This window comes from Bacillus sp. FSL K6-6038 (genome assembly GCF_038050455.1).
GTDB lineage: Bacteria > Bacillota > Bacilli > Bacillales > Bacillaceae_G > Bacillus_A > Bacillus_A pseudomycoides.
The window spans coordinates 2,538,503-2,769,188 of record NZ_JBBOUH010000001.1; the positions used below are offsets into that span (position 1 = coordinate 2,538,503).

Below are 230,686 nucleotides of genomic sequence, written 5' to 3' on the forward strand. Positions count from 1 at the left end.
GATAAACTAAGACTCTATTTTGAAAAATATAATTTCAAAATAGAGTCTTTTAGTAAAGGTTAAATTAAGTAAAACGTAGGCTTAATTACTCATATTTTTTCTAATAACGCTAATTCCTCTTCAACAAAACACATCAAATCCTTAATTGTTTCACCAGAAAAGTCAAATCGAATTCCTGCTGCTTCATATACTGTTTTTACAGACTTAGAACTACCTAAAGATAAAGCTTTTTTATAGTTTTGCAATGCTTGCTGAGGGTTTTCTTTATATTGTTTATACATTTGTAAAGCACCAATTTGTGCAATTGCGTATTCAATATAATAGAAGGGTACTTCAAAAATATGCAGAACAGATAACCATTGTGCGACGATCCAATTTTTATAGCCATCTGTATTTACGATGCTTGAATTATATAGAGAAGAAAGTTCTAAAAACTTAGCATTTCTTTCTTCGACAGTATGAGTTGGATTCTCATACAACCAGTGTTGAAATTGATCAATAATCAGTGTAATTGGTAAATACTCTATAATTTGTGTTAATTGTTCTCGCTTAGCTTGTTTAAAATCTTCTTGATTATTATAAAAAACATCCCAGTTGTTCATTGTAAATAGTTCCATTGTCATACTTGATAATTCAGCAGTCTCCATTGGTAAATGTTGATATTGATGTATCGAAATATCTTTCATTAAATCATGATGAATACAGTGACCCATCTCATGTAAGAAAACAACAACATCATCTTGTGTTTTTGTTAAATTCATAAAAATAAATGATAACTTAGATGCGGGTAAATATTCACAGAATCCACCAGGTGCTTTCCCTTTTCTGCTTTCCAAATCTAGATGGTTATGCATTTTTTCTAGAAGAGCTGAAAAACTTGAATCAATCTCTGCGAAAAGTGTTTTGCTTTTTTCTATTAATTCATTTTCATTTTTTACAGGGTGTAAAGGTTTATGATCTGTAGGTACAGCATGTATATCCCACGGACGTAACGTATCTACCCCAAGCTTTTCCTGTAATTCTTTATGCATTTTTTCTTGAAGCGGCACAACGTATTTACGAATAGATTCAGCGAATTTATTGCATTGTTCGGCCGTATAATCAAAACGTTCGTATTTTTTAAACATGTAGTCACGATAATTCATTAAACCAACGTTCCTAGCTTTTTTTGTTCGAAGCACAATTAACTGATTTAAGATTTCTTGAATTTCATTCTCTACGGATAAAAACTTTTCAGAGATAGCAGTCATCGCTTTTTGACGAATGTTTCGATCAGAATCTTGTAGATATATTCTTAATTCAGAAAGGTTTACCTCTTCACCGCCCCACATAGAAGAGAGATTACCAGTGATTTCAAAATATCTTGTTATTAACTCATCTTCAGTAACCTCTAAACTAATATTTTCTTCGTTAAAGAGGCTTCGAATGTTTTGGATTTTTGTATCTAAGAATCCAAACTGAGAGGGATCTAACTGGAAGCGATATGGTGATTCATAATATTTTTGATCTAGTAGACTTTTATAACGTTTTAATGTAGGCTGTACATTTTTTTGATCAAAGTCAAAAGCTTCTTTTACCTTTATATCATTTGTATTTCGTTGAAAAGCAATATAATGTTGCATGAGTTGCTCATTGATAGAATTTAAAGTCTGTGATTGTTGTATTAACCAATTCTCAAGTTCTTGATTAGAAGATATTGATACGTTTAATAATGTATCCAATTCTTTTGTTAGTTCAGCTATATTACTAATATTAATAGGCATTACCTGCTGCATGAAAAACCCCTCACTTTTTATTTACTAATAGAGGTATTCTTTTCTTTTATATGAATTCCTTTTTTACCTAGGAAGTTTGTACCTACTATACCAAGAACAATCATTATGGACCCAAAGATATGATAGTATGCAATTTGTTCGTGTAAGAATAATACTCCTGCACTAATTGTAATAAGTGTAGATAGATTACTAAAGACACTCATTTTAGCTGCTTCCATATAAGACAATGAATAATTTAATAAAAATGCTGTTAGCAAAGAAGACAATAATCCTAAATATAAAATAGATATAAGAAATGTTCCGTTTGTAAATGGTTTAAAGTATATATTTACAGTACCTTCATTCATATGTTCAATGATAGCGATTAAATTGAAACTAAGAAACCCAATCATTGTCATCATATATGTTAAGTCTATTAACTTAAATTTCTTTGTCATTTTTCGTGCTAAAACATTGTAGCAAGCAGATGATAACGCTGATAGCAGAATAAAAGCAACTCCTATAAAACTAGTCTCATGAGTTCCTGTGCCATTCATAACAAATATATAAATAACACCAATTACAGAAATGAGTACAGATATTTTTTGCCATGCATTTGTAAATTCTTTTAAAAAGTAAGAAGCGAAAATCATTGTGAATATCGGAATGACAGCTTGGATAATCCCAGCTTCAGACGAGCTTGTATATACTAAGCCGAAAGCCTGGAACGCAAAGAATAATGCTGGGTAAAAGATTGCTAGTGGTAAAAGTGAAAGTATGTTTTTAAATGAAATATTTAATTTTACAAAACCAAAAATGATAGGAATAGTTGCTATTAAAAAAGCAACTGTAAAACGGTGTGCAAGTGTATCGAGAGGAGTTGTAACCGTTAATGCTAATTTCACAAACATAAATGAAAATCCGATAATAAAGGCATATACTAATGCGGCTGTATATGCTTTAGTTGTGTTTTTCATAATTTCACCTCATATAATTAATTTACTACTGGCCAGTATATGTACATGGTAATCTTTCTGAATCGGTGCTACAATGTGAACAAATACAAACTGTACCGGTACAAAATAGACGTTGAGGTGTAATCATGTATAAATATTTAAATGTATTAAATGATCTAGAAAGCATGATTCAAAAAGGAGAGATAAAAGAAGGTAGGAAATTACCGTCTATACGTTCACTCGTATCACAATATGAGTGCAACAAAGCAACCATTATACGTGCGCTTCATGAATTAGAGAAGCGCCATATTATTTATTCCGTACCTCAAAGTGGATATTATGTGGTGAAAAAAATGGGGAATTATGAAGAAGATGAAACAGAGAATTTTGATTTTGCATCTTCAGCTCCAGATCCTGATGTATTTCCTTACTTAGATTTTCAACATTGTATTAATAAGGCAATTGATACGTATAAGAATGATTTGTTTATATATGGTACACCTAAAGGGCTGCCATCTTTAATTTCAATTGTGCAAAAACAACTAGCGAACTATCAAGTTTTCGCAAAAGAAGAAAATATCTTTATCACCTCAGGAGTTCAGCAAGCTCTAGTTATATTAACTTCAATACCCTTTCCAAATCAAAATGAAACGATACTTATTGAGCAACCGAGTTATCACTTATTTATTGAATATCTAGAAACAAATCGTACTCCTGTAATCGGAATAAAACGCACTGCTAAAGGTATTGATTTATATGAGTTAGAAAAGATATTTCGAACGGGAAAGATAAAATTCTTTTATACCATCCCAAGATTTCATCATCCACTCGGCACTTCATATTCTAAGAAGGAAAAAGAAAAGATTATTTCTCTCGCAAAGAAATACAATGTATTTATAGTAGAAGATGATTATTTAGCAGATTTAGAACAAAACCCAAAGGTAGATCCACTATATAGTTACGATAATTCTTCACATGTAATCTATCTAAAAAGTTATTCGAAGATTATTTTCCCTGGATTACGTGTAGGTGTGGCAGTTATTCCTGCTTCTATTGCAAAAGCGTTTCATAAATATAAAAAGCTATTAGATATTGATAGTTCAATGATTTCCCAAGCTGCTTTAGAAATTTACATAAAAAGCGGGATGTTTGAACGACACAAACAAAAAATTCAATTGTCATATTACGCTAGATCTAAGGCGTTATCTGGAGCATTAGAAGAAGCTTATAAAGAAAATCAACATCTGTTTTGTAAAACAGAAAGCAAAATAGGAATACATACGTGCTTATCATTACATAAAAGTATTGTCACGGAAACGCTTATTAAAAACTTAGGGCAAAATCAAATATTTATAGAGACTGTTGATAAAAATTATTTGTCTTCTTTCCGTAAAGAAAAACTTTTAAAACTGAATGTATCAAATATGAAAGAAGATAAAATTAGGATAGGAATTCATAGAGTAATCGAGGAAATGAAACAAGTAAATCGTGTAGATTTCCATTTTAAGAAAGACTAACACTTCATATAGGAGGTTTATTATGAAGAAAAACTTAATAGCCTTGTTGATATGTATTGTCGTAGGAACCGGAGTGATAGTAATTGTTATGTATAATAAAGGAAGTGAAAATTGTAAAGGGGTTGCTATTCATATAAAGTCAGTTATTGTAGATGGCAACAACCTTTCTATATCGAATGTTAAAGTTTATGCAGACTCAATCGTAAATAAAGAACTTGCTATTTCAAATTCACAAGGTGAGTTCGAATTTTACACTGGTGTTTGTGGTAAGATTACGCTACAATTTGTTACTCCGGATGAGGAAATATATACAAAAAAGTATGATAGAGGGCATGTACCTAAATTAATTAGACTGGAAAATAAACATTAAGGAGAATTGTATATGAAACCATTACAAGGAAAAGTCGCAGTTGTAGCTGGTGCGACGCGTGGTGCTGGAAGAGGTATTGCAATGATGCTTGGTGAAGCAGGAGCAACTGTGTATGTAACAGGAAGAAGTACAAAGGGTAATTTATCATCAATGGGAAGAACAGAAACGATTGAAGAAACAGCAGAGCTTGTTACAAAACAAGGAGGAAAGGGGATTTCCGTACGTGTAGATCACACAGTGGAAGAGGATATTAAAGCATTATTTACAAAAATTCAAGATGAACAAAACGGCAAACTTGATATTTTAGTAAATGATGTTTGGGGCGGAGATCCGCTTACTGAATGGGGAAAACCATTTTGGGAACATGACTTACATAATGGATTACTTATGCAACAACGTGCTGTCCATTCACACATGATGACAAGTTACTATGGTACCCCCCTAATGGTGAACAATAAGAAGGGACTTGTAATTGAAATTACAGATGGTGTCGATTATCAGTACCGTGGTAACCTATATTATAGCTTAGCAAAAATCTCAACCATCCATTTGGCAGAAGCAATGGCGAAAGATTTAGAGGAACATCATATTACTGCTGTTGCGGTAAGCCCTGGATTTCTCCGTTCGGAAGCAATGTTAGATTTATTTGGTGTAACAGAAGAAAATTGGCAAGAAGGTACAAAGAAAGATCCACACTTTATCGCATCTGAAACACCTTTCTTTATTGGTAGAGCAATCGCTGCTTTAGCAAGTGATTCGAACGTTCATAATAAAACAGGAAAATCCCTTAGTTCTTGGGGATTAGCGAGAGAATATGGATTTAAAGATATTGATGGAAGACAACCTGATTGGGGAAAATATTTTGAAGAGAATGTTTTAAAAGGACAATGAGTATTGTATAAAATGAAATGAAGACTAAGAACCATGTATATATCGGTTCTTAGTCTTCATTTTCGTTTTTATAAATATTTTTGCTGCACCTTCATTCCTTCTAACGGTGGACAAAAGGCTGTTAAATATTGTTACGCTTTAGAACTTTTTAAAACTCATATCCATAATATATAAAACAGTGTGTGGATGATTATATAAGAGGGAGTTGAATGAATATGAATGTTCCATATTTTAATAATGAAATTCGAGTTCCTGCTGTAACATATACTTCAGCACAAGGTACACTTCAATCTGTTCAGCAGGCATTACAAGCGCAGGTACAAACAATGCAGATGCAAGATATGCATTTTGACTATCCGTCTGTACAATATTATTATCCTACGTATATGACTCAGAATGGGATATATTTTTCAACAATTCTAATTGGTGCTGTGTACAATTTATAAAACTGATTTTATTACTCTTAATAAAATTAAGCTGTTCCAACTTGATTTTGATCTGCAACATCAGAATCAAATGTATTCGTTGCACTCACACCGTTAAAGGTATTAGTTACAAAAGCAACATTAGATGATCCTGAACCATTATAGGCTTTTGTATTCTCTTTCGGAGAAACATTATAGAAATCACCTAAGTTAAAAGAACCGTTACTATTTTGAACAACAAGATTTCCGACAACAGAGGGCATAGTCTTCACCTACTTTATTAGATTAGGGATTGTTAAAGTCACTATATGATTTATTTTTGTAAAAGTGCAGCTTAGCATAAAGCGAATTTGAGCGGAAGAGAAATGTATCGTATGAACCAAAGACATCATTGAACAAAAAAATGCATAGATTTGTGGAATTGAGATGGACTCTTTTTTATTAATATTTCGTACTATTTTGATAAATGCATTAAGAAAAAACATTGATAAGATTCCATTAACCCAAGAAAATGTATTTATCGTTGTGCATCTAAAAGCGATAAATCTATTTATAGTAAAAACGTGCAAGCTGTTTTCTATCAAATGAATAAAATACATTATTTAATGAATAGGGAAGTGAACTATACTTTGTCTAAATGTTTTTTAACTAGATTAACAGGGTGGGAAGAAGTGCCTCTTGTAAAAACAGATGCTTGCGGTTTAGTACTATTTAGATTTAATAATGATTTTACAGGACTTCGATTTAAATTGGTGCTTAATGATATAGAAATATTGACTGCTGCTCACATTCATCTAGGGATGCGAGGCGAAAATGGTCAGGTTGTCGCATTTCTTTTTGGACCAGTAACGCGTGGTATTAGTGTCAATAGAGGAGTGGTAACGGGAATAATTGTAGAAAGTGACCTTACTGGTCCTTTACAAGGTATGTCCTTGTTAGAACTAGCAAGAAAGATGGAAATCGGCAATTCGTATGTAAACGCTCATACGGAAAACCATCCAAACGGAGAAATTCGAGGGCAAATAAAAAGGTTTTAATCTTTCTTAACTGTATATAGTCTGTTCTTACAGGTTATAATTCCATATTTTTATTACTTATAAATATGATGACAAAAACCTTTAGCCATAATTATGACTAAAGGTTTTTGTTGTGGGGAAATTTATATAGAACCAATAATTTTTAGGGAGGTAAAGTTCATGGAAGATAATAAAAAATCAATTCTCGCTTTTATAGTGTTATTTCTAGGTTTAGGACTCATTGTTGGAGGGATGGTTTATAGTTTGTGGGGACCATTTTAAATTCATTGGTGAACAATTGCCACCCAGGCAATTCAGTCATAAACTGTTTTCCATTTTTTTATTAGTTAATGGACTTTATATATCATTTCAGAAATAAAGGAGAACATTTATAATGAATTATATGCTGTTTAAGGTTATAAATCGTCTTGCTGGACGAGGAACTACTATGGATGCGATAATGGTTTTTCTTTCACAGAAGACGCGTTATCTATACCTTTTCATATTAATATTTATGTGGTTTAGAAACAATTTCTACAAAAAAATTATTTTGTATGCAGGAATTTCAGCAGGAGTTACTTTATTTATAAACCGTATCATCCAACTTTTTTATTTTAAACCTCGTCCTTTTATTTTCCATCGAATTCGTTTGCTTATCCCATCAAAGAGTAATTCCTCATTTCCAAGTAAACATACTGCCTTAGCTTTTGCTGTAGCGACTTCCGTTTTACTTCGTGAACGTTTAATTGGCTCTATTATGTGGTTATTAGCAGTTTTGACAGGTTTTTCACGTATTTGGGTAGGACATCATTATCCATTTGACATAATCGGGAGTGCTGTTATAGGTAGTCTAACAAGTGTTATTATTGATAAGAATACATATACATTTCAGTCTCTTATTACTTGGATTATAAATATATATTCATCGTTCACAAAATTATTTAAATGAAAAAAGAGAAAAATCCCCTATGTCATTCTTGGGAATTGTACCAAATAAAAAGAGAACATCCGCTTCTTTTGTTTTGTGCAGTAGAGCGAGAGAAGGCGCAAATTGAAAACTTTTGGTGAGATTTGAAAAAAATCTAGTTGAAGGATGAGGAGAAATAAGGATTGACTAGGATAACTAAAAACAAGTACATGCTAGATAGGGCTAGTATATACTTGTTTTTAGTTTTTAGGAACTGTGTGAACAATAGAGAATTTAATTAATGGTAATGTTATTCATAAATTAGCATTAAAGGAATGGATTGTTGATGAATATTTTTTTTGAAAGCATAATTTTAATTGTTACGGGTATCCTCGCTTTAAAATTAACCGGAAGTAAATCAATTAATCAGATGACAAGAGCTGAAATTATTATCGTTGTCTCTATTGGGCGTATTATTGTAGAACCAGTGCTAAGTAGAAAAGTAGGACCGTCTATCCTTGCTGCTTGTATATTTTCAGGTGTTTTATTTATTATTCATTATGTAGAAATGAAATCAAGAGGGATGGAACAATTTTTAAATGGTAATAGCATTGTTATTATTGAAAATGGAGAAATTTTAAAAAATAATTTGAGACGTACGAAAATGACAGAACAGCAACTGCTGATGTATTTAAGAGAACAAGGAATTCATGATATTAAAACATTACAACAAGCAACGGCAGAACCGAACGGTCGCGTTGGTTATCAACTAACAGCTGGAGCACAACCAGTTACTTGCGAAATGTTAGAAAAGATATTGCACCAATACAACCTGAAAAAATAGTTAATATGGAGATATATTAACTGTTTTTTGTTGTTTTAGGGAGTTTAGCAATACGTTATGAAATCTTTTTAATCCAATCAACATGTCTTTTTCATTTAACATAGAATAACTAATTCGTAAATAGTTATATTTTGATTCATGATTCAAAAAACAAGCCGTTCCTGGTAGAAAAGAAACGTTCGCTTCATTCGCTTTTTTAAGTAACATAAAAGCATTGATTGAATCTGGAAGTGTAATCCATAAATTAAAACCACCTAGAGGTTTTTGAAAATGAATTTCCCCTGTTAGAGAAGTTAATATTTCTAGTGTTGTATCGCGTCTTAGTTGTAATGCGGTGCGTAATTTTTCTAAATGATTTTTCATTCTTTCTGCTCGTAAAAATGGAAGAAGTGCCTTTTGTGTTAGTAACGGACTTCCTATATCCATCGAAGCTTTCACAGCATATAACCATTCAAAAATAGGTCCTTCTACAGCTAATGCTGCAATACGAAGGCCTGGCGCTAATGTTTTACTGAATCCTTTTAAATATATAACGTGACCATTTGTATCAAAGGTTTTAAGTGGAGGTGGAATTATAACTTCATCAAAATATATTTCCCCAAAAGAATCATCTTCAATTATAAAAAAATGATACAGTTCTGCTAGTTCTACAAGTTCATTTCTCCTTTGGCTACTCATTATAGTACCTGTAGGGTTTTGAAAAGTAGGATTTACATATACTAAAACGGGTCTCTGTTTTTGACAAACTTCATCGATTAAATCAGAGCGAATTCCTTGTTCATCAAGCTCAATTGGTATGATTTTAACCCCTTTGTTTATAAATACATCAATTGCTGCACCGTAGCACGGGCTCTCTATTATAACTGTATCACCTGGTTGTAACAATGTTTGAGCGATTAAATCAATTCCTTGCTGGGCGCCACTTGTAATTAATAAATTAGAAGGATCTACAGCTAGTCTTTGATAATCTTTTAAGTATCTTGCAATTTCTATTCGAAGCTCTTCATCTCCTTGAACTGGTCCATAAGTTGCTAATATCATTTGATCTTTGTCTATTATTTTTTGCATTTCATCCGAAAGAAATGGATTAGGTAAAAGACGAGGATAAAGAATGGCCTGTGAAAAATCATAATATTTCCTATGTTGATTCATTACATATTGAGATCGCATGACATTGATTGATTTCGTATGTTGCCAATCATACGGCGTAGGCTGATGCTTCCGATGTTCATGTTTATGTATATACACACCTTTTCCTTGTTTAATTTGTACATAACCTTTTGTTTCCAGCTGTTTATAGGCTTTACGAACGGTTAATATACTTATTTTCAAATCATCTGCTATAGTACGTAAAGAAGGTAAGGAATCACCATGTAATAACATTCCACTTTGAATCCGCTCAACAACTTGCATATAAATTTGTTGATAGAATGGTATATTAGACTCTTTGCGTAGTACAATTTTCATGATCTCACCTGAGTTTCTTTTTAATTTAATTAAATCTAAAAACATATGTAGGAGCAACTATAGATTTATCCAACTGTTATATACGTTGATATACTGTTATACACTGTTTCCTCTATACTCATCTTAAAAATCAAAAGGAGGAAACATAATGGTCATTTTTAATTATATTTTAATTTGTATGATTTTCGGCACAACATTTTTAACGATAAAAATTGGGGTTGAAGCGGGGGCACCACCATTATTCTCAGCGGGAATCCGTTTCTTTTTAGCAGGTGTTATTCTAATCATCATATTTACCTTAAAACGGAAAGGTATTATACCATACCTACTTTCAAAACGAATTATATATGCTGGTTTTTGTTTAACCTTTATGACATTTGCAACATTATATTGGGCTGAACAGTATATTTCTTCGGGTTTAGCAGCTGTTCTTTCTGCAACAGGGCCAATGATGATTTTGTTATTACAATCGAAGAGAAATAAAACAAAACTACAACGGGAGCAATTTCTCGCTCTAATCATAGCGCTTATTGGAGTTGTTTGTATCTCCTTACCAGGGATGCACCAACAACTCACTTTTATATGGAGTATCGCTTGCCTTGTCATATTAGTCGGCGAATTATTTTATGGCATAGGTTCCATCCATTCAAAAGAAATACTTTCAGATCTGCCAAAAGTATCGCCGTTTCTCATTAACGGAATCCAAATGTTTTACGGTGGACTTTTTCTTCTGATTAGTTCTATTTTTATAGAACAGCCAAATCTCGATATATTAACATCTTGGAGTGTACAATGGCCCATTCTATATCTTATCTTTGTAGGGTCAATTGGTGGGCATGGTTTATATTATTGGCTCTTGTCAAAGACCAATCCAGTATTCCCATCAACTTGGCTGTATGTATCTCCATTAATTGCTGTTATTACAGGATACGTATTTTTAGGAGAACCAATTAATCCAGTAATGGGAATCGGAGCGTGTCTCATCTTGATGGGTGTATTTTTAGCAAATCGCTCTACACTTGGAGTGTACTTTAAACAGGGGAGATTATTGAAAAAAGAAATGTAACATGATTGTATTTCAGTTGTGAAATAGAAGAATAAAATAGTGTGTTTATGACAATGGAATTGATATGTAATTAAATGTTTTTTTATATGTATACTGTTGTTTTTCAAAGTTACATAAATAAAAACCCTCTCATATAGAAAACGAGAGGGTTTCATTATGCCTAATTTGTATGTAAAAATATTAGTTTACTTTCTTTATAAACCCTTTATAGTGACGCTTCACAAGCTGGCTTTCTAGTGTTTTCATTGTTTCTAACGCTACCCCTACAATGATGAGTAAACTTGTACCACCAATTTGAGCAGAAGGTGGTAAAGTAGCCACTTTCGTAAATACAATTGGTAAAATTGAAATAGCACCTAAGAAAATTGCACCAATAAACGTTAAGCGATACAAAATTTTTGTTACATATTTCTCTGTCGATTTCCCTGGTCGAATACCTGGAACGTAGCCATTTTGCTTTTTCAAGTTTTCGGCCATTTGTTCAGGATTTACTTGAACAAATGCATAGAAGTATGTGAAAGCAATAATGAGTCCAACGTAAAGGATCATTCCAACTGGATGTGTAAAGTCCAGATTTGTACTTAACCATTTAGATATATCAGAGTTAGGGAATAACTGCGCAATGGTCCGTGGTGTCATTAGAAATGCAGAAGCAAAAATAACAGGAATTACACCCGCACTGTTTACTTTAAGCGGTAAATGTGTATTTTTTGCCCCTTGATATTGATTATTCCCTGAAACAGCTTTTGCATATTGAATAGGTATTTTACGAATTGCCTGTTGGATGTAAATAACACCAACAACGATCGCTAAAATAATGAGTCCAATCAATACTACTTTTACAATATGCATAAAGAGTTGATCTCCAGCATTTTGAAATTGTTGTAAATAAATTTGATTTACGACATTTGGAATCGCTGCAACAAGTCCTGCAAAGATAAGCATTGAAATTCCGTTACCTACGCCGTTTGCAGTAATTTGTTCACCTAACCAAAGTAAAAATGCAGTACCGGCAGTTAGCACTGTAGCGATAAATAAATACGTAGTCCATCCTGGATTAGAAATTAGTTGCCCGCCTGCTATATTGTTAAAGCCAATAGACATTCCAATGGCTTGAATAAATGCGAGAATGATTGTAAAGTATCGGGTAAACTGAGCTGATTTTTTACGGCCCATTTCCCCTTGCTTTGCCCACTCTGTAAATTTAGGTACAACATCCATCTGTAACAACTGTACAATAATGGAGGCTGTAATATATGGTGTGATACCTACAGCAAAGATTGAGAAGTGTTGTAAGGCTCCTCCGCCAAATACATTAAGCATACCTAAAACATTGGCTTGATCTTGTACTTTTAATACCTCTGCGTTAGTATGAGGAACTGGTATAAACGTGCCAATTCGAAAAACAATTAACATCGCAAGTGTAAAAAAGATTTTCCTTCTTATCTCAGCTACTCTCATAAAGTTTGAAATCGTACGAAACATCGTGTCGCCTCCTGTATTTTTTAGCAGTTATCTAAAAAGAAAACTGTTTTTTTATATCCTGATGAACGAACTACAAGCCTCCTTCCGTGTAGAATTCATTTGACAAATGGATTTTCATACATTTTGTAGTGTTGTTATGGATATAAAAAATACAAACGTTTTTATAAGCGATAGATTTATTTTCGTAATCATTCAATAACCATAATATAACTAATAAATAAAAAAATGTACATAGATACGCATGAAAAATGAATGAAAAGGGTAATTCTTTACATTGTTATATGAAGAGTTGATTACATAAGTTTGTAATTGTTATCTATGTATAAGTAGAGAATTATCTACAATTGATAGCAGTCAAGTTGTGGCTGTAGCGTGGGATTAAGTGTTAATAGGAAGTGTGTTTACTCCAAGTGATATTCATACACCTTTATGGTTATGGAATCAGTATTTCCGGACCTTGTTGTTCAAAACACATTAAAATAAAATGAAAAAGAAGTAGATGCTGGTGTTTCAAACATCGGTATCTACTTCTTTTTATTAAAAATCAGGATTTTTGTACCGGTACAGTTATTGTAAATGAACATTGTTGATGCTCTTCATAGCTTTTAAAATTAGCATATAATACATTCACTCTAAATATTGAAGGGGTGCTTTATATGACAGAGTTACAAGATCAGTTTTTTGCAAGGTTAAACCTAAAGAAACAACAGATTGTGAGATTTGAGGACTTGAACAAAATAATTAGCGCAATTGCGTATGAAATTCCGTTTGAGAATTTAGATATCGTAACAGGTAATACGAAAGAAATTTCTAAAGAGAATTTACAAAAGAAAATACTAATGAGTTCACGAGGTGGGCTTTGCTATGAAATGAATTCTATTCTATATTACTTATTAAAAGATTGTGGATTCGATGTGAAGTTGGCATTAGGCACAGTTTATAAAAGTGATTTAAATGTATGGGCTCTTGAAGAAGGCCATATTACAATCATTATAAATTATGATTCAGTATCGTATTTAGCTGATGTAGGAATTGCTTCACTTGTACCTCTCACACTTGTACCGTTTACTGGTGAGATTGTTACTTCAAAAAATGGCGAATATCGTGTTAGGAGAAAAGATACAGATAAAGGAACTTATATTTTAGAAAGACGAGACACTCATTCGTGGCATGACCCACATGAAAAGATAGAATGGAAAGTATGTCATGCTTTTCGTACGGATCCTATTGATGAAACAACTTTAAATGAAGTTCAAAGAAAAGTCATAGAAGATGAGAATTCTAGTTTTAATAAAGGGCCGATTGCAGTAAAACTTACGCATTCTGGATATGTCTCTTTGACGAAAGATAGTTTGACTCAAGTAATGAATGGCCAAAAAAGGAAAAGTGTAATTACAGAGAATCACTATAGGAAGCTCTTACATGATATATTTAACATTGAAATGTAAACCTTACCTTTGCATTCAAAATAGAAATAGTATGATCCTTAATGTAAAAGCGTCATGGTAAATAAATGAAAAATCAAACTATTTATTTGAAAAACGAATTAAATAAATGGTTTGGTTTGCACAGCAAGGTCATTTTCTTTTATGGTAATATAGGTACGATAAAAGTAACAATGAATAAAAAAGGAGTCTACTATGTCAGTTATCGATAAATTGAACCTTAGTAAATATAGTAATATGGCAGTGATTAATCAACCAAACGATTATGCCCTTTTTACTGAACAAGCAATTAAGTTATCTAAAGATCATGATGCTATTTTCATTTTTGTAGAAACAATTGATGAGATGGTGAAGTACACGCAACTTATTATTAATAAGCAAATATTACTTGAAAAAGGTTATTTATTTTTTGCTTATCCCAAAAAAGGTAACACTCGTTATGAAACTTTTATTCACAGAGATGAAATATTCCCAGCAATGAACGTTGGAGAAGATGGATATGTAGGTAATAGTGATATTAAGTTCGCACGGATGGTAAGTATGGATGATGTCTTTACTGTCGTTGGTTTGAAACGCGAAAAAAAGAAAGTTAAAAAGACATCTGCTGCTAGTCAATGTGTTTCTGATTATGTAGAGAATATTAAAGATGTAGAAGCATTATTAGCTAATCACCCAAATGAACTTCAGTTTTATCAAAGTTTAACACCAGGCTATCAAAAAGATTGGGCACGCCACATATTCTCAGCAAAACAGCAACAGACACGTGAAAAGCGTGCGCTGCAAATGGTTGAAATCCTTTCACAAGGTTATAAATCAATTGATTTATTCCGCAGAAAGAAGAAATAAAGAAGATTTAATAGTAAAACTAGGATATTCAAAAAGAGTGGAATTTTTTAAAAGTGTAGTTATAGGTACCGTAAGCCTAATTTTAAGATGTAAAACATATTCTTGACCTCATCAAGAATATGTTTTTTTATGAACTTCCGTTTTCGATATCAAAATACATAATGATGACACAATTAATAGAAGAGAAAAGTTGAAAAAACATCTCCTTCAAGTATACTGAATATGATTCGGAATTTATGAGAGTGGCTTTTTACAGCACATAAAATGTGTAGGGCTCTCGTGCAGTAAATAGAATATAAAAGAATGAATAAGAAAAGGTGTTTGAAATGAAATCGTATATTGTAGTTGGAGCTGGAATTTTAGGGGCGTCTACTGCTTATCATCTCGCTAAAGAGGGAGCTCGTGTTACTTTGGTTGATCGCCAGGATTTAGGACAAGCAACGGATGCAGCAGCAGGAATTGTATGTCCATGGCTTTCACAACGGCGTAACAAAGCTTGGTATAAAATCGCGAAAGGTGGAGCGAAATATTACGCTTCTTTAATCCAGCAATTAGAAGAAGATGGTGAAATAGACACAGGTTATAATCGAGTAGGTGCTATTAGCTTACATACAGATGATAAAAAGTTAGATCAAATGGAGGAGCGAGCATATAAACGACGTGAGGATGCTCCTGAAATTGGCGAAATCACTCGTCTATCACCAGAGGAAACAAAAAAATTATTCCCGCCGTTATCGGAAGAATATGGAGCTGTGCATATAAGCGGTGCTGCACGGGTAAATGGACGAGCACTTCGTCAATCTCTTGTAAATGCTGCGAAAAAACATGGTGCTACCTTTATAAAGGGAGATGCTGTTTTAATTCATGAAAACAATTATGTTAAAGGTGTTCATGTAAATGGTGAAACAGTAACGGCAGATCAAGTAATTGTTACTGCAGGAGCATGGGCAAATGAGTTGTTAAAACCTCTTGGTGTTAACTTTCTTGTGACTTTCCAAAAAGCACAAATTGTTCATTTACATATGCCGAATACGAATACTGAAAATTGGCCAGTTGTTATGCCGCCAAACGATCAATATATTTTAACTTTTGAAGATGGCCGTGTAGTTGTAGGTGCAACACATGAAAATGATACTGGTCTTGATTATCGTGTTACAGCTGGTGGTTTGCATGAAGTATTTGATAAAGCATTGTCTGTGGCACCAGGGTTAGAAAATAGTACGATGCTGGAAACAAGAGTTGGTTTTAGACCATTTACACCAGGTTTTCTTCCAGTCATTGGTCCGTTACCTAATTTTAAAGGTATACTAGTTGCGAACGGCCTAGGTGCTTCTGGATTAACAGCAGGTCCATACTTAGGTTCAGAACTTGCAAAACTTGCTCTTGACCAACCGATAGAATTGGATTTAAGTCATTATGATGTAGCTGGTGCACTTGAATAGTGATTAGATCTAGAAACAAAAAAAGATTAGGAATAGCTACCTAATCTTTTTTTGTTTCTTTTTATATTTGCAGAGGGAATTTTGAGCATTTTGGAGAAAAGCTATATTGATTGTAAATTTGAAATAGATAGCATGAAAATTATAAATCAATTACACATACAATTTTAGAGGATTAAGGAGTTGCCTTAAGTGTATAACGTTGAAATAAGAAGACCAATCATTGGTGATTATGAAGAGTTACATCGATTGTTTCATACAGTCATTATAGATACGTTTGCTGGAGAAGGTTTATCGGAGTTCGCTGGCGATATAGAAAATGAAATTGAAACTAAAAAACAGTACTTGAAATGTGACTTTGATAGCGATGGGAAAAATCGATATTTTTTGATCGCTGTAGACAAACATTGTAATAAAATTATCGGCACAATTGAATTTGGGCCATCTAGTAAACTGATTAATAATTGCACAGATGGCGCATTAAAAGACTTATATGAGATAGGGACTGTATTTGTACTCCCGAATTACCAAAGACGCGGCATAGGTAATTTGCTTTTAAATGCGATTTTTCTTACCTTATTGGATAAAGGAATAAAAGAATTCTGTTTGGATAGCGGATATACTAACGCACAAAAAATATGGAAGAAAAAATTTGGAGAGCCTAACTTTTTGTTAAAGGATTATTGGGGCGAGGCGTATGATCATATGATTTGGAGAAAATGCATAAATGATATACCTATAATATTTAGTAGATAATGAAAGTTGTTTTAGCAAATCGATTGTATAAATTTAATTAAATTACATTTATAATCAACACGCATAGCTTTTCTTTCATACTTATGCTATTATTTACCTTTACTATAAAAGAGGACGTGAAGTAACTTGATTAAAATTGATTTACCTGCAGTTGATGTTTCTATAACAGAAAGAAAACAAGTAATAAAAGGCGATGAGCCAAGAATCACTCCAATTCATGGATTCATTGATTTCCACCTGTTTCCAAGAGATAAAGGCGGCATTTTTATGTTTTATAACATTAATGATGAACTTCTTTTTGTTGGGAAAGCACGTAAAATAAGACAACGTATTAAAAAACACTTTGAAGACAATGTTTCACCAATTCAAGCACATCGCGATGAAGTATACCGCATTGATGCATGTATTGTAGAAGATCCAATGGAAAGAGAAATTTACGAAACATATATTATTAATGAGTTTCAAGCGAAGTATAATGTTGATAAGGTATTTTATAAATAAAATAAGAGTAATTTAAAACATGATCTTAGTATTATATTAAGGTCATGTTTTTTTATTTAATAAAAAACATTTGATCCCCTTAGACTATTCGACAAAATATAACAATGCAAAAAAAAATTTTTTGCTATGATAAATAGGAAATTTATATATTGTGTTTATTGGGGGATAAAAAAGGATGTTGAAAAAATTTACTACATGTATTTTGGGTGGCGCTTTAGTATTTAACTTATCTGGGTGTGGAAGTACATCTGACAAAACTTCTTCTGAATCTAAAGAAACCACTTCTAAGCAAGAAGAAAAGAATGTGAAAACAAACGATACAACGAAAGGGAATACAGATTCGAAAAACACGGAACAAACAAAAGAAAAGACAAAAATAAAAGAAAAAGAGTATTCATTAAACAAAACTTTTAATACGCCAAAATTTGATGTAACTGTGAAAAGAGTTGTAGAAAGAGATAAGGTTGGTAAAGAAAGTATAGGGATCCAAGAGCCTGAAAATGGACATGTCTTTATTGTTATAGAGGTTGAAGGGAAAAATATCACAAACGAACCGATGAAATTAGCAGTTTTGCCATCAGTTGATTTAGTGGATGAAAATGATAATGCTTACCAAAGTGATGTGTGGGCAACTAGTAGTTATGAGGTTGAAAAAGGCGAGACCTCTACTATTAGTAAGGAATTAAAACCTGGTGATGTAAAGAGCGGAAATAAAGTTTATGTGATTAATAAAGAAAAGTTTGATACAGGTAAATGGTATGTTCTTGTTAATCATGAACATAAAGAACAAATTAAATAAAGTTTATGTTAAGAGGGTATACCCTCTTTTTTTGTTGTTTGGAAAAGTCCTTAAATCTTGAATTCCTTTACCTTTCTTTTCTTTCATAACAGGTAAAAACAAACATATACTGGTACAAGCAAACAAGAAAGGAGACAATCATGAACTGGTTAGAAGCTTTTATATTAGGAATTATTCAGGGATTAACGGAATTTTTACCTATAAGCAGTACTGGACACTTGTATTTAGGAAGACATTTGTTTCATTTAGATGAAGCTGGGCTTTTTTTAGACACGATGCTGCATATTGGTACCCTGTTAGCGGTGTTTATTTATTATAAAAAAGAGTTTATCTATTTAATTAAAAATCCACTTTCAAAGCTTACATTTTTACTCATTGTTGGAACAATCCCAGCAGTTATAATTGGCTTATTATTTAAAGATTTCTTTGAAGAGATTTCAAAAACGGGTGTAACAATCGGATGGGAGTTTTTAGTGACAGGTTTGTTTTTATATATGGCAGAGAAACAAAAAAATGGACGTAAGAAAATGGATGACATTACATATCAAGATGCTTTTATTATTGGTTCGTTTCAAGCGTTTGCTATTTTTCCAGCAATCTCTCGTTCTGGTATGACGATTGTCGCAGCACTTTGGAGAAAATTAGATCGTGAAACAGCTGCATATTTTTCGTTTTTGTTATCTACTCCCGCTATTGTTGGAGCAATCATTTTACAGTCTGTAGACGTATTTCAAGGGAAAGCTGAAAGCATTTCAAGTACATCGTTAATCGTTGGCACCTTATCTGCTGCATTTTTTGGATATATTGCAGTATCTTGGATGATTCAATATTTAAAGCAGCATTCTCTTAAAGTATTTGCATATTATGTTTGGGCTCTAGGCATTATCATTTTAACTTTACAGTTCACTGGCGTATTTTAAGGAGAACGACCTTGAAAAAATACAGTCATGCAATAATCTTATTTTATGCTGAGTCTTGCTGGTGAACGTTATTAGATAAACAATGCTATTTTTAGCGGAATTACATGTTGATTCTTTGCTTAAATAGTACTTGTAATTAAGAGGAAAGACGAATAAATGTTGATAAAAAAATCCTGTTGCGCAATTTTATAGCAGGATTTTTTATTTTATGATTCTATTAATATGTCAGAAGAATAAAGAGGAAAATGAAAAATTTATTTTAGCATCATGAAAGTAGCGGAAATATCTTGCGGGAGGTAAAAAAATGTTAGGAAAAGCAATCGTTATTGGTGGAAGTATAGCTGGGAAACTAGCAGCAAAAGCTTTATCTGATTATTTTCAAGAAGTAATAATTTTAGAAGCAGGCGAAGAATGGAATGAAAAAAGGCCTAGAAAAAGAGTACCTCAAAGCCATCATCCTCATGTGTTATTAAAAGGTGGTGAAGTAGCAATTGAGAAATTATTCCCGGCAATTATGAATCAATTAAAAGAAGATGGTGGTATCGAAAATAATTTTACTGGGGATTTGAAATGGCATCATTTTGGTTTATGGAAACAACCATTTATCGGAGAGTTGAATGCGGTTCAACAAAGTCGTCCTATGCTTGAGTGGCACATACAAAAAAGAATGAGTGAAGTAACTAATATTACAACAAAATATGAAACAATGGTTGAACAATTGATAATCGATCAGCAGCATAACAAGGTTTCTGGAGTAAAAGTGCGGTGCATGAAGACAGGAAATAAAGAAAATTCACACGCAGAACTAGTTGTGGATGCAAGTGGATTTGGTTCAAAAAATATAGAATGGTTAGAAACACATGGCATTGAGGTAAAAGAAGAAAAAGTATGGATTCAATTATTTTACGCGACTAGGGTATTCCAGCTAAAAAAGAATGAATGTCCTGATTGGTGCAATTTACTTATTTCTCCTAGCTTTCCTGAAAATCCTTATGGTGCCTTTATTCAAACTATTGAAGATAATCGATATTTCGTGACTTTTAGCGGATACGCCAATGAGAATGTACCAAAAACAGATGAAGAATTTCTTGCATTTGCTCATAAGTTACCTGCACCAGATGTCATTCATTTTCTTGAACAAGCAGAGCCAATTACAGATATAAAAATACATAAGATTCCATACCAAGTTCGTCGTCGATTCGATTTAGTGAAAAATATGCCAGAAGGATTTTTAGTAATTGGAGATGCTCACTGTCGCTTTGATCCAGTTTTTGGACAAGGAATTTCTGTCGCTGCTATGGAAGCTGAAGAATTACAAATGTGTTTAAAGAAGGGGAAAGTGCTAGAGAAAGATTTTACTCGTGACTTTTATAAGCGAATTTCAAAAATTATTGCAACGCCGTGGGAAATGGTTACTACAGAAGCTTTCCGTCACCCTAAGATAAAAGGAGAAAAGCCTTTTATACAACCATTTCAACAATGGTATACGAAAAAAATATACCAACTTTCCGCGAGTAATACAGACGTTTACATTCGTTTAGTTAGGGTCATGAACCTTATGCGTAGTCCCCTACATCTTCTTCATCCTAAGGTATGGCTTGCTATTCTTACAACTCGAAAAAATAAAGGAGGTTAATCTCATTACAAGCAGTAGGATTTTAACTATTAAATGGAGAATTTATAATAGATAATTGATTAAAAAGGAATGAGTCATGAATGGAAATATACATAGAAAAATTAAAGAAACAAGATGCAGAAGAATTGTTTGCTTTTGAGAGTTATAATAGAACTTTTTTTGAAAAGATGGTACCGAGTCGTGGTGATGATTACTATGTTTATGAGACGTTTCAATCTAAACATGATGAATTGTTAAAGGAACAAAAAGAAGGCACTTCCTACTTTTATCTCATACGGAATATGGAAAAAACAATTGTAGGTCGAATAAACTTAGTAGACATAGAGAAAGATAGACAATTAGGATATCTTGGTTATCGTGTAGGAGAAGATTTTATTGGAAATGGAATTGCAACTAAGGCCGTCCAATTACTCTTAATTCAAGCAGCAAACCATCAAATTATCGAAATTCATGCAAAGACAACAAATAATAACATTGCTTCACAACTAGTATTAGAAAAAAGCGGCTTTTCACGTACCGCAATTGATAAAAAAGGTATAGAGTTAAATGGTCAAAAGATTAATTTCATTCATTACGTTTGGAAACATACTAAAGTATTATAAAAGAAATTTTAAAACAAAAGGGGAACAATACAATGCAGGACTTACGTTATCCAATTGGGAAGTTTACTTATGAAGGAAATATTACGGAGGAAATGGTAGAAAAGTGGATTCAAGAAATTGAAAATCTCCCTGCAAAACTAACAAAAGCAATTAACGGTTTAGATAAAGAACAGCTAGATACACCTTATCGAAAGGGTGGATGGACAGTACGGCAAGTTGTTCATCATGTTGTCGATAGTCATATGAATAGTTATATTCGTTTTAAGTTAGCTCTTACAGAAAATAACCCGACAATTAAACCATATATGGAAGAGAAATGGGCAGAGCTCCCTGATTCAAAATTACCTGTAGATGTTTCCCTTGTATTATTAGATTCATTACATAAAAGATGGGTAAATGTATTAAGCTCTTTAGAGCAGACAGATCTTGAAAAAACTTTTAATCATCCTGAATCAGGTGAAACAAAACTGGAGGTAGCAATTGGATTATATGCATGGCACGGTCGGCATCATACTGCACATATCACTTCTTTACGGGAGCGATTAGGGTGGTAAATGTTATGGAAATAACACTAGAAAGAGCAATAAGTTTTGATGCGGAATATATTTTCAATATTCAAGTACAAGCATTTAAACCGTTATTAGAAAAATATAAGGACTATAAAACGAATCCTGCTAATGAAACAATTGATAAAGTAATTACAAGAATAAACAATCCTTATGGTGGATTTTATAAAATATTAGTTGATAATACTCTTGCGGGGGCTATTTGTATATTTTGGAAAGAAAAGACAACGGAATTCTGGATAAGCCCTATGTTTATTCTGCCTATTTATCAAGGGAAAGGGGTAGCCCAGAAAGCACTCGTTTTAATAGAGAAGATGTTCCCACAAGCAACTAGTTGGGAATTAGCTACCATTTTAGAAGAAGAACGTAATTGTTATCTGTATGAAAAAGTGGGCTACATTCAGACGGGGTTAAGAAAGAAGTTGAATGATAATACAACACTTGTTTATTATAAGAAAATATTATAAAAATAGATTTTAAAAGGATAGATACAACAGAGTATATCTGTATTATCTATCCCTTTATTTTGGTCCTATATAATACAATGCTGTGAAGTTTTTTGTATTTTTAAAACAAAAAAATGCATGTTGTTCCAAAAAACACGGGGTTATAACTTTTGTTTTTGTATAAAAATGCAAAGGTGTTATTTTGTTGTATATTTTACTAATGCTTTTTGAACGCTTAAAATACTGTCATCACTTTTAAATTCCTTTGTAATCGGTTCATGCATACTAGATACCCAAATTTTAAGTTCTGCATCTAAATCAAAATGACCTGCTGTTTCAATGCTAAATTGTGTAATGCTTTTATATGGAATAGAATGATATTCTGTTTTCTTACCAGTTACTCCTTGTTTATCTACTAAAATCATTCGTCGATCTGTAAATACAATTAAATCTCGAATCAATTTATACGCATACTCAACTTGTTCATCATCAAGCATAATCTTCTGTAAGTCACGCTCAACATTTTCTGTACTCGTATCAGATGCATTTCCGAAAATACCACTAAATAAACCCATATAAAATTCCTCCTTTATGATCTGTGGAATGAGTTTCTTTTATTGTATCATGTTATAGACTAAGAGATTCTTACAATGCAGCAAGAGCTTTTTTAAGCAAATGCAATGAATTTATTGATACTTCATCATAATATCTTGTGCTAAAATATAAGTGTTTAGAAAATCAAGAAACAAATATAGAGGGATTATAAATGAAAAATATCGGTTTAGTATTAGAAGGTGGAGGCATGAAAGGGTTATATACAGCAGGGGTACTTGAGTACTTTATGGAAAATGATTTGTTTTTCCCATATGTAGTTGGAGTATCGGCAGGAGCATGCATGGGTGCAACTTATTTATCGCGTCAAAAAGGAAGGAATAAAAAAGTAAATACAGAGTTAGTATCTGATCATCGTTATATATCTTATCGAAACTTAATACGAAAAAGAGAATTGTTTGGTATGGACTTTCTTTTTGATGAAGTGCCTAATAAAATTGTACCATTTGACTTTCAAACTTTTTTACATGCAAATGAGCAATTTGTAATCGGCACAACAGATTGCGAGACAGGACAAGCTGTTTATTATAATAAGCAAGAGCATGGGAATGATATATTGAAAATTATTCGCGCATCAAGTTCTGTTCCATTTATTGCTCCAGCTGTGGACTATGATGGTAAAAAACTTTTAGATGGGGGAATCATTGATCCTATCCCTGTTCGAAAGGCACAAATAGATGGATTTCAAAAAAACATTGTTATTATGACAAAGCCAAAAGGATATGAGAAAAAGCGTAATAAGTTTTCACCAATGGCAAAATATTTATATAGACGATATCCGAAAGTCTCTAAGCTTTTAGTAGATCATTATCGGTTTTATAATGAGAGCATTTCATACATGTCTTCAGATGAACAAAAAGAAAACTTTTTTGTAATTCAACCAAGCATGCAGCTTCCTGTTAGTGGGATTGAAAGAAATAAGGACAAGCTTGTTAATTTATATAATCTTGGGTATCAGGATGCAAAGAATCAGTATGAGCAGTTATTAGAATGGATAGAGAAATAATAACTATAGGGGTGAACAGTGGATACTAGGAAACAGCACGTAAATTATCACTTTACTATCTTGATAAATAAGAATGTAAACACACAGACTATATTGTTTGTGTGTTTTTGTTCATAAAATATACAATATTAGTACCCTGTTTATATAGGGATTTATTTACAAAAAAAGAAGTACTAATATACTGCGGTGGAGGAGGGAAAAGGAATGAAGTCAATACTAAGCCCAAAAATAACAGAGCTTACAGATCAATTAAGCAATGGAGATACACGAGCTTTTCATACATTTTTAGATGAACTCAAAGCAAATGAGACGCCACTTATAGAAACTTGTCCAATGAATAATCAGTATCATCTTATTACTTACATATGGCTAGGCGATAAAGACACAGAAAATATTTATGTATTTGGTAGTTATCCTGGTTGGGATCTTCATTCTAATCGACTAGAACGGCTTTCAGACACGAATTTATGGTACAAAACATTTAGAACGAACAAAAGGTTTATTTCTATCTATCACTTTTCAGTTAATGATTATTTTGAACAAAATTGGATAGCGCGTAGTGAACAGTATCAGTTAGATCCATTTAACAGTCATATATTCGGAGAAGGAACAGATAGAGCAGCTGTTTTAGAAATAGGAATGGAAATGCAGTACGATAAAAGATTCCCTAAAAATTATAATCCTCAGGGAAAAGTTGAAACATATTCTTTTTACAGTTCTGTTTTAGGCAATACACGAAAGATATATATTTACACACCTCATGATTATTCTCTTACATCAAGCCTTCAAAATCTTATCCTCACATTTGATGGAAACTCATTTATGCAAAATCTTTCAGCACCAGCAACACTCAATCATCTCATTCATAAACAAGAAATACCTTCGTGTATTGTTGTTGGAATTGAACACGTAGATCGATTAAATGAGCTTACTTATAACGACAAGATGAATGCATTTTTAATAGAAGAGCTACTTCCTTGGATTCAAACAAAATATCATGTATATAAGGATCCGGCGCATGCAACAATTGCTGGTTTAAGTTTAGGTGGCCTAGCGGCGTTTTATGCAGCACTTCAGAATCCTCATGTTTTCGGAAATGTGCTGTCATTGTCAGGTTCTGTACATTGGAAAAAGGACGGGTATGAAGAAAAACTTCCCTGGATGGAGAAACAATTTTTATCAATTAGTAATACGCTGAGATTACGTATGTATATGGCAGCTGGAACTCTTGAGAACGAACCGCCTTATACAAGCCAATAGGAGCTTGTATAAGGCGCTTAGAGAAAAAGAATACCAAATTACCTATAGTGAGTTTCAAGGCGGTCACGACGAGATTTGGTGGCGAGAGCAACTTGCTGAAGGTTTATTAGCATTAAATAATTCAAGATCGTTATCTTAAAAAGAAATGAGGAGGTAAAATATGAATCAAAAGGATTTAGATAAAGAGTTAAAAAAACAAGAGATTTTAGTAAAGGATGAGAAGGTTTGGGATTTCACGTATGAAGATCATATTAGTTCTATCGTTAAGCGGGCAGAAAAATCAGGAGCTTTTGATGACCTACCTGGCAAGGGGAAACCACTTAATATTGATAAAAGCCTTTCGTATAATCCTGAAAAACAACTTTATAAAACATTGAAAGATAATCATGTTTTACCTAGGTGGATTGAGCTTTCGAAAGAAATTGATTATTTAAAGGAAAAGCTGAAAGAGATTACAGATTCTAAAGAAGCAGCAAAGCTAGTTCGGACTATTAATAAAAAAGTTTTGGAACATAACCTTTTGTGCCCAGCATCTGCACAAAAAATGAGAGTGAAAACGGATTTTTAGTATTTTTCAATAAGCCTATTTCTTGTTATATAATTAAAATAGGCTTATTTCATATATTATGCAAAGGAGGAGTAGAGGGTGACAAATACATACCATATTTGAAAGTGAATTTGGTGGGTATCCGTATGTACCTATTCATCATGAGCATCCAAAGGATTCGAATGGACAGCCTATGATGTTACTTGTGCAGTTGAATTTTAGAGAGATTCCGCATATTGAATCTGTGCCAAAGAAAGGATTACTATAGTTTTTTGTAAGCAGAGATGCTGATCTTGTTGGGGCTGATTTTGACCATCCAACAAAACAAAAAGATTTTCGTATTATTTATCATGCAGAATTAACGCAAGATGAAACTCAAATTGTAACGGATTTTAGCTACTTAAATGCTATTGATTCAGAGAATTTTATTGTGCCTAGAGCAGCAAAGTTAAGATTTGAAGCAGGTTATCAACCTGTAACACTAGGAGATTATCGATTTGAAGAGTTTTTTAGAGATGCAATTCATTTAGAAGAAATCGATGACGATAGCGTAGAAATGGAATTTCATAGATTGTACAATAAACACTTTGAAAGCCAAGGGCATAAAATTAGAGGATATCCATTTTTTACACAAACGGATCCAAGAGAATGGGAAGAAACCTATCAAGAACATAACACCTTATTGCTACAAATCGATACAGATGATTCTCTAGGAATTATGTGGGGAGATTGCGGCATTGCTAACTTTTTTATACGAAAAGAAAATCTACTAAACCTAAACTTTTCAAATGTACTTTATAATTGGGATTGCTGTTAAGTCTAAAAACACCTTTAATATAGCGGAAAATAGGGAAGAGGGGTTGAAGTATTTCGCTATATCTGTGTGAATTACCGGTTATAGCAAGAATCTTAGTGTGAAATCACAATTTTAAAACTTATGTACGTAGTTACATGAATAAAAAGTCAATATAATTTACAAAAAGAAATATAAACCAATATAAAAATTCTTCCTAAAAAATAGGGAGAATTTTTATAGGAATAGTATCGGGTTATGTTAACTAAGATAAAAAATACAACGCAATAAACAACTTGTTATAGATAAACCCTAAATTTAACCATATTAAGAAAATAAGATGTAATTATAAGGAAATGTATAAATGTATAATAGATGATGAAAAACTTAAATGCGCATGCGGAAACAATGTAATAACAAAAAATGTAATAACAAAAAATGTAATAACAAAAAAATTTTAACGAATTACGTAATAAATTTATGTTCATCAATGTTTTTGTATGTTGTAAACTCAGCAAAATTTTTATTCTAAAAATGCTGTAGAGAAATTTAATTGTAAATTTACTATAAAATCTATAAAAATTTAAATAAGTAATATGTAAAGCCGATTTCATAAAAAATATCCGTTTCATCTCATTTTGTATAGTATACTTGTGTTTAGAGACAGGAAAACACTTCTTTTGTATAACTACCTATAATATATATTATGTTAACTGCGAAAATGAAAATAACTTACTTTTTGTTTCATTCCCCCTTTTTTGCTATTATTTAACGAAAAAAAGATTAGTGTTAGAATGCAGCATTCACACTAATCTTTAAACGGAATTTTAATTTGAATGTATTTGTTCAAAGCGATTTTTGAATTCTAAATCATTTTTTAACCAGCTTTTAAATGTCGCTTTGCTCATATTAAGATATTCGCAAGACTTATTTATACAATTGTGTTGCTTATATTGTATGAGAAAATCATTTTTCCTTTGAGCAACTGCTGTTTTTGTTCTTTTTAATTTTCTATCATGTAATTGTTCTAAATCTAAAGTTTGGTTTGAGATTTTGTTCTTGTAAGGTTTGGATTAAAGAATTCATAAAACTATGTGATCCACCTACGAAACTTACAGTATAAGTTGGATAGTTCACATAGCCATCTCCATCAAAATATCCCCTAATAAAATGATGCAGATACTCTTTTGGGACAAATGGGAATTGTACATCGTATGATTTACTAGGCATGATTCCGTGTAAGTCCATGAGATCGTTTTTCATGATTTTGCTATTTAGATTCAACATATAAACGCCAGTATTCTTGTTTTGGTATAACGGCTGGTTTGAATTGAGTTCTATTTTTATATCTTCTAAGATTCTGGAGTCTTTTTGAGAAATGCTTACAGTTTGATTATCTTTTGTAATGACACCATCTGCAATGAAAAACCCTAAAATATATGCCATATTATTAGACCAATGTTTAAAGTAATCTTCATTTAAATTATATTTTCGTTTCCAACTCCCTCTTGCTCTTCTTTCGACATTGTTATCTGCTAGAACCATACGAACATATCTTGCGGAAACGTTAGCTGTTTTTGCGATATTTGACGTGCTCTTCCCTTCTAAATAAAGTTTAATCATTTCTGCTTTTTTCAGTGTGCATTTAGACTTCTTTTTACTCCTTTCATTCATATTGATTTGCCCCTTTCAAAGATATAAATTAAGTGCTACGCCCTTTCCTCTATATCATATAAAAGGACAAATGTTCCATCTATTATTATCTACCGAAATCAATCGTAGCGTTTTTATTCAATATAAACCTGATATCCTCCCTTCTTTCTGCTGCTATCTGCTCTTCCTGTACTTTACATTTGTTTTATTTTTGTGACAGCTATGTAGCATTTTTCCTAGAGTTCTCTTCCGACGGTTCTTTTTACACCGTTTAATTTATAGAATTTTTAAATTCAATAGAATTATCACCCCTTTTTTTCTTAGTTTGTATAAACTCCATCCTTTAGTATAAATATATAAATCTAATTGTTCCTATTTTGTTTAAATGAATCATAGCTGATTAGATTTATGTGATAAGGTTTATAAAAATTTAGGAGGGGTTATTGTCTTACTAGGTGAGTCTACTCATGGTTCAACAGAAATGAATCAATCAAAGGTTCGTATGATTAAGTATTTGCATGAAGAAATGGGTTATGATGTGCTTGCGTTTGAATCAGGCTTTGCGGAAGCAAATGCCGTTGTATCAAAATATAGATGATTTAACAGCTAGACAAGCTATGAAGAAAGCTATTTCTAACGTGTGGTCTACAGAAGATGTGGAAGAACTATTTCAATACATAAAAGAACAGAAAGAAAAAGGAACGCCTCTTATATTAACGGGATTTGATATACAAATTCCGTGGGATGCCTCTACTGCTACATTTGCAATATTTGCGAATGAATGGATTGGCAAATTGAATCCTGAAATAGGTAAACTACTCGTAGAAGCAGAAAAAGAAATCGTGAAATATCGTTCCGTTTCTACTTATGAAAAATTTCAAGCAATGCAGGCACCCCTTTTGGACAAGTACGAAAGGATAAAAGAATTTATCCAAAAACATAAGAATCAATTACAACAAGTAGCGCCTAAAGCATCATATGATGTGAATTTGCTAGAAAAGTTAATCAAGATTCGAATTGATACCCTTAAAACGTATATTCCAAATCAAGTAAAAGAAGAATTAAGCATCCCCCCTCAGCCAGTTTTTTCGGATTTTTCATATTACTCACATGACAAACAAATGGGACAAAATTTAGCGTGGTTAAGTGAACTGCAGTATAAAAACAAAAAAATGATTGTGTGGGGACATAATTATCATATACGAAAACAGAACGCTAAAATGTTAAAAGCAGATCCTTATCCAATTCCATTTCCAAATATGATGGATGTTATGCCAAAATACTTGAAAGATCAAATGTATTCTGTGGGATTACATGCGTATAGCGGGAGCAGTTTAGGTTCGAATAACAATGGCCCTTTTCCTGTAAATGAAAAACATGCAGCTAATAGTATCGAAGAAATTTTGAAATCTGCGCAACATCCGCATTTAAAAGGTGAAGAAAATCGTCCTGAAACCTCTTGGATGTATATGCCAATTATCGGACTGCATTGGGGACAAAAGGAAGAAATCATGATTCCTAACCAACAATATGATGGTATTCTATGGTTAGAGCATATTACACCTTCTCAGATTAAATAAAATAAAAAGCGCACCAAGAAAGTGGATGGTGCGCTTTTTATTTTATATGGTCACTAGGAGATATATTTTTCTTTAACCAATCTTCTTTATGAAGGATATAGTGATTTTCTATAAAGCTCTTCTCCCTCCTTTTATGTCTTAGGATGTTAAACAAATCATTCATGTATAGCAAACACGCATAACTATTTTAACTATCGTATGTAAATTATACACTTTTTATTTTATCTAAAACTTATTTTATGAAATTATTAGTTTAAATGTATTCTGCTTAAAATGAACAAGAAAAGACACCTTATATAGGTGTCTAAGAATCTTATGTATCATACAAATCAAATGGAATTATTCTTTTTTCTCTTCATCTGTCTTCCCGTAAGCGAAAATCTCAAAAACGAATTCACATAGACCAACTACGACTTCCCCAATTACTTCGTGCATTTTCCCACACTCCTTTTTTGTAAATCTATCTTAAGTATATGAGTGGGATGTTTTTAAGTGCTATTGGAGAAGGTGACATAAACATTACAAATTTGTAATGTTACTCTAGTTTAAATGACACCAAATTTCTTTAACGCGTAAGATATTCCTCCTTCGCTTGCTCTTTTGGTAACGAAGTCTGCTTTTTGTTTTAACGTATCTTCTCCATTTCCCATGGCAATTCCCAAACCCACATACTCCAACATGTCGATATCATTTCCGCCGTCACCGAAAGCAATGGCTTCGGATTTGCAAAAGTTGAGATGCTCCAATACTTTTTTAATCGCAGCTGATTTGGATACTTCCGTTTCTTCAAGTACATTCATTACGTAGCCATGAAAACGCTCGAATCTAAGTTTTGAAAATCTATCTAGAAATTTTTGCGCTTCACTGTCGTCCGCATACAAACATATACAGTAAATTTCGTCTGATAGAGATTTCATTTTTTCGGGATATTGTGTAAGGTTCAAAGTTTCTTTTAATGCCCCCATGACCCGCTCATCATCGGAACCCATGCCGTTCATCGTAAATAGCTTGGTAAAATAAGAAACACCGTGTCCGTTCAACTCAGCAAAAGCAGAAACATCTTGAACTGTTTCTGTTGATAGTACTGATTTATGTATAACCTTCTCGTTACATGTTATAAGCGCACCATTAGCAGAAATAAACGTATCAATGCCCATAGTCTTAAACTCTTCGCACAAATTGTACGGTCTTCCTGTTGTAACTACAACTTTTAATCCTCTCTCGATTAATTTCTCAAGTGCTTCTTTTGTGCTTAACGGTATACTTCTATCCACTTCGCTTAATAGGGTGCCATCAACATCAAAAAATACAATTTTGTACATATGTAATCCCTCCCTTGTTAAATTGCGCTATCTTTATACAATAACTAATAGTGTACTTTTTACAAACATCTCAAAATACGTTCTACACTCAACTAAAATGAAGCAGTTTAAGCGTTTTTTCAAAACATGGAGTTCTTCTTTCGTATGGGCCTTTTACTAAATTAAAAAACTGATGTTATCCTATTTTTTCACTAGGTTATTTAGAGGTAGGTTGTCTAACCTGTTAAATTCTTTGCATTCATATTCTACTAATGTATGATTTATAATGACACATCTATGTTCTAATATATGATGTTCATTGAGCATTTTAGGTAGAAAGTGAGGTATCATCGCCCCTACCCCATAATTATACTTACTAAGTATCCATGACACGCCTTTCCAGTCTAAAATCCCTTCGGCTGTCTTTTTAGGAGTTTCGTAGTAAAAGTCATTAGGCACATCTACTACATACGCATACATGCCACCTGAATATGTATGATCCATTTCCCATGTTATGTTTCTAATTTTAATATAAAGCAACCATTACTTATATAATCGTATAGTCATCAAAATATTGATCGATACTTTTTAGTTTCTCTACTTTAAAATTTATAATAGCAAAAGAACTCTCATGTAAATGTAACTTTTCATCTAAGGTAATAATATTGCCGTCTGTATCAATCAATATGAACGAATAAACACCCTCTATAGTAGCTGTTACTTTTCCTAACGCTTTTTTATCCAACCATATAGATAATCCTGCAAACAAAGAAGCAGTAACAAACACTTTGTTATCTATTAATTCAAATTTAATATAGTCTGGACTGTCAATATCAAATAGTTCAACGTAATTACATTCCGAATTCTCGTATTCTTTTGTATAATAATCAATAAAACTACTAATAAACATTTCTTTGTTATTCAAATTTTCTAGTATTTCTCCGCTTTCATTCAGTATAAGTTCCTCAAGTTTTTCGCTTGAAAGTATTTCGTTATATATTTGCATAGTTATTTCTCCTAAGCCCCTATTATTTCTGTGCATAATAATTAAAAAGGTAACGATTTGTATTTTAATAAACCTTTTTCCATTCATGTTTTGAATCAATTACTCTAATTTATTTTCAATGGGATATTCTTGGTTATTAAGTATCTTTCTTCTCATATTTGTTTCAACTTAAAATATTAGCTTTATTATTTGTGAATAATTGTCCCATTAAAAATATATGGTACAGTTTCTTTTCTTTGCAATAGATTTTTTAAATGTTCGGGAAGTTGTAAATATGTTTCTGCAATTTGTAGTTCCATCCACGTAACTTCCTCGATCTCTTCTGGTCGTGATATATGTATTTCTCCACCTGTAATTTTCCCAATAAAGTTAATGAAAATAGCATGGTGACCTCTTTCTTCAAAAAATGCTTCACTTATTGAAAAAATCCCATCTACCTCTATATCTAATCCTGTCTCTTCTTTTACTTCGCGAATTGCTGCTTCTTCTAACGTTTCATCAAACTCGACTGCACCACCCGGTAAAGTAAAATAAGAAGCATTTGAACCTGTATTTTTAACCATTAATACTTTTTCTTGAAACTCATCGTAAAGTAGTACGTACGTTACAGTTACTTTTTTCATAGGAACCTCCTTAGTAGATCTCTAGTATACAGTTCTCTATAAAGCGATGTATCTCCTTGCTAGTAAATTTTAAATATTATTATATGGAATATTAAGGATATCTTTTGTTTTTATTTAAAGATATAATAGTAAGAAAAAACAAAGATTGTGAATGGATGAAATGCAACCGCATAAAAAGAAAAGACTTAGAAAGAAAAAACGTAATCGAAAAACATTTAAGCAAATTGTATTTCAATGCTGGATCAATATTAAGAAGTTTTTTAAAGTATTGTTTGTTTTAGTGCTTTTTGGCGCGTTTTGGGGATCTTGTTATTACATATTTGATAAAGTATCGAATCGGGAATTTACAGTTCATCTTGTTTTCGCTTTTGTAATCTGTTTTGTGCTGTCCTATATTCTAGGGCATATTATCAGCAAAGTTAAGGACTGGAATTTTTCAAATGCAGATGTGAATTTTAATGGGGATATTGGAGGTTGTTTACTAGCTCTTATTTTATTTCCATTGTTTTTGTTATTATTTGGTGTAACGTACTTTGGTGTGAACTACATTATTTATAAAATAACTGGAAATAAAAAATTTAATTCCTTCTCAAAAGAGCCCTAATGTTCATTTAGGGCTCTTTTCTATACAGAACACATGCAAAATGTTATGCTATTTTTCGATATAACTTTTGTGTTTCTTTCTTTTTCTCCTTGCTTGGTGGTCGAATTAAAATGGAGATAATAAAGGATACAATACATAGTATACCGATTGTAATAAAAGTTGGTTGAAATCCGCCTAACAGCGCTCCGATAAATGAACCTGCGAGTGCACCAAACCCAAAACCTTGATATACAATTCCATAATTTGTACTATGATTTTTTAAACCGAAGAAATCACCCACAATTGCTGGGAATATGGTAATATTTCCTCCAAAACAAAATGCGACACTTGCAACACAAGTAAAATAAATAGCGTAGTTTAAATTCATAAAACTCAGTGTAAAAACAGATAAGCCGATTACAATAAAAGTTGCTGAAACAATTTTTAATCGACCTATTTTATCTGATAATGTCCCAAGAACAATTCGGCCAACAGTATTAAAAACCGCAATCATTGTAACAGCATTAGCTGCGGTTGCTACACTAAGTCCTACGAGTTGAACTCCGATATCTTTTACCATACCGATTAAATAGAGGCCACTCATACATGATGTAAATAACATAAAAAACAATAAATAAACTTGTTTTGTGCGTAACATTTCTTTCGTTGAATAATCATTACTTAAAGTTTCAGATACTGTTTCATTCGTAGCAGCTTCACGTAAGAAAAAAGATCCCGCAAGTATTACAATCAAAACGATTATGCCCCAATATAAAAAGGCTTCCGATACACCAACTGTATCAATTAACTTTCCATTTACGTATTTAAAAATTAAGCTCCCCATTCCGTATGCTGAGACTGATATACCAGAAATGAGACCTTTACGATTTGGAAACCATTTAATTAAATTTGATAATGATGTGATATAGGCTGTACCATCTGCATAACCTACCACAACACCAGCTAGTAAATAAAGAAGTGGTAATGAGGAAACTTGTGAGCTAAGTATTAATCCAACTCCAAGAACAATTCCTGCGGTTGCGATAAGTTTACGAAGCCCCATCTTTTGTTGTAATTTACCTGCAAATAAAGTTGAAAATGATAAAGAAAAGCTGGTAATTGAGAAAGTTATCGCTACAGTATGAAGTTCCCAACCGAATTTACTTACTAAAGGTTGATTAAACAAACTCCATGTATAAATCGTTCCAAGACCAATTTGCACAATGATTGTGCCTAGGACAATCAGCCATGGATTTACAGATGCTTGTTTCATGCGAACTGTCCCTTTCTTATCATGACATGTTTTATCACAATTTAGTATATCCGTGATGAAATACAAGATACCAATTTAAAACTGGAAATTAAATTGAAGTCATTGTACAAAATAAACAAAAAGACACTTCGTTAAGAAGTGCCTTTTTGTCGATTAGATTATATACGGGTTCATTGTAAAAAGCTGTGTTAAGATAAGACATTTTCAAATGCTTATATACATTATAGTACCAAATGATGTCTTTATTTTTATGGGGCTTAAGATGTATTTTTCTTTCATAAAAAAGTCTTATAAAAAACAAAAATTAATATTCGATTTCCTCATAATCTTTTGGTTGTGGAACAGTTTGCATATTTGCAGCATCTTTTGGATCGCTATATATAGCGTTCTGCTCAACACTTGTGTCGTTGATGTTTTGTTTTTTACTTTTATTCGTTTGTTTTTTCATAAGGGTTCACTCCTTTTCTTTATAAAAGTAGTTATACCCCAATTCAAATATTTTTACAGGTATGTAAAAGATGATTTCGCGAATGTATCAGCGACTAAATTGCTAAATTCTCGTAAATAATACAGATAGTTGTCTCCTCCATAGTTATATCTTTTATTATACATTTTGGCAACGACAACATTATACTTGGGAATGACTAAAATGGTGGGTCCTGTAATGCCTAATATTTGATACGAGCCTTTAGGTACCCTTTCCCCAAGCTCGCTTTGTATAGCGGGTGTGTTTTGAACAAACCAGAAGCATCCGTTTTGTGGTAAGTCCGTGTTTTCGTATTCTGGGCTTTGAAGACTTGTTGCAATTTTAATAACCTCTTTCGGTACGATTTGTTTTCCATTTATGTATCCTTCATTTAAATGTAAATTTCCCCAATAGGCGAATTCTCTAGCAGAAACAAAAAGGTTTTTTTCCGTTCCATCATCTAATATTCCAGTACTGCATATTGCTTCTTCATGAGGATTTACTATTACCTTTACCAAATTCTCATGATACTTTTTTCTCCATCCTGTTTCTTTAAAACCTGCAGGTATAAAGATACGTTCTTTTAATAACGCAGGAAAACTTTTATTATATAGTTGATAAATAAGATGGGTCATCATACGTACGTTAATATCTCGATATGCCCACCCTTGTCCAGGTTCAAATTCTCGATAAATTGTTCCGTCTTCTTTTTCATTTAAACCATGTGAATGCGTTACTAAATGTTTTAAGATTGTCTTACCAAGCAAATTCTCATCATAATCTTTAAAATAATTTGCTGCATAATCATCAAGATGCTTTATCTTCCCTTCATATAGTGCATAAGCAATTGCTAAGCCTAAGTAACTCTTTCTAGCGGAAGCAACATTAAATTGTGAAGACGCCGTTATAGGGGCACTGTTTTCAGTATTGGAATCATTTCCACTATAATGTTCAAGTACCACTTCATTATCTTTCATAATAAAAAGTGCTGCTGCAGAGCTATGATTCCGTTCTTTTATATCTTCTACCCATGAAACTAATTTTTGGTATGTATGCAATGTCTCACTCACCTCTGTATGAAATGCTATATCAAATATTAATTTCGATGAAAATAGAAGATGTCCTTTTATTTGTTTAATTCACAAAATGAAAGAAAAGTGTCTCTACACTCTGAACATGTACATACACCTTTCTTTCATACAATAACTTCATTTATGTTACAAAGTTAAATGAACCACCAGCTCCAGCAGCTAAAGCATCCTCCGCAGCCGCCGCCGCACCCTGCACAGCCGAAACAGCCGAAACAACGTCCGCCGCAACCACCACAACGTCCGCCGCAACCGCCGCAACGTCCGCAGCCGCCGCAGCGACGAGCATCTTCTTGTGCATAATAATATGGATATTGATTTTGATTATCCCAGTACACAACATTTCCAGGGTGATAATCATTTAGATTCAATGATTGCAGTTCTTGTTGAAATTCATTCATGTTTATGACCTCCGTTTATAAATTAAAGTTTCTGTCTAGCATAATTCATCGGTGCTTTTCTATAGGTATTACTTGTTTAATCGGCATAATAAACAGCAATAAATATAGAAATTAGAAACCAATTTCAATACGTACAACAACAAAATATGAGCTTTTACTGGGTGACGTACCTTGTTCGGTTGCCTATTTTTAGATAGCTTGTATGTTGGATTCGTTTTTATAAACGAGATGATAAAAGAAATTTTACAAATATGAAATTATATAAATTTCTCATTTGTAAATATAGGAGAGAATCTTATATTCTTTGTAGGAGCACAATCTGAGGTTTACTTCTTTTGTACAATAAAAGTGAATCAATTATTTCATTTGATGGGGATGATGACTTTCTTTAATAGTTATTAAGAGTTAGTTGGGTACTATGCAGTATTATTAACACTTAAGTAGCCAATACCCTTCAGCAATACTTTATAAATTACTAATCCAACAATTTGATAAATCTTCTTTTTGTACTTTTTCTATTAACCTTTGTACAGAGGGTTCTGGCATTATTTTATATGTAATTAGATTTTCATTGTTAGGGATGATCCAATGAAAATCTAAGTGAGACTCTTTCGAAATCGGTGTTATATCACTATGCAAGTCTTTACTATAGACTTCGAAAACATGATTTATTTCATAATGAAGAGTCTCACTATCTTGCCACTCGTTTTCAATCACTCCTAAAAAGCGCTTAACTTCACAATCTATACCTATTTCTTCTTTCAGTTCACGAATTAATGCGCATTCTGCAGGTTCTCCTAATTCCACATGACCACCTGGTAGAAAAGAATGATGCCCTTTATAATTTGCTATTAAAAGTTTGTTATCTTTTATAATGATTCCTCTTACAATATGATGAAATTTCGTTTTCAATTAGGTTTCTCCTCTTTATCCATTTTCTTAATTAAAGTTAAACAAGTAAACGGTATACTTCTTCTCTATCATAAACATGACCAAGATTTACAAAACGATAGCTTTCATATAACCTTTTTGCCCGAGTGTTCTTTTTGTGTACAATTAGACGAATCTCTTATTCCGTGCCTTTATTTCTTCTACCCATGAAACTATTTTTTGATATGTATCCAATGTACCATTCACCTCTATATGAAATGCTATATCAAATATTAATTTCGACGAAAATAGAAGATGCCCTTTTATTTGTTAAATTCACAAAATGAAAGAAAAGTGTCTCTACAGTTCATACTTGTATATACACTTTTCTTTCAAAAATATCTTTATTTATGTCACGAATTTAAATGACCCACCAGGTAGCACCATTAAAACCGTCAAAACAATTAGAGCAACCACCGCAACCACCACAACCAAAACAACTAAAGCAACCTAAGCAACCAAAACAACGGAATCCACCGCAACGAAATCCACCGCAACGGCCACAACCGCCACAGCGACGAGCATCATCTTCAATATAGTAATATGGATATTGGTTTTGCTGGTCCCAATACACAACATTTCCAGACTGATAATCATTAAGGCTTAACGCTTGTAGTTCTTGTTGAAACTCATTCATTTTCATGACCTCCGTTTATAAATTAAAACCCCATCGATGCTTTCCTATATTTCTGTTCGTTAAATCTAAGTAGAAATAGCGCTATAAACTAAGTTCAATACGTACACCAACAAAATATGACCTATCACTAGATGATGCACCTTGTTCATATGCCTATTTTTAGGTTGTTTTTACTATGGGCTCATTTTTATAAATGGAAATTATAAAATATGAATTTAAACAATAACATTTAGCTTTATGTCATCATTTTCTAGTTCTATAGCTTAAGCGTGGTAGTTTTTTGCGTGATATCTTTTAGTCATAAAAAAACACAGATATTAAATTTTTAAAAAGATGAACTAAGAGTATATTAGTTTTTCGAGAAAGGGTACTTATATCATGTTTTTTTACAACGTAGTACTCTTGCATGTTATTTTATAAATTGCTAAGCCAACAACTTGATAATTCCTCTTTTTGCACCTTTTCTATTAATCCTCGGACTGAAGGTTCAGGCATTATTTTATATGCAATTAGATTTTTATTATTAGGAATAATCCAACTAAAATCTAGGTGAGACTCTTTAGAAATTGGTTCTATATCACTATGTAAGTCGTTACTATCAACTTCGAAAACATGATTAATTTCATAATGAAGTATTTCACTATCTTGCCACCGGTTTTCAATCACTCCTAAAAAGCGCTTAACTTCACAATTGATGTCCAGTTCTTCTCTAAGTTCGCGAATTAATGCGCATTCTGCAGATTCTCCTAACTCAACATGACCACCTGGTAGAAAAGAGTGATGCCCTTTGTAGTTTGCTATTAAAAGCTTTTTATCTTTTATAATTATCCCTCTTACAATATGATGAAATTTTGTTTTCAATTAAGATTTCCCTCCTTTTGTAGTAACATAGCATGTATTCTCATTAAGTCTTTATTATTATTTTTTGTTTTTCTAGAACTATCGTGAATAGATTTTGAATACACCTTTAAGTAATCTTTAACAAATAAAATTACAATACTAACTTCATGTTTTTTGAAAGTGATATCCTCCGAGAATATTAAACTTGTCCAAAATATTCATTTAGTAGTGGCATGATATAAATCATGGGTGTTTCGTAAGGGTGAATTCGATTAATTATGGTAAGTGTGTCTTTTACAATGTCTTGTTTACACCTTATTTCGACTTTACATTCTTGCCCTTCACATATTTGACCGATTTCTCCATCAAAAGGTGTTGCATTATCTAAAGGTCTCCAGTACCCTTTAACTGTGCTGTAAGATAGACAGTTATCGTAATTTCCGACCTTACAAGCGTGAATGTTATTTAATTCATCTCGTAGAGTTTCAATATATTCCTCTGGGATAAATATTTCGATTTTTACTTCATTAAATTCCATGCGCTAGATCACAACCTTTTCTAAATAAAAGTTAGACATATAAACGATATACTTGCTCTTCGTCATAAACATAATCAAGTTTTTTAAATCCATAACCTTCATATAACCTCTTTGCAATAATATTCTCTTTATGTACAGTTAATCGAATCTCCTTACATTCCGTAAATTCATTTGTAATCCATTTAATCATTTCAGCTAAAGCAGTTTTACCATATCCTTTTCTTTGATGATGCTCATCAATCATAAATCCGTTAATCCAATACATGTCCGATGTATTTGGTTCGAATGCATGCATAATGAATCCAATCATACTATCGTCATCATATATGGCTAATGGAATGTATTCGACATTTTCACCATCCGGCTTAATATATACTTTCGCAAGTGATACTGCTACTGGTGGTACAAATGTAGTTTGTTTCTTCGATACTTGTAATTTCAGTGCTTCTTCCCAGTTATCTCTTGTTATTATTTTTAATTGGATATTCATCGTATGGACTCCTTTTTGAATAACAAATTATCCTATTTAAAAAATATCTTTCTTTCATAATTGTTTCTTTATCAGATTTTAATAGTTCGAATACACTTCCTATATATTCAACGATTCGCTATCATTTCCTCTCTAAAAGAATCGAAGTACAGTAATTATAGCGTTAGAAGAACTAACAGCAGACGGTTTACTTAGAGGACAAATGGGTATGGGAACAATTGTAATGAATAATACATGGTCATTATTAGCAACGAATCCTCCACCTAATTGGAACGAGTATGTAAAAACAGGAGTACATAAACCAAGTAAATTAATTGTTCAAGAAATTAATGAAATCGAATCAAACAAAGACTTTATTCAACTTAGTAAAGGTGAACTTTCTTCTGATATTTTTCCGTTAGAAACAATGAAATTAGTTATACATAATGTGTCTAAGGAACTAGATACTTTCGGATATGAAGAACCAAAAGGACTTTTCCCTTTACGCCAGACAATAAGTGATTATGTGAAATCATTCGGTATTCATACATCTCCGTCTTCTATACTAATCGTTTCCGGAGCATTGCAAGCACTACAGTTAATATCAGTTGGTCTTTTGCATAGGGAATCCACAGTTCTACTTGAAAAACCTTCATATTTATATTCGCTTCATGTATTTCAATCAGCAGATATACATCTTTCTGGAATATCGATGGATGAGTGTGGTATCGTACCAAGCGATTTGTCTAGACGAAGTAAATATAATAAAACGAAAAACATTTTATATTCTATCCCTTGTTTTCACAATCCAACAGGTGTCTTAATGTTGGAAAGTCGACGGAAAGAACTTATGAATGTTTGTGAAAAAGAACAACTTCCTATTATTGAAGATGATATTTATCGTGAATTATGGATTGATGAACTACCTCCACTACCATTAAAGGCAATGGATCAAAATGGGCACGTATTGTATGTCGGTAGCTTATCGAAAACACTTAGTCCTGGATTAAGAATTGGATGGGTAATTGGTCCAGAACCTGTGATTGAAAGATTATCAGACATAAAAATGCAAACAGATTATGGATCTAGTTCATTATCACAAATAGTTGCTGCTGAATGGTTGTCTAGTGGTTTATATCAAAAACATGTAGCGTCCGTGAGATTGCAGCTGAAAGAACGAAGAAAAATCATGATACAAGCGCTGGACCTGTATTGTAAAGACATCGCAACATGGAATGCCCCTAGCGGAGGATTGTTTATATGGTTAAAGATACAACCTAAAATTTCAATGAAAAAACTATTTTCAAAAGCATTATCTAAAGGGATTCTTCTTAACCCAGGGCGTATTTATGAAGAGGAATCTGATCAACATATTCGTTTATCGTATGGCTATGTACCTGTCCAAGATCTTACGCAAGGAATCTATCAGATAAGTCAAATTGTTAGGGAATTAATAGAACCATAGAAAAGTCCTCTTCATTTAAGGAAGAGGACTTTCAAGCGGGTACTCATACATTCATATGTTAGGTGTTGACAACTTCCTGATACATTCTTCTCTACCTTTTCATAAACTGTCCAAATCAAATCTTTGAGTTAACTTATAATTGTTTAACCATATTGGTATATAAGAAAGATGAAAATATTTTTGGAATTTCCAATTTAATTAGATTCTATTTGTTCTTCTATTACAAGTAGTAATTCCCACTTTTTCTTTTTAGTTTATATAAAGCGTCTTATTCAAAATCCCTTTTACAAAATCAGTTTTAGCTTCACAATAACCATCAATATTATATCGATAGTTCTCAGCTAATCGATATTTCAGTTCTTCATATTCTTTCCGTGCACCCTCATTTGCTGATAAATAATCCCGTAAAGCGACATGTTCTAAATAGCCTTTCCCATCCTTCGGGCAGACATAGAGGTGGTATTTCATAAAATTATCTTCATTATTTCTTTGAAAAGCTTCACGTCCTTCAACACCTAGATCTCCTTGATGGTGATAACCTTCTTTTTCTAATCGTTCTATAATGTCAGGTAATAGATCGTAACTTTCTATAACTACATCAATATCAATAATTGGTTTTGCTGCTAACCCTTCAACAGAGGTACTACCTACATGCTCAATTCTTAAAATTAAATCGCCGATATAACTTTCAATCATTATTTTGATTTTCTTGAACTCCATTTTCCATTCAGGATTATAAGACATGATTTCTATTATTCTCGTTTTTTCAGCCATTATTATATACCTCCTTATCATAATTTAATTTTTTTCCAAATATAATAAATTGCTCATACGAATCCTCATCAAGCCCTAGAATTTCTGCAAAAGCAGTTTCTATTTTACACCTTTTTTAGAACTATAATATCTTTTCAAATATGAAGTAGTTTCTTAATTTACAATATACATTTTATATCAGCAAACAAAATATGATGAAAATTATTATTGCTAGAAGATGTTCTACAAACACCTTAATTTCAATATATTAAATTGAATCAAAGATGTATTTCATCTCTTCTTTAACAAACCAAAAATATTAAAATGGCAAAGGAGGAAGTATATTGGATATCTTTCCTATACTTTTAATAATTCATATTCTATTTGGGATCATATGTTTAATTTCAGGAGCTGTCGCAATGTCTGCAAAAAAGAGAAAAGGAACTCATACAGAATGGGGTGAAGTTTATCATGCATCTTACGTTGTAATATTCATCACTGCAATTATATTGTCTATTTTACATTGGAATGAGATTGCTTATTTGTTTTATGTCGCACTTTTTTCTTATTCATTTGCTATTTATGGCTATCTTGCAAGAAAAAGACGCTGGAAAAATTGGATTCATCATCATATTAGAGGTATGCTAGGTTCATATATAGGTGCTGTAACGGCTCTTCTAGTGAACATAGGGAATTCTATACCGATATTAAATTTACTTCCTACACTATCGTTTTGGTTTTTACCAACATTGATTGGTACCCCACTTACAATAATGGTTATAAAAAAATATAAAAAGCATACAAACAAGTAAAAAGCTCTATTCCTCTTTGAAAAAATAGACGATCTAAGGAGCAGAAAACTTCTTAAATCGTCTATTTTGACTGTGTAATTCCCTACACTCTTGAAGTATGTTTCGAAATAGCGTTAATTATATTATCCCAATCATCAAAATAAATTTCATGCCCCGTTCCCTCTAGTGGTAGTAACGACGCATTAGGAATTTCATTCGCTAGAGCTAAGCCATGCTCATACGGAAGTGCCGTATCTTCGGTGCCGTGAATAACTAAAGTAGATATATTTATTTTTTTTAATTTCCCCTCATAGTAATCATCACCTTTAAGCAGTGCATGATTAAACATGCTGAGTAGATTGTTTGCTCGTTTTATTTCTTTTGTTACCTGCTTCGTAACTCTTTGCTCATCAAATTTATGCTTTGGTCCACAGAGTAATGCTGATCCTCTAACCAAATAATTCACAACAGATTCGTTATCTGTCCAATCCAATTTACTTCCATTCGCATGATAAGCAAGAATTTTTTCATCCATTGGAGGTAAATTCCGATTGTTTTCATCAGACCCATAAATACTTGATGCAATCAATGTCATTGTTAGGACTCTTTGAGGATGCCTTACTGCGATAATTTGAGCAATCATACCTCCCAAAGACATTCCTACAATATGTGCATGATTAATATCGTATGCATCGAGTACTCCAACAGCATCATCCGCCATGTCTATCACAGTATAATGAGAACTTCCTGGCTTGTAGGTAACGGAACGTCCAACATCTCGATGATCATATCGAATAACGTATCGCCCTGTATCTGCTAATCGTTTACAGAACTCTTCATCCCAGTAAACCATCGAACACATTGCTCCCATAATCAGTAAAGTCGCTGGGTGATTAGGATTTCCAAAACTCTCTGTGCATATATCAATTCCATTAATTTTATTTATCTTTTCTTTCATAATTCATTCCTCATTTCATTCGAATTTGGTCATTTGAAAAAAGGTACATCAAGACAGCCCAAAATTCCCTTTAGAAAAATGAACGAATAGAAATGTACCTGAAATTAACGGAAACGAATGAACTTAATAATCATAATAAGCACTCTCCTTATAAGAAATGAATAAGAGGCTTAACCCCATTGCTAATTATATTATATTTTTGTAACTTAGGTTAATCTATTTCATTACTAATGGATAATGATAAAATTACATGCTGTAAACGATCCGGATAATTCGTAAACATCCCATTTACACCCCATTCAATCATTTTTTTCATATCTTCCTCTTTATCTACTGTAAATGGGTGAACTTCTAAGCCTTGTTTTTGTATTTTTGGAACATCGGTAGCATTCATATATGTATAGTTCATGCCCAAGCCTACACAATAAGTTTTATATGCCTTTAAGTCTTCATTGGTTAGTCTGACTGCTTTTTTGTGTGTTAATAATTGCACCAGCGGAATGCTAGAATTTAGACTATGAATCTTTTTTAAACTTTCTGTGCTAAATGATTGGATGATTATTTTCTCCTTTACAATAGCGGGATCACTTAGTTGGTATCGATTCAGTATTTCTAAAAGCTTTTCTTCCATTCCTAGATAGTCCTCTGGTGATTTTGTTTCAATATAATAACGAGCATCATGGCCAAACGTTTCAATAATCTCTTCAAGCGTTGGTACTTTTACGTCCTTAAATTCTTCTTTTGATAGCTTGGGATGTTTTTTATTAAAGAAGCTACCAGCATCAAGTCTTTTTATTTCTTCTAATGTATGATTTTTAACAAGTCCTGATCCGTTTGTTGTTCGATTTAATGTATTATCATGCATAGCAATTAAGTGTCCATCCTTTGTCATTTGAAGATCTATTTCTATATAATCACCTTTGAATTGTTGACCTAATTTATAGGCTGATATTGTATGTTCTGGAGCATATGCAGATGCCCCTCTATGGGCAATTGTTATGACATGATCTGATTGATTCTTAGCTTTTATATAATTTTTTTCTTTTGTTTGCTGTAGAATAGCAATGCTTATTCCTATCAAGATGCAAACAGTTGTAGTAATAAGTGCTTTTTTCATAGTGATATTTTAACTCCTAATCTTATACTCTATTTATATATGTTACACGATAAAATTTAAGCACGTATAAATATGTTATTAAAGCTTTGTAACAAAATCATTCAGTCTACAAAATAAACAACTGGATAGCTAATGTCTTGATAAAAAATAACCATCCTCTAAGGCTTGGATATACCTTAAAGAATGGTCGCCTTAAAACAGATTTACGATTCAATATTTTTAGGCACTTCTCTTATACCTTTAATCGGTAAGCAAGTACCTATCAGTGCAATTATTGTACAACCCATAAACATAACAGGTAACCCGTATACAGCAAGTATAGATAACGTACCAAAAATAATTAAATCCAGTACAGAATCTAGTACTGATAACAATGAAATTGTTGTTGCACGTACATGTGATGGAATTATATCATTACTCAGCTGTGAATAAATCGGATATCTTATTGCTCTTACAAATCGTAATATAATAAATGCTCCTAAAACGCTCCACAACGTATTTCCAAAGCACGCTGCTAATAGTAATCCACAGACAGCTAATGCACCTGAAAGATTTAATAAAAATATACGAGAGAATTTTCGGGTTAACCACCCTATAGAAATGGATGCAAAATATCCGCCTATTGCAGCGACTGCATATAATATGCCAATTGCAAATACGGGCACGCCTGCATTTTTCAAAAGTAATTGATCATAGTTGTCAAAAACTGCACTCGCTGGAATAAATACAAGCGATATATTTAAGAACATAATAAGTAATTGAGGTGCTCTTCGGATAACTTGTATTCCTTCGATTACTTGTGAATAAGCTGACTCATTATATTCAAATTCCACCGCCGGATTTTTTATAAATAAAAGTAAAATTAATTCTACGAAATGAAAAAGAAGTCCGAGTGTAATTAAAATAAAGAATTGCTCTTCCTTCAAATCTTTCGCAAAATAAGATCCGAAAATAACGGCAATCAACATTGAAATAAAGCTAGCGGATTGAATTTTTCCCATCGCTTTATCCATAAGATGTTGTTCATTCGTTTCTTTTAAAGATTCGTATATTAAGGCTTCATCAGCACCCGAAAAAAATGTGACTGATAAACCATTCAATAAGCTATATAAACAAAATAGCCATATGTTATCAGCAAAGAACAAAATAGAGATACTTATAATTTTTATGCAAGCGCCTGTTATAAAAGAGAGTTTTAAACTGAAACGATCTGCAAAAATACCTGCTGGTACTTCTCCAATTAAAACCGCTCCACTCCAGCACATCAATACAATAAAAATATTTGAAGGAGTTAATCCTCTTTCCACATAAAACAACGTCATAACTGCTTGTAAAAAACTAATTGTTCCAAAAAAATGTACCCAAAATAAAATAGAAATATTATGATTTGCCAGCGTATACTTATCCAAACGTTCTCCTACTTTCCAATATTTATATTCTTCGCGGAAGCAGGAGTGTTAAGTTAGCTTAAATACTATGCACTCCTCTTCCTTTACTTGAGAATGTTTTTAAAGTTTTTAACATGTTAATTCCTCCTTACATTTAATTAAGTGTATCGTAACAAATATTCTTAATATTTACAAAATAAAATTATAAACTGGATAAGATTGTCGAAATGGAAAAAGTGGTATATAATAGGCAGTAACATTACTAGTAATTATTTTAGGTATTCCTAGAATAAAGGAGCGATACATATGAAAATTACTATTTATTTCGGAAGTCATGAAGATCAAGATGTACGTACAATGGATTGTCATTTAGATGTAGAAGATGCAGAAGAACGTGTCTCTGTTTCATAATATAAATCGTAAATAAAATGGGTTGAATCCTCTTCCCTATCGCATTCAGGGCACTTTTTAAAAGGTGTCTTTTTTATGTTTTTCCGGTAAAAATCCCTTTACTTTATAACGATTAAATAGTAAAATATAAATATACGAACAAACGTTCTTTTATTTCAATCGTACTTGAAGGGATGATTTTTACAATGGCTCAAAACAAACGCAGAGGAAGAAAAAAGCATACACCTACTATCTCAAATACAGGCTTTATCGGTTCTGTGTTTATTGATACATTGGAACTACAAAAAAAATCCTATTATTTTGCCCGTAAAAAGCTTCAAATTGTCCATCATGTATTAGATGGCCTTGCAGGCGCAACAAGTTCTTTATTTAAAGAGCATAATATTTCTGCACATATGTCTTGTGTGTATTTACATAAACAAAGGAAGATAGGTTTTGTTCTTTCAACAAAACCTTTTGAACAAGCTGATGGTGTTGCTTATTTTAAAAATTACTTAATTGAAAAGAATTTTTATGATAAGCAAGACGCCGAATTTCAAGAAGTATTTAATACAGGCTTTATTGGGGTGGTATTTGCTGACATATCTAGTATTGATCGATTTAACTTTGATTTTGAAATGAGCATGTTATCAAAGCTAATGAAGGATATGATAATTCCTGTTAAGGAGCTATTCTTACGTCATAATACCCCCGCTTATATCTCTACTTCTCATTTAGAGGAACAAAATAAATTAGGATTTGTTTTATCTGTAAAACCTTATGATGAACGTGCAGAAGCAGATTTATATTTTGAAACATATTTAAAAGAACGTGGCTTATATATTGGGGATGAAGAAGACGAAATTGATAAGATTGTCATTCGAAAAAAAGTTGAATTGATATAGAAAAAATGCAGGATTCCAATAAATCCTGCATTTTTTATTTGAAAGTTTCATTCTCTAAAATAACAACATAATCATTAGTCATTCTACCCGCTTCTTTTGTATAATCAACAAGTCGTTGTATATTATCACAACACAGTTTTGCTCCCCATACGAGTAAGGGAACACCAATAAAATCAATATGTAATCTTCTTGAAAACAATCCTCCAAACGTCATAGGAAGTGGAACTGTTGGTGAAGTATTTGAAAAAATGATTTTTTCATTGTTTTGATACTGATGTTGAAGAATTTCCGCTAAATTTTTCATGGATGGAACAACTACTTTTGATGTCCCGTGTCCTACTGTATAAACCGGATTTCCTCCTTCGTCCCTTCCATGAAAAATTATTTTTCCCATATCAGACGTTTTAAGCTTATTAAAATAGTCGACATTTAAAATTTCTTCTTTTGTCAGTCTTCGATCAGTGGGGAGTTTGTTTAAATGATATGCTGCTGCAAGTGAAGTTGTATGTGTTCCGCCAAAATCTGTATAAATAAAAATCATAATACCATCCCTTATCATAAACGTTTCATAGTTATTAGTATCACCATTTCATCATTTACTAATCAAGAAAGGCTTTGATTTTATAACTTACTTGTTAATTCGTGATATTTTCTCCAAATATAATATCTTCTACTAATTATTGTACCAAGTGGCGTACATAAAAAAGCGTTTGTTACAACGGTTAACATATAATGTGTACCTCACGAAAAAATACCCTTGAGTTTTAAGTTAATATACGATTATGATATCTAGATAGAATATAATACTGAAAGGAAGGTGTATTTCTTTTGAATATTCTCGAAACAGAGCGTCTTACTCTTCGCCTACAAACAACCGACGATGCGGCGTTTATCCTTGAGCTTGTGAATCAACCCTCTTGGTTACAATTTATAGGAGATCGCGGTGTGGGAACGTTAGAAGATGCAAGGATCTATATTTTGAATGGACCGATTCGCATGTATGAGCAATTTGGTTTCTGTCTTTTTTTAGTAGAAAGGAAGGAGGATCATGTTCCGATTGGAATTTGTGGTCTAGTAAAAAGAGATTCCTTGGAAGATGTAGATATTGGATTCGCCTTTCTCCCAAAGTATTGGGCTAAAGGATACGCCTATGAAGCAGCTTCTGCGGTGATGGCATATGGAAAAGATAAATTGGGGCTAAATCGTATTGTGGGGATTACTACTCCAGACAATCACGCTTCAGCCAAACTTCTTGAAAAAGTAGGGTTGCGGTTTGAACGATCGATGCAGCTGGCCAATGATTCTGAAGAACTTAACCTGTTTGCATTTGATAAACGAAAAGAAACCACATAAATAAACAGCAAAGATATCAAAAATAATAACTCATATAAAAGACTCTCCGCTTGGGAGAGTCTTTGCTTTATTTGCTGAATTTTGGCAGAATATCTGTCGGTATAATTATTTCACAGCTTGAACAGATACTGGTTTCCAACCTTTATTTTCAATCCAATCAATATACACTTTATATTTTTTATTGCTTTGCTTATCTCGCACATTACCATAGGCCTTATTCGTTCCGTTATTTCCAATAAAATCATAAATGAGTTGTGATTCAGAAACATCAACAGCGTAGGAAATTGCTTTTTTCATCTCATTCCAATCTGTCGTTCCCTCTTTAAATTGCATGGCAGGTTTTGCCCCTTGCTCTGTACCAACTGGATTCCATTGCTTATTTTGTTCTGTTTGATTTGCATCTCTGTCTGATTGATTTTTATTTATTTTTTCTACATTAGCCTTCTGTTCTTCAATTTTATTATCCTGCTGTTCTTCTTGTTTTTTTACTAGATTTTCATTGTTCTGTTTTTCTTTTTCCTGTACTTTTGGGCTTTCTTTCTCTTGATTTTGCAGTTCTATTAATTCTTGTTTTTCACTTTCTTTGTTTGCTTGTTCCTTTGATGAGTCTGCTTCTGATTGTTTTGTTTTTCGTTCCTCTAATTTATTGTTTTTCGCCTCTTTAGATGCTAATTGGGCTACTTTCTTTTCTTCTGGATGTTCTTTTCCTTTTGTTTGATCAGTAAAAAATAACTGATAAGATACCATGCTGACTGTCAATAATACTAAACTTAATCCAATATTAACAACACTGCGTTGTCGACGGACTTGTTGCTTTTCTTGAAATCTACCTTCATTTCCCATTTCTGAAACCTCCATGTAATTTTTACAGTGAAACTGTATGCTTTGTTCACTATTTTAGAATCCAGTAAGCTTATATGTTGATGAACTTTAAAATTCATCTGTATAGTTGTTAATCCCTTCCTCCTTATCACTTACACACACCTTTATTGTAAATACATTTTCTTACCTAAAATAAGTACATTGTTAAACACGCTTTTTTTATATTACATTTTAATATTCAGAATTTCAACAACAAAATTAATGTTAAGCTAGAATGTTTCTACTATTTTTAATAAAAGCGTCAACCACTCTAAGAATTCATCTACTTTTATAAAAATATTTTACAATTATTGGTGTATCTACAAAAGTTGGGCATAATACACTCACCTTAACACCGTAAGTTTCCTAATGATGTTCTATTTTAACTACATATGAATAGAATTCACTCTATAGGAATACATAAAATATATATGTACAAGCCTACTCACTACATCCTTAGTGAAAATAGAACTCTATAACTTTTGGAGGAATACACATGCCAAAAAAGGTTCTCCTGTTTACAGATTTGGGAATTGACGATGCATTTGCCATCCTGTACACCTTTTTTCGTAAAGATATTCAAATTTTAGGGATTGTAGCCGATTATGGAAATGTATCAAGAGAGAATGCCATAAGAAATATTAACTATTTGAAGTACATTGCGGGAAAAAAAGAGATACTTGTATTCCTTGGTGCTTCTGTACCGTTAACGGGTATATTGGTTCAGTATTTTCCTGAGGTACATGGAAAAGTCGGGTTAGGACCTATCATTCCACCTGAAATTTCTTATCCAGTTTATCCCTTAAATGATATTTACCAAATTATAAATTCAAATTTAGATGATCTTACAATTATCAATTTGGGAAGACTTTCTTCGTTAGCTACGACCTTTGTTTTAAATTTAGAAACAATGCGGAATGTAAGAGAATACATTTGCATGGGCGGAGCTTTTTTTTATCCAGGAAACGTGACTGCGGTGGCTGAAGCTAACTTTTATGCGGATCCTTATGCAGCAAACTTAATTCTGCAGCATGCGAAGAACTTGACAATTATTCCGTTAAATGTAACTCAACATGCGGTTGTTACACCCGAAATGGTCCAACAAATCGATGCATTTCATCGGGAGACACAGGATATTGCAGGACTCATCATCAAGCCTATGTTAGACTACTATTATAATTTCTACTCCAAGTCGAATCCCGGTATAGGAGGAAGCCCTATGCATGATTTTGTAACAGTGTGGTATTTGCTGAATCAAGAGGCTGTTGGTCTTTCAAGAGTACCCATCAAAGTAATTCCCGATCAAGGGGAAGGATTCGGTCAAAGCATTGCAGACTTTCGTTTTGTGACTAATCCAGGTTATAAAACGCATAATGTAGTTTTTCAGTTTGATTATGAAAAATTCAAGAATGATATTATGGAAACGTTCCTAAGGAGAAGGCTGTAGCATTCTTTCGTTGAGAGATAAAACTGTTTCAAGAAATATCCACAAAAAATTGTATAAGTAACCGGTATATCCCAGGGTTCTCTTTATCGAGTAATCAAAGGAAACTTCAAGAAACACAGGGATGCCAAATCTCTGTGTTTCTACTTTGCGATCTATAACAGCAATCCTGTCTCTTTCCCATAAAGTGAAACTTTAATCAGTGGGGGTTTTCTTCATCCCCCACTGATTATTAGTTGAACGAATCGGGCTTTTACGGGCAGTTTATCTCCCACCTAACTTTTTTAGAAAAGCGCAAGCGGCTCGCTCAGAATCGCAGGGCGTTGGAACCCCCGACAGAGAGGCGCTTTTTGCCTCGTCCGAGAGGGCGAAACGACCGGAGATTCTAGCCGCTAGAGCTGGACAATGCTTTCGCCGGATTTTGAGGTGGGAGTATTACTGCCCACAAATAGCGGGATAAACCAGTGGTATTCATACAAACTAGATGTTTATGCTAATTTGTTTATTTGATTTATTTATTATACAAATACAGTGCGTGAAATTGCTTGCTTGAGTATTTATCCCTCTAGAATTAGTGATACCAACAACAAAATACAAATTTCACACATTAAGCAAAATAAAAAGGTAAACAAGCTGGATTTTCACACACTAAGGATGTCCAGCTTGTTTACTTTATTGCTAAGGTGACATAGGAGTTATTTGTATTTCCCTAAAAAGAGGCATCATTCAAAACTTTCTCCCATTGATCCATGACTCATGTTTTTTCCGTAAAATATTTCATCCATTTCCGTTTTTAATTTTTTTGTAATTTCCTCTTGTTCTTTTACGGATAATTTTTCTTGTGTATATCCAAATAGATAGTTGTTTAAGTCAAATTCTTTTAGTTTACATTTTGTATGAAAGATATGCTCTTGATAAACATTGACATCAATCATATCATAGAGATTTTTCACATTATTTGGAATGTAATTTTGGATAGAACTTATTTCATGGTCAATAAATAACTTGTTACCTGTTATATCTCTTGTAAATCCCCGAACGCGGTAATCAATTGTCATAATATCTGTATCAAATGAGTGGATAAGGTAATTTAAAGCCTTAAGAGGTGAGATTTCACCGCATGTAGCTACATCAATATCCGCTCTAAAAGTGCTAATACCTTCATCTGGATGATATTCAGGATACGTATGAACCGTTATATGACTTTTATCTAACTGCATAACAACTGAATCAGGAAGAGGTCCAGGTGATTCAGTGAATGATTCTGTCGGCACTTCTACCACGGGACCTTCTGATACTAATATAGTTACGCTCGCCCCTTGTGGTACATAGTCTTGTTTAGCAATATTCAGTACATGCGCACCTATAATGTCCGAGACATTTTTCAAAATCTTAGTTAATCTGTCTGCATTATATTGTTCATCTATGTATTCTATATAAGCTTCTCGTTCTTCTTTTGTTCTTGTATAGCAAATATCATACATGTTAAAACTTAATGATTTTGTGAGGTTATTAAAACCATGTAATTGAATCCTTTGTTCTGGTGTTAGGTTCATGATAAAATGCCCCATTCTTTTTTCTGATCAATACTATTTTATAAATCCTTTATGAAATATAGTTCCATTCTACAATTTTTTCATGCATCCTCTTTTTGAATTAAGATTACTTGTAATATACAAGTTATTTCTAATTCGTTGGTGATGGCTATTATTATATTGTTATGGATTATTTTAATTTTATTGTAAAAATACGGTAATTGAAATTTAGAATAGCAGCTATGTAAAATTTGAATGAAGAAACCATTGTGAGTAAATGCATCAAAAAAGAAAAGATGTGTAAACTTAGATTAGCTTACACATCTTTTCTTTTTTCTATGTTTAAAACTAATTAAATACTGCGCCGATTTTTATAATTACTCTCAATTATATTCCAAATCAAAACACTACTTTTTTAAATCTTTTTTCGTTACTTCACTTCTAATATTTACATCTTTTGAGAATTCAGTATCATTTTTTAGGTTATTTGGATAGTTGCTTTTTTGTTTTCGATTATCATTCCGATTCGTCATGAATGATCCCTCCTCTTATAAACGTTCGTACCTATTTTGTACAAAAGGAACTATTTCATACTGATAATTTCATGAGTATAGTCCCGTTCAACTTACGCAATCCGATTTAACACAATGTTTTCAATATTTCTCCAAGCGATTTGGACATGCTAAAGAATGAGGTGACTGTTATGAAAAATGAAATATTAAAGTTAGTACCAGAAGCGGTAAAAAAGTTAATCCAGAAAGACGTTAAAGAAAGAAACAAGCGCATCATTGATTTAATTATCGATGATGCAACTGCATATGAATTTGAACCAGACCAAGTAGTTCCTTGTATCATGGCTGCTTATTATGCTTACGAGTCCACCCCTTATCCTAGTGAAATGGAAGATGAATGGATGAAGATCTTAGTTTTTCACACAGCTACTCGTTCAGCGATGAAACTTTTATCTTACGGTAAATTTAAAGCAAAGCGATCAGAGAGTGGATGGATGAAGTATACAGGTCATTGAATGATCCCATTTTGAAGTGAGAGATTCCTATTAACTAACATATTCGCTGGAATCTCTTATTTCGCAATGGAATTTTCACAGAACATATGACTGTTTCATGCTCAATAGGCATCGTACATTTCGTTCGAAAAAATTTTCACGAAAAGTTACACATGCTATATATCTTCTAACGAGCCCTAATATTTTTTATTTTCCAATTAAATACAGTGCGTGAAATTAATGTTTGTATGCATGAAAAAGAACCCATCATTTACGAATAGGTTCTTTTTCTAGTAACTTGTATGATTAATGTGTATGGTTATATTTCGATAACAATGGAATTCGTTTTGCAATGGATGCATAAATTACAAATACCATTTGTGTTAATGGTTCTAATTTTCGCGTACTTTGCATTACTATGCCGCAAGTTATAAATGACAGGAATGCTCCACCAATTATATCTGCTGGATAATGGACACCAACGTAAATACGTGAAACTCCAACTAGTACGGCCCAAATTAATGCAATATATTTTAATCTTTCCCCTCTCAATAGCATCGTAAATGCTATTGAAAATACAAGTACAGAATGATCACTTACAAATGATGAATCTACTGCATGTGGCACTAATTGATGAACATGATAAGTTACAAAAGGTCGCGCATGATAATATACTGCATGAATGAAAACATTTAACAGCAATGAAACTCCGACTGTAAGAACAGTATATACAACAGTATATTGTTTTTGAATCGCCATTTCTTTTTTAGTATTACTAAACCATAAAATAAGCATAAAAAGAATCGCCATGTAAGGCGCGCTATTCGTAATCATAATCATGATCTTATCTGAAATGATTGAGGTTCCCGCTAAATTATTAATCCATTGAAATACTGTGTAGTTCATATCTACCCTCTCCTTATTTTCATTACATTCGTACTTTAAGAAAGTACAAGTTCTATTGGTTACACAGTATACAACAGTAATATGAAAATACTTTGAAACTTTTCTCATCTATTTCTCATTTTCATGTAAAACATAAGGAAACGAAATTGTAACTGATGTACCTTCTTTCTCCCTACTTTCTAATATAATGTTTCCATTATATTTTTCTACAAGCCGTCTTGCGATGGAAAGCCCCAGGCCATTTCCACCCTGTTTACGACTCCTTGCTTTATCCACCCTATAAAAACGATTAAGTACATATGGTAAATCCGATTCGGGTATTCCGTCGCCATGATCTACAATACGTATAGTAATATTTTCTTTTTGCATGTTTGTTTGAATACAAATGTATTTATCATTTGCTTTGGTATATTTAATTGCGTTATCTAGTATGATAATCATTATTTGCTCTAAATAAGGTGTTGGTATAGCCACGTAAGCCTCTTCGGCATATAATTGTATATCGAATTCGAATTCAGTTTGAAGAACTTCAAAGTTTTGGATTACTTGTTTTAATACAGTATTTACATGTACAGGCTCGACTGCTAATGAGGGCATTTGCTCTGATTCTGCTCTAGATAACTCTAATAATTCTGAGACTAATTTATTCAATCTATCCACTTCTTTTAAACTAGATTGAAGTGACTTTTGTAGAATAACAGGATCATCCTTTCCCCAACGGTTTAACATGGATAAATGGCCTTGAATAATTGTAAGGGGTGTTCGAAGTTCATGTGATGCATCTTCAACAAACTGTTTTTGTTGTAAAAAAGACTTTTCTACATCATCCATTAATTCATTAAATAGAATGCCTAGCTTTGCAAGTTCATCATTATTTTCCCGTACAGGAACTCTTTCTTTTAACCCGTTTGTTTTAATTCGATTCATCGTATCAGTTATATTCTGAACACTTAATAAAAGTTGTTTAGCAATAATTGTTCCACCTAAAAAACTAAGTATAAGTCCACCGATACCAGCTGCAACCATTACAACGAAAATGATTTTCAACAAATGATCGAAAGCTTCTAAATTTTTTCCAACCTCAATTGTTCCCATAAATGTTGCTGTTTGAATCGGCATACGTTCAATTAATATTCTATCTTCTAAATGCCTCTTTATATAAGCTTCAGGTTGGGTAACCGATTTAGGGGGCGCCCACCTCGGATTAAAATCACGAGAAATCGAGACAATTGGTTGTCCATCTTTATCTAAAATTCGAATAATCTGATGTTTATCATTCATATTATTAAGAAAGTCTTTACTGTTTTCAATCGTTTGGTTAGAAAGTGTTTCTTTTTTATCAGTAAAATATGCTGCTATTTCTTTCACTTGCCTGTTCATTTGTTTCTTTTCATAGTCTACTGTCCATTGATTAATCACAATATACTGTAAAACATTATATAAAGCGAACAAGATAAATAATAACGTAGTTGACCAAAGAGTTAGTTTCCATTTTATCGGAAGGTTTCGAATGCGCTGTGCAAAATTTTTGATCATCTCATCACATATCCAGCCCCTCTAACAGTCTGGATATACTCCTCCTTATCTACACCATGTAATTTGTTTCGTAAATAGCGAACATATACATCAACAATATTTGTTTCTACAATCGCATCGTAACCCCACACTTGCTCTAAAAGTATATCTCGTGTAAGTACGCGGTTAATATTCTTCATAAACATGAGTAATAACTCAAATTCTTTGTTCGTTAATTCAATGATTTCATCATTTTTTCTTAGCGTTCTTGATTCTACATGTAACTGTAAATCTTTAAAAGCAAGCAAAAGTGTTGGCTTACTTTCTTCTTTTTGTTCGCGTCTAAATATAACACGTATTCGTGCAAGGAGTTCTTCAATTGCAAATGGCTTCGGTAAGTAATCATCAGCGCCGCTATCTAATCCTGTAACACGATCCATAATACTATCACGCGCTGTTAACATAATGATGGGAGTATTCTTCGTCGCACGCAGTCTACGACATACTTCAATCCCATTGAGTCCTGGTAACATCAAATCAAGAAGTATAATATCATAGTTCTTCTCTATGGCTGCTTCCAATCCTTTTCGCCCATCGTATTGTACCTCTACTGCATATCCTTCATATTTTAATTCTAACTCTAAAAATTCAGCTAAACTTTCTTCATCTTCAATTATTAATATATGATGCAACCCTAATTCCTCCTATATTATTAAATGAATGATCAATCCTAATCCAAATAGAATCGCAATCATTTGATGTATGCTTCGATATAATACCGATTTTTTTCTGTCTTTAACCTTATTCAAAAGAATTCCAACAACTCCTAGCAATACTAAGCTACCAAAAGCAAATATGCCGCTGTAAATCTGTATCATATGGTGATTTCCCCTTATAAAAAAATAAACTCCATGTGTTGTTGCAACAGCTAATACAGCATAACCGATAAACATATGATATTTCTTTGCTAACATATATAATTCTTTCATATACTTGAATCCGGGTATTTTATTTTTGTGTAAAAACAGCCAAATATGACGTAAAAACCAAAGTGATGCAGCTGCAATCGCACCATATTCACCAAGAGAACCAAGATTTTTATTTACGCTTTTTAATCCTATTTGATCTCCTAGCATAAAGTTTACGATAAACATTGTAACACTAAATGCAATCACACAAGCTCCTGCGATCTTTATAAACAAATTAAAAATTTGACTTCCGAACGTTTTCTTCATTTTGCATCCCTCTTTCAATTTCAAAACATCACTACATTCCAAATTGTAGCAATCAAAAAAGAAAAAAGAATGAAAGAAAGATTAGAATAAGATGAGAAATACTTTATGTGAACTAAAAAACAAATTTCCCACCGTAATTTTTATATGTATAGATTTTCTTTCGCCAGTGTAATGATCCTTTGAATAAAAGGTTCTTTTGCATTAGTATACGCCACTCGATTAAATGGATACTTCATAGCAAGCTCGTATTTTAATTGTTTGTATTCCACACGTGCCCATTCATGATTTTTCATAAAATCACGAAATAATAAATTGTTTTTCCAATCTTGACCACCGTGCGTATAGACGTGTAAATGATGTGTACCTGCTCTCCATTTCCCTTTTCTAAAAAAACGCCTCTGCGGAAAATGTTTATGAAATACATATTCATATCCTATTGTTTGCAATGGTTCTATCCAATGATCAACTAATTTTAAATCTTTAACACCTATCATCATATCAATAAGAGGTTTAGCATTTAACCCTTCTACTGACGTACTTCCGATATGTTCAATCGCTAAGATGTCCTTTTTTAGCAATGTGATAAATTTCTCTTTCTCCTTCACAAATTCCGTATGCCAATTTAAATTATACGGTTCAATGATTATTTCTTTATCCATCTTTTACTCCTTTCATAATAATTACATAGCTTTAAAAGTAATTCTTTTTAACTAATCAAAACAGGATTTTTATTACTCTCCTCGAATTTATTAATATTTAATCTCATTATATAAAATAAGAGGTGTAAAATGAACGAAATTCCAGTCACACTTAGCTTTGATGATGTAACTTTTAAATTAAAAGAATATCAAGATTTTGAATGGCTTGTGAAGCTTGGTAGAGTGTTTACTGTATTTGATCAACAAGATTCTGGCAATATATGCTTTGGTATTGAAATAGATGGTCAGAAAAGATTTGTTAAATATGCTGGTGCAAAAACAATGGAATATTCGGGAAATCCAGATGCCGCTGTTACTAGATTAAAAGAAGCTATTTTTCTTTATGAAGAATTAAAACACGATCATCTAATCGAATTAATTGATCATTATGAAGTAGAAAACGGTTATGTGGCAATCTTTAATTGGTTTACCGGAGAATGCCTTCATTCCCATTGGTCATTTCCACCACTAGCGAAATATAGTAATCCTAGTTCTCCGTTCTATCGCTATAAACAATTATCAATTGAAGAACGTCTTATTTCACTAGATCATATTTTTTCTTTCCATGTTCATGTTGAAAGAAAAAATTATGTAGCAATAGATTTTTATGATGGAAGCATTTTGTATGACTTTGAAACAAAGATAACAAAGATTTGTGATATCGATTTATATCAGAAGAAACCTTATATCAATACAATGGGAAGACTTTGGGGATCATCACGATTTATGTCACCTGAGGAATTCGAACTTGATGCAGTGATTGATGAGAAAACAAATGTATTTAATATGGGAGCAATCGCTTTTGCGTTCTTAGGAGGGGAACTCGATCGTTCTTTCACTAAATGGGAAGCAGGGAAAGAATTGTATGACGTAGCAGCTCGTACGATAGAAAAAAATAGAAATCAACGTTATGCATCAGTTGAAGAATTTCACTTAGCATGGGAATTTGCTCGAAACAAATAACAATTCAAAAGTAATCACAGTCCTTATTCCAATAATTAAAACATGAAGAAGTTGTATTTTTCCGGTATAATACTTATAGTACTGAAAACTACAATAATGAGGCATGCTAGATGAATTTTGTATACATTAACCAAAACGTATTAAATAATCTGCTTTACATTTTAAGCAGCACCTTTGTTTTTTATTTTATATATAATAATGAAATATTTTTTAAAAACTATAAAAAGATTCTTATCATTATATGCACTAGTATACCATTGATTTTATGTATGAAATTCCCTATATACATAGACGAAAACTGCGTTCACGACTTAAGACAGATCCCTTTTTTAATAGGTACACTTTATGGTGGTTTACCAGTTGGGATCGCTTTATTATCTATCATGTTATTGATTCGGTTTGTTTTTTATGGTGTTAACTTTTTAACAGTTATTGTTTATATTACCATGCTTATTTTCACTGCCTATTCTTCTTCTAAATTTAATCAATTAAACAGAAGAAAGAAGCTTATCATGTCAATGACTTTACCTTTTTTCCTTGCTTTACTTACAACCTTTATCGCTGTTGTTCTGTCAGATTTCCCAATTACAAATTCATATATCACTTATTTTATTCTACTCCCTCCAATTGTCATGTTATTTGTTGTATATATAAATGAGGTTTTAAGAGATGCCGTTATTATGAGGTCTAAATTAGTAAAGATGGAGAAGATGGAGATTGTGAGTCAACTTGCTGCGAGTATTTCACATGAAGTAAGAAATCCTCTTACCGTAGTAAAAGGTTTTACTCAACTCCTTAAAACTCCAGATTTACCACAAGAATCGCGAGAACAATATATTGAACATATTCTTGGAGAGCTAAACCGCGCTCAGGTTATCATTGATGACTACTTAACATTTGCTAAGCCAGCATCACAAAAAGTTGATAACATTGTAATAGATCAAGAATTAAAAAGAATAATAAGTATGATGATGCCATTATGTAATATGAATTCTATAAATGTTTCTGAGAATTTAGTAACAGGTTCCATCACTGGGAATACACAACATTTTCAGCAATGCTTTTTAAACTTAATAAAGAACAGTATTGAAGCGATGCCAAATGGCGGAAAACTAAGTATCAAATCATCTGCTTGTGAAAACAAAATTACTATTGTCATTAAAGATAGTGGAATTGGGATGACACAAGAGCAAATCAATCGATTTGGTGAACCTTATTTTAGTACAAAAAAAAGAGGAACAGGTTTAGGTACGATGGTTGCAGTGAAAATCATTGAAACGATGAATGGTACTTTAGATATAAATAGTATTGTTAATAAAGGAACCACTTTAACGATCACATTTCCACAAAATAATGAGATTGCTAAAAAACACTAACATTTTGATTTAAAAGGAGCTTCCTATGCTCCTTTTTGTTTTTCACTACATAAATTGAAATTTTAATCAATGTTTTTTCTCCATCCCCCACTGATTATTAGCCTTCACTAATCAGGTATTTACTAACATTTCATCTCCCGCCTAACTTCATTGTTTTCGATGATTTTTAAAGCGGGAATATTACTACTAGTTAATACAAAATAAGATATGCTTTTCATAAACCTTGGCTTAAATTATTTATATATGAACCCTCCTATAAAAGGTCCTGGCTATAGCTAACTTGAAGGTATTCCTTCTTTACTCCATTTTTTATTACCTAACATAGTTGTACCACTTCTCGTATATTTACTCATTAGGTTTTACATTCGCAAGACTCCATCCGCATCAATCACCGGTACGCAAAAATAATTCGAAATATTTAGGAGGGATAACTTGAGCGCTCACTACTCTTTCACATATCAATTATCAAACGGAGCATGATAGCTCCTTTCCCATTAAATATTTAGCACAATAAACGCATATAACTTCGAAATAAATATACTTTTTTATGGGTAAAGAAAAAGTCTCATCTCAGTATGAATAAAAGCAAACTGCTGAATCATTTCATTTAGGCATCTCGCTGCTTTTGTAGGAATTTGATGCTTTACGTTATCAATGAATTTTAATTCATTACATGGCAATTTTTCATGTAGTAATTTGGCATGACTATAAAATACTTTATCTTTCTTACCATACACCAACAAAACCGGAAGCTGAATATTTCTAAGCTGATTAGTACAATCATAATGCAAACTATAACAATAATACTGCCAGATATTTTTGCCATTCCCTTTTCGTGCCTCTTTAAACATCTTTCTGAACAATTTATGTGTATTTGAGTTGCTCCATGAAATAGACCATGCTAAAAATGAAACTGCCCCCGCTTTCGCAAGTTTCACGCCAAGTGAAATCTTATTCTTTAGATATCCATCCCTCACTTCTGACATTCCCCCGATTAGAATACCTCCTAACGCTCTTTCAGCAAAGGCCAATAAAAATTCTAATGCGATAGAGCTTCCAGTCGAATATCCACATACAAATGCTTTCTTAATCTCTAAATGATCCAACAAACATCTAATGTCTTCAGCAATCAGTGGATAGGTTATCGGTTGTTTTGAATACTGACTCCTTCCGTGTCCTCTAATATCAAAAGCAATCACCTTAAAATTTTGGGATAATCCCTCTATTTGATACTCAAAATTCACACATGTAAGTACAGGAGGATGAATAAAAACAATAGGAACCCCTTTTCCCTTAACGATATAGTACAGACTACTACCATCTACATCCAACATTGGCATGTATGTAATCACCTCAACAATCTAAAATTATTCCCAACTCTTTTTCAAAAAAACAGTAACTCTAAAAAATGATGCATACTAAAAATTGATTTTAGTACATGAGTATTTTCCTTTTGTTATTAATTTCTTTATAATTTGTTAGCTATAAGCTGTCGATATTATTCTGTTATACGTTCCTGATAACGTTGAAGCTGATTTTCGTTTAAAAAAATGAATTTAGTCGCTCCTCAAGTTTTTCTTTTAATCTTTTCATTTATTTAGACAGAAAAACAGATGGTCTTTTTTTTGAATGTTATGCTATAAAATAACCTCTTACAGTACACTTGACGATGTGTCTTTTCCCTCATTTCTGTTATTATGTGGCACTTCTTTTTTTCTATTCTGGTAACTATTTAGAATAAATTACGATGGATTTCCCTTATGAATCACACATAAAATTACAATAATTCTTTTTAATCCCATTTTCCAATATGCTGCATCTCATTGATTAAATAAACATTATGTAAATGAATTTTAAATCCTTATTTATCTGTACATGTTTCCCTTTGTAATGAGTAAACTTAGGGTTTTTAGGAAAAAAGAATCAAGAAATGTTAGCATAAATTCCGATAAAATATTGCAACATAAATCATGTGAAATTGAACTTAGTGTTTCTTTTTCCTAATTATCTTTACAGGGGGTAAAAAATGAATACTCTTAACTTCTTGATGTCACTATTCAATTCTAGAAGAAGAACTCAGCGAATGTTTAGATTATTTAGAAATAGACGGAATAACAATAGAAGCTGGATTTGGTTTTCTTTACTAGGATTAGGAACAGTTTTTAGTGTAGTAGCAACACGTAATTCAAATATGATGAAACCTATTCAACGTTTGTTCCAAGGTGTTCAAAATACAACAAAAACATTTATTCCATCCAAAGTAAATTTGGCAAATATAGAATTTGCCGATGAAATTACGCCTAACAGTCAAAAGAGACTAGGTAATTAAAACCAATAACTATCGTGAATAATAAAAACTCGTCTTTTAGTCACAAGTATTTACAATATTAAAAAATCATGTAAATTAAACGAATTTTCCGGAAATCAACCTTATTATTTCGGTGAAATTTCAACATAAAAAAAGGAGCATAGCAGCTCCTTTTTTTATGTTGAATCTCGTATTGATACTAAAAAAGTATCTTTAATGGTTTTTCTGATTACATGATTCTGTGACGAATGATTAAAAAGTTATATGTTTTTAATACCCTCAGCCCCAGCAGCTGCATCCAACAATAATTAATAAAATAAATAACACAACTAATAAAGCAAAACTTCCACCAAAACCACAAGAACCACCGAAACTCATACTCTCTCCTCCTTTTAGTATAAAACTAATGGATAATGAAATTGATCGTTTATTAACAGGTTCGTATTATACAGTATGTTTCTATGTCATTTTTGAGCATGTCTTGGATAAATTTAAAAAGACATTCCTCTGAGTGCCTAAATTTTATCCTAATAACATCCAGAAAACTTACAATGGATACCAAAACCCTTTGAAAATATTGAACTTTAGGTAAATGGCCAGTACTAAAATTATAATGCCGATAACGAGCCCTAGATAATCCTCTTGTTTTGCTTTTGTTGTAAAATACCATGTTCGCTTCTCTTTTTTTCCGAATCCTCGTAAGTCCATTGCATTTGAAACCGTATCAATTCGCTCTAAAGAATGAATAACAAGTGGCCAAAAGATGAGTACCCGATTTTTAATACGTTCCCAAAAATTCGTCTCTCCTCTTTCAAATGGTACACCTCTTGCTTCTTGAGCGTGCTTAATCAATTTGTATTCCGCTTGTATATTCGGTATGTAACGAAGCGCAATGTTTATTGCATAGGCAATCTTATATGGTAAGCCAATTTTATGCAGGCTGCTAGCGAACTCACTTGGATGTGTCGTGTATATGAAAATAAGTGTAAATGGTAATAACGTAAAATACTTTAATGAGAGCGTAAGAGCATAAAATAGTGTTTCAAATGTAATCGTAGCATATCCAATATGCAAGAATGCTGTACTTGTACCAGTTAACTCAGATCCATGAGTTGGTGTAATCAATAAAATCATCATTGAATTTAGCATACTAAATGTGAAAATAACACTAAATATAATTACAATTTTTTTTATAGGGATTTTAGCGATCACTAATCCTAAACAACCAATGAAAAACAAGCATAATAAAATACGAAAATCAAAAAATATAAACGTAAGAGTCATCCAAATTATAAATAACAACAATTTAATTGCGCCGTCCATACGATGAAAATATGTATGATTATCTATATAAAATAAATCTGATTTATTCATAATCCCCTCTCCTTTTTGCCTCCATATACATTTGTACAAAAACATCTGGAAAAGGGACTTTACTCAAATTGGCCAAAGTTGTTAGCGAACTCTCCTGTAAATTAGCTTGTTGTAATACTTCGCTATTTGCTAATACGCTTGGAACAGTATCATTAGCAAGTATTTTCCCTTTATGAAGGACAACTGCACGGTCTGCATATTCTAAAGCTAGATTCATATCATGTGTAATAAAGATGAATGATATTCCTTGTGCCGCTAGTAGGCTTATACAAGACATAAATTGTTTATAATGAAAATAATCTTGTCCTGCTGTTGGCTCGTCTAATATGATAAGCTTCGGATTCCTTGTTAAAACCGATGCAATGGTAAGCCTCTTTTTTTGTCCATAACTTAACGCTTGAATAGGCCAATTTCGGAATGGATATAATCCACAAATTCGCAATGCATCTTCTACGCGTTTATTTATTTCTGCGCTAGAAGTCTTCTTTAATTTTAATGAAAAAGCAACTTCATCCCAAACAGTAGATTGTGTAATCATGTGATTAGGATTTTGCATGACATAGGAGATCACTTCTCCACGCTTTCGAATAGACCATGAACTTATATTTTCATTATCAAGTACAATTCCCCCTTCCTTCGCTTTGTTCATTCCCGTTAATGTATGTGCAAATGTAGACTTACCTGCACCATTATGGCCTAATAATGCTACAATTTCTCCCTTTTGTATAGAGAGTGTTATATCCCTTAATGTAAAATCTTTTTGCGAATATGAAAATGATATATTTTCTATTTCACATAAGATTTCTTTTTTTTGTTGTTCTTTAAACATGGTAGAATTTAACATCCATTGCTTAATCGCTTTATTCACATTTTCATGATCTAAACTTTCAATTGGATATAATTCTTCATCTAAAATATTCATTCTTATATTTTTTAATGCTTCAATATATACAGGTTCTCTTAACCCTATTTTTTGTAGCATGTTTGTTTGTAAAATTCTTTTTGGTGAATCAACCGCTACAATTTTTCCTTCTTCTATTAATATGATTTTATCAAGGTCTAATTTTAATATTTCTTCTATTCTATGCTCAATAATAACAACTGTTTTATTAAATTGTTGATGCACCTTTCGTATAAGTTCTACTGTTTTCAAACTACTCATGGGGTCTAAGTTTGCTAATGGCTCATCAAATAGTAATATGTCAGCTTCTGTTGTTAACAGTCCAGCAAGAGAAACAGTTTGTTTTTGACCACCAGATAATTCATACGGGCTTCGTAGATGAAACGTATGCATCTGTACTTTCTGTAGTGAGTCCATAACAACAGCCTTCATTTTCTCCTGTTCTACACAATCGTTTTCTAATGAGAATGCAACATCTTCTCCTACGGTTAAACCAATAAACTGAGAATCTTGATCTTGTAAAATAGTTCCTACATGCTTGCTTTGCTCAAAAATACTACCTTTTCGCGGATCCTTACCACATATTGAAATGTTCCCAGTACTTGATCCCTCATATGAAAAAGGGATAAGCCCATTTATACAATGGGCCAATGTTGATTTTCCTGATCCACTTCGACCGGCAATCAATACTTTTTCACCTGGATAAATACGGAATGTAACATCCTTTAAAGTAGGTTCTGTCACTTGTTTATATTGAAATGTAAATTGTTCAAAGGAAATAATCGGCTTCATTGTAATCTCCCTACTTTTCAATCTTCAAATGTGTATGTTTTTTATTTGCTTTCGCTAATCCCAGTGTGATTGGTAAACCAAGAATTAAGAATACAAGGATATCTGCAATCGTTGCACCGAATACTTGAATAACAATTTTATCCAAAGGTTCACCCATAACGATAATATCAAAAGCACCGGCAAATATGATTGCAATGACAATCCCGATTAAACCTGTTATAGCAAAATATGAAATATCTCGATTACGAAATGTTCCATTTTTCACACTGAAACTTGCTCGTTTTTGTACAAGTCCCATCGTAAATCCAATAATACCTGAGCTAAGTACCCATCCCCACCATATTCCCCATCCAGCGATGGTATCTGTCACTATATGACCGATAAGACCAATCAAAAGTCCTGCAATCGGCCCGAAAATCGCACCAAAAATTGTTAATATAGCCAAAGCAGGCTTTATAAATGTGTTTGGCGCAATTGAAAATCCCCATAGACCTAATACACCATATATTGCAGAACCGATTCCAATTGCTACGACTAATTTTGTAGATAATTTGTTCATATGAATTCCCCTTTCATTCTAGTTAGTTTATATTAGTCCTATATGTATAAGAAAATTAAATTATGCGTCTTCACTTCCTTTCTTCTCAATTTCTCAATAAAAAATGACCCCTTTTATAAGAGGTCATTTTTTATTGAGATATGATCCTCTTATCTTTCAAAAGACAATATGTCTTTTGCGGAATTAGCACCTTCCTATTTGTATGAATAAATAGGGGTTGCTGAGGTTTCATAGGGCCGTTCCCTCCATCTCTCTGGATAAGTATTCGTTTGTAATTTGTATTATTGCATTAACGCAAGTTAATTTCAATATTTTTCTCACTATTTTTATTTTTCTTAAAACAATCGAATAAATCATTGTATTCTTATCGGAATTATGGAATAATTAGCATAACAAAACATGTTAACGGGAGGAATTTGACATGAAAGTAATCGGATTAATTGGTGGATTAAGTTGGGAATCAACGTCTCTTTATTATAAACATATTAATACACTAACTCTATCTCAGTATAATCATAATGCAAAGCTTGTTCTATATAGCATGGATTTTGGCGAAGTGACAAATTTATTACAAAATCAACAATATGAGGAAGTGCAAAATCAACTCGTTCAAGTAGCAAAAAAAATAGAGTGTTCCGGTGCAGATTGTATACTTATGTGCTCAAATACAGTACATCAATTTGCGGAAGAAGTAGAACAAGCAATCTCTATCCCCCTTCTTCATATTGGTGATGTCAGTGCTGAAGAAATTGTTGAACATGATGTGAAACGGATTGGTTTACTTGGAACAAAACAAACAATGGAACAGGACTTTTATAAAACAAGACTAGCTAATTATGGTGTTGAAACAATTATTCCGAAAGAAGATGAACGAAATTTCATTCATCATGTCATTCTTCACGAATTGAGTAAAGGGATTATTTCACAGCAATCTAAAGTACGTTTCTTACAAATCATTCAAAAACTTATTGAAAATGGTGCAGAAGGAATTTTATTAGGTTGTACAGAAATACCGTTACTTATTTCACAGAAAGACCTTTCTATTCCTGTATTTGATACTGCTTTTTTACATGCAAAAACTGCTGTACAATTCGCTGGATAATAGATAAACAACTGTATAATTTATAAGAACTCTTTAACTCTCAAAATAAATTAATATATAACAAAAGCTATCTTACAAATCATAAGATAGCTTTTTAACTCTATTATTATATGAACCGGAAAGTAATAATATCCTCATAAAGCCCCTGTTATAGGTAACATTGCTACACAAGAAGTAACTTGCTCACTTTGAAACATTGGTAAATAGATTGTAACTGATGTTCCTATTCCTACCTCACTCATAATACTAATTCTTCCTTGATGACTTTCAATAATTTTATAACTGAGCATTAGTCCAATCCCAGTTCCTTTCTCTTTCGTACTATAAAAAGGTTCACCAAGTCTTTTAATTCTTTCTTCAGGAATTCCTACGCCCTCATCAACCATATTAATCATAACTTCTTCACGCTCTGATTTTTTTACATAAATAGAGATTTCCCCTCCATTTGGCATTGCTTCAATTGAGTTTTGTAAAATATTAATAAAAACTTGTTTTAATTGATTTTCACAACAATCTATCATTAGTTCTTTTGATTCTATATGGAGATTAATTTGAATATTTGTCATGATTGCCTTCGTGTTGATTAATGAAACGACATTTTTTAATATCGAGCAGAGGTTTTTCTTTTCAGTTGAAATGACATCAGTTTTTGCAATCGATAAAAACTCATGAAGTATAGCTTCAATTCTTTCGATTTCTGATAGCATAAGATCAAAATATTTATCTTGATCTTCTTGGTTAATTTGAAATAATTGAATAAACCCTTTGATTACGGTTAATGGATTTCTAACTTCATGTGCTACCCCGGCAGCTAACTGTCCAATTGCTGCAAGTGTATCAGATTTATTCAATAACTCCTCAGTCTTTTTCCGCTCGGTAATATCTCGAACGATTATCATAATCTTATCTTGTAAGAGTGGTAAACATCTAGCTTCAAAGAAACTAACACTTCCTTTAAGTGTTAACGGATATTCAACAATAACTGTCGATTCCTTTTGTTGTACTTGATGAATTGCTTCTTGAAATTGTTGTGCTACAGGTGATGGCAAGACTTCATAAAATTTCTTCCCCATAAAGGATTCTGCAGGTACGTAAAACTTAGCTGGTGAACCTGCTTTATAGTCTATAATTGTTCCATCAGCCTCAGTTAAGAAACACAAATCCGGTAATGCTTTAAAAATAAGCTCTAACTCAGAAGTTTGCTGTTTTAATTGCTCTTCAATTCCTTTTCGATGAGTAATATCAACTCCAACTGCCCAATAACTATAACCAGCTACTGGGAACTGCTCCGAAATATTTGACCACATGATTGTTTTTATTTCCCCATTTTTGCATGTTAAATTCATTTCCCAATCTCGAAAACTTTTTCCGCGAATCGAAAATTTCTTTTGAAGTTGTCTGCGATAACTTTCATCAGGATATAACAGTTCAAGTGCTTTGGGATTTCCAACGATTTCTTCTGCAGCATAGCCTGTTACGAGCTCGCATTCACGATTCCATAATATAAAATTCCCATTTTTATCAAGAGCATCGACCATAATGGGCATATTTTGTAAGATTGTATGTAGCTGTTCTTCTTTTTGAGAAAGTAAATGTATATTTTTTGTTTGGTTTTGAAGTTTATTCATTGCACCATCTACAATGAGATTTGAAAGCATTTCGAAGTATTTATAACAAGTACGGATGTCATTTTTAATTGCACAAACAATAAATGATCCAAGGTGTTGCTCATGTAAAAAGATAGGGATTTCAATTTTTGTAAGTTGTATATTTTCTTCTTGATTCATACCAAATGAAAAAACACATTCCATATTTTGATCAAGAAGTTGATGTGAAATGTTTGTTAATTTATAAAATTGTTCTGCCATGGTTTCTATTGTGTTCACATCAATGAGTTCCAATAGCCGCGCATTCATTCTCTTTCCACCTCTATATGTAAATTTAATACCAATTTTTACTCACGCCTCTCCATTATACGAATAATGTTCTTATAGGTATATAGCAAGAGCATAATTATTCAAATAAATTTTATTTTTCAATTAAAAATTATTTGAAATGATATATAATCTTATTAATATAAATATGCAATGATCTAAATATTCACAAATTATTCACAAATTATTTGAAAATCATATACAATTCTTCCAATATATTCTATATAATAAAATGCAATAAGGTATTCTATGAATCTCATAGAATACCTTACCCCTAATAAAAAATAAAAAAGAATCCTTGATGGATTCTTTTTTATTTTTTTACCATGACATATTGATAAAGAGCATGTGCAACTCCATGTTCTTCATTCGATAATGTTTCATAGTGACAAATCCGTTTAATTTCGTCCACTGCATTTCCCATTGCGATAGATATATGTGCCTTTTCCATCATAGAAATGTCATTTAGCCCATCACCTATTGCAACAGTATTTACCACCGGAATATTAAGATGTTCTGCTAAAGTATATAAACCATTCCCCTTTTGAGCGTCACAATGATTAATCTCTAAATTATGCCAATACGAAGCAGTAATTGCTAGCTCTGTATTATGTTGAAAATGCATTTTTAATTTTTGTAATTTCTCTTCATTATAGGAGAATGGTAAAAGCTTATGCACATAAATCTCTTCTTCTAATATCGATTTACAACTTTCTGTGATATGAAATGCTGTATGTTCAAGATACAATGCTGCGATGACTTCAAGTTCTTTCTGATCAATATCTTTATTTGACCTTTTTATCCATTCTATTTCATGATTCACACTTTCTTCACCATATGCCGGAACGTATACACCTCGATCTGTATACAGTTGATAATACATCCGATTTTGTTCAAGATATTCAACAATTTCAAAGGCATGTGTATTTTGAATAGGGTATCTCTTCATCATTTTTTGATCCACATAAATAAGAGCACCGTTTTCTGCAATAATAGGACATTGTAAATCAGCTTCCAGTAGTAAACGTTCAATATCTACGAGAGAACGTCCTGTACAAATCGCTACTACATGCCCCTGCTCCTGGCATTTTTGAATAGCTTCTGCATTTTCTTTACTAATCATTTTATTTCTTGAAAGAAGAGTTCCATCTAAATCGATTGTAATTAGTTTCATTGTTCCGTCACCACTTTCTATAAATAAACATGCTTGTATAAAGTGAAACTTAAATCAGTGGAGCCCACTAATTATTCGTCTTCACTAATCGAGATTTTACAGGCAGTTGATTCCTCCAGTTCCTTCCACTAAGATTAAAGGTGGATGGCTTCCTATTCACAAATAGCGGGATAAATACACAAATTAGGTATCGTTTCCATATTCACTTTGTCAAACACAACTTAGTTATAATTTATGAAAAGCGTTTCAGGTCAAGAAATATTTTTTAGTTTGTTAAAAAAACATATTAAAAAAATGAAACCCCTACTTAGAATAGGGGTTTTCATTTTTTTAATATGCTTCATTTCTTTAAAAGGATAGGAAACCGCTTTAACGTTTGTTCATTCTCTAATATACAGTTCTCTAAATGAAAGGATGGTGAAAGTTCTAGCTTTTTAAAATTCCTAATAAACGTAGTTAATGCAACTTCAGCTTCTAAACGAGCAAGTGGTGCGCCTAAACAAAAGTGAGGTCCTTTGCCAAATGTTAAATGTTTTTCATTTCCAGGTCGATGTAAATCAAAGCAATCTGCTTGTGAAAATTTATTTTCATCTAAATTGGCAGCGCTTATCCACGTAACAATCATTTGTCCTTTTTTCATTTTCGGTCCAAATATTGTTGTATCTTCCGTTATAGTACGGGCTAATGTAACAGGGAAACGATAACGTAGTACCTCTTCTATCGCTTTAGGAATCAGCTCTGGACTTTCGCTTAATTCTTTGTATACCTTAGGTGCATCTACTAAAAAGCAATAAAAGCTATTAATAATAAGGTTTGTAGTGGTTTCATTCCCTGCGGCTAAAAGTCCTAATGAAAATGTCACAATTTCCTCATCAGTCAATCTTTCTCCCTCATACTCCGCTCTGATCAGGTCTGAAATAATATCTTCTTTCAAATGGTATCGTTTCTCTTGAACAATCGGGAGAAGATAAGATTTAAATTTATGTAAAGCAACTTCTTTCTGCTTATCTAAATCGCTAAACTTCTCTTTACTATATGGCATAAACAAAATATCTGACCACATCTTAATTTTTTTTCTATCTGTTGTTGGAACACCTAATAAATCAGAAATAACGGTTACAGGTAGAATTGCAGCAAACTGCTCTACAATATCAATTTCATCATAATTATTCATATCTTTCACAAGTTCATTTGCAATTGCTTGTATCTGTGGCTTCCACTGCTGAAGACTTCTTGGGGTAAATGCCTTTGAAACAATTGAGCGAACATTTCGATGCTCTGGAGGATCAGAAGAGTTTAAATTTACTCTTGTGTCTAAAGGCGGAACGGAAAATTGACGACGATCTCTTCTGCTTGAAAATAGGCGATAATCAGATAAAACACGGTTCACATCATTATATAAAAAAACATTCCATACATCCTGCTCCGCATCATAATAGACCGGATGATTTTCCCTCATATGCTTATACCACTCATAAGGGTTCCACAGCGCTTCTTTTGTTTTGAGCTTTGAAATTTCATGAACCAAAATTACATTTTCAGGCGAATTCATAGTTCTTTCCTCCCTTTTCTTTTAAAATAAAGTAATAGGTAGGCAGTTCAAAGATGTATAGACTAACATATGTTATTTTAACATATGTACAGGGGATATTTACGGATATAAACTTGAGAAAAAATTAGGAGGATACATATGTATGTTGATATTTTACTACTCGCAGAATTAACTTCTGGACCAAAGTATGGTTATGAAATAAAGAAAAACATTCAAAATCGTCTTGGAGAAAATTTTGAATTGAATCATAACATGCTCTATCCTGCCCTTCGGCGTTTTGAAGATATGGGAGCAATTACAAAAAAGATTCATCAACAAATAGGTAAACCAAACCGTAACATTTACGCATTAACTCCTACAGGTGAAGAAATCTTTTATGAAATGATGCGAGAGTTTCCAGAGAAACTAGCTGCTAATGCTGCTGAATTTCTTGTACGTGTTGCACTGTTTGAGAAATTGGATTGCGAAGCTCGTAAAGAAGTTTTAACGACTCGTCAAAATGTGCTATATACACAATTAACCTCTATTCAATCCCTAGCTGAAACTTCACTTTTTATTTCTGAAGTCATACAACATAGAAAATCATGTATTGAACATGAGCTAGCTTGGATTACTTCTCTTATGAAAAAAATATAAAAAATGACAAAAAAGCAAATATAGTGAATGAAAATGAAATTTATTATCAATAATATAATTAATAAAAGGGCAACCCGGTGCGGTTACCCTTTATCGTTTAAGCTTCAGGAATAAATGTTTTGCAATCCGTTTCTTCTGTTGTAGATGCTTGGTTACCTTTATGACTTACTACATAAATTGCATCTGCATTACATTTGTTTCCGTTACCCCAATATTTGCAGTTGTTTACTTCGCATAAAACATCTTGTGCCATAAGTATCACACCTCCTTATTCTTTTATCATTAACAAATTTGAGAGGTATGATACTTCTATTTTTTTCTTTGTATTGATACTACGCTTGCTAATTATCATGAAAAATTGGACAAGAAAAACATTTCCCTCAAATTTTTTCTCTATTATATAATTAACTTATTATTTAAGAAATGATAAAGGAGATTGTATAATGAAAGATCCGTGGAACCCTACAACACAAGAAATTATTGAATGGGCTTATACAGAACATGCTGTTTTCCCTGAGCAAGACTGGGACTTATCGATATGCGATAATACAGCAGAAATTATACTGAGTATTGCAAGTGATACAAATTGTCCCAATCAAACTTTTTTTCTTCACTGTTTATATCTATTAGTTGGAGATGCTATTCGAACTCGCGGAAATACATATAATATAGAATCTCTTCAAAACATCTTACAAAGTGCAACAAATTCAACGAATTCAGCTATTTTTAAATGGGTTGAACGCTCCCGAACTCTTCTAGCTAAGCCAGAAACATTTTGTTACGACTTATGATGTGACGGTGGTTTTGTTTATAAAATTGATAAAGCGAATGAAAAAAGGAGGACTCATCTTTCGTAATGGAGCCCTCCTTTTTTCATATTTTTCACACTGAAGCGTCTGCTAATTTTTTCAACGCTTCCATATTCCCACTTACAATTACATCAATATTTTTAGAAATAATCTTAATGTCCAAGTCCCACCACTTTATTTCTAACAATTCATTTATTACATCATTTGAAAATCTCTTTTTTATCTCAGTAGCAGGATTACCACCAACAATTGTATATGGTGGAACGTCTTTTGTTATAACCGCTTTAGCAGCAATAATTGCTCCGTCCCCTATCTTCACTCCGGGCATAATCGTCGCATCCATACCAATCCATACATCATTTCCGATAACCGTATCTCCTTTAAACGGTAAATCAGAAAGTGTAGGTGTGAATTTCTCCCAGCCATGACCGAAAATATTAAATGGATACGCTGAAAATCCATCCATTTTATGGTTTGCGCCATTCATAATACATGTAACTCCAGGTGCTACGCAGCAAAATTTCCCCATAACCAATCGGTCTCCAAAAAATTCATAATGGTATAGCACTTGATCTTCGAATGTTTCTTCATTTTTTGAATCATAATAAGAATAATCTCCAACAATAATATTTGGTTTTGTTATTGTATTTTTAATGAAATGAACACTCTTATTTCCTTCAATCGGATATTGCACATTTGGATTAGGATTCATGCTGGACAGCACCACCTTCATTTGAAGTTCCTACTACTGGTTTCAAATTATATATTGGCAAAATAAATAATGAACCAATAATAAATAGTAATGCTGTTCCTTCATACATTGTGCTAAGTGAAAATACTTCTTTTAATGAACCGGCAATACTCATCGTTAATACCATCGAACCCGTAAATAAAGGACTTAAAATCCCATTTACTCGTCCGATAAAGTCTGTATCCGAGTTTTGAATAATAAGCGTATTTATTCCAATTTGGATACAAGGAAGTGCTAGACCGCTGAAAAACTGAGCAATGAGTGTAATCCATAAATTTGTAGAAAATCCGATGATACCAATGCCAACGGCCTGTGCAAACATGCCTAAAATTAACATCTTTTGCGGAGCAACATTTTTGGCAAATACCATCGCTAAAGCTCCTCCAATAATCATTCCAGCTCCATTTACAGTGAGTAGCCATTGTAAACTTTCTTTTGATAAATCTAATTGTTCAGTTACGATAAAAATACCTAGTGGCTGAATCAGACCAATCCCTAATCCTGCTGCCATAAAACAAATTCCGAGTAATGTTAGTGTCTTCTTTGCCTTTACATATTTAATTCCATCCACCATCTCTTGCAATAAGCTAACTTTTTTCTTTTCTTCTTGTTCTTCAATATCTCTTGGAAGAAATAGCAAGACTAAAGCCGCAAATAAAAAAGCAATTCCTGTCACAATAATAGAAGTGTAAATTCCGAAGGCTTGAAATATAAACGTGCCAAGTATAGGACCTAATACCATGAAAATCGCAAAAATGGTTTGATATAATGACATAGCCAACTGTACTTCTTCTGTAGATAGATGTTGTTTAAATAATTTCATACCTGAAGGCTGTGAAAATTGCGAAAGAATTGCAGAGATAAGTGTAACGAAAAATACTACCTTCCAAGTACCAAACATAAGTGTAAACAATACTGCAAATACTGATAACGAACTTAAGGCTTCACACCAAATCATCGTCCTTTTTGGCTTCCACCTATCTGCAAACGTTCCTCCTATAAATGAAAAGATAAAAATCGGCGCAAATTCAGCAACTGAAATCATTGAAATGGCAAACGCATCACCATTGGTCATTTCCATTACATACAGCAGTACCGCAAAGTTTCGGATCCAAATTCCTATCTGGAGAAATAATGCTGAAGCAATAATTGCTTGCACAAATCGATTTTTTAGTACTACAGATATATTACTTTTTTGTTTAGCTTCTATATTCATAGACATAATAAAGCCCCCTATTCTACATTCTGAATAGGAGGCAGCACCATCATCATATTATAAAAGTCAGTTTATTCGCAGTGCGAAAATACATCCCTTTTACATATAAAAATGTACATACTAATCCTATTCAGAAGAATATTTCGTTTTATAACGAAGATTTCTTAAAAAATAGAATTAGTTGATCATTGGGATGTCTTCACCCTTCCGTTTCGATTTTAAATGACACATACATACTCTATGTGAACGAAATACAATGTATGCACGTCTCAAATACCTATTCTAGAAAGTTAACGGCAATTCCTCTAAAGAACGCATTAAATAATTGCCTTGCCATTTAATTTTTTCGCGTTCCCCTTTTATTTGGATTTTAGGTATACGTTTTAACAATGTGGCAATTGCAATTTTTGCTTCTAAACGAGCAAGCGGGGCTCCTAAACAAAAATGACTTCCATGTCCAAATGCAATGTGGCGGTTATTTTCCCTCGTAATATCAAAAACGTCCGGATTCACAAAGACATTCTCATCACGATTTGCCGACGCTAGTGAAATGATTACCATATCCCCTTTTTGAATCTCTTGATCATGAATCATAAAAGGTTCAGTTGCCCAACGTGCCGTCGTAATTTCAACGGGAGAATAATAACGTAATCCTTCTTCAATCGCTGAATCAATAAGTTGGGGCTTTTCTTTTAATAACTGCAGTTGATCTGGATTTTCTAACAATGCTAATACCGTATTGGTTATAAGATTCACAGTCGTTTCATGTCCTGCGACAATAAGCAACATAATCATTGAATAAAGTTCTGGTGCACTTAATTTACTTCCTTCGCTTTCCACCTGAATTAATCCACTAACTAAGTCTTCTTTCGGCTCTTTCCTTTTTACATCCACTAAATATTGAAGATATGTAATAAACTCGGATAGTTTTTCTTCATTTTCCTTTATTTCCTCTGGTGTTTCAGGGGAAGCAATTACCGCATGAGACCATATTCTAAATCTTTCTTGATCATCTTTTGGAACGCCAAGCATTTCACTAATTACATTGATTGGTAATGGAAAGGCGTAGTCATTAACAAGATTTAGGGAATGCTTATATTCTACACGGTCTAATAAAGTATCCGCGATATTCTGAATACGTTCATCTAATTGTGAAATCATTTTAGGAGTAAAAGCCTTTTGAACTAGTGCTCGTAAACGACTATGATCAGGTGGATCTGAATTTAACATATGTTTCGTTAAGTGGTCACTATTTTCAAGAGAAAGAAATGGTTTTAATCTTTCTTGAGAAAATACATTTTCTGGATTTTTCTTTAAGCGAGAATCTTTTAAAAGTGGTAATGCATCTTCATATCTTGTAATAAGCCATTCTGTCCACAGTTCACTCTTATATACGAACAAAATTGGTTGTGATGCGCGTGATTCTTTATAAATTTCATATGCATCTTCTTTAAAACCTGCAGAGGCTAACTGAATACCATCTTCTATTTTGAGGCCAACTTTGTTTTTAAAAAACATTGCATTCCCTCACTCTCATCTATTTGTAAAAAGCACTTCAACATATGAATTATAACTCATGAATAGTGAGAAAATTGTAAATTTTTCGTTGCGATCTTACTTTATATATTGAAAAATAATTCATTTCAAAAAACAAACGATAAGAAGATATTTTCTTCTTATCGCCTATTAGTGTTTCTTTCCTACATTTTGTTTTATCACTAAGCAAAGCACATGAAATTACTAATTTGCTGGTATCGGTAACTTACTTTCCGGCGACGTCCGGCTTGCCAAGTATATCCCGATACTCCATTTCTTCTCACTTCAGTTGGGAAAAACCATAAATCTCTTCCGAATGGTCCTGGTCGATGCAATCGTAAATATCCCCATCTGCCTAAACAATTACACATCCATGATTTCATATTACTACTTTGTGCAGGAGTGGCGAATGTTGATGGTAAAGATGGTACTTGTGATGGCGGTGGTGACGTCGGAGCATCTTCCGCATCATCAGGTCTATATTCTTCAAGCTCCACATCTCTTAGTTCATCAGATGTTTCATAACCAGAAGTTTGTGGGTTATAATATGCTGTTTGATTATAATCTACATATGGAAAATACGTTGGTTGATTATACATTAAAAAACTCACCTCTTATGATTAATTACTTTATCCAATCATATGTTGTATTGCTCCTATGGGAAGCTTATTTATATAGCCCAAAATAGAAGTTGAGAGATTCTATTTTGAAATAACTGTAAAACAATAGAGGTGTTCTCATTTCCTTTTCCGAACAAAAAAGCCCAATTTTTCAGCTTTAATGCTGAGAAATTGGGCTTTTTAAAATGGACACTGTAAAACCGTACTTTCCTAACGGTTCCTCTTCTTCAACTTAACGCTATAATAGCGCATTGCTTTTAATGTACCTTCCATTTCAAATACACCTTGCTGGATTAATGTACGCAAGCGATATTCAAGAAAAACATCTCCAATTACTTGCTCAATATGCCCAAGAACTTCTCCTACTAACCTTGGTGCCTTACAGAAAGATCTTGTTGTTTCTAATCTTTCTGCACATTCAATAATGAAAGAATCGAAATAATCTTCTTGTACGGATTGAACTTGGTTTTCATTCCAAAGTCGTAATAAATCCGTAGTTTGAGAGAGTAATTCCCATTCTTGTTCAAAAGTTTTTCGTGCTTCATTAGCCAGTGATGAATCTTTTTCGTACTTTTCATAAATAACTGCTAGTTTCTCTGAAGATAACCCTCCTGTCCCGCGTATATCATAGCCTTCTAGGAACAGTTCTCTATATGCTTCAGATGTGTTAATTACACGAATATTATCTCGATCTTGTAAATGTGCAAGGACAAAACAAAGGCCCACATGTTCATGTGCATTATCAGCTTTCCAAATTGTAATTGGTATATCTTGAGGAATAGACTGTAATTCTTTCATTGATTGTCTGAATGTTGATAAATATTCTTCTTCAAAATAAAGATCATAAGAGTTTAAACTTCTAGATAGCCATTGCTGGCGAGCTACTTGTCCAGCTTCTAACTTCAATTGATGAATTGGGCCGATAGAGAACGCATCGGAGAAAAGAATAACATAGTCTTCTGTTAAATTAGCTTGTTTCAGCATATGTTTAATACACCCAGCTGGCGAGTCACCAAATGCAATATGTACATGTTTACTCTCTTTAATATGTAGCTTAGGTTTTTGTGATTCAATGAGTTGTTTTGGGATTTCTGTTAAAATGTCCATTCTATCTTCGCTTGGCTCTGTTTCCATTAAATCAAGTTGAATTAAGATGAAGCGGAGTAATGATTTTGCTTCATCTTCTGGCATATTATCGATTACTTTACTTAAATTATCTATCATGTACTTCCCTCTATTCGTTTCTAAAATAATGTAATTTATAGTGTAACATATAATGAGACGCATGCTATTCTTTTCATCTAATAATTGCTAGGAGAAATGAAAAAGATAAAAAAGCACACAATGGAATAAACAACATTGTATCCATTTTCGCAAAATATGTATCTTTTTTTCTTTTAAATATGTCAAAGTAATTGAATTCTCCAACCACTCTTAATCCAAATACAAACATACAAATCCAAGAACCGATTTGAACGATGACATGTGGAATAAAAGAGGAAATAACATTTGCCTGTAATAATAAAAGTAACGCTGCTATACATAGTAATAGCGCAACTAATAATGTCATACCAGTTCCAGGAGTAAAAGCTTTTTCTCCTGACTCAGTTGGAATCGCTGCCTTTATTCCCCATTTCCCGCCAAATGCCCAGTAAACATGTAATAAACTAATACATACTAAGAGACATGCTGATATAGTGATGATAATGAGCAATATTAACACCTCCATCAATGTGTTTCTTTTAAGATTAAGAATATTCAACTAAACAACAATTAGCAATCTATTTCTAAATTGTTCACAATACCGCCATTTGTAATGTTATTTAATCTTCAATCTTGATATTCTGATACCGTATAAAAACAATTGAATATAAAGTCATTAAGTTTTACTTGTAATTAGCAGGCGTGTACATTGGATAAGTTGCATATTTCTTTAATTCCTTTCACTGGGTTGAATTTCCTAAATGAAGATGCTATTTTAGATCATTAGATGAAATTATATGTTCTGTTTTTATATCTTCAATCTTTTTCTTTATTTCATTACTGATTTCTATTTGTTTTTCTCTTTGCTCATCTAATATCTCCTCTTTAATCCCTTCTAAATTCAGTGCAATTTCATATATTGCTTGTAGCTTCCCTTCTACAGGTTTATTTTCAGCTTTTTGTATATAGTAAATTGTCATTCCTAAACCTACAGAAACTATAATACTTGCAATGGCCATATTACTTAATTTTCTCATAGTATTCTCTTCTTATCATTAATCATATATTCTCTTCTACGTGAAAATTTCCAATAATTAAGATGTTTAATATATTAAAGTGAAAACCCGCAATACCCCATCGAATTGTATACAGGGGCGTTGCGGGTTCAAATATTTGTATAAAAACATCCTCTATGCATTATAACGATTTCTTCGTCGTTCCATCCTTGTTTGTCCTTGCATTGTTTCAACTTCATGATGTTGCTGCTCTGTTTGCGTTGTATGATACGTTGCTGTCTTTTCTTCACGATTTGGTTCATACGTACGTGTTTCTTTTGAGTTAGAAGATTTTCTACTAAACTTTGGCATCTTCACTTTCAATCTTGGTAAACTCGGAATACGAATTTTAAAATTCGGTTTAATTCGTTTCTTTTTTTGTTTGAATAGATTTGTTTTTTCTTGTTTTTCATTGATACTACCACGCTTTAGCATGTTGGCAAACAATCCACCAAGTAAAAATCCAACTACTAGCAAAAGTAAATACAGTCGTTCTGAAGTCAATAAGTTCATAATACGTCCAAGAACGACTAATGATTTGGCTTGTTTAATATCCCATAATAAGCCACCCCATAATGCCAGTAACCCTAAGGTAATTGCATAGGTGCGGAACCGGAATAATAATGGAATTACCGCAATACATGCAGCGATTTTTGCGTTTGCTAGTAAAGAACTAGTTGTTACGTATTGATTCCAAATTGCGAGCAAGAACGTGATAAATATAGTGTAAGCGAGCCAACTACATATTCGTGAATACATTCGTTTTGCATAATAGCTTCCAAAACTCGTGAAAAACAATAGTCCTCCTAAATAAAATGACAATTCAAGAGGAATTTTTTTCATAATACCTGCAATGGGGAACAGGAAGCTGAGTACCATTAAAAGCACATCAAGTTTCTTCAAAACTCTCATCCCTTTCAGTTTTCTATCTTTCTTCTATATAACAAAGCAAATTTTTTGTTTTTTAGCGTATTCCTCACTTCCACCAAATTATAGTGTCTATGCATGCAAATAATAACATTCCTAAAAAACATCTTAATCCTACTTGTACCAAAAAGTAAACAAAAAAACAAAACTATAATTGACAATAGAGATCTAGATTTGTATAAAGAAATGACAAATCCCGCTATTTGTAAATTAGCGGGATTATCAAATTATCCTATTGTATATTTAACGGACTTTCGCATCTTCAAACGTGTGATGGACAAGAGCTCAACAACTTGGATATACCTTTTTATATGATTATATCCCCCCCTCACAACGCAGCCACTTTACACAATAGAATTTATTATTTCTCATTCACTCCCAAAGCCCCACGCGCCATCTCCATATGTGCCTCTTCCTTTGTCTGTAGTGCAAACAATCCAATCATGACCGGATAAGCAGCGCCAAGTTCGATAATATGTTCAAGCATTCTCGGCCAAACTTTTCCTCCTGCTTTTTCATATTCGTTTAATAATACTTTCAAATTGTCCTCTCCAAAGATTGTGAGATACAGAGTAAAGTCAGTAGCGGGATCTGTCACTTTCGCCTCTGTCCAATCTAGCAGGCCTGTTACTTTGGTATTTTCATCAACTAAAATATGCGGTGGATGTAGATCACCATGAACAAATGCAGAGTACTTTGGCCAATACGATTCATCCGCAAGCCATTTTTGCCAACGCTCCCATAGTTCGGCTGAAACACCAAGTTGTGATTTTATTTGATGCATTCTATCTACTAACAATCGCTTTGCTTCAGCAGGTTGAAGAACTTCAAGTCCATGTTTAGTAGCCTCAACATGATTAATTGAATGCAACGCAACAAGTGATTCGGCTAACGATCGAATAAACGTCATAGAAGGGGGATTATTTTGAATGTGCCACACATAATTTTGTATTTCTAAATCAATAACAGCAGCAGGATTCCCCTTTACTAATGGATAAGCAATTAATTCTGATGTGTTGATTTTCCAATTTGGTACTGCAACAGGTACATATTTTTGAACAAGCTCAAGTATTTTCCCTTCTAATGCCCCTCTTTCAATGACATCAGGTCTTCTCGGTTTCCGAAGAACCCATGAAGCGCCCTTCTCATCAGTAGCAAATACAACTTGAAAGTCCATTCCTGATTCATTTAATTCAGCGCTTTCTTTATTCAATGGTAAACCATTTTTTTCAGCGATTTTTAAAATTTCTTCTATACTTTTCTGTTCATTTGCATTTGTCATCTTTAAACACCCCTTTAAAATTCTTCATATAAGCACAAAAAACATAAGCTGATTACCTGTACTTTGAGTAAACGGAATAATTTATCACAAATAAACTGAAAAAATCCCCTTTTAAAATAATGATCTTCTCAGTCTTATGAATGATCTTTGGATAAAATGAAATATTTTATGAGTCACACCTTATCACTTAAAACACCTCATCAGAAAAATAGAAGCGATTATGAATCATATGACATTATTTATTATATTTGTAAAGACACCAAAAAGAGCGCAGTTTTGCTCCGCTCTCTTTTTGCGTATCACCCAAATAGGGGTTACCTTAAAAATAGGCAGACCAATCCCGATTACCCTGCACACAGGCAGAGCCTTCAATTAGCGGCTCAAAGTATGAAATCGGAATCTGAAAAATGCCATTAGGTAAATCCCTCCGTTCTTTATAGTTGCTTACATCATACTATGATTATATGTGTTTCACAATGAAAAATGATTTTATCTTAAATGTAACAAATCGTTATTAAATGATAATGTCCCTATTTTCATTTGGCTCTTCCTTGCACCCAAGTAGCAATGTCATTTATAACATACTCAGGGATATTGGTAGGACTATTATATTCATCCGGTTTACTTAATTCCCCATCACCTTCTGTAAAGAAGTGATTTAACTTTGGATATAGTCGATAATCTACGTTATCTCGCTCTTTTAATTGTTCTTTCCAAAGAGGAATTTCGATTTTTGATTGAACTTGATAGTCTCTTTCTCCCTGAATAATAAGAAGAGGTGTCTTTTGTTCTTTGGACATTTCCGCTGCCTTAATTTTACGAATAGAATCCCAAAATACAGGTGATCCTAAATAAAAATCTTTTGGAGGATTCTGACTAGAGAAGTTAGGATCATTTAATAATTTAAATTGCTCTTTGTAAAATTTATATTCTTCAGGTTTCATTCTTCCAATAGAAAAAAGATAATCAAATTGATCTAAAACAACATCTTGGATTGTACGAGCTGGTCCTCCCATTACAATCGCCCCAGCAATATTTTGATTTTGGTCTTTTTCGATCATTTGCGGAACCATCATTCCACCTTGACTATGACCAAGAATATAAATTTGATTCTTGTCTATCATAGGTTCATTTTGAAGAAAACGAGTGGCAAGAAGTGCATCGTCCGTTGTCTCTTTATCAACTGTATAAAAAGGACTAAATTGCGTCTTCAATCCATGTTCATAGGTTCGTTTATTATAGCGAAGGACAGCAATTCCTTTTGAAGCAAGACCTTCAGCTAAATCGCGAAATGGTTTTAAAGCAAATGCAGTTTCATCTTGATCGCTTGCTCCAGATCCTTGAACAAGGATAACCACTGGGAAAGGACCATTTCCCTTTGGAACAGACAATGTTCCTGGTAATGGAAACGCGCCACTTCCGACTACTACTTCTTTTTCAACAAATGATTCAGGCTTACTATATGATGGACGTTCTGCGACAGGACTAAACGACATGCTAAATTGAAAATCATCTATTTTTCCAGATGGATCTAATTTAATTAGTAAAGGCACAGTAAATTGTTCAAAAACTAATCCAATCTCTACATTTGTATGAACGGAATTTGTCTCTTTTTGTTTTACCTCTCCAATTCCAATAAAAGAACCTGCTTGTAATTGTACTGGGAGTCCCTTCCAATAACTCTCCAGCCATTTTTCAGATATTATCTTCTGTAAAGATCGAGAAGTTAAATCAAATGCAGATTTATAATTTTCAGCATGCATATCACGAATAAATGTAAGAGTAGTAGATATAACAGGATTTTCATCATCAACATTGTCTATTTCTTTTATATTTGTGTTTGTTTCCTTTAATGTCGAAATAAATTGGTGGTTGAACGGATTATTATATGTATTGGCATAAAAACTTGTTTTCAATACATCCATATTCCTCCCCTCATACAAACTTGAAGGACTCACGAAATTTTTAGGTGAAATTACTTCCTCCGCATATGAAACAGAAGGAATACTTATCACACAAATTGCACTAACGAGTAAAAAATTATTTCCTATTCGTTTTCTTGTTTTCATATTTATTGATCCCTTTCCAAAATTAAATTTTTTTAATAGAACACCCCAATTATTGTAAGTGGAATAAAAAGTGTCAAAAAGATTAATAATCTTCTTTACGATTACCCTCTAACAAGTTAAAAAGGAATTATAAACAAAATTCAATAAAAACCATCTTCTCCCTCTTTTTTATTGTGTAATTTTTTTATAATATGTAATCAATTAATCACTAAAATTAATTTTCCTAAAACATAGAATATAGATATTATTATTTTGTAAAAAAAATGACTAAACTAAGTTAGTCATTTTCTATACTCTCGCATGCTTGATGAGAGACATATCTTTTCATTATAAACTTACATCTTCTACTTGTTCTTCCACTGGCCACTTTTCTAATGTGTAAGCCATCTCCCAAAATGAATACTCATATTGACTGCTAATTACAAAATGCTGTTCCATTCGCTTACGATCAGCTTCTGTTACTGTTTCAGCAATGGCATCTAATCTAGCAATTTGCTCTTCTACTAAAGTACGGAACCAATCAGAGCCATATGCGGAAATCCATTCTTGGTAAATTGGTTCTTCAGGTTGACATTCCTTGAGTCGCTCACCAATTTCATAATAAAGCCAATAGCAAGGCAAAATTACTGCGATAACATCCCCGATATGCCCATCATATGCAGCGCGATACATATGTGATGTATACGCATAAGCCGTCGGTGCAGGAATGAACGATTCTTTTTCTTCTTTCGTAATTCCTAGTTTTTTAGCGAAATTCTCATGCAGTGATAATTCCGCTTGATATGTATTTTGTGCATGGTGCGCCATACGGGCTGTCGTTTCTAATTCAATAGCTTTTGCTGCTCCTAACGATTGGATTCTTGCAAAATGACTTAAATAATATGAATCTTGCAAAACGTAATAGCGGAAACTAGCTAAATCTAATGTGCCGTCTCCTAGTTTTGTTACAAATGGATGATTAAAACTTGCTTCCCAAATTGGATTAACTTCTTTACGTACTAACTGTGAAAATGACATGAAAGACCCTCCAATAAACATTTTAATAATAAAAATGAAACAGATTTCTTAACGAATCGCTCGTTAACGACTAGACTACAGAGATTTACTTCAAATAGGTGCACAAAAATAAAAAAGCTTTCTTTACAAACACGTAAAGAAAGCGGACTGGACATCATCAATATTTTAAAAATATCATCTTCTGTCACTTCCACTTCCCTACGCTGGTATTACCCAGATCAGGTCCTAAGAGTTTCAAAAATATTCTTTGATCTCAGCCTATAAAAGGCCCCCCTAGTGGATAGAAATAAACTATTTAACTTTGATACTTATCATAACATAATCCATATAACTATCAAATATAATTTGAACGTTCGAACTTCATAAAGTAAAACTTTATAAAATGGGGTATTCTTCATCATCCCTTACCAGTCGGGCTTTTATGGGCAATTTATACTGGATAAAATACGAGTTTGCATAACAACATTACTTTTATTTTCTTACTAATGTTTCAATCTGCTCCTTCACATTCAAATCACAAACACCACCGTGATAACAAATTATCCTCTCAATATCAAACTCTAAAAATCTTCTAAGTGATTCTGTAGCTGTTTCCATATCTGGTGTCGTATGTGGAACTGGCCCTTTTAGTTTTCCTTCTACACATACCATCGCGTCACCTGCAATTAATGTCTTATACTTTTCACTATATAAACTAATATGCCCCGGAGTATGTCCTGGTGTATGAATCACTTCAATGCCTCCGAGAAATGGAAGTCTTTGTCCATCTTCTAAGGTTTGATTTACTTTTGCTGTTGGAGGATTTTTATATAAAGCTTGCACAACATCTGGAAGTGCCGCCCATTTTTCTTCACTCATTTTATTTGGATCTCCTTTAATAAGGGGTAACTGTCCTTCAATATAAGGTTTGTCTAATCCATGGGCGTACACTTCAATAGAATGATCTGCCTTCTGCTGTATTTCAGGAAGACTTCCAATATGGTCTATATCTTGATGAGTTAAAATAATTGCTTGTAATTGTTCAAAAGGCACACCAATACCAATCATTGCATCGCGAATCCCTTCTAATTGACCTGGCATACCAGTATCGACTAATAGAGCTTCTTTTCATCCCAAAGTAATGTTGGATTTAATTCAAATCCTTGAATTTTCAATTTCAAAACCGCTAGACCGTTTTCTATTTTCATACTACACGTCCCCCTCGATACATAAATTAGTGAAGTTATTTCTCTTACTAAAATGTATCACCCTAAGGGTTCACTGTCAAATGTTAAAATTTAGATTATAACATGAAAATATTTATTTGTCAAGTTGATTGTTATCTTTTTCATTTTAATTGAAGACTATATTTTTTCATCATACATCTTTTCGATACAAATTAATTAAATCTTTCAAAGCCGCTGCCGCTGCTCCTCTTGGGCTTGAAGCTCCTCCGGTTGAAGTAACTTTCCCCATCGTATCAGTATGAAAAGTGATTCCTTTTTCTGTTCCATTTACATGAGCCAATGGATGCCCTTTCTCTATTTCACGCGGGCATACTTCAAGTTTAAGATTTCCTGAATGATCTTTATATGCTGTTGCAATTAGTTTTAGAGATTTACCTTGTTCTTTTGCTTTCTCTATATCTTGTTTTGTAACATCCTCTATACCTTTTATAGATATACAATTCAATGAACATTCTGCTTGCAGCAAACTATTTGCCAATAATAAAAGTTTACATGCACTATCCATTCCACTTACATCTAATGAGGGGTTTGTTTCAGCTATCCCTTTGTGCTGCGCTTGATGCAATGCTTCCTGGAATGTTACATCTTCTTCATACATTTTTGTAAGAATATAATTTGTTGTTCCATTTAAAATACCTTCTATACTTTCAATTTGACATCCTGCTAAATTGAATTGTCCAATATCTAATGTAGGGAGTGCAGCAGCAGTTGCGCCGCTATAACAGATACGTACGTTTGCGAGTTTTGCCTTTTCTTTTATTTCTTTCCATGCGTTAACAAGTGCTCCTTTCGAAATAGCTACTACATCCATATGGTTTTCAATCGCTGTTTCAATGTATGTTCTTCCTGGTTCACCAGTTTGAAGATTAGTTGGTGTCGATTCAATTAATACAGTACCAAAAGGAAGCTTTTCACTTTTATCAAGTGGATAGTGTTTGGTATACTTCTCTAATACATGAGAACCAGTACCATAAGTTAATAATTCTTTAATATGTAAACCTTTGTCATTATAAAGATTGACTGTACTCCCAATAATTCCAGTAAAAACAAGTTCGATGCCGTACATCTCTTTTATATATGAAGCTTTCTCAAATACCAATCTTACAAACTCTTTTCCAACAGTTCCATATCCAGATATCACCACGTTAACTCTCATATCATCACCTCGGACTATCATGCTATTTTAATGTTAACTCCATTATACTTCGAAAGTACAATACAATTCACGAAGTAAAAACTCCCTCAGAATAATCTGAGAGAGTTTTTATATTTCGATATAAATAGGAATTCAGTCCCCCCGCTATTCGTGGACAGTAAGACCCCCAATGATTACAGTTTTACTTTATTTTGGTAAATTGGATAACTTTTCAGCGATTGTTCGGTAAAAAGCATTAATATCAGAAAACCCTAATGAGTCCGAAACACTTAGTCCAACCATATCAAGGTGATCCCAGTTTTGTTTTGTCTCAATATGGTTCCATTTTCCAAGCTCTGGTGTGTCATTATTATTTATAATCGTATCAGTTGATGGTCCCACCATTGAACTTGTATTCACTACACCATCATTTTGCCACCAAGATGAATCGATGAATGGACGATTCTGTTCGTATCTTGCATATGCCCCTAAGAAAATTGCATTTCCCATTAGTGTCTTATTCATTGTAATGTGCGGAAAATGGATCCCTGTTATAGGTGCGGCTTGTGTTGCATGTCCGCTGTAAGAGAAATAATATACATCTGGTTGCGCTTTTACCCAGTCATTTAATTCCTTCGCTCCATCTGTACTTAAATCCCATTGACTTATATCTTTCGTATCCTTCAAAATGGAACTATTTAAGACACGGTTTGAATATTGATAAAATGACTCCCCAGCTTTCTTTTTAATTCCCCATTGATCCAATTTAAAGTCGTATAGTGATAGATTGTTATTTTCTCCGATTCCAGCAGTTGCGACGAGTAATTGCTTTACAGCTGGTAGAAGTAAACTTCCATCTGCAAGGGTTGTCCCGTTGTGAGGTGTTGCCAATGCCGTTACACTATGAACATATGATTTTCCGCCCTGGAACAACGGAGACACCTTCACATCTACATGCTGTTTTGCATAATCCCTCTCTTCTTGATTTCCTTCTTTTAATATTTGAACAAGTGTACGTATCGTTTGACCACCCATACTATGTCCTACTAAATGAACCTTATTTGTCTCACTCCAATTTCGGACAAACCCTGTATATGTTCTCCCATATCGATCATGTCCATGTTTCTCAGCGTGAGCCGCTCCATAATCTACTGTTCCCCCATTAATTTCAGCATATAACTCACAAGCACGATCCCAGTTACTTGATAACGGTCCAACAGCAGCGGTATGTACACTGTATCCATCTCTCTTTAAATTCTCTTGAATATCATGTACACCCCCCCAATACTTTACGCCCAATAATTCATCTCTTCCCCACCCTGTAAAGCCATGTACCAAAATAATAGGATTGTTATTTTTCTTTCCTTCTTCCGCATGTGTTGGTACTGGAATAATTACACTCGAAGCGATAAAACATAAAATTAAAAATCCCAAAAGTAATCTTTTCATTTTACATCCCCTTTTCTTATTCTATACCTCCCCAATAAAGCGTTTTCATTTCGCTCCTTTCTTTATGTAATAGAAAAAAAGATCCACAAAGATATACCAACGCAATTAGCAATGGCTATATAGTGTGGATCTCCAATTCTCTATCACAATTATTAACTTAAAGATACTGTAAACTATCTTATCTGAATTGTCTATTAATTATGGAATATTACATAGTTGATAAAGTTTTGTTGACAATTTCCTTTTCTTTTTAACCCTCATCCTCAAAAGTAACAAATTTGACCGATATTAATTTATGAAAATCTTTGACTTGTCTTTTCATCTTTAAATATTCATTCACTAATGTATTGTCTGTTGACATTTTAGGCTTTTCGTAGCCTAATGATTTTTTCAAGTGAATAAGTTGTAATTTTGTTTTATTCGCTTGTATTTCTTTATATACGTCATTTCTTGCAACGATAAGATACCATTGAGATTTGTAGTCACGAGAGTTTCCAATCCAAGCATTACTTTCATATTGAACTGGTATTGTTTTGTCATTTAAGTCTATACTTTCTATATGTTCTTGATCTTCATGTGTAAATACTAACGAATGGCCTTTAGGAATGGTTGGTAATTTTTTTATTGAAATATAATCTAAGCTGTTATTTACATCATTAGTCCGAAAAATTTTATCTTTAATCATAGCTTGAGCTGTAGATTCATCTATAATTAGTACTTTATTTTCACCCATGCTGCCTGTTTTTACTTCAAATACCTCTTTTTCTTTTATATTTTCTTTGTAACGTGTAAAAATTGGTAATGTATATTGTTCGTCTCCAATCATTATTATTCCGTTTGCAGGTTGTGTATTCTCCTTAGATTTAGAACAAGCACTTAGGCTTATTATGGCTAGGACAATTAACATAAAAATCGATACCGTTTTTTTCATTACGACTCCTTTCGTTATACGAATTAGTTATCAAGTATACGCTCTAAGGTGAGACTTTATTTCTCTATAATATAATCAAGCCCTATTCATAGTGCTTTTATTGATCCATTGTCTTATAAAGTTTTTGGAGGTAACGCCAACGAGTTATAAAGAAATACAAAATTTGTATACATACAAATGATATTAAGATAACGATAGAACTGTTTAAAATAGAAAAATCCACTAATTGTTGTAATGCGGTATATGCAACTGCAGTATGAATTACCGCAACGATAATTGGTAAAAAGAACATGATTAGCAGCTGCCTTGTTACGATCCTTTTTAACTCGCGTCTACTTAATCCCATTTTCGAGATCATTTTATATTGTTGCTGATCTCGATTTAAATCTGTATATAAACGGAAATAAATAAAGCTCGCTGCAAATGTAAAGAAGACAATTCCCACTAAAACACTTGCCATAAGTAGTAATCCGTTTGTCTGTTTTGCTTGTAACCACTGCAATGCTAGAGCTGCGAAATAAAAATGGCGCTCTCCACTCTCTCTGTCCAGTATGCTAGTTAATTGTTGTGAAATTTCTTTTGTTTTCATCCAATTATCTGCAACAAATCCGTAAATACGTTCTTTGGACTGCGGGATATCCTCACGATCAATAAAAGGAACTTTATCATACACTTGGTCTTGTACTGCAATTAAAGTACTTCCTACTTCATGTGGTAAAACTAAATGTTTCACAGCCTTTTTCACATGAAATGTTTGCATCCAATCTCCATGAATTACTTCAATTTCTTTTTTGAATTCCCTATTTTCAAATTCTTGTTTTTGTGCCACCCATCCTGGGACTAGCAAAATTTCATCTTCTCTATCAAGCGTCTCCTCTTGATAGCCTAGAGCCTTCGCAAGATTATTATATTCACTTAATTTCATAACAGAAACATTACTTTCCGTATATTTAGTAGAAGCAGATGCAAATTGATAAGAGATATTGGCATCTTCAAGATGCTTCTTAATTGTTGAAAGGTGTTCATTTACCATTTTATTTCCTTCAAAACTCATATACGTAAATGTATAAGGATTTGTCATTCTTGCTAGTTCTTGATTCCCAAGTGCAGCGGTAGTTCCAATTGCAGTGAACGCCACTGCTGAAATGATAGATACAATAAAAAACATCATTGCATTATCTTTCATACGGTAAATTAATTCTGAAAATGTTAATATATTTGTTCTTTTCAAAAATAAAGATTCTCTCTTTTTCGCTATACGCAATAAAAAAACACTACATTGTGTGTATAAAAAATATGTTCCAATGATTACAAGTAATACACCTAATACTAATAGAACCGGATTTTGACTAATGATAAAACGAAATACTGTACTATATCCCCCACCTATACTAAGTAGAGATAAAAATGATAGTAAAAGAGAGGCCTTTGGTTCAGGCTTTGGTTTTTCTTCTGTTTGAATCAGTTCCACAAGTTCAGTCACTTTTATCATCTTAAAAGTAACAAGTGATACAATTAAAAATAAAAGCAGGAATGTAATAATTGTTAATACAATCGCTTGAATTGGAATATAAAACGGCAATCCATTGTTAATCATTAAAATACTTGCGCTAATGAGTAACACTAATTTAGAAAAGATAAGACCAATGATAATACCTATAAAAATCGAAGAAATACCAATTAACATATTTTCAATTAATACTAACTTTTTTAACTGCCTAATAGACATTCCTTGTATCATTAAAATACCAAACTCTTTTTTACGTGTTTTTAAAAATGAGCTTACTGAATATAAGATAAAGAAAAATGAAAAAACAAAAATCAAGCCCTGTGAAATTCTAAACCCAATTGTACCGAGTTCACTTATCGTTTCACTTGTCGATTTCAACTCACCCGTTAAATTAGGATGAAATAACAAAAGTGCATACGTAAAGAAAATCATGATAGAAAATGTACTACTTAAAAAATGAGCGGCGTATGTCCGTTTATTACGAAAAACATTATTAAACGCGAATTGACGAAAAGTCATGCCTTTTCCCTCCTAACAAAGAGAGAACATCCATAATCTTTTGGTAAAAAGCTTGTCTACTTTCACCGCAGTAAATTTCATTATACAATTCACCGTCTTTAATAAAGATAACGCGACTACAATAGCTCGCTGCATATGGGTCATGAGTAACAAGCATCATGGTTGCACGTTCTTTCTTGTTCAGTTCTTCTAACATACCCATCACATCATTCGAAGACTTAGAATCTAAGTTTCCCGTAGGTTCATCCGCTAATAACAATTGTGGCTTATGAATGATTGCACGAGCAATTGCGGTTCGCTGTGCTTGACCACCTGAAATTTCATATGTTCTTTTATGCAAAATATCGAGAATGCCTAACTTTTCTGCAACTTCTTCCACCCGCTTATTCATTTCCTTTACAGCCACTCCATCTAACGTCATCGGCAACACAATGTTTTCTTTTACAGTAAGCGTACTGAGAAGATTAAAAGATTGAAAAACAAATCCTAACTGTTGTCGACGAAATAACGCTAATTCTTCAGATGACAATTGAAAAGGGTTCGTACCATTTATTAAAATGTTTCCTGATGTTGGTGAATCAATCGTGGATACCATATTTAACAATGTAGTTTTTCCACTACCAGACGGTCCCATAATCCCAACAAATTCACCCTCTTGAATAGATAAATCAATATCAGCAAGAGCTTTATAAGGAACTTTACCCTTATATACCTTACTAATCCCTTTCGCCTGCAATATTTCCATACTTTATTCTCCCTTCATTTATACTAACTAATTTGAAGTGTAAAGGAGTTATCTTACATCTCATATTGATTCGTCTTTCATTTATCTTACAACTTTGTAAGATTTCTAAAAAAGCTGATGAAATAGAATCTTTCATCAGCTTTTATAAAGTATAAAAAATAATCCGTACAGTCGTACCTTTTTTTACTTCAGAATAGATTTCTACTTTGTGACCTAAATGTTTTGCAATTTCATGTACAAGATATAGTCCCATCCCTGTAGATTCTTTAAAATCTCTACCATTCTCTCCTGTGAAGAAAGGTTGAAATACTCGTGGTATATCTTGCTTCGGTATGCCTACTCCAAAATCACTCACTTCTAAGATGACCCGCTTGTCTACATTATATGCTTTCAGTATAATTTTTTCTCTACTACCCGTTGAATATTTAATTGCATTAGAGAGAATCTGACCAACTAAGAATTGAAGCCACTTCGCATCACTCTCTACAATGATGTCTTTTTCAATTTTTACTTCGGGATATACAAAATTACGGATAAAAAAACGCTTATGTTCATGTATTGCTTCGTTTACTAACTTATACAATTGGACTCTTTCTACATAAAAATCTTGTGTGAAAGTTTCCAGACGTGCCACATATAAAGCCATTTCTAATCCTTTTTTTAATTTATCCGCTTCTTCATTGATACTTTCAAATCGAGGATCAACTTCATCTTGTGTAAGTAATTCAATAACAGATAAAGGTGTTTTCATTTGATGAATCCATTGATTCATAAAAGTTAAATGCTCCTCATTTTTACGTTCCTGCACTTGTAACTGATTCTGATAATGACGGTATTGTACTTCTAATAACTCATGTAATGCAGTAGACAAGACTGCAAAATCTGATTTTTGCACGGATTCATCTAAAGATCGCAGCGGATTTGCTAACCTTTCATAAAAAGACTTATGGGTAAAATAGCGATATAGTAAATATGCAATCAAAAAACATAATCCTAAAAACATTGCATAAAGTGCAGTTGTCATATGACGATAGCCATCAAACCAATAAACAAGAAAAATAGCAATGAATTGAAAAATTGTAAAGCATAGCAGTGGAATATGCTCACGTATAAATAGTTTTATCATTTTTCTCCATCGATTTCCCATGTTATATGTAATCGATAACCGACACTACGAATGGTTTCAATTGCACCTTGAATACCTAATGCTTGCAACTTTTTCCTAACGCGTGTTGTATTCACACTTAGTGTATTATCATCAACATATGATTCACTATCCCAAAGTTTGTTCAATAGCACTTCTCTACTTACAACGCGCGGATAATTTTTCATTAACATTTCTAACAAAATCGCTTCATTTCTTGTTACATCAATTTCTTGATTACGTAATTGTAATACTAAACGCTCTGGAAACAAAGTAAGCCCTTGTTGTTCAATCATTCGTTCTTCTATTTTGGGTGCATAGTCTCCGTATGCACGCCTTAGTTGACTACGAATTTTCGCCATTACAACTTCATAATGAAACGGCTTTGGAATATAATCATCCCCACCATTTTCTAATGCCATCACTTGATCCATTGTTCCTTCACGAGCTGAAATAAATAAAATAGGACACGTAGAAATAGCGCGAATTTGCCTGCACCAATAATATCCATCGAAACTTGGTAAATTAATATCTAGTAGCACTAAGTCTGGTTTCTCTTGTAAAAACATATCTAATACACATTGAAAATCAACAATAACAATTGCTTGATACCTGTATTTCTCGATATAAGAAGATAATAATTCCGCGATTTTAGGATCATCTTCCACAATCATAATTTTAACCATGTTTTCATTCCTTTCTTATACTCTCTACGTATGCATATACTACCATATTTTTTCTTACTTATTTTTAAAAATTCATTGCATGACTATTTAAACACTGCATTTCTTCGCCTATATGACAGGTGTCATTTACTTTAACTGACACCTATGCATACAAAATACTCCTTTTTAAAGATACAATAATGACAAAATCATAAGAAAAGAGGAAAATAATGAGAAATAACAACAAAAGAATTCGTTTGCTTGATATATTAAGAGGCTTTGCTGTGTTAGGAACACTTGGTACAAACATTTGGATTTTTGCATATTTAGGTGATATTTCTTATATCTTTACGTTCGATCATGCAATTTGGTGGATGTCAGTTAATGATTTTATTCGGCTGTTCGTTTTATTTTTAGTGAACGGAAAACTTCTCGGTTTATTAACAATTATGTTTGGTGTAGGACTTGAACTCAAATATCAACAATCTTTACGCAAAGGAAATACATGGCCTGGCGTTTACCTATGGACTTCTTTTATACTTTTATTAGAAGGTTTCATTCATTTCACCTTGGTTATGGAATATGATATTTTAATGAGCTATGGAATAACCGCAATTATTGTTGCTTTCATTATTAAACGTGGTGACAAATGGATTAATCGAGCTATGAAAATGATAGGTATCTTTCACGGAGCTGCTATGCTTGTCATTCTTGCTATATTTATGTATTTAAAATTCATAGGAGGTAACATTTCACTAGGTAACGCTAATGAAATTGCAACTCTTTATAGTGATGGAACTTGGTTTGAACAAATCCATTATCGACTAACAAACTTTATTGCGAATCGACTGGAAGTAATTTTTGTTATTCCAATGAATATTTTCCTTTTCCTATTAGGGATACGTCTTATGCGTGCTGGCGCCTTCTCCCCTGATGAAAACGGGAAAAGAATTCGTACAAAAATGCTAGAAATCGGCATTATGATTGGTGTCCCTCTCAATCTGTTAATCTTTATTCCGGGCGGTATCTTTGATTTACCAGCTCGTTATTTATTTGCACCTTTCCTTTCTATTTTGTATATTGCATTGATTGCTAAAATGATAGAAAGATTTGAACACTCTTGGTTATGGCGGCGCCTTGAAAATGTAGGTAAAATGTCTCTTAGCTGCTATGTTCTTCAAAATATTCTTTCTTCCATTCTCTTTTACGGTTGGGGCTTCGACCTTGGCAGAAAAGTGAATTCATTATCGATTGTCTTTATTTGGATTTGCATCTGCTTCTTTGAAATTTACTTCGCAACATTTTGGCTAGCTAGATTTAAATTTGGTCCAATGGAGGCCGCACGCAGATACACAGCTGGTTTAATTAAGTAAAAATGATTCTTAGCGGGATTTCATCATTTCCACTAAGAATCGCTCCTTTTAAAATTCAGTGTACTTTACCCTGAAATAGGACTTATTACAAGTCCTTATTCCCTCTTTATAGGAGGATAGTAAATGTTTAAAAAAATTTATCCACACGATCAAATCGAAAAGTACTTATACTTAGATATTATTTTTATTGTCCTTTTAATTTACAATGTAATTCAAGCAGAAACGATTATTAACTTATTCTTAAAAATTGTTCTTTTACTGCTCGTTTTGTTATTTTTTTACTTCGAATTGTGGTATAGAGATTGGCGCCTTCTCCTCTCCAGTTTATGTAGCTGCATATTATTTGCACTACTTGCAATATTCATCGAATCATGGCTGCTTTTTTATGGTTTTGTCATCGGGAATTTATTAGGAAGAGCCCAATCTAAATTGTATATCGGCATCGGTACAGTAGGCATCGCAATGATGTTTTTTCTTGTTAGTTGGTATACCTTTGGTCACCCTTTTTACATATTAAAAACTTCTTTGCTTCTTGCCTTTATCCTTCAACTTGTACAACCATTTGTCATCCATATCCGGGAAAAAGCAAAATCTTTACAAAAGGAGCTAAGCGCCGCAAACTCTCAAATTGAAAGATATATTCAAGAAGAAGAAAGACACCGCATTGCAAGAGACCTTCATGATACACTCGGGCAAACATTGACAATGATTAAACTGAAAAGTGAACTGACAATACGATTGATAGAAAAGGATCCACCACAAGCAAAACAAGAATTAAATGATATTTTAGACACATCACGTTTCGCATTAAAACAAGTACATGAACTAGTTACTGATATGAAATATATATCGATTGAAAGTGAATTAAATCATCTACGTGAGCTATTACATACAGCCGGTATCCAATTTACGACTAATGCAAATAGAAACGCACCTTTGTTAACAAATGTTGCGGAAACAATGGTTGCTCTCTCTATAAGAGAGGCCATTACAAATATTCTAAGGCATAGCCAAGCAAACCATTGTACAATCGTTCAAGAAATGGATACAAAATGGTTTCAAATAAAAATAAACGATGATGGAATTGGCTTTCAACATGAGCCACTTGGATTCGGAGTTCAATCAATTCGGGAACGAATGAAGATAATACATGGCACAGTAGATATACATACATTAAGAAACAACGGCACAACGATTATTTTAAAGATACCTATTTCAACAAACTTAGTAGAAACAAATTAACCTTGTAAAACGATACAAGAAAGGCGGCAGTAAAATGATTCGTATTGTAATTGCTGAGGATCAAAAAATGCTTCGCGGAGCCCTAGTTTCTCTATTAAAACTAGAAGATGACATTGAAGTGATTGCAGAAGTTTCAAATGGGGTAGATGCTTGGAACATTATTACAAAACAACAACCCGATGTGTGTCTTCTCGATATCGAAATCCCCGACATCACTGGACTTGAAATCGCAGAAAAATTAAGAACAATGGGACATTCCTGTAAAATAATGATAGTTACAACTTTTGCTCGTCCAGGATACTTGCAAAAAGCGATGGACGCAAAAGTAGACGCATATTTACTAAAGGACGAACCAATTGAATTTCTTATTGAAGCGATTCATAAAGTAATGAATGGTGAACGTGTAGTAAGTGCAGACCTAACTGCTACGCTGTTTTTAAAAGAAGATAATCCACTAACTGCCCGTGAAGTAGAGATACTCCGTATGGTTAAAAACGGGATGACAACGGGAGAAATTGGTAAAACATTGTATTTAACAAACGGAACTGTTAGAAATTATTTATCATCTTCCATTCAAAAGCTTGAAGCTGAATCAAGATTTCAAGCCATTCGTATCGCTGATGAAAAAGGATGGATATGATGTAAGATGCGGTATAGTAAAAGGGATGCTTCTTCTACACCTTTCCTCCCTGTTAAAATACAAGTTTGTTATAAGTTAATTTAAATATTATTTCTTCTTTTATTCAAATTTCTTATATCAAAAAATTCAGTATTTTTAAAGTCTATTTTTTCCTTAATGCAAATTCTATAATCAAATGTAAACTATAAGAAAGGAATGAGTTAACTAATGAAACAGCAAAAACAATATTGGAACGAGGTTGCACATGAAAAACAATTTACAACTCCCTTTCGATTTGATTTGTTTCAAACACATGTAAAACAAGAAGCGACTATCTTAGACTATGGATGTGGATATGGAAGAACATTGCGCGAGTTAAGAAAAACACAGTTTACCAATCTTTATGGCGTTGACTTCTCAGAAGAAATGATTAAAAGAGCAAAATTAGACGATATGGGGATTCATTTTAGTGTCATTGAAAATAGAAACCTAGCATTTCCTGATAATTATTTTGACTCTGTACTTTTATTCGCAGTACTAACTTGTATTCATAGTGACGAAGAACAAAGAGCCATTTTAGATGAAATTAAGAGAGTCTTAAAACCTAATGGAATAATTTATATTAATGACTTTCTATTAAATCAGGACAATCGTAATTTAAAGCGATACGATCAATTTTATCAAAAATATGATATATACGGTGTATTTGAATTACCTGACGGAGCCATTTTACGCCATCATAATGAAGAACAAGTAAAGTGCTGGATGAAGGATTTTAAACAGCTGGCATATGAGAAAGTGGAATATACAACAATGAATGGGAATCGATCCAACGGGGTAGTTTGTATAGGGAAATTAATAAAATAAAACCTTAGAACTTGGAGTATGCTATGGTGATTTATAATCAGACTAATAATAAAAACTTTACACTTGCATATCCCCTCCTTGTTAAGACAACATTCTTTACTAAAGTTAACACAGCGAAAGAAACAATGCTTTTCTTATTCAACACAGACAGAAAATAATCAAACACTTTTATAAGCCAACTATTCTTAAAACACATTTGTAAAAGCACCACACTCATTTTCCTACATAACCTTTACTATAACCACCTCTACAAGGGAGGAACTAATATGGCTCTTATTCCTTATAATGAAAGCGATGTCGATTTATTAGCACGCTTAATCCGTGCTGAGGCTGAAGGTGAAGGTAGACAAGGCGAACAGCTTGTCGGCTGCGTTGTAGTAAACCGCGTTTTTTGTGACTGCTTAGACTTTAAACAATTACGTACCGTAAGTGATGCGGTATATCAAACTCCAGGTGGATTTGAAGCTGTACAATACGGATATTTTTATCAACGTGCTCGTGACTCAGAAAAAGAAATTGCAAGACGTGTGTTACAAGGTGAATGGCGCTGGCCAGCAAGATGGTCCCTTTGGTATTTCCGGCCGACTGGTGCTTGTCCACCGGAATGGTATAATCAACCATTTGCAGGGCAATTTAAAAGTCATTGTTTTTATGAACCAATCGGGGATGAATGCCCGAAAATGTATACGCGATAATAACTTTATAAAATTCACCACATTCTATTAGTTACAACCTTAAGAATTCAAGGACGCGCATATACAAGTCCTTGAATTCTTAGTTATACTATTAATCAACTCAAACACAGCTTGATAATATAATTTGTGTTTGAGTTAGTATTCTACTCTACTTAGTTACAAAAATCCAATAAGGACACTATTTTCTCGGCACCTATTACAGATATAAGTAACGGTATCCGTGGACCACTTGGCTGATTGATAACAAGTCTATAAATGATTCTAAAAAGTAATTTTTGATTCTCTTTCATTATCTTTTTACTTTCATTATGACAAATTTCATATATCTGTTCCATTATCTTTGGACTATCCGCATTTGTAGGAACTATTTCACAAACTTCTAAAATCCACTTTTTCTGTACCTCTTCCAATGTTTCGTAAAACTCCCAATTCTTTTCTTTATTTACTTCAATGATTTTTTGCGGTTGTAAATTTCGAATCCAGTATTCCACACGATTACTTATTTTCATAATGTCAATCAAGCTATAATCTGCATCCACTTTCGCTAATATCTCTTGTAAAATATGAGTATCAAAGTTCACTAATGGCAAGATGCCTGCTACTTGATTAAATTTTGGTAAGCTGGCATTTTCATCACTAACGCCAGAAAGCCTAATTACATCACGGAACTCTTCATTATTTAGCTTATTATTTTGATAACCTTCTTTATATCTTTCATACTCAGTATAATTCCGAATCACATCCTCATCCATACCAATATGAAATGCTGCATTTGGTTTATATTTTGAAAACATAAATAGAATGACTTCTGGCAAATACACATTTAATAATTCACTTGGAGTAATGATATTCCCAGCAGAACTTGACATTTTTTGATTATTACCTTTTATTCCAATGAAATCATAGGCAACATAATTCGGTGCCTCATAATTGAAAATTTTACTAGCTATCTCCTTTGAAACATTATAACTACCTGTTTCGGCTGAATGATCTCTCCCACCCGGTTCAAAAATCACATCTTCTATCATCCATCTCATCGGCCAATCAATTTTCCAATTTAATTTCATGTGACTCGTTTGCGTTACTGATAATACATTATGACTCCCACATTCACACTCATATCGGATTGTTTCCGATGTTTCATCAAAATTTGTTATTTTTGTTGAATCTTTCCCGCATTGCTCACAATATAGCGTAATTGGATAAAAAATCTCCCGCTCATCTTCAGATGGTTCACTCGTTTTGAATTTCATTAATACGTCGTAGATTTCTTTTCTTCTTTTTAATGCTTGAAGTATATGTTGATTATATCTCCCAGTTCTATATTCTTCATGTTGATAAATAAACTCCACATCAATGCCAAAAGTTTCTAATGATTTTTCAAATTCTTTTCCAAAATGCTCTGCATACGATTTATGGCAACCATATGGATCTGGAATATCACAATATGGCATACCAATATATTTCTCAAATGATGAATCAACGTTTTTCGGAACCTTTCTAAATCGGTCGTAGTCATCCCATGAAAATATAAATCGTGTCTTTTTTCCTAAATCTTGAAGTTCTCTTACAACAAAATAGGTCGTTATTATTTCTCGAAAATTACCTATATGAACAGACCCCGAAGGACTAATTCCGGATGCACATACAAACGTCTCTTTATTTGGATGTTTTTGAATAAGTTCATGCGCGATTTGATATGCCCAGTGCATATAATTCACCTCTTATTAATTTTTTATTTACTCTTCCACTTCCTTTTCAAAACAAAAAAACTCCCACCCCCAAGATTATTCATCTTGAGGACGAGAGTTGTTCACTTCGTGGTACCACCTCAGTTTATTAATATGTCACCATATTAATCTCTTCAGGTACGGCAATCATTTGCTTATACCCTATCTCTATAACGGGAGAACCCGTCGCATTATCCCTAAACAAGTTAGTTCTATGCACAGCTCCAAGTCTTTTTTCGTTAAGATTTTTACCCCTCCTTCTCAGCTACCGGAGTTCTCTGTATGCAATCATTCTTAACTACTCTTCTCTTCATTGCCACTTTTGTTATAAGTTATTTTCCATATAATAATTTATAATGTTATCGTTGTCAAATTTCTCCAAATTGAAGGGTTTGCTACCATTTTCATCGAATATATATAGGTTATCTTTATAGAAAGGAGAAAAATACATTGTTAGGAAAATTAGAATTAGTTATCGATGCTAAAGCAAACTTAGGAGAAGGCCCTTGTTGGGATGAAGAAAAGCAAATATTATACTGGGTTGATATTTTAGGGAAAAAGGTATGCATTTATAACCCTATTACAAATATAAATCGTAAAATTTCATTAGACCAACAAATTGGATGTGTCGTTCAAGATGCATCTGGCGGAGTTATATTAGCAATGGAGCGTGGTTTCCATTCTCTTAATCTTGAAACAGAGGAATTAAAACTTATTCATAACCTGGAGTCTCACCTGTCAGAAAATCGCTTTAACGATGGAAAGTGCGATCCCGCTGGTCGCTTTTGGGCTGGCACTACCGATTTATATGGAGTCAGCGCAGCTGGTTCTTTATATTTCTTGGATACTGATTTTAGTGTAAAAAAGCAATTAGAACATGTAAATACATCCAATGGTTTAGCCTGGTCACCCGACCAGCGGTATCTTTATTTCATTGACACACCTACTAAAAAAGTCACTCGTTTTGATTATGATATACACACTGGAACAATTAGTAACCCAATAGATATCATTATTATTCCTAATAGTGAAGGATTACCTGATGGAATGACAATTGATGAGGAAGGCTGTTTGTGGATTGCACATTGGGGCGGTGCTAAAATCACAAGATGGAATCCAATGACTGGCGAAAAAATTCTAACAGTTCCTGTTCCGGCACTCAATGTAACTTCCTGTACATTTGGAGGACCTGACTTAACAGAATTATATATTACTACTGCCAGGACAAGAATGAACCAAGATCAATTAGAAGTTTATCCATATGCTGGTGGCGTATTCCGAATAAAAACACAGGTTAAAGGGTGTCCAACTTATCAGTTTAATCATAAGAAATCGCAGGTAAAAAAATGAATCGAATAGAGTACATTAGACAAGGAAAAAAGTATCATGACCTTTGTTATGAAGAATCGCTTTCAAAATTCTCCCTCCTTATTTTTTTATTTTAATAAACATCCATTTACCTTCAAAATATTCCGTACTTTCAGTTTGAATTTCGCATGATTAATGGGCAAAAAAAGCCTACCACTTAATCATATTTACAGTGGTAGGCTTTAGATATACTTTTATATGTTTTAAAAGAAGGGACAATCTATTTGATCAATAAATTCCCAAGATTTATTTTCTACACATTCGGCAGGTCCTTTCTTTTCCATTGACACTTTTCTAAGAGGATTTACTTCAAATTTAAACATAGAAGTAGGTTCAATATACATGGAAAAAACATAGCTGCTAGGTAAAGTTTTAGATACATCAATATCGCCTACTTGTTTAAACAATTGCTGGGCACCGTATAAAAAAAATTTTGTTACATCAGATTGCTTATTAATCCATGCGATCATTTCAGAAGATACAGATTTATTTAAATGGATTTTTACCCGATCACCACGCTTATACCGCTTGCGCCCCATACTCACACCAACTAACTAATTGTTAAATTCGTAAATCCCAATTCTTTTTGTTTATGTTCTCTATACCGTGGTGAACATGTATAAACTAATAATCCACGTGCATTTGTAAATAGAGGGTTATCTACAAATATTACATTTTTTAAACGACCTTTTTGTTTTAAAATAAGTTGCAAACTGTTTTTAATGATGACAGCGCCCCCGCCATAGATAAATACATACGGATCATCTTTCATATCATCAATTTTATTAATAATATCCGTTGCAACTCGTGCAGCTAATCCTAGAAATGCCTGTTGTGACTCTTCTACTAGCATTGCATGCCTTGGGTGTTTCTCATTTAAATAAATTTGATTAAACTCTGTAATACTATCTATTGTTTTTGTCGGATGCTTCCGATTCCATCTTGTAATAATCTGCAATAAAGTTTCTTTAACTCCATAGGACAATCCTTTACTTAATTGCGGTCTAAAATTCACTCCAAATGAAACAACTTCCTCAGTTGTACCCGCACCAATATCAAAAGATAATAATGTTTTATCCACAAAATCAATCTCTGTAATAGCATCTTTTTCACTTGCAACTTTATGTTTTAAAATATTACCTTCCTCATCGTACACAATCCCCCAGGTCCCAGACGCCCCTTCTGGTAAGCATTTACAGTACTCAATGGATATATTTATCGTTACATCTCTTCCATTTGGATAATGAAAAATAATTTTATGATTTCCCATATAACGTTTAGCGTTTTCTGCTGCGATTTCTTGCGTAATAGTTTGCATTGGAAGAGCAACTGATAAATCGTAACGAATATTAATATGATCTAATTTCGGACTATGACGCATAGCGCTAATTGCTAAACCTGATAAAATCGTTAGAACCATTAATTCATCTGTAGATTTATTAGACTTCTTCTCTACTTCTGTCCCTTTTAACTGATCATTGATAACCTTTTGCCCAACAATGTAACGTACATTATTCAACATGAGTGAAGATGAATTAATCGTCACATCTATATGATTTTCCACTTCAGATATCGGTACATCCTCTTCGTCTAATAAGCCTGTCGGTTCCCCAATATAGAGTGAATATATACTTGGAATATAAATCGGATTTTGGCCTTTCACCATTAACTTTAAACCATTATTTCCAGCGTCTGCACCCGCTTTTAAAAGTATGGACATATTTACCCCCCAATTTAATCTGACATCCCTTCCAAATATATGCAAATAATAACTTTAACATTCAAACCAAATAGAAATCTTTTTCCTTTCTGTTTTTTAATGTTTATTTCTAAACTGAGAAATAAATAATTAATTTTCATAAATTCATCTATTTATGTAAAATATATTTGACATTACTCCCTGTCATTTTTATACTATTAAGTGTAAAGAGTTTTTTACACTTATAAAGAGGTGAATACGATGAATCAGAATAAGTTTATTTTCGTAGTTATTATACTATCATTACTTGGAATACTCATACATGGCGCATACAAATATACGACCGAAGGAGCCATTCTCGGAGGGACTATTTTTGGAGCTTCTTTAATAATTAGTTATTTAATAAATCATATGACATGGGGAGATCCAAACGGCGTGTCAGAAGAAAGTCAAGATGAAATGGGACAACAAATTACATATAAAAGTTTCAAAATTGGATATTTTGTATTAGTCGTTATTATGTTTATTTTATTGATTTGGTCAGAAGGATTTTCTACCTTATATTCGCTTGATAATATTCAAAATCTCCCTTTATTTATAGCGCTTTGTTCTTCATTCATTGTTATTCCACTTGTAGAATTCGTTGTTTCGAAACGATATCAATAAAGGTATACATAATAGGAGAAGGCATTCCCTTACATAGGAATGCCTTCTCTTTCTTCTTCATATTTTTTACAAACTTGTTCTAATGTTGGTCCAGTTCATCAATAAGCCGGTAATGTTTATAATCAATTTCATAACAGTTATTACACAAAATAGCTATCATTGATATTACCACACTACGCAGCGCCTCTTTTCCTTTTTCGCACGTATACTTGGTGAATTATCAAGATGGTAAATATAAAACAAGCTGCCTTCCAATTGGGCCCATTCTTCTTTGACCTCTATCTTCAAATCCTACTTTTAAATACAGCTTTTGAGCAGGAATATTTTTTTCATTTACAGCTAGTACAATTTCATTTTTATCTGAAAAATAGGATGCTACAAAGTCATGTAATAAGGCTAATCCTTTTTTTGCATACCCTTTTCCTTGTTTCTCGTAATTGATAGAAAAGGCAACTAAAAGTAAAGCATTGGGATTATCTGTGTATTCTGCTACCCTCGTTCCTGATTGTAATGCGAAAATTCCTACTGGTGTATGATTCGCTAAAATAACAACAACATTTCGAGTTGTGTCTTTTTTAGCTTTTTCAAGCAAGTCACTTGGTTTTACTGTAAATTGAATTTGTTCACTAGGTAAAATAAATGCGTCTATAATTTCTTTATATTTTTCATCATATGGAATAAGCTGAATATCTTCTGTTTGCAAATTCATTTTTATTTCCCCTTTTCTTCTAATTACTAACTTAAACCTTGCTGTGACTTAGAACGTACTTTTCCATCTAAAAAGGTAATCTCAGCAAAGGATTGTGGTGGATTTCCTTTCCAGGCAAAAGTTTATTTATAGTTTGATGAATTTTCATTACCTTGATTTATAAGTAAATCCCCTTCAAATCCTATTAATTCTTTTACTTCGTTATATGTCATTTCTTCATTTATTTGTGAGAAAATATTCATATCAATTGTTTCTCTCTTCTTTTTTTCTGTGACAGTTGAAGAAGTTGTTGTTTGTTTCTTTATTTCTTTTTATCACACGCTGTCATACCAAAAATCACACACAGACTAAGACCACAAACTATGAGTGCGCATTTATTTTTCATCATTACAACTATCTCTGGTTTAAAAATGATACCCAAGCATATCTAAATGTAATATATCGCAGAGAAACCAGGATAAACCTCCTTCTTTGTTATGTTTTTTATTCATCATTTTCAGATGGTTTTATATAGTTTTATACACGGTGGATCTGTCGTAACTTCCTAATTATTATTAAACCATATATTCCCTTTTTGATAAACTGAATATTAATAATTAACAAAAACATCTCGCGCCATATAGCACGAGATGTTTTTGTTATCTTTTAAGATGATTATTTGATTGATCTTCTTGTTCTTTTCTTAATTCATTCTCTTCATCTTTTGGTAACTGTTTGTCGTTTTCTTTAATCGGATTCGTTTCTTTATTTTCAATCATATCATTTGGTACTTGTGGCATAACACGTCCAACAATTGCAGCAAGTTCATCAAGAATTCCTTCGCCAGCTTTTCCGTGCTTAATTTGATTCCCCATTCGCTTTAATCGTTCATACGTATCAACATCCGCTACAACAACTGCATTTGCACCATTTGGATCATGTTTTAAGCTTTCAGCGACAGAATACTTGATTGATTCTACACGAGTTCGATCCAGTTTTGCCTTTACATCAATGCCAACAACAGCATATTTTCCAATAACGACTGCGGTCGCATCTTTTACACCTGGTATACTAGAAGCTAAAGAAGCTAAATGATCTGCCACTTTTTCATTCGGTTTTGTTTTATCTTTTGTATAGCTAACATTTCGCATAGATACATTTTTTTGTTCTGGTTTTTCATGAGCATTCTCTTTTTTTCCTACACTACACCCTGTGATAGCAAAACAAATCATAAGCATATATATAAGGATTTTCATCATTTTCACCACTTTATCATTGATGTTTAATCATAAATCTTTTCGACAGCCTGCATCTTTTTCACTTTTTCTTCAGTTCCGTCATTTGCATTAATAAAAATTTGGTACGTATCTTTTCCTAATGTCCCGACAAATTCATAGCACAATACTTCTTTATGCACATCATTTACAACAACCGCCTTGCGTTCTTCCATTACTTTTACATCTGGATTGATTTTCTTTCTTGCATCAGCAGCCGTTAATTTTGCAGTTGGAATGGTGCGTTTTTGATGTGATGCTAAATATTCTTTTGCTGAAAAACCAACAATTGATCCATCATCTAAAGCAATTTTCATTTGAATTGCTTCTGGATAAATACGCACATTATTCTCATTCACAACGTACGTAAACACACCAATATTATCGTATTGTGAACTATCAAAGAGCTCCATATTGGTAAACTTATGGTCCTTTAAGAAAGTTAATCCTTTACTTCCTGCGTCATTTAAGCTGATTTTTTGTTCCTTAATTTCACGGTTATTCATTACCCATATTGGATATCCACCTTTTTCGGTAATATCCATATAAAATTCATTCTTTGTTTCAGGATCTTGAATTTTCACACTATAAAATGATTCTTTAGCACCTTTTCCGCTTTTCTCAACTTCTACTTTTTCATTGCCTTTTAAATTTAAAAATGATTTTGCTATTTTTGCCGCTTCATCTTTTGAAATCGCTTTACCTTTTGCTTCAAAGCCGCCTTTTTTCGCCTTTTGCATGCTTGTGAAAGTTGGACCGAAATTATTTGAAGAATAGGATGTTACATTTTTCTCAACCGTCTTAAGCCCGTCAATAATCGTGTTATCCGCTGGATCTTTATTTGACGCAAGCGCAAGTTCTACATCCATCCAACGTAAATTATTTTTCAAAACGAGATGCTGTACTTTTCGAAGCTCATCTTGAATGTTGCCAGCATTTGAATATAGAGTTTGAAGCGCTTTATATTCTTGATCGTTTAAAGGTTCTTTCTCTAAATCACGAATGGCAGTGCGATAACTAAAATCACCAATATTCGCTAAAAATTCCTCGGTTTTATTAAACGGCATTAATGTTAAAGGTAGTTGTCCTACATCAGAACGAGCTTCCGATGTTAAACGCCACACATCCGCTAATGCCGGTGATAAAGATGTACGTGAATTCATTGCCAGTGTTGTTCCGATTTTATCGTGTAATAAATCAACCTCATACGCTAAATCATGAAACGCACGCTGATAGCTGTTTTCTGCTCGAATTAACACTGCATTTTTTTCTTGGTGTTCTTTATAACCCCAATACCCTGTTCCAACTACGCCGATTGTTAACAATACAATTACGATACCTCTTAACATTTCTTCACCTCCGCTCTATTTACAGAAAATATGTTTGCCGATTTTTTTAATTTGTGGTCGACTCCAAATCCATTTACTCGTTGCAGTATCTGGATTGAAATAATACAGTGCATTTCCAGTAGGATCCCAACCATTAATAGCATCTAATACAGCTTTTTTCGCCGTTTCATTTGGCGTTAAATAAATTTGTCCATCAGCAACTGCTGTAAATGCACGTGGTTCAAAAATCACTCCAGATACTGTATTCGGGAATGATGCACTTGTCACACGATTCAAAATAACTGCCGCAACTGCAACTTGCCCTAAATATGGTTCACCACGTGATTCACCATAAACTGCGTTCGCCATTAATTGAATATCATTTTGTGAATAACCATTTGGCACATTTGTACCTTTATTTTGGGCTGGCTTATTACTTTGTCCACCCGTGTTCCCTTTATTAGCAGTTGATTTCTCATACTTTGTCGCTTTTACAAGCATCTGCTTCGTCTTAGCCCCCGCTAAGCCATCTACAGGTAAACCGAACTTTTGTTGAAAATTCCTTAGTGCCCAATATGTACCCCAACCAAATACACCATCTACTTTTCCCGTATAAAATCCGTTATATTTCAATCGAGACTGTAGTTCAATGACATCTTCTCCAGAGGCACCTCTTTGAATCACCTGATTAGAAAAGGCTTGGACATTTCTTGTCTGCCCGCTACTTACAATTACAGATATACCGATTAATACAAACAAAATCAGTATTTTAAAAATAACTGTATGACGCATATATTTCCCTCCTTATTTGCAGTGATGATTTCATGGTTATGTTTTGTAAATAAAACGCTTTTATGTAAAGAAGACAAAAAAATCCAAACTTATATGATTTAGACTGCATGTACACAATAAGAAAAACGGCTAAAAGGAGTTTATTATGAAGCGTATTTTTGCATGTTTTGTATTAGGAATTGTATTTGTTACAGCATATTGCAATACATATACTCATTCATCAGTTGTTCACGCACAACCACCATATGCAAAATGGGGTAAACTTGCGGTAGAAAAAACGAAAGAAAACTATCCAAAAGCGCAAATTATTGATTACCTTCATATTGGAAGAAAACCGAAGACAGTGAATATAACAACAGAAAAATTCAAATTATGGCTGCGTGAAGATGGAAAGGAATATGGTGTTTTTGTTGATGTAGAGTTTGATACAAGAACGGAGAAGTTTTTGAAGATTACATTTCAAAAGAGCAGTAGATAATGTTCAACTAACCAAGCTTTTACAGGCTTTTATTTCCCCACTTATCTTCTGTTGTTTCTTTGATTCTTGACATTAGAATCTTATTGTCAGCGAATAGCGGGATTAAAAAAGAGGAAATCATCTCGATTCCCTCTTTTTTATTACTATTTAACTTTCACTTCTTGCTTAACTATACTCTCCTTCTATTTATGTATGATTAACGTTCTCTTGTAAATGATTTATAAATAATTTTAATGGTACTAATCCACGCTTTGGCATTTGACTGCTTATTACCGCTACAATTTCTAAATGTGGAATAATGATAATGTATTGCCCTCCATATCCCATAGCAAAATACATACAATACGGTATGTGAAATCTTCCATTGTCTAATACCCACCAGTGATAACCGTATGCTCCAACATGTTCATATGTCATAAAACGAACCTTACTTGATTGTTCAATCCAACTTGAGGATACAATCTTTTCTCCACTCCAGAATCCATTTTGTAGACATAATAATCCTATTTTTAGCAAATCCTCCGCTTTCATTTTTATGCCAAATCCACCAACATAAATACCTTGAGGATCTTGTTGCCACTCATATTCGGTAATTTGTAAAGGATTAAATAAATATTTCTTTGCAAACTGCTCCGTTGTCTTTCCAGTAGCAACTTGTAGTATACAACTTAACAGATGTGAAGAGCCTGAATTATAATTCATTTTTGCCCCTATCTCTTCCATTAACGGCTTCTGCAAAATATAATTTATCCAATTATCTGATTCCACGAAATCATTTGGAAATACAACTCCATTTCCAAACTCCTGCCACTCTTCACCAGTTGTCATTGTTAACAAGTGATAAATGGTTAATTCCTTCTTTTCTTTCGGTACATTGGGAATCCATTTTGCTATAGGCGTATGTATATCATTTATGTAGCCTTTATCTATTGCTATACCGATTAAAATTGATACGATACTTTTCGTGATAGAATTAATTTTATATAAATTGTGTGCGCATTCTTTTGTTTTATAATATTTTGTTGTTAACTCACCTTGTTGATATACGAGAAATGCATTCACTTTCTTTTTCATAAATTGATTTTCCAACTTGTAAAAATCCAATATGTATTCCTCCAAATGTATACTGTTCTTGTCTGTTTTTACTATTCTACTCAAATCAAATAAATATTTCTATTTCTATGTACTTTCTAAAAAAATATCCAATTTCACGTGTGGCAAACATATACTATAGATATAAGACATGGTCACTCATACTAAGTAGTTTCGTTTTCGTGGAAAAACACTTAATAACATACGAATTGGTATGCTTTTTTCATTGATGTAACAATATTTCCAAGGAAAATAAGTACAAAATAGCATACCAAATAACAGCGTGACAATAGTCATTGTCATTGTTTGAATTATGGTGTTAATTTTATTGTTAAATGCTATGTTATTTCTAAACTCTTTTGAAAAAAAGAGAAAGGTCATTGTAAATTTATGTTAAAATGTATATAAAGATTGTGAGAATTTGTACTTAAACTGATGAGTCAGATTAGTTGAATAGGGATTGGTTAAGTTATTCTGTCTTTATGTTAAACTTTAGAAGTTATTCAGCAATGGTAAAAAGGGAGAGAAAGTAATGTTACAATCACTGATTTTTGATATGGATGGAACTCTATTTCAAACAGAAAAAATTCTAGAATTATCACTTAATGATACTTTTAACCATTTGCGGTCACTAAATTTATGGGATACAGTAACCCCCATTGATAAATACCGTGAAATTATGGGTGTACCTTTACCAAAAGTTTGGGAAGCTTTGTTACCTAATCATTCCAATGAAGTAAGAGAACAAATGGATGCTTATTTTCTGGAAAGATTAGTTGAAAACATAAGAAGTGGGAAAGGTGCTTTATATCCTAATGTAAAGGAAGTTTTCCGTTATTTAAAAGAAAATAATTGTTCAATTTACATAGCGAGTAATGGTTTAACGGAATATTTACAAGCAATTGTGAGTTATTATAATTTGGATAATTGGGTTACTGAAACATTTAGTATTCAACAAATACGAACACTCGATAAAGGAGATTTAGTTAAAACAATTATAAAAAAATATGACATAAAAAAGGCAGCGGTAGTTGGAGACCGTCTATCTGATATAAATGCAGCTAAAGATAATGGTTTAATTGCAATTGGATGTAATTTTGATTTTGCACAAGAAGATGAACTTGCTCAGGCTAATTTGGTAATAAATGACTTAATGGAGTTAAAAACAATATTGCCTGAAATGAAAATAGTTTACTAAACCAACGGGTGCTTTAACTGAATAAGCGAAATAATAAATCAACGCTCAGAATGATATATGTCTGGGCGTTTTTGTTTGTTATTAGGTATGCGATTTATAATGTGAATTACCGTGTTATTAGATATCTTTTTTACACATAATTACAAAGAAAAAAGTACACCACGCTTCAATAAGTGATGTACTAACAATTATATAATCTTTAACTTTATAACTTCGTCCGCACATTCCAAAGTTCTGGGAAAAAGCGTTGATCAAGAACACGTTTTAAATAAGAAACACCAGATGATCCACCTGTTCCCATTTTATTTCCAATAATTCGCTCTACTGTTTTCATATGACGGAAGCGCCACTGCTGGAGCCAATCTTCAATATCGATTAACTTTTCTGCCAGTTGATATAAATCCCAATATTTCTTCACATCAGCATACACCTCTAACCATGCAGCTTCAACTGTCGCATCTTCTTCATAAGGCTGTGTAATATCACGATTTAAAACATTTGGATTGATTGGGAACCCTTCTTTTACAAGTGCCTGAATTGCAACATCGTAAAGACTTGGTGAATGAAGCGCTTTATGCAAACGAGCATGTAACTCTGGATCTTTTTCATAAATTTTTAATGCATGAGGTGTTTTATAACCAAGCGCATACTCAATCATACGGTATTGATAAGACTGGAATCCTGATGCTTGGCCGAGTGAATCACGAAATTCAATATATTCAGATGGTGTGAGCGTTGCAAGAATATCCCAAGATTGAATAATTTGCGATTGAATTTTTGAAACGCGCGCAAGCATTTTAAAAGCTGGAGCCAGCCTATCATTTTGAATAGATTCAATCGCTGCACTAAGCTCATGTAAAATCAACTTCATCCAAAGTTCACTCGCTTGATGAATGACAATAAACAACATTTCATCATGATGATCAGATAACCTTTTTTGACTTCCTAGCAAACTATCTAATTGTAAGTACTCTCCGTATGTCATATTTTCTTTAAAATCCGTATGAATTCCCTTTTCCATAATTACTTTTTCATTTTCTTTCATAAAAATGAACACCCCTTCTATGCATCATCTGCTTGCTCTTATAGTGGTCTTATTACAGCTCGAACTGGACTCCCATCCGCATCTGTCAATGCAAGTGGCAGGGCAATCAGTTCATAATCTCCGTCTTGTACATGGTCTAATACAACATTTTCTAAAATATGAATACCATATTTAAATAATTGGTGATGCGCCGCTAATTCTTTATCATCTAGCGGATCTACAGAAGGTATATCCACTCCAATTAATCGAATGCCTTTTTCCGAAAGAAATGGTGCAATATCAGCACGTAAATACGGAATTACTTGCGGGAATTCCTGTGCATTCCCATGCGAAGAAGTCCGAAGTAATAACCTCTCTACCCCATCTAAAGGGAATTTTTCTAATTCTTTTGCGCCAATACTTTCGATACCTGATACATCTATAATTCGAGCTTTACCAACATAGACATTAACATCTAAATCTAGTACCCTTTTTCCGTTATTATCAAAATGAAATGGCGCATCAATATGCGTACCCGTATGAATACTCATCGTTAATTTTCCAACATTAACAGATCCACTTTGTTCTTTTGCCCATGATACTTCGTATGAAAATGGCGTATCTCCTGGCCATGTCGCAATATCATTATTTAATGGTTGTGAAATATCAATCCAATCAGATTCCTTCATCGCTTATGCCACAACCTCTCGCTTATTTTCAAACTTTTTATATTCTTCATCTTTCATGATTTTCTTCAAGATTTGCACAGATTTCCACACTTCTGCGTACGTGTTATATAAAGCAACTGGCGCAAGGCGAACCCCATTTGGTGCACGAAAATCAGGAATAACTCCATTTGCTTTTAAAGCTTTACATATACGTGCAGCTTCTGGATGCTCTAAATATATATGCCCTCCGCGTTTATCATCCTCTAATGGATTTCCAATTGTAAATCCCATCCCCTTCAGTTCATGGTTGATTAAATTTAGCATATAACGAGTAATGTGTAATGATTTTCCTCGCAATCTTTCAATGCCAGCTTCTTTGAAAATCTCAAGTGAACCAATAAGTGGCGCTGTACTTAACACATGAGGTGTGCCAATTTGATATGCCCCGGCATGCTCAGCTGCTGTTAATGTATGTTCCATATCAAATTGCTTATCTTTTCTTGAACTAAACCAACCAGAAAGCCCTGGAAGACGATTGAAATGTTTTTTGTTTACATATAATCCAGCAACCCCACCAGGTCCTGCATTTAAATATTTATAATTACACCATACTGCGAAATCAACACCCCACCCTTTAAAGTCATGCGGAATTGAACCGATGGAATGGCATAAATCAAAACCAATATAAATACCACGCTTGTGCGCTTCAGCTGTTAATCGCTTCATATCAAGAATTTGTCCACTTCGATATAGCACTGCAGGCAATAAAATTAACGCAATATCATCAGTCATCGCATCAATAATATCTTCCTCTTGCAGCGTTCTACCATCCCTGCTCTTCACTCGTACAAGATGTTCATCTGGATCTAGTCCTTTTAAACGGATTTGACTTTGCAAAGCATAAATATCTGATGGGAACGTTAATTCATCCGCAAGAATCTTTGTACGAATTCCTTTCGGTTCATAAAATGTCGCAATCACTTGATGAATATTCGTCGTCGTGGAACCGGTTACAATTACCTCTTCAGGTAAAGCACCAACAAGAGGAGCAGTTAATTCACCTAATTGTTCAGAGAGAAAAAACCAAGGATATTCTCCTTCTGTCCACCCGTCAATACCATACTCTTTCCATGAATCTAGCATAGTAAGTAAAGATTTTTCTGCTCTTTTTGAAAGTAATCCTAATGAATTACCATCTAAATATATTGTATCTGCTTTCTTATAAAATTCTTTTTGAAAATCAGCAAGTTCATCGTATTTATCACATTCCATTGCATAGTCGTAAGATGGTTCAAATGGCTCTCGATACATTCTTTCACCTTCTCTTAATTTTCTTTTTATTCTAACTAATTGAAATATAACATCAAAACTGACATAACGTCAATGATATTATGTCAGTTGACTTTTTGTATTCGATTCAACTAGAATAAAATTATATTTTCAGATATTTCAGTGTAAAGGAGTGTCCAGTTTGGGAAAAGATCTTCTTTCAACAAGACAACAGCGATCTATAGAAACGAGAAATAAATTATTAAAATCTGCCCGCAATGTTTTTTTAGAAAACGGATTTCACAAAACAACAATCTCTCAAATTATTAAACATGCTGAAACTGGTTATGGTACAGCATATGTTTATTTTAAAAATAAAGACGAGCTCCTCATAGTCCTTATGGAAGATGTTATGAATCGTTTTTACAAAATCGCTGAACGTTCCTTTTTTCCTAAAACAAAAAAAGAAGCTCACAGTATGATTGAAAATCAAGTGCGAGCTTTTTTACAACTAACTGAAGAAGAAAGAAATATATTACAAGTCGTTGAAGAGGCTATCGGTGTGTCAAAAGAAGTTCGACAAAAGTGGAATGACATTCGAGAACGTTTTATTAGCCGAATTATACAAGATATTACCTATTCTCAAAATAATGGATTAGCTAGAAAAGAATTAAATAAAGCAATTGTGGCACGCAGTTGGTTTTATATGAATGAAGCGTTTCAGTGGGAGATTGTCCGAAATGAGATCGATGTAAATCTAGAGGAGGTTGTTTGTACATTAACAGAGCTGTATACGGCAGGCTTATATAAAAATGAATAGCACACTCTCGTCTCTATGAAGAAAGTGTGCTATTTAATCGTTTATAGGAATATTTCTTCTGGATATGGCAATGCTAGCTTTGGTCTTTCCTGTGATGAAAAGTATTGAAGTTTTAACGATTCCTCATCTATCGCTCTCAACTCTCCTCCAACTCCCTCACATTCAAACACAGCAACGATATATTCCACTTGATCTCCATTTGAATATGTATGACGGAAGTCTTTCCCTCCAAAAATCCCTTTTATTTCTTTCACTTGTACTCGTGAACCGGTTTCTTCCCACACCTCACGAACAACTGCTTCTTCTGGAGTTTCACCTGGTTCAATTGCTCCTGCAGGTAAACTCCAAAATTCCCCACCGGGATATTGAAATAAGATTTCCCCTTGCTCATTTTTAATAATTGCCGCTACGCTCGGCATGAAAATAAGATCAGACCCTACTTTTTCACGGATTTGTTTGTAGTATGTAGAAATCGCCATATGCCATTCTCCTTACAGATTTTCTGTATGCTTATATTATTGTACTTTACTCACAATCCCCAAAATAAACTTATACTCATTTCGATTTTTTCTCATCTTTTTAAACCCTTCTTTTGAATCAAAAATCAAACAAGTTTTTCTAAACCAAACTCGTAAATAGCATGATTCAAAATAAATAGGTTTCACAACTCCTTTTTGCTCAAACTCTGTTCCATCTTCTCGTTCTATTTCTGTTCGAACCAACCATTTATTTCCGATTCCGGCTTCTATGTACTTCACTTACAACTCCCCTTATATGAAATACTTACATCTTCCTTAGGAAATGTTGTTCTAAGCATTCTACTATTTCCCTGGTAAGCGCAGATTTTGACAGATTCTCTATTATTTCTACTTAATTGAAACTAGAAACATTCCTGTTATAAAGAAAAAGGAAAAAGCTTCATATATACCGAATAACACAAAAATAATCCATTCTTTTGAAAGAGGTATATATGTTATGAACGATCAATTTACTACTCTCCTAAGTGAAATGACCTTTATAGAAAGACAATATGAATTTCGAAATCCAGATGTTGTTCTCTATCATCCCGGTCATTACACAGAATTAAATGAACAAATCATCACATTATTTCATGAGGAAGGCTTTAAAACAATTATGATTCCCAGTGTACCTAATGCATTTTTAAATGCTAATGAGTTTATCTTTCATAAAGAAATCCTAGTTAAATCAGGAATTCCTCAAGAACTAGTTATTCCAATAACAGGAGAAGCGAATACAGCTAACGATGTTATAAAAAACGCAATGCTTCTTCTATCAAAAACAACAGAAAACAAAAATATTTTATTAGCGGGAAAAACTTTTTTTATGAAAAGATTCTTGCTTATAGCAACTGCGTTTGCTACTAACAACATGACTATTGATATTCTTCCATTACAAGATAATAGAAATCTTACGAAAGATACATGGCACTTAACCGACATCGGTAGAAGGAGGGTATGGAATGAATACCATATGATTTCCAAATTTCTTAAAGAAAACTGCCCTTAAATCGTAAAGTAGTAGACTTTATCGCGTTGACCAGTTTAAAAGATTTCCCTTCTTTATAGAAATTTTTTTGATCTACTATTTCCCCGGTAAGCGCATATTCCGACAGAACGTGCACTTACATATAAAAGAAGCAGATTGATAGAAGCCTGCTTCTTTTATATCTGAAATCGCTGCATCCGTTTATAAAAAGTACTACGCGGGACATCTAACAGTTTTGCCGCAAGTGATACATTTCCCTTTGTTTTTTGAAGTGCCTCAATCATCCCATTCCGCTGTATTTTTTCACGAAAGGTTAATTATTATCCATTAAATCTCCCCATAATAATAGTGTTATAATATTTATCATCCGCAAGTCTTTTGTCATTTTTTAATATACCTTCAATTTCAAAACCAAGTTTTTCATACAATTTAATTGCTTTATCGTTTGTTTCTAAAACATTTAACGTCATTTTTTTTATATCATTGGCATTAGCCCAAGATATGGACTCTTTTAAAAGATTTTTCCCAATCCCATATCCCCAAAACTCTTTTAATACGCATACTCCAAATTCTACTTTATGAGAGAATCTCTTTAAATACACTCCCTCACATCTTGAAAACCCAACAATTCGATCGTTCACTACCGCGACTAAAAATAAGTTTCTTGGACTTCCAGTGTCCGTTTTAATGATTTCTTCAAATCCCGTTGTATCTATGAATCCCTCCCCTTTTTCTCTGTCCAGATTTTCAGTTTCTCCATCAATTTGTAATCTTAATTTAGACAAATCATTTGCATCTTTATCCATTGCAGATCTAACAGTATAATTAATCCCATTTACATAAAATTCTTGTTTGTTAATAATCATAATATACTCCTTTGATATTAAGTTGATTTAGAAGAATAAGACAGGTAAAGATCTTAGTAATTTACTGCAATTTTAACCAAATAACCTCCACATTCGTTTCAATTAAATCGTTTCAAAACATCATTATAAAGATGCCCCTTTTGATTTAACGAATCTTCTGTTGCTTTTCATATGAATCATTAAAACTGATATTCTCTGTTCGTATCATCCATTCTTCTACTAGACTCTGGAATAACTCAGGTTGTTCAATTTGTAAGTTGTGACCGGCCATATCTAAAACAGCAAATGTTGCTCGTGGATACTCTTCAATAGTCTCCAATAAATCTTGATATCCTACAACTATATCTTGCCTGCCAGCGAGTAAAAGAACTGGTTTTTCGTATTTTTGTCCATTTGTATTGAATGATAACGTATAATTTCTTTGAAGCGTTTCCACAAACTCTGTATTGGCTACTGTAAGACCTGATTTGATTTCTTTTTTATATCGATTGTAAGTATATTCATTTGCTATCACTGCTAACTCACAAAACTCGTTTCTTTCATCCGATGAAAGTTTATTTAAAAATTCATCATCACTTATAATCCTATTATATTTTGGGACTGTTCTTGCTTTATGATTCGCAATTATAACAGGGCATATCAGCAATAAACCATCAATTCGCTGAGGCATTTTTGAAAGTATTGCTTTAGACAAATATCCGCCATATGATTCTCCTACAAGTAGAAAATTTTCATCAGGAATAATTTTTTCGATAAATAAAGTCAAGAGATCTAATAAAATATCAGAACTATTTATCCAATTAGGGGCAGTCGATTTTCCCATACCTGGTAAATCAATATAAATGCGCTTATAACCTGCATGTTTATGAAACACTGACTCCATACATCCCATCATGAGCCTATGATCGACAGAACATCCATGTAAGAGAATTACAGGTTTTCCCTCGCCAATTATTTTATAATATATTTGTGTATCTTTAATGTGGCATATCATAAGAAATCCTCCTTATTTTAAATAAAGGTTTTCTATTTCATTTCTTCATTCAACTTAAAATATGCTTTAAAGGCTGATTTACAACCACTAAAGTTTTTAACATAATAAGTTAAGAACTTTTTATAGAGGTAATATATTTAAAGGAGAGCTTTGCGTCCAACCGACAGAATATACGTTCTTATTATATAACACTCAACAAGTGACTGACAACTCTGATTTTTCAGTCCAACCCGTTTTTTACTTACAAATAAAGGATCCTTACATATCAATGTCAAATTGTTTTAGAATTCGGTCGTACAATAAAAAAGAACAAGTTTTATATAAAACTCGTTCTTTTTCAACCATACTATTCACACATGCACAGCATGCCCTATCGGCCTGTAATACTGCTTCATGAATCGCTTCCGATAATGTCGGATACGCTGCGATAAAATCTCGCATTATATCAGCTGTTACTTCTGTATGAAGCATAACAGTTCCTTGTCCAATCAGAGTTCTGTCGCACGAGGCCCGACAATCGAAATTCCAATGATTTCTTGATACTTCGGCTCAACTATTACTTTCACTTTCCCAATTTGTTCTCCTAAAATAAGTGCTTTTCCATTTTCGGTAAATGGAAATTCCCCAACAGGCTTGTTCTTTTGTCATTTCATTCCCTTTACTTTCAGTTGTTTTTAACATGTCCAGCCCTCCTATTTTCTTGTTCACCTTTTATATCGCAAGTACCGCGCCAATTTAAAACTCTTGAAATGATAGTTTTTTTCTCTTTTTCAAAAATACTTGTTTAAAAGATATAATTTGCATTAATATAGAATGCTAGTTAGTATGCTATTTGATTTACGAGAATAATAGATTTTCTACATGTACATCGTTATGATGTAAGAAAAAAGAAAGTGAGCGGAAAATGAGTAAAATCGTGATTATTACAGGTGCATCCAGTGGATTTGGATTTTTAACTGCCCTCGAGCTTGCGAAAAAGGACTATTTCGTCATCGCTACAATGCGTAATCTTAATAAACAAACGGAATTATTATCTCAAGCTGCTGCATTACACTTACAACAAAATATCAAAATTCATCAATTAGATGTAACAGATCAAAAATCTATACATGCATTCCAATTGTTTTTAAAAGAATTAAACCAAGTAGACATTCTCGTCAATAACGCAGGCTATGCGAGTGGTGGATTTATAGAGGAAATTCCGGTAGAAGAATATCGTAGACAATTTGAGACGAATGTATTTGGAGCAATATCCATAACTCAAATTGTATTACCTTATATGCGAAAACAAAAAAGTGGGAAAATTATTAATGTAAGTAGTATTAGTGGCCAAGTTGGATTCCCAGGTTTATCCCCCTATGTTTCTTCAAAATACGCATTAGAAGGTTGGAGTGAATCCCTTCGCCTAGAGGTAAAACCATATGGAATAGACGTTTCATTAATCGAACCCGGTTCCTATAACACGAACATATGGGAAGTTGGGAAAGAACTTGCCGAAAATTATTCAGAATCAACCTCTCCTTATAAAGCGTATATGGATAAAATACAAAATCATATTAATAATGGCAGTGATACATTTGGCAATCCAGTAGATGTTGCAAGAAAGATTGTAGCGATTGCTGAAGCAAAAAACGCAACATTACGATACCCAATTGGGAAAGGTGTAAAATTGATGATCGTTGCTAAAAAAATTCTTCCGTGGAGAGTATGGGAGTTTCTTGTTTTGAGGAGTTTTAAGAAGATGTAATGTAAAAAGACTACTGATAAATAAGAGTCGTTATACACATTGAAATTGGGATAACGACTCTTATTATCTAGCTCTTTTAACCAACAGGTTGGAATAAATATATCATTACATTAAATGTAATCATTAAACAAAATACTCCCAATAGAGAAATTACATATTTTTTTGATTTTTTATCATATTTCCATTCCATATACGCCCGAAAAAGCTGTTGCGTACCTAAAAATACAAATAATATATATACACCCTTTATATACTCTGAAGTATAAATACAAACAAAGCCAGCCACTAAATAGATTATGATTATAATCCGCTCTCCCCATTTATGAAGCTCATTTACAGGCTCATAAATCCAGCCACTTTGTTTTGGTATATTTAATTTCTTTCTCACAAGCTTTTCTAAAAGATATAGTACGAAAATCCATAGAATCAACACAATCACTATTGTGAAAATTGTTCATCCCCCCATCCTTAAAAATCCAATGTTACACATATTAATTAGGAATATACTTTTTGAGTAAGTAAATGCGCAATATTATTGCCCTTTTGTTCTATCAAAGAAACAATCCCCTCAGGATAAGTCAGTTTATCTTTTAACTCCTGTATACTTTTCCATATAAGAATAATATTCTTATGTTCTTTATGAAATAACACTTCACTTATAGACTTTACAGGTTTACACCAATGAAACAACGTACATTGATGGTGTGATTCTCCATCAACTTCAAATATGTGTTCATTTACAATCGCTAATTCTGCTACTCGAACTTGTAAATCATATTCCTCAAGTAACTCCCGTATAATCGCTTCACATGCCGATTCTCCATACTCAATCGATCCACCTGGAAAACGATAAAATGTCTCTTCTTCATTACATTGAACAAGAATTTTAGAATGCTCCTCATCTATGATAATAGCTTCCGCGCGCAATAAGGGCCTTTTCATTTCCTACCCCCTATTTTACTAATTTGAAGATCGTATTTTCTCCGGCTGATCGCTTGGATAAGTAGCATATACACGATTATCATAATCCCAACTAATTATCGTTGCACTATCTCGACCAAGTTGGTGATGAACATGCTCTAGTACATTTTGAATACATTCTGTTAGTTTCACTTTGTTTTCATATATATCTTTATATAAATGAATTGGATTTTCATAACGACGTTCTCCGTATTCTAGTACGCCATCTGTTACCATTACGATTCTATTTCTTCCTGTACGTAGCTCTCGAGCACCTGAAGAATAACATGGAACAGGTAAAGAAAATGTATTCACATTCCCAATCCATTCATAAAAATGACGTTGGTTCAGCATATACTGTCCTAGCTTATGTAACTCTTCATGAAATACATAAACGAGGCAATCTCCTATAGAAAACCACCAAATATAATTTTCTTTTCGCACACAAATTAAGCATGCTGTTTCACCCTTTACTTGCTGACACGCCTGTTGAAACGAATTAGATTGAAAAAGTGTAAGGATATGTTTTTCAACAGAACGGAATGCTATTTCAATTGGTTCTTCTAATAAAACTTTTATATTTTCATAGTCATTTTGGATTGTATTTACTACTAAGGCGACACTTTCTGCACTATTGTGTCCATCTAATATCATCGCAAATTCCCAATCTCCATTTGACCAAACGAAAGCGCCATCTTCATTCTTCTTTGCGCCTGCACTCGTATTTCCACCATATCTGCCAAGCACTATATCACCATACTGTTTAACTGAAATTTCGCCTAAACACATTTCATCACTACCAACCCATGAATATTGTGTATTATTTGTTGTATGCATACTCATTCACCATATACGTTCGTATTCTTTCGCATAGTTTTTGGATTTGTTCTGCTTGTCCATAAGGTGCACCTTTCCAATTGGCGATCTTAGTTGGTGACCAAAATTCCTTCGGTGTATTTGGATAACGAGGAATTATATGCATGTGCATATGATTGACTCCATTACCGGAAACGAAAGCATAAATATGTTCTGCACCCTCGCATTCTTTTAATGCACGGCTTACTCTACTCGTAATTAAACCAAAAGCTTTCGCTTCTTCTTCTGTTAATTCAGCTAATCCTGGTGCATGTCTTTTTATATCAATCATTACATATCCGAGATACGTTTCCTCTTCTTCCCAATGAACATGCCCCACATATACGAGTTCATCTTCATAGATTGCCCCGCCTAGCACCTTAATCTCCCCTTTATGTTTCTGACATATAAAACAGTGTGCTTCAAAGTGACTTTGTGTCGACATATGCATCCCTCTATCCCTTGGATTTACCATTATAATACCATAAAACACCCTTCCGTTCAGACTATTCAGAAATAAATTCATTATATATTCCTGTTATTTCAATTTAACAGTATAAACCTTTGTAATTCTTTTTCATCGAGTCACCTTTAAACAGAGATGGGCATTTATTATAGAAAAAGAAATCTTTTCTTGAAGGAGGAACAAATCATATGCATCCACATTGGAATTCTCACATGAATTACCCACCAACCTCTTATTCAAACAACGCCGTACGAACTACACCACCAATCCCTAATGATTTTCATTACATGATGCAACGTATAGCGAACCTGGAACATCAATTAGCAAAATTGATCTCATTGATTGAAGAAAATAATCAATTAATAAAAGCGATGGAACAACAACAAAATCAAGTGTGTGCACCAGCTGGAAGTTCAGTAATTGTGCGTATGTAACCTTATTTCATTCAAATAAAAAACACGCATCATAATAAGTAGCCTCACTTACGATGCATGTTTCATTTCTATTTACACTCTTCTTTTCTTATGAAATCCTTGCGTAATCCGATCTAATACAATCGCAATGACTACAATAGCTAGTCCAGCCTCAAACCCCATTCCAATGTTAACCTGTGTTACAGAACGATATACATCTACCCCAAGTCCTGGTGCACCTACAAGCGAAGCTGTAACAACCATCGATAAAGAGAGCATGATACTTTGGTTTACACCAGCCATTATAGTTCCCGTTGCAAGAGGTAACTGAACTTTAAATAACTTTTGCGATGTAGTTGAACCAAATGCATTTGCAGCTTCAATTAAATCTTCTGGTACTTGCCTAATCCCTAAATCAGTAAAACGAATCGTTGGTGGCATCGCAAAAATAACAGATGCGATAATACCAGGAACAACACCTACTCCAAAGAATGTAATCGCTGGAATTAAGTATACAAATGCTGGCATTGTTTGCATAAAATCTAATGTTGGCCTCAATATTTTTGAAAATCGCTCATTTTGAGATGCTAAAATGCCGATTGGGATTCCAACAATGATGGAAATAATGACTGATGTAAGAACAAGCGCTAATGTTTGCATCGTTTGTCCCCAGTAGTTAATGTTTAGAATAAATAATAAGCCGATTAACGCAAATACCACTAAAGATATTTTCCTTGTTGTATACCAAACGAGAAAACATACGATTATAATCATTAAAAATGCTGGAATTAATGTTAAGAAATTTGTAAGTAAATCAACGAAACCACCAATGATGTATGAAAATCCTCTAAACAATCCTTCAAAATGCGCATATAAACTCGTAACAAATACATCGACCCATTCACCTAAAGGAATACGCGGAATACTATTCATCGTCATTCACCTCTTCCTCAATATTTCCTGCAAGGGCTTGAATGACACTTTCTCGTTTTATGATGCCTCTTAACCTTTTCTTTTCATCAATGACTGGTAATGGAAGCTTCATTTCCGCCATTTTCGCATACGTTTCCTCTAGTAATGTATCTAAATATACGTGCGGAATATCTTTTAGTAACAAGTCAGCAATTGGCCACTGCTTTTGAACAGCTTTACTCGCATCATCCGCTGTTAATATCCCTAAAAACTCGTGTTTTTTATTTACAACATATACGGTAGATACCCCTGCATTTCTCATAATTTGCAGGGCCACTCGAGGGCCGCGGTCAATCAATAATGTTTCTGGTCTTTTTAAAATAGATTCAGCCGTAATCACTTTTCCTAAATTCACATCCGCAACGAATTTCTCTACGAATTCATTAGCTGGGCTTATCATAATTTCTTCTGGCGTTCCAATTTGCACAATTTCTCCGTCTTTCATTAATGCGATACGATCCCCAATTCGAAGTGCTTCATCTAAATCATGTGTAATAAAAATAATCGTTTTTTCCATCTTATCTTGTAGCTCTAACAGTTCATCTTGCATTTCTTTACGGATAAGTGGGTCTAATGCGCTAAATGACTCATCCATAAGTAAAACATCTGGATCATTCGTAAGAGCTCTTGCAATTCCAACGCGCTGCTGCATACCACCGCTTAATTGTCCTGGGAAGCTATCTTTATGATGATTCAATCCAACTAATTTAAGTGACTCCAAAGCTTTCGCTTCTCTTTCTTCTACTGGTACTCCTTGTATTTCTAATCCATAGGCAACATTTTGTATCACGGTACGATGAGGAAATAACGCAAATTTTTGGAAGACCATACTCATCTTTGTTCTTCGTACTTTCCTAAGTGCCTCTTTCCCCATTGTTGCGATATCTTCCCCATCTATGTATATGTGGCCTGCTGTTGGCTTTATAAGCTGATTGAGCATTCGAACAAGAGTTGATTTCCCGCTCCCAGATAGCCCCATAATGACAAAAATTTCTCCTGTATACACTTCAAATGTTGCTTTTTTCACCCCAACGTTCATTCCCGTTTCTTTTAATATTTCTGATTTACTTTTTCCCTCCTTTAATAAGGCGACTGCTCTTTGAGGGTTTTTTCCAAATACTTTTGTTACGTTTTCAACACGTACTTTTGTATTTTCCATACAACGACTCCTTTTCTGCCTATCTATTCACATAGTGTAACGATTTTAAACAGAAATATTACATAAAGAGGCTTTTTTTAAAATTCTTGTTTCCGTTCATAATAAGAAGGTTCACTTATAGATTTATTCCTACAAACAACGTGATGCAAAACGGAATCAAAAATTTCTATTTACGAAACGGGAGGACTCGATGAAACAGAAAATATGGCTTATAAGCATTTTGTTATTTATCAGTATGATTATTACCTCTTGTAATGCCACAAATGCAAATACAAAAGGAAAAATTAAACTTGGTGTAACAAGTTGGAAGGAAAATATTGCGGCTGCAAATATGTGGAAAGTTTTATTGGAAGAAAAAGGATATAAAGTTGAACTCATGTATTTAGAAAAAGCAGCCATTTGGACTGGCGTCGCTCGCGGCGATGTTGATGCAAACTTAGAAGTATGGCTTCCCGTAACCGATAAGCCCTTAAATGACCGATATAAAAATGACATTGTCTTAAAATCGAAATGGTATGAGGGAACTGGACTTGGATTAGTCGTTCCTTCTTATATGAAAGACATTAACAGTATCGAGGATTTAAATACCCATAAGGATGAATTGGATAATAAGATTGTCGGAATTGAGCCTGGTAGTAGCCTTATGAATTTAACAGATAAAGCAATGAAAGAATATGATATAAAGCTAAAACTTGTCCAATCTTCAGAAGCAGCGATGATGAGTGAGCTAAAAAAAGCATATACACAAAAGAAACCCATCGCTGTAACGCTTTGGAATCCACACTGGAGCTTTTCAGAATTTGATTTAAAATATTTAAAAGACCCTAAGAAAGTATATGGTGAAAAAGACGACATTTATTACTCTGTACGAAAAGGTTTTGAAAAAGATTATCCAGAGATTGTGAAATATTTCGACAGATGGAAAATGAGTGATGAACAACTTGGTACATTGATGGTTATGTTAAATAAAACAAAGGATCCCGAAGAGGCGGCTCGAAAATGGATTGAAAAGAATCAGGCGTTAGTAAATGAGTGGATAAAAGATTAATTTATTACGCAAAAATAGGCCAGGGAGCCCAATGTTCTCTGGCCTATTTTAAGTTATTTTTTTTCAATAACAGCATCGACAATACCATATATTTTAGCTTCTTCCGCAGTCATAAAGTAGTCTCTTTCTGTATCAAGAGCTACCTTTTCAACTGGTTGACCTGTTCGATCTGATATAATTTTATTAATATCATGTTTTAACTTTAATATTCGTTTTGCAGTTATTTCGATCTCTGTCGCTTGCCCTTTCACTCCGCCAAGCGGCTGATGAATCATAATTTCACTATTTGGAAGCGCAAACCTTTTCCCTTTCGCTCCAGCGAGTAATAATAGCGCTCCAAATGAAGCTGCGAAGCCCATACAAAGCGTTTGAACATCAGGTTTAATCAAATTCATTGTATCTAATATCGCAAATCCCGCTGTAGTTGAGCCTCCTGGACTATTGATATAAAGAAAAATATCCTTCTCCGCATCTTCTGCTTCTAAAAATAATAACTGTGCCACTACACTGCTTGCTACTTGATCATTAATTTCTGATCCAATCATGACAATACGGTCTTTTAACAACCTTGAATATATATCATAGGAGCGTTCTCCTAGCTTTGTTTGCTCTACAACATACGGAATTGTATTCATCATAATCCCTCCATCTACTTTTTAAGCTGCGCATAGCATATAACCGTAAGAAGAAGGTGTTTTTGTATTGAATAATAACACAGGCTGCTTAGATGATAGATGTGTAAAGTCGATTGTTGGAAGAAGTCTTGTTAACAATTCTGGTTTTTGTTCACGAATAGCTGTTACAACTACTTCAACGTCATCATCCTGCCCGGCTAATTCAATCTCCTCTTCTTCACTTACCGTTTTCAATCTATTTCTACTACGAAACAACGAAGCCTTCACTGCGCCTTCTGAGATTGAACATATTTCCGCAATATCTGATAAGCTGTATTGAAAAACATCTTTTAACAAGAAGATAACGGATTGCTGTACATTTAATAAAGACAAGACTTTCTCCGCCATCTCATGCAAATCAGCAATTTTTTCATGTGGTTCTTCAAATGTAATCTCCTGCTCTAATTTCTTCTTAGCTGATTTTGCTTTCATTTGATCGAGCCATTGATTTCGAGCGATTTTATATAGAAGCGTAATACAAACATCTTTATGTTCTACACCTATATATTTTTGAAGTACTTTACAAACCGTTTCTTGGGCCAGGTCTTCCCCATCCCATTTGCTTTTTGTTAAAAAGGTACAGTACCTTTTTAACTCCGCATAATTTTCAATGATAAAGTTTATATTTGAATGATTCATATCGATATGATTTTTTAACATTTGAGTTACTTTTGTGCACAAAATAACCACTCCTTTTCAGCGCTTACTTAATTAACGATTGAACAAATCAAAAAGTTACGGGGCACATAAAAAAATTTAATGTTTATGTTTGTAAATGTGGGGTCATAAATATGTTATGTAGAATTTTACATGAGGAGGCAACAATATGCCAAAATTAACCGTTGTAGGCAGCGGAACATTTGATGTCAAAGAAGGAACGAAATTAGTACTAGCACTTGTAGATAATGGTATCCATATTCTTCACCGCTGCGGTGGAAAAGCACGTTGTACCACTTGCCGTGTCGAAATCATAGCTGGAGATTTTTGTGAACCTACACATGTTGAGAAGAATGCTATTACTGAAAAAGGCATTGAAGATCATTTGCGATTATCATGTCAAATGCATGTACATACTGATCTCACCGTTCGTCCCATATTAACAGTTGAAAATTCCGGATTAGATGCTGGGCCACGGCCTGTAGAATGAAAAGGCAACAGAATGACGGATTTAAAACGCTTAGCTGGTGAATATGCTGCTGATTTTGTAAAAGACGGGATGAAAATCGGCCTTGGTACTGGTTCTACTGTATATTGGACAATACAAAAATTAGGACAGCTAATCAGCGAAGGTTTAACGATTCAAGCTGTACCAACATCAATAGAAACTCAGAAATTAGCAGTGCAGCTTTCTATCCCTTTAATTCCTTTAAGTGACGTTGATTACCTTGATCTCACGATTGATGGTGCAGACGAGATTAACCCCAATCTACATTTAATTAAGGGGGGCGGCGGCGCTCTTCTACGTGAAAAAATAGTCGCCACTTCTTCCCAAAAACTCATTATAATCGCTGATGAATCAAAACTGGTAAAAGATTTAGGTACCTTTCCTCTTCCTATTGAAATCGTACCGTTCGCTTGGGAGCAAACTGCAAAACGAATTCAATCCTTTGGTTGCCAGACGATTTTACGTACCCAAAATAATCAACCATTTATAACAGACAATGGCAATATGATCTTAGATTGTGTTTTTCCAAACCAAATAACGAACCCAATCGAAACTCATCAGCAGGTAAAAATAGTAACTGGTGTAATTGAAACTGGTTTATTTATTAATATGGTAAATAAAGCGATTATTGCAACTGAAAAAGGAATAAAAGTATTATGACAAAACTAAAGGGCATGAGCCCGGTACAATACGAAGCCCATGCCCTTTAGTTTTGACTAATGAAGTAACCTGTCTAACTTTTTGAGATCACTTCACTAATAGCGACTTACTTAACTAATTTAGCTAATTCACATTGCAATCTATATTCTTCTAATTCCCAAATCTTATTTACAATTCGTTCTTTACAGCATTCCATACCAATATCCATATCATAATCAGCAGAGTCAACACATGCGCTGGATTCAGTTAAAATAAATCCATTTGGCAATTTCGCAACTACGACTGTACATTTGCCATGAAATTCTTCTACTGTCCATTGAGTTTTCTCTAAAATATTATCAATATCCTGTTGAGTTACCGTATTATCCATTATTCAACAACCTCCCAATCTTCTGCTAACATATCAGTTGGTGAAGCTAACCAAGGAACAAAATGTTCTTGTACTGTTTTCATTGCAATATATGCAACATATGAGACATTATGTCCTCTATGCTTGTTTTATAAAGACCACGACACTAATACACCGTTGACCGTCTATATGAATTCCATTGGTCTTTTGTCCTAATGTGGTTTCTTACCGCCCTCTGCTCATTCTCCGAATTCATATATGATAAAATTAATTCAATCGCTAATATGTCCAAACATGTAATTTTCATAGCAATAAAATTAAAACTAAGCTTACAACGTCATTCAAAATTAGATGAAGCAAGTGCATACAATTCGAAAAAGAGTTTCAAGTGGTGTATTATTATCGATATTGAGTCAGGTCCAAAGACAGGAAAAAAACCAAAAAATGGGCTTCTCGATATAAAACAGTATCTTTATATTCCCATCATATAAGAAAGGACTGAATAAGTTGAAATCAAAACAAATAAAAGAAATAGCTGACTTAGAAACTGCCTTTCAAATTCGAAAAGAAGTGTTTGTCAAAGAACAAGGTGTTCCTCTGGAAGATGAATTTGATACATTCGATAAATTAAATGATGTATGTCATCATATTTTAGTTTATTTTAATGAAATACCTGTAGGGACTGGACGCATAAGATTCGTCGATAACATTGGTAAACTAGAAAGAATCTGCATATTACAACCTTATCGAAAACATGGTTTAGGCAAAGTAATTATTCAAACATTAGAAGAGATTGCTAGAGAAAAAGAAATATCCAAAGTTAAATTACATGGGCAAACACATGCAGAAGGGTTTTATAACAAACTAGGCTATCATACTTCTTCAGACGTATTTATGGAAGACGGTATTCCGCATATTCTTATGACAAAGGATTTATCGATTAAAGAAGTTAGTAAATAATAAAGTAAAATCCCCTTTCTGCACTATATAAAGGAGATTTTAAAACGATTCATTTATAATATACTCTATCAATTCTTTCATCTATACATTGTCGTCTCTTAAACTATCTCTACTCCCTTTATTGTTTCTTCAATCGCCTCTTTATTTGTTAAAATCCAAAAGAACATTTCTTCATTTAACTTTAATAATTCTGCTGATTGAACAAAATAAGTAATGAAGATGACTTGAATACCTAGCATTACATACCAAATCGCCTGAATTTCTGCTTCTGATAAAGAATTCTGTTTATGGTATCCCTCAAAAATATTTCGAACAATATATAACCAGTCACTTCTTAATTGTTCATCACAAAATACTTCGCTTAAAATACTAGTGAAACAGTAGCACAAATCAAACACTCTCACATTTATTTCTACAAGTTCAAAATCTATAAATCCTTGAAACTCATCTTCCTTAAAGATTAAGTTAGATAAATGCATATCTCGATGAATGAGTTGCCTTGGTAACAGCGTAATGGAGTCTTTAAAGTCTTTTTGCAGCTGGTTCATAGTTTGAATGAGCTCAGGATGAACTTGCTCACTGCTTTTCAAAATAGGTGTGGCCCAATCATAAATTACATTGTACAAATTACGTTCCACAAATTCGTCTACATGATTTGTGGAACAAAGTGCCTGATGTAACTTAGCAACTTCATTTCCAATAGTATTACTTAACACTTTAAGATTTTCAACGCGTTTGACTTCTACAACATTTCCCTCTACATACTCATACATACAATAATATTTATCATCTTGTAAAATATAGCTTTCGTTGCCTCTCGTCTTCAAAAGCCTTTGTATTCTAATTCCTTTTTGTGCAAGTTGATTTAATACATTTGTTTCAGCCAACAACTGCTTTATCGAACCTTTTTCTTTTAATATATAATTTTGCTTATTCCTTATAATCTTCGTTACTTTCGGTTGGATTGCTTCTGCTGTTACTTGCTCGTCTTGAAACCAAAAATTTGTAATATCTAATATGTGTTCCATTGTACATATACCCCTTTATGAAATCCGAAGCCTTTTATACTTTTCGAAACATTAATTCACAAAGCATACCCATTCCAACTCCAATTGTATAAGCTAATAAATCACTCCACAAAAAACCATACCCTAATACAAGTCCCCCTAAAGTCGTTGCACGAATATTATCTATCCAATCCGCATGATATAATTGACTGATTTCAATACCATAACAAAATAGTAAACTTAAAAACGCGATCTTTTTAGTCTTCATTTTATGAAAAAGGAATCCAAATCCAATAAAAATCATGAGAGCCCACAGTGCATCCCCTAAATATGCATTTAATAGATTAGGTAAAGCATAAGCAAATTTCCTTGATGCCAATCCTAAAATAACTACTATTATTGTCAAGATTGCATACAGCAACCTATTTCGTTTATAACTCATTATGAAGTCCTTTCTTATTACACAAAACGTTTTACAAACCCTGTACTTTTTTCAACGTATCCCATACATTTATAAAATTGGTGCGCATGGTGTCTTTCCTCACGATTCCCACTATTTAAACAAATCGAATCTATCCCTTGTTCCATCGCCCATTTCTCTGCTGCTTCTATTAAACTTTTTCCTATTCCTTGATTTCGAAACTCTTCATCTACTACTAATGCAATAATGCGAGCGTATATTCCATCTTCAGTGTAAAGTATGCCTGTACATAAGCCAATCATTCCAATAACACGCTCATTTTCTTCTGCTACCAACGTATAGTAATCTGGGTGAGAAAAAATATTTTGAAGTCTTACTTTCATTTTTTCTATAGTTGTTGGATAACCAAGATGTTTCATTAACATAGCTAAATCATGTACATCATCTAAACGTGCCTTTCTGATTTCCACACCCTCCTCTACTATTCAAAACCCCTATACCATTATTCATTTATTCCTCATACAATACGTTAAAATCAGTAACAAGCGAAACAATTTTCCCATTCTCATCAAATCCCCAATAGGAAGGATAAAAACCATCACCATAACCTGATCGGAACATAATAATATTACTTCCTGTTTCCTCACATACTACACAATTTCCCCACTCATCATCATGTTCTGTTAGTACGTCGTCTATCAAATCATCATACAAACTAATGAATTCTTCTCCTAGCTCTTGTTGTAATCTATTTTCTATTTCTTCTAACTTATCAATTGCTTCCACATCTGCAAAACACCCTAGTCCCGTATCAACTGGATACCCAAAAATATATCCTTCCTTTAGTTCACTTACATTCTGTCCTGGCTTTATTGCCATCTTCCATTCTGTCACTTTTGCTTCTGATACTTTCAATTCAGCACCAGCAATTACACCATCTTCCTCGTTCAACCAAGCAACAATTGGATATGTGCCGGGCTGAATTGTTTGTTCGAAGTGATTTTTATTAAAAATAAGAGGATCACAAGCAACCATTTTACCTGAAGTAACTTTTAAATGGTCTAATACTTCAGGACGTAGGACTTCACTATCCAGTTTAGATAATTCATGTAGTAGCTTTGACATAATGTTTCTCTTCCCTTCATTCTCTTATTATTAGACTATACAACTTTCCTAGAATTTAAGCTGAGAAATCATCAATAATTTCTACCACTTCAATTTTTCCGTTAATCAAAAGCTCTGGAAGCTCGTTTTTTACATTACCCTTCCAATATTCTTTAGCTTGTTCAATTTTTCGAGAGAAAGGAACACCATCTTCCTTTGGTAAAAGGTTTCCATCCCCCTCAAAAGAATTCCCAATAACTCGAAGTTTAACAATCCGCAAAACTTTCCGACTATAAGAATTAAATAATTCTTTCCATTTCAAAGCATCTTCATAGCTTTTCGCAGCGTATAAGCAAGACAATCTTGAAGGATATTCCGGATATTCTTGTAGTCTAACCATTTCTACTATCACTTCTCTAATAGCTCTGATTGTTTGGTCTACATACTTTATAGCTACTTCGGCATTTTCTTTATTCATGTTCAAGCCTTCATTTGTATAATGATCTTGTAAAATCTGAATACAGTCTTCGCCTTTAGAATTCAATTGTTCTCTCTCAAAAAAGAAGCGATATAAGGTATTGTTTTTGTTCTTGTCAAAGTTAATTATCTGCCCAAGAATCATTTTTTTCCTAGTAACAATGTGATAAACATACAATTCGTTCTCTTTCATGGTCTGTCTCCTATTGGTCTTCATCATATTGACTATATTATGTACTTTCCATCACTCTTGTCCGCAAAGAAGAGTTAGTTTCAGTTGCTTTTTTGAAAGACAGTATGTACGTGTTGATTCCATTTCTTTTTCTCCTCTTATCTGCTCTTAATTGCGTAACTGGTTACAATGCATGATTATATATCCCGAAAATTAATTTACATAACATTATTATATTATACTTATAAACGTTTCTCTAAAAAATGCTGACTATACCCTTTAGGATGATCTTCCACTACGCCAAACTCTCTGTAACCATGTTTCTTGTAAAATTCAGGTGCTTGAAAACTAAATGAATCAAGTAATATAAGTCTACAGTTTTTCTCTTTGGCAATTTCTTCGATTTCATTTAATAGTTGACTACCATATCCTTCATGACGTACTGACTCATCCACCCATAAAAAATCAATATGAAGGTGATAGAAATATATTGTGCCTGTTATGCCCCCAAATATTTTGCCAACATCGTCTTTTAATAGAAAACTTACATGTTCTAATGGGCTTTTTACTTCATCTGATAGTACAGACATATTGTATTGGATTACTTTATTTTTAATATATTCGCTATCTTTTGAGTTATTTTGTTGTATAATTTTCAAGTCTATTCTCCTTTCTCATCACTATATATAGCATTCTGTATGCTCTTTATACAAACATTGCAATGTTTCTTTTATTTTCATATCAGCTTCTTGATTTTCATAACGATTTGGTAACTCCATTCCGCCAATCACATAAAGCAATGGTTTTTCATAAAACGTTCCTAGTATACCGATATTTATAACAGCTGTAGGTAACCCACCTGTCATATGGGCTAAGTGGTACCCTGGTATTCCTTCATATTGTCCTTGTTGTCTCACCATTCCATTTATAATTGGTTCCCATAGCACCGGATTCAATTCATATCCTTGGAATATACGAATTAAAAGTTTAAGAACTTGTTTTAATTTCCCAACATTTTCCATATCCCTTGGGTCTTTCGTAATATAAATCTTTGAAAAAGAACATTGAATTCTCCTATTTACTTCTTCCCATCCACCGCAAAAGTTGACAACAGATTGTGCAATACAATTGTCATGACATGCAATCATTACTTCTACAGCATCTTTGAGTGTTAATACGGTTCTTCTTTGTAAATGTGGGTATATTTCTTTACTATCTTCTTTCGGATTAAATTCGATATTTTCGATTTCATCACTCCAGCGAACTTCATTCTCTTCAACCATTTTAGCTACAGCAAATCCAATTGCAACCTTTGCGGCAGACGCTAGTGGAACCAATATATCATCATTATATAAAGCGACAATATTTTGTCTTTCTGCCGAATAAGCAACTATACCTACTTGACCTGATTTTATCTCCTTTATTTTCTTGATTACTTCCTCCATTTTTACGCCTCTTCTCGATTTCGTTTTTATCCCTTTCAGTATTTCGATAATACGAATCAAAAATCCTTTTATGAGGTTAACAAATGCATTCTACTATTTTTGTTCCAACTCTACTGGTAAAACATAGCCGCCATTTTCTTTCTGAAGTTCTACTACTTTCACAACAGCATTAGCATTTACGGTTCCGTATATATGTGGATAGTTTTGACCATTAGAAGCCAATTCATATTTTATCTCCGCCTCAACTAACGACGGATTAATTACAAGTAATACTAACTCCATTTCAGTACTAAAATGCTTTTCTGCCACTTGAAGAGATTGTTCTAAAAAAGAACAATGAATACACCCTTCTTGCATCAGTGAAGCTTCCATTATGTTTCCTTTTGCTTTTGCTACTTCCCATTCACTTTTTTCCATTACCTTTGTAATCATAGTCAATCTCTTTCTTCCCTACTTTATAGAAACATTAAGAGGATTTTCCCGCTCGTTACGGGGTAACGCCAATGCCCATCAACCTCAGATTTTAAAATGCCCACAAAACGAAATTATTTTGCTTTTTGGATCCCGAATCTCTTAATTAGATAGCACCAGGTACCCCACGAAAAAAGCCGTTCTCCTAAACTATGGAAATCGGCTTTTGTAATCTAATTCATTCATATTGTATATCCACCTTCCAAAAGAGTGTAAAAACTAAGGTTCTGAGGCTTGTTAATCAAACAATCCCGTACCCTCGTTTGATGATAACGGTAACTACCGCGACGTATAGTTTTCATTTCCGAAAAAGGACAGACTTCTCCCTTGATGGCTGGTACGCGTTTTTTCCAGCCCGAAAACTAGTTACTTTGAACCATACGGAAGGTCATCTTCTTCACCTCATCTGAAAGATTATATTAATTATACCCCATAACACTCTTTTGTGGACATTGTAAAATGCGAATTTTTAAATAACGGATATAAATTCTTTAGAAAACATTTTTTACTATTCAGTGGAATTTTTCGTGAATAGGGCTGTCCAAAGTCCAGAGACACCAAATACTTTATTCGATTGTTTTATCTCTTTCATTCTACGTATTTCTACTTCAGAAAAGTCTTTAAAGATGGCTCTAAGTTTTTTATCTGTAAAACCTAATCCACCTTTAAGACTTTGCAGTTTGTATACTTCCCAATCTGTTATGTCTGCTCCACCTAATTCTCCACCTTGAACAAAACAAGTGATTGCAAAATAACCACCTGGTTTTAAAGCCTTTTTCACCAAATTTATATAACTCATTCTTCTGTGCGGAGCAATATGATGAAAGCATCCTGAATCATACACAATATCGTATGTACCCTCTTCAATTTGTAAGTCAAAGATATTGTTATAAATAAAATTTATATTTACATTTTTTTCTTTTGCCCGTTCGGTTGCCCAATGAATTGATTCCTGCGATAGATCTACTGCATCAACTAAGCATCCTTTTTCAGCAAAGTAAATTGCATTCCTGCCTGGACCGCATCCGAGTTCAAGAACTTTTCCTGGATTAAGTAATTTTTTCTCGAAATAATTAACTAAGTTCTCATCTGGTTTATTAGTAAAAAAGGGAACTCCTTTTTCACGATTAGAATAAAAATCATCCCAAAATTGAGTTGGTTCACGCAATAACGAATCTAACATATCCAATAAATCTTCATAACTACTAATTGTTTCTTTCATAATAACCCCTTCTTTCCAATTAAATCTTATATTCTAATTGTACTAACAATTAGAATGTTTCGTGTTTCATCGGGGTTAACAATACTTTAAATTCAAATAAGTTTGAACTCTCTACATATGCCTATTTATGCTAATTTAACACGCATAAATGCACCTAATTCTCCTTTTATATTATTTTAAAAGTATTTACCTTACTCTTTCTGAAAATCCAATCAAACAATTAGAAATACCCTTAGAATTGGAATTTGATTTCTATTTTTCAGAATTATCATTACAATTATTGCGATAATATTACAAATGGAGTAGCTATACATTCTCATTAAATAAAGATGTTTCTTTGATAATTTACATAAATTCCATTACTAGTAGTAAGAAAATAAGCACATGCCTTATTTTTGCGGAGTGACGGGTTGCATTTTTAATTCTTTTATCCCTTCTTTTAATATGAACGCATCTGTTCTTACTGTTTTCCAACTGTCTTTAGCCGCATCCAAGTTAGGTTTTAAGAATTTAAATTTATTTTGATCAGCTTTTTGAGCTGTATTATCAATATATCCCATTACTCCCGAATATTTAGAATCTAAATCGTGCCATTGCGCGGACATATAAGTAAGATCATTAATAGCTTTATCAATCGCACTATGCATCTCACTAATATTATTAAACGCAACTCCAACTACACGATTTAATGTTAGTTTATAATCTAAAGTCTTACGTAATTGTGCTAATTTCGGCTCTAAAGTTGATAACTTACTTCTTGCTATACCCACCTATATAGGTTGGTTCCTGCAGTTTATCATTTTCTTCTAATTCGATTAATTCACGAATAAAGGAATCAGCAGCTCTTCGGTTCACCTCTTTTACAGAAACTTGCACTTTATTTACATCTATCTCATCAGACATTTGTGTAATAATGACAGGAAAGATATGACCTGTCAACTGGGTAATACCTTTAAACGCATGATCTGAAAAATCCTCTTTTTTACAAATGCCTATAATTTTCCCACTCTCAAGTGCAAACTCTGCATATTCAGTATCAGGATTATCCTTATCAGTACGCTTCACTGTCCGCAGTACTGCTGGTATTGGCTCTTTATATCTACGTAATGTCTGAAGCTTGTCAAAAGTTTTAGCATCCATAACATATCTCCTCTCTTTAATAATGGTCTATTAAAAGATTCCCAAAACAAGAAGTTTGGTATGTCAACACGAAACTAGACAATTTTTTTAAGGTGTTCCTGTCTGTACTGAACAGGGCTCAAATAGCCTAGTGTGCCATGGATTCTAACATTGTTAAACCAGTTTACGTAGTCGTTCAATTCTAAAATCAATTCTTCTAAACTTGCGAAATGACGATCACGAACGAACTCTGTTTTAAAGACTTTGTAGGTTGCTTCCGCTACTGCATTATCGTATGGACATCCTTTCGCACTTAATGAACGCTGGATTTTGAAGGCCTCTAACGTGTCATGAATCAGCTTGTTTTTGAACTCATTTCCTCGATCTGTATGAAATAAGGTAATCCGATTTAAGTTTGTTTTCACCGTTGCGAAAGCTTGTGAAACAAGCTCGGCATCTTTCTTTTGGCCTGCGCTATGATATATGATTTCTCGATTAAAGAGATCGACTAATAAACATACGTAATTCCACTTTTTGTTCACACGGACGTATGTTAAATCACTTACGACTACAGCTAGCTCTTCTTGTTGGTTGAACTGACGATTAAGTTCGTTTGAAATGTTTTCTTCATTACAGCTAACTCTCTTCGGCTTAAACTGTGCAATCGTATAGTTCGATACTAAACCTTGGTTCTGCATGATTCACCCAATACGTCGACGTGAAATCACATATCCTAACTTCTTTAATTCCACTTTTATCTTTCGTGTTCCATAGTTCTGGCGGCTCTCTCGGAAGATTTCTTTCACGAGTGGTGACAATTCATCTACTGTATCTTGTGCTTGTTTTGCCTCATAATAATACGTCGCTCTTGATAATTGTAGGACATTGCACATTGCTGATATCGAGTATTTATGTAGGTTATTCTTCACTACTTTTACTTTCGTCCTAGTATCGGCGCCGCTTGCTTTAAAATATCATTTTCCATAAGAAGCTGTTTGTTTTGTTTTCTCAACGCTTCCAATTCTATTTGTTCAGCGGTCTTATTATCTTTCTCTTTAAACGAGCCAGATGTATGATTTTGTTTGATCCACCGATCCAATGATGATGGTGTTAATCCATATTCCTTAATAATGTCTTTCCTTGGTTTACCATTTTGATACAGTTGAACCATTTGGTGCTTAAATTCCGCTGTAAAGGTTCTTCTTTCTCTTTTATTTTTCGTCATAGTAGATTCTCCTCAAATATATTAGTTGTAGTCTACTTGACCTTAATTTTTTTGTCTAGTTCAGTGTAGCCTATCCACTTTTTCGTTTTGGGGAACAACCAATTTCTTAAGTTGATGGGCATGTATAGTGCCCCTATAAGGTAAACTTCGCCAATTGTTCACCCCAAGATGATACTTCAGTTTCAACAAATCCAGCTTTCCTATAAGCAATTTTTGCTGAAAGATTTTTAGGATTATATCCAATCATGATTAGAGGAATATTTTTATTATTAATACTTCTTATCTTTTCAATAATGAGAAATATAGCCTGTATACCTATACCTTGTCCCTGGTACTCTTTATCAATCATTAGTCTATAAATCCAATAATTATTATCATCAGAGTCTATTCCAAACATCGCAAATCCTATTAGCTTATTATCAAGATATATACCATTTGCATAGAAATTATCTAAAAATTGAACCTCTGCAATAGAATAAAGATTGGAGGCGATAAATGTGCGTTGTTCTTCTTTTACTGATAATTTTATAGCCTCTTCCCAATTACTTTTGTCAATGGGTTTTAAAGATAGTTTGTTCAATATGGATACTCCTTTCGAATATAGAAGGGAACCACGTAGCTTTTGGGCTATTAAAACGTTTTTCCCTCATATTTACACCCTAAAAATACCAATTCCTTTTGCATAGACAATACCTTCTTAACATTAGGATTTAACCTTCTAAATAATATATTTAACCCCGTCATATGTTCCAACTAAAGCTGCCTCACCATTTGCATCCGCTAAAAGTAAATTCATATTCGTTCCCACAGGCATGTTTTTCACCGCATAGACGGCTTCTTCAGTATTTTTACACGTCTCTAGTATGGCTCTAACAACCACCATAAACTGTAACCCCGTAACTACTGGCTCTCTCATACCTGGATATTTACCTATCGGCATACCACACGAAGCAAACACTACACATAAACCTTTCTCGTTTAATCCTTCACTTCGACCAAATGTAGAAACGGAGAAACCGGTATGAGTGTATCTTCCATCTACTTTACAAAGGCGCATATCCGAAATATCAGGAGAGAGGTCGTAGTTTCGTAATACATATGTTTTACCATCAGACATTTTTTTGGGGGAAATTGCACCTAGACTACACCCTCCAGGTATTAACCAGGCATCGTTATAAAACTTTAATTGATTTGGTTGATAACCAAACCCTTCCGCAAAACCCTCTAATTCCTCATTTAATCCCGGACAATACTCTTCGATTTGGGATCTCATTTCAAGATATGCTTTGTCAGAATAAGATTGTTCTCTTAGAAAAATTCCCTTAACGTTTGCATTCTCAGGATATTCTAATGCTTGTTGTTTTCCAATTCTCAATTACATTTTATTCTAAAACTACATACTCAAATAAGTTCCATTATAACCGAAAAACACATTAATCTGACAATTCAACTTTCCAAATCATTCCTAAAAAAGTATCAATCGGATTGCATTTTTCTTTCGTGTAGGACCCTCTGTTGACTTAGCTTCAAGTGCTATAGCTCATCCTTTATACACACCATCGTAGTCTACTGTACTTTTAGCTTCATAGATTCCATTCGTCCACCTTTACTTTTTAACACCTTCACAAGAGTCTGATGGCTTGTTTATACGCGCCAATCTATCTCTTTGGTGCATTTCATTCGATAGATTGATAAGCATTTCAAAATGCATCCCTCGATTTCCTAAGTCCATTATTCTTTCTTACTGTCTATTAAGAGGATTATTCTGTCAAACAACAATTCCCACAAAACGGTAATTATTATATAATTGAATTATTCAAACATCAGGAGTGAAGAAAATGCTTGATATATACAGTCTTATTTTTTTGATTATTATAGGAATCGGTGCAGTATTATCATTGATAAGTGATTTGCGAAAACCACAAAAAAATATATTTGCGATTACATGTGAGTCTTTAGTTCTTATAGGAATTGTATCTTATTACTTACATAATAAATAATACTATCCCGTGAATAAGTTTCAATATTCCGTCAATACTATAGATACCATAATAATTTCTCTGTCCCCCTGGAGAGCCTTGAGCAGTTAGCTTTTGCTAGCTGCTCTTTTCGGTCGCATTTACCATTAATAACCATTGTGATTACACCTTATAATATAGAAGCTAGATTAAATCGGGTTGTTATATCCATTACCCTAGGAAACTAGGGTTTTGTTTTGTACAAAATGAGGTTTTTATTAACTCTGTAATTTTTATCACATCTTCACCGGCAGGCCTATGTTAATATTTTTTGCGAGGTAAATTCTTTTAAACGAATGCCTCTTACTCCCTTTAGGATTCGTTTAACAAAATTTTTTGCACACTTAATCCTCTCGCAAAGTAACTTCATCCTATGAAGCCCTATCTCTCAACAACTTTAGGACTTCATAGGATGGAGTTTTTTTATTCGCTTGTCTAGTAGCTCTATAAGAATATCCGGCTCATAATGCTCCCATTTAAAATTCACTGGTTGTTTCATCGTCGTATACGTCCTTTATTTATGAATATTTTCAGTGTGGTATTATTTAACATCAATTTAAGCACATGTTTTACAAATTTCACGATTCGGAAAAGCCCATGTAGCACTTCACACCGACATTATCGTTTTTGGGATAATCTGTTCTGTTAGCTTTATGGACATGTAGTGATACCTCTGTATGCAAAATTGCATACCACTTCCTATTGAAAATAATTATCATTGTAACTATAACAGTTACAGTAAGTAGATTTTACATTTACTTATTGTAACTATTTTATGAAAGAATATTAAAGGAGGAGTTAGAATTATGAAAAAAGCCATTTTAGCAGGAGCATTAGGAGTAGCAGTACTTTCGGGTATGAATTTACCAGGGTTAGAAGTTCCGAAAGCTAGTGCAGCAACTATGGATTTAGAAATTCAAGAGGTTACTAAATATTATTCTCTGAGTTCATATGAAGTGTCTCAAAAAGAATCTTTTAATCTTAAAAAAGGAGAAGACCTTACAGTCTTTGTAAATAATTCAGGATTCCCGATTTCTTACACAGTCTTTGACGCAGACAATCAAGTAATTGGTACATACAATGCTAATTCACCTTATGGACGCGTATTCGAAGCGCAAAAAGACGGTAATATTTCTGTACAATTTCAAGCAGGAGTGAATTCTTCATTTATGAAGAAAATGAATTTTACAGCTAAATTCGCTCTTTCTAAATTTAATTAATGGTAAGAGTTATATAAACAATAAAGGTAGCTTCAAAATCTTTTCTATCCCTTTGCTGGTGTAGAAAAGAAACTTTGAATATTTAACAGAGATTAAAGAAATTAAAAATGATGTTTAAGAAATCTCTTTTAATTCGGATATCGTTGTAATATTGTGATAAATCTGTTAAAATAATAATAGAGATACTTTTCTTTTTTAGAAAAAATGACATCGGGTATTTTATTTGAATAGCAGGTCAAGGTCTTTGAACCACTTGAAGAGCATTCTTCTTCAAGTGCGTCTAAAGACCTTTTTGTGTTGTTCTAAAACGATAAGAAAGGAGAATTCAAGCCAAACTCTCTGAATATAAAATGAAATCCTCTCTTTTTGGTTGCTGAACTAGAAAACCCTTATTTTTGGATTAATTATAACAATTACTTATTTTAGGAGATGATTAAATGGAAGGGTCACCTTGTAATGGCTGCAAAGGAATGTGTTGCGGTCCCATTCCAATTACGGAAGAAGAATTTAAAAAAATAAAGAAGAAGATAAAATCGATGCCTACAAAAAAACGCCTAGATTTAAAAAGTCAGCAACGATATTTTGGAACATGTATTTTCTATGACGAAATAAACGATCGTTGCGGTATTCATCCGGTACGTCCAATAATTTGCCGAGCATTTGGGTATTACAACAATCTTGTTTGTTTTCGCAAACCGGAAGTAGTTTCCGCAAAAAACTATATGAGTAACGAACAGCCCATTGGTATTTTGAGTGTTGATTTTACATGGAAAGATTTTTCTTAATGGTTTTATCTATTTTCTTAAGTTGATAGATGTGGGGTAGCACCACATCGCTATAAAGCTAAGGTTTTTCACCATCTATAAAGCAAAAAATACGTTATCATTTCCTATAATTCTATAGAAAGAATAGCGTATTTTTTTACTTTAATGGAATTTTGTTAACTTGATAGCGACGGGCGGTACCCTAAACTAAGTTAAAGCATATTTAAGCGAAATTAAACATGACAAAAAAGCATTTCACTATCAGTGAAATGCTCAGATTGTAGAAAACCTCGATGAAAATCAGTTTTTCTACTAAGCTTAATTAGATTTTACAATCGCTGATGAAACTTCATCATTCCAAGTTCTAGCTCCATCTCCCATACTAACATCAGTCAAATTAATATACTTTCCATTGTTTACAATTGCAAGTGCTCGCCCTTCTGCATTAACATGTTCATAAATAGTCGTATAATCTCCATAAGGATGTGTAAGTATAGAAGAAACATTATCATTATTAGAACCACCAAAGTTTACAACAACAACTGGGTTTCTACTTGCATTTACAGTAAAACGTGAGCCCTTCAAATCATTATCATAATAAAAAGTAGAATAAATTGATGCTAAAGGTTGCACTTTGTTGCTTTTAGGAACTGGATGGCTTTCTAAGTAATTTTCAAAATCTGTCTTGTTTTCAAATCCAATCGTTGTTTGCTCCCCATCAAATCCATCCGTTATTACTTGGTAAGGCTTTGCTGGAGAATCTGCATACGCCTGCGGGCTTGAAACACCAAATAGCATCGCGCCTGCTAATAAACCTGTAGAAAGTACTCCCATAACTCATTTCAAATGAATCACTCCTTTATAAAATGGCTTGCAAACTAATCTTACGACTTTTATCATTTTTTGTAATAAATGTAAAAATTTATCAACATATTATTTTTATTCGAATAATAAGAAATATATATTTTAATTGTTTTAACACATAATATATTTCACTTTTGTAGCCCCAATTCGTTTTTTTCGTTTTGGGGGTATCATAAAAACTTAGCTTTATGGCAATGTGGAACAGGATGTTTCTTTAGGTAATCTTCTAAATCCGTTTTGTTATCAAAACCAATAGATACTGGTTGTCCATTAAACCCTTTTGTTTTTACTTGATACGGAAACTCTTCTGCAGCAAGTGCACCTCCAGCTCCAGTCAATAGAATACCAGTTGCTAAAACCCCAACTACTAGTTTTTTTAATCTGAACGTACACTTTAGAAGACATTATATTTTTTCTATAAATTGTAAATATTTAAAAATTACAGAAAAAGAGGGATAGCATCTTTATGCTATCCCTCTTTTTCTGTTCAGATATTTATTCTATTTTTGTGGCAAATTAACTACCTAACATAACATATAATAACAAGGCCGCTGCCTCTTGCCGTTTCATTATTTGTTTTGATAAATAATCTGCTGATCCATCTTCATTATATATAACCTCTGGTCCGACTAAGTGATGACCTACAATGTTTTTCACAGACTCCATCGCCCAATCATCAGTTTCTCCTTTTAAAGTAGCTTTTGCAGGTGGAGCCTCTAGCATTTCTAAATAATGCCAAGCAATCCATGCTGCTTCTTGTCTAGTGATAGCACGATCTGGATAAAATTGTTCTCCCTCTTTTTCGTATAATATACCCAGTTCATATAACTTTTGAATATGAGATGCATACTGATGACCCTTTACATCAGAAAATACAGGGTCTTTTTTTGAAGGTGGTGCAAAGTACGCAATTTGAGACAACCAATATGAAAACTCTCCACGTGTAAGAGGGGCTTCAGGAACAAAATTCCCCTCCTTATTTGCTTTTAATATATCATATTGATGTAAAGGATCTATGAATTTAGCATATGGGTGATTCACCTCTACATCTTGAAATCTCTTAGGTTCACTTAATTTCACCGCTGAACTACCAGAGTTCCAATGTATTATTTCTTTTACAGTACCATCTTTGTGAAGTTTAAACGCCATGTAATTACCCTTTTCATCTTCGAATAGTAAAGGATCTATTTGTTTTAATTCCTGTTTACCATACCTTTTATCAGCTACAAATAACTTTCCTTCGCTTATTTTTACATGCGTAATAAGGTTTTTCACCCGTAAATCACGGTACACACCTTCAAATTTCTTTAACTCTTCCTCGCTAGGTTTTAAATACTCTGGCTTCGTTTTATCTGGAAAATAGTGATTCATAAATTCATCAAATAATTTATAAGGAAGTAATGAACTATCTTTATTCGTGACAACAAAAACACCTAATTTATGTTCAGGAATTAACCACATTAAAGAAGAAAACCCTGGTATATTTCCACCTTTCCCAAAAACATATTGACCATTATGGCTTTGCGGTGAAAAGAATTCAAATCCATATGTCATATTGGGATACTTTGGATGCAACGCAAATTTTGTTTGTTGCATATCTTGCACAGTTTCTGTTTTTAGTATTTGTTTATTTTTGAATTTACCACCATTCAATTGAGCAATCATAAAATTGGCTACGTCACTTCCTGTAGAAAACATACTCCCTTGTGGCATGTCCGTCGGTCTTGTTTGATAAAATGGGATGACATCGCCTTTTTTATCGTATCCTGTTGCAAGCTTATCTTTAATAAAATTAGTCATAACAAAACTACTATTTTGCATCTCTAAAGGGTAAAAAATATTTTTCGCCATATATTTATAAAAAGGTGTGTCTGTCAAATTTTGAACAATATATCCTTGCAGCATAGAAGCAAAATTATCATATGTATACGTATCTCCTGGCTTTCTCACTACTGTGGGCATATTTTCTTCTACATAATCTTTAAGTTTTGTATAGTCATTTATTTGATCATGAATATCCCCCAATCTAGGATCCACGTCATCAAAACCTGTTGTATGGGTGAGTAAATGTTTCATTGTAACTGGTTCACCCACATTATTTTGGTACTTTAATCCCCCCATATAATTTACTATATCTTTATTTAAATCAATTTTTCCTTGTTCAACTAACTGCATTACAGCACTAGCAGTAAAAACCTTTGATACTGACGCTAATCGAAAAACGGTTTTTTTAGGATCGATGGGAATATTCTGTTCTTTGTTGGAAAAACCGTATCCTTTTTGAAATAGAATTTGATCATCTTTGACAACGACAATAGCTACACCAGGTGCATTTTCTGCTTTCATTTTCTCTGGAATTACTTTATTTGTGAAAGCTTCTACATCTTTAGCATTTAATGCTATAGAAGAAACTGTTTCAGCCTTCGAGTTATTACCACCCAAAAATACTAGAAAGAAACATAGGCTTATAACTAATAAACTTCGAAAATGATGAATAATTCTATGACTTCTTCTTTCCAAATTAATTCCCCCTTTAAAGCCAGATTTGTTGATTATTTTCTCAGTGTGCTAAACATTGATCCGGATAACACAACCATATTCTACCATAATTTATTTCGTTTACATAATTTTATTTATATTCTGTAATTTCATCTTCCTCTAACTTTATAAACAGTTTGGTTCTGGCACAAAAATGTTAGTGAGAAACATAGAGTAGCAAATTCCTCTACATTGCCCTCTTATGAAGCTAAGCCAAACAATTTATGAATAAATTCTCTCTGGTTTTGGACGGACTTGTCCGGTAAAACAAGTTGTCCTTTTTTCATCATATGCATGGCTTCGATACCTCTCAAAATCAAAGTTGCTATGCGAAATGATTTTAATCCTAACATGGAACGAACTCTCTTCTTTATAAAACAATGATCCTGTTCCACGATATTGTTAAGATATTTACATTGTCTTATCTGTACGCTTTCAGGCATACATTTCTCCTCTTGCTCCATAAAAAAATGTTTTAGACTATAGAAAAAAGTATTAGACTGTTAAAGAATAGTTGTAGACTAAAAGGGTGTTTTCTGTATGTGAAAGCATTTTTCGCTAACATAAAACCAAATTATCGCAAAACATTTAAAAGTCCCTTCATTTCTTCTGAAGGGACTGTCTATTCACATAATCGGGTGTTATTGGTAGAAAATACGTGATTCAGGGAGGATATTTGAACAAAAATATCTAAACATTAAAAGTGGGAACATGAATTAAGAATGCTCCTAATTAAGGTATAATGTAAGGGGGAATTACATGAGCTCAAAAAAGAAAGACTATACTGTTGAATATCAATGTCCTAAAGGGATTGTGTATTACAAAAAAGTACAAGCAAGTGATATAGAAGAGGCAAAGCAACAAATATTAGCTCAACAACCAGACATGAAAGTTAGAGCTGTTAGTCTTATCGACCCTGAATAAATTAAAAATGGCTAGAGTGTAGATAATCACTACGGACTCTAGCCATTTTTAATTTATTTATAGAAGACTTCCCGACGTCGGAAACTACGGAGATAAACTGAACCTATTTCGAAGTATAGCTTTGAAATAAGGTTTGATCATTTCTACCTATATTGTTCCACAATCGCGCCCTTTAATTGAATAATATCTCAAGTAGGTGCTGTGGATGCGCATTAATTAATCCATGGACAATAATAATTACCCACACACTGCGATAACGCGCCCACAAATACCCAAGGAATAGACCTACGATACCAAGGTTCATAATGACCGTGGCCGTATCAGCCCCCCAATGACCAGAACCGTGTATTGCAATATGCCAGCTCGCCCATAAGAGTGATGTAAAAAGAATCGCCGGCCAGGTACCTAGTAATAATTCCAAACGTGTTTGCAACCAAACTCTATAAAAAAGCTCTTCGAGTACACTATTAATAAGAAACCCTACGAGTAAAGTTGCGATTAAAATCGTTGGATCAGTTATACCTATTCTCATTGAAACAAATGGTGTAGAGAATACCGAAAAGAAGTTGAAATAACCCCATATTATAATGACAATAAGCGGTGTAAGCCAATACCATCTATTACTCACCATTGATTTTACAGGTTTTGGTCGTTCTTTTTTGAGGTTACTCTGATAAAACAAAAGAAGCATTAATGGAATGAACAATAAAAAAACAATTTTAGATATCATAAACCACAATTGGAACACCATTCCTTCAAAGTTCGCGATGAGAAGACAAATCGTAAAGAGGGATCCACTCAAGAATAAGACAACAGTTTGAACCATGATGCGCCTTGGTTCAAACTGTTGAAGGGGATTGTAGTTTTTACGATAAAACGGTAAGAAACGGACGAGGAGTATACCGACAATAACAGGTATCCACTTGTTCCAAAAGGGCATCGTTCCCTCATGATCCGCACTATAACGAATGTTTGTTTCTCCAATCCATATAAGCCAAAGTGATGAAAGCAAAATGACAAGCATACTTATTACGCCAATTAGCTTCCCCGCCTTTGGAAAATAACTGCTCATAATTACCCGACCTTTCATCCTATCATTGCAAATCGTTTAACCCTTGACTCCTGTCGCTGCCTGTTATCTATCAGTATTTAGGCAATGATTTTTTTGAAAAAATTCAATAATATACTTACGTTCTCGAATTCCTAACAGTATGTGACATAATTTCAAAATGCCCTTACAGAGTTACGTTTAACTTTATCTAAAGTTTCATGTGTCAGCATTACTCCACAAACTGGCCCGATTGTAGAAGAATCGACAATATTATTAAACGCTTCTTGTCAAAATTAGCTCTTTACACCCACATGTTACCAATTGTATCACACAATCTGTATATAATTACTAAAATTCAATAAATATCCCATACATGTGAAGCTAACATAATCTCTTATTATCGGAATTAAAGAGGTTGGGTGCCTAAAGGTACCCAACCTCTTTTTGTTGATATAACTAAGGATTATCGGTAGGTTCAAGTAATTCTATTCCCATCAAACAAAACCAAAATCTGGCTGACCGTCAACTGTTTCGAACATTTCTGCATAATCAGCATTACCTGTAACCCACCCATTATCAGCAATCCCTGTTCCATTATTCAAAATTTTAGCTGCTAGTGATTGATTATTAATATCAGTTCCATTTGCTAAATGCCATGAATAATCATCCGTTGCATTATCGAATCTACCCATAATGTGGACTCCTGCATGCATGGCTGTATCTGTTCTTCTCCCTTCCGCATGGGCAGCTTCTCCACTAACAATGGTACCGCTTCCTAACATTAACAACCTGTTATCCTTTTGATTATATTGGTGACGCGCCTAATCGTTATATAATTGAATCATCTTTAGTTTCTGTACATTAAAATACTGATTTTATAGACCCTCGTTGGACGAATTCTCTCATATGTAAAATTGCATGAAAACACCAGGTAACATAATGCTATTATTTTGTTATAGATCTGCTCTATATTTTTCATTAATCATGTTGAAACCCTATAGAAAAACAATTGGTGAACTAAAGAACTGAAGGAAGGCACTCATTGAGTGTCTTTTCTTTTCATTCAAAATATTATATAATTATATCGGTATACTTCATTATTGCGATTAGCTTGGAAAACTAATCGCTTACCATGGACCTTTAGCTCAGCTGGTTAGAGCAGACGGCTCATAACCGTCCGGTCGTAGGTTCGAATCCTACAAGGTCCACTTTCACAATTCATAAACTAATTATCACAAAAAGATACTCGGAAGAGGTCTTTTCTTTTGTTTATGCCCTTCATATATAACTTGTACAAACTTTTTTCTCCCCTAATGCATATTTTATCCTTATATTTACAAATTTCCGTAGTAACCTTTTAGTATTTCGAGGAAAATCACTAAATAAGTGCATTCTTTTCTTTTTTCGACAGACACATTGCAACAAATTTAATAGAACCCTTTTGCTATTCTAATTTGGTGACTAATTGAATACTGAATGGAGTGAATTATTTTATGTTTGAAAAGCTTTCTTTGCTTTTTGTTTCCGGTGCATTATTCATGTCTTTAACAGCTTGTACACCAAATTATCAAAAAGCCTCAGCAAAGAATGAAAGTTCAGCTTCCCTGTATACCACCAAAGAATTGCAAAATGAATTCCCCATTGGGATGCCGATTGATGAATATATTGCTAAAAAAAATAAGATGAATATTAAACATCCGACTAGCATTCCTCTTCCGAATGGAAATGTAGGAAGAGTATTACAAACAACTGATGGGTTTGTTGTTATTTGTGGTAATGAAAAAGAAATTTTTAATGTAGTAGTATTTAGAACGCTGGATGAAGTAAAAGAATATGAGACGAGTTTAAGAGAAAAATAATTCCAAACAAAATGCTGGTGTTGCTTTAAAATAAAGTTTGATCAAATTGATACTAATAATCTTGATAAATAATCATAGAAAAGAGCGTGTTTTGAAAAAAGATTAATTAAAACACGCTCTTAATATTTTCAGTTGGTTCACTCTTTTGTAAAAAAGTTTGATCATTTCCTATCTATGTTGCTCCACAATAGCACCCTATTCTTGAATAGGTATATGATCGCTCACTAAGTGAATAAAGTAGTTGCCCTTATAATAGAGAAGTCAGCGCTATTTTCGTAAGCAAATTAGTGCACGCTTATTTCCTTCCACTCAAAATCACTGCATTTCCTAATACTTTTTTGTTCAATAAGAACTTTGGCAATTTCATTTCTTTAGTAAGCTTGTAGCTATTCAATTCAGATACACCATGTTTCTTTAAGACATTTAAGAGCTCTTTTTCATCCCCAAATATTTTTTCATCCATAAACAAATCTAAGAAGACAAATTCACCACCAGGTTTTAACACTCTTAATGCTTCTTTAATTACTTCAGTTTTATTTTCTCTATCTTTTACTTCATGAAAGGTTAGACAACTTACAATTATATCAAATTCATCATCATTAAAAGGGAGTTCTGCAGCACTTGCTTTCAGAAAATCAACCCTATCAGAGACCCCTTCTATTTCAGCATTCTGTTGACATTGAGCTTTCGAATATTCCCAATTCCCTCCCCAATAATCAATTCCAGTTAAAAAGGGCTTAGGAAAAGTCTTTGCCAGTTTAATAATCAGTGAACCACTGCCTGTTCCTATATCTAGTATTTTTCCTTTTCCAACCCAATTCACCTTGGCAACAATTAAATCATGTATTTTTGACTGATAATTCCCTCCAAATGCTGCGAATTGGTAAACTGAATAAGAAAGTATGAATGCTATATACATAAAAGGCAACGCTAAAACCCCTGACAGGACTCGCTGATATAAATTAACAGGTAATAATGTTACCAAGAGAAAAATGAGTGAAATAACCAAAAAAATAAGTAGTTTGTAAATTCGTATCCAAGTTTGATATTTAGCTTTCGTTTTCAAGATATCAGCCATCCTAAAATAATCTATTTTTTGTTTGTTATAATTATATAGGAAATTAATACCCCTTTGTTAGGTCTTTAAAGATATTCTTATTAAATAATCCTGCCCTATAGTTTAACAAGTTATGTTTGCAGCAGGTGAGGTAAGAAAAATAGTTGCGGAAGAATTAGAAAAAGCGAGGATGGACCCCAGGACAGGGCGAAAACCAATGTCTTCACCAAGATTCGTGGTTCTAATGTTAGAAAAAGGCGAATAGAAATATAGGTGTACCGCCATATATCCATCAACTTAAGAAGTTTATAACGCCCATCAAAACAAAAAAATGTACATTTTTTTGTTTTGGAGTACTTATATTTTCATAGCTTGATGCGCATGTAGTGATATCTCCCCATTAGTAAAATTCTCTGGAGGTGTATGGATATGGACTGGCATAGTATTACATTGACGGCAGCCGGGGTCATCGGCGGTGGTACCGCGATAGTTCACGGCATACTGATGAAACGGCTGATAATCAAGCCGATTGAGGCAGTTTTTGTGGCGAATGGGCAGATATCTGCACCGATACAAAAACTCGTGCGATTGCTTTTGCATTTTACCACGCTCAACTGGTTATTCAGCGGGCTCACCTTGATTGCCGCCGCAATCTGGTTCAAGCAGGATGCAAGGCTCGTGACTGGCCTACTTGCAGGTAGCTCTTTTCTATATGGTGCTATCATCTCTTTTTGGGTAATGCGCCGCCCTCATCCTAGCTGGATTTTATTGTCCGTTGCGCTCCTTTTAATCGTCTTGGGGCTAACGCCGGTGGCCTAAGGCCCCACTTAAACTCATTAGACATGAGCGATTCCGTGGAACGAAAATCATCAAGTAGAGGAAGATGAACCTCGATTTATTTTACTAAATAAATCTCAAAAACAACGTTCAAAATGGTTAAAGGGTATAGGTTACACAGCTTTTGTTTGGCCTGCTTTATTTTGATTGATACATATTTACTGGGCAATTGGTGGTACCTTAATAGTAGCAAAGAGGATCTGTGCAGTAACGGAACAAGAACGGCAATAACTTAGATTTATGTTGGCTTGTACTACAAGTAGTTTGTTTTTAGAAAAGAAATTTTTTATTAAAAGGTTGTTTAAATAGTATGCTTAGTATTTATTGATACATAATAAAAGAGTTCAATAACATAAGTTATATGGGATACAGCCACATCGCCATCAAGCTAAGAAAAAGAATTACCCCCAAGACGGAAAAAATATACTATTCCTTTAATTGAGGTCACTATACATACCAATTTAAAAGGAATAGTATATTTTCGGTAGGATAAACCGAAGGGGTTCTCCAAATGCTGATGATGTTCCACATAAAGAAAATGCATGAATCAAAAGATAAATTTCTCACCAACAAGTAGATTTTTCTAAAGATTAAATGGAATTTGTCCATACATTATTTTTACATTTATTATACTTGCACCTAAATAGTCTTTATGACCTATTCTTTATAATTTTTGAAGACTTTTTTCAATCATTTTTAATTTTCTGCACCAGAGCCCTCAAGAGAGCAAACCGCTCTCTTTTTTATCATGGCAGAACTTTAACGTCTAACTTAAGTTTGCCATGTTTATTCAAAAGCTTTAAAAAAGAACCGATATCTCCTTATTTTTGTGGAGTGACGGGTTGCATTTTTAATTCTTTTATCCCTTCTTTTAATGTGAACGCATCTGTTCTTACTGTTTTCCAACTGTCTTTAGCTGCATTCAAGTTGGGTAGTAAGAATTTAAATTTATTTTGATCAGCTTTTTCAGATGCCTTATCAATAAATTGTAGAACTGATCCATATTGACGATCTAAATCACTCCATTGGTCGTACATAAAAGTAAGAGATTTCAGAGCATTATCAATCGCACTATGCATCTGATCAATATTATTAAACGCAACTCCAACTACACGATTTAATGTTAGTTTATAATCTACAGTCTGACGTAATTTTGCTAATTCTGGCTCTAACCAGCCTAACTTACTTCTTGCATCACCTATCATTATACCACCAGAAATCATTACGGGAAAAAACGGAATCTTTACCATTGTCAATCCTTTAGATTCTATGTCTTTCTGATAGTTTACTTGTCCTAAAACTTCATTTAGACGCTTTTGATCGTCCTCAACCGCAGCTCCTTGGTTTTTTAAAATCGACTGCAAGAGATCTTTATCGCTTCCAAATGCTCTAACATCTTGTCCAATATCGTCTTTTAACTTAGTTAATTCTTGTATTAATTTTTGTGCATACTCTTCGTTTTGTTGAATTTCACCTCGTAAATCTGTAATCCCTTTTTTAAGAATATCTCCGTTCCCTGTATGAATTGCCTCTACTAATGTTCCATAATGATTATCAAATTTTGTATCGTATTCAATAATGCCTGTCAATGTATCTAAAAGCTGTCCTTTTATTTGCGTATCCCATTTAACAGCATGTTCTCTTGCATTCTTTTGATCTTGTACAATTTTAATAGGTAAATCTGCATACCCATTAATAATAATCCCTTCAAAATTCACATCTGGATTATTAATTAACAAACAAGAATAGTCATTCATAGATTTTGCAAATACCCCAGCATCTTGCAAAGCTGTTTTCATCTTCTCTTCATTTGCTGAAAGAGACATATCTCCAGTGTTAGTTTGTTCAATTTCACTTGCAAAAGTTGCTACTGGTGTGACTGCATAAGTGGTTGTCATAGTTAAAAACGTTGATACAGCGAGTATTTTGTAAGGGAGTTTTTTCATCATTTCATATTCCTCCTATATAGGTTTTGATTGTAAGTTCATTTCTCCTTTAAAAGCGATATCTTTTGAAGCTAGTTCTGCATCGTTATGAATATCATTTCAACTTTGTTTAGCAGCCTTTAAATCATCAAGTATTAAAGAAAATTTATAGTGAAAGGCGAAGTCTTGAATCAGACTTCGCCTTTTCGTTATATAGGGATTTACTAATTATTTTATAACCATTTAACAATGTAATCATAGATTCTCTATGTTTTAGGTAACTTTGCAACGGAACCAATATTTCCTTATTTTTGCGGAGTAACAGGTTCCACTTTTAATTCTTTTATCCCTTCTTTTAATGTAACCGCATCTGTTCTTAATGTTTTCCAACTATCTTTAGCAGCATTCAAGTTAGGTTTTAAGAATTTAAATTTATTTTGATCAGCTTTTTGAGATGCATTCTCAATATGTCCCAGTACTCCCGAATATTGAGAATCTAAATCATGCCATTGCGTGGACATATAAGTAAGAGCATTAATAGCATCATCAAGTGCCTTATGCATCTCATTAATATTAATATACGCAACTCCAACTACACGATTTAATGTTGTTTTATAATCTACAGTCTGACGTAATTCTGCTAATGTAGGCTCTAACTTAGATAAATTATCTCTTGCTATACCCACTATGATACCACCAATTATCGGTAGGCCCAAAATGGCGCCCTTCATTACATTAAATCCATCAGACTCTAATTTTTTATAATAGTTTACTGAGTCTAAAATTTGTTGTAGACGCTTTTCATCGGCCTCAACATCAGCACCTTGGTTTTTTAAAATCGACTGCAAGAGTTCTTTATCGCTTCCAAATGCTCTAACATCTTGTCCAATAGCGTCTCTTAACTTAGTTAATTCTTGTATTAATTGTTGTGCAGACTTTTGGTTTTGTTGAATTTCACCTCGTAAATCTGTGATCCCTTCTTTTAAAGTCTCTCCATCCCCTGTATTAATCGCATCTACTATTGTTTCATAATAATTTTCAAATGTTGTATCGTATTCAATAATGCCTGTTAATGTATCTAAAAGCTGTTTTTTTACTTGCGTATCCCATGTAACCGCATGTGCTCTTGCATTCTTTTGATCTTGTACAATTCTACCAGGTAAATCTACATATCCATTAATAGTAATTCCTTCAAAATTCACATCTGGATTCTTAATTAACATATAAGAATAGGCATTCATAGATTTTGCAAATAACCCAGCCTTTTGCAAGGTTTCTTTCATCTTCACTTCATTTGCTGAAAGAGACGTATCTCCATTGTTCGTTTGTTCAATTTCACTTGCAAAAGTTGCTACTGGTGAGACTACAGAAGTTGTTGTCATAGTTAAAAGCGCCGATGCAACGATTAATTTGTAAGGGATTTTATTTAGCATTTCGTATTCCTCCTAATATAGGTTTTGATTATAAGTTCTATTCTTGTTTAAAAGCGATGTCTTTCGAAATGAATTCTGCATCTTTATGAATATCACTCCAACTTTGTTTAGCAGCTTTTAAATCATCAAGTATTAAAGAGAATTTATGTTCTTGCATAGAGTCGATATTATCATGTAAATCTGTATAGTTGGCCCCCATTTTATTCCATTGTTGTTGGATATTTGTTAGAGACAGTATCGCTTGATCCACTGTTTGATACAGATCTGTCAAAGTTGCTTTCGCGTTAGTAAGCGAAATAACTGCTTGGCTAGCAAGATCGGCCTTCGTACCTAATTCTCCGATTTTTTTAGAAATTTCGTTATAGGAGTCCATATGCTTAGACGCCGTGACACCAGCAGCTGTTCCTAAACCGATACCAGCTGCACCGAGAGCTGCAAGTCCACCAACAACAGCTGGTGTTGCTGTACCGCCAGTCACAACAATTACTACCGCTCCTCCAATGGCTGCAGCAACTAAAATGAATGCTCCCAATCCACCACCAATTGACCATGCTAATACATTGTTAAAATGCTCTGTCTGAGTAGAACGTAGCTTCTCAATTTCAGCTTGAAGTTGTGGAATCAGTGCATTATTTCCAGCTAATAGTGCCGTTAATCCACCTTGCCCATCTGGGCCACCAACATTATTTTTAAACCCTATAGAATTGTCATACAGTTTTGTTTTGAAGTCTTGTAACATCTTAATTACTTCTGTGACTTCTTTTGAATTTGTATTAATTGTAGTGATTAAATCATTTATGCCCTCTTTTAACTCTGCTTTATCTTTCTTTTGTACAGCAGCTTCCAATATATCGTAATAATTTTTAAATTGTTCATCGTAATTTACAATATTACGTGCTGTTTTTTGAATTTTCGGCTTCGCTGTATCTAACCAATAATTCGCATTGATTCGTGACAGTTCCTGATTAAGGTGAATATTTTTAATTAATTCTGCTCCTTCTGAACCTAAATCAATATTGGATAAATTTACATTTGGTTGTTTAATCATTGTTTTTGCGTACAAATCCATTACAAGAATATGAGATCCTGTTCCAGCTAATGCTTTCTTCAGCCCTTCAGGCCCTAATTCATAATTCCCTACTTTTTGTTCTTGAGCGGTCGTTTCTTGTGCAAATGCATGAATAGTGTTACCGGTAGTAGCAGTGATAACCGTTGCCAGAGTGGCCAAAGTCAACACTTTAAATGGAAATTTCTTCATATCTATTCTCCTCCTTAGTCTTTCGATAGATTCTTATAATCTTTGCAGATTTCAAAAAACATAATATTAAAATTTATAAACTTGTTCTTCAAGGTAACTTGTTACATTTTTTAATTGTCTTAATGTATCTTTTTGAGACTGCTGGTCAGTTGTATCAACATTAGTAGATAATTTTGTAATATTATTTTTGATTAGATTCAAATCTTCTTTATAGCGTTTTAGTAGGTCAAGTTCTACATTTACTTGATTTGCAAACGTATGCAAATCATTTTGCATAAGAATAAGCATTGATTTTTGTAAATCTGCTATTTTTAGGTTCTTTGTTAAATCATAAAATTTTTGGTTTTGTGTCTCTAAATCTGCTAAATGTGCTCGCTGTTCTGCTGTTAGTTTATTTACCTCAGCGAAGGCACTATATGTTTTCTTAACTTGTTCAGGGTCAATAACTTTCGTAAGGTCATACTCTTTTGTTTGTGCAACTGCAGCTGCAGCTATTTCAGCTTGTTTGCTTTTCTCAATTGCATCACGAGCTTCTTTTTTGGCAGCTTCAATCTCTAAAGCAGATTTCCCTTTTTCTATCGCTTCTTTCCCTGCTTTTTCCTCTGCTTCTAAAATAGATTTGTTAATTTCTTTTCCTTTGTTATACGCTGCCACCGCTGTTTGAGCAGCAGGTTCAATGATATCTTTTGAAAGGTTATAGACTTCTTTGAATATAACAAACCCTTGTTCATTTAAAGCTCCTGGTAACAATGCGATTTGTTGTAAATCATTTTGAATTGATTTTTGGGTATTTAGTAATTCATTTTTTAGCTGGTCTATTTTCCCTGTTCCATCTGAACTTAGTACACCCTGTGCTTTTGTCACATCAGTATCGAGATCTTGAAGTTTTTTATCAAGCTGTAATTTAAGATCTGTTAATTCATTAATCTGACGTTGTACGTTTTCTTGGTTTGTCATCGCTTTATCTTGAAGAACTTCTAGTCTATCCAAGAAACCTTCTTTATCTTCTTTATTGTCTACAAACTCTTTTAATGTTGGATAATAGCTATTAAATTGATTTACAAATCCTTTACTTTTTGAATTTAATAGAACTAATTTTGGATAAAGTTCCGATGACCATTCGTTCATATCTTGTTTGATTAGGGATTGGTTCGTATTTAAAGATGGAACTTCCTCTAGCTGTACATTAGGGCTCATTAAAGCTTGATCTATATATGTTTGGATTAATTTCGATTGTGCACCTAATTTTCGTAATGATGAGGAAATATCCGTGTTTTCCTGTTGCGTTTCTGCTTGAACGATTGGTGTTGCGAGAGTATTGATAGGAATAGTCGCTCCAGTAACAATGGATGTTATTAAAAATCCTTTAATTATTTTATTTTTCATTCCGTACACCTCTTCACTATTGTCTTTTTAGAATCTTATACATACATCTTGAACGCTCTAACGATAGGCTCTCTCCTTGCACACGCTTGAGGAAGGAGAATTCTTTCGGATAGAGTGTTAAACTCTGGTTATTATTTACTTCTCATAGAATGTAAGGACCTTACTTCCCCCTCATTTAAACACTATGTTTTTAATAAGTAAACAATAAAATCCCATCATTTATATTTAATAATTCAGATATTTTATATTTATAATATAAAAAAATTATATTAAAAAAAGTTAAATACTATTAATCGCTTCACTAAGTGAAATAATTATACTATGATAATTAAACCTAAAATATAGTGATTTTCATTGATCTATACTAATCTCTTGCTAAAAAATGTTTTTAATATAATTTAATGGTACTTCATATATAATTTTACTTTATTTGGAAATGCACAATTACATATAAATATAGTCATATCAACCATAAATAACTCATACTATTATTACCTTATGAATAGTAATTTGATTTTCCATAAACATTACAGGGGAAATTTTCTTCTAGGGGTTCAGCCGAGATATACACATTACCTTAACTAAGAAAATTAAAAAACGAATTTAAAAGGGCCCTTACGTTGAATACATGTACTCAACGTAAGGGCGGATTATGTAAAATGACAATAAAGTTATTTAATTTTAAAACCTAAAACACGTATAACCCCGTTCTGATTTTAAGACGGGGTTAAAATAAAGTTGTTTAATTTTTGATGTGAAATACTTCACTGCACTTAAAAATACAACAATAAAGTCGTTTAAATCTAAGTGTTATTGCACAATCGCGTCCTTTTCTGGAACAACACCATTTTCTTTTAATGATTTTCCATCCACTCTGACTTATTTAATATATAGTGATTATATAATTCGCTTTCTATTGTCTGTTGATTCAGATAAGTAAATCCACATTTTTCAATAACTTTATTTGATGAAACGTTGTTAATTAAAGCTACTGCGTTAATGACATCTAAATTTGTATTTGTAAACAAATAGTTAATCAATCCTTTAGACGCTTTAGTAGCATATCCTTTCTTTTGATATTCACTTGAAATGGCATACATAATTTCTCTATTCGGTGAAGGTAGCTCATCTTTAATGCCTGTACAGCACCAACCAATACATTCATTAGTTTCCTTAATAAATACCCCTAATTTTAAAAAATGAACATCTATGTTTGATGTATTTACAGCGGCATCAAGAAATGCTTTATTTGCTGGTATTTCATAATTGGTAACCCAATCTACCCTTTGTTCTTTTGTTGATTTCCAGTCTGGCAAGAAATTAAATATTTCGGGTTGATTTGAAATTCTGTATATACTATCTGCATCTTTAATGGAAAACTCTTGAAGATAGATATCTCCGCAATCAATTCTAAATAATCTTTCTGATGTTTTACGCTTCATAACTCTTCCCCTTGTAAGTCATATTTTCATTACTTCTTTTATTGAGCAATCTTATTCCATTTAACTCCCTTTTCCTTAAAAACAATTTAATCATTAGCTGTATCCAGTGAAATTCGTTAATACCACATCCCCATCTTAAAATACTTTAAATACTTCGAAAAATCAATATAGTTATTCTTTATTTAAAGATAAATAAAAACCATAAACATTACTTAAAGAACTATAAGGACTATGGTTTTATTTAGTATAGTTAACGTGTAAAAACGGGGCATGTTGATACAATATTTACCAATCTATTATTATTTGGGTTGTAATTAAAATGAACATTTTTTCTATAGACAGCAATATTAAGAAATAGATTATTAAAACAGTATTCCTATTACTTTATCATCTTTATTATTTTATAAGATGGATCTAATTAACTTCCGATAACGATTTGAAAAATGCATTTTTCTATTTAGGATTATCACTTCATTATTTAGGAGATGTTAATCAGCCTATGCATGCAGCAAACTTTACTAATGTTTCGCTTCCAGTTGCCTTACACTCAAAATATGAAAACTTCGTCGATATTGTAAAAGACAATTATAAAGTAAAAGATGGAAATGGCTATTGGAACTGGAAAAGTGTAAATCCAGAAGATTGGGTCCACGCTTCTGCAGTTGGTGCAAAAGCTGATTTCCCATTAATTGTTCATGATAAGACGAAAGAGTTATTTATAGATGCCACTGTATCACAAGACGCTGCTGATAAAGTGAAACTTTAATCAGTGGGGGTTTTCTCCATCCCCCACTGATTATTAGTTGAACCAATCGGGCTTTTACGGGCAGTTTATCTCCCACCTAGCTTCTTTAGAAAAGCGTAAGCGGCTCGCTCAGAATCGCAGGACGTTGGAGCCCCCGACAGAGAGGCGCTTTTTGCCTCGTCCGAGAGGGCGAAACGACCGGAGATTCTAGCCGCTAGAGCTGGACAATGCTTTCGCAGAATTTTGAGGCGGGAGTATTACTGCCCGTTAATGCGGAATAAACGGCGTGTTGAAGTAACACCGGTGACCGGAAAACGTTTAATGGAAGCGCAACGTATTACAGCTGGATATATCCACTTATAGTTTGATACGTATGTGAATCATAAATAATAAAATAATTGAAAAAAGAGAGTCCCTTTCCCAAAAGGCACTCTCTTTTTTCAATTAGATAGTTTCTCCATGATCTAAACAAAGTAGATTAGCTTTAGCTGATGGCTCTTTAATAGATTGATTAGCAACACCAAAAGATAAAATCCCTGTAAAAATCATTACAGTTAAAAGTACTTTTTTCATTATTTTTAGGCTCCCTTCTCCAAATCTTTTTTGTCAGCATCTAGGGCAATGTGAAAGAATCTACTGGCTTTTTCATCATTGCTTAGGTCATAGAATTTACTTCCGAGAATTGAAGCATATTCTTTTACATGACCCCATAGATTTTCTTTCTTGAAGTAATATATTCCTGTCATAATAACTTTCTCTAGTTCCTCAATCTCTGCTCCCTTATTCAGTTCTCTTAAGATAGCAAAATGGCACTTATATTCTTTAAGTTTTGTAAGGTTATATCCTTGTTCAATTAGATCTGCAGCAAGAAAATTTTCTCCTAACTTATAGTATTCCCTAGCTAATAAAAACATAGTTTTAGGGTTATTTTTTAAAGAATCCTTTAAATACTTAATCGCTAGCTCTGAAAGGTTTTGATCAGCATATAATAATCCTAAATTATGTTTCACTTTAGCTATTAGTTGTTCTTCTCCATATTTTTCAAATATTCTAAGAGCTGAAATGAAATTTTCCTCAGCAATTTCATACAGCCTAAGTTTAGTACAAGCAAGTCCTATGGTGTTTTGACAGGAAGCAACTTTCATTTCATATCCTGTATGCTTCGAAAATACCTCTTTTGCCTTATTAGCATATTTAGCAGCCAACAACGGGTTTAAGGATTGATAATGGAATACTGCAAACATGTAATCAAATTCAGCCTTTTCTAATTCATCTGGAATAGTTGCTAAGAGTTTTTCAGCCTTCTCATATTGTTCTTTAGCTTCATTATGATTTCCAACTGAAATTGCATAAATAGCTTTGAAGAAATGATAATAATATTTCAAAAATGTTTCGGTTTGTTCTGGAAATGGAGCAATCTTTTCTAGACAGTCTTTAGAACCATCTATATCACAAACCAGTAAATTATATCTAAAGTTAAGTAGGGAATAATAGATAGAGATATTAGAGTCTTCTTCAATACTATGAATATTTCTATCAATCTCTTCTTTTAAGTGTTTAGCTTTTATTATATGTTGAGAAATAATTGCATTATACCAACTGCTTAATAATGTTATTATTTCTTCTTTTGCTATTATATGTGTATCCATAATATTCTTCATCCTATTATATTAATATTATAACAAAAAACAAATTTTCCGACATTTTATTCTGTAAAAAGCTAGATAGTACCTAAGGTACTATCTAACTTTCCATAATGTTGTCGAAACAATAGCAGAACCTGGCCTATCCTCTTGCTTATACAACCATTATGTGTTGAGTTCATCAATACGGATAAGAACTATATTTCTCACTTACTTAATTTTTGCTGCATCAAAAGCTTTTTGAACTGCTTGAGCCTCAGTTGAGTTCGCCCCATATTTATTTGCTGCAACTCGAAGGCATGCCGATCTCAATTCGGAGAAACCAGAAGTCATGTTTAATTCATCAGTGTTTGCATAATGGAAAATATCAAACATTTTATCCTCGCCAATACCTTTTACAGTTACACCGTTATGAGTGCCACCTTTTGCAATTAAATACGCAACTTTATTAATAATACTTGAGTTGAAATGAACACCTCCATTATCCCATCCATTAAAATCGTTAAATTCACTATAATCATCTGGATACGGTACTCCAGTTGAAGAAGGAACTGAAGATGGATTTGCCATATCACGGAAAACTGATCCAGTTTGTTCTCCCATTGTCCAGTTAAATTTCCCCTTGTTTATATATTTCTCAATAGCTGTTCCCATAATATCAGATAACGCCTCGTTAATCGCACCAGATTCTCCAGAATATTCAAGATTAGATTCGCTAGATGTAACCGCATGTGTAAATTCATGTCCTGCTACGTCAAATGCCTTTACAATAGGATCTCCATATACAAGCATGCTACCATTATTAGCACTTAATGCGTTCTGCCAATTCTTCGGATCATTTGTATCTTCAGAATCCCAGGCATGTACAACTGAAACTACTTTTTGTCCCTTATTATCAAAACTATTACGCTTGTATTTATCTTTATAAAAATCATATACCTTTGTTGCTAAGAAATGAGCACTTACCGCTTTTGGATCATTAAATGTTGTTGAAGTGCTAGTTGCTAGTGTACCAGGGTAATAGCTTTCCTCTTTAGTAATATCTCTGTAATTCACATCATACGTTTCAATTCCTTGCCCTCTAGTGTAATCAGCAAGTGCATATTTCCCATTACTTTGTTTAGAAATACCAAATGTACGAGATATACCTAAATCATCTTTTCCTGTTCCAGTTAATGATGTAAGATTGCTTTTTCTACTTTCCTTTAAGGCTCCAACAAGCTTTTCACTTGCTTTTAAATCTGATTCTTGTACCATATTTTTTAACATATCACCATTATGAGCATTCACTAAATAGGTTCCAGATACATAGTTTGGTGTTGCAGCAGCAAATGTAACTTGGTATGCATTGCTGGCTTGTCCATTATTTTCATCAACAAAAATAACTTCCTTTACTTCTGGCTCAGAAATAAACTTGATATCATTGCCGTACTTCGTATAAATATATTGTTTCGCTTCTTCTTGTGATAGATTAATAGGCTTCTTTAAATCTTCTTGTTTTAAATTTTGCGCGCTATCTCCTGAAACACTTTTAATAACACCCTTTTTATCTACGTGTGCAGTCAATTGATGCCCATATACTTCTTTTCCTTCATATGTTTGTTGCATACGCACAAGTGTAGTTCCATCATAAGAACCACGCTTTTGAAGAACCTTATAATCTACTCCCGTTTCTCCATTAACTTGTTTTGGAGACAAAGCTTGCTCTGTCTTCTCCTTAAGAGCATCTTTTACTACATTTTCTGGTGCCTTTTGTGATGGTCGTGTAAGTTCACCTGTACGAAACGAATCCTCTTGCATTTGAACTTGTAGTTGATCTGTTTCCTCTGCATGACCTAGTCCATATGGTGTTACAGTTGTTAAAGCTAATCCTGTTGTTAATGCAACTGTAGCTAATGTTTTTTTATTTTTCATGTTTTTCACCTCGTATAATTTTCTGAAATATTAAACTTGTAAAAAGTATACTGTCTATTCTTGTCAAAAAAAAGAGAAAATGCCGAATTTATGTAACATTATGCAAAATTACATAATTTAGTGTCGATAATCCGTTATTTAAATTCAATTATTCTAGAAAAAATTAATGTTTATAATGAATGGGATATTTTAAAGGAAAACGGTTGAAGAAGGTAATTCTTTTAGTAGCCGGTTACGTGGGCCAAGAATATATATTCGAGGAGAGAAATTATACTTCATACAGTGTTCTTATCTCTTTTTTACTTTATATGATGGCAGAATGGATTGTGGAGGAAACAAATCAGGAATCGTATTTCATCAGAGTTTATACATGAAGAGATCAAAGTTTTTACTCAAGACATACTAAAAACTGCTCCTATTAAGAAGTTTAGGCTGTGGAGAAAGTCTTCTCCACAGCCTATGTTTGTTCCTGAACCGCTTAAAAAAATATTCACTATAGGAGATAGCACTCATAGCCGTTAAGTTAAGAAATTCATTATTCTCTAAAACTAAAAAATACGCTGCATTCTCAAAAGAACTAACTGTAGAGAAAGAAAATTTTCGTTTTGGGGGTATTTAATTTCGTTAGGTTGATGACGATGGGGTGCTACCTCATTACTTGAAAATCCTATTGAAACATCTATTATTTACTTTCATAAAACTCTTCTTGTATTCCTTGAATTAAAGGTGATGCTTCCCCAGAATAGAAAATTCGCAAATCATGGAGAGATCTTGTACATCCAACATATAATAATTTTGCATCATGCTTCGTACCTTTATAATGTACTTCATCAACATCAACAAGAAGTACCGCATCAAATTCTAATCCTTTTGCTAAATACACAGGTACAACTGAAATACCACCCTCATATTTACTTTGGTTTGCTTCGATGACGTTAGCAGTGATTCCTGTAGCTGTTAACTTTTCATATATATCACGACATTCATCATCTGTTCTTCCTATAACAGCAATCGTCTTCACATTTTCATTCTGCATATGTTGTAGAGTCTTTACAATTGCGGCAAATTGATTGTCCGTAGAAATAACCTTTACTTTCTCACCACTACGGAAAACAGGGGTTGCGAGTCCTACTGGAATTTCAGCATTTTTAATGACTTCATTTGCAAATTCAATAATTTCTTTTGTAGAACGATAACTCCTCGTCAGTTCATAATAACCGGTTTCTTGAAATACTTCTTTAAAGTCATTCCAGTCTTCAATCCCTTGATAATCATATATTGCTTGCGATAAATCACCTAAAATCGTAAACGAGTTACCCATTGTAATTTCCTTTAATATATAAATTTGGAATGGTGAAAAGTCTTGTGCTTCATCTATAACAACATGGTGGAATTTTTGCCCGATTTCGATACCTGCTAATCGATGGTGAATATGAATAAGAGGTGCTAAATCTTCTACATACACTTCTTTTTTACGGCAATTTTTTTCTGTTTCTTGAACAAGTTCTTCAGGCAAAACTTCCAATATTTCTTTTTGCTTTATCATCGAACTATAAAATGATAGCGGGCTCATTTTAGGCCAAAATTTCATATAGGCATTTAATCTCTTTGTAGCTTCTTTTTTTAATGCTTTTTTCTCATTTGTTCCTTCAAACTTTTTAAGTTCAATCTCAATCCAGCGCTTTATTCGACCGACTAATCTTTCTCTACGCTTCCTTAATGGATAGTGCTTATATTCCACTTGCATCCATTTTCTAATTTCTTCTACTGCAATAGATGCTTTATCCCATGCCTCAAAATCTTTTGTTGGCAATAAATTCTTTTCAAATTGAACAATATTTTCTTCAATAAATGACTTGAATTTCATCGTTCCTTTTAATTTACCGAGCATAACCTTTTTATCATCGCGATTTATCGAAAAAGCTTCTTTCAACTTTTCGTCAGTATCTTTCAATTTCACCGCAGCATCTAATGTATTTAGCGCCCAATCTTGAAATGTTGTTTGCCTAATATTTCCTACACCAAGTTCAGGAAGTACACTAGAAATATAATCTAAAAACAAACTGTTTGGAGCAAATACAATCATTCTCTCTGCCTCTAGCTGCTCGCGATATTCATAAATTAAAAAAGCAAGGCGATGTAAAGCGATTGTTGTTTTTCCGCTTCCTGCAACCCCTTGAATTAATAATGGCATGTTTTTCTCTGCACGAATAATGTCATTTTGTTCAGATTGTATCGTCGAAACGATATCTTTTAATTTATTATCCTTGTTTTCACCTAATCGATATAGAAGAAAATCATCTGCAAGAGATACATCTTCACTTCCTTTTACATATGTATCAACAACACGTTCCAGTTCTCTTTTGCGAATAGCAATGTTCCTTTTTAAATACACATCGCCCTCTACTAAGCCATCTGGTGAATGATAAAAAGCCGGTTCTTCACCACCAGTAAATGAATAAAACATACTAGCAACAGGTGCGCGCCAGTCAATAACAATTGGTTTCATCGTTTCTTCATCAGAAACACCTACTTTACCAATATAAATCGGGTTTGGTTCTGGCTGTCCATCCTCCTGAAAATCTAATCGCCCAAAGTATGGTTCTTGCACACCAATACGTAGGTTTTGCCGATTTGACTCCCTCATACTTTCAAGTATTTGTTCTTTAAAATCCTCGCCATAGTAAACTGGAATTTTTTCCAATTTGTCTAGTTGTTCATCCATTGTAGATAAAGTTTTTTTCATCCGCTGTAATTCTTCTTCAAATATAGTACTCATAATGCTGATTCCCTCCTGTCCGTTCGAATTTTTCAGTCGAGATACAATTGTATAAAAAATACATTTATAAAGTCAATAGTTCGAGTTGGAATTTTCTAAAATATAAGAATACAAGAAAAAATCCCGCCTTTTTTCACTATTCATTATTTAATTTTTTTCTTTTATACGATAAACATTCGTACAAAAATGTTCATTGATAAAATAGATAAAGGCATAAATAAAATCCCATCGCCATCAAATATGAAATTTATATGCTAAATTCACTTATTAAGCTATTAATTCCCAGTCGGAGTAAATAAAACCATCTTTTTTGAAGTGTAATTGGTCCTATCAATTTTTCACTTACATGCTGGAATTACATACTTGCCAAATAAGTCTAAGGATGAAAGCACTTTATGATGTTCTAATCCACCAAAATTCATTACTGCCATAAAATTCGTAACACCTATTTCCCTGTAGGACTGAATTTGTTTAATAACTTCATCAGGACTTCCTATTACTGGATTGAATTTATGTTTAAGGTCTTCATATGAGATATTCGTCCCACGCGGAGTATTCATAAATAGTTGATAAGGATCTTTTGCATTGGATTCAGCATCTACATATGTTTCACCAACATGAACATGAAATGCAACAGGGATTTCTAACTGGTCTGGATTACCGTATCCTGATTTCAGATACATATTTTTGTATGTATCAATCAGCTTTGCTAATTCATCCCGTGATTTACTAAACCCAAGGCCCATGAAATTGCTTCCCATACTAGCAACATGACTAACACCTTTTTCACTAGAGGTTGCAATCCAGTGAGGCGGAAACGGAGCTTGTATTGGCTGGACACTAAGTTTAAGATCATTGTATTGAAAAAACTTTCCTTGATGGGAAAAAGGCTTACCTGACCACGCCTTACGTAACACTTCTAGAGACTCGTTAAAACGCTCAGTTTTGTCCTCCAATGAAATATTATAACCATCAAATTCCTTCTGTGCATATCCACTACCTAACCCAAAATCTAATCTTCCGTTTGATAAAAGATCAACCATCGCATAATCTTCAGCAACTCGTATAGGGTTGTGTAATGGAAGTACTGAAACACCCACACCAAGGCGAATTCTATTCGTCCTTTGAGATACCGCAGCGAGCAGAACTGCTGGGGAGGGATTAATACCAAAATCTGAGAAATGATGTTCTGTAAACCATACTCCGTCAAAATTCATTTCTTCAGCCCGAATGGCTTGCTCCAATACCTCATTATAGAATTGTCTAGAAGTTCGGGATAATTGATCGGGTTAATTGTCAAATATTGTTAATGTACTAAATTTCATTTCATATCGCTCCTGATAATTTTATTTAGCTTCTTTATTTCACGGATTGTTTTCAAGAAATCCAGATGATAATGTACTTAAAAATAATCACTCTAATTTTCCGAATCATTCCACCTACGGCTGATTTCTAAACCATAATCCATATCATAAACTTCTTTTATAGCTTTAACCTTTTCAAGACTCTCTTGGCTAAATACAGGTTTGTTTTCAAAAGCATGAAGAACTATTCTTTCAAGAAGAACGCCTAGTGAAATATCATGATACTCTGCCATCGCTTTCAAAACTTTTACCATTCTTTTTTCCATTCTAATGCCAGTTTGTACACGTTCAACTTTAATTTTTTGATCTTTTCCACTCATTTTTTCATTATGTTGTTTCATAATTACACACCCTTCTCGCTAAAAAAACAATGTTTTGTTACCTATATAACAATGTACTATTATAACAGTGTCGCATGTTTTGTCAATTGTGTCATTATATTATCGATTTAACATAATGGAGTCTCGCCCCATCACTATCAAGATATTATAAATTTCTATCCACATAATGAAAAAAACGCGATTCTTTTTGTAGAAATATACAGAAAGAATCGCGTTTTTGATATAAATTTATCAATTAAAATGTAATTACTATTTGTACTATAAGAAACAATTCCTTACTTCCCTTATCGATTCAATTTCGATAGCTCACCCAATCACCAGTAATTATTGGTCTCTGTAACATCCCGTCATTTTGTGCAATATAGACATATGCCCCTATACTTCTATCCCCAAAATAGACGGTCTGTGTAATCCGGTCATATAAATCTTTTTCAGGATTACCTGTATACTCTTCAAGTTCATCTAACTTTTTTAAAATCTCATCACTTACTTCATATACTTCTCCATATACCTTATTATCACTCGAAAGAATCATTGCAGGATAACCTTCATTTGTATCAAATAGTTTCCCATAAGTCCATGCTTCTTCAGCTATACATGTTGCCCCATGTAAGTAATGAGCATTTGTTTGTTGTTTTCTTAATGTGCCGTAAACAAAAACATAGTGCATTTCCCTATCCCCTTAGTACTTTTCTATTTTCTTATTTGCAAATAAGCACGAATCATAAAGTAACTCACTTCATCAGGAAGTTGTTCTTTAATTGACTTTAATCCGCCTTCTGCATTTTGTACTGCTGTTTCAATAAGAGATTCGTATTCTGTTGGAACAAAACTTGGCCAATCAACCTCCATTCCTTCTTCAAAACAACGAATTAAATGATTTTCAACCGTTTGACGTGATAAGCCTCGTTCTTTTGCAATCGTACTTAACTCCGTTCCTTGTTTATACATTTCATATGTTTCTAAGTGAGAATTTGCCGATGCTTTTCCAGATTTCTTACGTTCAGTAACAACCTCTGTTTTAATTGTCTCAGCGTAATCTGGGTTTTGTTCCATAAAATGAATGACTGCTTGTAAAAAGTGAGAACCATACTTAACAAGTTTATGTTCACCAATCCCTTTTACTTGTAGTAACTCATTTTCACTTTGTGGCATTTTCGTACACATATCTTTTAACGTTTGATCAGAGAAGATAACAAACGGTGGTACACCTTCTCCTTGTGCGATTTCTTTTCGCACTTCACGAAGCACTTCAAACAGTGGATGGTCTTGTACAATTTGTCTTGTTTCCACTCTTTCTTTCCGTAACACATTTTCATTTCCTAGTAATACTTCTTTTCCTTTAGCTGTTACTTTTAATGTTGGATAAGTCCCATGTTCCACCGCAATTAACTCTTCTGAAATTAAAAACTCAATAAACTCACTTACCTCTTTTACACTACGATTCGATAAAAGACCATAAGTTGGTAATGTGTGGAAATCAAATTCTATTACTTTTTTATTTTTGGACCCGGTCAACACTTGCGCAATCATTTGTTTTCCAAATCTCTGATTTGTTCGAATCATACAAGATAAGACCATTTGTGATTCTCTCGTAACGTCGACGCTCTCACGTTCATCCGTACAATTCCCGCAGCGTCCACAATCTTCTTTCGGCTCTTCTCCAAAGTACTCTAGAATAAATGATTGTAAACATTGTTCTGTATGGCAGTAATCTGTCATATGTTGCAGTTTTTCAAGTTCATTTGAGAAACGTGATTCCCCAGTAGATTGATCAATTAAAAAACGCTGCACTTGTACATCCTGAGAAGAATATAACAAAATACATTCACTATCTAACCCATCACGACCAGCACGTCCTGCTTCTTGATAATAACTTTCCATATTTTTCGGGAGTTGATAATGAATCACATAACGAATGTTTGATTTATCTATCCCCATACCAAATGCAGATGTCGCTACCATAACACTCACTTCATCACGTAAAAATCGCTCTTGCTGTTCATTACGATCATGATCATTCATTCCGGCATGATAACGTGCAACTGAAACCCCTGCTTTATATAAATCTTCATACAACTGATCAACAACTTTTCTTGTCGCTGCATAAATAATTCCAGATTCCTTTTTATTTTGACGAATATAATCTGCTAAATATGCATTTCGGTCCTGCCCTTTAATCACTGAAAATGATAAGTTTTCCCTTTCAAAGGTTGTCATAATTGTATTCTCTTGATTAATTTCAAGAGCACAACAAATATCTTCACGCACTTGCGGTGTTGCAGTCGCGGTTAACGCAAGTACAAGTGGTTTTTCTGGAAGATAATCTAATATGCGGTGTATATGTAAATAACTCGGGCGGAAATCATGTCCCCATTGTGAAATACAGTGTGCTTCATCAATTGCGATCATCGGTATCTTCATATCAATTAATTGATCTACAAATTCCATTGAATCAAGACGCTCCGGCGCCACATATAACAACTTATAATGACCTTGTTTCGCTAATTGGATTCGTTGATTTGCTTCTGTAATTGAAATAGAACTATTAATATATGTAGCTGAAATCCCGTTTTGTACTAATGTATCTACTTGATCTTTCATAAGTGAGATCAAAGGTGAGATAACTAATGTCGTCCCCTCAAATACTAGTGCTGGAATTTGATAACAAATTGATTTGCCACCGCCTGTTGGCATAATACAAACTGTATCTTTTCCAGCCAATACATTTTTAATTGTTTCATCCTGCCCTCTACGGAATGACGAGTAGCCAAAATAGGAAGCTAAAAGTTCTTGTGCTTTTGTAAACAAAAAAGATTCACCTGCTTTTCTTAGTCTTTCATCTATTAATATTATATCATTAGTTAAAAGTTACTGTACTCTCTACTTCTCTCCATCCCTTCGCATGCTTACGAATAATCATTAAAAACTCATGTAAAGCTGGAGAAAACCATTTATTTTTATGATATACAAGTTGTGTTGCAAACTTTGCTTCATTTAAAATAACAGCTTGTAGTTTCTTGTCTTTCTGCTCTTGCCCAACCGTAATAATTGGTAATAAAGAAATTCCTAATCCGCACATGACACATTGCTTTATCGCCTCAATGCTCCAAAATTCAAATGTACTTTCATGCTGAATGCCTTGTCTTTGTAAATAATGCTCAAAAAATGCTCGATAACTGCAACCACGTTCCGTATACAAAAACGTTTCCTCTTGAGAAAATTGGACATCTTGCGAATCTGTTTGTGTCACAGTGTAATCTTTTGGAAAAACAAATGCCATTTGCTCCATGACAAGTTGCTCAATATGTAAATCCTCTTCATGACGCTCAGTGTCTAAGAGGAAAGCAATATCTATATTTCCACTCTTTAAATCATTTCTCAATTCCCGACACGTTGAAGCTTTTAATGTAATTTTTACTTTTGGATACTTCTTTTTATATTCATGAAGAATAGAGGGCAAGCGGTAAATTGTTAATGATTCTGGGGCACCAATTACAATTTTTCCAGTAATCTCATTATCCACACTTGGGATTTGTTTTGCTTTCTCAGACAAAGCAATCATTTCATTTGCATAAGGCAGTAGATGCTTTCCTACATCTGTTAACACCATTTTTTTCCCTAATCGATTGAATAAAGGCTGTCCCATTTCTTGTTCAATTGCTTGAATATGCCCTGTTACAGTAGATTGTGCATATCCTAAATAGTCGGCTGCCCGTGTATATCCTCCTAATTCAACAATTGTTTTAAATGTTTTTAAATGCCGAATCTCCATCTCAATCTCTCCATTCTAACATCGCAATTTCCGATTAATAACTTCATATATATCTATTTTACTGATAGATAAACTCGAATTACAATAGAAGAAACACAATTTTTCAAAAGGAGATGTATACATATATGAGAAAGAAAAAATTAGGACCAGTACTGCTCAGCGGTTTAATTATTGGTCCAATTTTAGGGTCTGGGATTATTTTACTTCCTCCACTTATCTACAAAACAACTGGAGATTATGCCATTATCGCTTGGCTACTTATTATGGGAATTGGTTTTCTATTCGCTTCCTTATTTGGTAAGTTAAGTATTCTCTTCCCTAGTGAATCTGGGGTTGCACATGCGGTAGATCAAGCTTTTGGACCTTCTATGAAGCAATTAACTTCTATTTTCTTTATCATAGCAGGTTGTCTAGGACCTACAGCTGTTCTTATGACAGCCAGTCAATATATAGCGGCTTTATTTTCAAACTTTAAAGTTCCATTAGAGGGAATTGGTTTTCTTTTAATGTGCCTTTGTGTATTGATTTTATTATTAGATATATCATCTATTGGAAAAATATCATTTGTATTTTCAACAGCTGCAACCGTTCTTTTATTGAGCGGTGGAATTCGTTCTATCCCTCATTTTCGATCGGAACAGCTAGTTCAAACATCTTTTTCTTTTGGAGATTTTGGATATAGTATTTTATTGCTCTTTTGGGCTTTAGTAGGTTGGGAGATTATTGGGAATTACAGTATGGATGTCAAAAATCGAAAAAAAACCATCCCACAAGCAATTACGATAAGCACACTTACTGTAACGGTTGTTTGTCTTGTCGTGGCAGGCGCCACACAATGGATTGTAATTCCTAGTTCACATCAAGAAGACTTACGAATAACAGCCATATTAGCTACTTTATTTGGAGAGTTTGCTGTTCCTCTTATCGCTTTTATTACTACTGTTCTTTGCATGAGTACATATTTATTAGTTGTTGGCGGGGTCTCGCGTCTTATCGCTTCTGAAGCAAAATATATAAAGAAATTATATACACTTTCCTATCGTACGAAATCGAATGTATCAATCTATTCTTTACTTTTCTTAATCGGCGTACATACCATTGTATTTATCTGTCTTTATAACGATTTCATTACAGTAGAACAAATTGTAGCCATTGCAAATGCTTTCTTTATCTGTAATGCCATTTGTGGAATCTTTGCAGCATATAAATTATTACCAGGTCTCTTTAACAAAATTCTTTCTTTAAGTTTGATTGTCTGTTTTCTTATCATTCTCTCTTTCTCTTCCATCTGGATTTTAATAAGTATTGGAATACTAGTTGGTTTCTATGGGTTACAGTACTTCAAAAACAGACCAAATACTTATGAAAAGGAAATTTCAATACGATAATGAAAAGAAAAGATTCTCATTTAAACTATTTCTCACACAAATTACAGATTCATTCCCATAATATATCCGCATCAAATTAAGGGAGGTTTATTTATGAAACGCAACAATAATCTAATTGTTTTTCGCTCTTCGAATAAACAACTCAAGGTTTCTAATCGTGATGCTTGGAAATATGAATCTCTTTATAAATATAGACCTTTATTCTCGTATAGGAAGATTTTCACATCTCTTTTCAATCTCTTTTTCAAGAATACAAAACGTTAATATCTTTCATATAAAGTTTCTCAACACATAACCTATGGACTTCATTCATTACAATTGATAACGTTTAATTAATCTGTTGGATTAAAGCCCCTTCTTACGACCTGCTTCTTACTTGCAGGTCTTTTTTATTCCTTCATTACTCTATGAATTGAACACAAGCGTAAAAATTCGACATATATATGACTACCGTAAATGTCTGCTTAAAATTTTTTCTCAATACACAAAACCCTTTCCATTTGTTACGATAAAAGTACTCCAGATGGGTTATTGCTCATCAACATTATCTAGTTAAAGGGACCTGCTGCGGGAAGTAGGTCTCTTTGACTTTGTCTGAAAGGTTTCTTATAGCCCCCATACTAGACATTCATTTGGACACATTTACCAGGTTTCTTTCCAAGAAATTCATGCTAAGATTACTTTGTCGAGTTCGACATTCTCGACAATACCCTTATGAATCCCTGCAACTTCCCTTGCAGGGATTCATTTCTTTTATATTCACTTTTATTAACATCTACTTCAACTAAATTCCCTATAATTTACTCAAGAATATTTTCTTTAAAATTCTGCATAAATCCAACTCTATAATATTTTTTATCTTCTAGAAATCCCTTAATAATATTTACAGTAATCTTTTACCATTTGCCTTACCACTTTACATTTAACATGTATCGATATATTTTATTAATATCTTTTTTATTTGTAGGAGGAAACGTATTGATTAATGCACTAGGTCTCGCTTTTATTCTTTCTAATAAACCTGAAAAGAAGAAAAAAGTTTATCTTAATGATAGATTTGCACTAATAGACATTATTGAATCTAAAGATGTATATGATTCTGAAGGTAACCCACTAGTAGAGCTAACATGTAAATATAGTATTTATTTGGATGAAAAATACTATTGTAAATCTCTCGAAGACTACACTGGACAAGTATTTCCTTTCCTAAGTGCAAAGATTGGAAAAGGTCTTGTTAGAAATTTAAATTATTATTTTTCATATGTTGATGTATACGATAAAAAACCACCAGTTAAAGAGATAAGAAACCTTATGAAGCAAGTAATAAACTATAACGTTTAGTATGTTCTAAATGGAAATTCTCTTAAAAATAGAAGCACCCAATTCGGGTGCTTTCCACTTATATTCTTTTGTTTTGGTTGTTGTACTAAAGACTGACAATATCTACATAACATAATTACCTCTCCCACTAACCCATTCCATGTTCAGCTGTATGCACTGGGAAATTAACATCTTTTACATCAACAAAAAATGGATCGCCCATTAACTCCTCATCTAGCTTTTTTCCTTATAAGTCTATATTTCTAACGATACATAGCACCCTTATGTACAATATAAAGTGAAACTTTAATCAGCGGGGGCTTACTGCCCGTTAATGCGGGATAAATCGAGTTCTTTTAACTTTCACTGAATCTCGTTATGATTTTCAACCGCCCACTTCAACCTCTGCAGCATATATCCAATTCCTTTACAGTCTTCTAACGGATAGGAAATCATTTCTTCCGGATATAACTTTGTCACTACTTTTTTATGCTTCTTGCCTGCAAGCAGGACAATTTCATTAAAGTCTAATAATTTCTTTTCAATCATTTGTCTTTTTAGTTGTTCCATACTAATAATCTCATTACTTTTCGAATTAAAAGCAAGATCATAGTTTTTTTCTACTATATCAGTTGGCAGTATAAATCCATGTTTAGCTGATAAAATAACCCAGTGTGAAAAAAATTGCGAAGCATATGCTTGGCATGCTTTTCCGAATGGACTAATGTATACATCCTTCGCTTCTGTTGGTCCCTTATCAGGATACTGATCCCAGATTTTCTTTTTTCCACATGGAATGATGCATAGCCTTTTCATTATTCCCTTTTTCCCTCTTTTCTCTTTCGATCCTATATATAATTTGTTTTATTTTTTCATTATTACTTTTAAGACATAGTAATTACTAATGAAATCATAGCATTTTTAATTCACAGATAAAAATATCAGGTTTTTCTTTTCTTCCTACCCAAGTTCCATTTTCCCTAAATGAAACATTAAAATAACAGACCTTAATATCCGAAATTTTATGCTTCCTAAAAACAAAAAAGGACAAGCAGACCATATATCTGTTTGTCCTTTCCTTTTCATCCAAAACTTCTCTTATAGAGTTTGGAACGTTTCTGTTAATACAGGAACGATTTGTTTTTTACGAGATACAACACCTTTTAAAGTTGCTGTATTGTTTTCTAATGTTACGTTGTATGCTTTTTCAACAACTTGTGTCGCTTTACCGATAGCAAGACCAACAGAATCGTTAGTTAAGATATCAGTCACAACGAATAAGAATAGGTCTAAACCTTTTTCTTCTACTACTGCAGAGATTACTTTTTCTAATTCCGCTTGGTGTACAAGAACGTCGTTTGTATCAACAGCGTTTACTTGTGCGATTTCAACTTTTGCATCGCCCATTTGGAATTCTTTTGCGTCAAGAGAGATTAATTGCTCCATTGTTTTACCGCTTAAATCTGCACCAGCTTTTAACATTTCTAAGCCGTAGCTTTCCGCGTCAACACCAGCGATTTCCGCTAATTCACGAGCTGCAGCTACGTCTTGTTCTGTGCAAGTTGGAGATTTAAATAGTAAAGAATCTGAGATAATTGCAGATAACATTAAACCTGCAACTTCTTTACGAATTACAACGCCGTTTTCTTTGTACATTTTGTTTAAGATTGTAGCTGTACAACCAACTGGCTCGCAACGGTAGTATAAAGGATCGCTTGTCTCAAAGTTAGCAATACGGTGATGATCGATAACTTCTAACACACGAACAGATTCGATATCGTTAGCACTTTGTTGACGTTCGTTATGGTCAACTAAAATCACGTTGTCCACTTCGTTTGCTACTGTTTCAACAAAACGCGGTCCTTCTACTTTAAAATGATCTAACGCAAATTGAGTTTCACCGCTGATTTCACCTAAACGTACAGGCTCAGCATTCATTCCTAATTCTTTTTTCAGCTCTGCATAAGCAATTGCAGAACAAATTGCATCTGTGTCTGGGTTTTTATGCCCGAAAACTAGTACTTTTTCCATGATTTCCACCTCTTCATGAAAAGGATATCTTAAAGAAGCAAATATGACAATATTTTAAACACATTTTTTATAAATAAAATAAAGGTTCTGCCCTATTTTACACAAAAAAACAGCTTACTTCTCCTATATAAGAGAAAAAAACATGAAAAGCAGAATAAAATCATAAAAAGTCCATTTATTAAAAGGAGGTTTTCCGTTATGCCTATTATCAAGCTTGAAAATGGTGTGAACTTATACTACGAAGAGCGCGGAGAAGGTACACCCATTCTTTTTATTCACGGCGTCTGGATGAGCAGCCGTTTTTTTCATAAACAAATCCCTTATTTCAGTGAAAAATATCGTGCGATTTCAATTGACTTACGAAGTCACGGGCGCTCTCCCCATATTGAAACTGGACATACAATTACAAACTATGCCCATGATGTGCATGCTTTTATAGAAAGTTTATCTTTAAAAGATGTTATCTTAGTCGGTTGGTCAATGGGAGCATTTGTTGTATGGGAATATATAAAGCAATTTGGAGAACAAAATATTAAAGGTTCTGTTATTGTTGATGAATTAGCATCAGATTTTAAATGGCCCGATTTCCCTATTGGTGCCTTTGATTTCCCAACACTTATTCATTTCATGAGAGAAGTTCAAACAAATCAAGTTGAGTTTCTAAAGGGTTTTATCCCTCTCATGTTTAAAAATCCCCTTTCTACAGAAGATTCAACTTGGATGCTTGAGGAGGTAACAAAGGTTCCAGCATCTATTGCGAGCGCGATTTTATTCGATCAATCTGTTGTTGATTATCGGAAAGAATTAAATGCAATTACAAAACCAACTTTACTTTGTTTCGGTAGAGAAGAAAAATTAATTCCAGTTGCTGCGGGCGAACATTTACACGCACATATTAATAACTCTCAACTCGTTATTTTCGAAAACAGCTGTCATTGTCCATTTCTAGAAGAAGCTGACCATTTTAACAATGTGCTACATTCTTTTATTCAATCACTGTCATAACGTATTTTTCAAAGGACCTAGTATGTTAAAACTTTAAAACTCATTTTTTAATCAAAACAAAAAGGCCATTTAAAACAATGGCCTTTAAAATTAATTTCTGCACAATTCCTTTTACTCAAAATTTTTATCTTCTATTTTATTAAGTTCGCCCCTTACCCACGATGCTTCTAAAGTATCTTCTAGGAAACGAGAAACCGACTTTAATTCATTTGGATTATATCTATTTAAAAATCGAATAACTCCTCTATTACTTTCATCATGCAACGCCTGATGTAAGTAAAACAGTTCTTTTCCTAAAGAAGTTGTTTTAAATAAGATTTCCTTTTTATTATTTGGAATCGTTTCTGTCGTGATTAATTTTTTAGTAACTAATCCCTAACGCAATGAGCTGTTTTTCGCGTTTTGTTAATACACCTTTCTGGAAACAAGCTTGTGTAAATGCATGATATGTTTCTGTGATTTCTGGAATTGGTTTTAAAAAATTTCCAATGCCTTCTTTATAAATGAAGTAATACATCATTTATAAAACCATGTTGTTGATATATCATCATAAAAGATAGAATTTTCAGTTTTTTAACCTTAAAAATATACTACAATTTCACACTATCATCTACTGGTACTTTTCTTCTACAAATTTCATTTTCACCTTCTTTACACTTTTCTTCCCAAAATACAACACCTTCAAGCCCTACTTTTTTAGGGTCAAATATTGGATCTTTCCCTTCTTTTTTCTGCGTTTCATAATCTTTTAATACTTTTAATGCCGTCTTACTTAACAATAAAATCGCTAAAAGATTCAGCCATGCCATACTGCCTATCCCTAAATCTCCAAGATTCCATAAAAGTGAAGCTGATTCCACACTACCGACGTAAACCATAATTAAAAATCCGAATTTCAAAATCGTTTTTAACCATTTAAATTTCAATTTATGATCCAAGTAAGTAAGTGTAGTTTCGGCAATATAGTAATATGCTAGTAGAGTTGTGAATGCAAAGAAAAAGATTGCGATTGAAATAAATAATGGACCAAAACCTGTCATAACAGTTTCAACTGCTTGTTGTGTATAAATTGGCCCTGCTTCAACATTCCCCATATTTTTCACAATGGCGCTCTTTCCTTCAGGTATGACATTGTACATCCCTGTTATTAAAACCATGAGAGCTGTTGCTGTACATACAACAATTGTATCGATGTAAACCGAAAATGCTTGTACTAACCCTTGTTTAGCAGGATGTGATACTTCAGCAGCTGCAGAGCTATACGTTGCTTCTCCAACACCAGCAACATTTGAAAATACAGCTCGTTTCACTCCCCATGCAATGGCTGCCCCAACAATTCCGCCAAACATTTCATCGATTCCAAATGCACTTGAGAAAATAAGTGTGAACATATTAGGGATTTCCGTTATATTAGCAATTAAAACGATACATGTAACAATTACATAACCAATTGCCATAAACGGTACTAGAGTTTGAGAAACAGCAGCAATTCTCTTTACTCCGCCAAAAATAATCGCTGCCAGCAATACAACTAAAAATACACCAGTCATATATTTACTAATACCAGAAGAATTTTCAAATCCAACCGCAATGCTACTTGATTGAATCCCTGGCAATAAAACGCCGTATGAAATCGTCACGACAACCGCTACAATGACGGCAAACCATTTTATTTTTAAGCCTTTTTCAATAAAATATGGTGTACCACCTCGATATTCATTTCCTACCTTACTTTTATATACTTGAGCAAGCGTTGACTCAACGAATGCACTAGCTGCTCCTAATAGAGCCATCACCCACATCCAAAACACAGCTCCTGGACCACCAAAAGCAATAGCTGTCGCTACACCAGCAATATTTCCAATTCCGACCCGGCCCGATAACGCTAAACAAAATGCTTGAAATGAAGATATCCCGGTCTCTGAGCTCTTTCCTTCAAATAATAGTTTGATCATCTCTTTAAAATACCGAATTTGTAAAAAACGAGTAGCAATTGTGAAATACACGCCTGCTCCTAACGCAAAAATAACTAATCCTATACTCCATACTTGTCCTACTAACCACTCTACTAAATTTTCCATCCCAATCCCCCTCATAATTGTGTGAAAAAGAGTTATTTATTGCGTGCTTAAAAAATAAAACGGACAACCTCACCGTTCATTCAAGTTGTCCGTTCACTCTTCCTATTTGATCATTATTTTATATTAACCCAAACACTCTTTACTTCCGTGTAGTTATCAAGTGCATACGACCCTAATTCGCGCCCAATTCCGGATTGTTTATATCCGCCAAATGGTGCCGCTGCATTTTCTAAATTATAATCATTAATCCAAACGGTTCCTGCCTTTAATTTATTTGCGACTTGATGTCCAGTTTTAATATTTTGTGTCCATACACCTGCTGCTAATCCGTAAGAAGAGCTATTCGCTCTTTCAATTACTTCCTCAGTCGAATCAAATGGCATAACTACAACGACTGGTCCAAATATTTCTTCCTTTGCGATTGTCATATCATCTGTAACATTTGTAAAAACTGTGGGCTGTACAAAATAACCTTTTTCAAATGCCCGTTCTCCCCCAGCTACAACTGTTGCTCCTTCAGCCATTCCTTGTTCAATATACTTTAGCACACGCTCTTGTTGTTTTTTAGATACGAGTGGGCCCATTTCTGTATCCTTTTCCATACCGGCACCAAGCTTAACTTTATTCGCCATTTCTACAAGTTCATCTACTACTCTTTCATAATGTTTCCGATGAACGAACACACGAGATCCTGCGCTACAGTTTTGACCATGATTATACATAATGCCTTGGAAGGCACCATTAATAGCTTCAGATAAATCGGCATCTTCTAAAATAATATTTGGTGACTTACCTCCAAGTTCTAGCGTTACATGTTTAATTGTTTCAGCAGATTGACGCATAATATATTTCCCTGTAACTGTCGAACCTGTGAAAGCTACTTTATTAATATCATGATGGTTTACGATTGCTGCTCCTGCTTCTTGTCCGAAACCTGGAACAAAGTTTACAACACCGTTTGGAAATCCCGCCTCTTTAAAAAGCTTTGCAGCATATAGTAAAGATAACGGTGTTTGCTCTGCTGGTTTTAATACAATCGTACATCCTGTCGCAAGAGCAGCACCCATTTTCCAAGCGGACATAACTAACGGATAATTCCAAGGAATAATTTGACCAACAACCCCAATCGGTTCATGACGTGTATAATTTAAATAATCTTTTGAAATAGGAATTGTTTGTCCTACAATTTTTGTAGTCCAACCAGCATAATACCGGTAATTTTCTACTGTCGCTGGAATATCATCTTCAAGCGCAATTTGATACGGTTTCCCATTATCTAAAGCTTCTAGCTGCGCTAATTCTTCTTTATGTTCTTCAATTAAATCAGCTAATTTATATATAAGATGTGCTCTTTCTGCAGTAGTCATTTCAGACCAAGGGCCCGTTTCAAAAGCTTCTCTTGCAGCTTTCGTCGCTACATCAATATCTTCCGCTTGCGCCTCACTCACTACCGCAAGAACATCCTCTGTAGCCGGATTATATGTTTTAAATGTCTTTCCACTAATAGAAGGAACAAATTCACCATTAATAAACAATTTGATTTCTTCATTTAAAAACGCTTTTACTTTTGATTTTAGCTCCATGTTTGTCGTTAACATATTTTCCCCTCCTCCTTAGTTTAAACAGCTGAATTAGCCGTTATTTGTAATAAAATCTGTTGAAGTTTTTGATCTTCTTCCTGTGTCAATCCTAATCTTGGATAACGAGATGGACCTCCAGTTTGTCCGTGTAACTCCATTGCACGTTTAACAATTTGCACGTATTTCCCTGACCCTTCTAGGAATTCACAAAGAGGCAAAATTGTATCATTAATCTCCCATGCATTTTCGAACTCTCCATTTTGAAAATGCTCATACATTTTTGTAACAAGTCCCGGAACGATATTACCCGCCACAGAGACCCATCCAGTAGCACCAACTAAATATGATTCCATAACTAAATCTTCGGATCCGCAAAAGACTTGAAAAGCACTCTCTCCTTGTCTTACTAAATCTCTCACTTTACGAATATCTCCGCTAGATTCTTTAATATGTGTAACATTTTCACATTCTTTTCCTATTCGAAGCATAAGCTCTATACTCATATCAACACCAGAGGTAAACGGGTTATTGTATAACATAATTGGTATATTTACAGCATTTGAGATTTCTTTAAAATGAAAGTAGATTTCTTCTTCTTTCGGTTTACAATAATAAGAGTTAATAATTAATGCACAATCTGCGCCATGAGCTTCTGCATGCTTCGTATATTCAATCGTTTCTTTCGTCGTCTCTGCAGCAGTTCCAACAATTACAGGAATGCGTCCATCAACTTCTTTTAATACCGTTTCCACCATCTTAAATCGTTCTTTTTTTGATAAACTAACAAATTCTCCCGTACTTCCATTAATGATGATGCCGGCAACCTTCTGCTCAATAAAATAGTTTACGTTCTGTTTCACTCCGTTCCAATCAATCTCTTGAAATTCATCCATCGGAGTAATTAATACTGGAAATGCTCCTTTTATACTTTTCATCATATTCTCTCCCTTACATTTCATTTGCTTTTTCCACATACTGTATTAACCGTTATTTTAATAAAAAGCCTACTGGAAATGGATCAGTAGGGTCTAATACAAATGTTTGCATACCTGTAATAAACCCTCTGCTTGTGAAAGTAAATGTATATCCTTTCTCTTCCTTATTCACTTTTTGCACCTTCACAAAACTATTAAAAATACTCTCATTAATAAAAGGTTCTTCCGTACGTACATCACCTATAGAAAGGCTACTTATATACGAAACACTTGTTGATGCGAATCCAGGCGAACGCACAATATAGTCGTCATCCTGAAACGTAATTGTTTTTATACGATTCTCTTTTATGTGGGAAGAATCTACTAAAACGACTCTTTTTATAAGTGGCTGCTTTGGCATGGACTCAAGTATAGCTTTCCCCCAGTTCTTTAATTCAAAAATGTTTTCAATACAAATTTCCGGAGAACATTCCTCTTTCTGAAACACTGCATATACTTGATCAGCTTGTATGAGAGAGTAGTGTATATTTCCAATAGGACTATGTAGTGGTAGATTCTCTTCGATTGAGTAACACACTTTACTTTCTAGCGATACAGAAACGACTTCATCCTTTTCTACATGTGCACGGACTAAAAACACACCGCATAGCGTTTCAATTTTGTATTGATTTGAATCGCTTTGTTTTAAGTGTCCACTTTCAAGTAACATAGTTACTACCGCGACAATCCCACCGTAATGAAGAGGAATTGCTCCTTTATGATTAAAAAATAATACAGCTGCATCAACTTCACTATGAATAGAAGGAACGACAACACATCCGTTTAAACCTATGAACCCTCGTGGTTCATTTAATAAAAGCTGTATTTCCTCTGCTAATTCACCAGAAATTTGTTCATTTAGTTGTTCCAAACTATGATAGTATTTACACGGTACGTCTTTAATTACACGAAACGCTTCACCAGCTACGTGTACATCTACTGTCATATACATTTTTTGAATCTTCATTTCACTTCCTCCGTTTCATGTTCCATCGGCGGAATTAGCAAAAATCCTTCTTTCAGTGGATCCTCTTCATTGTAAAAAAATCTATGCATTCCCATTAGCCAAGCTGAACCAGTGATCTTTGTTACTACAGCTTCAATGTTCTCCACATATGTTGTATCTATTACACTTCCTTTAAATAACGAGCCAACAATACTTTCATGAACAAATTCTTCTTGCATTGTAATTTTTTTATTAGCGTATAATACAGCTAGCTTCGCAGATGTTCCCGTACCACATGGAGAACGATCAATTCCTCCCGGCGGAACAACAACGGTATTTTTCACATGTGCCGTTTCATGGGTAGGATCTGTGTAAAATTCAATATGTGTTACCCCTTTTATAAATGAATATTGCGGATGAATAACTTCAAATTTTTCATTAATCGTATTTCTTATTTGGATCGCTTTATCAATTATTGTAGAAGCATTTTCTGGCACTAACTCTAGACCAAGCGCTTCCCCGTCGATAATGGCATAAAAGTTTCCGCCATATGCGATATCAACATCTACATTTCCAATCCCTTCAACATGGACAGAAATACTCTTTAGTAAAAAAGCTGGTATATTACAAAAAGATACTTCTTTTGCTTTACTGTCTTGAACAGAAATATCCACTTCAACAAGACCAGCTGGTGTATCCAATTTCAAAGAAGTTATCGGCTCATATACAGGTATTAAACCTGATTCAACTAAAGCCGTACATACACCGATCGTATCGTGACCACACATCGGTAAATATCCACCTGTCTCTATGTAGATGACACCTATATCCGCTTCTGGATGACACGGATCTGTTAATAACGCCCCAGACATCACATCATGACCGCGCGGTTCATTCATTAACAATTTACGGATCCAGTCGTACTCTTTCTTCATATGAAGCATTTTTTCTGCCATGTTCTCTCCTATTAACTTTGGAAGTCCGCTAATTAACGTCCTCGTAGGATTTCCACCTGTATGCGTATCAATCGTTGTAAAGACTCTTTGTGACCTCATCCGTTTAACACCCTTTCTGTAAAACGATTCAAACGAAGCGGTTCAATCGGAATTGATGTTTCTCTTTCGTTTAAGAGCTCTTCAATAACTTTCCCTGTAACTGCTGCGAGACTAATTCCATCCCCTTCATGTCCTGCAGCGATATAATAGTTTGGAATATGTTCTACTCGTGAAATGATCGGCAAATGATCTTCTGTCCATGGACGCAGGCCAGCGTAAGAACGAATAACCATCATATCTGCCATTTTCGGATAAAAACGAATCGCTCGATTCGCAATACACTTAATTACTTCGTTGTTTATCCTCGTATGAAATCCTACAAATTCTCTACTACTACCAATTAAAAAATTTTGACTTTCTGTTGGTTCAAACACGAGAGCTACACCGTATTTTTCAGTCAAAGCATCGACTTTCCGTTTCCCACCAAACTTAGAAATTAAATAACCAAATTCCATTACTTTGCGAGAGCCTACATGTTGTTGCCTTGAAGCTACGATAATATGTCCTTTTCTTGGCTCAATCGGTATAGATAGGTCCAACATTTCTCCAATTTTAGGGGCCCATACTCCCGCTGCGTTCACAATTTGCTTTGCAGTAAACGTTCCATTTGTCGTTTCTACAATAAAGGAACCATCTATGGCTCTCCTCATTTCTTTTACTTCTGTATGCTTAAAAGATTTTGCCCCCAATTTTTCCGCTTCTGCAAGAAGTGAAAAAGCAAGGAGATACGGATTTACAGTCGAATCTGTTGCACATTCTAAACCACCTAATAAATCATCAGCGAAAAACGGTGATTCTTCTCTTATGTCTTGTCTATCAAGCATCCGAAACGGTAAGCCAGCTTCTTTTTGACGATTCACCCATTTTTGAGCTGCCTCCATTTCCTCCTCTGACTCACAGACAAGAATACTTCCTGGCGCTCGGTATTCAAACGAATGTTCCAATTCTTCACTTAATTCCGTTACTAATTTTTGACTTACTAGCGACATCTGACTATCAAAGCCTGGGTCTTTATCAATGGCTAAAATGTTGCCGTCACACCGTGAAGACGTGCCACTGACAAATTCCCCCTTGTCAATGATTGTTACGTCTCTTCCATATTTTGAAGTGTAATAAGCAATAGAACAGCCAATAATTCCACCGCCTAGTATTAAAACGTCACAGTGTCTCATGCAGCCCCCTCCTTTCTTTCAAATCTCTCATCCTCTATTTATGCAATTGGTATGCCAACTCAAAATATATTTATTTTCATATGTAAGAAAAATAGATGTAAAAATATTTTGAATTTAAAAGAAATAAGTGTATTATTTTTTTATCAGTGTCTAAAATTTTTCACACTACAGGAGGATAATATGGCATTTTCGTTCCCATCAATAAAAGAACTTATAAAATATTTTTCAACAAATCATACATTCGACATAAGTCACATCAAACAAAAAAATGGCGAATTTTATTACCTTACTGCACATACGAAAGAATTACTTTGTGCAACTTTATATGAAGAAGACTCCTTCTCTAATTTAATCAAAGCATTTTCTAATCATTTTGCAGTCGTTATTCTCAATAAAACACAAGATCCAACACACTGTATAACTGTTACCCAAATGGTCCCTTTTCTCTATAATTCTTACAATCAATTACAGGCATTTTACAATACCGTTCTTCAAACGACAGATTCTTCAGTTACTGTTATCGACGATAATGAACGTGTTCGTACATGGACAGATGGAGCCGAAAAAATATTTTCAGTAAAACATGGAGACATTATCGGACAACCTATTACTCATTTTTTTGATTATAAAGATCTAGAAATTTTACAATCATTACATAAAGGAAAACGTATAGTAGCTCAGTATCATCAACCTCGCTCCGATCTATTTGTATTAATTAATTCAAATCCTGTTTATTGCGACAACAAAATTATCGGTGCAGTCGTTTCTGAAACGGATGTTACAAGTCAGGTTGTACTAAATGAAAAGTTATTTAATATGTCACATGAAGTGCACCGCTTAGAACAAGAAGTAGCAAAATATAAAGACACATCCGATCCCTTTCATTCCATGAAAGGAAAGAGTGCTGTCATACAGAGAACGATCCAATTGGCTAGAAAAGTTTGCTCTGTTAAATCGACCGTTTTAATACTAGGAGAAAGCGGTGTCGGAAAAGAAGTATTTGCGAAAGCGATTCATGAAGCAAGTGAGAAGGAAAATGCCCCTTTCATTTCGATTAACTGTGGTGCAATTCCAGAAGCATTATTTGAAAGTGAATTATTCGGCTATGAGCGCGGAGCTTTTTCTGGAGCGAATAGTAAAGGAAAGAAAGGCAAAATAGAACTTGCACAAGGTGGCACTTTATTTCTCGATGAAATAGGCGAAATGCCACTCGATATGCAAGTTAAGCTTTTGCGTGTACTGCAAGAACGAAAATATTATCGTGTCGGTGGAGAAAAAGAAATTAATATTGATTTTCGTGTTATTGCAGCTACAAATCGCGATTTACAAGAAGAGATGAAAAAAGGAACATTTCGTGAAGATTTATATTATCGCTTAAATGTAGTTAGCTTACACATTCCACCATTACGTGAAAGACGAGAAGACATTATAGAATTAACCTATTCTTTTTTAAACGACTTTTCAATAAATTACAAAAGACCAATTCATGATTTCCCCCCAGAAATTATGCACGAACTCCTTCATTACGATTGGCGGGGGAATATTCGCGAGCTGCGCAACGTTATAGAAAGACTCGTCGTATTTGCAACGGACGGCATTATAAAGCAAGAATATTTACCCTTTCATACAAACAGTACTCCAGAGGAAATAGCATCTCATTATTCATTAGTCAGTAACAACAACACGATTTTTTCCTTACAAGAAGAGATGGATCAACACGAGAAAAAAGTGATCAAAAGAGCTTTACGAATTTTAAATGGTAATAAATTAGAATGTGCGAAACAACTTGGTGTAACAAGAGCTACTTTATACAACCGCTTAAAAAGACTCGGGTTACAATAAAACCTCCCCTCCTCTATATTGGCATACCTTTTGCATTATAATTTTTGTAAACCGAACTAGAGGAGGAATATACATGTCTAATAAAGAGAATTTAATTATTTGTCGTTGTGAAGAAGTTACATACGGACAACTTCAATCGACAATTACTGCATATAATTGCTCGGCTCGGGAGTTAAAACTAAGAACACGTGCTGGGATGGGCTTTTGCGGGGGGCGTACATGTAGAACGACAATAGATCGAATGATAGAAATTGCAAATCCTGGAACATCACCTCATGAGATTCCGTTAAAATATCAACCACCAATACGCGCAGTAACTTTTGGAGCGGTAGGTGAAAAGCAATGAATAGAATTTTACATCATCCTATTTTAGGAAACTTAGACGATAGAAAACGTATTTCATTTCAATTTAACGATAAAGAATACGAAGCATATGAAAATGAAACGATTGCTGCTGCCCTTCTTGCAAATGGAATTAGAACGTTACGCGTTCACGAAGATAGTGGTACACCTAGAGGAATTTACTGTAACATTGGACATTGTTCTGAATGCCGTGTAACAGTTAATAATCAAATGAACGTCCGAGCGTGCTTAACTGTTGTAGAAAACGAAATGGTTGTTGAAAGTGGGAAACAGCATCCAAATATTATTAGAAAGATGGTGGAAAAACGATGATGGATGTAATTGTAATTGGCGCGGGACCAGCAGGATTAGCTGGTGCAATTGCTTGCGCTAGTTCTGGACTTAACGTACTTGTTATTGATGAATTTATGAAACCTGGCGGACGATTGTTAGGACAATTACATCAAGAACCAACTGGAGAATGGTGGAACGGAATAAAAGAATCCGAACGCCTTCATCAAGATGCAAAAGCACTCTCAGTAGATATTCGATGCGGTGTGTCAGTATACAATTTAGAAAAAGACGAAAACATTTGGTATGTACATACAAGCATAGGTACAATTGAAGCCCCCTTTGTACTACTTGCTACCGGGGCTGCTGAATACTCTATCCCACTTCCTGGCTGGACTCTTCCAGGAGTCATGTCAATTGGCGCTGCTCAAGTTATGACAAATGTTCATAGAGTCCAAGTTGGGAAAAAAGGAATTATTATCGGAGCCAATATTTTATCATTTGCAATTTTAAATGAATTACAACTAGCTGGTATTACTGTTGATCATATCGTACTCCCTGAAAAGGGTGACCTTAGCCAAAAAGCTGGTGAACCAGAGGAAGTTTTAAAGTCACTATTAAACGCTGCCCACCTTGCCCCATCAGCTTTACTACGCATCGGAAGTCGCTTTATGAAACATGATTGGATTCGAAAAGCTGGTTTAACCTTTTATCCGAATAACGGTATAAAAATAAATGGTACACCACTCCACCTTTGCAAAGCTGCAATTGAAATTATCGGAACGGATAAAGTAGAGGGTGTTCGTGTTGCTAACATTGATTCGAAAGGAAATATTATAAAAGGATCAGAAGAAATATATGAAGCAGACTTTGTTTGTATCGCAGGAGGATTATATCCACTTGCAGAGCTCGCTGCCGTAGCAGGATGCCCATTCCATTACATTCCTGAACTGGGTGGACATGTCCCATTCCATTCAGAGACAATGGAAACCCCTCTTCACGGATTATTTGTAGCTGGAAATATTACTGGAATTGAAAGTGGGAAAATTGCTATGGCGCAAGGAACTGTTGCCGGTCTTTCAATTGTTAAGCATGCTTGTACAGAATTAAACTCAGTCGGACAACAATTACAGCAAGCTATCCAAAATGTCCAGGTTGTCCGCGAACAAGCTGCAATTCAATTTAACCCAATGGTTACCGCTGGTAGACGTAAAATGAATGAACTTTGGAGTCATTTTTGTTTAAATCAGGATGATCAAAATCCGCCTCAAGAAGTTATATAATTCATTGCCTAGAGAATAGTGCCCAGCTTAGCTGGGCACACAAATGAAGAAGCAAAGGTATTCACCCTTACTTAACTACTAGGTTCATTATTTCATTAAAAATGTGCATACTAAAAGGAGCTGTTGAAATTAATCTCAACAGCTCCTTTTGACTACTCATCCGAGTTATTTAAATTCGCCAATGCGAAAATACCTTCTTCATCATCTAACTCAAGCTGTAACCTTGCCGCAAACGGATTGACATTGTATTCCCTATCAAGCCATAAGCGAAGTGCTTCAATTAAGTTTGCTTGAATTAAAATTTGCCTGCGACCATTTACTTCTACTTCAGCAGAAAAACCATAGTCATCATCATACATTAGTTCAACTAAAACTGCTTCTGGGCCAACTTGTCGCTTTTCTGCGATATACACACATAGTGCGTTTATCAGCTCTTGTTCAGAAATTTTTATCGTTTCCATACTGCTTCTTCTGCCTGTTTCTTACGTTGATTTTTGAAATATTTAAATGCTCGAATCGCTAACATTACGATACCAGCCATTACTAGCATATTTACCATGAACGCTAATACAGAACCAAGTGCTCCCATGTTTGCAAATAAACTTCCCATTAGCAGACCACCAAGACCACCTAGTAATAAACCTTTCATAAAGCTCCCTTTATTACTCTTCGGTGCTGTGTTTGATGCTTTTGTTTTTGTATCAGGGTTTGTTTTCTGTGCATTCACATTAGAATCTTTTTTGTTTAAATCAACTTTTGATTTTTGACCTGAACTTGGTGTAAATGATTTTTGACCTGACTTGTAACTTTTCGCCGCCGCATGATCTACGAAAACAAAGCTACTAGCCCCAAAAACAACCATTAATGCAGTCATTACTGTAACGATTTTTTTCAACATATTATATCCATTCTCCTTTTACTATAGATATATGTGAAATCTATCTTTCTTTAAAATAAGAATGATAGATTTATTTTAAAGTTAAACAAAAAGTTCTTATGAACCTATTATATGAACTTTTTCTATAATAAGCAAGTGTTATTTATTTAACTTTATTAACAATTTATAAAATGACAGGAAAAATAATGAAAAACAGAATTGACTTTACAAGCAACAAAACATATTATAAGTTCATAAGAACTTTTATAATTTTGGAGGTGAAAAGATGGAAACATTTCATCTCACACGAAACGAAATGGCAATGCTCCTTCTTTCTCTTAGAGGATGGAATGCAAAAAAGCCTCTCGTTATTTTACAAGAAGCTTGGGCAAAGTCACATAAAAAAGATATTGAATGTGGACAAAGTGTTACAGCTTTTATTACAACCGCTCTTTCACCTATTTTTGAAAAGCTCATTAAAATTGAAGATACAGATATTGGATTTTCTTTAAATGAGATCGTTGCGCTTGGTAATCAAATTGAAAATACCAGTTTTTCTGTAACAGCTATGCAAAACTGGGTAAAACGAGATATAAAAGAAATGATTGGTTCACCACAAAAAGGAAAAAAATATTCTATCGAACAAGCAGCTTTATTATTCATTGTTGAAGATTTAAAAACAGCACTTGATTTTGAATCCATTCGTAAGCTGTTAAGACTCATCGTAAATGATCCAGCAGATCGAAGTGATGATTTAATCAATCCTGTTCATTTATACGTCGCTTATTCTTCTTTATTTGAGGAATTGAATCAAGGTGGTTGTTTACAATTAAACGCGACTGATACCATTCGTACAATTGAAAATATTGTAAAAGAAAAAGCAGATAAAATCGCAAGTCGGTTTGATCAAATCAACAATGAGCAACGAGAAGCCATTCGTAATGCGATTATTATCGCAACACTTTCTGTACATACGGCATATGTACAAATGTTAGCGAAACGCTATGTTTCTGCAACATTATTTTTACAAAATTTAGATGTAAAGCCATAAAAAAAGAGGAGCGCAAAGCGCTCCTCTTTTTTAGAACTTTTGTATTACAAGTAATACACACACTCTCTCCGCAATAAATGAACTACATCTTGAATATACTTTGAAGTCTTTAAAATATCATCAAAATAATAGTTTCTCTTCATAAAAACATTAAGATTCTTATTCTCAGTTAAAATTCCAAATACGCACCTTTCTTTATAGGTCACAAAATCTTCTTTCATCTCTCCTTCCCACTTTAAATTTTGAAAGGGAAGAAGAGATAATTGTACTAATTCTGCCATTTCAACAATTTTCAAAGTAGTAAACTACTGTATTTCATCTAATATTACTTCATTAATTAAGCAAAGAAAATCTCCCACTGTTCGCTCTTCTTCTCTCTTTTAAAAGAAACTTTGTAATACTAGGGCTATGAACTGAAGTTTTTTCTTCTTTTATCTACTAAAAAAAACAGCTCACTTACAAGATGAGAAATTTCTAATATACTTTTCATTCTATCTCCATCAAACTTTCACACGGCTCTAATTTCTACGCTTTACTATAAGTAATACAAACACAAAGGAGATGGTGAAGCTAAAATAAAATTTCAAATTTGTACGTTATGATCGTTATGCAAATCTCATTTTTTCCAGTTATGAAAGAAACACAACTATATGGCAGGAGGTGAGAATGTGAAGAAACAAAAAAAGAAGCGTACAAAATTCCGTTGACTTATATGGGTAAGTATTATTGCTTTCTCCCTTTTGGCAGTATTTTTAGGAACCCGCGGATTGCAGGTGGAAAGATGGCATCATGCAAAACGTGAGGCCTTTGCTGAGGAATATAGGGGACAAGCTTCTTACTTTAAAGATGAAAGACATCATCTCAAACAAGAGAATTTCGAAAACGAGAAGCCTTTTCAACATTATGAAAAGCATCATAAAGAAAAATTTGATGGGAGTTTCCTTATTCTTTTCACAATTGAGTTAAGCTCCATTCTTTTAGGATGGTTTATCCTCAAAAAGGCAGAAGGTCAAATAATAAGAAAATGGATTGGTATCCTTCTTATTATTATTGGTATATTACCATTGATCCCTCTTTTCGTTGTCGTGGTATTTCCAATTTGGCTTTATAAAAAAAGAAAACAAAACTCACTCCATTCTACAACTGACTATACAGTAGACAGCTATATAGTCATATCAAAAAATAAAACGGATATTCTTGATCAATGGGAAAAACAAATTCGTAAAGAGGAGAAATAAAAATGAGTATTTTTAGAAGAATTAAAAACATTGTAACCGCTGATGTCCATGAAGCTTTAAATAAACTAGAAAACCCGGTAAGTATGTTAAAACAATACATACGAGAAACGGAGCAACAAGTGGTAAAAGCACAACAAGCTTTATCTCAGCAGCTATTTCTAGAAAAAAAATATGAATCTCTTATTACAGGAACAGAGGCTGTTATTGCAAAAAGATTTCGTCAGGCTGAGCTTGCGGTGTCTCGCAATGAAGATGATATGGCACAATTAGCACTTCAAGAAAAAATTGCACATGAGAAAAAACTAGAAATGTATCATGAACAGTACAATGTAGTAAAACAACAAACTTCAATCCTATATGAGCAAATTGATAAACTACAAAAAGAATACCAAGAATTACAATATAAAGAACTCGTACTTGTTTCCAGATTACATGTAGCACGTACAATGAAAGAAAACAATGAAACTCTTGCATCTTTTCATACAGAAAATGCAGTGAAAGGCTTCGCAAGAGTAGAAAGTTATATTCAAAAAATAGAAGCTGAGGCCTCAGCAAGTAACTACTTTAATCAAATAAAGCCTATTTCTTATACAGACGATACGGAGATTAAACTAAAAGAAGCAGTACAAAAAGAATTAGAAAAATTAAAAGTAAGGAAGTAAAGACTATTCGCTCGTTTCATTTTTTGAGACGAGCGAACAATTATTTATGAAATTAATCTTTTAAAATAAAATTCCACACCTATTCTTTTATAATTTCCCGTATACTAAAAATGTAAGGAATATTTTTTCTCTTACTCTAAAAAAATTTCATATAGAAGGTGCAACATGTTAGGTAGTTTTATTCATTCTGTATTACTATTTTTAGAAGGACTAGGTTATTGGGGCATAATGTTTGGACTCATGATTGAGATTATTCCAAGTGAAATCGTTCTCGCTTATGCAGGTTATTTAGTATCTTCAGGAAACATCTCATTTATAGGCGCCATTGTATTTGGTACTATTGGTGGTGTTATCGCACAAATCTTTATTTATTGGATTGGGCGTTACGGAGGAAGACCTGTACTAGAGCGTTATGGCAAGTACATTTTCATTCATAAAAAACAAATCGATTCTGCAGAAGCATGGTTTAATCGTTATGGAACCGGTGTTATTTTCACAGCACGCTTCATTCCAGTCGTTCGTCATGCCATTTCAATCCCTGCCGGCATTACAAAAATGTCACCTATCCGATTTATTACCCTTACAGCGCTTGCGATTATCCCGTGGTCAATCATCTTTATCTATTTAGGTGAAAAGCTAGGAGAAAATTGGGGCAATATCGATGAAGTTGCTGGGCCGTATGTAACATCGTTTGCAATTGGCGGAGTAATACTAATTGTTTTGTATTTCACTTTAAAAATATGGCTAAAGAAACGAAGAAAACTTGTTTAAATGAATCATTCGAGATAATGAATTTGAAATAAAACGCCATACATTCAATTAGATGTATGATGTTTTATTTCATTTTTCTTTTATTCTTACTTTTATAATTTGATATGCTTATCTTCTAAAAGATCCAGAATTTCTTCTTTATGCTTTAAATCATGTTGAACAAGACCCAAGAAATAATCATTTAATTTCATACTTTCTTTCCCAAATTGATAATAAGTATTAAAATCCTCCTATGTAAAATTAACTGGATAAGCAACCATTCCTTCTCTAAGTTTGTATATTATCTTAAAAGGAGGGATATACACATGCATTGGCAACAAAAAGTACAATATTTAATTGGTCAGCCCGTTGGTGTTTCTCTCGTAAATGGTCAGGGTACATCTGGAGTTTTATGCGGTGTGCGTGGTGGACATATTTATTTGTATGAATACTTGTATCAAGCGCAATTCGCAATGAAACATTATGACTTTAGGCAAATTCAAGATATACATCCATTTCCTAATTGTCCACATCAGAATCCTTTGTATTAAAAAACAGGAGCAGCTTAAAAAGCCGTTCCTGTTTTTGGTTTAATTTTAAAATTTATTTCCCTGCATGAAATTGTTGTAATGCTTCATCCACATATACCCAGCCTTTCCATCCTAAATGAATGGTATCTTTTAGAAAGTATTTGTCATATTCATGACTAGTAAAATCTGCAACTGGAAATCCAGCTTTCTCAACTTGTTCTCGAACTTTCTTATAATAAACATCACGACGTTCTTTTGGGAACCCTGCGTAATCATACCAAGGTCCATTTACAGGAACAGAAATGAAAAGCGGTTTAACTTTCTTTTGCTTAAAAATATCTAAAATAATTTGTAAATCTTCATATTCTGGCGATTCATCATAAGATTCTTTTGCCTTATATCCTTTTAATCCATGTAATTTCTTTTGAAATTTGTTTTTATAGTAATATGGATTTTCAATTCCAAATGTATTTGATGTAGACTCTACTTTCCCAACCTGTTCAGCATGCCTTCTTGTTTCTTCCCAGGAAAGTGAACGTAATTCCATATTTCTTTGTTCTTTTTTTGGCTTTATATTGAATATAGATGTCACTAAATCTTTATGATCCGCAATGTTTCGGTTTATATAGGCAATCGGCTTCAATACTCCCGCTTTTATCTTATGAGTTGTATCATTATATACAATACCTTCTAGTAAGCTTTTTAATATAGAATCTTTGCGGACAACATTAAAATCTAGCAACCGCTTCGCAATTTTCTTTTTCATTTCAGGTTTTATTTGATCATTAAAAATAAAATGATATGTTTGCTGTTTAGAAAAGTTACTACTAAAGTTCCCTTCATTTACCCCCTGCTTGGTAAACCATTGTGGTGAAAGAATAAATACTACTTTTTTTCCTTCTAATTGATCCATTGTGGAAGTCACATTTAAAATATGAGCAAGACTCTGCGTTCCGCCAGTTCCTATTAGAAACGGTGTAAATCCTTCGGGTTTTACTTTAAAATAGTTAGACGGATGATATGCATCCATTCGGGAAAATTCAGATGAACCGTACATCGGCAAATAATTCAAATTCTCCAACATTTTTTGTTGTAAAAAAACACCTTGTAATTTTTCTTTTTGTAATGAAGTCGCCGCATCTTCTACCTTTTCATTACTAATAAGTGAAACTAGATATTTAGATGGAATAAGCAATATAACGATAAAGATTATACATGCTAAAATGATTGGGCCAAAAGCATGCTTCATCTTCATTTGTTTACCCACCTTACACTAGAACCACTTACAATCATTCTCTTATTACCTCGATATTGCATGTCTACTAATAATTCTAACCCTTGCTTACAACACGTCATCATTCTTTCTCTTCTCCTTTATTCCGTAAAAATGCTCCATTCTATTCATTTATCATTTACATGTATTTCCCCCTCTTATCACAACTTATGTACGCATCCATTATAAGAAATGTTTCCAAGTAAACATTTTAATTATACAAGATTTTGTATTTCTTTCACACTCTAAATTCAGTAATGATTTTATCTTTCGACAAGTTAAACTTGTATATAAATCTATACGATGTTTACAAACTATCTGGGTAATTTGTATGAATATTCAAATTTTCATCGGAATAAATTCTTATACTCATAATATGATAATTGATGTCCATCAAAATCCACATCATGTGTGTACTTAAATCCAGCCTTTTCTAAAACATTCTTTGACTTCTCATTGGCAATTCTAATTCTTGCAGTTAATTTTTTGACTTTCAAATCATGAAAAGCATATTGGATCGATGCATGGGCTGCTTCTGTAGCATATCCTTTTCCCCAAAACTTCGGATCGAGAAGATACATGATTTCTAAATCTTCTGTTCTATCAATATACCTTAAACCACAGTGTCCCATCATTTCCCTCGTGATAGGATTGAATATAAGCCATACACCAAAATTATGTTCATTCCAATGCGCTATGAACTTTCCAATATATTGTTCAGTTTCTTCTCGTGACATACCTCTAGATATCGCAAGCCACTTACCTACCTCATTGTTTTTTACAATTTGATAGAAAGCATCCACATCTTCTAAACAAGGTTTTCTCATATAGAGTCTTTTCGTATTCATTGATTTTACATTCACATGAATAGACATATCCTTTCCCCCTTCAATAAAGTCTTAATTTTTATCCTGGTAAATTATAGCATGATTTTTCTCTCTTTTATTAATTTCAATAATGAAACATTGTTATATACAAAAACAGACTGTTCTCTAGGCACAGTCTGTTTTTTGTATATTTCATTTTATTTTTTCACATTTGTCCATTTCAAGCTAGTCGCGGGTCCGAATTGATGTACATATAAATCTTTCACATATGGTTTTTGTAAATAAGATAATCCGCGCTGGAACACCGGTGCAATTACCGCATCATCCAATAGCATTTTCTCTGCATCTTGCATCGCTTTCCAACGTGCCTTTTCGTCATTTCCTAATTCCATTTTTGTCTTTTTAATTAATGCATCATATTCTGGATTTGCATAGCTAGTATTATTGACACCACTTTCTGAAATAAAGACATCTAAGTAAGTCATTGGATCTGGATAATCCGGTAACCAACGCGATAATGACATTTCGTATTCTTTCTTTTTCTCTAACGCTAGTTTTTGAGAATGTGGTTGTAGTTTCACTTTTATCGTCAATCCTGGTAAGTTTTTCTCTAATTGTTCTTTAATATATTCCCCTACTTTTTTAAAGTTTTCTAAATCATAGTTTAACATTTCCAACGTAACTTCATTCGTTCCTGTTTCTTGCTTGGCCTTCTCCCAATATTCCTTTGCCTTGTTCACATTCGTTTTATTAAACTCTGTCGTTGTTTCCCTGAAATCTTTTTTATCTGGCCCTTTTAAAAAGCCATTTGGAACATAGTAGTTTGCAGGTACTGATCCATCGTTTAAAAATGAAGTCGCAAGTCCCTTTTTATCAAAAGCCATGCTAAGTGCGAGGCGGGCATTTTTGTTTTTTAGAATTGGTACATTTTCATTAAATCGGAAGAAATACATAACCGGATCTGTATATTGTTTCAATTCTTTATCATTTTTATATTTATCAACAAATTCTGTTGAAATAACAGCACGATCAATTTTATCTGTTTGATATAGATTTACTACGGTCGAAATTTCTTTAACAATTTGGTAATTTACTTCATCTAATTTCACTTCTTTTTTATCCCAATATTGATTGTTTTTCTTCATTGTAAAACTTGCTTCATGCTTCCATTCTGATAATGTAAATGGTCCATTATATAGAGTTTTATTTGCTTCTAAACCATATTTATCTCCTTGTTCTTTCGCATACTTCTCATTAATTGGATAAAAGGATGGTAAACAAAGTAATTTTGTAAAATAAGGGACAGGGTGTTCTAACTCTACAGTAAACGTTTTATCATCTTGAGCTTTTACTCCTAATTCATCCAATCCAATTTGTTTCTTATTTATCTTTTCTGCATTTTTCACATCATACATAATATATGCATATTCAGAGCCCGTTTCTGGATTAACAAGTTGCTTCCAAGCATATACAAAATTATGTGCTGTTACAGGATCACCGTTAGACCATTTCGCATCACGCAAATGAAATGTATATGTTTTCCCATCTTTACTAATCTCATGCTTTTGAGCAATTCCAGGAATGACCTCATCATTTTTTGAAAGTCTAAATAATCCTTCCATTACATTATTTAATACGTTAAATGAAACAGCGTCTGTTACTTTTAAGGAATTTAATGATGGAATTTCTCCTGTTTCTGTTAACTGCAATACTTTCTTCTCTTCTTTTGGTTTTGTCGTGGACTTTTCTTTTCCACAACCAGCTAAAAACGAAGAAAGAAGTAACGTACTAACCAATGAAAAGCGAATAACCTTTTTCACTTTAAAACCCCCTTTTTAAATTTCTACTAATCTTTCATATTAAGGTAAATAGCGACGTGCACCTGCATATTCCTCAATGTAACCTGGTGTATCTACTGGTATAATTTCAACTGTTTTCGCTGCATTTGGAGAATGTATCATTTTCCCATCTCCAATATACATTCCTACGTGGTGAACACTTCCTTTTCCTTGATTGTAAGCAAAAAACAGCAAATCACCTTTTTGCAAGTTTTCTCTTTCAACAGCAATACCTGCTTTTGATTGTGGACCAGAATCACGCGGGATTGTAATACCATGAGATTTGTAAATTGTATGTGTAAAACCAGAACAATCAAAACCAAAACCACTTGTTCCAGCCCATATATACGGCAATCCTAAAAATAACTTCCCAGTATTCACCAAATCGTCGCCTGTTGGAACAGGAATTTCATTTTGCGATTTATAAACCATTCCATCATTTTTCCGTAACCATGCTTTTTGTCCGTTTGGTAATAATACACGAAACGACATATTATCTTCACTTACTAGTGGTAACCGTGTGTTATAACTAACCTCTAAAGATTTATATTTATCAGATGGATTAATGTATAAAATAGCTGTCGGTTTTGTAATAAGAACAAATGGTTGTTCCTTTTTCCCTGCAAATTCTTGATTATAGGTTAGCTGTTTTACCGGGACCCATCCTGGATATCCCGCTTCATTTCTTGGCGTTGGCTGACCATGAACAACTACTTTTGCCCACTCACCTTGCCGATCAATGATTGTTACTTCTTGCCCCAATAAAGCTTGTGTTTCTAATTTATTTGTACTTGTTAACCAAAGCTTTTCATCGAGCGTCATCGATTTCGTCCATTTCCATAGATTAACTGGATTCATCGCACTTGGTTCATCAATTGGACGAAGCAAATTTGGCCCAGTCCATAATGTTGCTGCTGCCACATCTACATACGCTTGATTACTTTTTACCTCTTCAGCATTTGCAACTGAAATAGATGAAAATACTAACAAACAACTAAAAAGCAAAGTAATGGATTTTCTCATAAACACATCCTCCTTTTATTAATATTCCTCCCTGTTCAAGCAAAGCGTGACATCAAAAACAACTCTTCTGCCGAAACTTTATTCTATATTCACTGCGTGATGCAGGTTTACTCTTGGTCCGTTATATGTGATTCCGCTTGGCTCTTCCATTAACCATAAAGGAGCATCAAGATCAAAGTAGTGAATATTTGGATGAGCGGCTGCTACATGTGCAATTGCCGCCACAGAAAGCGATGATTCCATCATGCTACCAACCATGCATTTTACACCGGCAGCGCCAGCAATATCGGCAATCTTCCATGCTTCCCGTATCCCGCCACATTTCATTAATTTAATATTTAATAAATCGGCGTATTGCCCTTGAACAAGCTTTAAAGCGTCTTGCGCCGAGAAAGCACTTTCATCAGCCATGATTGGTGTTTGCACATGATCTTTTACATATTTCATTCCTTCCCAATCTTTCGCATGAACGGGCTGTTCTACAAATTCTATATTTAAATTTCTATTTTCCATTTCTCGAATAATCGATACAGCTTCTTTTGGACTCCATCCTTGATTTGCATCTAATCGCAAAGTTACATCCTTCGGCACAACATTTCTGATCGCTTCAATGCGTTCTAAATCCAATTCTGTTGATTTACCAACTTTAATTTTCAATGTGTTAAAGCCTTTTTCCACATGACTTTTTGCTTCTTTCGCCATTAATAAAGGTTCATCAACACTTACTGTAATATCTGTTTGAATCTCTTTCTTTCCACCTAATAACGCATATAATGGGATATTATGAAATTGACAATACACATCATATACAGCCATATCTACTGCTGCCTTCGCACTCGTATTGCCTACACAGCTCATTTGGATTTGTAACAACAACGTTTGAAATTGCTGCAATTCTTTCCCGATTAACACAGAGCGGATTGGCCCTAAAATAGCTTCTCCCATTCCACTCGCAAAATCCCCAGTAATAACTGGAGTCGCAGTCCCAGCCCCTTTTCCTACAATCCCTTCATCTGTGTGAATAAAAACATCAATACTTTCAATTTCTGTTACAGTGCGCAAAGCTGTTTTAAACGGTGTATGAAGCTTAATATAGCGACGTTTTACTGTTAGATCCATGATTTTCATTTCTATTCATCCTTTCTGTCCAATAAAAAAATCCAGCCATAAGAATGCATCTTATGGCTGGATTTTGTCTATGAATGTGTAGACAAAGCAGCAATTTGATTATATTTTTTTTGTGCATCTTTTAATGCTACAAGCAATGCTTTTTGAGATGATCCGAAATAACGATTTTTAATTTCTTCTACTAATTGTGGATCATTCATATTTCTATGTAGAAATAAATGTTTTACAAATTGAGCAGTTAATGAAATGGTTGCTGAACAATCCGCATCTACAATTTTCCCTGTATCTTTTTCAACAACAAATGCAACAAAATAGCTTTTAAATTTTTCTGTAATTGGATTGTTTTGAGGTGCTTTTGCGTCCCCTACGATATAAATCGTATTAGAAGCGTACACATAAATCTTCCTTTCTTATACAAGGATAACGGTTTTCTTAACAGGCGAATAAGCTGTAGACTCATCGTTAATTAAGAAATGTATCCGCTTACTGTATATTATATACAATTGACAGAATTTTAACAATATTTATTTTAGTAAATATTGTACAATTATTACTGTCTACAAAGAACGAATAAAAATATTTAGTATTAAAAAACAGTTAGCCTAATTTGCTAACTGTTTTTTAACAGATGTTTCCTTTTCATTACTGCATATCTACTTAGGTAGTACAAATATAGTCTCATTTTGCTTAGAGAATTGATACTCTTTTCTCGCAAACTTTAAAATCTCTTCTTCATTATCTGTCAGATTCGCAACCTCACTCTTTAAATAACGTGAATCTTTTTTTAGAGAAAGTAATTGCTTTTGCTGATTTTTAATCGTATCTCGCTTTTCTACAATCATTTCTTGTTGCTTAGTAAGGATATATTGAATATAAAAAGTGGCCGAAAGAATAAAAATAAAAACTAAAACAAATCGCCGTACTTTTCTCTTATTTATAACTCGGTATTCATTAGACTGTGTTTGATATTGTGGTGTATTAGGAACATTTACTTTCTTGAGTTTCCTCATTTTTTAAATCCCCCTAACCCATTTTATTTCACTACCACAGGCATACTTTCTTACTAACCTAAATTCTCTTCTCGTAAAATAAGCTCCTCCATAAAAAAATCTCATAAATTAACCAATTAGAGATAGCTTTCGACGACATCTCTATATTTCAGATGAAAATTTTATTTTTTGTGCTATATATTAGTGTTTTATGTTTTTAAGCTAAGCAAAAAGATCTCACAAACACATTCGCTTTTTCAGTGAATAATTTATTAGGGATTCCTTTTATTAAGGAGGTAAACAAATGAAATACCGCGCATTAGGAAAAACCAGTTTAACCGTTTCTGAAATTGGATTTAGCGCTTGGGCAATTGGTGGCGATGAATGGGGTCGTGTAAATGACAAGCATTCTATCTCTGCAATGAAAAAAGCAATTGAATGCGGAGTAAATTTTATTGATACCGCTGATGTATATGGTTTAGGTCATAGTGAAAAATTAGTGGCACAAGCAATCAAAGAACATCGTAATGATATCATCCTTTCCACAAAAGGAGGTTTAATTGGTCATCACTATGATCCTGATGGAGAACCTGTCTACGATACAGCAGCAAAAGTAATTGCAGTATTTGAAACTAGTTTACTTCGCCTGCAAACAGATTACATTGATGTTTACTTTTGTCATATTTGGTGGGATAAAAGAGAAGAAACCGAAGCGTTCCTTCGCGCATTTGAAATTTTAAAACGAGATGGAAAAGTAAGAGCAGTTGGTGTTTCTACGCATGATTTACAATATATTAAAAATTTTAATAAAGACGGGCAGATTGATGTTATACAACTTGACTACAGCATACTTAACCGAGAACCTGAAAATGATATTTTACCTTACTTACAAGAGAAAAACTTAGGAGCTGTCATTCGTGGACCATTAAAAATGGGAATATTAACAGGGAAATTTACTGACCAAACAACATTCCCTGATGGTGATTTACGACAAGATTGGCCGAAAGAAACATGGTTTCAAGATGATTTACGCAAGGTTGAACAATTGAGATCCCTTTCAAACCCTAAACAAGCTTTGGGGCAGTTGGCCCTTCGTTATGTACTCTCGCATCCTGCTGTATCTGTTGCTATTCCTGGGGCAAAAACGGCTAATCAAGCAGCAGAAAATGTCGCTGCTTCTGCACGCCCACTTCTATTAGAAGAAGAATTAGCATATATACGAGACTTCTAAAAAAAGATTGGTAGCATTGAATTGCTGCCAATCTTTTTTTGTTACTCTATTATTCTCATATTTTATATGTATTTTTCATTTCGATTTCCCTTATACAAGGTATAGAAGATGCTGATGTCCCTTCTCTAATGCGATATCATATGCTGTTTTACCATCATTTTTTTTAATACTTTTATCTGCTCCATTTTGAATAAGTAATGTTACAATTTTTTCATCGCCTAATAAAGCTGCTTCATGAAGTCCTGTCCAACCACCACTTTGTACAGCATTAACATCCGATCCTTGCTTAATTAAAAATGTAGCGAGTTCAATTTTCTTGTTTGCAATTGCTGCTTGAAGCGGTGTATTTTCATTTTGATTCTTCGCTTTTACATGTAAATTAGCACCATTTTCCAGAAGAAGATTTGCAATTTCTTTATGACCAAAATAAGCAGCCAAATGAAGCAGTGTCCAGCCATCTTCAGTATAAGAATGCACAAGGTTTTGATCTTTATTTATTAATTCTACTACCTTCTCCTGTTCTCCATTCATTACAGCATTTGTAATTACTACAATTGGATTCATTGTTATCCCCCTTTTACATAAACTCATTTCATTTTCTAACTATGAAATAATTCTATTAAGTATGTAAAATTCCTTTTTAATCCACTTAAGTTTACATAATAATATTATAAATATTAACTTTCATTACTTACTTTGTTACAAATAAAAAAATAATTCATTTTTAGAATGAACTGTTCGGGGTTTAATCAAAAATATATTTTTGTATCTTTCTATAAAATAAACCACCACGTTTATATAGAAATAAAAAAACTCCGTACTGTAGTGACTTTATTACATTTTTTTATTTCTAATATCTTTTTGAAAATGCGAAAATGATTAATTAGTTTTAATATAAAAACAATCATTAGTAGGTACCTACTAATGATTGTTTTTTTCAAATAAAATACGAAAATGTTTTTTGTATTTTATTTGAAAAATGATTTTTATATTCTTTTATAGATACAATAACTTTTACATTAGCCTATAGCAATTTTGCCTTCTTCCCTTCCCCGTCTCTTTTAATACATATGATTTTACTACGAGTTCAGTTAATGAATCCGTTAATGTTTTATATGATAAATTAGATAGTGCTAGCAGATCATTTGTATATAGAATTCTATGTTTTTCTAATAGTAATAATACTAATCGTTCAGATGGCTTTAATGTTTCGTCACTTTCTAGTATAAAATCTACATCTTTCATAGGATATTACATTCTCCTTATTTTAAAAATTACTATTCTCCATTATTAATACGAAAATATTATATAATAAATCTATTGTTATTTCAAAATAACGTAATACTTATACTAAGAATGTAGGGTATCCTAATACTCTCTTCGCTTCTTTCATTCCCTTTCTAACATCCTTTCGGCAATTTGATGTTAGAATCCATCCCCTTTTTTCAGTACAAAAAAAGCCTCCACATTCGGAGGCTTCCTTCTATTTTACAATTGGCAGTGTTAATTCACTTAATTTTACTGTAAGTTTCGTCCCTGCTTTTGGACGAATCGTATAGTCATAATCACTTGCAATTAATACGAATCCGATTTGATGGCCGGCTTGGAATACATAATCATCCGGCTGCATGTCCCATGTAAATGTGTAATCTTTTCCTGGTATAATTGGTGTTGACTCTTCTTTTCCATTCAAGTTTTGTGGATCCATCCATCCTCTCGTCACAATTTCTGGTTTCTCACCACCATAATCAACAAGTAATGCGGTTAAATTTGAAACTGGACGATCAATACTCCCCTTAAATGAAATTTTTGGTGTACCACTTATTCTCATTTCTTTTTCGAGCTTAGGCATTACATATACTAACCGATTTGGTGATTCTAATTCTGGATTTGTTAGTAATTGATTCGATTTAATTTTTGCATCATCTAACAATGAAGACACTTGTTGTACCGCACCCATTCGAAGCGGTAAATCTACTGCTTTATTACTTAAAAGCATACGTATTTTAGACGGAGCTGCTGCAGGGTCTGGCCAATTTTTTAATTTTTGCCACGTTTTATTTTCTCGCTGTACATCTACCATCGGTTCATTCATAATTCCATTTTCAATTCCGTATAACCAATAATCAAACCATTTATTTTGTGTTTGTTGCCAGTTATTACTAGATGTTCCCCCATGCCCTCCTTGATGTAACCACATTTTGCGTGGCACATTATTTTCTCCAAGAGCTTCCCACCATTGTGAAAACTGTTTTGTCTTTACATTCCAATCGTTTAAACCATGTACAACAAATACACTTGCCTTTATATTTTTTGCATCCTTCACGTAGTTACGCTTGTCCCAAAAATCATTATAATCTCCTGTTTTTCGGTCCTGCCTATCAGTAAGCTCTTTAATGATTTTTTGACAAACTTCAGGATTTTTTCTCGTTAATACTGCTTCGGCCATATTATCTGTATCTTCACCTTGATAACCACCTGGTGCAACAACTGCCCCATTTGCACGGTAATAATCATACCAACTGCTAATCGCGGCAATAGGAATAATTGTTTTTAACCCTTCAACTCCTGTTGTTGCAACAGCGTTCGGCAATGTGCCATTATATGAAGCACCTGTCATCCCGACATTTCCTGTAGACCAATCCGCCTGTATTTCCTCACCATATTCTGTGAATGCTTTTGCTCTTCCATTTACCCAATCAATAACAGATTTTGTACCGATAATTTCTTGTTCGTCACCAGTTGTTGGACATCCATCTGATTTCCCAGTACCAATGCTTTCACCTAAAATAACGGCATATCCACGAGGAACATAATAATTTCCATATGAACCGAGGTTAGCTGGTCCTGCATAAGGTTTACCTTCCGTAGGGTGTAATTCTTCATCTACATTATAAACTGGTACATTATTTATCCCTGAACGATAAGGACTCATTTCATAAATAACAGGAACTTTCACACCCGGTTCTGTTTTCGGTCGCATTACCTTTACCGATACACGATCTTTTTTACCATCTCGGTCACTATCAATCTCTGTTTCTACAAATAAATTTTCTACAATTGCCTCATCAAGTGAATAAATTGGTTTCGTCATTCCATTTTCTAACTCAATCTTTGCCGATTGAGCTAACGTTTCTGGTACTTTCCCATTTAGCGGTAAAGTAAATTTCTTTGAATTCTCTTCTTTCTGCTCTGCATGTACCGTAATACTAGATATGCCAGATGTAAGTGTTAGAGAAAACATTGCTGAAAGCGCAATTACAAACTGTTTTTTCCTCAAATTCCTTCCCCCTTTATATTCTTCTACCACTTCTTTCACTATACAACAAAATAACAGAAAATTCAGTTTATAAAGAGGTGAAAACTTGAGAAATTTGTAATATTTTAATCTTTCTTATATAGCTTATAAGATTTCTCTAACCCAACATTATATTTCGTATTATTATTTGTCCAATCTTCTCCTAAATTTCCAGGCCATCCCGATGTATTGGCAACATATTTTAAAAGAGCTAATTCTGTTAATCCTTTGTTTACTCCACGTTTATAGGAACTCACCATATGTGAGATTGCTATTGTTGCATTCGTTTTTGCATCTTTTAAGTTCTCTTCTGATAATTGTGCAGGTGCTAATCCGCCCCGATGTAACTGAAATAGCCCAAAAGATGTCCCTTTATCTCCAACAGCTTTTCGATTAAATTTTGTTTCATGATCAGCAATTGCAAGTGGAATCCAGTCTGGTATACCGTACTGCTTCGAGATTTCAGTAATTACTAATTTATTATTTTCAATTTCTTTTTGTTTTTCATACTTCATATAAGCTGCATAACATAAAAGCGTCAACGTGCAAATTACTACTATATATTTTAATAATTGTTTCATAGATTCATATCTCCTATATCGTTTATGCTCAATCCTTGTATACCTATACTATAAAATGTTCATGTGACATCTATTTGACAGAATACAATTTTAAAAAATAAAAAGAGCTTACGAAAGTTATCTGAACTGTACCCCGAATCATGGGCACTCAAAAAGATGGTTCCGGTACAATACCGGAACCATCTTTTAAGTGCTTAATTTCTAAAGATCTTTTTATTAAACTGTCCACTTTATCCCGCATTAACGGACAGTAACACTCCCACCTCAAAATTCAGCGAAAGCAAAGAAGTTAGGTGGGAGATGAACTGTCCGTAAAAGCCCGATTCGTTCAACTAATAATCAGTGGAGGATGAAGAAAACCCCCACTGATTAAAGTTTCACTTTATAAGGTACAGTTCATTTTTGGATTGGTTTTTCTGTAATTACAGACTTTTTTATCAGTGTTTAAAATGTGTTATAAACTTGTTCACAGGTTGCGGCTGTTGGTTGAAAAAAACAGTGTTTTTTATAACGTCCTACAAAGGGCTGATTATACCATTGTTGAGGACAATCGCCTGGTGGCCTAAAATACCACAAACTAAATTTCCCAGGCCAGTACCTCTCTCCATTGATAACTCGACGAGCTAAACGTTTTTCACTTTCTCTTGCTCTTTGATAGAAATATCCATGCGTAACAGCTTCAAATGCATGTTCTTGGAAAATCATTTGTCTAATGGTACGAAGGTTTTTAAAGTCAGAACAATTTGCTCTTAGTCGGTTAATTCCTACATTTCCGACGAGTAACATACCCTGAGTTCCTTCTCCTTCGGCTTCTGCTCTGAGTAATCTTGCTAAAAGTGCAATATCTGCATCTGTAGCGTTAACAACTCCCATGACTCCACCCCCATTATATTTTTCTCTTTATAGTATTGTTTATTGGTCAGGATAATGACTTGTTTAATATAGGTTGTTTTCTAAATTAATTTATATTGGACATGGTATCCTCTTCCAATTATCGTATGTTTAACTTTCGTAAACTCTTTTCCATATACATATAAAATTGTATTTCCTCTTTTATAATGGATACACCATACTCAAAACCATGTCGTTCTAAAATACTCTTTACAATGGCTAATCCTAATCCAGTTCCTGATATTTCTTTATTACGTGAAGCTTCTAATACATAAAATGGTTCCCAAATTTTTTCGATATCTGTACTTACTTCAGGAGCAATTCCATTTTGGATACTAAAATATACATAATCTTTTCTCTCTTCCAATACAATCTTGATATTTTGATTTGTTGTATATTTGATTGCATTTGAAATTAAATTATTACATACCATTTTCATTTTATCCAAATCTACATAAACACTAGCATCTCTCGCACGACAATCTATTTGTAAATGTATACCTTTTGCGTGGAACTCAATTTCATGTTTATCAATTATACTTTTAATAAGGGGTTCTATCTGCACTTCTTCTTTTTGTAACAAGTCTCTTTCTAATTTCGAAAAACGTAATAACTCTTCTATTAAATTTGAAATTTGATCAGTTTGTTTAATAATTATATCTAAATATGTCCCATCATCGAGACCGTCTTTAATCCCCATAGAATATGCTTTGACTAAAGCGATGGGGGTCTTTAATTCATGAGTAATATCCCCCATAAACCGTTTTAAATGTTCATTTCTATTCGTTAAATCTTGATGAGCTTCATATAATTTATCACTCATAATATTAATACTATTGGCTAAATCTCTAATTTCATCGTTTGTTTTCACTTTTGCTTTCTTAAATTCTAGATTGGAAATATCTTCTGCAACATCGCTTAATTCTTTCAACGGTGTTGTAATCGTTTTTGATAATATCCAAACAAGTACAATGACAAGAAATATTGAAAAACCAAAAATATATATATTAAATGTATTAAGTGTCTCGATTAGTTCATTCGAGTGCGCAATAGATACTCCTACTAAGATTAACATTTCATTTTTCGAAATAAATTTCGCAAAAAAGCTCGCTTTTAGCTTCTCTTGATCATATAATTTATTTGCTTGTCCAGAAGTTTTTACTTTCATTACGTCTTCTTTTGTAATCCAAAACTTGTTCAATGTTACTCTTTTTTTTATAAGCCCAGAGCGTAACGATTCATTAATTTCATCCTCTGTATTTTTTATAGAAGTATACACAATTGTTACGTTATTCTCATTCTCAATTTGATTTATAGTAGCTGTTAAGTGTTCAACAGACGAAGACTGGATTTGATCTGTAATGATATTTAACTTTTCTCGTGTTTTGTATATATTATATTTCGGTAAAAAATAGTTCATTAACAATAATGAAATAGTAAATATAAGAACGATTGTTAACGATATACTAACAAAAAGTTTTTTACCAAGCTTATTCACGTTCATCCTCCAAACTGTAACCTAAACCGCGGTGCGTTTTAATAATATCTTCCCCTATTTTTTTTCGCAATCGTCTAACATGTGTATCCACTGTTCGCTCATCTCCAAAATAATCAAATCCCCATACAATATCTAGTAACTTTTCACGTGTTAATATTGTACCTTTATGATTTAAAAAACATTTAATTAATTCTAACTCTGTTTTTGTAATTTCTAATTCTTTATCACTTTTATATACTTTATTCTTTATCAAATCTATTTTTAGATTTTGAACTTGTATGACTTCATCTTGATTCAGTAGTTTTTTAGCTCTTGTAAGTAAAATCCCTGGATGAAATGGCTTTTTCACATATTCATCCGCCCCGCTTTGTAAGGCCGCAAGTTCATCTTCATTTTCACTTTTAGCAGTAAGCATCAATACTTTCACACTCGAGTTCTTTTTTATTTCCTGGCATACAGTGATCCCATTCCTTTTTGGCATCATCCAGTCTAAAATTGCTAAATCAATTTTTACTTCATAAAATATTTCAAGTGCTTCTTCTCCATCCTTCGCTAAAAGAACTTGGAAGCCTTCCTTTTCAAAATAAGCTTTTAAAATTTTAAGCATATCCTGCTCATCATCTGCGATTAATACTCTCACTCGTACCTTCCTCCATTAACTATATATATGTGCCTTATAAATTGTAATCATTTTCATAACAAAGTAACATGAATTTCTTATTTTACTTTGTTATGGTACAACATTTTTGTTACATGAATGTGACAAAAAATATTTATAGGGTTTGGGGGTATAGTAAATATGAGGTGTTGTTCCATGTTTAAAAAAATAGGATTCATTTTTCTGTTTTCATTTTTATTATCCACAACTGTTCTCGCAGAAACAAATAAACAAATTGAAGTATTTGATTGTCAAAAGGAAATGGTCGTGCAAAAGCAATCTCTAAACACAGAAATTCAAAAAGAGGCGATACAATATGCAAAATCAATTACCGGAGCATTTAAAAATCTAAATGTTGTCCCTAAAACTGGACATATGGTGAAAATCCCTTTATCTAAACCTGTAGTCATCACAAATCAATGGATACATACAACGATAGATGAAGTTCTTGTACTCCTTCCGCTTAACGAAAAGCCATATATCATGATTTATGATGATGAAAATAATCCACACTTTTATTATGTACAAGGTCATCCTGAAAATTTATTAAAGCATTTGAAAGTTACATCATCATAATCACTAATAGAAAGAGAAAGATTCCATAAAACATCGTCTATGGAATCTTTTTTATAATTTTACATAATGGGTTGATCCTTTATATTCTTCACTTTTCAGAAATCCATTTGAAGTGTAAAATTGACTAGCTCGTTCTGTGTCTGTATATAGAACGACAATTTGAAAATGTTCTCTTGCATCAGATAGTATCCTCTTTAATAATAAGTTTCCTAGCCCTTTCCTTCGATATGCTTTGGAAATATAAAACCTTCTTAACCGTCCAATCGTTTCAGTTTTCGTATATGAATCTTGATTTAATCCACCAATTCCAATTAGAGTATCCTCATGGAAAATACCATATAAACATTCACCCATCTTACTAAATGTGTTCGTTTTGCTTTTGTATTCATTTACTAATTTTGGAATAAAATGAAATCCCTCTTCTTTACTTTCTTTTATAAGATGAGTGATATCAAGTTGTGAAAGGTCTATAATCTTTTTAATTTCTACAATCTTTATTATAATCACCTCTCTGTTAAAAATTTCTTTTAACTTAACAAGGCCTCTTTTATTAAAGAGGCCCTTCTTTACATATAAATCATACAACTGTGTTACTTGATATATTCTTAATCATTTCCATTATAACTCTTGAAGATTGATCAGCTGTAATTTTTGCAAAGTTTTCATAAGAACTAGTTGCATCATCATCCGCACTGTCAGAAATACTTCTAATTATAAGAAACGGTATATCGTTGATAAAGGCAACATGCCCAATTGCTGATCCTTCCATTTCAGTGCAATGAGGCGCATATTCATCCAGCAGTTTCTCTTTTAGCTTTGCATCTTCAACAAAGCATTCTCCACTTACAATTCTTCCTTCATGAACATTTATGTCTAAACCACTGGTATTACATGCTTTTCGTGCAAGCTCTCTTAATTCCTGATTTGCAATAAATGTTTCTTGGAATGGAAACAGATTCTTCATTTGATTTTTATTTACATCATGATGTGTAACGTTCGTAGAAATAACTAGATCACCAACTTTAACATCAGGATGTAACCCTCCCGCAATACCTATATTAATCATGCAATCCACTTCAAATTTGTCTATTAAAATTTGTGCACATGAAGCGGCATTGACCTTCCCCATACCACAGCGAGTAACAATAATCTCTTTATCCATAAATATTCCTTTATAAAAAGGCATTCTTGCAATTGTATATTCCTCATAAATATCTAATTTTTCTAAAAGTAAGTCTATTTCAATTTGCATGGCTCCAATAATACCGATTTTTTTCATTGGTCGTCTACCTCTTCTCGATTATATATAAAGTTTCTATTATAAAAAATTAATGAACGCTTTTTCTGACTCTCTCAGCCATAACCGATACTAAAAATTTTGGAAGTATTAACTGTCGTTTTATTCTTTTAGGCTGTGTTACTAACCTATATAACCATTCTGTACCAGTATCCCTCATTAGTTTCGGAGCTCGTTTTACCGTGCCGGATAAAATATCAATCATACCTCCAATACCAATAGATAAAGGTACGTTTAATTCTTGAAGATTTTCATAGATGAATACCTCTTGCCTAGGAGATCCTAATCCTACCAATAGCAAGTGTGGCTCGAATTGTTGAATTCGAACTTTGACTTCTTCTATCTGCTCATTTTTCACAAATCCATGCTGTCCTTCGAAAACCGCATGTGGAAAACGTATTTTCAAATTTTCTAATGCTTTCTCATTACTTTCTGGTGCAGCACCAAAAAGAAACACCCGGTATCCCTCTTGATTACAATACTCTATTAAGTCATGAGTTAAATCTGCACCTGTAACGCGCTCCTTTAATTTTCCTTTTAAAATTTTAGAACCAAGTATAACTCCTATTCCATCCGCTGTTATTAAGTCCGCTGATAACAAAATCTTTTTAAAACGTACAGATTCAGCTGAAGTTTCTTTAGCAGACATTACAATTTCGGGATTTGCCGTAACAATAAACTTTGGTTTATTTTCCTTTTCAGATAACCAATTTTTTAATAAATCTATTACTCTCTTATACTCTAAGCTACAAAATGGTATGCCTTTTATGTATTGTTGTTCCATTTCTTACATACACTTCCCCTATGTGTTCTCTTATAATAAATGACTTAAACTTCCTCTTGTACAAACTGTAAATACTCATCAATATCCTTATTTATTTGAAGTAATGCTTTCTCCCAAAACTCATTATCAGCAAGGTCGATGTGAAAGTATTGTTTCACCAACTCTTCGACTGGGCGTTTTCCAGTCTCACACAAGAATTTTTTGTATTTAGAATGAAACTCACTACCATCTTGTTTTGCAATTTCTAATAATCCTAAACTTAGTAGATAACCAAATGTATATGGATAATTGTAAAAAGGAACACTCGCTGTATAAAATTGACCATATTTCATCCAAACAAAAGGTTGATATTCTGTTAAAGAATTTCCATAAGCTGCTTTTTGTGAAAGTATAGATAATCTCTCTAATTCATCCGCACTTAAATGTCCCTTTTGACTTTCTTCATAAAATGTTTGCTCAAATTGAAATGAAGCTCGAATGGCCATTACATAATTAAAGCTATTTCTGATTTTCCAGCTAAGCAATGATTTTCTCAGTTCTTCACTTTCTGCTATTTTAACTAAGTAATCTACAAGTACCATCTCAAAGAAAATAGATGCTGATTCTGCCATACACATTGGAAGGTAGTCATCTAAAAAAGCAGTAGACTGCTCATTGCTCATTACATAAAAATGCCATGCATGCCCTAATTCATGAGCTAATATTCTTACACTATCAATTGTTTCATCATACCGTAATGAAATTCGAGATTCTCCTTCACTTAAAAAAGGAGCGCAAAATCCACTAGGTGGCTTATTATCTCTTGGCTCAGCATCAACCCAACCATTCATAATAGCGTGCTGTGCAAATTGAGCTAGTTCTTCATCGATATCCTTTAAGGCCTCATATATATTTTCTACTGCTATTGAAAACGGAATTTGAACCTGATTATTTTCTTCCAATGTCATCAAATCATGTCAAGTAAACGTCTCCTTACTTCTTTTATGAAACGCTATAACACTCGATAACTTTTCAAGATTCCCTTCAATAGCATTCCACATTTCCAATAATGCATTTTTAGAAATACCGTTTGCTTGAAGCGATTGTGACAATACCTCCTTTTCTTGTAACAGGTTACTTTTTAGGTTACGCAATCTACCTATTTGATTAAGTACGCTAGCAAATACTGTTTTCTCCTTTTCCAATGCCTCTGTAAGAGAAGAAAATACCGCTAATCTTTCATGATGAGTTTCACCATTCATCGCAAGATAGTTTGCTTTTCCAAATGATAATATCTCGTTATTATGATGTACTTCTAATCTATTTCGTAATTGTATGTACATGTCTTCCCAAGCTTTTAATTCATTTTCTATAAAGTTGATATTTTGATTTTCGAAGAAGTTACTTTTTTCATGATTCGATTCTTGTAGTAATAAACGAACCTCTGTTTTCAACGTATTTATTTTTGTATGAGGTAAAGCAGCTGTAAATTCATCTGCGTGTTCAGCAGAAAGACAATAAAAGTAATACTCTGCCTTTTCAATTCTTTGTATAATTCTTGAGAGGATTGCTGGGTCGCTATTTTCTTTATATGTTCCTATTAATTGTTCGATTATCTCTATTTCTGTAGAAAACGTAGGATCTTTTGTTTCAGGATATAACCTTTCCAAATCCCATCGCGTTGGATGATTGATCATTTGATTCATTTTATAGCCTCCTGTTTTTACAGATAGTTACAATAATGCATTCATTAGCTAATTATATATGAATCACTTAAATTTTAACATCTTGGAATATTCCGACTTTTGTGCGGGTATTTTAATAGTATTACTTTCACTCCTTTCCTATTCTATTTCTTCTTATTTATATAGCGTGTATTTACTACCTTTTCTTTTTGATATATATACACCAAACACATCAATGCAACTACAATCGGAATGGCAATTACATCACCAATAAACGGATATACCATTACGCAACATGTGAATGCTGTTACAGAAAAAATCTTTCCTAGTCTATTCTTGATTAGCTTTATTCCCGCTGCAGTACCTACAATATATGTAACAATTCCTAATGAATTAGGGATTAACACTAATTGATCTACGCGAATATGAAAAAAGAAGCTTATTAAAAGCCCTGTTATTGCGATGAAACCTACTATCATTAAAGCATTCGTTGGTGTATTGCTTTTGTTATTCAAATACCCCAGATATTCAGGTGCAAATTCTTCTTTTCCTAGAGAATAACCCAGCCGACTCATACTTGCTATAAATACATTTGTTGTACCTAAACAAATCATGAAAGCTACTAATCCAACTAACCATACAAATTGGTCACCTAATGTATTTTTTATAACGATTACAAGAGCGGTACTATTATCAGACTTTATAGAATATGCTCCTGTCCCAATTACTGAAATAGCAATTCCTATATAAATAAGGCCAATAATAATAATCGCAGCACCTGTTGAAAAAATGATATTTCTTTTTCTCGGAGATTTGAATTCAGGCGCTAAACTTGAAATTGCTTCCCATCCAAAAAAAGACCAAAATATTAATAATGTAGCATGTAAAATAGGGTGTATTTCATTTAATGAAATGTTTATATTTATGTTTTCCATTTCAATATAAGGCAATGAACAAACAATTGTTATGAGTAAGATAAGAAAAGTTAATACACCTATACATACTTGAAATACTCCACTCATTTTTAACCCGAAGAAATTTGAACAAATAGCTACACTTAATATAAGAAAGGCAATTACATATGCAAAGTCAACAGGCAAATTGAAAACTTTAGTGATATACATCCCACCTGTTAGAGAAACGATAATTTGCCCAACACTTCCAGCAATAAAAAAACACCATCCTATTATAGCCCCAATGTGTTTTCCAAAAGCTTTTTCAGAGAACGTTGCAATTCCACCTGCGCTTGGATGCTCGATAGACAAAAAGGCAAAAGTAAACGCAAGCGGGATACTAAGCAAAATCATGATAAACCAAGAGATAATAGCACTTGGCCCTGCTATACTTGCTGTCATACCCGGTAAAATGAGAATTCCTGATCCTAAAACAGCTCCGACATATAAAGCTGTTCCCTTTCGAATAGAAATCGTTTCTTTAAAATCATTAGACATTTAATGCACCTCCATTTATATTTAAATTATAGAAAGTTATTAATCTATTTTATATTCAAAAATGAACATAAACTTTTTCTAAACTTTATATTATGAAGGTTTTTTAATTATTTATTTTCAATTTCGTAAAGGAGTATACATTATGGATGAAATCGATAAAAAAATAGTTTCACTTTTACAAGAAGATGCCAGAATGACAATTAAAGAAATGACTGAACATTTACATCTTAGTCGTCCAAGTGTTACCGAAAGACTCAAACGATTACATGATGCAGGAATAATTGAAAAATATACAGCACGTATTTCCCTCGATGCAGTCGGCAAAGACATTCAAGCGTTTTTAAGAATAGAAAACTTAAAAATTGCCTGTAAAAAATTCGAAGAAAAAATATATAACGAACACAGAATACTTGAATGCCACCGAGTCACTGGCGAAAGTAGCTATTACTTAAAAGTAGCTGTGCAATCAATGAAAGAATTAGAAGAATTAATCGATGTTGTAATTCCATTTGGTACAGTAAAAACTTCTATGATACTCTCCTCACCAATCCCTTACAGACCGGTTATTGTGGAGTAAACCCCAAAAAAGGAGTGATTCTTATGATCACTCCTTTCTACTTTAAAATTTACCCAGGTATGATTTTACTTATTTATTTCCAAATTTCATTTGCCCATTCAGGATGATCAATAAATGGATTACGATTATGTTGATATTTTGTAAAAATAACTTCATTACGCTTTCGTTCCAAATCATCGACAGGGTCTTGTTCATTCCATTTTAGTAAAACAGATAGTTTCCCCATATATGGATCTTTATTGTTATTCACTTTTTCATTAAGCTCTAAATCTACTTCGCCATTGTCTCCTTCATAACGAACAGCCATGTAAAATAACATTCTAGCAATATCTCCTTTTACACTATCACGAGGTTCCCAAGAATCACTATCGTATTTACATTCTGTTGCTTCTGAATGACTCACACCGCCATTATCAAAATCCAAATTCCCACGTGAACTATTGACAGATACATCCGTAGCTCTTAAATGGTGAAGGTCCGTTCCTGGTCCTGCAGCTGTCCCAAAATCACCGTGAGATTTTGCCCAAACATGCTCTCGGTTCCAATTATCGACCCCTGAACCATTTGTAAATTTCCCTTGCGAACGTCCTGTATATAAGAGAAGAACATTGTTTTTATTATTTGGATCTTCATCAGTATCTCTTAGTGCTTCCCAAACCGCACTGTATGATATCTTTGTATGATTATCAATAATATTATGAAGCTCCTTTTTTAATTCTGAACCCGCTTTTCCCTTTGCGCTATTATAATATGTATCATCATAATTTTTTACAGTAACCTCTTGTGTTAAAATCATCTCTGCTTTCGGAGACGCAGACACTACTTCAGCATATGTAGTATCTGTAAATGATAAGGACGAGGAACCTAAAATAAAGAATGAAGAAATAGCAACCATACTTAGTTTTATTTTTTGAAATGGCATATACACAAATCCCCTTTAAAATTAGATGCTAGTTAATGAACAAAAAACTCATTCTAAATACATGAAGTATTATTAAAATATATAATTTTTTCTTTCTCTCTTCTAGGAAATCCTATTGAGCCTGTATAAATTTCCATGCTTTTGGTTGATCCGTTTTCTTTCCTAACACAATCCAGCTCTTCCCTTTACCATTTTCTTGATAATTTACTGGGTATCCATCTGTATATAGGTAATATTCAGCTGAATTATTCGGATTTGGATACACTTTAAACTGTGCAGTATTTGCTTTTTGTTTCGCAAGATGTACCCAATTTGTCATGTTGGAGTAATTAAGAAATACGTAATTATCATAGTTGGATTGCGTCATTTTCAGCAGTACACTTTCTCCGCGATGGAGGATTCCATTATTCTCTTTATCAAATACAAACTGAACAGGTGTACCGTGAACTTTATTATCATCTACATGATTAGATAATAGTGCGTAATCATTCGCAGCATATACTTCAAAGGTCAAACCTCTATTTAGAAACTCACTTGGTACTACGAAGTATTTTTTATTATCTTGTATTGCTTCTCCTTTAGAATCTTTTACTATCGTATTTTCAATATCTTCAGCAGCAGTATTTCCAACAAATGTGTTAAACCATAAATGAATAAATCCCGCTGTATTTCTTTGAGCTATTTCTAAACTTCTCTGAACAGCTGGCATAACTTCTTCTTGCCAAAGAGCATTGTTTCCTTTATTATAGTGAGATTTAATCTCGTCATTGGTAATGTTCCCGATTTCCACTTTTGCGAGTCTCGCTGTTTCATGAATCCACTGTTTTGGATCATTAGAATTCACTAAATTATATACGCCCTCACCATCAGATACTTCATACTGTGTCTGAATTGTCGTCACATAATTTTCAAAAGCGCTATGAAACTTTAAAGCACTCATATCAACAGCTGTAAAATTAGCGGCATGCATCGGCTGAGTAGCATCTGTAAAGTAGTGCGTCGCAACACCTAAATAATAGAAAGCTTGTTTCCAATCATCTTTCTTAAAGTAATCGCCTGCTAATTTAAAATATTTATCTCCTTGCGAGAGAGCTGTTGGTTCTTCTTCTCCTTTATAGTTCTTTCTCGTATCAGGATCGTAGAAGTGAGATTTCCATCCTCCCTTAATTAGCCCATCAATACCTATCGTACCTGTACCGCCATCGTTAAATTCATCAAGGTAATCAGCATCATAAAGACCTCTTTCAAATAACTCCTTATATTCAGGAGTATTTAAAAATTGTAATTCATTTGCTTGAACCGTCTTATCTTGATTACGACCCATAATTTGAATTGCGTTTCGTGCAATCCATAAATGTGTGCTTTCATTAGGATGGTGCGGATGCTCCGCAGACCATCTTTTCACACGTTTGTGCTCTTGGTTTTCCTGTTTCATTACTTCGTCAATTCCACAAGCATATGTTTCTGTTGGAATTGTCATTGCAATAGAAGATATTGCTGTTACAAAAGCTAGTGTACATAATTTCTTTTTCATACGATTCTCCTAAATTTCAATTTCATCAATAACGTAAACGATTTTACTTTTAAACAAAAATACCCTTCCACATTAAAAATGTAGTTTAATAATAACCTATATATTTCAATTTTTTTATGCAATTATACATATTTAGTTGCTAGCTAAAAAGACTACAGTTTATCGGCTATTTAAATCAAAAAAATTATTAATTAAATAAAAAAAATTATTAATTAAATAAAAAAGAGAGATGAATATGATTTTGAGAACGAATGACACAAAGACGCGAAAAACAGTAAGATATGTTGCAGGATTTGTTATACTTTTAATACTAGTATCCTTTATATATCAATGGAATAACGGTTTAGAGATTGATACGACTGAGAGAGTTTCTTTCATACTAGTTCTCACTAGTTTCCTTTCTACCTTCTTGCCTGTTAGAAAAAAAGCTAGTGAATAATAAAAAAGTTACGTCTGCTACTGTAAATCGTTTGTATTACATATATTCTTTATTGCATTTGATATATTAATTCCTCCTACGATGTTATCCTCATCTATTTCGTACAAAACTATGATTGTAAAAAAAAAGATTGATCAAAAAGATCAATCCTTTACTCTACTTCATTTAAGAAGAACAATGTTAAAACACCTGGTCCTGTATGCGCACCGATTGCTGCTCCAATTGTATTTACAATAAACACATCACAGCCAAATTTTTCAGTAATTAACGCTTTTAATGCATTCGCAGTTTCTAAATCATCACCATGTGTAATCCCAACTGTTTGACCTTTAAGGTCTTTTCCTCGCTCTTCCATTATATCGACAATTCGGCCTAAAACTTTCTTTCTACCTCTAATTTTTTCAAGTGGTACAAGCTTTCCTTCTTCCACATTTAGAATCGGCTTAATATTTAATAAACCACCAATAAATCCAGCTACCTTACTTAAACGACCACCTCTAACAAGATACTGCAAATCAGCAACTGTAAAGATATGCTCCATATGTTTTGTTAGAAAAGCAATTCGTTTCAAAATTTCTTCTTTTGATGCACCTTCTTTAGCCATTTTCGCAGCTTCTAATACAACAAGACCTTGACCAAGTGAAGCGCATTTTGTATCAATAATTTCCAAATCGAAATCTGCATATGTTTCTTGTACTTCTTCTTTAATCACTACTGAAGATTGATATGTACCAGAAAGTTCAGAAGAGAAAGCTACATATATACAAGGTGTACTTTGCTTTGCATATGTAACGAACTTTTCTTGGAATGTTTCTAATGATGGCAGCGATGTCTTAAATACCTCGCCTTCTCTCATCTTTTGTAATAATTGAACCGAATCTAATGTTACTCCATCTAAATACTCTGTTTCTGCCTCATCATATACACGGAGTGGAATCAAATCTATATCATAAGCTTGCAGCAATTCTTTTGGTAAATCAGCAGCACTATCCGTAATGATTTTAACGCTCATTTTTAAACCTCTATTCTATTATAAGTATACTAAAATAAGAACAATTACCTTTAAATTATATACGTAAAACACTTATGAAGAAAGAGAAAGTATTATTAAACTATTCTATATTCTATGCGCGGAATGTGGAGAAATTAACTTCATGATCAAATCAATTTCTCAAACGAGTTATATCTAATTGAACCAAGTACCATTATTTCATTACAAATCATTTTGTTTCCTATACAATAGAAATATCAGAATTTTTCAAGGAGTGTATTTTTATGAAAATAAAATTTGCTTCACCAGAGGATTTAGAATGGATTAACAGTCAGTATAAATCAGTTGGATTTGTGCCAAGTGATTTAAAAAAAGATAAAGTGGCAATTGTGACATACAACGGAGAATATGTTGGACTTGGACGTTTAGTTAAAATTGATCAAAGCACGTTAGAAATGGGCGGTATTTATATACTTCCTAAATTCAGGGGCTATAAATTAGCAGGCGATCTCCTTTCTTTCTTAGTAGACGAAGCAAAGCAATCCAATGTACCTAATATTTATTGCATTCCTTTTGAAGAACTGGCAGCTTTTTATAAAAAATATGGTTTTAAAGAAATTAATACTGATCAAGAGGGTGTTCATCCTACTGTATTAAATAAATATAATTGGTGTTTACGGGAATATGATAAAAATGTTTTGTTGTTTAAATTATAAGCACTTTTAAATTCAAACTTCATTTCATACCATTATTTTCTTCTTCAAACAAAAAGGCAGCATGTACAATTATACATGCTGCCTTTTCATCTATGAACAATCCTTATATATTAGTTTTTATCCATCTGCTTTAGTGCTTTTTTAGGAATTTCATTTTGTTGGACTTCTTCATATGTTGAAATCCCTTTATATCCCTCACTATTTGGTTCATCAAATACATACACACGTAAAAAAGCATTTAGCTTTAAATTTTTATTAGCATCGAACTTAATACTCGTCTTATTTCCATCTTTATCATATGCAATTACGTTATACTCGTAACGCTTCCAAGTAGGATCATCTTTATCTACCTGATATTCTTTTCCGTTCTCCGTAATATGAACATACATTTTATCTTTGCCCAATTTTTGCTTCATTTCAGCTAAATCCCAATCAAAGCTTACAAAAGCAGTCATTAAAAGACCTAATAATACGAGAAAAGCAATCAAAGTTATTAACAGTTTCTTCATGTTTTCAACCTCTTGTTTTAATAGTATGTGACACCTCGTATACTATCAGAAACCTTATGATCTATTTATCTATTTTCCTTACAAAAACCTTACACTTTTGTAATAAATTCGAACCAATTTTGAATTAGCAAGGATTTCCTTTCCCTTCCCTGAATAGCACTTCTCCTACCCGAACTTTTGGATGCGGATATTATAATTGAGAATGATAATAAGGAAACAATTTCATCTTTCCACTAAAAAACGTTATAATAAACTGTAGCCTCTACGATTACGTTATAAAGGAGATTAAAAAATGGCTAAAATTAAAGTGTATCAAGTAAAAGAAGAAAATATGGATGCAGTAAAAAACATCATTGATGTTGAAGAACAAAACCCATCTACTGCAGATTTACAAAATCTATACACATGTGTATTAGATACAGAGGATATGGCATTGCCTGAATCATATATCGAAGAAGATATTTTAATCGATTCTATTGAAGTAATGGTAAATGTGTCTCAAAATAAATTAAGAGACCTAGGCACATACGATGTAATTGAAGTACAAAACAAAGGTAAAAAAACACAGATTTTATTATTAGCAGACGAAGAATATGAAGTAATCGAAGGTTAATTTGTAAAGTTACATACAAAAAAGCTCCTTTCTATTTGAGAAAGGAGCTTTTTTCTTCTATGCTTTTGATGTTTCAGCCTTTATCTTACCTTGTTCTTTCTTATATACCATTCGTTCATTCCCCATAAAGAAAATAAACACGAATGCTAAACCTGCTGGAACTAACGCCCACATAAAAGTATGAACGATAGAACTTGAAAGGGCTTCAATAATTTTATCTAATATTTGTGGCGGAATTTGAGATCTTGCGCCTTCTGAAAGAATTGCTCTTGAATTCCCTAGAGCGTTGCTATTTATTCCGCCATCCATTCCTTTAAATGCTTCTTCTAATTGATCTTGAAAACCTGTTCTTTGAATCATACCGAATATTGTAATCCCAAGGGTCATTCCTAATGAGCGGATAAAGTTACTCGTTGAAGTTGCTGATCCCCTCTGGTTCATACCGAAATTATGAATTGCAGCCATACTTAATACAGAGAATGAGAAACCTACGCCAAAACCAATAATAATCATATAAATGGTTAACCATACACGGCTCGTTTCTGGTGTTAATGTACTTAATAAGAACAATCCACCAAGCATAATCACAGCTGAAATAATCATGATATTACGGTAACTTAGCTTTGACGTTAAAAATCCACCTAACTGTGCTGTAACTACTGATCCTAACATCATTGGCAATAGTAATAAGCCAGAATTCGTTGCCGATCCGCCATATACACCTTGAATGAACAAAGGAATATATACAGTTGCTGACATAAAAGCAGCCCCGTAAAATAAAGCGATAATTGTACTCATCCCGAATAAGCGCTGTTTAAACATTTCAAACGATATGATAGGTTCTACCACTTTTCTTTCAATAAAAATAAACATAATAATTAAAATAGCAAATGCCGCAAATAAACTTAAAATAAAAGTAGAGTCCCAATCATACTTCTGTCCACCAAGTTCTAATGCGAACATTAAACAAACAACTGCACCGACTAGTGTAATTGCACCAAACCAATCTATCTTTTGTTTTTGATGAACGCGCGATTCTTTATAAAAGAATACAATAAAAATAAGTGATAGAATACCAAGCGGTAAGTTAATATAAAACACCCAGTGCCAGCTAATGTAGTCTGTAATATATGCGCCAAGTAAAGGACCGAAAATACTAGATAATCCAAAGACCGCACCAAATAATCCACCCATTTTCCCGCGCTTTTGGGGCGGAAAAATATCAAAAACAATAGTAAAGGCAATTGGAACAAGTGCCCCGCCACCAATACCTTGGATCGCACGATAAATACCTAACTGCGTAATATTTTCTGCGGTACCACAAAGTGCCGAACCAATCATAAAGACAATTAAGCCGAAAATAAAGAATCTTTTTCTACCATACATATCTGATAGTTTTCCGAAAATCGGCATTCCTGCCATTTCTGCTACCATATACGCCGATACAACCCAAACAAAGTTTTCTAATCCGCCTAAATCGCCAACAATTGTTCCCATCGCTGTAACAACAATGGTATTATCCATTGATGCCATTAAAATCCCTAGCAATAAACCAGCAACTACAAAGCTAAGTTTACTATTCTTTGCAACCATATATCTTGCTCTCCCTCTTACAACTATATTTGTTTATGTTCTTTTACAACTGATTTGCCTTTTTGATTAAAGCTAGTATGATATTCAACAACACTTATTTCACAGCCAGGGCCAATTGTAACATTGTTCCCCCTCACTACTTCAGCTATTGTATGCTCTAAATAAATGTCATCACCTTCAATAATTGATGTTTGAAGATTACCAGTATGACTTGTAAAAGGAATAAATCTAGCTTTTTTTCGTACTGTAATCTTTTTCCCACCAATTTCTCTTACTTTACTTCCTTCATAACGCAAGATAATGTTAATATTTTCAGCATTTAAAAGCCCTTCACTTTCAAGACCACCCGTTAATAAAAATTCTTCAACTTCAATATCTTCTTTTACAGTCAGCCCTCCTTTAATGTCCACAAAGTTTCCGGATAACTTTCCATTCACTTCGAACATTCCTCGAATTTTTATTTTGTTAATGTGACAATCATTCTGCACTTGTGTATTACCATATACTTTCACATACTCAGCATGCAAACCACCTTGTACTTCACTATCTCCATACACAATATATGAATTTGTCGTCATATCACCACGAACATCGCTCGTTCCATATGCTTTAAATTCATTGCAGTTCACATCATTTGAAATTGTTCCTTCTCCTCGAATTTTCACCTTATTATAGATTCCACCTGATGAACTACCAGAACCATTCAATGTAAGACTATTTCGCTTTTCCATTTACATTCCTCTCTCTATAAAAAAATTAAACTTGCTGAATTTCTTTTACTTTTGCATTTTTATCGACATGAAGAACTCCCGTATATTCTATAAGTCCAATCTCACAATTCGGCCCCACTGTAACATTGTTACCTCTTACAGTTTTAATTTGCACGTAATCAATATCAATATTGTCACCTTCTAACAATTCAGCTTCTAAATGTGATCCAAACACCGTTTTAAAAAGCCCACTAAATGCTGTTGGTCTGTGTCTTACTTTAATTGTTTGACCACCTATTTCTTTTACTCTACATGTACCATGAATATCGATGTCAATTTCATCTGCGCTTAGTAAGCCACCAATTGTGAATTGCCCTTCTGACGAAAAGATATCTACTTCACAATTACCGTCAATAGTCGCTTGCCCACGGATTTTAAGCTCTTCTCCTGTCAAAGTACCACCAATTGTTCCTTTTCCAGCAATCTTTAAATTGTTAGCCTTTACATCTTTTGTAATCGTTGCTTTTCCATCAATTCGCATATTTTCAGTGCTTACTGTACCGTCAACTTTACCGGATCCACTAATTTTTGTGTTCTCGCTTTTTAAATCACCATTTACACTACCTGACCCATTACATTCAAATTCATCACAGTCAATATTTCCATTAACAGTTCCTTTTCCATTTAACTGTACTTTATGGAACTCTCCACCATTTGAAGAACCATAGCCATTTATAATTAATTTTTCTGTATGCATTATTTCTCCTCCACTACAATAGTTTTGATTTTAATGCTTCTGTATATTGCATGATTGTTAAACGTACGACTATCTTCGTACCTTTTTCAAAAAATAGATCTTCCACATTTGAAACTAAGAAACATGTAGCAATACCTAGTTTTCGAACCACAACTAATTCACTATTCTTTTGTTTCATGATTTCATAGTGCTCATGCAGCACTTGCAGTATCATCTTACCTTCTTCTAAACTAATTTCTCCAGATTGCAGTAATTCTTCTAAAATGTATACATAGAGAATATCAACAAATTGAAATTCTACCGGTTTATTCGTTTGTTCTATAAAAAACTGCACAACCGGTTCGGAGGCAATACCCTTTCGTATCATGTCTTCTTTCGTTAAAGAAACCTCTGTTACACTTGGTGAAAACATATTCGCTAATTCATCTAGAGACAAATCCTCTTTCATTGTTTGAATTTTATCAATACGTTCTAATATCTTTTCTTTCGGAAAAAATGTTTCTTGCCCTGTAAAAGTTGATTTTCTTACAAACCAATCTTCTGGTATTAAATTCTTTCTTTTCCACCTATATAGCTGTCCGTATGAAATACCAGTCAGTTCTAATAAATCCTTTTTTGAAATTAAATCCGTACTCAACTGTATAACACTCCTTCCTGATAACAATGTAACATAACACTGTTACGCTGTAAATGGGTGTTTATAAAAAATGTGCGAAACAATGTTCAAAATCAAAATGTACTTCCATACAAAAAGGCCCTTTTGATTTTTCAACAGAACCTTTATTAAATGCTTATATATTAAGGTTTAAACCATATATTATAAAAATCAATCCAACCTTGAGCGTTGATGATTATATTTTGTACTTTTTCATGTGTACGTATGTGTTGTTTATTACGATATAAAGGAACAATATGAATATTACGTAACAATGTGTCCTCTATATCGCGTAACAGTGTAATTCGCTTTTCAAAATTAGGTTCAATAAAATATGAATGTAATTGCTCATTAAAATCCAGAGAGCTATGCTGATAAATAAAACTATTTTTTGAAAGAAACATATACAGAAAACTGCTTTCTGTTTGCTCGCTAATGGTAGCACTATCATGAATGATATCTGCTTGCTTTATCATTTGAACCTGTAATAATTCCTGTGTATCAAGAAAAGCTATTTCAATTACAATTCCATATTTGGCACATTCTTTTTGAATCCAATATGAATCTTCTACATGATCTTGTCCTTTAAATGTGTATAAATTTAATATTTCATTATTATACTTACTATTTTGAACCAAGATTTGAATATCCTCTTTTATTCTTGGCATAAAAAAATTCGTCAATAATAATTCCCCTGCTACCTCGCCACGCTCTCCCTCTAACTCACCTATTATTTTGCTGCTATGAATAATTTTATACAACGCTTTGCGAAATGTAATATCTTGCATAGGTCCTTGTTTCTCAGTGTTTAACGTTATATATGTTACATTGGATTCCAGTATAGAAAGTTCCTTATGATACTTTTCTAATTCTTTATGTTGCGCCTTTACGAAAACATCATATGTATCAATACTTTGTGGTACATTCCATAATTCAATCCGATCGAGAAAGGGTCGTTCACGAAAATACAAATCATGAGCTTCTAATACAAAAATAGACTCATTATTTTCACACAGTTTAAACGGTCCTGTTCCAATTAATTTGTCTTCCTCATCTTCCATTACAATAGAACACTGTTCTGAGCTTAAAGCATGTAATAACAACTGATTTTCCGTATGCAAGTGCATTTCTACAATATATTCATTTACAATACCAACACTTTCAACATGTTGAAGCATCCATGAATACGGATTATCCTCTTTATTCATAAACCTACCAAATGTATATACAACATCATGAGCTGTAAATCGTTTTCCATTATGAAATCGAACCCCCTTTCGTAAATAAAAAGTCCATAGTTTTAGATTGTCATTATATTCCCAATGAAAAGCGAGTCTCGGCTCTATTGTATTTGTGCTCTCATTAACATAAATAAGCGTGTCATATAGATGTTTTACCATATGACACTCCGAACGCATTGTAGCATATACAGGATCTAAAGAAATTTTCAGGTTCATTTCAACTTGTAAACGCAGTACATCTTGTCTTCCTCGAGAAGTCATTTCAATTTGATAACCAAATATCGAATCTATCCAAGCTTGGAATTGTTTTTCTAATATGGGGAAATATGAGCTATATTGCTCAACAAATGCTTTTCCACCCTTTACATCCCCTTGTTTCGTTATTTCTTTCCCCTGTTCTAAAATTAAAGAAATAGGATTTTTTTGAAACGATAACTTTGATCGATTCCCTCTTCCGCGTCCTGGAAACCAACAAATCCACGCTAACTCTTCTAATTTTTTTATAATAAATTTACTATTACGATCCGTACAAAACAATGTTTCCGATATATTTTGTAATGATATTTCTATTTTTTCTTCCTCTGTTCTCCCTTTTCCATACTGGACCCACAGCTGTATGTACTGCTCCAAAATAACCATACTTTTCCCCCTAAAAGATGAAAAATCTCCTTCTTTCATTCTACCCTTTTTCATTTCTTGCTTCTATCTTAAGATTTCCATATAGAAAGGGGGAAATGAAGAATGAATCATCTTATAAAACGCTATAATAAACCAATCCGGATTCGATTATTAGGTGAGTTGTTAACTAGAACAACTGAGGCCATGTTAGCAATTATTTTTATTGTCCATGTCAATAAAGCACTAGAAGGTAATGTGATTATGACAATGCTTCTGTTTGGATTGCAGCCACTTTCTGATATTGTGTTCACAATCATTGCTGGAGGTGTAACAGATCGCTACGGTAGAAAGAAAATTATGTTACTCGGATTATTCGTGCAAGCAATTGCAATAGGCGGATTTGTTTTTGCTGAATCAGTCCTATTCTTTGCTTTGTTATATGTAATGAACGGTATTGGCCGCTCCTTATATATTCCTGCTCAGCGTGCACAAATTGCCGATTTAACTGAACAAAAACAACAAGCTGAAATATTCGCTGTTCTTCAAACAGTAGGAGCTATCGGTGCTGTGATTGGTCCATTCATCGGTGCCTTTTTTTACAATAGTCACCCTGAATACTTATTTGTCATTCAAGCTGTAACTCTCCTGCTGTATGCCATTCTCGTTTGGACACAACTTCCAGAAACAGCTCCAATCATTCAAACTAATGAAAAATCAGCACAAGTAACAACACGTACACAGTTTATTTTTAAGCATTATGCTATATTTGGACTCATGATATCTACTCTTCCGATTAGCTTTTTCTATGCCCAAACTGAAACAAATTATCGTGTATTCGCAGAAGATATCTTTCCAAATTTCTTATTTGTTCTCGCATTTATCTCGACTTGTAAAGCTGTAATGGAAATCATCCTGCAAGTTGGTCTTGTCAAATGGTCTGAACGATTTTCAATGCCTAAAATAATTGTAATTTCATATATTTGTTATACATTCGCTGCTATTGGTTATGGTTATTCTACAACATTATGGTCACTCTTCTTCACATTGCTTTTCCTGACAATTGGTGAAAGTATTGCTTTAAATCACTTACTACGATTTGTTTCCAGAATAGCACCAAGTCACAAGCGGGGATTATATTTTTCTATCTACGGCATACACTGGGATATTTCTCGAACGTGCGGTCCTGCTATAGGTGCAGTTATATTAAGTCATGTAAGCGGCGGCACTCTATTTTATATTTGTGCCTGCTTGTTAATAATCGGAGGAATTGTTCAAACTTATTTTGTATATTCAGTAGAGCGTAATAAATCAAAAGAGCTGTTCTTATAACAGAACAGCTCTTTTTCTTATATCAACTACCCTGCCATATTATTAACACTGTCCTCTGTGGAAAACTCTACATGTAAATATTCTTTATTCATAATTTCTTCCTTAAAACATATCCTATTTATTTGTTATACTGAATAGATAATAGGAAAATTTTACTGGGTTTGATAACCATTTTATTCACTTTAAAGAAGAGGTATAATGAATAAAGCTATCGACATACAATATCTGTGTCATTTAATATATCAAACATTTTCAATTCCTGTTCATTTTTTATCTACAAATAATGATATCTTATATGAATTTATTTCTAACGATAGTTGTAGTCCTTTTTATTCCTCTAAGAAAGAACAACTAAATGACCTTTATCAAAAAAATGATCCCTATAACTTTCCACTCATCAAGACCAATCGTTATCTAGAAAATTTTGTTTTAATTCACATAGTAGATCATGAATACATGGAAGGAACTCTTATCATTGGCTCTTCTGCATACCCACGTTTATCAGAAGATATGGTTATTGAACTCATGAATGAATTTGCACACAATTGCAATAAAGGCTGACTTCTAGTGCACTCTTTCACTCGGTTATGTTGGATAATTTTTATCTTTTACAAGTAAAAAGCTTCACTTTTCAAATGTCCGAAGAAACTTTTTCATGGTATGGATGCTCCTTTGAGCAGATATCCCCCTTCTCTACTAATAAATTGTTATTTTTTAAGATTTCTGCTAACAATTTGTATAACCATTTTTGTGAAATTTATCCAAAATAAAAAAGCCGCCCTATTAAAGGCAGCTTTAGCTATTTTATACTTCAATACTTTTTCCATCTTCAACGATGTGGTAAAGTAAATGAGCTAAATGATGAATTGGACCATATTCTTCCTCTTCTTCATCTGTTTCACCTTGGAATTCAAGGTCATTTAAGTAAAGTGCTAAAAATTGATAGAATAATTTCAAATCAAATCCGTAGCAAGCACTTGGCTCTTCATGATCTCCTTCATATTGCAACATTAAGTATTGTTCATTGCCTTCTGCATCTTCTGCATCAAAGAATACAAAGAAACCAACATTTGTATCTAGATCAAATAGATGACGAGTACCGTTTTCTGTTACTTTATTGAAGTCCTCTTCACTTAACTTATGTACTGTTGTTGCTTTTGCATTGTCTTCTTGATGAAAGTTTACTGTAAATGATTTCAATGCTTACACCTCCTGATTGTATAACAGTAGCATAACAGATTAGGACAAATAATACAAAAATGGATCGCTGACAATTTTCAGCGATCCACCTAATTTCATTTTCGCATTGCACGCAGTAATAAGCTGACAATAAAAATTAAAACAATGGCACCAATTAATGCTGGAATAATTGCATACCCTCCGATAACCGGTCCAAACGTACCCAATAACAATGTTCCAAGCCAAGAACCGATTATCCCAGCAATAATATTTCCAATCACACCACCAGGTACATCTTTACCAACGATTAAACTTGCTAGCCATCCTAAAATAC

General features: G+C 33.4%; 230 protein-coding genes, 1 tRNA gene, 20 pseudogenes, 2 riboswitches and 1 other annotated feature (1 of these 254 only partly in view). Of the genes and pseudogenes, 83 read left to right on the forward strand and 168 right to left on the reverse strand.

The genetic code is table 11. The annotated features are described in order from the left end of the window. Positions 1-89 precede the first annotated feature (89 nt). Entirely contained in the window at positions 90-1,775 is a 1,686-nt protein-coding gene (locus NSQ40_RS13065; RefSeq protein ID WP_003207202.1) for a M3 family oligoendopeptidase, read from the reverse strand. Positions 1,776-1,792: 17 nt separating this feature from the next. Then, on the reverse strand, positions 1,793-2,731 hold the full coding sequence (locus NSQ40_RS13070; protein ID WP_033797607.1) for a DMT family transporter: 939 nt from the start codon (positions 2,729-2,731) through the stop codon (positions 1,793-1,795). 125 nt (positions 2,732-2,856) lie between these two features. Between NSQ40_RS13070 and NSQ40_RS13075 the strand changes: the two genes are divergently transcribed. From NSQ40_RS13075 to NSQ40_RS13090, 4 genes are all read left to right on the forward strand, one after another. Beyond that, the gene (locus tag NSQ40_RS13075) at positions 2,857-4,227 is read left to right on the forward strand and encodes an aminotransferase-like domain-containing protein (RefSeq protein ID WP_258248401.1); all 1,371 of its coding nucleotides are present in this window, start codon (positions 2,857-2,859) and stop codon (positions 4,225-4,227) included. Between the two features lie 22 nt (positions 4,228-4,249). After that, complete coding sequence (locus tag NSQ40_RS13080; RefSeq protein WP_098159023.1) at positions 4,250-4,597, forward strand: hypothetical protein; 348 nt, start codon at positions 4,250-4,252, stop codon at positions 4,595-4,597. Between the two features lie 12 nt (positions 4,598-4,609). Further along, entirely contained in the window at positions 4,610-5,488 is an 879-nt protein-coding gene (locus tag NSQ40_RS13085) for an SDR family oxidoreductase (protein WP_003197848.1), read from the forward strand. 209 nt (positions 5,489-5,697) lie between these two features. Then, on the forward strand, positions 5,698-5,934 hold the full coding sequence (locus NSQ40_RS13090) for a DUF3947 family protein (protein ID WP_003197850.1): 237 nt from the start codon (positions 5,698-5,700) through the stop codon (positions 5,932-5,934). Between the two features lie 26 nt (positions 5,935-5,960). On the opposite strand, the gene NSQ40_RS13095 is transcribed toward NSQ40_RS13090, so the two are convergent. Continuing rightward, entirely contained in the window at positions 5,961-6,176 is a 216-nt protein-coding gene (locus NSQ40_RS13095) for a spore germination protein (protein ID WP_003207198.1), read from the reverse strand. Between the two features lie 321 nt (positions 6,177-6,497). On the opposite strand from NSQ40_RS13095, the gene NSQ40_RS13100 reads away from it, so the two are divergent. The 3 genes from NSQ40_RS13100 to NSQ40_RS13110 all read left to right on the forward strand — a co-directional run bounded on the left by NSQ40_RS13100 (position 6,498) and on the right by NSQ40_RS13110 (position 8,680). After that, positions 6,498-6,950 (forward strand): CHRD domain-containing protein, encoded by a 453-nt coding sequence (locus NSQ40_RS13100; protein WP_080548526.1) that lies wholly within the window; start codon positions 6,498-6,500, stop codon positions 6,948-6,950. Between the two features lie 373 nt (positions 6,951-7,323). Further along, positions 7,324-7,878 carry an undecaprenyl-diphosphatase gene (locus tag NSQ40_RS13105; protein ID WP_003197858.1) on the forward strand — a complete coding sequence of 185 codons (555 nt, stop codon included), beginning with the start codon at positions 7,324-7,326 and terminating at the stop codon, positions 7,876-7,878. 304 nt (positions 7,879-8,182) lie between these two features. Then, positions 8,183-8,680 (forward strand): DUF421 domain-containing protein, encoded by a 498-nt coding sequence (locus tag NSQ40_RS13110; protein ID WP_003197861.1) that lies wholly within the window; start codon positions 8,183-8,185, stop codon positions 8,678-8,680. Here the strand turns inward: NSQ40_RS13110 and pdxR are convergent, their stop codons facing one another. After that, positions 8,681-10,147, reverse strand: a complete 1,467-nt coding sequence (gene pdxR / locus NSQ40_RS13115; RefSeq protein WP_018765937.1) for a MocR-like pyridoxine biosynthesis transcription factor PdxR — start codon at positions 10,145-10,147, stop codon at positions 8,681-8,683. Between the two features lie 148 nt (positions 10,148-10,295). Here pdxR and NSQ40_RS13120 point away from each other — a divergent pair, with 148 nt between their 5' ends. Continuing rightward, positions 10,296-11,213, forward strand: a complete 918-nt coding sequence (locus tag NSQ40_RS13120; protein ID WP_098187792.1) for a DMT family transporter — start codon at positions 10,296-10,298, stop codon at positions 11,211-11,213. 180 nt (positions 11,214-11,393) lie between these two features. Here the strand turns inward: NSQ40_RS13120 and secY are convergent, their stop codons facing one another. After that, positions 11,394-12,698 (reverse strand): preprotein translocase subunit SecY, encoded by a 1,305-nt coding sequence (gene secY, locus NSQ40_RS13125; protein WP_018780511.1) that lies wholly within the window; start codon positions 12,696-12,698, stop codon positions 11,394-11,396. Positions 12,699-13,354: 656 nt separating this feature from the next. Between secY and NSQ40_RS13130 the strand changes: the two genes are divergently transcribed. From NSQ40_RS13130 to NSQ40_RS13180, 11 genes are all read left to right on the forward strand, one after another. Further along, positions 13,355-14,146, forward strand: a complete 792-nt coding sequence (locus NSQ40_RS13130; RefSeq protein ID WP_258248400.1) for an arylamine N-acetyltransferase family protein — start codon at positions 13,355-13,357, stop codon at positions 14,144-14,146. Between the two features lie 192 nt (positions 14,147-14,338). Beyond that, the gene (locus tag NSQ40_RS13135; RefSeq protein WP_033796160.1) at positions 14,339-14,989 is read left to right on the forward strand and encodes a YdeI/OmpD-associated family protein; all 651 of its coding nucleotides are present in this window, start codon (positions 14,339-14,341) and stop codon (positions 14,987-14,989) included. A gap of 326 nt (positions 14,990-15,315) precedes the next feature. Next, positions 15,316-16,431 carry an NAD(P)/FAD-dependent oxidoreductase gene (locus tag NSQ40_RS13140; protein ID WP_258248399.1) on the forward strand — a complete coding sequence of 372 codons (1,116 nt, stop codon included), beginning with the start codon at positions 15,316-15,318 and terminating at the stop codon, positions 16,429-16,431. Between the two features lie 189 nt (positions 16,432-16,620). Beyond that, complete coding sequence (locus tag NSQ40_RS13145; RefSeq protein ID WP_003197888.1) at positions 16,621-17,184, forward strand: GNAT family N-acetyltransferase; 564 nt, start codon at positions 16,621-16,623, stop codon at positions 17,182-17,184. A gap of 126 nt (positions 17,185-17,310) precedes the next feature. After that, entirely contained in the window at positions 17,311-17,685 is a 375-nt protein-coding gene (locus NSQ40_RS13150) for a nucleotide excision repair endonuclease (protein WP_003197890.1), read from the forward strand. A 175-nt stretch (positions 17,686-17,860) separates the two neighbouring features. Next, a complete protein-coding gene (locus NSQ40_RS13155; protein ID WP_033796186.1) occupies positions 17,861-18,484 on the forward strand; it encodes a DUF4352 domain-containing protein in 624 nt (207 codons plus the stop codon). A 140-nt stretch (positions 18,485-18,624) separates the two neighbouring features. Then, positions 18,625-19,404, forward strand: a complete 780-nt coding sequence (locus NSQ40_RS13160; RefSeq protein WP_003197894.1) for an undecaprenyl-diphosphate phosphatase — start codon at positions 18,625-18,627, stop codon at positions 19,402-19,404. 304 nt (positions 19,405-19,708) lie between these two features. Beyond that, on the forward strand, positions 19,709-21,040 hold the full coding sequence (locus tag NSQ40_RS13165) for an NAD(P)/FAD-dependent oxidoreductase (RefSeq protein WP_003197895.1): 1,332 nt from the start codon (positions 19,709-19,711) through the stop codon (positions 21,038-21,040). An 80-nt stretch (positions 21,041-21,120) separates the two neighbouring features. Beyond that, positions 21,121-21,642, forward strand: coding sequence for a GNAT family N-acetyltransferase (locus tag NSQ40_RS13170; protein WP_003197898.1), 522 nt, complete (start codon positions 21,121-21,123; stop codon positions 21,640-21,642). A gap of 32 nt (positions 21,643-21,674) precedes the next feature. After that, positions 21,675-22,196 carry a YfiT family bacillithiol transferase gene (locus NSQ40_RS13175; RefSeq protein WP_003197899.1) on the forward strand — a complete coding sequence of 174 codons (522 nt, stop codon included), beginning with the start codon at positions 21,675-21,677 and terminating at the stop codon, positions 22,194-22,196. Next, entirely contained in the window at positions 22,136-22,675 is a 540-nt protein-coding gene (locus NSQ40_RS13180; RefSeq protein WP_170958690.1) for a GNAT family N-acetyltransferase, read from the forward strand. Before NSQ40_RS13175 ends, NSQ40_RS13180 begins: the two co-directional genes overlap by 61 nt. A 176-nt stretch (positions 22,676-22,851) precedes the next feature. Here the strand turns inward: NSQ40_RS13180 and NSQ40_RS13185 are convergent, their stop codons facing one another. Further along, the gene (locus NSQ40_RS13185) at positions 22,852-23,229 is read right to left on the reverse strand and encodes a PH domain-containing protein (protein ID WP_003197904.1); all 378 of its coding nucleotides are present in this window, start codon (positions 23,227-23,229) and stop codon (positions 22,852-22,854) included. 191 nt (positions 23,230-23,420) lie between these two features. On the opposite strand from NSQ40_RS13185, the gene NSQ40_RS13190 reads away from it, so the two are divergent. The 4 genes and pseudogenes from NSQ40_RS13190 to NSQ40_RS13205 all read left to right on the forward strand — a co-directional run. Next, positions 23,421-24,272 (forward strand): patatin-like phospholipase family protein, encoded by an 852-nt coding sequence (locus NSQ40_RS13190; protein ID WP_033797614.1) that lies wholly within the window; start codon positions 23,421-23,423, stop codon positions 24,270-24,272. A gap of 204 nt (positions 24,273-24,476) precedes the next feature. After that, positions 24,477-25,671, forward strand: a pseudogene (locus NSQ40_RS13195) (alpha/beta hydrolase). Between the two features lie 21 nt (positions 25,672-25,692). Then, positions 25,693-26,100: a DnaJ family domain-containing protein gene (locus NSQ40_RS13200; protein ID WP_003197911.1), complete on the forward strand. Its 408-nt coding sequence runs from the start codon at positions 25,693-25,695 to the stop codon at positions 26,098-26,100. A gap of 91 nt (positions 26,101-26,191) precedes the next feature. Beyond that, positions 26,192-26,896 (forward strand): annotated as a pseudogene (locus NSQ40_RS13205) (YwqG family protein); the annotation flags it as partial. Positions 26,897-27,699: 803 nt separating this feature from the next. Here the strand turns inward: NSQ40_RS13205 and NSQ40_RS13210 are convergent. After that, positions 27,700-28,546 (reverse strand): annotated as a pseudogene (locus tag NSQ40_RS13210) (LAGLIDADG family homing endonuclease). 515 nt (positions 28,547-29,061) lie between these two features. On the opposite strand from NSQ40_RS13210, the gene NSQ40_RS13215 reads away from it, so the two are divergent. After that, complete coding sequence (locus NSQ40_RS13215) at positions 29,062-30,105, forward strand: erythromycin esterase family protein (RefSeq protein ID WP_341286119.1); 1,044 nt, start codon at positions 29,062-29,064, stop codon at positions 30,103-30,105. Positions 30,106-30,650: 545 nt separating this feature from the next. On the opposite strand, the gene NSQ40_RS13220 is transcribed toward NSQ40_RS13215, so the two are convergent. From NSQ40_RS13220 to NSQ40_RS13235, 4 genes are all read right to left on the reverse strand, one after another. After that, on the reverse strand, positions 30,651-31,427 hold the full coding sequence (locus NSQ40_RS13220; RefSeq protein WP_097787282.1) for a Cof-type HAD-IIB family hydrolase: 777 nt from the start codon (positions 31,425-31,427) through the stop codon (positions 30,651-30,653). Positions 31,428-31,607: 180 nt separating this feature from the next. Then, positions 31,608-31,910: a hypothetical protein gene (locus tag NSQ40_RS13225; RefSeq protein WP_179863903.1), complete on the reverse strand. Its 303-nt coding sequence runs from the start codon at positions 31,908-31,910 to the stop codon at positions 31,608-31,610. Positions 31,911-31,953: 43 nt separating this feature from the next. After that, positions 31,954-32,511, reverse strand: a complete 558-nt coding sequence (locus NSQ40_RS13230) for a hypothetical protein (protein WP_255291652.1) — start codon at positions 32,509-32,511, stop codon at positions 31,954-31,956. Between the two features lie 86 nt (positions 32,512-32,597). Beyond that, positions 32,598-33,035 carry an NUDIX hydrolase gene (locus tag NSQ40_RS13235; RefSeq protein WP_033797618.1) on the reverse strand — a complete coding sequence of 146 codons (438 nt, stop codon included), beginning with the start codon at positions 33,033-33,035 and terminating at the stop codon, positions 32,598-32,600. Between the two features lie 151 nt (positions 33,036-33,186). Between NSQ40_RS13235 and NSQ40_RS13240 the strand changes: the two genes are divergently transcribed. After that, on the forward strand, positions 33,187-33,639 hold the full coding sequence (locus NSQ40_RS13240) for a permease (protein ID WP_098159018.1): 453 nt from the start codon (positions 33,187-33,189) through the stop codon (positions 33,637-33,639). A gap of 43 nt (positions 33,640-33,682) precedes the next feature. Here NSQ40_RS13240 and NSQ40_RS13245 read toward each other — a convergent pair whose 3' ends face one another. The 9 genes from NSQ40_RS13245 to NSQ40_RS13290 all read right to left on the reverse strand — a co-directional run bounded on the left by NSQ40_RS13245 (position 33,683) and on the right by NSQ40_RS13290 (position 40,281). After that, complete coding sequence (locus NSQ40_RS13245) at positions 33,683-34,891, reverse strand: L-lactate MFS transporter (protein WP_098715780.1); 1,209 nt, start codon at positions 34,889-34,891, stop codon at positions 33,683-33,685. A 304-nt stretch (positions 34,892-35,195) separates the two neighbouring features. Then, complete coding sequence (locus NSQ40_RS13250) at positions 35,196-35,339, reverse strand: hypothetical protein (protein ID WP_003197930.1); 144 nt, start codon at positions 35,337-35,339, stop codon at positions 35,196-35,198. Positions 35,340-35,392: 53 nt separating this feature from the next. Beyond that, positions 35,393-36,415, reverse strand: a complete 1,023-nt coding sequence (locus tag NSQ40_RS13255) for a serine hydrolase domain-containing protein (RefSeq protein WP_098715781.1) — start codon at positions 36,413-36,415, stop codon at positions 35,393-35,395. A 167-nt stretch (positions 36,416-36,582) separates the two neighbouring features. Then, positions 36,583-36,846: a heterocycloanthracin/sonorensin family bacteriocin gene (locus NSQ40_RS13260; protein WP_098715782.1), complete on the reverse strand. Its 264-nt coding sequence runs from the start codon at positions 36,844-36,846 to the stop codon at positions 36,583-36,585. 465 nt (positions 36,847-37,311) lie between these two features. Then, positions 37,312-37,758, reverse strand: a complete 447-nt coding sequence (locus NSQ40_RS13265; RefSeq protein WP_003207257.1) for an NUDIX domain-containing protein — start codon at positions 37,756-37,758, stop codon at positions 37,312-37,314. 379 nt (positions 37,759-38,137) lie between these two features. Then, entirely contained in the window at positions 38,138-38,413 is a 276-nt protein-coding gene (locus NSQ40_RS13275; RefSeq protein ID WP_258248398.1) for a heterocycloanthracin/sonorensin family bacteriocin, read from the reverse strand. 414 nt (positions 38,414-38,827) lie between these two features. Then, positions 38,828-39,274 carry an NUDIX domain-containing protein gene (locus NSQ40_RS13280; protein ID WP_258248397.1) on the reverse strand — a complete coding sequence of 149 codons (447 nt, stop codon included), beginning with the start codon at positions 39,272-39,274 and terminating at the stop codon, positions 38,828-38,830. A 178-nt stretch (positions 39,275-39,452) separates the two neighbouring features. Further along, positions 39,453-39,791, reverse strand: coding sequence for a divalent cation tolerance protein CutA (gene cutA, locus NSQ40_RS13285; protein WP_033796183.1), 339 nt, complete (start codon positions 39,789-39,791; stop codon positions 39,453-39,455). Between the two features lie 31 nt (positions 39,792-39,822). Continuing rightward, on the reverse strand, positions 39,823-40,281 hold the full coding sequence (locus NSQ40_RS13290) for a GNAT family N-acetyltransferase (RefSeq protein WP_003197946.1): 459 nt from the start codon (positions 40,279-40,281) through the stop codon (positions 39,823-39,825). Between the two features lie 139 nt (positions 40,282-40,420). Here NSQ40_RS13290 and NSQ40_RS13295 point away from each other — a divergent pair. Then, positions 40,421-41,725: pseudogene (locus NSQ40_RS13295) on the forward strand (aminotransferase-like domain-containing protein); the annotation flags it as partial. Between the two features lie 249 nt (positions 41,726-41,974). Here NSQ40_RS13295 and NSQ40_RS13300 read toward each other — a convergent pair. Further along, complete coding sequence (locus tag NSQ40_RS13300) at positions 41,975-42,499, reverse strand: GrpB family protein (protein WP_003197949.1); 525 nt, start codon at positions 42,497-42,499, stop codon at positions 41,975-41,977. A 323-nt stretch (positions 42,500-42,822) separates the two neighbouring features. Between NSQ40_RS13300 and NSQ40_RS13305 the strand changes: the two genes are divergently transcribed. Further along, positions 42,823-43,290 (forward strand): DUF2306 domain-containing protein, encoded by a 468-nt coding sequence (locus NSQ40_RS13305; protein ID WP_018765964.1) that lies wholly within the window; start codon positions 42,823-42,825, stop codon positions 43,288-43,290. A gap of 82 nt (positions 43,291-43,372) precedes the next feature. Here the strand turns inward: NSQ40_RS13305 and NSQ40_RS13310 are convergent, their stop codons facing one another. The 3 genes from NSQ40_RS13310 to NSQ40_RS13320 form a co-directional block, all read right to left on the reverse strand. Continuing rightward, entirely contained in the window at positions 43,373-44,227 is an 855-nt protein-coding gene (locus tag NSQ40_RS13310) for an alpha/beta fold hydrolase (RefSeq protein ID WP_097787278.1), read from the reverse strand. 211 nt (positions 44,228-44,438) lie between these two features. Next, a complete protein-coding gene (locus NSQ40_RS13315; protein ID WP_003197954.1) occupies positions 44,439-45,344 on the reverse strand; it encodes a glycerophosphodiester phosphodiesterase in 906 nt (301 codons plus the stop codon). 203 nt (positions 45,345-45,547) lie between these two features. Beyond that, positions 45,548-46,753: an MFS transporter gene (locus tag NSQ40_RS13320; protein WP_003197956.1), complete on the reverse strand. Its 1,206-nt coding sequence runs from the start codon at positions 46,751-46,753 to the stop codon at positions 45,548-45,550. 563 nt (positions 46,754-47,316) lie between these two features. On the opposite strand from NSQ40_RS13320, the gene NSQ40_RS13325 reads away from it, so the two are divergent. Further along, positions 47,317-48,027 carry a hypothetical protein gene (locus NSQ40_RS13325; RefSeq protein WP_003197958.1) on the forward strand — a complete coding sequence of 237 codons (711 nt, stop codon included), beginning with the start codon at positions 47,317-47,319 and terminating at the stop codon, positions 48,025-48,027. A gap of 34 nt (positions 48,028-48,061) precedes the next feature. On the opposite strand, the gene NSQ40_RS13330 is transcribed toward NSQ40_RS13325, so the two are convergent. Continuing rightward, the gene (locus NSQ40_RS13330; protein ID WP_018765970.1) at positions 48,062-48,568 is read right to left on the reverse strand and encodes a DUF3189 family protein; all 507 of its coding nucleotides are present in this window, start codon (positions 48,566-48,568) and stop codon (positions 48,062-48,064) included. An 80-nt stretch (positions 48,569-48,648) separates the two neighbouring features. Further along, positions 48,649-48,765, reverse strand: a pseudogene (locus NSQ40_RS29465) (DUF1453 domain-containing protein); the annotation flags it as partial. 90 nt (positions 48,766-48,855) lie between these two features. Between NSQ40_RS29465 and NSQ40_RS13335 the strand changes: the two are divergent. After that, the gene (locus NSQ40_RS13335; protein ID WP_003197962.1) at positions 48,856-49,380 is read left to right on the forward strand and encodes a GNAT family N-acetyltransferase; all 525 of its coding nucleotides are present in this window, start codon (positions 48,856-48,858) and stop codon (positions 49,378-49,380) included. A gap of 105 nt (positions 49,381-49,485) precedes the next feature. Here NSQ40_RS13335 and NSQ40_RS13340 read toward each other — a convergent pair whose 3' ends face one another. After that, a complete protein-coding gene (locus NSQ40_RS13340) occupies positions 49,486-50,223 on the reverse strand; it encodes a YrrS family protein (RefSeq protein ID WP_033797624.1) in 738 nt (245 codons plus the stop codon). 514 nt (positions 50,224-50,737) lie between these two features. Here NSQ40_RS13340 and NSQ40_RS13345 point away from each other — a divergent pair. Then, complete coding sequence (locus NSQ40_RS13345) at positions 50,738-51,688, forward strand: nucleoside hydrolase (protein WP_003197967.1); 951 nt, start codon at positions 50,738-50,740, stop codon at positions 51,686-51,688. Between the two features lie 719 nt (positions 51,689-52,407). Here NSQ40_RS13345 and speD read toward each other — a convergent pair. Next, positions 52,408-53,241 (reverse strand): adenosylmethionine decarboxylase, encoded by an 834-nt coding sequence (speD, locus tag NSQ40_RS13350; RefSeq protein WP_033797625.1) that lies wholly within the window; start codon positions 53,239-53,241, stop codon positions 52,408-52,410. 386 nt (positions 53,242-53,627) lie between these two features. Continuing rightward, positions 53,628-53,753: a hypothetical protein gene (locus tag NSQ40_RS13355; RefSeq protein ID WP_003207249.1), complete on the reverse strand. Its 126-nt coding sequence runs from the start codon at positions 53,751-53,753 to the stop codon at positions 53,628-53,630. 170 nt (positions 53,754-53,923) lie between these two features. On the opposite strand from NSQ40_RS13355, the gene NSQ40_RS13360 reads away from it, so the two are divergent. Beyond that, positions 53,924-54,247 carry a hypothetical protein gene (locus NSQ40_RS13360; protein ID WP_018765975.1) on the forward strand — a complete coding sequence of 108 codons (324 nt, stop codon included), beginning with the start codon at positions 53,924-53,926 and terminating at the stop codon, positions 54,245-54,247. Positions 54,248-54,532: 285 nt separating this feature from the next. Here NSQ40_RS13360 and NSQ40_RS13365 read toward each other — a convergent pair whose 3' ends face one another. The 5 genes from NSQ40_RS13365 to NSQ40_RS13385 all read right to left on the reverse strand — a co-directional run bounded on the left by NSQ40_RS13365 (position 54,533) and on the right by NSQ40_RS13385 (position 58,541). Next, on the reverse strand, positions 54,533-55,132 hold the full coding sequence (locus tag NSQ40_RS13365; RefSeq protein WP_018765976.1) for an undecaprenyl-diphosphatase: 600 nt from the start codon (positions 55,130-55,132) through the stop codon (positions 54,533-54,535). A 108-nt stretch (positions 55,133-55,240) separates the two neighbouring features. Then, a complete protein-coding gene (locus tag NSQ40_RS13370) occupies positions 55,241-56,668 on the reverse strand; it encodes a HAMP domain-containing sensor histidine kinase (RefSeq protein WP_033797627.1) in 1,428 nt (475 codons plus the stop codon). Next, the gene (locus NSQ40_RS13375; RefSeq protein WP_003203539.1) at positions 56,665-57,339 is read right to left on the reverse strand and encodes a response regulator transcription factor; all 675 of its coding nucleotides are present in this window, start codon (positions 57,337-57,339) and stop codon (positions 56,665-56,667) included. Before NSQ40_RS13375 ends, NSQ40_RS13370 begins: the two co-directional genes overlap by 4 nt. A gap of 12 nt (positions 57,340-57,351) precedes the next feature. Next, positions 57,352-57,882, reverse strand: coding sequence for a hypothetical protein (locus tag NSQ40_RS13380; protein ID WP_033797628.1), 531 nt, complete (start codon positions 57,880-57,882; stop codon positions 57,352-57,354). A 140-nt stretch (positions 57,883-58,022) separates the two neighbouring features. After that, positions 58,023-58,541, reverse strand: a complete 519-nt coding sequence (locus tag NSQ40_RS13385) for a GrpB family protein (protein ID WP_003203547.1) — start codon at positions 58,539-58,541, stop codon at positions 58,023-58,025. A 129-nt stretch (positions 58,542-58,670) separates the two neighbouring features. On the opposite strand from NSQ40_RS13385, the gene NSQ40_RS13390 reads away from it, so the two are divergent. Together NSQ40_RS13390 and NSQ40_RS13395 are read left to right on the forward strand one after the other, a co-directional pair. Further along, complete coding sequence (locus tag NSQ40_RS13390; protein ID WP_033797629.1) at positions 58,671-59,543, forward strand: serine/threonine protein kinase; 873 nt, start codon at positions 58,671-58,673, stop codon at positions 59,541-59,543. Between the two features lie 110 nt (positions 59,544-59,653). Beyond that, the gene (locus tag NSQ40_RS13395) at positions 59,654-60,919 is read left to right on the forward strand and encodes a HAMP domain-containing histidine kinase (protein WP_258248396.1); all 1,266 of its coding nucleotides are present in this window, start codon (positions 59,654-59,656) and stop codon (positions 60,917-60,919) included. A 545-nt stretch (positions 60,920-61,464) separates the two neighbouring features. Here NSQ40_RS13395 and NSQ40_RS13400 read toward each other — a convergent pair. Beyond that, positions 61,465-62,259, reverse strand: a complete 795-nt coding sequence (locus NSQ40_RS13400) for an alpha/beta fold hydrolase (RefSeq protein ID WP_033797631.1) — start codon at positions 62,257-62,259, stop codon at positions 61,465-61,467. A 686-nt stretch (positions 62,260-62,945) separates the two neighbouring features. Here NSQ40_RS13400 and NSQ40_RS13405 point away from each other — a divergent pair. Continuing rightward, entirely contained in the window at positions 62,946-63,248 is a 303-nt protein-coding gene (locus NSQ40_RS13405) for a hypothetical protein (protein ID WP_033797632.1), read from the forward strand. A 258-nt stretch (positions 63,249-63,506) separates the two neighbouring features. Here the strand turns inward: NSQ40_RS13405 and NSQ40_RS13410 are convergent, their stop codons facing one another. The 4 genes from NSQ40_RS13410 to NSQ40_RS13425 form a co-directional block, all read right to left on the reverse strand. Then, entirely contained in the window at positions 63,507-63,605 is a 99-nt protein-coding gene (locus NSQ40_RS13410; RefSeq protein ID WP_018765986.1) for a YjcZ family sporulation protein, read from the reverse strand. Between the two features lie 168 nt (positions 63,606-63,773). After that, the gene (locus NSQ40_RS13415) at positions 63,774-64,601 is read right to left on the reverse strand and encodes an energy-coupling factor transporter transmembrane component T family protein (protein ID WP_033796175.1); all 828 of its coding nucleotides are present in this window, start codon (positions 64,599-64,601) and stop codon (positions 63,774-63,776) included. Continuing rightward, positions 64,594-66,294, reverse strand: a complete 1,701-nt coding sequence (locus NSQ40_RS13420; protein WP_033797633.1) for an ABC transporter ATP-binding protein — start codon at positions 66,292-66,294, stop codon at positions 64,594-64,596. Before NSQ40_RS13420 ends, NSQ40_RS13415 begins: the two co-directional genes overlap by 8 nt. Before the next feature lie 10 nt (positions 66,295-66,304). Next, the gene (locus NSQ40_RS13425; protein WP_018765989.1) at positions 66,305-66,853 is read right to left on the reverse strand and encodes an ECF-type riboflavin transporter substrate-binding protein; all 549 of its coding nucleotides are present in this window, start codon (positions 66,851-66,853) and stop codon (positions 66,305-66,307) included. 146 nt (positions 66,854-66,999) lie between these two features. After that, positions 67,000-67,117: riboswitch (SAM riboswitch) on the reverse strand. A 157-nt stretch (positions 67,118-67,274) separates the two neighbouring features. Here NSQ40_RS13425 and NSQ40_RS13430 point away from each other — a divergent pair. Continuing rightward, positions 67,275-67,955, forward strand: coding sequence for an aspartate/glutamate racemase family protein (locus NSQ40_RS13430; protein WP_003207241.1), 681 nt, complete (start codon positions 67,275-67,277; stop codon positions 67,953-67,955). 134 nt (positions 67,956-68,089) lie between these two features. Here NSQ40_RS13430 and NSQ40_RS13435 read toward each other — a convergent pair whose 3' ends face one another. The 3 genes from NSQ40_RS13435 to NSQ40_RS13445 form a co-directional block, all read right to left on the reverse strand. Continuing rightward, complete coding sequence (locus NSQ40_RS13435; protein WP_098101050.1) at positions 68,090-69,871, reverse strand: PAS domain-containing sensor histidine kinase; 1,782 nt, start codon at positions 69,869-69,871, stop codon at positions 68,090-68,092. A gap of 331 nt (positions 69,872-70,202) precedes the next feature. Then, the gene (locus tag NSQ40_RS13440; protein WP_341286120.1) at positions 70,203-71,063 is read right to left on the reverse strand and encodes a Cof-type HAD-IIB family hydrolase; all 861 of its coding nucleotides are present in this window, start codon (positions 71,061-71,063) and stop codon (positions 70,203-70,205) included. A gap of 340 nt (positions 71,064-71,403) precedes the next feature. After that, the gene (locus tag NSQ40_RS13445) at positions 71,404-72,615 is read right to left on the reverse strand and encodes a cytochrome P450 (RefSeq protein ID WP_033796173.1); all 1,212 of its coding nucleotides are present in this window, start codon (positions 72,613-72,615) and stop codon (positions 71,404-71,406) included. A gap of 138 nt (positions 72,616-72,753) precedes the next feature. Here NSQ40_RS13445 and NSQ40_RS13450 point away from each other — a divergent pair, with 138 nt between their 5' ends. Continuing rightward, positions 72,754-73,251, forward strand: coding sequence for a PadR family transcriptional regulator (locus tag NSQ40_RS13450; RefSeq protein ID WP_003204485.1), 498 nt, complete (start codon positions 72,754-72,756; stop codon positions 73,249-73,251). 97 nt (positions 73,252-73,348) lie between these two features. Here the strand turns inward: NSQ40_RS13450 and NSQ40_RS13455 are convergent, their stop codons facing one another. After that, positions 73,349-73,504, reverse strand: coding sequence for a DUF1540 domain-containing protein (locus NSQ40_RS13455; protein ID WP_003204488.1), 156 nt, complete (start codon positions 73,502-73,504; stop codon positions 73,349-73,351). 190 nt (positions 73,505-73,694) lie between these two features. On the opposite strand from NSQ40_RS13455, the gene NSQ40_RS13460 reads away from it, so the two are divergent. Then, complete coding sequence (locus tag NSQ40_RS13460) at positions 73,695-74,042, forward strand: hypothetical protein (protein WP_258248394.1); 348 nt, start codon at positions 73,695-73,697, stop codon at positions 74,040-74,042. A 91-nt stretch (positions 74,043-74,133) separates the two neighbouring features. Here the strand turns inward: NSQ40_RS13460 and NSQ40_RS13465 are convergent, their stop codons facing one another. The 19 genes and pseudogenes from NSQ40_RS13465 to NSQ40_RS13555 all read right to left on the reverse strand — a co-directional run bounded on the left by NSQ40_RS13465 (position 74,134) and on the right by NSQ40_RS13555 (position 95,081). After that, positions 74,134-74,772, reverse strand: coding sequence for a Vat family streptogramin A O-acetyltransferase (locus NSQ40_RS13465; protein WP_018765995.1), 639 nt, complete (start codon positions 74,770-74,772; stop codon positions 74,134-74,136). Next, positions 74,762-76,033, reverse strand: coding sequence for an MFS transporter (locus tag NSQ40_RS13470; RefSeq protein ID WP_003204494.1), 1,272 nt, complete (start codon positions 76,031-76,033; stop codon positions 74,762-74,764). Before NSQ40_RS13470 ends, NSQ40_RS13465 begins: the two co-directional genes overlap by 11 nt. A gap of 276 nt (positions 76,034-76,309) precedes the next feature. Further along, the gene (locus NSQ40_RS13475; protein ID WP_097793751.1) at positions 76,310-77,545 is read right to left on the reverse strand and encodes a cytochrome P450 family protein; all 1,236 of its coding nucleotides are present in this window, start codon (positions 77,543-77,545) and stop codon (positions 76,310-76,312) included. Positions 77,546-77,745: 200 nt separating this feature from the next. Next, positions 77,746-78,162: a hypothetical protein gene (locus tag NSQ40_RS13480; protein WP_003204498.1), complete on the reverse strand. Its 417-nt coding sequence runs from the start codon at positions 78,160-78,162 to the stop codon at positions 77,746-77,748. A 231-nt stretch (positions 78,163-78,393) separates the two neighbouring features. Further along, positions 78,394-79,407, reverse strand: a complete 1,014-nt coding sequence (locus NSQ40_RS13485) for a DUF1835 domain-containing protein (protein ID WP_006094935.1) — start codon at positions 79,405-79,407, stop codon at positions 78,394-78,396. A 73-nt stretch (positions 79,408-79,480) separates the two neighbouring features. Continuing rightward, on the reverse strand, positions 79,481-79,897 hold the full coding sequence (locus NSQ40_RS13490) for a DUF3995 domain-containing protein (protein WP_033798887.1): 417 nt from the start codon (positions 79,895-79,897) through the stop codon (positions 79,481-79,483). 259 nt (positions 79,898-80,156) lie between these two features. After that, positions 80,157-80,423 carry a hypothetical protein gene (locus NSQ40_RS13495; protein WP_097787227.1) on the reverse strand — a complete coding sequence of 89 codons (267 nt, stop codon included), beginning with the start codon at positions 80,421-80,423 and terminating at the stop codon, positions 80,157-80,159. Between the two features lie 153 nt (positions 80,424-80,576). Continuing rightward, entirely contained in the window at positions 80,577-81,344 is a 768-nt protein-coding gene (locus tag NSQ40_RS13500; protein ID WP_018780565.1) for a DUF3959 family protein, read from the reverse strand. Positions 81,345-81,729: 385 nt separating this feature from the next. Further along, positions 81,730-82,650 carry a macrolide 2'-phosphotransferase gene (locus NSQ40_RS13505; RefSeq protein WP_006094989.1) on the reverse strand — a complete coding sequence of 307 codons (921 nt, stop codon included), beginning with the start codon at positions 82,648-82,650 and terminating at the stop codon, positions 81,730-81,732. A gap of 536 nt (positions 82,651-83,186) precedes the next feature. Then, complete coding sequence (locus tag NSQ40_RS13510; RefSeq protein ID WP_098060005.1) at positions 83,187-84,719, reverse strand: alpha/beta hydrolase; 1,533 nt, start codon at positions 84,717-84,719, stop codon at positions 83,187-83,189. Between the two features lie 327 nt (positions 84,720-85,046). Then, positions 85,047-85,736 carry a thiaminase II gene (tenA, locus tag NSQ40_RS13515; protein ID WP_258248393.1) on the reverse strand — a complete coding sequence of 230 codons (690 nt, stop codon included), beginning with the start codon at positions 85,734-85,736 and terminating at the stop codon, positions 85,047-85,049. A 178-nt stretch (positions 85,737-85,914) separates the two neighbouring features. Further along, positions 85,915-86,021, reverse strand: a riboswitch (TPP riboswitch). A gap of 186 nt (positions 86,022-86,207) precedes the next feature. Next, positions 86,208-86,923, reverse strand: a pseudogene (locus NSQ40_RS13520) (MBL fold metallo-hydrolase). A 169-nt stretch (positions 86,924-87,092) separates the two neighbouring features. Next, positions 87,093-88,118, reverse strand: a complete 1,026-nt coding sequence (locus NSQ40_RS13525; RefSeq protein WP_258248392.1) for a homoserine dehydrogenase — start codon at positions 88,116-88,118, stop codon at positions 87,093-87,095. A gap of 186 nt (positions 88,119-88,304) precedes the next feature. After that, the gene (locus NSQ40_RS13530) at positions 88,305-89,546 is read right to left on the reverse strand and encodes an esterase/lipase family protein (protein ID WP_040119589.1); all 1,242 of its coding nucleotides are present in this window, start codon (positions 89,544-89,546) and stop codon (positions 88,305-88,307) included. 250 nt (positions 89,547-89,796) lie between these two features. Next, a complete protein-coding gene (locus tag NSQ40_RS13535) occupies positions 89,797-90,477 on the reverse strand; it encodes a lipoprotein BA_5634 family protein (protein WP_033796168.1) in 681 nt (226 codons plus the stop codon). Between the two features lie 97 nt (positions 90,478-90,574). Beyond that, positions 90,575-92,506 carry an ABC transporter permease gene (locus tag NSQ40_RS13540; RefSeq protein ID WP_018780574.1) on the reverse strand — a complete coding sequence of 644 codons (1,932 nt, stop codon included), beginning with the start codon at positions 92,504-92,506 and terminating at the stop codon, positions 90,575-90,577. Continuing rightward, a complete protein-coding gene (locus NSQ40_RS13545) occupies positions 92,481-93,251 on the reverse strand; it encodes an ABC transporter ATP-binding protein (protein ID WP_041488879.1) in 771 nt (256 codons plus the stop codon). Before NSQ40_RS13545 ends, NSQ40_RS13540 begins: the two co-directional genes overlap by 26 nt. 142 nt (positions 93,252-93,393) lie before the next feature. Continuing rightward, a complete protein-coding gene (locus NSQ40_RS13550; protein ID WP_018780576.1) occupies positions 93,394-94,377 on the reverse strand; it encodes a sensor histidine kinase in 984 nt (327 codons plus the stop codon). Continuing rightward, positions 94,374-95,081 carry a response regulator transcription factor gene (locus NSQ40_RS13555; protein ID WP_258248391.1) on the reverse strand — a complete coding sequence of 236 codons (708 nt, stop codon included), beginning with the start codon at positions 95,079-95,081 and terminating at the stop codon, positions 94,374-94,376. Before NSQ40_RS13555 ends, NSQ40_RS13550 begins: the two co-directional genes overlap by 4 nt. A 209-nt stretch (positions 95,082-95,290) precedes the next feature. Between NSQ40_RS13555 and NSQ40_RS13560 the strand changes: the two genes are divergently transcribed. From NSQ40_RS13560 to NSQ40_RS13580, 5 genes are all read left to right on the forward strand, one after another. After that, positions 95,291-96,433 (forward strand): DUF418 domain-containing protein, encoded by a 1,143-nt coding sequence (locus tag NSQ40_RS13560; protein WP_258248390.1) that lies wholly within the window; start codon positions 95,291-95,293, stop codon positions 96,431-96,433. Positions 96,434-96,556: 123 nt separating this feature from the next. Then, positions 96,557-97,675 (forward strand): sensor histidine kinase, encoded by a 1,119-nt coding sequence (locus NSQ40_RS13565; RefSeq protein WP_258248389.1) that lies wholly within the window; start codon positions 96,557-96,559, stop codon positions 97,673-97,675. Between the two features lie 34 nt (positions 97,676-97,709). Continuing rightward, on the forward strand, positions 97,710-98,315 hold the full coding sequence (locus NSQ40_RS13570) for a response regulator transcription factor (protein WP_033797642.1): 606 nt from the start codon (positions 97,710-97,712) through the stop codon (positions 98,313-98,315). A gap of 207 nt (positions 98,316-98,522) precedes the next feature. Further along, positions 98,523-99,161, forward strand: a complete 639-nt coding sequence (locus tag NSQ40_RS13575) for a class I SAM-dependent methyltransferase (RefSeq protein WP_003204528.1) — start codon at positions 98,523-98,525, stop codon at positions 99,159-99,161. Positions 99,162-99,427: 266 nt separating this feature from the next. Further along, complete coding sequence (locus NSQ40_RS13580; RefSeq protein ID WP_003204532.1) at positions 99,428-99,856, forward strand: cell wall hydrolase; 429 nt, start codon at positions 99,428-99,430, stop codon at positions 99,854-99,856. A 152-nt stretch (positions 99,857-100,008) separates the two neighbouring features. Here the strand turns inward: NSQ40_RS13580 and lysS are convergent, their stop codons facing one another. After that, positions 100,009-101,568 carry a lysine--tRNA ligase gene (gene lysS / locus NSQ40_RS13585; protein WP_258248388.1) on the reverse strand — a complete coding sequence of 520 codons (1,560 nt, stop codon included), beginning with the start codon at positions 101,566-101,568 and terminating at the stop codon, positions 100,009-100,011. Positions 101,569-101,651: 83 nt separating this feature from the next. After that, positions 101,652-101,909 (reverse strand) — a binding site (T-box leader). A 127-nt stretch (positions 101,910-102,036) separates the two neighbouring features. Between lysS and NSQ40_RS13590 the strand changes: the two genes are divergently transcribed. Then, the gene (locus tag NSQ40_RS13590) at positions 102,037-102,936 is read left to right on the forward strand and encodes an SMP-30/gluconolactonase/LRE family protein (RefSeq protein ID WP_258248387.1); all 900 of its coding nucleotides are present in this window, start codon (positions 102,037-102,039) and stop codon (positions 102,934-102,936) included. Between the two features lie 221 nt (positions 102,937-103,157). Here the strand turns inward: NSQ40_RS13590 and NSQ40_RS13595 are convergent, their stop codons facing one another. Both NSQ40_RS13595 and NSQ40_RS13600 read right to left on the reverse strand, forming a co-directional pair. Further along, positions 103,158-103,493, reverse strand: coding sequence for a hypothetical protein (locus NSQ40_RS13595; RefSeq protein ID WP_006095004.1), 336 nt, complete (start codon positions 103,491-103,493; stop codon positions 103,158-103,160). 11 nt (positions 103,494-103,504) lie between these two features. Next, entirely contained in the window at positions 103,505-104,674 is a 1,170-nt protein-coding gene (locus tag NSQ40_RS13600) for a ParM/StbA family protein (protein ID WP_003204545.1), read from the reverse strand. Positions 104,675-104,914: 240 nt separating this feature from the next. Here NSQ40_RS13600 and NSQ40_RS13605 point away from each other — a divergent pair, with 240 nt between their 5' ends. Further along, the gene (locus tag NSQ40_RS13605) at positions 104,915-105,319 is read left to right on the forward strand and encodes a hypothetical protein (protein WP_018780584.1); all 405 of its coding nucleotides are present in this window, start codon (positions 104,915-104,917) and stop codon (positions 105,317-105,319) included. Between the two features lie 220 nt (positions 105,320-105,539). On the opposite strand, the gene NSQ40_RS13610 is transcribed toward NSQ40_RS13605, so the two are convergent. From NSQ40_RS13610 to sleB, 5 genes and pseudogenes are all read right to left on the reverse strand, one after another. Continuing rightward, a complete protein-coding gene (locus NSQ40_RS13610) occupies positions 105,540-106,028 on the reverse strand; it encodes a GNAT family N-acetyltransferase (protein WP_098715794.1) in 489 nt (162 codons plus the stop codon). Between the two features lie 26 nt (positions 106,029-106,054). Beyond that, positions 106,055-106,413 (reverse strand): annotated as a pseudogene (locus NSQ40_RS13615) (hypothetical protein). A 253-nt stretch (positions 106,414-106,666) separates the two neighbouring features. Then, positions 106,667-107,263: a YhcN/YlaJ family sporulation lipoprotein gene (locus NSQ40_RS13620; protein ID WP_018780585.1), complete on the reverse strand. Its 597-nt coding sequence runs from the start codon at positions 107,261-107,263 to the stop codon at positions 106,667-106,669. A gap of 26 nt (positions 107,264-107,289) precedes the next feature. Then, positions 107,290-108,630 carry a germination protein YpeB gene (gene ypeB, locus NSQ40_RS13625; RefSeq protein WP_003207312.1) on the reverse strand — a complete coding sequence of 447 codons (1,341 nt, stop codon included), beginning with the start codon at positions 108,628-108,630 and terminating at the stop codon, positions 107,290-107,292. 15 nt (positions 108,631-108,645) lie between these two features. Continuing rightward, a complete protein-coding gene (sleB, locus tag NSQ40_RS13630) occupies positions 108,646-109,401 on the reverse strand; it encodes a spore cortex-lytic enzyme (protein ID WP_003204560.1) in 756 nt (251 codons plus the stop codon). 145 nt (positions 109,402-109,546) lie between these two features. Here sleB and NSQ40_RS13635 point away from each other — a divergent pair, with 145 nt between their 5' ends. Further along, complete coding sequence (locus NSQ40_RS13635; RefSeq protein WP_003204562.1) at positions 109,547-109,879, forward strand: DUF3889 domain-containing protein; 333 nt, start codon at positions 109,547-109,549, stop codon at positions 109,877-109,879. Between the two features lie 186 nt (positions 109,880-110,065). Here the strand turns inward: NSQ40_RS13635 and NSQ40_RS13640 are convergent, their stop codons facing one another. Further along, the gene (locus tag NSQ40_RS13640) at positions 110,066-110,983 is read right to left on the reverse strand and encodes a serine hydrolase domain-containing protein (RefSeq protein WP_033796193.1); all 918 of its coding nucleotides are present in this window, start codon (positions 110,981-110,983) and stop codon (positions 110,066-110,068) included. Between the two features lie 520 nt (positions 110,984-111,503). Here NSQ40_RS13640 and NSQ40_RS13645 point away from each other — a divergent pair. Continuing rightward, the gene (locus NSQ40_RS13645; RefSeq protein WP_003204566.1) at positions 111,504-112,169 is read left to right on the forward strand and encodes an HAD family hydrolase; all 666 of its coding nucleotides are present in this window, start codon (positions 111,504-111,506) and stop codon (positions 112,167-112,169) included. Positions 112,170-112,374: 205 nt separating this feature from the next. Here the strand turns inward: NSQ40_RS13645 and kynA are convergent, their stop codons facing one another. From kynA to kynU, 3 genes are read right to left on the reverse strand one after another with little or no spacing between them, the layout of a single operon-like run. Beyond that, positions 112,375-113,214, reverse strand: a complete 840-nt coding sequence (gene kynA, locus NSQ40_RS13650; RefSeq protein ID WP_003204569.1) for a tryptophan 2,3-dioxygenase — start codon at positions 113,212-113,214, stop codon at positions 112,375-112,377. 38 nt (positions 113,215-113,252) lie between these two features. Continuing rightward, positions 113,253-113,882: an arylformamidase gene (kynB, locus tag NSQ40_RS13655; RefSeq protein ID WP_003204571.1), complete on the reverse strand. Its 630-nt coding sequence runs from the start codon at positions 113,880-113,882 to the stop codon at positions 113,253-113,255. Positions 113,883-113,885: 3 nt separating this feature from the next. Further along, positions 113,886-115,172 carry a kynureninase gene (gene kynU / locus NSQ40_RS13660; protein ID WP_003204572.1) on the reverse strand — a complete coding sequence of 429 codons (1,287 nt, stop codon included), beginning with the start codon at positions 115,170-115,172 and terminating at the stop codon, positions 113,886-113,888. Positions 115,173-115,332: 160 nt separating this feature from the next. Here kynU and NSQ40_RS13665 point away from each other — a divergent pair, with 160 nt between their 5' ends. After that, complete coding sequence (locus NSQ40_RS13665) at positions 115,333-115,950, forward strand: TetR/AcrR family transcriptional regulator (protein WP_003204576.1); 618 nt, start codon at positions 115,333-115,335, stop codon at positions 115,948-115,950. 41 nt (positions 115,951-115,991) lie between these two features. On the opposite strand, the gene NSQ40_RS13670 is transcribed toward NSQ40_RS13665, so the two are convergent. Further along, complete coding sequence (locus NSQ40_RS13670) at positions 115,992-116,429, reverse strand: NUDIX domain-containing protein (protein WP_258248386.1); 438 nt, start codon at positions 116,427-116,429, stop codon at positions 115,992-115,994. Between the two features lie 36 nt (positions 116,430-116,465). Further along, entirely contained in the window at positions 116,466-116,708 is a 243-nt protein-coding gene (locus tag NSQ40_RS13675; RefSeq protein ID WP_003207301.1) for a DUF3977 family protein, read from the reverse strand. A 217-nt stretch (positions 116,709-116,925) separates the two neighbouring features. Here NSQ40_RS13675 and NSQ40_RS13680 point away from each other — a divergent pair, with 217 nt between their 5' ends. Then, on the forward strand, positions 116,926-117,477 hold the full coding sequence (locus NSQ40_RS13680; protein WP_097787209.1) for a hypothetical protein: 552 nt from the start codon (positions 116,926-116,928) through the stop codon (positions 117,475-117,477). A 155-nt stretch (positions 117,478-117,632) separates the two neighbouring features. On the opposite strand, the pseudogene NSQ40_RS13685 reads toward NSQ40_RS13680, so the two are convergent. The 4 genes and pseudogenes from NSQ40_RS13685 to acoL all read right to left on the reverse strand — a co-directional run. Continuing rightward, a pseudogene (locus tag NSQ40_RS13685) lies at positions 117,633-117,773 on the reverse strand (helix-turn-helix domain-containing protein); the annotation flags it as partial. A gap of 3 nt (positions 117,774-117,776) precedes the next feature. Next, positions 117,777-118,322, reverse strand: coding sequence for a GNAT family N-acetyltransferase (locus NSQ40_RS13690; protein WP_003207299.1), 546 nt, complete (start codon positions 118,320-118,322; stop codon positions 117,777-117,779). Between the two features lie 145 nt (positions 118,323-118,467). After that, entirely contained in the window at positions 118,468-119,316 is an 849-nt protein-coding gene (locus NSQ40_RS13695) for an alpha/beta fold hydrolase (RefSeq protein WP_033796192.1), read from the reverse strand. Between the two features lie 350 nt (positions 119,317-119,666). After that, positions 119,667-119,945: pseudogene (gene acoL, locus NSQ40_RS13700) on the reverse strand (dihydrolipoyl dehydrogenase); the annotation flags it as partial. Positions 119,946-120,220: 275 nt separating this feature from the next. Here acoL and NSQ40_RS13705 point away from each other — a divergent pair. Continuing rightward, a complete protein-coding gene (locus NSQ40_RS13705) occupies positions 120,221-121,063 on the forward strand; it encodes an oxidoreductase (RefSeq protein ID WP_018780595.1) in 843 nt (280 codons plus the stop codon). Between the two features lie 76 nt (positions 121,064-121,139). Here the strand turns inward: NSQ40_RS13705 and NSQ40_RS13710 are convergent, their stop codons facing one another. From NSQ40_RS13710 to NSQ40_RS13725, 4 genes are read right to left on the reverse strand one after another with little or no spacing between them, the layout of a single operon-like run. After that, positions 121,140-121,502, reverse strand: coding sequence for a DUF4181 domain-containing protein (locus NSQ40_RS13710; protein ID WP_003207292.1), 363 nt, complete (start codon positions 121,500-121,502; stop codon positions 121,140-121,142). Positions 121,503-121,558: 56 nt separating this feature from the next. Beyond that, positions 121,559-122,005 carry an NUDIX domain-containing protein gene (locus NSQ40_RS13715; protein ID WP_003207291.1) on the reverse strand — a complete coding sequence of 149 codons (447 nt, stop codon included), beginning with the start codon at positions 122,003-122,005 and terminating at the stop codon, positions 121,559-121,561. An 18-nt stretch (positions 122,006-122,023) separates the two neighbouring features. Further along, positions 122,024-122,866 carry a PP2C family serine/threonine-protein phosphatase gene (locus tag NSQ40_RS13720; RefSeq protein ID WP_033796191.1) on the reverse strand — a complete coding sequence of 281 codons (843 nt, stop codon included), beginning with the start codon at positions 122,864-122,866 and terminating at the stop codon, positions 122,024-122,026. Further along, on the reverse strand, positions 122,844-123,323 hold the full coding sequence (locus NSQ40_RS13725) for an HIT family protein (RefSeq protein WP_018780599.1): 480 nt from the start codon (positions 123,321-123,323) through the stop codon (positions 122,844-122,846). Before NSQ40_RS13725 ends, NSQ40_RS13720 begins: the two co-directional genes overlap by 23 nt. A 209-nt stretch (positions 123,324-123,532) precedes the next feature. On the opposite strand from NSQ40_RS13725, the gene NSQ40_RS13730 reads away from it, so the two are divergent. Next, the gene (locus tag NSQ40_RS13730) at positions 123,533-123,778 is read left to right on the forward strand and encodes a hypothetical protein (RefSeq protein ID WP_033796190.1); all 246 of its coding nucleotides are present in this window, start codon (positions 123,533-123,535) and stop codon (positions 123,776-123,778) included. A 72-nt stretch (positions 123,779-123,850) separates the two neighbouring features. On the opposite strand, the gene NSQ40_RS13735 is transcribed toward NSQ40_RS13730, so the two are convergent. Continuing rightward, the gene (locus NSQ40_RS13735) at positions 123,851-124,690 is read right to left on the reverse strand and encodes an ABC transporter permease (protein ID WP_033796189.1); all 840 of its coding nucleotides are present in this window, start codon (positions 124,688-124,690) and stop codon (positions 123,851-123,853) included. After that, the gene (locus tag NSQ40_RS13740) at positions 124,683-125,888 is read right to left on the reverse strand and encodes a quaternary amine ABC transporter ATP-binding protein (RefSeq protein WP_003207288.1); all 1,206 of its coding nucleotides are present in this window, start codon (positions 125,886-125,888) and stop codon (positions 124,683-124,685) included. The genes NSQ40_RS13735 and NSQ40_RS13740 overlap by 8 nt, the downstream gene beginning before the upstream one ends. 190 nt (positions 125,889-126,078) lie before the next feature. Here NSQ40_RS13740 and NSQ40_RS13745 point away from each other — a divergent pair, with 190 nt between their 5' ends. Further along, complete coding sequence (locus NSQ40_RS13745; RefSeq protein WP_018766033.1) at positions 126,079-126,936, forward strand: glycine betaine ABC transporter substrate-binding protein; 858 nt, start codon at positions 126,079-126,081, stop codon at positions 126,934-126,936. Positions 126,937-126,989: 53 nt separating this feature from the next. Here the strand turns inward: NSQ40_RS13745 and clpP are convergent, their stop codons facing one another. Both clpP and NSQ40_RS13755 read right to left on the reverse strand, forming a co-directional pair. Further along, on the reverse strand, positions 126,990-127,571 hold the full coding sequence (gene clpP, locus NSQ40_RS13750) for an ATP-dependent Clp endopeptidase proteolytic subunit ClpP (protein WP_018766034.1): 582 nt from the start codon (positions 127,569-127,571) through the stop codon (positions 126,990-126,992). A 21-nt stretch (positions 127,572-127,592) separates the two neighbouring features. Beyond that, positions 127,593-128,291, reverse strand: coding sequence for an RNA polymerase subunit sigma-70 (locus NSQ40_RS13755; RefSeq protein WP_018766035.1), 699 nt, complete (start codon positions 128,289-128,291; stop codon positions 127,593-127,595). A 145-nt stretch (positions 128,292-128,436) separates the two neighbouring features. On the opposite strand from NSQ40_RS13755, the gene NSQ40_RS13760 reads away from it, so the two are divergent. Together NSQ40_RS13760 and rpiA are read left to right on the forward strand one after the other, a co-directional pair. Beyond that, a complete protein-coding gene (locus tag NSQ40_RS13760; RefSeq protein ID WP_003204611.1) occupies positions 128,437-128,757 on the forward strand; it encodes a 2Fe-2S iron-sulfur cluster-binding protein in 321 nt (106 codons plus the stop codon). A 12-nt stretch (positions 128,758-128,769) separates the two neighbouring features. After that, a complete protein-coding gene (gene rpiA / locus NSQ40_RS13765; protein WP_003204613.1) occupies positions 128,770-129,435 on the forward strand; it encodes a ribose 5-phosphate isomerase A in 666 nt (221 codons plus the stop codon). Positions 129,436-129,541: 106 nt separating this feature from the next. Here the strand turns inward: rpiA and NSQ40_RS13770 are convergent, their stop codons facing one another. Both NSQ40_RS13770 and NSQ40_RS13775 read right to left on the reverse strand, forming a co-directional pair. After that, positions 129,542-129,805: a Gp49 family protein gene (locus tag NSQ40_RS13770; protein WP_003204615.1), complete on the reverse strand. Its 264-nt coding sequence runs from the start codon at positions 129,803-129,805 to the stop codon at positions 129,542-129,544. After that, positions 129,805-129,915: pseudogene (locus NSQ40_RS13775) on the reverse strand (Thoeris anti-defense Tad2 family protein); the annotation flags it as partial. The pseudogene NSQ40_RS13775 and the gene NSQ40_RS13770, both read right to left, overlap by 1 nt. Positions 129,916-130,068: 153 nt before the next feature. On the opposite strand from NSQ40_RS13775, the gene NSQ40_RS13780 reads away from it, so the two are divergent. Further along, positions 130,069-130,275: a hypothetical protein gene (locus tag NSQ40_RS13780; protein WP_176545494.1), complete on the forward strand. Its 207-nt coding sequence runs from the start codon at positions 130,069-130,071 to the stop codon at positions 130,273-130,275. A 16-nt stretch (positions 130,276-130,291) separates the two neighbouring features. After that, positions 130,292-130,744: a GNAT family N-acetyltransferase gene (locus NSQ40_RS13785; RefSeq protein WP_003207285.1), complete on the forward strand. Its 453-nt coding sequence runs from the start codon at positions 130,292-130,294 to the stop codon at positions 130,742-130,744. A gap of 98 nt (positions 130,745-130,842) precedes the next feature. Here NSQ40_RS13785 and NSQ40_RS13790 read toward each other — a convergent pair whose 3' ends face one another. From NSQ40_RS13790 to NSQ40_RS13860, 15 genes and pseudogenes are all read right to left on the reverse strand, one after another. Beyond that, a complete protein-coding gene (locus NSQ40_RS13790) occupies positions 130,843-131,772 on the reverse strand; it encodes a phosphotransferase enzyme family protein (protein ID WP_258248385.1) in 930 nt (309 codons plus the stop codon). 34 nt (positions 131,773-131,806) lie between these two features. Continuing rightward, positions 131,807-132,193 (reverse strand): ribosomal maturation YjgA family protein, encoded by a 387-nt coding sequence (locus NSQ40_RS13795; protein ID WP_018766036.1) that lies wholly within the window; start codon positions 132,191-132,193, stop codon positions 131,807-131,809. 17 nt (positions 132,194-132,210) lie between these two features. Next, positions 132,211-132,591, reverse strand: a complete 381-nt coding sequence (locus NSQ40_RS13800) for a GNAT family N-acetyltransferase (RefSeq protein ID WP_098187766.1) — start codon at positions 132,589-132,591, stop codon at positions 132,211-132,213. 91 nt (positions 132,592-132,682) lie between these two features. Beyond that, on the reverse strand, positions 132,683-133,297 hold the full coding sequence (locus tag NSQ40_RS13805; RefSeq protein WP_098187712.1) for a DUF4241 domain-containing protein: 615 nt from the start codon (positions 133,295-133,297) through the stop codon (positions 132,683-132,685). 55 nt (positions 133,298-133,352) lie between these two features. Continuing rightward, positions 133,353-133,946, reverse strand: a complete 594-nt coding sequence (locus tag NSQ40_RS13810; RefSeq protein WP_258248384.1) for a DUF2441 domain-containing protein — start codon at positions 133,944-133,946, stop codon at positions 133,353-133,355. A 221-nt stretch (positions 133,947-134,167) separates the two neighbouring features. Then, a complete protein-coding gene (locus NSQ40_RS13815; RefSeq protein ID WP_018780610.1) occupies positions 134,168-134,584 on the reverse strand; it encodes a GNAT family N-acetyltransferase in 417 nt (138 codons plus the stop codon). A gap of 21 nt (positions 134,585-134,605) precedes the next feature. After that, positions 134,606-135,370, reverse strand: coding sequence for a serine hydrolase (locus NSQ40_RS13820; RefSeq protein ID WP_341286121.1), 765 nt, complete (start codon positions 135,368-135,370; stop codon positions 134,606-134,608). 93 nt (positions 135,371-135,463) lie between these two features. After that, positions 135,464-135,802, reverse strand: a complete 339-nt coding sequence (locus NSQ40_RS13825) for a DUF952 domain-containing protein (RefSeq protein WP_098187714.1) — start codon at positions 135,800-135,802, stop codon at positions 135,464-135,466. Between the two features lie 547 nt (positions 135,803-136,349). Then, positions 136,350-137,063, reverse strand: coding sequence for a class I SAM-dependent methyltransferase (locus NSQ40_RS13830; protein WP_003204635.1), 714 nt, complete (start codon positions 137,061-137,063; stop codon positions 136,350-136,352). A gap of 389 nt (positions 137,064-137,452) precedes the next feature. Further along, positions 137,453-137,833 (reverse strand): annotated as a pseudogene (locus tag NSQ40_RS13835) (hemolysin); the annotation flags it as partial. Then, a pseudogene (locus tag NSQ40_RS13840) lies at positions 137,823-138,203 on the reverse strand (hypothetical protein); the annotation flags it as partial. The pseudogenes NSQ40_RS13835 and NSQ40_RS13840, both read right to left, overlap by 11 nt. Positions 138,204-138,277: 74 nt before the next feature. Then, positions 138,278-139,407 (reverse strand): annotated as a pseudogene (locus NSQ40_RS13845) (IS3 family transposase). A gap of 133 nt (positions 139,408-139,540) precedes the next feature. Further along, positions 139,541-139,987, reverse strand: a complete 447-nt coding sequence (locus NSQ40_RS13850) for a GNAT family N-acetyltransferase (protein ID WP_003204648.1) — start codon at positions 139,985-139,987, stop codon at positions 139,541-139,543. A gap of 138 nt (positions 139,988-140,125) precedes the next feature. Then, complete coding sequence (locus NSQ40_RS13855) at positions 140,126-140,782, reverse strand: C45 family autoproteolytic acyltransferase/hydolase (RefSeq protein WP_003204650.1); 657 nt, start codon at positions 140,780-140,782, stop codon at positions 140,126-140,128. 168 nt (positions 140,783-140,950) lie between these two features. Then, positions 140,951-141,139, reverse strand: a pseudogene (locus NSQ40_RS13860) (Holliday junction resolvase RecU); the annotation flags it as partial. A gap of 1,092 nt (positions 141,140-142,231) precedes the next feature. Between NSQ40_RS13860 and NSQ40_RS13865 the strand changes: the two are divergent. Next, on the forward strand, positions 142,232-142,645 hold the full coding sequence (locus NSQ40_RS13865) for a hypothetical protein (protein ID WP_003204652.1): 414 nt from the start codon (positions 142,232-142,234) through the stop codon (positions 142,643-142,645). 437 nt (positions 142,646-143,082) lie between these two features. Continuing rightward, complete coding sequence (locus tag NSQ40_RS13870) at positions 143,083-143,430, forward strand: YkgJ family cysteine cluster protein (RefSeq protein ID WP_003204653.1); 348 nt, start codon at positions 143,083-143,085, stop codon at positions 143,428-143,430. A gap of 297 nt (positions 143,431-143,727) precedes the next feature. Here NSQ40_RS13870 and NSQ40_RS13875 read toward each other — a convergent pair whose 3' ends face one another. From NSQ40_RS13875 to NSQ40_RS13890, 4 genes and pseudogenes are all read right to left on the reverse strand, one after another. After that, positions 143,728-144,243, reverse strand: a complete 516-nt coding sequence (locus NSQ40_RS13875; RefSeq protein WP_003210132.1) for a hypothetical protein — start codon at positions 144,241-144,243, stop codon at positions 143,728-143,730. Positions 144,244-144,443: 200 nt separating this feature from the next. Then, the gene (locus NSQ40_RS13880) at positions 144,444-144,611 is read right to left on the reverse strand and encodes a hypothetical protein (protein WP_003210128.1); all 168 of its coding nucleotides are present in this window, start codon (positions 144,609-144,611) and stop codon (positions 144,444-144,446) included. Between the two features lie 178 nt (positions 144,612-144,789). Further along, the gene (locus tag NSQ40_RS13885; protein ID WP_098101965.1) at positions 144,790-146,793 is read right to left on the reverse strand and encodes a serine hydrolase; all 2,004 of its coding nucleotides are present in this window, start codon (positions 146,791-146,793) and stop codon (positions 144,790-144,792) included. A 218-nt stretch (positions 146,794-147,011) separates the two neighbouring features. Next, positions 147,012-147,269: pseudogene (locus NSQ40_RS13890) on the reverse strand (DDE-type integrase/transposase/recombinase); the annotation flags it as partial. A 301-nt stretch (positions 147,270-147,570) separates the two neighbouring features. On the opposite strand from NSQ40_RS13890, the gene NSQ40_RS13895 reads away from it, so the two are divergent. Further along, complete coding sequence (locus NSQ40_RS13895; RefSeq protein WP_003203562.1) at positions 147,571-147,735, forward strand: hypothetical protein; 165 nt, start codon at positions 147,571-147,573, stop codon at positions 147,733-147,735. Between the two features lie 172 nt (positions 147,736-147,907). Here NSQ40_RS13895 and NSQ40_RS13900 read toward each other — a convergent pair whose 3' ends face one another. Both NSQ40_RS13900 and NSQ40_RS13905 read right to left on the reverse strand, forming a co-directional pair. Continuing rightward, positions 147,908-148,807 (reverse strand): CPBP family intramembrane glutamic endopeptidase, encoded by a 900-nt coding sequence (locus NSQ40_RS13900; protein WP_033797167.1) that lies wholly within the window; start codon positions 148,805-148,807, stop codon positions 147,908-147,910. Positions 148,808-149,280: 473 nt separating this feature from the next. Then, the gene (locus NSQ40_RS13905) at positions 149,281-149,568 is read right to left on the reverse strand and encodes a calcium-binding protein (protein ID WP_003210122.1); all 288 of its coding nucleotides are present in this window, start codon (positions 149,566-149,568) and stop codon (positions 149,281-149,283) included. Here NSQ40_RS13905 and NSQ40_RS13910 point away from each other — a divergent pair. From NSQ40_RS13910 to NSQ40_RS13920, 3 genes and pseudogenes are all read left to right on the forward strand, one after another. Next, a pseudogene (locus NSQ40_RS13910) lies at positions 149,562-149,651 on the forward strand (class D sortase); the annotation flags it as partial. The gene NSQ40_RS13905 and the pseudogene NSQ40_RS13910 overlap by 7 nt on opposite strands. 269 nt (positions 149,652-149,920) lie before the next feature. Next, positions 149,921-149,994, forward strand: a tRNA-Ile gene (locus NSQ40_RS13915). Positions 149,995-150,279: 285 nt separating this feature from the next. Beyond that, positions 150,280-150,645, forward strand: a complete 366-nt coding sequence (locus tag NSQ40_RS13920) for a hypothetical protein (RefSeq protein ID WP_003203567.1) — start codon at positions 150,280-150,282, stop codon at positions 150,643-150,645. Positions 150,646-150,940: 295 nt separating this feature from the next. Here NSQ40_RS13920 and NSQ40_RS13925 read toward each other — a convergent pair whose 3' ends face one another. Next, complete coding sequence (locus NSQ40_RS13925; protein WP_033797166.1) at positions 150,941-151,714, reverse strand: class I SAM-dependent methyltransferase; 774 nt, start codon at positions 151,712-151,714, stop codon at positions 150,941-150,943. A gap of 417 nt (positions 151,715-152,131) precedes the next feature. On the opposite strand from NSQ40_RS13925, the gene NSQ40_RS13930 reads away from it, so the two are divergent. Continuing rightward, positions 152,132-152,521 (forward strand): hypothetical protein, encoded by a 390-nt coding sequence (locus NSQ40_RS13930; RefSeq protein WP_033796839.1) that lies wholly within the window; start codon positions 152,132-152,134, stop codon positions 152,519-152,521. 839 nt (positions 152,522-153,360) lie between these two features. Here NSQ40_RS13930 and NSQ40_RS13935 read toward each other — a convergent pair. The 5 genes from NSQ40_RS13935 to NSQ40_RS13955 form a co-directional block, all read right to left on the reverse strand. Further along, positions 153,361-154,488 (reverse strand): HBL/NHE enterotoxin family protein, encoded by a 1,128-nt coding sequence (locus NSQ40_RS13935; protein WP_003210117.1) that lies wholly within the window; start codon positions 154,486-154,488, stop codon positions 153,361-153,363. Between the two features lie 281 nt (positions 154,489-154,769). Then, positions 154,770-155,897: a hemolysin BL binding component B gene (gene hblA / locus NSQ40_RS13940; RefSeq protein WP_033797466.1), complete on the reverse strand. Its 1,128-nt coding sequence runs from the start codon at positions 155,895-155,897 to the stop codon at positions 154,770-154,772. A gap of 37 nt (positions 155,898-155,934) precedes the next feature. Next, positions 155,935-157,155 carry a hemolysin BL lytic component L1 gene (hblD, locus tag NSQ40_RS13945; RefSeq protein ID WP_003203683.1) on the reverse strand — a complete coding sequence of 407 codons (1,221 nt, stop codon included), beginning with the start codon at positions 157,153-157,155 and terminating at the stop codon, positions 155,935-155,937. Positions 157,156-157,221: 66 nt separating this feature from the next. Beyond that, entirely contained in the window at positions 157,222-158,541 is a 1,320-nt protein-coding gene (hblC, locus tag NSQ40_RS13950; protein ID WP_033796773.1) for a hemolysin BL lytic component L2, read from the reverse strand. An 854-nt stretch (positions 158,542-159,395) separates the two neighbouring features. Further along, on the reverse strand, positions 159,396-159,983 hold the full coding sequence (locus NSQ40_RS13955; RefSeq protein ID WP_003202601.1) for a GNAT family N-acetyltransferase: 588 nt from the start codon (positions 159,981-159,983) through the stop codon (positions 159,396-159,398). 427 nt (positions 159,984-160,410) lie between these two features. On the opposite strand from NSQ40_RS13955, the pseudogene NSQ40_RS13960 reads away from it, so the two are divergent. After that, positions 160,411-160,737, forward strand: a pseudogene (locus tag NSQ40_RS13960) (zinc dependent phospholipase C family protein); the annotation flags it as partial. A gap of 435 nt (positions 160,738-161,172) precedes the next feature. Here NSQ40_RS13960 and NSQ40_RS13970 read toward each other — a convergent pair. From NSQ40_RS13970 to NSQ40_RS14010, 9 genes and pseudogenes are all read right to left on the reverse strand, one after another. Further along, the gene (locus NSQ40_RS13970) at positions 161,173-161,301 is read right to left on the reverse strand and encodes a hypothetical protein (protein ID WP_003197979.1); all 129 of its coding nucleotides are present in this window, start codon (positions 161,299-161,301) and stop codon (positions 161,173-161,175) included. Between the two features lie 5 nt (positions 161,302-161,306). Beyond that, entirely contained in the window at positions 161,307-162,377 is a 1,071-nt protein-coding gene (locus NSQ40_RS13975; RefSeq protein ID WP_033797826.1) for a Rap family tetratricopeptide repeat protein, read from the reverse strand. A gap of 204 nt (positions 162,378-162,581) precedes the next feature. Then, positions 162,582-164,285, reverse strand: a complete 1,704-nt coding sequence (locus NSQ40_RS13980) for a M4 family metallopeptidase (RefSeq protein ID WP_033796195.1) — start codon at positions 164,283-164,285, stop codon at positions 162,582-162,584. A 682-nt stretch (positions 164,286-164,967) separates the two neighbouring features. Next, positions 164,968-167,064, reverse strand: a complete 2,097-nt coding sequence (locus NSQ40_RS13985; RefSeq protein ID WP_003207321.1) for a HelD family protein — start codon at positions 167,062-167,064, stop codon at positions 164,968-164,970. A 338-nt stretch (positions 167,065-167,402) separates the two neighbouring features. Next, positions 167,403-168,311: pseudogene (locus NSQ40_RS13990) on the reverse strand (LLM class flavin-dependent oxidoreductase); the annotation flags it as partial. Positions 168,312-168,481: 170 nt separating this feature from the next. Next, positions 168,482-168,769: a hypothetical protein gene (locus tag NSQ40_RS13995; protein WP_003197969.1), complete on the reverse strand. Its 288-nt coding sequence runs from the start codon at positions 168,767-168,769 to the stop codon at positions 168,482-168,484. A gap of 292 nt (positions 168,770-169,061) precedes the next feature. After that, the gene (locus tag NSQ40_RS14000; RefSeq protein ID WP_003198106.1) at positions 169,062-169,439 is read right to left on the reverse strand and encodes a gamma-glutamylcyclotransferase family protein; all 378 of its coding nucleotides are present in this window, start codon (positions 169,437-169,439) and stop codon (positions 169,062-169,064) included. A gap of 23 nt (positions 169,440-169,462) precedes the next feature. Further along, positions 169,463-171,580, reverse strand: coding sequence for a DNA helicase RecQ (gene recQ / locus NSQ40_RS14005; protein WP_341286122.1), 2,118 nt, complete (start codon positions 171,578-171,580; stop codon positions 169,463-169,465). A gap of 49 nt (positions 171,581-171,629) precedes the next feature. Continuing rightward, the gene (locus NSQ40_RS14010) at positions 171,630-172,544 is read right to left on the reverse strand and encodes a LysR family transcriptional regulator (RefSeq protein WP_003198102.1); all 915 of its coding nucleotides are present in this window, start codon (positions 172,542-172,544) and stop codon (positions 171,630-171,632) included. A 125-nt stretch (positions 172,545-172,669) separates the two neighbouring features. Here NSQ40_RS14010 and NSQ40_RS14015 point away from each other — a divergent pair, with 125 nt between their 5' ends. Further along, positions 172,670-173,932 carry an APC family permease gene (locus tag NSQ40_RS14015; protein WP_033796208.1) on the forward strand — a complete coding sequence of 421 codons (1,263 nt, stop codon included), beginning with the start codon at positions 172,670-172,672 and terminating at the stop codon, positions 173,930-173,932. Between the two features lie 978 nt (positions 173,933-174,910). Further along, positions 174,911-175,273, forward strand: coding sequence for a hypothetical protein (locus tag NSQ40_RS14020; protein ID WP_016115111.1), 363 nt, complete (start codon positions 174,911-174,913; stop codon positions 175,271-175,273). Positions 175,274-175,615: 342 nt separating this feature from the next. On the opposite strand, the gene NSQ40_RS14025 is transcribed toward NSQ40_RS14020, so the two are convergent. Beyond that, complete coding sequence (locus NSQ40_RS14025) at positions 175,616-176,068, reverse strand: DUF6884 domain-containing protein (protein WP_098187722.1); 453 nt, start codon at positions 176,066-176,068, stop codon at positions 175,616-175,618. A gap of 282 nt (positions 176,069-176,350) precedes the next feature. Next, the gene (gene ppaC / locus NSQ40_RS14030) at positions 176,351-177,283 is read right to left on the reverse strand and encodes a manganese-dependent inorganic pyrophosphatase (protein ID WP_003207354.1); all 933 of its coding nucleotides are present in this window, start codon (positions 177,281-177,283) and stop codon (positions 176,351-176,353) included. A 198-nt stretch (positions 177,284-177,481) separates the two neighbouring features. Between ppaC and NSQ40_RS14035 the strand changes: the two genes are divergently transcribed. Beyond that, complete coding sequence (locus NSQ40_RS14035; protein ID WP_003198091.1) at positions 177,482-178,288, forward strand: alpha/beta fold hydrolase; 807 nt, start codon at positions 177,482-177,484, stop codon at positions 178,286-178,288. Between the two features lie 367 nt (positions 178,289-178,655). Here the strand turns inward: NSQ40_RS14035 and NSQ40_RS14040 are convergent. The 7 genes and pseudogenes from NSQ40_RS14040 to NSQ40_RS14070 form a co-directional block, all read right to left on the reverse strand. Beyond that, positions 178,656-178,836, reverse strand: a pseudogene (locus NSQ40_RS14040) (carboxymuconolactone decarboxylase family protein); the annotation flags it as partial. A gap of 42 nt (positions 178,837-178,878) precedes the next feature. Further along, positions 178,879-180,369, reverse strand: a complete 1,491-nt coding sequence (locus tag NSQ40_RS14045) for an alanine/glycine:cation symporter family protein (protein ID WP_258248342.1) — start codon at positions 180,367-180,369, stop codon at positions 178,879-178,881. A 113-nt stretch (positions 180,370-180,482) separates the two neighbouring features. Then, a complete protein-coding gene (locus NSQ40_RS14050; RefSeq protein WP_003198084.1) occupies positions 180,483-181,967 on the reverse strand; it encodes an aldehyde dehydrogenase family protein in 1,485 nt (494 codons plus the stop codon). 20 nt (positions 181,968-181,987) lie between these two features. Continuing rightward, a complete protein-coding gene (gene dapA, locus NSQ40_RS14055) occupies positions 181,988-182,884 on the reverse strand; it encodes a 4-hydroxy-tetrahydrodipicolinate synthase (RefSeq protein WP_033796206.1) in 897 nt (298 codons plus the stop codon). Between the two features lie 52 nt (positions 182,885-182,936). After that, on the reverse strand, positions 182,937-183,890 hold the full coding sequence (locus NSQ40_RS14060) for a proline racemase family protein (protein WP_018765665.1): 954 nt from the start codon (positions 183,888-183,890) through the stop codon (positions 182,937-182,939). Beyond that, the gene (locus NSQ40_RS14065) at positions 183,887-184,924 is read right to left on the reverse strand and encodes a proline racemase family protein (protein ID WP_033796204.1); all 1,038 of its coding nucleotides are present in this window, start codon (positions 184,922-184,924) and stop codon (positions 183,887-183,889) included. Before NSQ40_RS14065 ends, NSQ40_RS14060 begins: the two co-directional genes overlap by 4 nt. Beyond that, positions 184,921-186,096 (reverse strand): NAD(P)/FAD-dependent oxidoreductase, encoded by a 1,176-nt coding sequence (locus tag NSQ40_RS14070; RefSeq protein WP_033796203.1) that lies wholly within the window; start codon positions 186,094-186,096, stop codon positions 184,921-184,923. The genes NSQ40_RS14065 and NSQ40_RS14070 overlap by 4 nt, the downstream gene beginning before the upstream one ends. 180 nt (positions 186,097-186,276) lie before the next feature. Between NSQ40_RS14070 and NSQ40_RS14075 the strand changes: the two genes are divergently transcribed. From NSQ40_RS14075 to NSQ40_RS14090, 4 genes are all read left to right on the forward strand, one after another. Further along, positions 186,277-187,938 carry a sigma-54 interaction domain-containing protein gene (locus NSQ40_RS14075; protein WP_003207342.1) on the forward strand — a complete coding sequence of 554 codons (1,662 nt, stop codon included), beginning with the start codon at positions 186,277-186,279 and terminating at the stop codon, positions 187,936-187,938. Positions 187,939-188,011: 73 nt separating this feature from the next. Next, complete coding sequence (locus NSQ40_RS14080; protein WP_018765669.1) at positions 188,012-188,284, forward strand: (2Fe-2S)-binding protein; 273 nt, start codon at positions 188,012-188,014, stop codon at positions 188,282-188,284. Then, positions 188,281-188,613, forward strand: coding sequence for a (2Fe-2S)-binding protein (locus tag NSQ40_RS14085; RefSeq protein WP_018765670.1), 333 nt, complete (start codon positions 188,281-188,283; stop codon positions 188,611-188,613). Before NSQ40_RS14080 ends, NSQ40_RS14085 begins: the two co-directional genes overlap by 4 nt. After that, positions 188,610-189,854, forward strand: coding sequence for an NAD(P)/FAD-dependent oxidoreductase (locus tag NSQ40_RS14090; RefSeq protein ID WP_033796202.1), 1,245 nt, complete (start codon positions 188,610-188,612; stop codon positions 189,852-189,854). Before NSQ40_RS14085 ends, NSQ40_RS14090 begins: the two co-directional genes overlap by 4 nt. Before the next feature lie 152 nt (positions 189,855-190,006). Here NSQ40_RS14090 and NSQ40_RS14095 read toward each other — a convergent pair whose 3' ends face one another. Together NSQ40_RS14095 and NSQ40_RS14100 are read right to left on the reverse strand one after the other, a co-directional pair. Beyond that, complete coding sequence (locus NSQ40_RS14095; RefSeq protein WP_018765672.1) at positions 190,007-190,315, reverse strand: YxcD family protein; 309 nt, start codon at positions 190,313-190,315, stop codon at positions 190,007-190,009. Continuing rightward, positions 190,303-190,752 (reverse strand): hypothetical protein, encoded by a 450-nt coding sequence (locus NSQ40_RS14100; RefSeq protein WP_003198066.1) that lies wholly within the window; start codon positions 190,750-190,752, stop codon positions 190,303-190,305. Before NSQ40_RS14100 ends, NSQ40_RS14095 begins: the two co-directional genes overlap by 13 nt. A gap of 265 nt (positions 190,753-191,017) precedes the next feature. Between NSQ40_RS14100 and NSQ40_RS14105 the strand changes: the two genes are divergently transcribed. Continuing rightward, positions 191,018-191,782 (forward strand): DUF1836 domain-containing protein, encoded by a 765-nt coding sequence (locus NSQ40_RS14105; RefSeq protein WP_003198064.1) that lies wholly within the window; start codon positions 191,018-191,020, stop codon positions 191,780-191,782. Positions 191,783-191,826: 44 nt separating this feature from the next. Here NSQ40_RS14105 and NSQ40_RS14110 read toward each other — a convergent pair whose 3' ends face one another. Further along, positions 191,827-192,078, reverse strand: a complete 252-nt coding sequence (locus NSQ40_RS14110) for a hypothetical protein (RefSeq protein WP_003198063.1) — start codon at positions 192,076-192,078, stop codon at positions 191,827-191,829. Between the two features lie 444 nt (positions 192,079-192,522). On the opposite strand from NSQ40_RS14110, the gene NSQ40_RS14115 reads away from it, so the two are divergent. From NSQ40_RS14115 to NSQ40_RS14130, 4 genes are all read left to right on the forward strand, one after another. Further along, a complete protein-coding gene (locus NSQ40_RS14115) occupies positions 192,523-193,020 on the forward strand; it encodes a hypothetical protein (protein WP_341286123.1) in 498 nt (165 codons plus the stop codon). Between the two features lie 2 nt (positions 193,021-193,022). After that, positions 193,023-193,682, forward strand: a complete 660-nt coding sequence (locus NSQ40_RS14120; RefSeq protein WP_098101543.1) for a PspA/IM30 family protein — start codon at positions 193,023-193,025, stop codon at positions 193,680-193,682. Positions 193,683-193,847: 165 nt separating this feature from the next. Beyond that, positions 193,848-194,453 carry a DedA family protein gene (locus NSQ40_RS14125; RefSeq protein WP_003198056.1) on the forward strand — a complete coding sequence of 202 codons (606 nt, stop codon included), beginning with the start codon at positions 193,848-193,850 and terminating at the stop codon, positions 194,451-194,453. Positions 194,454-194,758: 305 nt separating this feature from the next. Next, positions 194,759-194,983 (forward strand): hypothetical protein, encoded by a 225-nt coding sequence (locus NSQ40_RS14130; protein ID WP_003198054.1) that lies wholly within the window; start codon positions 194,759-194,761, stop codon positions 194,981-194,983. A gap of 52 nt (positions 194,984-195,035) precedes the next feature. Here NSQ40_RS14130 and dltD read toward each other — a convergent pair whose 3' ends face one another. The 7 genes from dltD to NSQ40_RS14165 form a co-directional block, all read right to left on the reverse strand. Further along, positions 195,036-196,217, reverse strand: coding sequence for a D-alanyl-lipoteichoic acid biosynthesis protein DltD (gene dltD / locus NSQ40_RS14135; protein WP_341286124.1), 1,182 nt, complete (start codon positions 196,215-196,217; stop codon positions 195,036-195,038). A 365-nt stretch (positions 196,218-196,582) separates the two neighbouring features. Then, the gene (locus tag NSQ40_RS14140; protein WP_258248340.1) at positions 196,583-197,110 is read right to left on the reverse strand and encodes a GNAT family N-acetyltransferase; all 528 of its coding nucleotides are present in this window, start codon (positions 197,108-197,110) and stop codon (positions 196,583-196,585) included. A gap of 149 nt (positions 197,111-197,259) precedes the next feature. Continuing rightward, entirely contained in the window at positions 197,260-198,882 is a 1,623-nt protein-coding gene (locus NSQ40_RS14145; protein WP_003207332.1) for a peptide ABC transporter substrate-binding protein, read from the reverse strand. Positions 198,883-198,921: 39 nt separating this feature from the next. Then, positions 198,922-199,923, reverse strand: a complete 1,002-nt coding sequence (locus tag NSQ40_RS14150; RefSeq protein ID WP_033796200.1) for a C40 family peptidase — start codon at positions 199,921-199,923, stop codon at positions 198,922-198,924. A 78-nt stretch (positions 199,924-200,001) separates the two neighbouring features. Next, positions 200,002-201,051: a dipeptide epimerase gene (locus NSQ40_RS14155; protein WP_003198044.1), complete on the reverse strand. Its 1,050-nt coding sequence runs from the start codon at positions 201,049-201,051 to the stop codon at positions 200,002-200,004. A 68-nt stretch (positions 201,052-201,119) separates the two neighbouring features. Then, complete coding sequence (locus tag NSQ40_RS14160; protein ID WP_003198042.1) at positions 201,120-201,446, reverse strand: DUF3870 domain-containing protein; 327 nt, start codon at positions 201,444-201,446, stop codon at positions 201,120-201,122. Positions 201,447-201,704: 258 nt separating this feature from the next. Continuing rightward, positions 201,705-202,061 carry an FtsB family cell division protein gene (locus NSQ40_RS14165; protein WP_033796199.1) on the reverse strand — a complete coding sequence of 119 codons (357 nt, stop codon included), beginning with the start codon at positions 202,059-202,061 and terminating at the stop codon, positions 201,705-201,707. A 283-nt stretch (positions 202,062-202,344) separates the two neighbouring features. Here NSQ40_RS14165 and NSQ40_RS14170 point away from each other — a divergent pair, with 283 nt between their 5' ends. Continuing rightward, positions 202,345-203,271 (forward strand): aldo/keto reductase, encoded by a 927-nt coding sequence (locus tag NSQ40_RS14170; RefSeq protein WP_003207330.1) that lies wholly within the window; start codon positions 202,345-202,347, stop codon positions 203,269-203,271. Between the two features lie 90 nt (positions 203,272-203,361). Here NSQ40_RS14170 and NSQ40_RS14175 read toward each other — a convergent pair whose 3' ends face one another. The 7 genes from NSQ40_RS14175 to NSQ40_RS14205 all read right to left on the reverse strand — a co-directional run bounded on the left by NSQ40_RS14175 (position 203,362) and on the right by NSQ40_RS14205 (position 210,179). Next, on the reverse strand, positions 203,362-203,835 hold the full coding sequence (locus NSQ40_RS14175; RefSeq protein WP_003207326.1) for an ankyrin repeat domain-containing protein: 474 nt from the start codon (positions 203,833-203,835) through the stop codon (positions 203,362-203,364). Positions 203,836-204,285: 450 nt separating this feature from the next. After that, a complete protein-coding gene (locus NSQ40_RS14180; RefSeq protein WP_003198034.1) occupies positions 204,286-204,516 on the reverse strand; it encodes a hypothetical protein in 231 nt (76 codons plus the stop codon). 238 nt (positions 204,517-204,754) lie between these two features. After that, positions 204,755-206,551 carry a Xaa-Pro dipeptidyl-peptidase gene (locus NSQ40_RS14185; protein ID WP_033796198.1) on the reverse strand — a complete coding sequence of 599 codons (1,797 nt, stop codon included), beginning with the start codon at positions 206,549-206,551 and terminating at the stop codon, positions 204,755-204,757. A gap of 104 nt (positions 206,552-206,655) precedes the next feature. Next, complete coding sequence (locus NSQ40_RS14190) at positions 206,656-207,150, reverse strand: transglycosylase SLT domain-containing protein (protein WP_033796197.1); 495 nt, start codon at positions 207,148-207,150, stop codon at positions 206,656-206,658. A 444-nt stretch (positions 207,151-207,594) separates the two neighbouring features. Then, positions 207,595-208,023 carry a cell wall hydrolase gene (locus NSQ40_RS14195; protein WP_003198028.1) on the reverse strand — a complete coding sequence of 143 codons (429 nt, stop codon included), beginning with the start codon at positions 208,021-208,023 and terminating at the stop codon, positions 207,595-207,597. 118 nt (positions 208,024-208,141) lie between these two features. After that, positions 208,142-209,539 carry a sensor histidine kinase gene (locus tag NSQ40_RS14200; RefSeq protein WP_033796217.1) on the reverse strand — a complete coding sequence of 466 codons (1,398 nt, stop codon included), beginning with the start codon at positions 209,537-209,539 and terminating at the stop codon, positions 208,142-208,144. After that, a complete protein-coding gene (locus NSQ40_RS14205; RefSeq protein WP_003198023.1) occupies positions 209,532-210,179 on the reverse strand; it encodes a response regulator transcription factor in 648 nt (215 codons plus the stop codon). The genes NSQ40_RS14200 and NSQ40_RS14205 overlap by 8 nt, the downstream gene beginning before the upstream one ends. 174 nt (positions 210,180-210,353) lie before the next feature. Between NSQ40_RS14205 and NSQ40_RS14210 the strand changes: the two genes are divergently transcribed. After that, a complete protein-coding gene (locus NSQ40_RS14210; RefSeq protein ID WP_003198020.1) occupies positions 210,354-210,773 on the forward strand; it encodes a hypothetical protein in 420 nt (139 codons plus the stop codon). A gap of 51 nt (positions 210,774-210,824) precedes the next feature. On the opposite strand, the gene NSQ40_RS14215 is transcribed toward NSQ40_RS14210, so the two are convergent. The 5 genes and pseudogenes from NSQ40_RS14215 to NSQ40_RS14235 form a co-directional block, all read right to left on the reverse strand. After that, on the reverse strand, positions 210,825-211,274 hold the full coding sequence (locus tag NSQ40_RS14215; RefSeq protein WP_371391947.1) for a GNAT family N-acetyltransferase: 450 nt from the start codon (positions 211,272-211,274) through the stop codon (positions 210,825-210,827). 76 nt (positions 211,275-211,350) lie between these two features. Further along, positions 211,351-212,052: a 5'-methylthioadenosine/adenosylhomocysteine nucleosidase gene (locus tag NSQ40_RS14220; protein ID WP_003198016.1), complete on the reverse strand. Its 702-nt coding sequence runs from the start codon at positions 212,050-212,052 to the stop codon at positions 211,351-211,353. A gap of 49 nt (positions 212,053-212,101) precedes the next feature. Next, positions 212,102-212,854: a WecB/TagA/CpsF family glycosyltransferase gene (locus tag NSQ40_RS14225; protein ID WP_003207420.1), complete on the reverse strand. Its 753-nt coding sequence runs from the start codon at positions 212,852-212,854 to the stop codon at positions 212,102-212,104. 44 nt (positions 212,855-212,898) lie between these two features. After that, positions 212,899-214,539, reverse strand: a pseudogene (locus tag NSQ40_RS14230) (M3 family metallopeptidase). Between the two features lie 143 nt (positions 214,540-214,682). Further along, entirely contained in the window at positions 214,683-215,969 is a 1,287-nt protein-coding gene (locus NSQ40_RS14235) for an APC family permease (RefSeq protein WP_003207414.1), read from the reverse strand. Between the two features lie 142 nt (positions 215,970-216,111). Between NSQ40_RS14235 and NSQ40_RS14240 the strand changes: the two genes are divergently transcribed. Continuing rightward, positions 216,112-216,546, forward strand: a complete 435-nt coding sequence (locus NSQ40_RS14240) for an Lrp/AsnC family transcriptional regulator (RefSeq protein WP_003198010.1) — start codon at positions 216,112-216,114, stop codon at positions 216,544-216,546. A gap of 73 nt (positions 216,547-216,619) precedes the next feature. Here the strand turns inward: NSQ40_RS14240 and NSQ40_RS14245 are convergent, their stop codons facing one another. Next, positions 216,620-217,468 carry an endonuclease I family protein gene (locus NSQ40_RS14245; protein WP_003198008.1) on the reverse strand — a complete coding sequence of 283 codons (849 nt, stop codon included), beginning with the start codon at positions 217,466-217,468 and terminating at the stop codon, positions 216,620-216,622. 112 nt (positions 217,469-217,580) lie between these two features. Next, positions 217,581-219,002, reverse strand: a complete 1,422-nt coding sequence (locus tag NSQ40_RS14250) for a zinc dependent phospholipase C family protein (RefSeq protein WP_258248338.1) — start codon at positions 219,000-219,002, stop codon at positions 217,581-217,583. Between the two features lie 235 nt (positions 219,003-219,237). On the opposite strand from NSQ40_RS14250, the gene NSQ40_RS14255 reads away from it, so the two are divergent. Further along, positions 219,238-219,441 carry a hypothetical protein gene (locus NSQ40_RS14255; protein ID WP_033796216.1) on the forward strand — a complete coding sequence of 68 codons (204 nt, stop codon included), beginning with the start codon at positions 219,238-219,240 and terminating at the stop codon, positions 219,439-219,441. Positions 219,442-219,592: 151 nt separating this feature from the next. Here the strand turns inward: NSQ40_RS14255 and NSQ40_RS14260 are convergent, their stop codons facing one another. Further along, on the reverse strand, positions 219,593-220,453 hold the full coding sequence (locus NSQ40_RS14260; protein ID WP_006095090.1) for a DegV family protein: 861 nt from the start codon (positions 220,451-220,453) through the stop codon (positions 219,593-219,595). 263 nt (positions 220,454-220,716) lie between these two features. On the opposite strand from NSQ40_RS14260, the gene NSQ40_RS14265 reads away from it, so the two are divergent. Further along, positions 220,717-221,148, forward strand: coding sequence for a GNAT family N-acetyltransferase (locus NSQ40_RS14265; protein ID WP_003198003.1), 432 nt, complete (start codon positions 220,717-220,719; stop codon positions 221,146-221,148). 110 nt (positions 221,149-221,258) lie between these two features. Here NSQ40_RS14265 and NSQ40_RS14270 read toward each other — a convergent pair whose 3' ends face one another. Then, positions 221,259-221,657, reverse strand: a complete 399-nt coding sequence (locus NSQ40_RS14270) for a YxeA family protein (protein WP_018765696.1) — start codon at positions 221,655-221,657, stop codon at positions 221,259-221,261. Between the two features lie 292 nt (positions 221,658-221,949). Here NSQ40_RS14270 and NSQ40_RS14275 point away from each other — a divergent pair, with 292 nt between their 5' ends. Next, complete coding sequence (locus tag NSQ40_RS14275) at positions 221,950-222,270, forward strand: hypothetical protein (protein WP_003197999.1); 321 nt, start codon at positions 221,950-221,952, stop codon at positions 222,268-222,270. A 57-nt stretch (positions 222,271-222,327) separates the two neighbouring features. On the opposite strand, the gene NSQ40_RS14280 is transcribed toward NSQ40_RS14275, so the two are convergent. The 5 genes from NSQ40_RS14280 to NSQ40_RS14300 form a co-directional block, all read right to left on the reverse strand. Then, positions 222,328-223,863, reverse strand: a complete 1,536-nt coding sequence (locus tag NSQ40_RS14280) for an MDR family MFS transporter (protein ID WP_003197998.1) — start codon at positions 223,861-223,863, stop codon at positions 222,328-222,330. 23 nt (positions 223,864-223,886) lie between these two features. Then, positions 223,887-224,594, reverse strand: coding sequence for a hypothetical protein (locus NSQ40_RS14285; RefSeq protein WP_003197995.1), 708 nt, complete (start codon positions 224,592-224,594; stop codon positions 223,887-223,889). Between the two features lie 25 nt (positions 224,595-224,619). Then, positions 224,620-225,330, reverse strand: a complete 711-nt coding sequence (locus NSQ40_RS14290; protein ID WP_006095093.1) for a polymer-forming cytoskeletal protein — start codon at positions 225,328-225,330, stop codon at positions 224,620-224,622. Between the two features lie 13 nt (positions 225,331-225,343). Further along, positions 225,344-225,967: a YhbD family protein gene (locus tag NSQ40_RS14295; protein ID WP_003197991.1), complete on the reverse strand. Its 624-nt coding sequence runs from the start codon at positions 225,965-225,967 to the stop codon at positions 225,344-225,346. Between the two features lie 161 nt (positions 225,968-226,128). After that, positions 226,129-227,919, reverse strand: coding sequence for an ABC transporter substrate-binding protein (locus NSQ40_RS14300; RefSeq protein ID WP_003197990.1), 1,791 nt, complete (start codon positions 227,917-227,919; stop codon positions 226,129-226,131). A 48-nt stretch (positions 227,920-227,967) separates the two neighbouring features. On the opposite strand from NSQ40_RS14300, the gene NSQ40_RS14305 reads away from it, so the two are divergent. Then, entirely contained in the window at positions 227,968-229,173 is a 1,206-nt protein-coding gene (locus tag NSQ40_RS14305; protein ID WP_003197988.1) for an MDR family MFS transporter, read from the forward strand. A 198-nt stretch (positions 229,174-229,371) separates the two neighbouring features. Then, positions 229,372-229,734, forward strand: coding sequence for a hypothetical protein (locus NSQ40_RS14310; RefSeq protein WP_003207400.1), 363 nt, complete (start codon positions 229,372-229,374; stop codon positions 229,732-229,734). 243 nt (positions 229,735-229,977) lie between these two features. Here NSQ40_RS14310 and NSQ40_RS14315 read toward each other — a convergent pair whose 3' ends face one another. Then, positions 229,978-230,373 carry a hypothetical protein gene (locus NSQ40_RS14315; protein ID WP_003197987.1) on the reverse strand — a complete coding sequence of 132 codons (396 nt, stop codon included), beginning with the start codon at positions 230,371-230,373 and terminating at the stop codon, positions 229,978-229,980. Positions 230,374-230,468: 95 nt separating this feature from the next. Further along, on the reverse strand, positions 230,469-230,686 hold the 3' portion of the coding sequence (locus NSQ40_RS14320; RefSeq protein ID WP_003197984.1) for a GlsB/YeaQ/YmgE family stress response membrane protein. It continues 31 nt past the right edge of the window; the window shows 218 of its 249 coding nt (coding positions 32-249); the start codon falls outside the window, past its right edge; its stop codon occupies positions 230,469-230,471.

What these genes read in the sequence shown, in the direction of transcription:
- NSQ40_RS14270 (WP_018765696.1), bottom strand. Translation starts at nt 221,657, where the DNA reads ATGAAGAAACTGTTAATAACTTTGATTGCTTTTCTCGTATTATTAGGT.
- NSQ40_RS13570 (WP_033797642.1), top strand. Translation starts at nt 97,710, where the DNA reads ATGATTCGTATTGTAATTGCTGAGGATCAAAAAATGCTTCGCGGAGCC.
- NSQ40_RS13930 (WP_033796839.1), top strand. Translation starts at nt 152,132, where the DNA reads ATGGACTGGCATAGTATTACATTGACGGCAGCCGGGGTCATCGGCGGT.
- NSQ40_RS13475 (WP_097793751.1), bottom strand. Translation starts at nt 77,545, where the DNA reads ATGTTTTTTAAAAACAAAGTTGGCCTCAAAATAGAAGATGGTATTCAG.
- NSQ40_RS13160 (WP_003197894.1), top strand. Translation starts at nt 18,625, where the DNA reads ATGAACTGGTTAGAAGCTTTTATATTAGGAATTATTCAGGGATTAACG.
- tenA (WP_258248393.1), bottom strand. Translation starts at nt 85,736, where the DNA reads ATGTCATTTTCACAGTTAGTACGTAAAGAAGTTAATCCAATTTGGGAA.
- NSQ40_RS13365 (WP_018765976.1), bottom strand. Translation starts at nt 55,132, where the DNA reads ATGAACTACACAGTATTTCAATGGATTAATAATTTAGCGGGAACCTCA.
- NSQ40_RS13510 (WP_098060005.1), bottom strand. Translation starts at nt 84,719, where the DNA reads ATGAAAACAAGAAAACGAATAGGAAATAATTTTTTACTCGTTAGTGCA.
- NSQ40_RS13810 (WP_258248384.1), bottom strand. Translation starts at nt 133,946, where the DNA reads ATGAAAGAGAACGAATTGTATGTTTATCACATTGTTACTAGGAAAAAA.
- NSQ40_RS13155 (WP_033796186.1), top strand. Translation starts at nt 17,861, where the DNA reads ATGTTGAAAAAATTTACTACATGTATTTTGGGTGGCGCTTTAGTATTT.
- NSQ40_RS14280 (WP_003197998.1), bottom strand. Translation starts at nt 223,863, where the DNA reads ATGGTTGCAAAGAATAGTAAACTTAGCTTTGTAGTTGCTGGTTTATTG.
- NSQ40_RS13340 (WP_033797624.1), bottom strand. Translation starts at nt 50,223, where the DNA reads ATGGGAAATGAAGGTAGATTTCAAGAAAAGCAACAAGTCCGTCGACAA.
- rpiA (WP_003204613.1), top strand. Translation starts at nt 128,770, where the DNA reads ATGACGGATTTAAAACGCTTAGCTGGTGAATATGCTGCTGATTTTGTA.
- NSQ40_RS13410 (WP_018765986.1), bottom strand. Translation starts at nt 63,605, where the DNA reads ATGAGTTTCGGTGGTTCTTGTGGTTTTGGTGGAAGTTTTGCTTTATTA.
- NSQ40_RS13565 (WP_258248389.1), top strand. Translation starts at nt 96,557, where the DNA reads ATGTTTAAAAAAATTTATCCACACGATCAAATCGAAAAGTACTTATAC.
- NSQ40_RS13110 (WP_003197861.1), top strand. Translation starts at nt 8,183, where the DNA reads ATGAATATTTTTTTTGAAAGCATAATTTTAATTGTTACGGGTATCCTC.
- NSQ40_RS13865 (WP_003204652.1), top strand. Translation starts at nt 142,232, where the DNA reads ATGAAAAAAGCCATTTTAGCAGGAGCATTAGGAGTAGCAGTACTTTCG.
- NSQ40_RS13390 (WP_033797629.1), top strand. Translation starts at nt 58,671, where the DNA reads ATGAACGAAATTCCAGTCACACTTAGCTTTGATGATGTAACTTTTAAA.
- NSQ40_RS13770 (WP_003204615.1), bottom strand. Translation starts at nt 129,805, where the DNA reads ATGGATAATACGGTAACTCAACAGGATATTGATAATATTTTAGAGAAA.
- NSQ40_RS13690 (WP_003207299.1), bottom strand. Translation starts at nt 118,322, where the DNA reads ATGATTATTAACAAACAAGAATTTTATGTAAATGGGATTAATTATACT.
- NSQ40_RS14210 (WP_003198020.1), top strand. Translation starts at nt 210,354, where the DNA reads ATGTTTAAAAAAATAGGATTCATTTTTCTGTTTTCATTTTTATTATCC.
- NSQ40_RS13600 (WP_003204545.1), bottom strand. Translation starts at nt 104,674, where the DNA reads ATGTCCATACTTTTAAAAGCGGGTGCAGACGCTGGAAATAATGGTTTA.
- NSQ40_RS14100 (WP_003198066.1), bottom strand. Translation starts at nt 190,752, where the DNA reads ATGTTGAAAAAAATCGTTACAGTAATGACTGCATTAATGGTTGTTTTT.
- NSQ40_RS13760 (WP_003204611.1), top strand. Translation starts at nt 128,437, where the DNA reads ATGCCAAAATTAACCGTTGTAGGCAGCGGAACATTTGATGTCAAAGAA.
- hblD (WP_003203683.1), bottom strand. Translation starts at nt 157,155, where the DNA reads ATGAAGAAATTTCCATTTAAAGTGTTGACTTTGGCCACTCTGGCAACG.
- NSQ40_RS13505 (WP_006094989.1), bottom strand. Translation starts at nt 82,650, where the DNA reads ATGACAAATGCAAATGAACAGAAAAGTATAGAAGAAATTTTAAAAATC.
- NSQ40_RS13530 (WP_040119589.1), bottom strand. Translation starts at nt 89,546, where the DNA reads ATGAAAAGATTACTTTTGGGATTTTTAATTTTATGTTTTATCGCTTCG.
- NSQ40_RS13595 (WP_006095004.1), bottom strand. Translation starts at nt 103,493, where the DNA reads ATGGGGCGCAAGCGGTATAAGCGTGGTGATCGGGTAAAAATCCATTTA.
- NSQ40_RS14130 (WP_003198054.1), top strand. Translation starts at nt 194,759, where the DNA reads ATGCATTGGCAACAAAAAGTACAATATTTAATTGGTCAGCCCGTTGGT.
- NSQ40_RS14225 (WP_003207420.1), bottom strand. Translation starts at nt 212,854, where the DNA reads ATGGAACAACAATACATAAAAGGCATACCATTTTGTAGCTTAGAGTAT.
- ypeB (WP_003207312.1), bottom strand. Translation starts at nt 108,630, where the DNA reads ATGTTAAGAGGTATCGTAATTGTATTGTTAACAATCGGCGTAGTTGGA.
- NSQ40_RS14060 (WP_018765665.1), bottom strand. Translation starts at nt 183,890, where the DNA reads ATGAAGATTCAAAAAATGTATATGACAGTAGATGTACACGTAGCTGGT.
- NSQ40_RS13525 (WP_258248392.1), bottom strand. Translation starts at nt 88,118, where the DNA reads ATGAGAGTTAACGTGGTGATATCTGGATATGGAACTGTTGGAAAAGAG.
- NSQ40_RS13345 (WP_003197967.1), top strand. Translation starts at nt 50,738, where the DNA reads ATGCCAAAAAAGGTTCTCCTGTTTACAGATTTGGGAATTGACGATGCA.
- NSQ40_RS13545 (WP_041488879.1), bottom strand. Translation starts at nt 93,251, where the DNA reads ATGGAAATATTGCAGGCGAAAGGGATTAGTAAGGTATATAAGGGTAAA.
- lysS (WP_258248388.1), bottom strand. Translation starts at nt 101,568, where the DNA reads ATGCACTGGGCATATCAAATCGCGCATGAACTTATTCAAAAACATCCA.
- NSQ40_RS13200 (WP_003197911.1), top strand. Translation starts at nt 25,693, where the DNA reads ATGAATCAAAAGGATTTAGATAAAGAGTTAAAAAAACAAGAGATTTTA.
- NSQ40_RS14170 (WP_003207330.1), top strand. Translation starts at nt 202,345, where the DNA reads ATGAAATACCGCGCATTAGGAAAAACCAGTTTAACCGTTTCTGAAATT.
- NSQ40_RS14275 (WP_003197999.1), top strand. Translation starts at nt 221,950, where the DNA reads ATGGCTAAAATTAAAGTGTATCAAGTAAAAGAAGAAAATATGGATGCA.
- NSQ40_RS13190 (WP_033797614.1), top strand. Translation starts at nt 23,421, where the DNA reads ATGAAAAATATCGGTTTAGTATTAGAAGGTGGAGGCATGAAAGGGTTA.
- NSQ40_RS14105 (WP_003198064.1), top strand. Translation starts at nt 191,018, where the DNA reads ATGGAAACATTTCATCTCACACGAAACGAAATGGCAATGCTCCTTCTT.
- NSQ40_RS14305 (WP_003197988.1), top strand. Translation starts at nt 227,968, where the DNA reads ATGAATCATCTTATAAAACGCTATAATAAACCAATCCGGATTCGATTA.
- NSQ40_RS13635 (WP_003204562.1), top strand. Translation starts at nt 109,547, where the DNA reads ATGAAGCGTATTTTTGCATGTTTTGTATTAGGAATTGTATTTGTTACA.
- ppaC (WP_003207354.1), bottom strand. Translation starts at nt 177,283, where the DNA reads ATGGAAAAAGTACTAGTTTTCGGGCATAAAAACCCAGACACAGATGCA.
- speD (WP_033797625.1), bottom strand. Translation starts at nt 53,241, where the DNA reads ATGAACCTAACACCAGAACAAAGGATTCAATTACATGGTTTTAATAAC.
- NSQ40_RS14190 (WP_033796197.1), bottom strand. Translation starts at nt 207,150, where the DNA reads ATGAAACAATTATTAAAATATATAGTAGTAATTTGCACGTTGACGCTT.
- NSQ40_RS13070 (WP_033797607.1), bottom strand. Translation starts at nt 2,731, where the DNA reads ATGAAAAACACAACTAAAGCATATACAGCCGCATTAGTATATGCCTTT.
- NSQ40_RS14310 (WP_003207400.1), top strand. Translation starts at nt 229,372, where the DNA reads ATGAATAAAGCTATCGACATACAATATCTGTGTCATTTAATATATCAA.
- NSQ40_RS14220 (WP_003198016.1), bottom strand. Translation starts at nt 212,052, where the DNA reads ATGAAAAAAATCGGTATTATTGGAGCCATGCAAATTGAAATAGACTTA.
- NSQ40_RS13780 (WP_176545494.1), top strand. Translation starts at nt 130,069, where the DNA reads ATGTCCAAACATGTAATTTTCATAGCAATAAAATTAAAACTAAGCTTA.
- NSQ40_RS13480 (WP_003204498.1), bottom strand. Translation starts at nt 78,162, where the DNA reads ATGTATAATCAACCAACGTATTTTCCATATGTAGATTATAATCAAACA.
- NSQ40_RS13830 (WP_003204635.1), bottom strand. Translation starts at nt 137,063, where the DNA reads ATGAAAGAAACAATTAGTAGTTATGAAGATTTATTGGATATGTTAGAT.
- NSQ40_RS13550 (WP_018780576.1), bottom strand. Translation starts at nt 94,377, where the DNA reads ATGATAAAACTATTTATACGTGAGCATATTCCACTGCTATGCTTTACA.
- NSQ40_RS13310 (WP_097787278.1), bottom strand. Translation starts at nt 44,227, where the DNA reads ATGAAAGAAAAGATAAATAAAATTAATGGAATTGATATATGCACAGAG.
- NSQ40_RS13085 (WP_003197848.1), top strand. Translation starts at nt 4,610, where the DNA reads ATGAAACCATTACAAGGAAAAGTCGCAGTTGTAGCTGGTGCGACGCGT.
- NSQ40_RS13645 (WP_003204566.1), top strand. Translation starts at nt 111,504, where the DNA reads ATGTTACAATCACTGATTTTTGATATGGATGGAACTCTATTTCAAACA.
- NSQ40_RS14250 (WP_258248338.1), bottom strand. Translation starts at nt 219,002, where the DNA reads ATGAAAAAGAAATTATGTACACTAGCTTTTGTAACAGCAATATCTTCT.
- NSQ40_RS13260 (WP_098715782.1), bottom strand. Translation starts at nt 36,846, where the DNA reads ATGAATGAATTTCAACAAGAACTGCAATCATTGAATCTAAATGATTAT.
- NSQ40_RS14290 (WP_006095093.1), bottom strand. Translation starts at nt 225,330, where the DNA reads ATGCATACAGAAAAATTAATTATAAATGGCTATGGTTCTTCAAATGGT.
- NSQ40_RS14260 (WP_006095090.1), bottom strand. Translation starts at nt 220,453, where the DNA reads ATGAGCGTTAAAATCATTACGGATAGTGCTGCTGATTTACCAAAAGAA.
- NSQ40_RS13440 (WP_341286120.1), bottom strand. Translation starts at nt 71,063, where the DNA reads ATGAAACTAATTACAATCGATTTAGATGGAACTCTTCTTTCAAGAAAT.
- NSQ40_RS13425 (WP_018765989.1), bottom strand. Translation starts at nt 66,853, where the DNA reads ATGAACAAATTATCTACAAAATTAGTCGTAGCAATTGGAATCGGTTCT.
- NSQ40_RS13740 (WP_003207288.1), bottom strand. Translation starts at nt 125,888, where the DNA reads ATGGAAAATACAAAAGTACGTGTTGAAAACGTAACAAAAGTATTTGGA.
- NSQ40_RS13185 (WP_003197904.1), bottom strand. Translation starts at nt 23,229, where the DNA reads ATGGGTTTATTTAGTGGTATTTTCGGAAATGCATCTGATACGAGTACA.
- NSQ40_RS13670 (WP_258248386.1), bottom strand. Translation starts at nt 116,429, where the DNA reads ATGGCGATTTCTACATACTACAAACAAATCCGTGAAAAAGTAGGGTCT.
- NSQ40_RS13695 (WP_033796192.1), bottom strand. Translation starts at nt 119,316, where the DNA reads ATGATATGCCACATTAAAGATACACAAATATATTATAAAATAATTGGC.
- NSQ40_RS13235 (WP_033797618.1), bottom strand. Translation starts at nt 33,035, where the DNA reads ATGAAAAAAGTAACTGTAACGTACGTACTACTTTACGATGAGTTTCAA.
- NSQ40_RS14150 (WP_033796200.1), bottom strand. Translation starts at nt 199,923, where the DNA reads ATGAGAAAATCCATTACTTTGCTTTTTAGTTGTTTGTTAGTATTTTCA.
- NSQ40_RS13580 (WP_003204532.1), top strand. Translation starts at nt 99,428, where the DNA reads ATGGCTCTTATTCCTTATAATGAAAGCGATGTCGATTTATTAGCACGC.
- NSQ40_RS13170 (WP_003197898.1), top strand. Translation starts at nt 21,121, where the DNA reads ATGGAAATATACATAGAAAAATTAAAGAAACAAGATGCAGAAGAATTG.
- NSQ40_RS13420 (WP_033797633.1), bottom strand. Translation starts at nt 66,294, where the DNA reads ATGAAGCCGATTATTTCCTTTGAACAATTTACATTTCAATATAAACAA.
- NSQ40_RS13870 (WP_003204653.1), top strand. Translation starts at nt 143,083, where the DNA reads ATGGAAGGGTCACCTTGTAATGGCTGCAAAGGAATGTGTTGCGGTCCC.
- NSQ40_RS13745 (WP_018766033.1), top strand. Translation starts at nt 126,079, where the DNA reads ATGAAACAGAAAATATGGCTTATAAGCATTTTGTTATTTATCAGTATG.
- dltD (WP_341286124.1), bottom strand. Translation starts at nt 196,217, where the DNA reads ATGAAGATGAAGCATGCTTTTGGCCCAATCATTTTAGCATGTATAATC.
- NSQ40_RS13075 (WP_258248401.1), top strand. Translation starts at nt 2,857, where the DNA reads ATGTATAAATATTTAAATGTATTAAATGATCTAGAAAGCATGATTCAA.
- NSQ40_RS13300 (WP_003197949.1), bottom strand. Translation starts at nt 42,499, where the DNA reads ATGGCTGAAAAAACGAGAATAATAGAAATCATGTCTTATAATCCTGAA.
- NSQ40_RS13805 (WP_098187712.1), bottom strand. Translation starts at nt 133,297, where the DNA reads ATGTCAAAGCTACTACATGAATTATCTAAACTGGATAGTGAAGTCCTA.
- NSQ40_RS14070 (WP_033796203.1), bottom strand. Translation starts at nt 186,096, where the DNA reads ATGAGACACTGTGACGTTTTAATACTAGGCGGTGGAATTATTGGCTGT.
- NSQ40_RS13330 (WP_018765970.1), bottom strand. Translation starts at nt 48,568, where the DNA reads ATGATTTTTATTTATACAGATTTTGGCGGAACACATACAACTTCACTT.
- NSQ40_RS13395 (WP_258248396.1), top strand. Translation starts at nt 59,654, where the DNA reads ATGAATTTTGTATACATTAACCAAAACGTATTAAATAATCTGCTTTAC.
- NSQ40_RS14240 (WP_003198010.1), top strand. Translation starts at nt 216,112, where the DNA reads ATGGATGAAATCGATAAAAAAATAGTTTCACTTTTACAAGAAGATGCC.
- NSQ40_RS13825 (WP_098187714.1), bottom strand. Translation starts at nt 135,802, where the DNA reads ATGATTACAAAGGTAATGGAAAAAAGTGAATGGGAAGTAGCAAAAGCA.
- NSQ40_RS13725 (WP_018780599.1), bottom strand. Translation starts at nt 123,323, where the DNA reads ATGTCGACACAAAGTCACTTTGAAGCACACTGTTTTATATGTCAGAAA.
- NSQ40_RS13795 (WP_018766036.1), bottom strand. Translation starts at nt 132,193, where the DNA reads ATGAGTTATAAACGAAATAGGTTGCTGTATGCAATCTTGACAATAATA.
- NSQ40_RS14180 (WP_003198034.1), bottom strand. Translation starts at nt 204,516, where the DNA reads ATGAAAGATGTAGATTTTATACTAGAAAGTGACGAAACATTAAAGCCA.
- NSQ40_RS13730 (WP_033796190.1), top strand. Translation starts at nt 123,533, where the DNA reads ATGCATCCACATTGGAATTCTCACATGAATTACCCACCAACCTCTTAT.
- NSQ40_RS14155 (WP_003198044.1), bottom strand. Translation starts at nt 201,051, where the DNA reads ATGAAAATCATGGATCTAACAGTAAAACGTCGCTATATTAAGCTTCAT.
- NSQ40_RS14015 (WP_033796208.1), top strand. Translation starts at nt 172,670, where the DNA reads ATGAGAAAGAAAAAATTAGGACCAGTACTGCTCAGCGGTTTAATTATT.
- NSQ40_RS14255 (WP_033796216.1), top strand. Translation starts at nt 219,238, where the DNA reads ATGATTTTGAGAACGAATGACACAAAGACGCGAAAAACAGTAAGATAT.
- NSQ40_RS13355 (WP_003207249.1), bottom strand. Translation starts at nt 53,753, where the DNA reads ATGACGAATCGGAATGATAATCGAAAACAAAAAAGCAACTATCCAAAT.
- NSQ40_RS13240 (WP_098159018.1), top strand. Translation starts at nt 33,187, where the DNA reads ATGGATGAAATGCAACCGCATAAAAAGAAAAGACTTAGAAAGAAAAAA.
- NSQ40_RS13900 (WP_033797167.1), bottom strand. Translation starts at nt 148,807, where the DNA reads ATGAGCAGTTATTTTCCAAAGGCGGGGAAGCTAATTGGCGTAATAAGT.
- NSQ40_RS13360 (WP_018765975.1), top strand. Translation starts at nt 53,924, where the DNA reads ATGAAAAATGAAATATTAAAGTTAGTACCAGAAGCGGTAAAAAAGTTA.
- NSQ40_RS14235 (WP_003207414.1), bottom strand. Translation starts at nt 215,969, where the DNA reads ATGTCTAATGATTTTAAAGAAACGATTTCTATTCGAAAGGGAACAGCT.
- NSQ40_RS13095 (WP_003207198.1), bottom strand. Translation starts at nt 6,176, where the DNA reads ATGCCCTCTGTTGTCGGAAATCTTGTTGTTCAAAATAGTAACGGTTCT.
- NSQ40_RS13735 (WP_033796189.1), bottom strand. Translation starts at nt 124,690, where the DNA reads ATGAATAGTATTCCGCGTATTCCTTTAGGTGAATGGGTCGATGTATTT.
- NSQ40_RS13485 (WP_006094935.1), bottom strand. Translation starts at nt 79,407, where the DNA reads ATGATAGATAATTTAAGTAAAGTAATCGATAATATGCCAGAAGATGAA.
- NSQ40_RS13275 (WP_258248398.1), bottom strand. Translation starts at nt 38,413, where the DNA reads ATGAATGAGTTTCAACAAGAACTACAAGCGTTAAGCCTTAATGATTAT.
- NSQ40_RS13920 (WP_003203567.1), top strand. Translation starts at nt 150,280, where the DNA reads ATGTTTGAAAAGCTTTCTTTGCTTTTTGTTTCCGGTGCATTATTCATG.
- NSQ40_RS13250 (WP_003197930.1), bottom strand. Translation starts at nt 35,339, where the DNA reads ATGAAAAAACAAACGAATAAAAGTAAAAAACAAAACATCAACGACACA.
- NSQ40_RS14095 (WP_018765672.1), bottom strand. Translation starts at nt 190,315, where the DNA reads ATGGAAACGATAAAAATTTCTGAACAAGAGCTGATAAACGCACTATGT.
- cutA (WP_033796183.1), bottom strand. Translation starts at nt 39,791, where the DNA reads ATGGAATTTAATGAAGTAAAAATCGAAATATTTATCCCAGAGGAATAT.
- NSQ40_RS14300 (WP_003197990.1), bottom strand. Translation starts at nt 227,919, where the DNA reads ATGAAAAAGGGTAGAATGAAAGAAGGAGATTTTTCATCTTTTAGGGGG.
- NSQ40_RS13120 (WP_098187792.1), top strand. Translation starts at nt 10,296, where the DNA reads ATGGTCATTTTTAATTATATTTTAATTTGTATGATTTTCGGCACAACA.
- NSQ40_RS13610 (WP_098715794.1), bottom strand. Translation starts at nt 106,028, where the DNA reads ATGAATTTGCAAACAGAAGATATTCAGCTTATTCCATATGATGAAAAA.
- NSQ40_RS13935 (WP_003210117.1), bottom strand. Translation starts at nt 154,488, where the DNA reads ATGATGAAAAAACTCCCTTACAAAATACTCGCTGTATCAACGTTTTTA.
- NSQ40_RS14065 (WP_033796204.1), bottom strand. Translation starts at nt 184,924, where the DNA reads ATGAGGTCACAAAGAGTCTTTACAACGATTGATACGCATACAGGTGGA.
- NSQ40_RS13405 (WP_033797632.1), top strand. Translation starts at nt 62,946, where the DNA reads ATGAATACTCTTAACTTCTTGATGTCACTATTCAATTCTAGAAGAAGA.
- NSQ40_RS13065 (WP_003207202.1), bottom strand. Translation starts at nt 1,775, where the DNA reads ATGCAGCAGGTAATGCCTATTAATATTAGTAATATAGCTGAACTAACA.
- NSQ40_RS13705 (WP_018780595.1), top strand. Translation starts at nt 120,221, where the DNA reads ATGAGTAAAATCGTGATTATTACAGGTGCATCCAGTGGATTTGGATTT.
- NSQ40_RS13995 (WP_003197969.1), bottom strand. Translation starts at nt 168,769, where the DNA reads ATGAAACAACATAATGAAAAAATGAGTGGAAAAGATCAAAAAATTAAA.
- NSQ40_RS13820 (WP_341286121.1), bottom strand. Translation starts at nt 135,370, where the DNA reads ATGGAGGAAGTAATCAAGAAAATAAAGGAGATAAAATCAGGTCAAGTA.
- NSQ40_RS13720 (WP_033796191.1), bottom strand. Translation starts at nt 122,866, where the DNA reads ATGAGTATGCATACAACAAATAATACACAATATTCATGGGTTGGTAGT.
- NSQ40_RS13905 (WP_003210122.1), bottom strand. Translation starts at nt 149,568, where the DNA reads ATGTTAGGAAGCGGTACCATTGTTAGTGGAGAAGCTGCCCATGCGGAA.
- NSQ40_RS13620 (WP_018780585.1), bottom strand. Translation starts at nt 107,263, where the DNA reads ATGAAAATCCTTATATATATGCTTATGATTTGTTTTGCTATCACAGGG.
- NSQ40_RS13140 (WP_258248399.1), top strand. Translation starts at nt 15,316, where the DNA reads ATGAAATCGTATATTGTAGTTGGAGCTGGAATTTTAGGGGCGTCTACT.
- NSQ40_RS13315 (WP_003197954.1), bottom strand. Translation starts at nt 45,344, where the DNA reads ATGAAAAAAGCACTTATTACTACAACTGTTTGCATCTTGATAGGAATA.
- NSQ40_RS13680 (WP_097787209.1), top strand. Translation starts at nt 116,926, where the DNA reads ATGAACGATCAATTTACTACTCTCCTAAGTGAAATGACCTTTATAGAA.
- NSQ40_RS13385 (WP_003203547.1), bottom strand. Translation starts at nt 58,541, where the DNA reads ATGGATAAAGAAATAATCATTGAACCGTATAATTTAAATTGGCATACG.
- NSQ40_RS13985 (WP_003207321.1), bottom strand. Translation starts at nt 167,064, where the DNA reads ATGAGTACTATATTTGAAGAAGAATTACAGCGGATGAAAAAAACTTTA.
- NSQ40_RS13435 (WP_098101050.1), bottom strand. Translation starts at nt 69,871, where the DNA reads ATGAATGCGCGGCTATTGGAACTCATTGATGTGAACACAATAGAAACC.
- NSQ40_RS13245 (WP_098715780.1), bottom strand. Translation starts at nt 34,891, where the DNA reads ATGAAACAAGCATCTGTAAATCCATGGCTGATTGTCCTAGGCACAATC.
- NSQ40_RS13175 (WP_003197899.1), top strand. Translation starts at nt 21,675, where the DNA reads ATGCAGGACTTACGTTATCCAATTGGGAAGTTTACTTATGAAGGAAAT.
- NSQ40_RS13130 (WP_258248400.1), top strand. Translation starts at nt 13,355, where the DNA reads ATGACAGAGTTACAAGATCAGTTTTTTGCAAGGTTAAACCTAAAGAAA.
- pdxR (WP_018765937.1), bottom strand. Translation starts at nt 10,147, where the DNA reads ATGAAAATTGTACTACGCAAAGAGTCTAATATACCATTCTATCAACAA.
- NSQ40_RS13415 (WP_033796175.1), bottom strand. Translation starts at nt 64,601, where the DNA reads ATGAATAAATCAGATTTATTTTATATAGATAATCATACATATTTTCAT.
- dapA (WP_033796206.1), bottom strand. Translation starts at nt 182,884, where the DNA reads ATGAAAAGTATAAAAGGAGCATTTCCAGTATTAATTACTCCGATGGAT.
- NSQ40_RS13800 (WP_098187766.1), bottom strand. Translation starts at nt 132,591, where the DNA reads ATGAAACATCTTGGTTATCCAACAACTATAGAAAAAATGAAAGTAAGA.
- NSQ40_RS13105 (WP_003197858.1), top strand. Translation starts at nt 7,324, where the DNA reads ATGAATTATATGCTGTTTAAGGTTATAAATCGTCTTGCTGGACGAGGA.
- NSQ40_RS13895 (WP_003203562.1), top strand. Translation starts at nt 147,571, where the DNA reads ATGAGCTCAAAAAAGAAAGACTATACTGTTGAATATCAATGTCCTAAA.
- NSQ40_RS13970 (WP_003197979.1), bottom strand. Translation starts at nt 161,301, where the DNA reads ATGAAAAAAGTACTTTTAACTGTAATGATTTTTACAGGGATTTTATCT.
- NSQ40_RS13535 (WP_033796168.1), bottom strand. Translation starts at nt 90,477, where the DNA reads ATGAAAAAAACGGTATCGATTTTTATGTTAATTGTCCTAGCCATAATA.
- NSQ40_RS14140 (WP_258248340.1), bottom strand. Translation starts at nt 197,110, where the DNA reads ATGTCTATTCATGTGAATGTAAAATCAATGAATACGAAAAGACTCTAT.
- NSQ40_RS14285 (WP_003197995.1), bottom strand. Translation starts at nt 224,594, where the DNA reads ATGGAAAAGCGAAATAGTCTTACATTGAATGGTTCTGGTAGTTCATCA.
- NSQ40_RS14025 (WP_098187722.1), bottom strand. Translation starts at nt 176,068, where the DNA reads ATGAAAAGGCTATGCATCATTCCATGTGGAAAAAAGAAAATCTGGGAT.
- NSQ40_RS13455 (WP_003204488.1), bottom strand. Translation starts at nt 73,504, where the DNA reads ATGGCACAAGATGTTTTATGCGAAGTAAACAACTGCAAATATTGGGGT.
- NSQ40_RS13790 (WP_258248385.1), bottom strand. Translation starts at nt 131,772, where the DNA reads ATGGAACACATATTAGATATTACAAATTTTTGGTTTCAAGACGAGCAA.
- NSQ40_RS13325 (WP_003197958.1), top strand. Translation starts at nt 47,317, where the DNA reads ATGATTTTTACAATGGCTCAAAACAAACGCAGAGGAAGAAAAAAGCAT.
- hblC (WP_033796773.1), bottom strand. Translation starts at nt 158,541, where the DNA reads ATGAAAAATAAAATAATTAAAGGATTTTTAATAACATCCATTGTTACT.
- NSQ40_RS14045 (WP_258248342.1), bottom strand. Translation starts at nt 180,369, where the DNA reads ATGGAAAATTTAGTAGAGTGGTTAGTAGGACAAGTATGGAGTATAGGA.
- NSQ40_RS13605 (WP_018780584.1), top strand. Translation starts at nt 104,915, where the DNA reads ATGAATCAGAATAAGTTTATTTTCGTAGTTATTATACTATCATTACTT.
- NSQ40_RS13080 (WP_098159023.1), top strand. Translation starts at nt 4,250, where the DNA reads ATGAAGAAAAACTTAATAGCCTTGTTGATATGTATTGTCGTAGGAACC.
- NSQ40_RS13495 (WP_097787227.1), bottom strand. Translation starts at nt 80,423, where the DNA reads ATGAGAAAATTAAGTAATATGGCCATTGCAAGTATTATAGTTTCTGTA.
- NSQ40_RS13445 (WP_033796173.1), bottom strand. Translation starts at nt 72,615, where the DNA reads ATGAATTCGCCTGAAAATGTAATTTTGGTTCATGAAATTTCAAAGCTC.
- NSQ40_RS13975 (WP_033797826.1), bottom strand. Translation starts at nt 162,377, where the DNA reads ATGGATACACATATAATAGCAAAAGAAGAAATAATAACATTATTAAGC.
- NSQ40_RS13165 (WP_003197895.1), top strand. Translation starts at nt 19,709, where the DNA reads ATGTTAGGAAAAGCAATCGTTATTGGTGGAAGTATAGCTGGGAAACTA.
- NSQ40_RS14175 (WP_003207326.1), bottom strand. Translation starts at nt 203,835, where the DNA reads ATGAATCCAATTGTAGTAATTACAAATGCTGTAATGAATGGAGAACAG.
- NSQ40_RS14035 (WP_003198091.1), top strand. Translation starts at nt 177,482, where the DNA reads ATGCCTATTATCAAGCTTGAAAATGGTGTGAACTTATACTACGAAGAG.
- kynB (WP_003204571.1), bottom strand. Translation starts at nt 113,882, where the DNA reads ATGAAGGAATCTGATTGGATTGATATTTCACAACCATTAAATAATGAT.
- secY (WP_018780511.1), bottom strand. Translation starts at nt 12,698, where the DNA reads ATGTTTCGTACGATTTCAAACTTTATGAGAGTAGCTGAGATAAGAAGG.
- kynA (WP_003204569.1), bottom strand. Translation starts at nt 113,214, where the DNA reads ATGAAAGAAAATGAAAAAGTAATTATGGAAAAGGGAATTCATACGGAT.
- NSQ40_RS13980 (WP_033796195.1), bottom strand. Translation starts at nt 164,285, where the DNA reads ATGAAAAATAAAAAAACATTAGCTACAGTTGCATTAACAACAGGATTA.
- hblA (WP_033797466.1), bottom strand. Translation starts at nt 155,897, where the DNA reads ATGCTAAATAAAATCCCTTACAAATTAATCGTTGCATCGGCGCTTTTA.
- NSQ40_RS13715 (WP_003207291.1), bottom strand. Translation starts at nt 122,005, where the DNA reads ATGAAAAGGCCCTTATTGCGCGCGGAAGCTATTATCATAGATGAGGAG.
- NSQ40_RS14165 (WP_033796199.1), bottom strand. Translation starts at nt 202,061, where the DNA reads ATGAGGAAACTCAAGAAAGTAAATGTTCCTAATACACCACAATATCAA.
- NSQ40_RS13215 (WP_341286119.1), top strand. Translation starts at nt 29,062, where the DNA reads ATGTGCTTGCGTTTGAATCAGGCTTTGCGGAAGCAAATGCCGTTGTAT.
- NSQ40_RS13225 (WP_179863903.1), bottom strand. Translation starts at nt 31,910, where the DNA reads ATGGATCATACATATTCAGGTGGCATGTATGCGTATGTAGTAGATGTG.
- NSQ40_RS13875 (WP_003210132.1), bottom strand. Translation starts at nt 144,243, where the DNA reads ATGGGAGTACTTTCTACAGGTTTATTAGCAGGCGCGATGCTATTTGGT.
- NSQ40_RS14085 (WP_018765670.1), top strand. Translation starts at nt 188,281, where the DNA reads ATGAATAGAATTTTACATCATCCTATTTTAGGAAACTTAGACGATAGA.
- NSQ40_RS13560 (WP_258248390.1), top strand. Translation starts at nt 95,291, where the DNA reads ATGAGAAATAACAACAAAAGAATTCGTTTGCTTGATATATTAAGAGGC.
- NSQ40_RS13430 (WP_003207241.1), top strand. Translation starts at nt 67,275, where the DNA reads ATGAAAGTAATCGGATTAATTGGTGGATTAAGTTGGGAATCAACGTCT.
- NSQ40_RS14195 (WP_003198028.1), bottom strand. Translation starts at nt 208,023, where the DNA reads ATGGGAGTTGTTAACGCTACAGATGCAGATATTGCACTTTTAGCAAGA.
- NSQ40_RS13370 (WP_033797627.1), bottom strand. Translation starts at nt 56,668, where the DNA reads ATGATCAAAAATTTTGCACAGCGCATTCGAAACCTTCCGATAAAATGG.
- NSQ40_RS13100 (WP_080548526.1), top strand. Translation starts at nt 6,498, where the DNA reads ATGAATAAAATACATTATTTAATGAATAGGGAAGTGAACTATACTTTG.
- clpP (WP_018766034.1), bottom strand. Translation starts at nt 127,571, where the DNA reads ATGAATACAATTCCGTATGTTGTAGAGCAAACAAAGCTAGGAGAACGC.
- NSQ40_RS13540 (WP_018780574.1), bottom strand. Translation starts at nt 92,506, where the DNA reads ATGACTTTTCGTCAATTCGCGTTTAATAATGTTTTTCGTAATAAACGG.
- NSQ40_RS13460 (WP_258248394.1), top strand. Translation starts at nt 73,695, where the DNA reads ATGAAAGATCCGTGGAACCCTACAACACAAGAAATTATTGAATGGGCT.
- NSQ40_RS14075 (WP_003207342.1), top strand. Translation starts at nt 186,277, where the DNA reads ATGGCATTTTCGTTCCCATCAATAAAAGAACTTATAAAATATTTTTCA.
- NSQ40_RS13450 (WP_003204485.1), top strand. Translation starts at nt 72,754, where the DNA reads ATGTATGTTGATATTTTACTACTCGCAGAATTAACTTCTGGACCAAAG.
- NSQ40_RS13465 (WP_018765995.1), bottom strand. Translation starts at nt 74,772, where the DNA reads ATGAATCCTAATCCAAATGTGCAATATCCGATTGAAGGAAATAAGAGT.
- NSQ40_RS13220 (WP_097787282.1), bottom strand. Translation starts at nt 31,427, where the DNA reads ATGTACAAAATTGTATTTTTTGATGTTGATGGCACCCTATTAAGCGAA.
- NSQ40_RS13555 (WP_258248391.1), bottom strand. Translation starts at nt 95,081, where the DNA reads ATGGTTAAAATTATGATTGTGGAAGATGATCCTAAAATCGCGGAATTA.
- NSQ40_RS13955 (WP_003202601.1), bottom strand. Translation starts at nt 159,983, where the DNA reads ATGAAGCGTAAAACATCAGAAAGATTATTTAGAATTGATTGCGGAGAT.
- NSQ40_RS14010 (WP_003198102.1), bottom strand. Translation starts at nt 172,544, where the DNA reads ATGGAGATTCGGCATTTAAAAACATTTAAAACAATTGTTGAATTAGGA.
- NSQ40_RS14245 (WP_003198008.1), bottom strand. Translation starts at nt 217,468, where the DNA reads ATGCCATTTCAAAAAATAAAACTAAGTATGGTTGCTATTTCTTCATTC.
- NSQ40_RS13180 (WP_170958690.1), top strand. Translation starts at nt 22,136, where the DNA reads ATGGCACGGTCGGCATCATACTGCACATATCACTTCTTTACGGGAGCG.
- NSQ40_RS14050 (WP_003198084.1), bottom strand. Translation starts at nt 181,967, where the DNA reads ATGTTAACGACAAACATGGAGCTAAAATCAAAAGTAAAAGCGTTTTTA.
- NSQ40_RS14090 (WP_033796202.1), top strand. Translation starts at nt 188,610, where the DNA reads ATGATGGATGTAATTGTAATTGGCGCGGGACCAGCAGGATTAGCTGGT.
- NSQ40_RS13400 (WP_033797631.1), bottom strand. Translation starts at nt 62,259, where the DNA reads ATGCCAATGTTGGATGTAGATGGTAGTAGTCTGTACTATATCGTTAAG.
- NSQ40_RS13575 (WP_003204528.1), top strand. Translation starts at nt 98,523, where the DNA reads ATGAAACAGCAAAAACAATATTGGAACGAGGTTGCACATGAAAAACAA.
- NSQ40_RS14120 (WP_098101543.1), top strand. Translation starts at nt 193,023, where the DNA reads ATGAGTATTTTTAGAAGAATTAAAAACATTGTAACCGCTGATGTCCAT.
- NSQ40_RS13290 (WP_003197946.1), bottom strand. Translation starts at nt 40,281, where the DNA reads ATGAATATCCAATTAAAAATAATAACAAGAGATAACTGGGAAGAAGCA.
- NSQ40_RS14080 (WP_018765669.1), top strand. Translation starts at nt 188,012, where the DNA reads ATGTCTAATAAAGAGAATTTAATTATTTGTCGTTGTGAAGAAGTTACA.
- NSQ40_RS13380 (WP_033797628.1), bottom strand. Translation starts at nt 57,882, where the DNA reads ATGAAGAAAACGTTCGGAAGTCAAATTTTTAATTTGTTTATAAAGATC.
- NSQ40_RS14000 (WP_003198106.1), bottom strand. Translation starts at nt 169,439, where the DNA reads ATGCACTATGTTTTTGTTTACGGCACATTAAGAAAACAACAAACAAAT.
- NSQ40_RS13090 (WP_003197850.1), top strand. Translation starts at nt 5,698, where the DNA reads ATGAATATGAATGTTCCATATTTTAATAATGAAATTCGAGTTCCTGCT.
- kynU (WP_003204572.1), bottom strand. Translation starts at nt 115,172, where the DNA reads ATGTATCGAGAGCCATTTGAACCATCTTACGACTATGCAATGGAATGT.
- NSQ40_RS13135 (WP_033796160.1), top strand. Translation starts at nt 14,339, where the DNA reads ATGTCAGTTATCGATAAATTGAACCTTAGTAAATATAGTAATATGGCA.
- sleB (WP_003204560.1), bottom strand. Translation starts at nt 109,401, where the DNA reads ATGCGTCATACAGTTATTTTTAAAATACTGATTTTGTTTGTATTAATC.
- NSQ40_RS14265 (WP_003198003.1), top strand. Translation starts at nt 220,717, where the DNA reads ATGAAAATAAAATTTGCTTCACCAGAGGATTTAGAATGGATTAACAGT.
- NSQ40_RS14125 (WP_003198056.1), top strand. Translation starts at nt 193,848, where the DNA reads ATGTTAGGTAGTTTTATTCATTCTGTATTACTATTTTTAGAAGGACTA.
- NSQ40_RS13470 (WP_003204494.1), bottom strand. Translation starts at nt 76,033, where the DNA reads ATGTCTATGAATATAGAAGCTAAACAAAAAAGTAATATATCTGTAGTA.